200 protein-coding genes, 1 pseudogene and 2 riboswitches (2 of these 203 only partly in view) are annotated in these 230,686 nt (G+C 48.1%); of the genes and pseudogenes, 142 read left to right on the top strand and 59 right to left on the bottom strand.

What is annotated here, in order from left to right; translation table 11 throughout:
• Window positions 1–559 carry the 5' portion of a GNAT family N-acetyltransferase gene (locus ACFRAM_RS04075; protein WP_379464638.1) on the bottom strand. Its footprint begins 284 nt before the window's first position, so 559 of the gene's 843 nt are visible here — the first part of the coding sequence; the start codon lies at window positions 557–559; its stop codon lies off the left edge, out of view.
• Window positions 560–628: 69 nt separating this feature from the next.
• On the bottom strand, window positions 629–922 hold the full coding sequence (locus tag ACFRAM_RS04070; RefSeq protein ID WP_175373595.1) for a GNAT family N-acetyltransferase: 294 nt from the start codon (window positions 920–922) through the stop codon (window positions 629–631).
• 168 nt (window positions 923–1,090) lie between these two features.
• Between ACFRAM_RS04070 and ACFRAM_RS04065 the strand changes: the two genes are divergently transcribed.
• The 8 genes from ACFRAM_RS04065 (at window position 1,091) to ACFRAM_RS04030 (ending at window position 9,443) form a co-directional block, all read left to right on the top strand.
• Entirely contained in the window at window positions 1,091–1,996 is a 906-nt protein-coding gene (locus tag ACFRAM_RS04065) for an ArsR/SmtB family transcription factor (protein WP_379464637.1), read from the top strand.
• Between the two features lie 220 nt (window positions 1,997–2,216).
• Entirely contained in the window at window positions 2,217–3,983 is a 1,767-nt protein-coding gene (locus tag ACFRAM_RS04060; protein WP_379464636.1) for an ABC transporter substrate-binding protein, read from the top strand.
• A 61-nt stretch (window positions 3,984–4,044) separates the two neighbouring features.
• The gene (locus ACFRAM_RS04055; RefSeq protein WP_066362923.1) at window positions 4,045–5,001 is read left to right on the top strand and encodes an ABC transporter permease; all 957 of its coding nucleotides are present in this window, start codon (window positions 4,045–4,047) and stop codon (window positions 4,999–5,001) included.
• A 12-nt stretch (window positions 5,002–5,013) separates the two neighbouring features.
• The gene (opp4C, locus tag ACFRAM_RS04050; RefSeq protein ID WP_066362920.1) at window positions 5,014–5,937 is read left to right on the top strand and encodes an oligopeptide ABC transporter permease; all 924 of its coding nucleotides are present in this window, start codon (window positions 5,014–5,016) and stop codon (window positions 5,935–5,937) included.
• A gap of 12 nt (window positions 5,938–5,949) precedes the next feature.
• Window positions 5,950–6,933 (top strand): ABC transporter ATP-binding protein, encoded by a 984-nt coding sequence (locus tag ACFRAM_RS04045; protein ID WP_379464635.1) that lies wholly within the window; start codon window positions 5,950–5,952, stop codon window positions 6,931–6,933.
• Window positions 6,926–7,891 carry an ABC transporter ATP-binding protein gene (locus tag ACFRAM_RS04040; protein ID WP_379464634.1) on the top strand — a complete coding sequence of 322 codons (966 nt, stop codon included), beginning with the start codon at window positions 6,926–6,928 and terminating at the stop codon, window positions 7,889–7,891. The genes ACFRAM_RS04045 and ACFRAM_RS04040 overlap by 8 nt, the downstream gene beginning before the upstream one ends.
• 243 nt (window positions 7,892–8,134) lie before the next feature.
• Window positions 8,135–8,608, top strand: coding sequence for a GNAT family N-acetyltransferase (locus ACFRAM_RS04035; RefSeq protein ID WP_379464633.1), 474 nt, complete (start codon window positions 8,135–8,137; stop codon window positions 8,606–8,608).
• Window positions 8,609–8,831: 223 nt separating this feature from the next.
• On the top strand, window positions 8,832–9,443 hold the full coding sequence (locus ACFRAM_RS04030) for a 50S ribosomal protein L25 (protein WP_379464632.1): 612 nt from the start codon (window positions 8,832–8,834) through the stop codon (window positions 9,441–9,443).
• A 278-nt stretch (window positions 9,444–9,721) separates the two neighbouring features.
• On the opposite strand, the gene ACFRAM_RS04025 is transcribed toward ACFRAM_RS04030, so the two are convergent.
• A complete protein-coding gene (locus ACFRAM_RS04025) occupies window positions 9,722–10,711 on the bottom strand; it encodes a GNAT family N-acetyltransferase (protein WP_379464631.1) in 990 nt (329 codons plus the stop codon).
• A 355-nt stretch (window positions 10,712–11,066) separates the two neighbouring features.
• On the opposite strand from ACFRAM_RS04025, the gene ACFRAM_RS04020 reads away from it, so the two are divergent.
• The 4 genes from ACFRAM_RS04020 to ACFRAM_RS04005 are packed head-to-tail and all read left to right on the top strand — an operon-like array spanning window position 11,067 to window position 14,650.
• Window positions 11,067–11,696 carry a YhbD family protein gene (locus tag ACFRAM_RS04020; RefSeq protein ID WP_379464630.1) on the top strand — a complete coding sequence of 210 codons (630 nt, stop codon included), beginning with the start codon at window positions 11,067–11,069 and terminating at the stop codon, window positions 11,694–11,696.
• 14 nt (window positions 11,697–11,710) lie between these two features.
• Complete coding sequence (locus ACFRAM_RS04015) at window positions 11,711–12,394, top strand: hypothetical protein (protein ID WP_379464629.1); 684 nt, start codon at window positions 11,711–11,713, stop codon at window positions 12,392–12,394.
• Window positions 12,387–13,058 carry a polymer-forming cytoskeletal protein gene (locus tag ACFRAM_RS04010; RefSeq protein WP_379464628.1) on the top strand — a complete coding sequence of 224 codons (672 nt, stop codon included), beginning with the start codon at window positions 12,387–12,389 and terminating at the stop codon, window positions 13,056–13,058. Before ACFRAM_RS04015 ends, ACFRAM_RS04010 begins: the two co-directional genes overlap by 8 nt.
• Window positions 13,059–13,111: 53 nt before the next feature.
• Window positions 13,112–14,650 (top strand): MDR family MFS transporter, encoded by a 1,539-nt coding sequence (locus ACFRAM_RS04005; RefSeq protein ID WP_379464627.1) that lies wholly within the window; start codon window positions 13,112–13,114, stop codon window positions 14,648–14,650.
• Between the two features lie 454 nt (window positions 14,651–15,104).
• Here the strand turns inward: ACFRAM_RS04005 and ACFRAM_RS04000 are convergent, their stop codons facing one another.
• The 3 genes from ACFRAM_RS04000 to ACFRAM_RS03990 all read right to left on the bottom strand — a co-directional run bounded on the left by ACFRAM_RS04000 (window position 15,105) and on the right by ACFRAM_RS03990 (window position 19,553).
• Entirely contained in the window at window positions 15,105–15,731 is a 627-nt protein-coding gene (locus ACFRAM_RS04000) for a GyrI-like domain-containing protein (RefSeq protein WP_379464626.1), read from the bottom strand.
• Window positions 15,732–16,618: 887 nt separating this feature from the next.
• Window positions 16,619–17,731: an ABC transporter substrate-binding protein gene (locus tag ACFRAM_RS03995; protein ID WP_379464625.1), complete on the bottom strand. Its 1,113-nt coding sequence runs from the start codon at window positions 17,729–17,731 to the stop codon at window positions 16,619–16,621.
• 178 nt (window positions 17,732–17,909) lie between these two features.
• Window positions 17,910–19,553 (bottom strand): helix-turn-helix domain-containing protein, encoded by a 1,644-nt coding sequence (locus tag ACFRAM_RS03990; protein WP_379464624.1) that lies wholly within the window; start codon window positions 19,551–19,553, stop codon window positions 17,910–17,912.
• Window positions 19,554–19,830: 277 nt separating this feature from the next.
• On the opposite strand from ACFRAM_RS03990, the gene ACFRAM_RS03985 reads away from it, so the two are divergent.
• The 7 genes from ACFRAM_RS03985 (at window position 19,831) to ACFRAM_RS03955 (ending at window position 26,962) form a co-directional block, all read left to right on the top strand.
• Window positions 19,831–20,175 (top strand): DUF2294 domain-containing protein, encoded by a 345-nt coding sequence (locus ACFRAM_RS03985; protein WP_379464623.1) that lies wholly within the window; start codon window positions 19,831–19,833, stop codon window positions 20,173–20,175.
• Between the two features lie 290 nt (window positions 20,176–20,465).
• A complete protein-coding gene (locus ACFRAM_RS03980; protein WP_379464622.1) occupies window positions 20,466–21,560 on the top strand; it encodes an ABC transporter substrate-binding protein in 1,095 nt (364 codons plus the stop codon).
• Window positions 21,561–21,562: 2 nt separating this feature from the next.
• A complete protein-coding gene (locus tag ACFRAM_RS03975; protein WP_379464621.1) occupies window positions 21,563–22,522 on the top strand; it encodes a nucleoside hydrolase in 960 nt (319 codons plus the stop codon).
• Between the two features lie 4 nt (window positions 22,523–22,526).
• On the top strand, window positions 22,527–23,348 hold the full coding sequence (locus ACFRAM_RS03970) for an ABC transporter permease (protein WP_175373577.1): 822 nt from the start codon (window positions 22,527–22,529) through the stop codon (window positions 23,346–23,348).
• Between the two features lie 4 nt (window positions 23,349–23,352).
• Complete coding sequence (locus ACFRAM_RS03965) at window positions 23,353–24,141, top strand: ABC transporter permease (RefSeq protein WP_175373576.1); 789 nt, start codon at window positions 23,353–23,355, stop codon at window positions 24,139–24,141.
• 15 nt (window positions 24,142–24,156) lie between these two features.
• Window positions 24,157–25,221: an ABC transporter ATP-binding protein gene (locus ACFRAM_RS03960; protein ID WP_379464620.1), complete on the top strand. Its 1,065-nt coding sequence runs from the start codon at window positions 24,157–24,159 to the stop codon at window positions 25,219–25,221.
• Window positions 25,222–25,243: 22 nt separating this feature from the next.
• Window positions 25,244–26,962: an adenine deaminase C-terminal domain-containing protein gene (locus tag ACFRAM_RS03955; RefSeq protein WP_379464619.1), complete on the top strand. Its 1,719-nt coding sequence runs from the start codon at window positions 25,244–25,246 to the stop codon at window positions 26,960–26,962.
• A gap of 126 nt (window positions 26,963–27,088) precedes the next feature.
• Here ACFRAM_RS03955 and ACFRAM_RS03950 read toward each other — a convergent pair whose 3' ends face one another.
• The gene (locus ACFRAM_RS03950; protein ID WP_379464618.1) at window positions 27,089–28,312 is read right to left on the bottom strand and encodes an MFS transporter; all 1,224 of its coding nucleotides are present in this window, start codon (window positions 28,310–28,312) and stop codon (window positions 27,089–27,091) included.
• A gap of 186 nt (window positions 28,313–28,498) precedes the next feature.
• Here ACFRAM_RS03950 and ACFRAM_RS03945 point away from each other — a divergent pair, with 186 nt between their 5' ends.
• Complete coding sequence (locus ACFRAM_RS03945; RefSeq protein WP_379464617.1) at window positions 28,499–29,230, top strand: type 1 glutamine amidotransferase domain-containing protein; 732 nt, start codon at window positions 28,499–28,501, stop codon at window positions 29,228–29,230.
• Window positions 29,231–29,349: 119 nt separating this feature from the next.
• Here ACFRAM_RS03945 and ACFRAM_RS03940 read toward each other — a convergent pair whose 3' ends face one another.
• Window positions 29,350–29,769, bottom strand: coding sequence for a MarR family winged helix-turn-helix transcriptional regulator (locus ACFRAM_RS03940; protein ID WP_379464753.1), 420 nt, complete (start codon window positions 29,767–29,769; stop codon window positions 29,350–29,352).
• A 202-nt stretch (window positions 29,770–29,971) separates the two neighbouring features.
• Between ACFRAM_RS03940 and ACFRAM_RS03935 the strand changes: the two genes are divergently transcribed.
• Window positions 29,972–31,432, top strand: coding sequence for an MFS transporter (locus tag ACFRAM_RS03935; RefSeq protein WP_379464616.1), 1,461 nt, complete (start codon window positions 29,972–29,974; stop codon window positions 31,430–31,432).
• Between the two features lie 4 nt (window positions 31,433–31,436).
• Here the strand turns inward: ACFRAM_RS03935 and ACFRAM_RS03930 are convergent, their stop codons facing one another.
• Window positions 31,437–33,044: a helix-turn-helix domain-containing protein gene (locus ACFRAM_RS03930; RefSeq protein ID WP_379464615.1), complete on the bottom strand. Its 1,608-nt coding sequence runs from the start codon at window positions 33,042–33,044 to the stop codon at window positions 31,437–31,439.
• Window positions 33,045–33,124: 80 nt separating this feature from the next.
• Window positions 33,125–34,129: an ABC transporter substrate-binding protein gene (locus ACFRAM_RS03925; RefSeq protein ID WP_379464614.1), complete on the bottom strand. Its 1,005-nt coding sequence runs from the start codon at window positions 34,127–34,129 to the stop codon at window positions 33,125–33,127.
• A gap of 207 nt (window positions 34,130–34,336) precedes the next feature.
• Between ACFRAM_RS03925 and ACFRAM_RS03920 the strand changes: the two genes are divergently transcribed.
• The 3 genes from ACFRAM_RS03920 to ACFRAM_RS03910 all read left to right on the top strand — a co-directional run bounded on the left by ACFRAM_RS03920 (window position 34,337) and on the right by ACFRAM_RS03910 (window position 39,447).
• On the top strand, window positions 34,337–34,786 hold the full coding sequence (locus ACFRAM_RS03920; RefSeq protein ID WP_379464613.1) for a carboxymuconolactone decarboxylase family protein: 450 nt from the start codon (window positions 34,337–34,339) through the stop codon (window positions 34,784–34,786).
• 91 nt (window positions 34,787–34,877) lie between these two features.
• The gene (locus tag ACFRAM_RS03915; protein ID WP_379464752.1) at window positions 34,878–35,750 is read left to right on the top strand and encodes a sigma-70 family RNA polymerase sigma factor; all 873 of its coding nucleotides are present in this window, start codon (window positions 34,878–34,880) and stop codon (window positions 35,748–35,750) included.
• A gap of 475 nt (window positions 35,751–36,225) precedes the next feature.
• On the top strand, window positions 36,226–39,447 hold the full coding sequence (locus tag ACFRAM_RS03910; protein ID WP_379464612.1) for an ATP-binding protein: 3,222 nt from the start codon (window positions 36,226–36,228) through the stop codon (window positions 39,445–39,447).
• 745 nt (window positions 39,448–40,192) lie between these two features.
• On the opposite strand, the gene ACFRAM_RS03905 is transcribed toward ACFRAM_RS03910, so the two are convergent.
• Entirely contained in the window at window positions 40,193–41,548 is a 1,356-nt protein-coding gene (locus ACFRAM_RS03905) for a DUF711 family protein (RefSeq protein ID WP_483875005.1), read from the bottom strand.
• Window positions 41,549–41,565: 17 nt separating this feature from the next.
• Complete coding sequence (locus tag ACFRAM_RS03900) at window positions 41,566–41,835, bottom strand: ACT domain-containing protein (RefSeq protein ID WP_175373564.1); 270 nt, start codon at window positions 41,833–41,835, stop codon at window positions 41,566–41,568.
• Window positions 41,836–42,093: 258 nt separating this feature from the next.
• On the opposite strand from ACFRAM_RS03900, the gene ACFRAM_RS03895 reads away from it, so the two are divergent.
• The 7 genes from ACFRAM_RS03895 to cysI all read left to right on the top strand — a co-directional run bounded on the left by ACFRAM_RS03895 (window position 42,094) and on the right by cysI (window position 53,134).
• Complete coding sequence (locus ACFRAM_RS03895) at window positions 42,094–43,728, top strand: diguanylate cyclase (RefSeq protein WP_379464610.1); 1,635 nt, start codon at window positions 42,094–42,096, stop codon at window positions 43,726–43,728.
• A gap of 50 nt (window positions 43,729–43,778) precedes the next feature.
• Window positions 43,779–44,141: a response regulator gene (locus ACFRAM_RS03890; protein WP_379464609.1), complete on the top strand. Its 363-nt coding sequence runs from the start codon at window positions 43,779–43,781 to the stop codon at window positions 44,139–44,141.
• On the top strand, window positions 44,138–47,416 hold the full coding sequence (locus ACFRAM_RS03885) for an ATP-binding protein (protein ID WP_379464608.1): 3,279 nt from the start codon (window positions 44,138–44,140) through the stop codon (window positions 47,414–47,416). Before ACFRAM_RS03890 ends, ACFRAM_RS03885 begins: the two co-directional genes overlap by 4 nt.
• A 223-nt stretch (window positions 47,417–47,639) precedes the next feature.
• Window positions 47,640–48,089 carry a signal peptidase II gene (gene lspA, locus ACFRAM_RS03880; RefSeq protein WP_379464607.1) on the top strand — a complete coding sequence of 150 codons (450 nt, stop codon included), beginning with the start codon at window positions 47,640–47,642 and terminating at the stop codon, window positions 48,087–48,089.
• A 163-nt stretch (window positions 48,090–48,252) separates the two neighbouring features.
• The gene (locus tag ACFRAM_RS03875) at window positions 48,253–49,149 is read left to right on the top strand and encodes an SDR family oxidoreductase (protein WP_379464606.1); all 897 of its coding nucleotides are present in this window, start codon (window positions 48,253–48,255) and stop codon (window positions 49,147–49,149) included.
• Between the two features lie 357 nt (window positions 49,150–49,506).
• Window positions 49,507–51,354 carry an assimilatory sulfite reductase (NADPH) flavoprotein subunit gene (locus tag ACFRAM_RS03870; protein ID WP_379464751.1) on the top strand — a complete coding sequence of 616 codons (1,848 nt, stop codon included), beginning with the start codon at window positions 49,507–49,509 and terminating at the stop codon, window positions 51,352–51,354.
• A 52-nt stretch (window positions 51,355–51,406) separates the two neighbouring features.
• Window positions 51,407–53,134 (top strand): assimilatory sulfite reductase (NADPH) hemoprotein subunit, encoded by a 1,728-nt coding sequence (gene cysI, locus ACFRAM_RS03865; protein ID WP_379464605.1) that lies wholly within the window; start codon window positions 51,407–51,409, stop codon window positions 53,132–53,134.
• A gap of 178 nt (window positions 53,135–53,312) precedes the next feature.
• Here the strand turns inward: cysI and ACFRAM_RS03860 are convergent, their stop codons facing one another.
• On the bottom strand, window positions 53,313–55,406 hold the full coding sequence (locus tag ACFRAM_RS03860) for an exosporium glycoprotein BclB-related protein (protein WP_483875004.1): 2,094 nt from the start codon (window positions 55,404–55,406) through the stop codon (window positions 53,313–53,315).
• Between the two features lie 238 nt (window positions 55,407–55,644).
• On the opposite strand from ACFRAM_RS03860, the gene map reads away from it, so the two are divergent.
• Window positions 55,645–56,391, top strand: a complete 747-nt coding sequence (gene map / locus ACFRAM_RS03855; protein WP_379464603.1) for a type I methionyl aminopeptidase — start codon at window positions 55,645–55,647, stop codon at window positions 56,389–56,391.
• Window positions 56,392–56,460: 69 nt separating this feature from the next.
• Here the strand turns inward: map and ACFRAM_RS03850 are convergent, their stop codons facing one another.
• The 4 genes from ACFRAM_RS03850 to ACFRAM_RS03835 form a co-directional block, all read right to left on the bottom strand.
• Window positions 56,461–56,865: a CBS domain-containing protein gene (locus ACFRAM_RS03850; protein WP_175372431.1), complete on the bottom strand. Its 405-nt coding sequence runs from the start codon at window positions 56,863–56,865 to the stop codon at window positions 56,461–56,463.
• 160 nt (window positions 56,866–57,025) lie between these two features.
• Entirely contained in the window at window positions 57,026–58,210 is a 1,185-nt protein-coding gene (locus ACFRAM_RS03845) for an oxalate decarboxylase family bicupin (RefSeq protein WP_379464602.1), read from the bottom strand.
• A 134-nt stretch (window positions 58,211–58,344) separates the two neighbouring features.
• Window positions 58,345–58,539: a hypothetical protein gene (locus ACFRAM_RS03840; RefSeq protein ID WP_379464601.1), complete on the bottom strand. Its 195-nt coding sequence runs from the start codon at window positions 58,537–58,539 to the stop codon at window positions 58,345–58,347.
• A gap of 217 nt (window positions 58,540–58,756) precedes the next feature.
• On the bottom strand, window positions 58,757–59,500 hold the full coding sequence (locus ACFRAM_RS03835) for a hypothetical protein (protein WP_379464600.1): 744 nt from the start codon (window positions 59,498–59,500) through the stop codon (window positions 58,757–58,759).
• 162 nt (window positions 59,501–59,662) lie between these two features.
• Between ACFRAM_RS03835 and ACFRAM_RS03830 the strand changes: the two genes are divergently transcribed.
• Both ACFRAM_RS03830 and ACFRAM_RS03825 read left to right on the top strand, forming a co-directional pair.
• On the top strand, window positions 59,663–60,385 hold the full coding sequence (locus ACFRAM_RS03830; protein ID WP_175372435.1) for a response regulator transcription factor: 723 nt from the start codon (window positions 59,663–59,665) through the stop codon (window positions 60,383–60,385).
• A 1-nt stretch (window position 60,386) separates the two neighbouring features.
• A complete protein-coding gene (locus ACFRAM_RS03825) occupies window positions 60,387–61,847 on the top strand; it encodes a sensor histidine kinase (RefSeq protein WP_379464599.1) in 1,461 nt (486 codons plus the stop codon).
• Between the two features lie 253 nt (window positions 61,848–62,100).
• Here the strand turns inward: ACFRAM_RS03825 and ACFRAM_RS03820 are convergent, their stop codons facing one another.
• The gene (locus ACFRAM_RS03820) at window positions 62,101–62,439 is read right to left on the bottom strand and encodes an ArsR/SmtB family transcription factor (protein WP_379464598.1); all 339 of its coding nucleotides are present in this window, start codon (window positions 62,437–62,439) and stop codon (window positions 62,101–62,103) included.
• Window positions 62,440–62,546: 107 nt separating this feature from the next.
• Between ACFRAM_RS03820 and ACFRAM_RS03815 the strand changes: the two genes are divergently transcribed.
• The 9 genes from ACFRAM_RS03815 to ACFRAM_RS03775 all read left to right on the top strand — a co-directional run bounded on the left by ACFRAM_RS03815 (window position 62,547) and on the right by ACFRAM_RS03775 (window position 72,892).
• The gene (locus tag ACFRAM_RS03815; RefSeq protein ID WP_379464597.1) at window positions 62,547–63,923 is read left to right on the top strand and encodes an MFS transporter; all 1,377 of its coding nucleotides are present in this window, start codon (window positions 62,547–62,549) and stop codon (window positions 63,921–63,923) included.
• A gap of 685 nt (window positions 63,924–64,608) precedes the next feature.
• Window positions 64,609–65,385: an ABC transporter ATP-binding protein gene (locus ACFRAM_RS03810; RefSeq protein ID WP_379464596.1), complete on the top strand. Its 777-nt coding sequence runs from the start codon at window positions 64,609–64,611 to the stop codon at window positions 65,383–65,385.
• 282 nt (window positions 65,386–65,667) lie between these two features.
• Window positions 65,668–66,471, top strand: coding sequence for an ABC transporter permease (locus ACFRAM_RS03805; RefSeq protein ID WP_379464595.1), 804 nt, complete (start codon window positions 65,668–65,670; stop codon window positions 66,469–66,471).
• Between the two features lie 12 nt (window positions 66,472–66,483).
• On the top strand, window positions 66,484–67,368 hold the full coding sequence (locus ACFRAM_RS03800) for an ABC transporter permease (RefSeq protein ID WP_379464594.1): 885 nt from the start codon (window positions 66,484–66,486) through the stop codon (window positions 67,366–67,368).
• A 23-nt stretch (window positions 67,369–67,391) separates the two neighbouring features.
• The gene (locus ACFRAM_RS03795; RefSeq protein ID WP_379464593.1) at window positions 67,392–68,999 is read left to right on the top strand and encodes an FAD-dependent oxidoreductase; all 1,608 of its coding nucleotides are present in this window, start codon (window positions 67,392–67,394) and stop codon (window positions 68,997–68,999) included.
• A complete protein-coding gene (locus tag ACFRAM_RS03790) occupies window positions 68,996–69,328 on the top strand; it encodes a 4Fe-4S binding protein (protein ID WP_379464592.1) in 333 nt (110 codons plus the stop codon). Before ACFRAM_RS03795 ends, ACFRAM_RS03790 begins: the two co-directional genes overlap by 4 nt.
• 457 nt (window positions 69,329–69,785) lie before the next feature.
• Window positions 69,786–70,856 (top strand): ABC transporter substrate-binding protein, encoded by a 1,071-nt coding sequence (locus ACFRAM_RS03785; RefSeq protein ID WP_379464591.1) that lies wholly within the window; start codon window positions 69,786–69,788, stop codon window positions 70,854–70,856.
• A gap of 84 nt (window positions 70,857–70,940) precedes the next feature.
• Entirely contained in the window at window positions 70,941–72,551 is a 1,611-nt protein-coding gene (locus ACFRAM_RS03780) for an FAD-binding protein (RefSeq protein ID WP_379464590.1), read from the top strand.
• On the top strand, window positions 72,548–72,892 hold the full coding sequence (locus ACFRAM_RS03775; RefSeq protein WP_175372445.1) for a 4Fe-4S binding protein: 345 nt from the start codon (window positions 72,548–72,550) through the stop codon (window positions 72,890–72,892). The genes ACFRAM_RS03780 and ACFRAM_RS03775 overlap by 4 nt, the downstream gene beginning before the upstream one ends.
• 180 nt (window positions 72,893–73,072) lie before the next feature.
• Here the strand turns inward: ACFRAM_RS03775 and ACFRAM_RS03770 are convergent, their stop codons facing one another.
• Window positions 73,073–73,636: a TetR/AcrR family transcriptional regulator gene (locus tag ACFRAM_RS03770; RefSeq protein WP_379464589.1), complete on the bottom strand. Its 564-nt coding sequence runs from the start codon at window positions 73,634–73,636 to the stop codon at window positions 73,073–73,075.
• 187 nt (window positions 73,637–73,823) lie between these two features.
• On the opposite strand from ACFRAM_RS03770, the gene ACFRAM_RS03765 reads away from it, so the two are divergent.
• From ACFRAM_RS03765 to ACFRAM_RS03745, 5 genes are all read left to right on the top strand, one after another.
• Complete coding sequence (locus tag ACFRAM_RS03765; protein ID WP_379464588.1) at window positions 73,824–74,753, top strand: NADP-dependent oxidoreductase; 930 nt, start codon at window positions 73,824–73,826, stop codon at window positions 74,751–74,753.
• Between the two features lie 149 nt (window positions 74,754–74,902).
• Window positions 74,903–76,060 (top strand): YhgE/Pip domain-containing protein, encoded by a 1,158-nt coding sequence (locus ACFRAM_RS03760; protein WP_379464587.1) that lies wholly within the window; start codon window positions 74,903–74,905, stop codon window positions 76,058–76,060.
• 69 nt (window positions 76,061–76,129) lie between these two features.
• Window positions 76,130–76,669 (top strand): PadR family transcriptional regulator, encoded by a 540-nt coding sequence (locus ACFRAM_RS03755; protein WP_379464586.1) that lies wholly within the window; start codon window positions 76,130–76,132, stop codon window positions 76,667–76,669.
• Between the two features lie 42 nt (window positions 76,670–76,711).
• Window positions 76,712–77,116, top strand: a complete 405-nt coding sequence (locus ACFRAM_RS03750; protein WP_379464585.1) for a VOC family protein — start codon at window positions 76,712–76,714, stop codon at window positions 77,114–77,116.
• A 322-nt stretch (window positions 77,117–77,438) separates the two neighbouring features.
• Window positions 77,439–77,918 (top strand): GNAT family N-acetyltransferase, encoded by a 480-nt coding sequence (locus tag ACFRAM_RS03745; protein ID WP_379464584.1) that lies wholly within the window; start codon window positions 77,439–77,441, stop codon window positions 77,916–77,918.
• 307 nt (window positions 77,919–78,225) lie between these two features.
• On the opposite strand, the gene ACFRAM_RS03740 is transcribed toward ACFRAM_RS03745, so the two are convergent.
• Complete coding sequence (locus ACFRAM_RS03740) at window positions 78,226–78,900, bottom strand: hypothetical protein (RefSeq protein ID WP_379464583.1); 675 nt, start codon at window positions 78,898–78,900, stop codon at window positions 78,226–78,228.
• A gap of 152 nt (window positions 78,901–79,052) precedes the next feature.
• Between ACFRAM_RS03740 and iolD the strand changes: the two genes are divergently transcribed.
• The 18 genes from iolD (at window position 79,053) to ACFRAM_RS03650 (ending at window position 102,501) form a co-directional block, all read left to right on the top strand.
• The gene (iolD, locus tag ACFRAM_RS03735) at window positions 79,053–80,915 is read left to right on the top strand and encodes a 3D-(3,5/4)-trihydroxycyclohexane-1,2-dione acylhydrolase (decyclizing) (protein WP_379464582.1); all 1,863 of its coding nucleotides are present in this window, start codon (window positions 79,053–79,055) and stop codon (window positions 80,913–80,915) included.
• Between the two features lie 12 nt (window positions 80,916–80,927).
• On the top strand, window positions 80,928–81,821 hold the full coding sequence (gene iolE, locus ACFRAM_RS03730; RefSeq protein WP_379464581.1) for a myo-inosose-2 dehydratase: 894 nt from the start codon (window positions 80,928–80,930) through the stop codon (window positions 81,819–81,821).
• 19 nt (window positions 81,822–81,840) lie between these two features.
• Window positions 81,841–82,848, top strand: a complete 1,008-nt coding sequence (gene iolC / locus ACFRAM_RS03725) for a 5-dehydro-2-deoxygluconokinase (RefSeq protein WP_066362782.1) — start codon at window positions 81,841–81,843, stop codon at window positions 82,846–82,848.
• 37 nt (window positions 82,849–82,885) lie between these two features.
• Window positions 82,886–84,331, top strand: coding sequence for a CoA-acylating methylmalonate-semialdehyde dehydrogenase (locus ACFRAM_RS03720; protein ID WP_379464580.1), 1,446 nt, complete (start codon window positions 82,886–82,888; stop codon window positions 84,329–84,331).
• 134 nt (window positions 84,332–84,465) lie between these two features.
• Entirely contained in the window at window positions 84,466–85,479 is a 1,014-nt protein-coding gene (gene iolG, locus ACFRAM_RS03715) for an inositol 2-dehydrogenase (protein WP_175372457.1), read from the top strand.
• 18 nt (window positions 85,480–85,497) lie between these two features.
• Window positions 85,498–86,331 carry a 5-deoxy-glucuronate isomerase gene (gene iolB / locus ACFRAM_RS03710; RefSeq protein WP_175372458.1) on the top strand — a complete coding sequence of 278 codons (834 nt, stop codon included), beginning with the start codon at window positions 85,498–85,500 and terminating at the stop codon, window positions 86,329–86,331.
• A gap of 98 nt (window positions 86,332–86,429) precedes the next feature.
• Window positions 86,430–87,443, top strand: coding sequence for a LacI family DNA-binding transcriptional regulator (locus ACFRAM_RS03705; protein ID WP_379464579.1), 1,014 nt, complete (start codon window positions 86,430–86,432; stop codon window positions 87,441–87,443).
• Window positions 87,444–87,448: 5 nt separating this feature from the next.
• Window positions 87,449–87,994 carry an HAD family hydrolase gene (locus ACFRAM_RS03700; RefSeq protein ID WP_175372460.1) on the top strand — a complete coding sequence of 182 codons (546 nt, stop codon included), beginning with the start codon at window positions 87,449–87,451 and terminating at the stop codon, window positions 87,992–87,994.
• Window positions 87,995–88,860: 866 nt separating this feature from the next.
• Window positions 88,861–90,012: a GntR family transcriptional regulator gene (locus tag ACFRAM_RS03695; RefSeq protein WP_379464578.1), complete on the top strand. Its 1,152-nt coding sequence runs from the start codon at window positions 88,861–88,863 to the stop codon at window positions 90,010–90,012.
• 389 nt (window positions 90,013–90,401) lie between these two features.
• Complete coding sequence (locus tag ACFRAM_RS03690; protein WP_379464577.1) at window positions 90,402–91,937, top strand: Vps62-related protein; 1,536 nt, start codon at window positions 90,402–90,404, stop codon at window positions 91,935–91,937.
• A gap of 28 nt (window positions 91,938–91,965) precedes the next feature.
• Window positions 91,966–94,080, top strand: a complete 2,115-nt coding sequence (locus ACFRAM_RS03685) for a DUF5054 domain-containing protein (RefSeq protein ID WP_379464576.1) — start codon at window positions 91,966–91,968, stop codon at window positions 94,078–94,080.
• 420 nt (window positions 94,081–94,500) lie between these two features.
• Complete coding sequence (locus tag ACFRAM_RS03680) at window positions 94,501–96,462, top strand: ABC transporter substrate-binding protein (RefSeq protein ID WP_246317184.1); 1,962 nt, start codon at window positions 94,501–94,503, stop codon at window positions 96,460–96,462.
• A gap of 193 nt (window positions 96,463–96,655) precedes the next feature.
• The gene (locus tag ACFRAM_RS03675; RefSeq protein ID WP_175372464.1) at window positions 96,656–97,654 is read left to right on the top strand and encodes an ABC transporter permease; all 999 of its coding nucleotides are present in this window, start codon (window positions 96,656–96,658) and stop codon (window positions 97,652–97,654) included.
• Window positions 97,655–97,656: 2 nt separating this feature from the next.
• Window positions 97,657–98,802: an ABC transporter permease gene (locus tag ACFRAM_RS03670; RefSeq protein WP_175372465.1), complete on the top strand. Its 1,146-nt coding sequence runs from the start codon at window positions 97,657–97,659 to the stop codon at window positions 98,800–98,802.
• 32 nt (window positions 98,803–98,834) lie between these two features.
• Complete coding sequence (locus tag ACFRAM_RS03665; RefSeq protein ID WP_379464575.1) at window positions 98,835–99,878, top strand: ABC transporter ATP-binding protein; 1,044 nt, start codon at window positions 98,835–98,837, stop codon at window positions 99,876–99,878.
• On the top strand, window positions 99,875–100,912 hold the full coding sequence (locus tag ACFRAM_RS03660) for an ABC transporter ATP-binding protein (RefSeq protein WP_175372467.1): 1,038 nt from the start codon (window positions 99,875–99,877) through the stop codon (window positions 100,910–100,912). The genes ACFRAM_RS03665 and ACFRAM_RS03660 overlap by 4 nt, the downstream gene beginning before the upstream one ends.
• Window positions 100,913–100,936: 24 nt before the next feature.
• On the top strand, window positions 100,937–101,971 hold the full coding sequence (locus ACFRAM_RS03655) for a LacI family DNA-binding transcriptional regulator (RefSeq protein WP_379464574.1): 1,035 nt from the start codon (window positions 100,937–100,939) through the stop codon (window positions 101,969–101,971).
• Between the two features lie 29 nt (window positions 101,972–102,000).
• Window positions 102,001–102,501 carry an MgtC/SapB family protein gene (locus ACFRAM_RS03650; protein ID WP_175372469.1) on the top strand — a complete coding sequence of 167 codons (501 nt, stop codon included), beginning with the start codon at window positions 102,001–102,003 and terminating at the stop codon, window positions 102,499–102,501.
• Window positions 102,502–102,727: 226 nt separating this feature from the next.
• Here the strand turns inward: ACFRAM_RS03650 and ACFRAM_RS03645 are convergent, their stop codons facing one another.
• The gene (locus tag ACFRAM_RS03645) at window positions 102,728–103,801 is read right to left on the bottom strand and encodes an LLM class flavin-dependent oxidoreductase (RefSeq protein WP_379464573.1); all 1,074 of its coding nucleotides are present in this window, start codon (window positions 103,799–103,801) and stop codon (window positions 102,728–102,730) included.
• 189 nt (window positions 103,802–103,990) lie between these two features.
• On the opposite strand from ACFRAM_RS03645, the gene ACFRAM_RS03640 reads away from it, so the two are divergent.
• On the top strand, window positions 103,991–104,467 hold the full coding sequence (locus tag ACFRAM_RS03640; protein WP_379464572.1) for a DinB family protein: 477 nt from the start codon (window positions 103,991–103,993) through the stop codon (window positions 104,465–104,467).
• 224 nt (window positions 104,468–104,691) lie between these two features.
• Window positions 104,692–105,051 carry a hypothetical protein gene (locus tag ACFRAM_RS03635; RefSeq protein WP_379464571.1) on the top strand — a complete coding sequence of 120 codons (360 nt, stop codon included), beginning with the start codon at window positions 104,692–104,694 and terminating at the stop codon, window positions 105,049–105,051.
• 108 nt (window positions 105,052–105,159) lie between these two features.
• Here the strand turns inward: ACFRAM_RS03635 and ACFRAM_RS03630 are convergent, their stop codons facing one another.
• On the bottom strand, window positions 105,160–105,588 hold the full coding sequence (locus tag ACFRAM_RS03630; protein WP_379464570.1) for a VOC family protein: 429 nt from the start codon (window positions 105,586–105,588) through the stop codon (window positions 105,160–105,162).
• Window positions 105,589–105,803: 215 nt separating this feature from the next.
• Between ACFRAM_RS03630 and ACFRAM_RS03625 the strand changes: the two genes are divergently transcribed.
• From ACFRAM_RS03625 to ACFRAM_RS03615, 3 genes are read left to right on the top strand one after another with little or no spacing between them, the layout of a single operon-like run.
• On the top strand, window positions 105,804–107,774 hold the full coding sequence (locus ACFRAM_RS03625; protein ID WP_379464569.1) for a serine hydrolase domain-containing protein: 1,971 nt from the start codon (window positions 105,804–105,806) through the stop codon (window positions 107,772–107,774).
• Between the two features lie 60 nt (window positions 107,775–107,834).
• Window positions 107,835–108,512 (top strand): response regulator transcription factor, encoded by a 678-nt coding sequence (locus tag ACFRAM_RS03620; RefSeq protein ID WP_379464568.1) that lies wholly within the window; start codon window positions 107,835–107,837, stop codon window positions 108,510–108,512.
• The gene (locus ACFRAM_RS03615; RefSeq protein ID WP_379464567.1) at window positions 108,509–109,897 is read left to right on the top strand and encodes a HAMP domain-containing sensor histidine kinase; all 1,389 of its coding nucleotides are present in this window, start codon (window positions 108,509–108,511) and stop codon (window positions 109,895–109,897) included. The genes ACFRAM_RS03620 and ACFRAM_RS03615 overlap by 4 nt, the downstream gene beginning before the upstream one ends.
• On the opposite strand, the gene ACFRAM_RS03610 is transcribed toward ACFRAM_RS03615, so the two are convergent.
• The 4 genes from ACFRAM_RS03610 to ACFRAM_RS03595 all read right to left on the bottom strand — a co-directional run bounded on the left by ACFRAM_RS03610 (window position 109,869) and on the right by ACFRAM_RS03595 (window position 114,563).
• Window positions 109,869–110,489, bottom strand: a complete 621-nt coding sequence (locus ACFRAM_RS03610; RefSeq protein WP_379464566.1) for a TetR/AcrR family transcriptional regulator — start codon at window positions 110,487–110,489, stop codon at window positions 109,869–109,871. The genes ACFRAM_RS03615 and ACFRAM_RS03610 overlap by 29 nt on opposite strands.
• Before the next feature lie 60 nt (window positions 110,490–110,549).
• A complete protein-coding gene (locus ACFRAM_RS03605) occupies window positions 110,550–111,719 on the bottom strand; it encodes a pectin acetylesterase-family hydrolase (protein ID WP_379464565.1) in 1,170 nt (389 codons plus the stop codon).
• A gap of 178 nt (window positions 111,720–111,897) precedes the next feature.
• Window positions 111,898–112,917 carry an ABC transporter substrate-binding protein gene (locus ACFRAM_RS03600; RefSeq protein WP_379464564.1) on the bottom strand — a complete coding sequence of 340 codons (1,020 nt, stop codon included), beginning with the start codon at window positions 112,915–112,917 and terminating at the stop codon, window positions 111,898–111,900.
• A gap of 86 nt (window positions 112,918–113,003) precedes the next feature.
• Entirely contained in the window at window positions 113,004–114,563 is a 1,560-nt protein-coding gene (locus tag ACFRAM_RS03595; protein WP_379464563.1) for a helix-turn-helix domain-containing protein, read from the bottom strand.
• A gap of 443 nt (window positions 114,564–115,006) precedes the next feature.
• Here ACFRAM_RS03595 and ACFRAM_RS03590 point away from each other — a divergent pair, with 443 nt between their 5' ends.
• The 4 genes from ACFRAM_RS03590 to ACFRAM_RS03575 all read left to right on the top strand — a co-directional run bounded on the left by ACFRAM_RS03590 (window position 115,007) and on the right by ACFRAM_RS03575 (window position 120,360).
• The gene (locus tag ACFRAM_RS03590; protein WP_379464562.1) at window positions 115,007–116,098 is read left to right on the top strand and encodes a mandelate racemase/muconate lactonizing enzyme family protein; all 1,092 of its coding nucleotides are present in this window, start codon (window positions 115,007–115,009) and stop codon (window positions 116,096–116,098) included.
• A gap of 138 nt (window positions 116,099–116,236) precedes the next feature.
• On the top strand, window positions 116,237–117,424 hold the full coding sequence (locus ACFRAM_RS03585; RefSeq protein WP_379464561.1) for a mandelate racemase/muconate lactonizing enzyme family protein: 1,188 nt from the start codon (window positions 116,237–116,239) through the stop codon (window positions 117,422–117,424).
• 588 nt (window positions 117,425–118,012) lie between these two features.
• The gene (locus tag ACFRAM_RS03580) at window positions 118,013–118,921 is read left to right on the top strand and encodes a LysR family transcriptional regulator (protein ID WP_379464560.1); all 909 of its coding nucleotides are present in this window, start codon (window positions 118,013–118,015) and stop codon (window positions 118,919–118,921) included.
• A 182-nt stretch (window positions 118,922–119,103) separates the two neighbouring features.
• The gene (locus tag ACFRAM_RS03575) at window positions 119,104–120,360 is read left to right on the top strand and encodes an APC family permease (RefSeq protein WP_379464559.1); all 1,257 of its coding nucleotides are present in this window, start codon (window positions 119,104–119,106) and stop codon (window positions 120,358–120,360) included.
• A gap of 250 nt (window positions 120,361–120,610) precedes the next feature.
• On the opposite strand, the gene ACFRAM_RS03570 is transcribed toward ACFRAM_RS03575, so the two are convergent.
• A complete protein-coding gene (locus ACFRAM_RS03570) occupies window positions 120,611–121,063 on the bottom strand; it encodes a MarR family winged helix-turn-helix transcriptional regulator (RefSeq protein WP_379464558.1) in 453 nt (150 codons plus the stop codon).
• 395 nt (window positions 121,064–121,458) lie between these two features.
• On the opposite strand from ACFRAM_RS03570, the gene ACFRAM_RS03565 reads away from it, so the two are divergent.
• The 4 genes from ACFRAM_RS03565 (at window position 121,459) to ACFRAM_RS03550 (ending at window position 125,431) form a co-directional block, all read left to right on the top strand.
• Complete coding sequence (locus ACFRAM_RS03565) at window positions 121,459–122,211, top strand: SDR family NAD(P)-dependent oxidoreductase (protein ID WP_379464557.1); 753 nt, start codon at window positions 121,459–121,461, stop codon at window positions 122,209–122,211.
• Between the two features lie 211 nt (window positions 122,212–122,422).
• The gene (gene hcp, locus ACFRAM_RS03560) at window positions 122,423–123,715 is read left to right on the top strand and encodes a hydroxylamine reductase (protein WP_379464556.1); all 1,293 of its coding nucleotides are present in this window, start codon (window positions 122,423–122,425) and stop codon (window positions 123,713–123,715) included.
• 172 nt (window positions 123,716–123,887) lie between these two features.
• The gene (locus tag ACFRAM_RS03555) at window positions 123,888–124,418 is read left to right on the top strand and encodes a pyrophosphohydrolase domain-containing protein (protein WP_379464555.1); all 531 of its coding nucleotides are present in this window, start codon (window positions 123,888–123,890) and stop codon (window positions 124,416–124,418) included.
• Between the two features lie 95 nt (window positions 124,419–124,513).
• A complete protein-coding gene (locus tag ACFRAM_RS03550) occupies window positions 124,514–125,431 on the top strand; it encodes a poly(ethylene terephthalate) hydrolase family protein (RefSeq protein ID WP_379464554.1) in 918 nt (305 codons plus the stop codon).
• 95 nt (window positions 125,432–125,526) lie between these two features.
• On the opposite strand, the gene ACFRAM_RS03545 is transcribed toward ACFRAM_RS03550, so the two are convergent.
• Window positions 125,527–126,084 carry a TetR/AcrR family transcriptional regulator gene (locus tag ACFRAM_RS03545; RefSeq protein ID WP_379464553.1) on the bottom strand — a complete coding sequence of 186 codons (558 nt, stop codon included), beginning with the start codon at window positions 126,082–126,084 and terminating at the stop codon, window positions 125,527–125,529.
• A 197-nt stretch (window positions 126,085–126,281) separates the two neighbouring features.
• Between ACFRAM_RS03545 and ACFRAM_RS03540 the strand changes: the two genes are divergently transcribed.
• From ACFRAM_RS03540 to ACFRAM_RS03520, 5 genes are all read left to right on the top strand, one after another.
• Complete coding sequence (locus ACFRAM_RS03540; protein ID WP_379464552.1) at window positions 126,282–127,004, top strand: RibD family protein; 723 nt, start codon at window positions 126,282–126,284, stop codon at window positions 127,002–127,004.
• Between the two features lie 825 nt (window positions 127,005–127,829).
• Window positions 127,830–128,537, top strand: a complete 708-nt coding sequence (locus ACFRAM_RS03535) for a DNA alkylation repair protein (RefSeq protein ID WP_379464551.1) — start codon at window positions 127,830–127,832, stop codon at window positions 128,535–128,537.
• 155 nt (window positions 128,538–128,692) lie between these two features.
• Window positions 128,693–129,706 carry an aldo/keto reductase gene (locus ACFRAM_RS03530; RefSeq protein WP_379464550.1) on the top strand — a complete coding sequence of 338 codons (1,014 nt, stop codon included), beginning with the start codon at window positions 128,693–128,695 and terminating at the stop codon, window positions 129,704–129,706.
• A 161-nt stretch (window positions 129,707–129,867) separates the two neighbouring features.
• The gene (locus ACFRAM_RS03525) at window positions 129,868–130,272 is read left to right on the top strand and encodes a MerR family transcriptional regulator (RefSeq protein WP_379464549.1); all 405 of its coding nucleotides are present in this window, start codon (window positions 129,868–129,870) and stop codon (window positions 130,270–130,272) included.
• A gap of 207 nt (window positions 130,273–130,479) precedes the next feature.
• The gene (locus ACFRAM_RS03520) at window positions 130,480–131,103 is read left to right on the top strand and encodes a hypothetical protein (protein WP_379464548.1); all 624 of its coding nucleotides are present in this window, start codon (window positions 130,480–130,482) and stop codon (window positions 131,101–131,103) included.
• 458 nt (window positions 131,104–131,561) lie between these two features.
• On the opposite strand, the gene ACFRAM_RS03515 is transcribed toward ACFRAM_RS03520, so the two are convergent.
• From ACFRAM_RS03515 to ACFRAM_RS03500, 4 genes are all read right to left on the bottom strand, one after another.
• A complete protein-coding gene (locus ACFRAM_RS03515; protein ID WP_379464547.1) occupies window positions 131,562–131,684 on the bottom strand; it encodes a hypothetical protein in 123 nt (40 codons plus the stop codon).
• On the bottom strand, window positions 131,681–132,775 hold the full coding sequence (locus ACFRAM_RS03510) for a GerAB/ArcD/ProY family transporter (protein WP_379464546.1): 1,095 nt from the start codon (window positions 132,773–132,775) through the stop codon (window positions 131,681–131,683). The genes ACFRAM_RS03515 and ACFRAM_RS03510 overlap by 4 nt, the downstream gene beginning before the upstream one ends.
• Window positions 132,776–132,798: 23 nt before the next feature.
• Window positions 132,799–134,001 carry a Ger(x)C family spore germination protein gene (locus tag ACFRAM_RS03505; protein WP_379464545.1) on the bottom strand — a complete coding sequence of 401 codons (1,203 nt, stop codon included), beginning with the start codon at window positions 133,999–134,001 and terminating at the stop codon, window positions 132,799–132,801.
• 72 nt (window positions 134,002–134,073) lie between these two features.
• Window positions 134,074–135,537 carry a spore germination protein gene (locus ACFRAM_RS03500; protein ID WP_379464544.1) on the bottom strand — a complete coding sequence of 488 codons (1,464 nt, stop codon included), beginning with the start codon at window positions 135,535–135,537 and terminating at the stop codon, window positions 134,074–134,076.
• A gap of 305 nt (window positions 135,538–135,842) precedes the next feature.
• Between ACFRAM_RS03500 and ACFRAM_RS03495 the strand changes: the two genes are divergently transcribed.
• From ACFRAM_RS03495 to ACFRAM_RS03485, 3 genes are all read left to right on the top strand, one after another.
• The gene (locus tag ACFRAM_RS03495) at window positions 135,843–137,228 is read left to right on the top strand and encodes a GNAT family N-acetyltransferase (protein WP_379464543.1); all 1,386 of its coding nucleotides are present in this window, start codon (window positions 135,843–135,845) and stop codon (window positions 137,226–137,228) included.
• Window positions 137,229–137,360: 132 nt separating this feature from the next.
• On the top strand, window positions 137,361–137,933 hold the full coding sequence (locus ACFRAM_RS03490; RefSeq protein ID WP_246317197.1) for a PadR family transcriptional regulator: 573 nt from the start codon (window positions 137,361–137,363) through the stop codon (window positions 137,931–137,933).
• Window positions 137,930–138,292, top strand: coding sequence for a DUF4180 domain-containing protein (locus tag ACFRAM_RS03485; RefSeq protein ID WP_379464542.1), 363 nt, complete (start codon window positions 137,930–137,932; stop codon window positions 138,290–138,292). Before ACFRAM_RS03490 ends, ACFRAM_RS03485 begins: the two co-directional genes overlap by 4 nt.
• Window positions 138,293–138,353: 61 nt before the next feature.
• On the opposite strand, the gene ACFRAM_RS03480 is transcribed toward ACFRAM_RS03485, so the two are convergent.
• Both ACFRAM_RS03480 and ACFRAM_RS03475 read right to left on the bottom strand, forming a co-directional pair.
• On the bottom strand, window positions 138,354–140,105 hold the full coding sequence (locus tag ACFRAM_RS03480; protein WP_379464541.1) for a HAMP domain-containing sensor histidine kinase: 1,752 nt from the start codon (window positions 140,103–140,105) through the stop codon (window positions 138,354–138,356).
• The gene (locus ACFRAM_RS03475) at window positions 140,102–140,830 is read right to left on the bottom strand and encodes a response regulator (protein WP_379464750.1); all 729 of its coding nucleotides are present in this window, start codon (window positions 140,828–140,830) and stop codon (window positions 140,102–140,104) included. The genes ACFRAM_RS03480 and ACFRAM_RS03475 overlap by 4 nt, the downstream gene beginning before the upstream one ends.
• A gap of 360 nt (window positions 140,831–141,190) precedes the next feature.
• Between ACFRAM_RS03475 and ACFRAM_RS03470 the strand changes: the two genes are divergently transcribed.
• The 5 genes from ACFRAM_RS03470 to ACFRAM_RS03450 all read left to right on the top strand — a co-directional run bounded on the left by ACFRAM_RS03470 (window position 141,191) and on the right by ACFRAM_RS03450 (window position 145,905).
• A complete protein-coding gene (locus ACFRAM_RS03470; protein ID WP_379464540.1) occupies window positions 141,191–141,892 on the top strand; it encodes a GntR family transcriptional regulator in 702 nt (233 codons plus the stop codon).
• Between the two features lie 85 nt (window positions 141,893–141,977).
• Complete coding sequence (locus ACFRAM_RS03465) at window positions 141,978–142,970, top strand: ADP-ribosylglycohydrolase family protein (protein WP_379464539.1); 993 nt, start codon at window positions 141,978–141,980, stop codon at window positions 142,968–142,970.
• A 33-nt stretch (window positions 142,971–143,003) separates the two neighbouring features.
• On the top strand, window positions 143,004–144,386 hold the full coding sequence (locus tag ACFRAM_RS03460; RefSeq protein WP_379464538.1) for a purine-cytosine permease family protein: 1,383 nt from the start codon (window positions 143,004–143,006) through the stop codon (window positions 144,384–144,386).
• Complete coding sequence (locus ACFRAM_RS03455; protein ID WP_175372509.1) at window positions 144,379–145,293, top strand: PfkB family carbohydrate kinase; 915 nt, start codon at window positions 144,379–144,381, stop codon at window positions 145,291–145,293. Before ACFRAM_RS03460 ends, ACFRAM_RS03455 begins: the two co-directional genes overlap by 8 nt.
• 189 nt (window positions 145,294–145,482) lie before the next feature.
• The gene (locus ACFRAM_RS03450) at window positions 145,483–145,905 is read left to right on the top strand and encodes an immunity 22 family protein (RefSeq protein ID WP_379464537.1); all 423 of its coding nucleotides are present in this window, start codon (window positions 145,483–145,485) and stop codon (window positions 145,903–145,905) included.
• Between the two features lie 82 nt (window positions 145,906–145,987).
• Here the strand turns inward: ACFRAM_RS03450 and ACFRAM_RS03445 are convergent, their stop codons facing one another.
• A complete protein-coding gene (locus tag ACFRAM_RS03445; protein ID WP_066362649.1) occupies window positions 145,988–147,256 on the bottom strand; it encodes an alkaline phosphatase in 1,269 nt (422 codons plus the stop codon).
• Between the two features lie 518 nt (window positions 147,257–147,774).
• Between ACFRAM_RS03445 and ACFRAM_RS03440 the strand changes: the two genes are divergently transcribed.
• The 5 genes from ACFRAM_RS03440 (at window position 147,775) to ACFRAM_RS03420 (ending at window position 153,506) form a co-directional block, all read left to right on the top strand.
• Window positions 147,775–148,158, top strand: a complete 384-nt coding sequence (locus ACFRAM_RS03440) for a RidA family protein (RefSeq protein ID WP_379464536.1) — start codon at window positions 147,775–147,777, stop codon at window positions 148,156–148,158.
• A 206-nt stretch (window positions 148,159–148,364) separates the two neighbouring features.
• Complete coding sequence (locus tag ACFRAM_RS03435; protein WP_379464535.1) at window positions 148,365–149,003, top strand: TetR/AcrR family transcriptional regulator; 639 nt, start codon at window positions 148,365–148,367, stop codon at window positions 149,001–149,003.
• A gap of 14 nt (window positions 149,004–149,017) precedes the next feature.
• Window positions 149,018–150,301, top strand: a complete 1,284-nt coding sequence (locus ACFRAM_RS03430; protein ID WP_379464534.1) for an MFS transporter — start codon at window positions 149,018–149,020, stop codon at window positions 150,299–150,301.
• A gap of 36 nt (window positions 150,302–150,337) precedes the next feature.
• Entirely contained in the window at window positions 150,338–152,677 is a 2,340-nt protein-coding gene (locus ACFRAM_RS03425) for an ABC transporter permease (protein WP_379464533.1), read from the top strand.
• Window positions 152,678–152,741: 64 nt separating this feature from the next.
• A complete protein-coding gene (locus ACFRAM_RS03420) occupies window positions 152,742–153,506 on the top strand; it encodes an ABC transporter ATP-binding protein (RefSeq protein ID WP_379464532.1) in 765 nt (254 codons plus the stop codon).
• An 81-nt stretch (window positions 153,507–153,587) separates the two neighbouring features.
• Here the strand turns inward: ACFRAM_RS03420 and ACFRAM_RS03415 are convergent, their stop codons facing one another.
• The 3 genes from ACFRAM_RS03415 to ACFRAM_RS03405 all read right to left on the bottom strand — a co-directional run bounded on the left by ACFRAM_RS03415 (window position 153,588) and on the right by ACFRAM_RS03405 (window position 156,236).
• Entirely contained in the window at window positions 153,588–154,124 is a 537-nt protein-coding gene (locus ACFRAM_RS03415) for a CDP-alcohol phosphatidyltransferase family protein (protein ID WP_379464531.1), read from the bottom strand.
• 62 nt (window positions 154,125–154,186) lie between these two features.
• On the bottom strand, window positions 154,187–155,506 hold the full coding sequence (locus ACFRAM_RS03410; protein WP_379464530.1) for a GHKL domain-containing protein: 1,320 nt from the start codon (window positions 155,504–155,506) through the stop codon (window positions 154,187–154,189).
• Entirely contained in the window at window positions 155,499–156,236 is a 738-nt protein-coding gene (locus ACFRAM_RS03405) for a LytR/AlgR family response regulator transcription factor (protein WP_379464529.1), read from the bottom strand. The genes ACFRAM_RS03410 and ACFRAM_RS03405 overlap by 8 nt, the downstream gene beginning before the upstream one ends.
• A 170-nt stretch (window positions 156,237–156,406) precedes the next feature.
• On the opposite strand from ACFRAM_RS03405, the gene ACFRAM_RS03400 reads away from it, so the two are divergent.
• Together ACFRAM_RS03400 and ACFRAM_RS03395 are read left to right on the top strand one after the other, a co-directional pair.
• Window positions 156,407–157,318 carry an ABC transporter ATP-binding protein gene (locus ACFRAM_RS03400; RefSeq protein WP_379464528.1) on the top strand — a complete coding sequence of 304 codons (912 nt, stop codon included), beginning with the start codon at window positions 156,407–156,409 and terminating at the stop codon, window positions 157,316–157,318.
• 4 nt (window positions 157,319–157,322) lie between these two features.
• On the top strand, window positions 157,323–158,120 hold the full coding sequence (locus ACFRAM_RS03395) for an ABC transporter permease (protein WP_379464527.1): 798 nt from the start codon (window positions 157,323–157,325) through the stop codon (window positions 158,118–158,120).
• Between the two features lie 244 nt (window positions 158,121–158,364).
• Here the strand turns inward: ACFRAM_RS03395 and ACFRAM_RS03390 are convergent, their stop codons facing one another.
• The 5 genes from ACFRAM_RS03390 to ACFRAM_RS03370 all read right to left on the bottom strand — a co-directional run bounded on the left by ACFRAM_RS03390 (window position 158,365) and on the right by ACFRAM_RS03370 (window position 163,751).
• The gene (locus ACFRAM_RS03390; protein WP_379464526.1) at window positions 158,365–159,381 is read right to left on the bottom strand and encodes an ABC transporter substrate-binding protein; all 1,017 of its coding nucleotides are present in this window, start codon (window positions 159,379–159,381) and stop codon (window positions 158,365–158,367) included.
• Window positions 159,382–159,496: 115 nt separating this feature from the next.
• Entirely contained in the window at window positions 159,497–161,128 is a 1,632-nt protein-coding gene (locus tag ACFRAM_RS03385; RefSeq protein ID WP_379464525.1) for an AraC family transcriptional regulator, read from the bottom strand.
• A 260-nt stretch (window positions 161,129–161,388) separates the two neighbouring features.
• A complete protein-coding gene (locus ACFRAM_RS03380; protein WP_379464524.1) occupies window positions 161,389–161,997 on the bottom strand; it encodes a TetR/AcrR family transcriptional regulator in 609 nt (202 codons plus the stop codon).
• Window positions 161,990–162,835, bottom strand: coding sequence for an oxidoreductase (locus tag ACFRAM_RS03375; RefSeq protein WP_379464523.1), 846 nt, complete (start codon window positions 162,833–162,835; stop codon window positions 161,990–161,992). Before ACFRAM_RS03375 ends, ACFRAM_RS03380 begins: the two co-directional genes overlap by 8 nt.
• Window positions 162,836–162,884: 49 nt before the next feature.
• Window positions 162,885–163,751 (bottom strand): aldo/keto reductase, encoded by an 867-nt coding sequence (locus ACFRAM_RS03370; protein ID WP_379464522.1) that lies wholly within the window; start codon window positions 163,749–163,751, stop codon window positions 162,885–162,887.
• Window positions 163,752–164,080: 329 nt separating this feature from the next.
• On the opposite strand from ACFRAM_RS03370, the gene ACFRAM_RS03365 reads away from it, so the two are divergent.
• Complete coding sequence (locus ACFRAM_RS03365) at window positions 164,081–164,227, top strand: hypothetical protein (RefSeq protein WP_379464521.1); 147 nt, start codon at window positions 164,081–164,083, stop codon at window positions 164,225–164,227.
• Between the two features lie 71 nt (window positions 164,228–164,298).
• On the opposite strand, the gene ACFRAM_RS03360 is transcribed toward ACFRAM_RS03365, so the two are convergent.
• Both ACFRAM_RS03360 and hisC read right to left on the bottom strand, forming a co-directional pair.
• Window positions 164,299–165,177 carry a dihydrodipicolinate synthase family protein gene (locus tag ACFRAM_RS03360; RefSeq protein WP_379464520.1) on the bottom strand — a complete coding sequence of 293 codons (879 nt, stop codon included), beginning with the start codon at window positions 165,175–165,177 and terminating at the stop codon, window positions 164,299–164,301.
• Window positions 165,178–165,228: 51 nt separating this feature from the next.
• Window positions 165,229–166,338, bottom strand: a complete 1,110-nt coding sequence (gene hisC / locus ACFRAM_RS03355; protein ID WP_379464519.1) for a histidinol-phosphate transaminase — start codon at window positions 166,336–166,338, stop codon at window positions 165,229–165,231.
• Window positions 166,339–166,665: 327 nt separating this feature from the next.
• Between hisC and ACFRAM_RS03350 the strand changes: the two genes are divergently transcribed.
• Genes ACFRAM_RS03350 through cyoE form a run of 6 tightly spaced genes read left to right on the top strand, consistent with a single transcriptional unit; the run spans window position 166,666 to window position 172,476 of the window.
• On the top strand, window positions 166,666–167,580 hold the full coding sequence (locus tag ACFRAM_RS03350; protein WP_379464518.1) for a COX15/CtaA family protein: 915 nt from the start codon (window positions 166,666–166,668) through the stop codon (window positions 167,578–167,580).
• Window positions 167,581–167,638: 58 nt separating this feature from the next.
• Window positions 167,639–168,649, top strand: coding sequence for a cytochrome aa3 quinol oxidase subunit II (gene qoxA, locus ACFRAM_RS03345; RefSeq protein ID WP_379464517.1), 1,011 nt, complete (start codon window positions 167,639–167,641; stop codon window positions 168,647–168,649).
• A 27-nt stretch (window positions 168,650–168,676) separates the two neighbouring features.
• Window positions 168,677–170,662 (top strand): cbb3-type cytochrome c oxidase subunit I, encoded by a 1,986-nt coding sequence (locus ACFRAM_RS03340; RefSeq protein ID WP_379464516.1) that lies wholly within the window; start codon window positions 168,677–168,679, stop codon window positions 170,660–170,662.
• On the top strand, window positions 170,659–171,270 hold the full coding sequence (cyoC, locus tag ACFRAM_RS03335; protein WP_379464515.1) for a cytochrome o ubiquinol oxidase subunit III: 612 nt from the start codon (window positions 170,659–170,661) through the stop codon (window positions 171,268–171,270). The genes ACFRAM_RS03340 and cyoC overlap by 4 nt, the downstream gene beginning before the upstream one ends.
• A 1-nt stretch (window position 171,271) precedes the next feature.
• Entirely contained in the window at window positions 171,272–171,598 is a 327-nt protein-coding gene (cyoD, locus tag ACFRAM_RS03330; protein WP_066362593.1) for a cytochrome o ubiquinol oxidase subunit IV, read from the top strand.
• Window positions 171,595–172,476, top strand: coding sequence for a heme o synthase (gene cyoE, locus ACFRAM_RS03325; RefSeq protein WP_379464514.1), 882 nt, complete (start codon window positions 171,595–171,597; stop codon window positions 172,474–172,476). Before cyoD ends, cyoE begins: the two co-directional genes overlap by 4 nt.
• A gap of 197 nt (window positions 172,477–172,673) precedes the next feature.
• Here the strand turns inward: cyoE and pdxR are convergent, their stop codons facing one another.
• Window positions 172,674–174,110, bottom strand: a complete 1,437-nt coding sequence (pdxR, locus tag ACFRAM_RS03320) for a MocR-like pyridoxine biosynthesis transcription factor PdxR (protein ID WP_379464513.1) — start codon at window positions 174,108–174,110, stop codon at window positions 172,674–172,676.
• Window positions 174,111–174,376: 266 nt separating this feature from the next.
• On the opposite strand from pdxR, the gene ACFRAM_RS03315 reads away from it, so the two are divergent.
• The 5 genes from ACFRAM_RS03315 to ACFRAM_RS03295 all read left to right on the top strand — a co-directional run bounded on the left by ACFRAM_RS03315 (window position 174,377) and on the right by ACFRAM_RS03295 (window position 182,542).
• Window positions 174,377–174,745, top strand: coding sequence for a cupin domain-containing protein (locus ACFRAM_RS03315; RefSeq protein WP_379464512.1), 369 nt, complete (start codon window positions 174,377–174,379; stop codon window positions 174,743–174,745).
• Between the two features lie 29 nt (window positions 174,746–174,774).
• Complete coding sequence (locus ACFRAM_RS03310) at window positions 174,775–175,734, top strand: carbon-nitrogen hydrolase family protein (protein WP_379464511.1); 960 nt, start codon at window positions 174,775–174,777, stop codon at window positions 175,732–175,734.
• 250 nt (window positions 175,735–175,984) lie between these two features.
• A complete protein-coding gene (locus ACFRAM_RS03305) occupies window positions 175,985–176,521 on the top strand; it encodes a hypothetical protein (RefSeq protein WP_379464510.1) in 537 nt (178 codons plus the stop codon).
• A 270-nt stretch (window positions 176,522–176,791) separates the two neighbouring features.
• Window positions 176,792–177,565, top strand: a complete 774-nt coding sequence (locus tag ACFRAM_RS03300; RefSeq protein ID WP_379464509.1) for an SDR family NAD(P)-dependent oxidoreductase — start codon at window positions 176,792–176,794, stop codon at window positions 177,563–177,565.
• A 426-nt stretch (window positions 177,566–177,991) separates the two neighbouring features.
• Window positions 177,992–182,542, top strand: coding sequence for a discoidin domain-containing protein (locus tag ACFRAM_RS03295; RefSeq protein ID WP_379464508.1), 4,551 nt, complete (start codon window positions 177,992–177,994; stop codon window positions 182,540–182,542).
• A gap of 232 nt (window positions 182,543–182,774) precedes the next feature.
• On the opposite strand, the gene mgtA is transcribed toward ACFRAM_RS03295, so the two are convergent.
• On the bottom strand, window positions 182,775–185,417 hold the full coding sequence (mgtA, locus tag ACFRAM_RS03290) for a magnesium-translocating P-type ATPase (protein WP_379464507.1): 2,643 nt from the start codon (window positions 185,415–185,417) through the stop codon (window positions 182,775–182,777).
• A 351-nt stretch (window positions 185,418–185,768) separates the two neighbouring features.
• Window positions 185,769–185,941: riboswitch (M-box (ykoK) riboswitch) on the bottom strand.
• Window positions 185,942–186,110: 169 nt separating this feature from the next.
• Window positions 186,111–186,285: riboswitch (M-box (ykoK) riboswitch) on the top strand.
• A 347-nt stretch (window positions 186,286–186,632) separates the two neighbouring features.
• Here mgtA and ACFRAM_RS03285 point away from each other — a divergent pair.
• The 4 genes from ACFRAM_RS03285 to ACFRAM_RS03270 are packed head-to-tail and all read left to right on the top strand — an operon-like array spanning window position 186,633 to window position 189,401.
• Window positions 186,633–187,343, top strand: a complete 711-nt coding sequence (locus ACFRAM_RS03285; protein WP_379464506.1) for an MgtC/SapB family protein — start codon at window positions 186,633–186,635, stop codon at window positions 187,341–187,343.
• A 19-nt stretch (window positions 187,344–187,362) separates the two neighbouring features.
• Window positions 187,363–188,127, top strand: a complete 765-nt coding sequence (locus ACFRAM_RS03280) for a magnesium transporter (protein WP_379464505.1) — start codon at window positions 187,363–187,365, stop codon at window positions 188,125–188,127.
• A gap of 39 nt (window positions 188,128–188,166) precedes the next feature.
• Window positions 188,167–188,706 carry a DNA topology modulation protein gene (locus ACFRAM_RS03275; RefSeq protein WP_379464504.1) on the top strand — a complete coding sequence of 180 codons (540 nt, stop codon included), beginning with the start codon at window positions 188,167–188,169 and terminating at the stop codon, window positions 188,704–188,706.
• Window positions 188,691–189,401, top strand: coding sequence for a nuclease-related domain-containing protein (locus tag ACFRAM_RS03270; RefSeq protein WP_379464503.1), 711 nt, complete (start codon window positions 188,691–188,693; stop codon window positions 189,399–189,401). Before ACFRAM_RS03275 ends, ACFRAM_RS03270 begins: the two co-directional genes overlap by 16 nt.
• Window positions 189,402–189,515: 114 nt before the next feature.
• On the opposite strand, the gene ACFRAM_RS03265 is transcribed toward ACFRAM_RS03270, so the two are convergent.
• On the bottom strand, window positions 189,516–190,328 hold the full coding sequence (locus tag ACFRAM_RS03265; protein ID WP_066362560.1) for an undecaprenyl-diphosphate phosphatase: 813 nt from the start codon (window positions 190,326–190,328) through the stop codon (window positions 189,516–189,518).
• Window positions 190,329–190,438: 110 nt separating this feature from the next.
• Between ACFRAM_RS03265 and ACFRAM_RS03260 the strand changes: the two genes are divergently transcribed.
• The 3 genes from ACFRAM_RS03260 to ACFRAM_RS03250 all read left to right on the top strand — a co-directional run bounded on the left by ACFRAM_RS03260 (window position 190,439) and on the right by ACFRAM_RS03250 (window position 193,743).
• Window positions 190,439–191,269, top strand: coding sequence for an AraC family transcriptional regulator (locus ACFRAM_RS03260; protein WP_379464502.1), 831 nt, complete (start codon window positions 190,439–190,441; stop codon window positions 191,267–191,269).
• 104 nt (window positions 191,270–191,373) lie between these two features.
• On the top strand, window positions 191,374–192,585 hold the full coding sequence (locus tag ACFRAM_RS03255) for a multidrug efflux MFS transporter (RefSeq protein WP_379464501.1): 1,212 nt from the start codon (window positions 191,374–191,376) through the stop codon (window positions 192,583–192,585).
• Between the two features lie 156 nt (window positions 192,586–192,741).
• Complete coding sequence (locus ACFRAM_RS03250; protein ID WP_379464500.1) at window positions 192,742–193,743, top strand: phosphotransferase; 1,002 nt, start codon at window positions 192,742–192,744, stop codon at window positions 193,741–193,743.
• A gap of 63 nt (window positions 193,744–193,806) precedes the next feature.
• Here ACFRAM_RS03250 and ACFRAM_RS03245 read toward each other — a convergent pair whose 3' ends face one another.
• Together ACFRAM_RS03245 and ACFRAM_RS03240 are read right to left on the bottom strand one after the other, a co-directional pair.
• The gene (locus ACFRAM_RS03245; protein WP_379464499.1) at window positions 193,807–194,439 is read right to left on the bottom strand and encodes a hypothetical protein; all 633 of its coding nucleotides are present in this window, start codon (window positions 194,437–194,439) and stop codon (window positions 193,807–193,809) included.
• A gap of 32 nt (window positions 194,440–194,471) precedes the next feature.
• Entirely contained in the window at window positions 194,472–194,810 is a 339-nt protein-coding gene (locus ACFRAM_RS03240; RefSeq protein WP_379464498.1) for a hypothetical protein, read from the bottom strand.
• 143 nt (window positions 194,811–194,953) lie between these two features.
• Between ACFRAM_RS03240 and ACFRAM_RS03235 the strand changes: the two genes are divergently transcribed.
• From ACFRAM_RS03235 to ACFRAM_RS03190, 10 genes are all read left to right on the top strand, one after another.
• On the top strand, window positions 194,954–195,610 hold the full coding sequence (locus tag ACFRAM_RS03235; protein WP_379464497.1) for a response regulator transcription factor: 657 nt from the start codon (window positions 194,954–194,956) through the stop codon (window positions 195,608–195,610).
• Between the two features lie 3 nt (window positions 195,611–195,613).
• The gene (locus ACFRAM_RS03230; RefSeq protein WP_379464496.1) at window positions 195,614–197,056 is read left to right on the top strand and encodes a sensor histidine kinase; all 1,443 of its coding nucleotides are present in this window, start codon (window positions 195,614–195,616) and stop codon (window positions 197,054–197,056) included.
• An 8-nt stretch (window positions 197,057–197,064) separates the two neighbouring features.
• On the top strand, window positions 197,065–197,802 hold the full coding sequence (locus ACFRAM_RS03225; protein ID WP_379464495.1) for a hypothetical protein: 738 nt from the start codon (window positions 197,065–197,067) through the stop codon (window positions 197,800–197,802).
• Between the two features lie 425 nt (window positions 197,803–198,227).
• Window positions 198,228–199,700, top strand: a complete 1,473-nt coding sequence (locus ACFRAM_RS03220; protein ID WP_379464494.1) for an ABC transporter substrate-binding protein — start codon at window positions 198,228–198,230, stop codon at window positions 199,698–199,700.
• A 39-nt stretch (window positions 199,701–199,739) separates the two neighbouring features.
• On the top strand, window positions 199,740–200,633 hold the full coding sequence (locus tag ACFRAM_RS03215) for a carbohydrate ABC transporter permease (protein ID WP_379464493.1): 894 nt from the start codon (window positions 199,740–199,742) through the stop codon (window positions 200,631–200,633).
• Window positions 200,634–200,651: 18 nt separating this feature from the next.
• A complete protein-coding gene (locus ACFRAM_RS03210) occupies window positions 200,652–201,521 on the top strand; it encodes a carbohydrate ABC transporter permease (protein WP_379464749.1) in 870 nt (289 codons plus the stop codon).
• Between the two features lie 28 nt (window positions 201,522–201,549).
• Entirely contained in the window at window positions 201,550–202,662 is a 1,113-nt protein-coding gene (locus tag ACFRAM_RS03205) for an efflux RND transporter periplasmic adaptor subunit (protein ID WP_379464748.1), read from the top strand.
• 43 nt (window positions 202,663–202,705) lie between these two features.
• Window positions 202,706–203,656: a polysaccharide deacetylase family protein gene (locus tag ACFRAM_RS03200; protein ID WP_379464492.1), complete on the top strand. Its 951-nt coding sequence runs from the start codon at window positions 202,706–202,708 to the stop codon at window positions 203,654–203,656.
• The gene (locus ACFRAM_RS03195; protein ID WP_379464491.1) at window positions 203,653–204,393 is read left to right on the top strand and encodes an N-acetylmuramoyl-L-alanine amidase family protein; all 741 of its coding nucleotides are present in this window, start codon (window positions 203,653–203,655) and stop codon (window positions 204,391–204,393) included. Before ACFRAM_RS03200 ends, ACFRAM_RS03195 begins: the two co-directional genes overlap by 4 nt.
• 272 nt (window positions 204,394–204,665) lie before the next feature.
• Complete coding sequence (locus ACFRAM_RS03190; protein WP_379464490.1) at window positions 204,666–205,124, top strand: hypothetical protein; 459 nt, start codon at window positions 204,666–204,668, stop codon at window positions 205,122–205,124.
• A gap of 71 nt (window positions 205,125–205,195) precedes the next feature.
• Here ACFRAM_RS03190 and ACFRAM_RS03185 read toward each other — a convergent pair whose 3' ends face one another.
• The gene (locus ACFRAM_RS03185) at window positions 205,196–206,008 is read right to left on the bottom strand and encodes a lipase family protein (protein ID WP_379464489.1); all 813 of its coding nucleotides are present in this window, start codon (window positions 206,006–206,008) and stop codon (window positions 205,196–205,198) included.
• A 334-nt stretch (window positions 206,009–206,342) separates the two neighbouring features.
• Here ACFRAM_RS03185 and ACFRAM_RS03180 point away from each other — a divergent pair, with 334 nt between their 5' ends.
• Window positions 206,343–207,356 (top strand): alpha/beta fold hydrolase, encoded by a 1,014-nt coding sequence (locus ACFRAM_RS03180; RefSeq protein ID WP_379464488.1) that lies wholly within the window; start codon window positions 206,343–206,345, stop codon window positions 207,354–207,356.
• Between the two features lie 72 nt (window positions 207,357–207,428).
• Here ACFRAM_RS03180 and ACFRAM_RS03175 read toward each other — a convergent pair whose 3' ends face one another.
• From ACFRAM_RS03175 to ACFRAM_RS03160, 4 genes are all read right to left on the bottom strand, one after another.
• Entirely contained in the window at window positions 207,429–208,544 is a 1,116-nt protein-coding gene (locus ACFRAM_RS03175; RefSeq protein WP_379464487.1) for a GerAB/ArcD/ProY family transporter, read from the bottom strand.
• Between the two features lie 268 nt (window positions 208,545–208,812).
• On the bottom strand, window positions 208,813–209,982 hold the full coding sequence (locus ACFRAM_RS03170) for a Ger(x)C family spore germination protein (protein ID WP_379464486.1): 1,170 nt from the start codon (window positions 209,980–209,982) through the stop codon (window positions 208,813–208,815).
• Window positions 209,979–211,562, bottom strand: a complete 1,584-nt coding sequence (locus ACFRAM_RS03165; RefSeq protein ID WP_379464485.1) for a spore germination protein — start codon at window positions 211,560–211,562, stop codon at window positions 209,979–209,981. Before ACFRAM_RS03165 ends, ACFRAM_RS03170 begins: the two co-directional genes overlap by 4 nt.
• Before the next feature lie 92 nt (window positions 211,563–211,654).
• On the bottom strand, window positions 211,655–212,230 hold the full coding sequence (locus ACFRAM_RS03160; protein WP_379464484.1) for a TetR/AcrR family transcriptional regulator: 576 nt from the start codon (window positions 212,228–212,230) through the stop codon (window positions 211,655–211,657).
• Between the two features lie 180 nt (window positions 212,231–212,410).
• Between ACFRAM_RS03160 and ACFRAM_RS03155 the strand changes: the two genes are divergently transcribed.
• Entirely contained in the window at window positions 212,411–213,151 is a 741-nt protein-coding gene (locus ACFRAM_RS03155; protein ID WP_379464483.1) for an SDR family oxidoreductase, read from the top strand.
• A 94-nt stretch (window positions 213,152–213,245) separates the two neighbouring features.
• On the opposite strand, the gene ACFRAM_RS03150 is transcribed toward ACFRAM_RS03155, so the two are convergent.
• Entirely contained in the window at window positions 213,246–213,833 is a 588-nt protein-coding gene (locus tag ACFRAM_RS03150) for a sugar O-acetyltransferase (RefSeq protein WP_175372543.1), read from the bottom strand.
• A gap of 194 nt (window positions 213,834–214,027) precedes the next feature.
• Here ACFRAM_RS03150 and ACFRAM_RS03145 point away from each other — a divergent pair, with 194 nt between their 5' ends.
• Both ACFRAM_RS03145 and ACFRAM_RS03140 read left to right on the top strand, forming a co-directional pair.
• Window positions 214,028–214,642 (top strand): DUF1349 domain-containing protein, encoded by a 615-nt coding sequence (locus tag ACFRAM_RS03145; protein ID WP_379464747.1) that lies wholly within the window; start codon window positions 214,028–214,030, stop codon window positions 214,640–214,642.
• A complete protein-coding gene (locus ACFRAM_RS03140; RefSeq protein ID WP_379464482.1) occupies window positions 214,643–215,209 on the top strand; it encodes a flavin reductase family protein in 567 nt (188 codons plus the stop codon).
• Between the two features lie 172 nt (window positions 215,210–215,381).
• On the opposite strand, the gene ACFRAM_RS03135 is transcribed toward ACFRAM_RS03140, so the two are convergent.
• Window positions 215,382–216,335: an SDR family oxidoreductase gene (locus ACFRAM_RS03135; RefSeq protein ID WP_379464746.1), complete on the bottom strand. Its 954-nt coding sequence runs from the start codon at window positions 216,333–216,335 to the stop codon at window positions 215,382–215,384.
• 166 nt (window positions 216,336–216,501) lie between these two features.
• On the opposite strand from ACFRAM_RS03135, the gene ACFRAM_RS03130 reads away from it, so the two are divergent.
• From ACFRAM_RS03130 to ACFRAM_RS03110, 5 genes are all read left to right on the top strand, one after another.
• Entirely contained in the window at window positions 216,502–216,672 is a 171-nt protein-coding gene (locus ACFRAM_RS03130; protein ID WP_175406339.1) for a hypothetical protein, read from the top strand.
• Between the two features lie 413 nt (window positions 216,673–217,085).
• Window positions 217,086–218,726: a helix-turn-helix domain-containing protein gene (locus ACFRAM_RS03125; protein WP_379464481.1), complete on the top strand. Its 1,641-nt coding sequence runs from the start codon at window positions 217,086–217,088 to the stop codon at window positions 218,724–218,726.
• Window positions 218,727–218,854: 128 nt separating this feature from the next.
• Entirely contained in the window at window positions 218,855–219,868 is a 1,014-nt protein-coding gene (locus ACFRAM_RS03120; RefSeq protein ID WP_379464480.1) for an ABC transporter substrate-binding protein, read from the top strand.
• Between the two features lie 24 nt (window positions 219,869–219,892).
• Entirely contained in the window at window positions 219,893–220,675 is a 783-nt protein-coding gene (locus ACFRAM_RS03115; RefSeq protein WP_379464479.1) for a hypothetical protein, read from the top strand.
• 49 nt (window positions 220,676–220,724) lie between these two features.
• The gene (locus ACFRAM_RS03110; protein WP_379464478.1) at window positions 220,725–221,276 is read left to right on the top strand and encodes a GNAT family N-acetyltransferase; all 552 of its coding nucleotides are present in this window, start codon (window positions 220,725–220,727) and stop codon (window positions 221,274–221,276) included.
• 126 nt (window positions 221,277–221,402) lie between these two features.
• Here ACFRAM_RS03110 and ACFRAM_RS03105 read toward each other — a convergent pair.
• A pseudogene (locus ACFRAM_RS03105) lies at window positions 221,403–221,720 on the bottom strand (chromate transporter); the annotation flags it as partial.
• Between the two features lie 182 nt (window positions 221,721–221,902).
• Here ACFRAM_RS03105 and ACFRAM_RS03100 point away from each other — a divergent pair.
• Both ACFRAM_RS03100 and ACFRAM_RS03095 read left to right on the top strand, forming a co-directional pair.
• The gene (locus ACFRAM_RS03100; RefSeq protein ID WP_379464477.1) at window positions 221,903–225,064 is read left to right on the top strand and encodes a GNAT family N-acetyltransferase; all 3,162 of its coding nucleotides are present in this window, start codon (window positions 221,903–221,905) and stop codon (window positions 225,062–225,064) included.
• A gap of 1 nt (window position 225,065) precedes the next feature.
• Window positions 225,066–225,941, top strand: coding sequence for an amidohydrolase family protein (locus tag ACFRAM_RS03095; protein WP_175372552.1), 876 nt, complete (start codon window positions 225,066–225,068; stop codon window positions 225,939–225,941).
• A gap of 139 nt (window positions 225,942–226,080) precedes the next feature.
• On the opposite strand, the gene yidD is transcribed toward ACFRAM_RS03095, so the two are convergent.
• Window positions 226,081–226,527, bottom strand: a complete 447-nt coding sequence (gene yidD / locus ACFRAM_RS03090; protein WP_379464476.1) for a membrane protein insertion efficiency factor YidD — start codon at window positions 226,525–226,527, stop codon at window positions 226,081–226,083.
• A 1,389-nt stretch (window positions 226,528–227,916) separates the two neighbouring features.
• Here yidD and ACFRAM_RS03085 point away from each other — a divergent pair.
• The 3 genes from ACFRAM_RS03085 to ACFRAM_RS03075 form a co-directional block, all read left to right on the top strand.
• The gene (locus ACFRAM_RS03085; protein WP_379464475.1) at window positions 227,917–228,741 is read left to right on the top strand and encodes a MerR family transcriptional regulator; all 825 of its coding nucleotides are present in this window, start codon (window positions 227,917–227,919) and stop codon (window positions 228,739–228,741) included.
• Window positions 228,742–228,813: 72 nt separating this feature from the next.
• On the top strand, window positions 228,814–229,836 hold the full coding sequence (locus ACFRAM_RS03080; protein WP_379464474.1) for a serine hydrolase domain-containing protein: 1,023 nt from the start codon (window positions 228,814–228,816) through the stop codon (window positions 229,834–229,836).
• Between the two features lie 174 nt (window positions 229,837–230,010).
• A protein-coding gene (locus ACFRAM_RS03075) for a copper amine oxidase N-terminal domain-containing protein (protein WP_379464473.1) crosses the window boundary here: on the top strand, window positions 230,011–230,686 show its 5' portion. The gene runs 449 nt beyond the window's last position; only the first 676 of its 1,125 coding nucleotides appear in the window; its start codon is at window positions 230,011–230,013; its stop codon lies beyond the right edge, outside the window.

Raw genomic sequence — 230,686 nt, 5'->3', positions numbered from 1 at the left:
CTGCATCATGCTTGTTCAATTCGGTGGCTTCCTCCAGCGACAGGCCAAAAGCATCGGCATCCAGTTGGTTTAAGAAGGCAGTCTCTTCCGTACGTGCCGGGCGCATATTCACAGAGGCTCTCGCTGAACTGTCACCACCGCTATAGCGCTTGGCAGCTGCGCTGTCCCATTTCATCTGATACTCGGCATGACTAAAGGTCAGCGGCAGTGTAGCAAGAAATCCTGCCCCTGAGGTAGAGGCCCCAGGCGCATTCAGTAGAATCTTCTTGAACTCTTTAGCCTTGATGATATCCAGTGCCTGGTTCCATAACTTTGTGAAAATCCCCCGTCGCCGGTAGCCCGGACGAACCATTCCGCAGATTTCCACCTCGCTGCCAAAAGCATAAAGCCCAATAAATCCGACGAGCAATCCGTCCTCGTAGCTTACAAGCCATTCCGCTCCACCGGGAGCTGAGCCTAAGCGCAATGATTCCCAGTTCAGCTTGAGCGAGATGCCATCATACTGCTCGCATTTTTGTTGCAATTCTTCTATATCTTTCAATGTGTTCTTTGTAGTCAAACCCGTTCCCTCCAAATGTGACGGTATCCCGCCCGATTATAGTAGTTCTGGGGAAACGGGGGCCGACCTTCAGGAAGACCGGCTTCCGTCTCCGCTCAGTACATCCTGATACTCAGGATGCTTCTTGAATTGATGCGCAGCGTAGGAGCATTCCGGTACTATTTTCAAATGCTCTGCACGCGCTTTGTCCACGACAGCCTTAACGAGATCTTCCCCGGCACCTTGGCCGCGCAGCTCTTCAGAGACGAATGTATGGTCAATGACCAGGTCTCCAGTCTTTTCATCAGCTGCATATGTAATCTCGGCAAGGTCTTTGTCGTCACCGGCAACAAAAAAACGACCTTCTCCATGTTGAATTTTCATCTTATAAATCATCCCCCGAAAAGTTAATGCCTATATCTTACTACTTCTGTTTTCAAAAAGCGATAGAAGAGTACTTACAAACCGAATGCTTGCGCGTTCGCCGGGATATACAATAAGATAAAAGCACTAATCTGGCACTGAACAGAAGCTGCAAAAGGAGGAATGCCCATGAATTACGAGGTTGAGGTTCAATTTGAACCTGTCTATGAATTACTGAACAGCGTACATACGTTTATATGCAGGAAGTCCTATAAGAAGATTGATCTGGGCCAGGCTTGGGCGGTGGAAACGCGAAATATGCTGAGCAAGGAACTGCTGAACCTTCTGGACGAGACGGAGCTGAATAATGATTGGAAGACGCTGAACCTGCTCATTTACCAGTGTCCCTGTAAGGAGAGTGTGGAAAGTGTTCTGGACTGGATCGAAGGGTTGACGGTCGGGGAAATTTACGAGACCCTTTCGGAATTTGTCACAGTGTTTCCTGCTCAGATGGAGGCGTTTCGCGGTAAAATGCTCTTTTTACTGAGAGAGTGGAACGCACAGTATTTCAGCCAGCAGAAGCCAGAGGTTACCCGGCGGCTGCAAGGTCATGCGGATCAGAAAAAGGAAGAACTGAAGACGTTGTCCCCGGAAGATTTTATTAATCAGACTACGAACGGCTTTTATTTTAACCCCATAGACGGACTTCAGAAGCTGATACTAATTCCGCAGTTTCATTTCCAGCCAGCTAACATCATCTACCACTATGGCAAAATAACAATCTGTCATTACTCCGCACGGATTTCACTGGCCGAGGAGGAGGAGATGTCCCCGTTCATGTACCGGACGATCCGCAGTTTGGGAGAGAAGAGTCGTCTACGAATTCTGCAATCCCTCAGTGGAGAGCGTAAAACTTTTACCGAAATCGTCAAGGATGCCGGCATCTCCAAGGGAATTGTCCATGATCATATTTTCAACCTGCGCTGCGCGGGTTTGCTGTACGCCTATATTGACGGAGAGAATGTAACGACTTATAGCCTGCGTTTGGACGGGCTGCACAAGATGAACGAGCAATTGCTGGAGTATTTAAAATAACTTCATATTCCATGAACAATAGGGCGCCCTAGGCGCTCTTTTTGTTTATCAGGAAGATATTGAAATATTTAAATTCTTTATAAACAGAAAAATAATAAAGTTCTCTATTTACAGAACACTAATTTCTTTCTATAATGTGAACTATCGGTTTTTAAACATACTTAGTGGGTAGGAATAATAGTTTTTGCTGAAAACTACAGAAAAACAGGGAGATGAGTCCATGAAACAACGATTAATGCTGATCACTACATTGCTGCTTACCGGTTCACTGCTGCTGTCCGCTTGCGGAGGCAACAATGCCAATACGGCCGGAAACGATGCGACTAAAGGGAATACGGGAACAACGAACACAAGTACGGCTCAAAGTCCCGCCACGAATGCTCCGGGAGCGGAAGTTGTACCGGCTGGTGCGCTAAGCGAACCGTTCACAGCCACCGATTTGTCCAAGCTTCCGGCTACCGCGCAGAAGCGTAATGATACGATTATTGTAGGTTTGACCGATCCCAGCGGGGCGTTCACCCCTTATTTTCAACAAAGCGGATATGACGGCAACGTTTCTTCCTTGCTCTATGCCTCACTCGTAACGGTGGATGAAAAAGGTGTGCCAACACCGGAGCTGGCGGAGAGCTGGGATATATCAGAGGATGGACTTACATACACTTTTCACCTTCGCAAAGATCTGAAGTTCAGCGACGGCTCACCATTGACTGCAGATGATGTGGCTTTTACCTGGACCATTCAATATGACAAGGCTTATGACGGCGGCTCCCAGCTTCCGACGCTGAATGTGAAGGGTGGCAAAGCATACAAGGAAGGCACTGCTCAAAGCATCGAAGGTATCAAGGTCATTGATCCACAGACGATCTCAGCCACACTTGAAGTACCTAACGCGACAGCGCTGGTGACCTTGGGCTCGAACGTATTGTCGAAAGCCTACTATGGCAAGGACTATAAGTTCGGTCATCTGGAATATATCAAGAAGCTTCATGAACATCCGCTCGGCGATGGTCCTTACAAGCTGGAGAAGTTTATTCCGGGGCAGGAAGTCCGCTTCGTCGCCAACGAGAATTATTTTAAAGGCAAGCCTAAGACGGAACACTTCATCTACAAAACAACTGAAGGCGATGTATGGCAGTTCCTGGAGACCGGAGAAGTGGATTATGCTGCGTTCAGTGCAACAGAAGAGAATATCGAGAAGCTGAAGGGCCTGGGTTTTGTGAACATCATTCCTTATACGCCAAGCACCTATGGTTATATGCAAGTCAATCTGAAGCATGAGCAGGTAAAAGATAAGCTGGTGCGTCAGGCGATTGTATACGGTCTGGACCGGCAAAGTATCTATGTAGATGCCGCCCAAGGTGCAGGGTCAGTAGCCAATATTCCGGCATCGCCGATCTCATGGGCTTATACGGAGGAAGGCATCAATCCATACAAATATGATCCAGAAAAAGCTAAACAACTACTGGATGAAGCAGGCTGGAAGGTAGGGTCTAATGGAATCCGTGAAAAGGACGGCAAGCCGCTGTCGATTCATTACCTGGGCTCGAAGAGCAAGAACACGGATATTTTTATCGCTGTAGCCAAGGAGAACTTTGCAGCGATCGGCATTGATTTCCAGCCGGAAGTGTTCGCTGACTTCAACTCGCTCGTTTCCAAGGTGGAAGGCGGGGATTATGATCTCGTTTCCTTCTCTACCAGCATGCTGACCGATCCATCTGAGGGCTTCATGCAATTCTTTAATGGTGAAATCAAGGATTACGATAATCCAAAATTCATAGAGCTGTATAACAAGGCGCTGGCGACCACGGATATTGAACAGCGCAAGGTGGTTTACAAAGAGCTGTATCAGCTGTTTAACGACGAACTGCCGATTATTTTTACCAACTATAAGAAGACAGTGTATGCCTATAACGGCCGCATCGGCAATCTCACCGTCAGTCCGTACATCGGACTTGCTGGTAGCCTGCCGGAATGGACGCTGAAATAAAACAGCAAACGTCCCCTGCTTGCACGACTCTGGGCAGGGGATGTTTGATAAGGAGCCTGTCATGAGCACTTATTTAACTAAACGATTACTGTACATGATTATTATCCTGTTCGGGGCCTCGCTGCTGATCTTCTGTCTGTATGCCTCGACACCCGGGGATTTCATCACTGGCAACATCAAATTGACGGCAGAACGTAAAGCCGAGCTGCGGGAGATCTACGGTCTTAATAAGCCAGTGCTGGAACGTTATGGGCTCTGGATGAAGAACGCGCTGCACGGTGACTTCGGTTACTCGCTGGCTCAGCAGAAGCCGGTGCTACAACTGTTCAATGATTACATTTGGAATTCATTTCTGCTGGCCGCTGTATCCACGTTTCTAACCTGGGTGATTGCGGTCATTATCGGTGTAGTCTCGGCCTATAAGCAGTATTCCTGGTTCGATACATTGGTGATGGTGGCGATTTTTGCGGCGATGTCGCTCCCGTCCTTCTTTATTGGCCTCTTCCTGATCAAGATTCTGGCCGTGGACCTGAAATGGCTGCCGCCGGGCGGAATCATAACGACAGGCAGCAACGCCACCGGGTGGGAATACATCAAAGAAGTCGTGAGGCATATGGCACTGCCGGTTATCGTCATGACGCTGCTGGGACTCGGCTCACTGACCCGCTATTTCCGCAGCAATATGATTGATGTGCTGAGACAGGATTATATCCGCACAGCCCGGGCCAAAGGCTTAAGGGAACGCAAGGTGCTGTTCACGCATGCACTTCGCAATGCCCTGCTTCCAGCGATTACGCTGGTTGGATTCGAGCTTCCGGCGTTGTTCGGCGGGTCGCTGATTATTGAGAAGATTTTTAATTGGCCAGGCATTGGCCAGCTATACATGCAGTCCTTCGGACTGAGGGATTATCCTCTGCTGATGGGCTTTACGATGTTTATTGCAATACTGACCGTAATCGGAACGCTGCTATCGGACTTGCTCTATCGCATTGCCGATCCGCGGGTCCGGTTGCAATGAGGAGGGACTACATTGGCTGTTAACAGCAGTTTAGCTCCGGTACGCCGGGCAGGGGCAGCAAGCGGGAGGTCCTCGTTATTCAGGCAGTCTGTGCGGAGGCTTCTTCATAACAAGCTGGCGATGTCCGGATTTGTGGTTGTCCTGTTTATGTTTGCGCTGTGTTTTGTGGGCCCGCTATTCTCCCCCTATACAGACAACAAGATCAATATGGCGATGATGAACAAGGCGCCAGGACTGAAGCATTGGCTCGGGACGGATGCCTTGGGAAGAGATATTCTGACCCGTGTAATGCAGGCCGGGCGTATATCCCTTACAGTCGGGCTGGCTTCTATGGTCTTGTCCGTCTTTATTGGTGCTCTACTGGGAGCAGTGGCTGGGTATTATCGTGGCGTCGCTGACCAGATTATCATGCGGGTCGCCGATCTATTGCTTACTGTTCCCGGTCTGCCGTTACTGTTCATCTTCGGTGCGTTGTTGTCGGAGTGGAAAATTCCGACAGATTATCGTATGTATATCGTTATGCTGATGCTCAGTATTGTGAACTGGCCGGGGATGGCCCGGATGGTCAGAGGTCAGATGCTCAGCTTACGCGAGCGTGAATTTATGCAGGCAGCCGTTGTGCTGGGCCTTCGTGACCGGCGTAAGCTGTTCAATCATCTGCTGCCAAATATCATCCCGCTGCTGATTGTAATGGCCACGCTTAATATCGGCGGGGCGATACTCAGTGAATCGGTACTCAGCTTCTTCGGCCTGGGGGTTATGCCGCCTACGCCAACCTGGGGCAACATGATTGATGCGGCAAATAACATGATTGATTTTCAGCAGCGGCCATGGTTGTGGATTCCGCCGGGACTTTCGATTTTTGCTACAGTAATTGCCATTAACATATTCGGGGATGGTCTCAGAGATGTGCTGGACCCGAAACAGAAGAGGTAGGTGACCAGCATCATGAACAACTTAATGCGCATAGACGGTCTCAGCACGCACTTCTTCACGGAAGACGGTGAAGTCAAAGCCGTGGACGATGTCAGCTTCCGGGTGCGGGAAGGGGAGACCGTCTGTATTGTCGGCGAGTCCGGCTGCGGGAAAAGCGTGACTGCAATGTCCATTATGGGGCTTGTCGAGTCACCGGGCGGCAAAGTCACGAGCGGGAGCATTGAGTTTCAGGGAGAAGACCTGCTGCAACTGGATAAGCATACACTGCGCAGTATGCGTGGTCATGAGCTCGCAATGATTTTCCAGGAGCCGATGTCCTCATTGAATCCGGTGATCAAGATCGGGGAACAAATCATGGAACCGCTGCGGGTTCATCTGAAGCTGAACAAGAAGGAGGCACGCGCCAAAGCTATTGAACTGATTAGCCAAGTCGGTATTTCCCGGCCTGAGCAGATTGCAGATAGCTATCCGCATGAACTGAGCGGCGGGATGCTGCAGCGGATTATGATCGCCATCGCGATTTCCTGCGGTCCGAAGCTGCTCATCGCCGACGAACCGACTACAGCGCTGGATGTGACGATTCAAGCGCAGATTCTGGACATGCTGCGACAGTTCAAAGCCGACTCGGGTATGTCCATTCTGCTGATCACACATGATCTTGGCGTGGTAGCGGAGATGGCTGATTATGTGATCGTGATGTACTCCGGCAAGATCGTGGAGGAGGGCGAGGTTGTAGAATTATTCAGCAATCCCAAGCATCCGTACACCCGGGGATTGCTCAAATCGAAGCCAGTGATCAATCAGCGGCAGGAAGAGCTGTACTCGATTCCGGGACAGGTGCCGAATCCCCTGGAGCTTGCACCCTCCTGTTACTTTCATGATCGCTGCGAACATTGCATGCCAGTGTGCCGCAGCAAGGAGCCTGTTCTGCAAGACGTTGGCAATGGACAAAAGGTGTCTTGCTGGCTTTATGAGGAGGCGTTAGTCCATGCCTGAGGCGCTGCTGGAAGTGAATCATTTGAAGAAGTATTTTCCGATTACGAAAGGACTGCTTAACCGCACAGTGGGTCAGGTGAAGGCTGTGGATGACATTAGTATCCGGCTGCAGCCAGGGGAGACCTTCGGGCTGGTCGGAGAATCCGGCAGCGGCAAAAGCACGGTCGGCCGCACCATTCTCCGCCTGACCGAGAAGACGGCTGGCGAAGTGAAGTTCAAGGGTGTGGATATCCACACCCTGCCGCCCGAAGAGCTGCGTGGGCTGCGGCCCAAGATGCAGCTGATCTTCCAGGACCCGTACAGCTCGCTGAATCCGCGGGTACGGGTAGGGGATGCCATCGGCGAAGCGCTACTGGATCACGGGTTATGTCCCCGTAGCGATGTACGAGATCTGGTGCTGGAAACGCTGGAATCCTGCGGATTATCTTCTTACCATATCGACCGTTTCCCGCATGAATTTTCGGGCGGGCAGCGTCAGCGGATTGGCATTGCGCGGGCGTTGATTCTGAATCCTGAGCTGATCATTGCTGACGAGCCGGTCTCTGCGCTGGATGTATCCATTCAGGCCCAGATCATCAACCTGTTCAGCAAGCTGCAGCAAAGCCGTGGACTAACGTATTTGTTCATCTCCCATGATCTCAGTGTGGTTGAGCATTTATGCTCAACCATCGGAGTCATGTACCTTGGCTCTATGGTCGAGACGGCATCCCGGAACGAACTGTTCCGGCATCCGCTGCATCCCTATACCAAGGCGTTGCTGTCAGCGGTGCCGATTCCGATCCCGAAGCTGAAGCGGGAGAGGATTGTGCTGAAGGGTGATATTCCGAGCCCGGCGAATCCGCCATCGGGCTGTAAATTCCATACGCGCTGCCCCTTCGCCGAAGAGGTCTGCCGCTCACAGGTTCCCGTCTTCCGGGATGCCGGAGGCGGACATTTTGTAGCGTGTCATCTGGTTTAGGTGCGCCGAAAAGCTTAACTTTACTCGATAGGGTACTGGAATAACGAGAATGGCTCCTGTTATTTTGCTTCAATTCTCTTCTTTTCTAAAGATAACTGGAAAAACTCCTGTTAATTACCTCATGACTAGAGCATTACGGAGAAAAGAGGTTAGATTATTAAGTTCATACTACGTTAGTTGCCTCAGCCCTGTGAAAAAATGATAAAATGGGTTTTATTACCTAAGAACAGGGGATGGAGAGACATGAGGGTGACACTTGCAAAGGCTGTGGAGTCAGACGCGGAAGCTCTTCACAACATTCAAGTCCAAGCTTTTCTGCCTTCGTTGGAAAAATACAAGGATGAGGATACCAGTCCGGCCAATGAAAACATTGAAAAGGTGATGGGCAGAATTACGAATCCTCAGGGCGGATTTTATAAAATTGTGCTGGATGACGTGCTCGTCGGGGGCATACGCGCGACTTGGAAAGAGGATGAGAGCCGGATGTGGGTGGGGCCACTCTTTATCCTTCCTGAATACCAGGGAAAGGGGATAGCCCAAAGAGCGCTTAATCTGATCATGGAGATGTTCCCGCAGGCGGCTACTTGGGAGCTAGCGACGATTGCACAGGAAGAACGAAACTGCTGGCTGTATGAAAAAATGGGTTTTGCAAAGACGGGGGAGCATAAGGTGTTAAATGATAAAGCAATGCTTGTCTTTTATCGGCGGATAGGATAAATACTTATTGATCAATGGGTCATTTGGGGTTTTGCTCGCGGTAGGATCAAAGTCCCGAACAATTTGATTTATGGATATTTTTATCATTTATGACTTTTTTGACTTGTCCCATCCGCAGTGCTATACTGATTCCAATGCAGCTAAATATGGTTAATAAGAGACTGATTAGACATACATATCTAATCGGTCTTGTTTTTTAAATCCCTACTTAGGAGGAATTGTTATGAATACAACAGTACGTTTGACCGAAAGATCCGGCAAGGCCGCTTCCCAGCGGCGTAAAGGCTTTGTACCGGTCGTTGTCTACGGTGCAGGTTCAGATACTCACTCCTTTTCTGCGGATGCAAAAACGATCAACGAAATTTTGAGCAAGAATCCGCGGGCGATTCTGAAGCTTGAACTACCGGGTGCAGGCGCCAAAAATGCTGTGATTCAAGAAGCGCAGCGCCAGCCGTTATCGCGCAATTTGCTGCATGTGGATTTTCAACAAATTGATATGAAGGCAGAACTGGATACTAAGGTTGCCTTTCATTTTACAGGAGACCCGGCGGGTGTGAAGAATGGGGGCGTACAGCAGGTAGAGTTGTATGAACTGGATATTCGCACACTGCCGGATAAATTGACGGCAACGTTCGATGTGGACATCAGCAGCCTGGAGATTGGTGATCAGCTGCTCGTCTCCGACCTGCCGAAGCATGAGGGCTGGGAGATATTGACACCGGAAGATACGCTAATCATCCGGATCGCACCGCCGGTAGCTGCAGAGGCGCCAGACGCTGAAGAAGCTGGTGAAACGGCTGCAGACGCTGCTGCCGAGGCCAAGACTGAGGAATAAGACAGGCTGCGTTGTGGCGCTGGAACAGGTTTAAATCACAGGAGCAGGCAAATCCCTTTGGGGAATTGTCTGCTCTTTTTTGTCACTATGAATAGGACGATTTATGGATCACTTGGTGCTAAAAGCTTGAATATACTTGTTCAGATCACTCCTGAACTTCCGGAGAATCATAAAATCATAAATAACATGGGTGGGATCAGGATCTGTATCCTGATACAGGTAGTAACTGAAGCATGCTCATTTCTCCTAATTAGAAGTCTGTGACCAATCTGGCTTGCCTAGAAAGGACGTCCCAACATCCGGTAAGATCCTCGCAGTGGTGCATAGCCTAGGCGCCGGTTGATCTTTAGGATCGGAGCATTAGTGGAATCGTTGTCTGTTCGGATATAATCTGCACGAACACGTCTGGCGAGCTGGATGGCTTTGAGTTTAAGTCCCAGCCCGACTTTACGGCCGCGATAGGCACGGCTTACCCCGGTATATTCATGATACATGCCGTTGGTTTGCTGATTGTGCAGCACATTGGATACTCCGACATACTTGTCGCCATCCGCAGCAATAATTACCTGTTCTGGCGCATAACCGTCTACCATCAAGTGCCATTTACGCCATTCTTCAATCACGGGAAAATCGCCTGTATATCCTGGAATATCAAACGCAGTTTCCTTATAAAGCTCATAAAGTTTCTGCTCAGAGACTTCGCCGGGCTCCTCCGCGAGTGTCGTGAAACGCAGGCCAGATTGCTCCAGCGACAAAATGACGCTTTTCTCGTCAAGATTCTCCCAGTCTACCTTCGCTATGTCCAGCACGGATTGAAAAATATGCCGCTCCTGCTCAAAGCCCCGATGTGCAGCAAAGTTAAGAGAATCCGGCTTATCGTCCCAAACCTGGGCCACAAGGGTGGAAGCTCCAAGCTGGCGGCCCCACTCAAGGGCAAGATCCAACAGCTTTTGTCCGATTCCCTGCCGACGGTGCTGCTCGGCTACGACCATCAAATTCACTAGTTGGCCCGGCTCCGTCCAGGGCGCACGCCAGCAATTGACGTACCCGAGAATTTCGTTCCTTTCATTCACCGCAACATAGCGGGTTCGGTCATAGCCTGCAAGCAATCCAAGTTCATCTTTATAGGTATAACCAACTTCGTAAAGTTTGGCATCATCTTCTGCAAGCTGCTCGGCAGTGGTCGGCTCCGCCCACTCCGTATTAAGCAATTCGGCCAGTCCGGTATAATCTTCCGGCAATTGCAAAGGCCGCAGTGTAATCGACATTGTGTTACCCCCTTCATTTCTTCTTTCATTATGGCTGGCCTGAAAACAGGATTATAGGGAAAAAACCGATATAGCAATTTTTGCCCATCTCCCAACCTAGACACCTTAGGGGATGTACTCCTTAGGGAACCATAAAATCATTCTTAGGGCGGAGGCTCCTTCACAGTGTTCTGGTATAGAATCAGAATGGAAAAACGGGAGGAGCCGTGAGCCGTTTAAACATTCAACGTAATGACGACCGAATTTTACGTGAGGGCATTATGCTCGTCCTAAATAGACTTAAATAGATTTAGGTTTAGTTTTAGATTTACAACGTAACAGTGTTATGTTACGATGGTCGCGAGGAGTGATCAATATGGAAGATAATCTGATATCCAAAAAGGATTTGCTGGATTTAACCGGCATATCATACGGCCAGCTCTACCGCTGGAAGCGGAAGCAGCTGATTCCTGAGGAATGGTTTATCCGCAAATCAACCTTTACTGGGCAAGAAACCTTTTTTCCGAGAAAGATGATTCTGGCCCGTATCGATAACATTGTAAGTATGAAAGACGATCTCTCGCTGGATGAACTGGCGGACAAATTATCTTCAGCTCCGCCGATCAGCAAGACAGTAATATCAGGTAAAGAGCTGTTGGAACGTAACATTGTTTCGACATTGGTATTAGAGCGCTTTGGCAAGCCACTGGAAGCAGAGGGGAAATACACGATTGATGAAGTGATGTATCTGTTCGTTATTGACAGCCTACTGAGCAGTGGAGAGATGAACCTTGAAGAAGGTGATCTGCTCTTCCGTACCTTACAGGAGAATTCGGCGAGATTGGAAGGGAAGGCATGGGAACTGTTTTTTATCCGCAAAATGGGTGTGACGTCGTTCCTTATTGCATATGCACCAACTGAGCTGATCTTTGATGCAGGGGTGCGGCTTGTCAACAGGATCACCGTAGGTAGTCTAATGGAGCAGTTAAGAGGAAAGCTTAATTAATGGAGGGAATGAGCATGGTGAAGCAACACGGTGATTTGGTCATTGCTGGCGTAGGGGGAGCTTCAGGAGGCACTTATGATACGGTTAGGCTGGATGGCGTAGCTACCGTTAACGGTTCGGTGGAGGCGCGGATTTTTAAAGGAAATGGTCATGTTCATATGAAGGGTGATCTTCGGGCAGAAGAACTGGAATGCAACGGTAATATGAATGTTAAGGGAAGTCTGAAAATTGGAACGCTCAAGGCGGAAGGTATGGTCCGAATCGGAGGTTCCTTACGGGGAGAATCCTGTGTGCTCAATGGTGTGATCAGTACAAAAGCGGATTGCGAGCTAGAGGAATTAACCGGAGAAGGGGCTTTTACGGTCAATGGCCTGCTGAGCGCGGGGCATGTGGATTTTGTCCTGCATGGACCAGGCAAGGCCAATGAGATTGGTGTCGAGAGTCTCGTGATTCGTCAGAACAATCAAGGGACGTGGAACAGGCTGCTAGGAGGAATGTTCCCTAAACTCAAGCCGGAGCTGAACGCCGGGACTATTGAGGGTGATTTCATTGATTTGGAATACACGAATGCCGATGTTATCAGAGGCAATATTGTGATCATTGGAGAGGGCTGCACGGTTGGAGCCGTGGAATATCGTTCACAGCTAACCGTACATCCGGGAGCCAGAGTAGGAAGGGAGGAGAAGATCGGTGTCTGACAATACTACGCTTAACAACCTCAGTATGGTGGGGACTAGCACTTCAGGGGGAGGTTCCTTTCTGAATGTTAAAGTGACAGGTGAGTGCCAATTCAATGATACTGTAGACTGTCGGAGGTTGAGTCTGACCGGTAATGTAAGGGTGGATGGTGACCTGCGGTTGGAGAAGCTGAAAGTGACAGGTGAACTTGCTGTAGCTGGAGTGCTTACAGGGCAGTCCTTGCGTGGAACCGGAGAGGTTAAAGCCGCCTCAGCTCGAATGGAGCAAATAGACTTTAGTGGAAGTCTTGTGGTACATGGTGATTGTGAAGCTGAGCAGCTGGAGATTTCCGGCGCAGCCGTGGTGGAAGGTCTGCTCAGTGCAGAGCGATTGCAGATCAACTTGTATGGGGCTGGTAAGGCCCGGGAGGTTGGCGGCGGTACCATTGTCATTAAGCAAAACAAGACAGGCAAACTGCTTAACTTAATAAAAGCGAAGCAGGATGTTATTTTCAGAGCAGATCTGATTGAAGGGGATACTATAGAACTGCAATGTACAGTAGCCGATACTGTTCGTGGCGGATCAGTGATCATCGGTCCGGATTGTGTAATTCAAACGGTGGAATACCGGGAGAAGCTGGAGATTCACAAGAATGCCATGGTGAAGCAACAGGTGAAGATCTGACAGGCTGCTCAGAGCAATATAGTGTGATATACAGAAATTAAGGAGTGGAAAAGATGAGTGCAGCCAAATCGCCCAATTTGGGCATAGTCATTGCAGGATTGCTGCTGGGGATATTGATGGCTTCTATGGACAGTACGATTGTTGCAACGGCTATGGGCAATATTGTAGGGGAACTAGGGGGCATGGACAAATTTGTCTGGGTAACCTCCGCCTATCTCGTTGCAGAAATGGCAGGTATGCCGATCTTTGGCAAGCTGTCGGATATGTATGGACGGAAGAAGTTCTTTATCTTTGGAATTATTGTTTTTATGGCAGGTTCAGCCTTGTGCGGAACTGCCAGCACGATTACTGAGCTTGCGGCCTATCGGGCGGTTCAGGGTATTGGCGGTGGCGCGCTCGTTCCTATTGCTTTTGCGATTATGTTCGATGCCGTTCCATTGGAGTCACGCGGCAAGCTGGGCGGTGCTTTTGGCGCGGTATTCGGTTTGTCGAGTGTGTTTGGCCCGCTGCTGGGGGCGTACATTACGGACCATATTGCCTGGCAATGGGTGTTCTACATTAATCTGCCGCTCGGACTGATCGCTTTTGTGATGGTAGTGTTCTTTTACAGAGAATCGCATGAGCACTCCAAGCTGCCGATCGACTGGCTGGGTGCAGGCACATTGCTTGGGGCGGTCATCTCCTTAATGTTCGCGCTGGAGCTTGGCGGCAAGGAGTATGCTTGGGATTCGGCGATGATTCTGGGATTATTCGCAGCGTTCGCCGTGTTGGCAGCAGTATTCCTGTATGTGGAGACGAAGGCTGCTGAGCCAATCATTTCGTTTGCACTGTTCAAAAAGCGGCTGTACGCCTTCAGCATCCTGTGCGCATTGTTTAGCGGAGCGGCATTTATTGTGGCTTCTGTATATATCCCGATCTTTATTCAGGGAGTTATGGGCGGTTCGGCGACGAATTCGGGGATGGTGCTGTTGCCTATGATGGTTGGTTCAGTAGTTACAGCATCAACAGGCGGCTTTTTGATGTCTAAAACAAGCTACCGCAGCCTGCTGATTCCTACACTAGCGCTGCTGGTGGTGGGGACAGGGCTTGTGGCAACACTTACGCCAGATGCTTCACGTCTACTTGTAACTGTGTATATGATCCTGATCGGTCTTGGTATTGGCGCTTCGTTCTCGGTGCTAAGCACAGCTGCTATTCACGGGCTGACCGCTCAGCAGCGTGGCTCAGCCAGCGCAACGCTTAATTTCCTGCGTTCGCTGGGGATGACTGTCGGGATTACCAGTTTTGGTATTATCCAAAGCCATTACTTCACCGGCAGCCTGTCCAGTATGTTCGCCGGAGGCGGGGGCGGAGGAGCTCCAGCCGGAGCGTTGGATTTCAAAGACCCGCATTCCTTGCTGTCACCGGAAGCTAGAGCGATGATTCCACCTGAAATCTTGTCCAAGATTACAGAAGGATTATCCTCTTCCATCACGCATACCTTTGCGTGGGCGCTCGTTCCGGCGGCCTTGGCGCTGCTGGCATCCTTCTTCATGGGCCGGCAGAAGATGGACGCCTCGGCAGCCGGGGACTCGGCGGCGTCCGGGCACTAGGTAGTTCTGGGTATGGAGGGTGAAGGGCGGGTTGCCTTGTTTGGCCTATCCAGTTTGACATAACAGGTGTGGCGTATCGGAATGGTTATCCGGTATGGTTTAGCTGATGTGGCGTATCTGGAATGGTTATCCGGTATGGTTTAGCTGGTGTGGCGTATATGGAATGGTTATCCGGTATGGTTTAGCTGATGCGGCGTATCTGGAATGGTTATCCGGTTGGTTTAGCTGGTGCAGCGTATCTGTAATGGTTATCCGGTTGGTTTATCTGGTGCAGCCTATCTGTAATGGTTATCCGGTATGGTTTTCTGGTTGGCGTATCTGGAATGGTTATCCGGTATGGTTTAGCTGGTGTGGCGTATCTGGTTCGCCTCGTCTGGTTAGTCTTATCCCGTATGTTCATCCAGCATGGTTTATCGTTTTCCCTTACCGTTCTGCCCCAATCGGTTTGGTCCTATTAGTTCCGGTTAACTTTGAATCTGAGGACAGTCTTCAGCTTGTCGGGGCGGGTTCTTCGGGCGTCCGTCAGGTATATTTCCTTATGGGTCTTGGAGGCTCGTATCAACCCATTACGCATGCAGTAGTCCTCCATAGCTGCAAAGCTTTCCGGCTCATCGTCATATGATCCGTAATGGAGCATTTGTACACTTAGGCCATCTTCGACCTTGCCGAAGATGGCCTTTTCCATCAGCACATGCGGCTTGGTGAGCTTCACCATCTTTATAATTTCAGCTGCTAAGTCGGCGGTGACGAACTCAGGCTGTCTAATCATCAGCGTATATAGCAACTCGTCTTTATCCAGAACATCTTTCTGTCTTCCTTCTTCGGTGAGATCCCAGACGCCTTCCAGCGGAAAGACGGAGTAATCGTAATAGCCCTCGGTGAGCAGTCTTCCTTTTTTGGGAAGCATTTTGGCGGCATAGGAGAGGGAATATAGTACGGCTACAGCCTCAGTGAATAAGTCACTGTTGGGATTGCCGCTCCCCTCCAGCATAAAATAATTAAAGCCGGGAACCGTGATCAGCTCTGGTTTCGCTTGTGGCAGGTAGAAGGATTTGTCCTGTTTCTTCCATTCGTATTTCATCTGATTAGCGCCTCCTTTTAAGGTAGAATAGCACAGGCAACTGGACAGCACAGTGTCATGTTTGGAACGTTGTATTCAAATGAAAAAAAGCTCCCGCCTTAGATTCCGGCGGGAGCTTTTTTTCTACGTTAAAATTATATAAAGTGAACTCAAGATTCAAACGTAAAGCTTAGTCGATCCTATGGTGCAATGCTTGGACTTCCAATCGCGATCAATATAGACCGCATAAAAATAACAACTCAAAGCCTAGAAGTTACTCTCAAAGTATATTTAACGGCATTTTTGTACCTTAAGTACTCTGCAACTTAGGTTTAGTGGGAATTAAGTGCAATATTGTACCTTAAATCTTCCTGAATATCCTCTTCAGCGTACTTTTTGCGGAAATTAAGATACAATAATGCCCTTATTTGCTTTTTTTAGCTATAATCAAGGAAAATAAGGTACAAAAATGCACTTAGTTAGGAGGTGGACCATTTTTCGGGGTTAAGAAGACAGCTTAGTTAGGAGGTGGACCATTTTCGCGGTTAAGAAGACAGGGAAGGGGGATCGGAGACTAGCGCCCTGAAGTCGTATCCTAAAGCCCTATCCTAAAGCCCCAGCTTCACCAGAATAACGCCTGAAATCGTAATTCCCTTCGGCACGCAGTCTTCCATTCTTCCATTCTGCCATTCTGACACTCTTCCGTGAGAATCTTAATTTCGCTTAATGCGTTTAAAACCTGGAGAAAGCTTAGAATTCAGATACAAGCTTCCCTAAGGAGAGCTTGCATCTGAGCATCTCGCTCACACAGTCTAAACTTTCCCCGTGCTTCTTCTTACTTCTCGTTACTTTTTTTGTTCAGCTTATGTTGTTTCTTTGTTCCAAGGTGGCACTCTGAAAGTGTTACCTTATTTACTCCCAGTCAGGGCATTAACAACATCGTCGACTTTCAGGCTGTCTGCAATAGGGCCGTTAAGTGCCCAGTGTCGTGCGGATACTTGATGGACGTTACCTTTTTGGACAGCAGGGATGCTTTTCCAGATGCTGAGCTTTTCCACTTCTGCGGCTTGGCGGACCGATTGTTGAAATTCATCTTCACTAGACATAGAAGCACCGTAGTCCATAAAGAGGTAGTCGGCTGACAGTTTCGGAAGCATTTCGAGTGATAACATGGTGCCGCCCCATGTATCCGTAGTGGTGGAGGCAATTTTCAACACTTCTGGATCTGGCTTCAGTCCAAGCTCATTATACAGCACCGAGGTCCATACGTATTCCGGGAAATCCAATTCAACATCTTTGGTGGTCGGACGGATAAAGGCTACAGTTTTGTTCTCTCCGACAGCCTGCTTGATTGTGGCCTGGGCCTGTTGAACCTTGTCCTGATAGGCTTTCAGTACGTTCTTTGCTTCATCTTCTTTATCGAGTGCTTTGCCAATTTCGAGAATACCGGTCTGCCAGTCATCACGGATAAAAGCAATGGTTGGAGCGATTTTGCTCAATTGCTCGTAGCCCTGCTCGTCGGTCATGTATTTATTCATAATGATAAGGTCAGGATCGGCAGCCGTGACGGCTTCCAGATTAATATCGAAGGAACTGTTGATGGCGATTCCTTTGTCCTTGAGCTGCTTGTCCAGATAATAACCATCTGTACTAAAAGCTTGAACCATAGGGACATCAAGGGACAGCAGCATGTCTTCCATTCCTATGGAGACGATCCGTTTAGGGTGAGCAGGGATGACAGATTCACCAAAATCATGTTTGATGGTCTTCGTTTGATCTTTGTCAGTATTCGATCCGGCCGTTTGTTCATTAGTGCTATCTGGTTCCGCAGTGGCTTGAGCCGTAGCTGCAGGTTCGTTATTTCCCTTACTGTCAGCGCTGTTATTCGTATTGGCCCCACAGGCGGTCAGGGTCAGTGTAAATACTAATACCAAAGCAACCCATAATAGGGATACCGGGGGCTTCCGCCGTTTAGGGGTAACTTTACCGGATGTAGATTTTGTAAATAAGCTGTGTTGCATTTGTATTCCTCCACATTCTCATTTGATAATCATTATCATTAATGAGGAGTATATCGTAATCTTTTGCCTCTGTATATTCACTATCGTGCTGTATTCTCAGGAATGGGCGCACAAAAACAAATGGGTGTGATATCCAACAGAATCATAGGTGTTGTTACCCAGCAGAATCATGAGAGCGTTATCTAACAGAATCAAAGTTGTTATTATCCAATAGAATCCTAGGTACGTTATCCAGAAGAAGCTTATGATCCCAGGCCGTATACTCAATCCAGGGAAATACCCAGGAAGAATGACCTGGTAAACTGTGTACTGCTTGATGCTGTACGGCAGCCAGTGTGGTCCAGTGCTCCGACTGTTGGAGATTGTCCCACAGCAGGCGGGACGAAGTGTCATTGTCCACGCTAATCACCAATCTGTCAGCACTATATGTAGCCAATTGCCAGGCCTCGACCGGTTTGAACCATTCAATCTCGTTAACGAGGGGAGCAGGGGTGATTTGCAGATCATCATAGAACACGGTCATGGCTTTTCGTCCCCATACAAATAGCCCGTCCGTGGACACTTTCAGTACCAGAACTTTATCGTCTTTAACGATGGGTTGCACCAGTTCGCGTACAGAGCGTGCTTGACGGTCATATCGTTCAAGCCATTGTTCGCCTTCATGGGTTCGGCCCAAAGCGTTAGCCACCAGCAGCAGGTGACTCCGCCAATCGGCGCTCATCCAAGGAAGTAACAGAACAGGCGCGATCTCCTGCAATCGTTGTTCTTCCTCTGGTGAAATGGTGCTGTCCAGGCCAATGATAAGATCAGGCTGAGCCTGTCTAAGCACGCTGCGATTGAATTCATATTCATGTCCTAGCTGGATGATAACATCGCTGCCGTACCGCCGCCGATAATCATCTGTCCAGTAATGGTCCATCGGAGCGGCATAGGGAATGGTCTGTAACGGAAGCAGATGACCCAGGATTGGCCAGCTGTACGCTGCCACTTTAAATGCCCGGTTGCGTAGATAGGCGGCTGGAGCCATGCCAACTTGCTTCTTGAAGACGGTACGGAAATAAGACTCGCTCTGAAAGCCAACCATTCCGGCAATCTCATGGATGGAATGTTCACGTTTTTGCATGAGCTGTTTGGCATGATGCAGTCGGATTCCGGTGATGTATTCGCCAATACTTTTTCCATAACGTTCCCTGAAAATTCGCATTAAATGGTAGCGGCTGATCCCTGAAGCTACAGCCAAACGCTCAATAGTAATTTCTTCGGAATAATAGCGGTCGATCTCTGCCTTGACTTTGGCGAGCAGCTTCACCGTTTCTTGTCCTTGGTACTCTATGATCAACGCCAGCAATTCATGAAATGTAGCCTGGGCGCGCATCTTATCCGCCAGACCTTCACTGAGCCAACTACGGTGTATTAGGCCACATAAAGCTGGAGCTGCCGGTATCCGGGATTCCTCTTCCAAGTCCCCATTTTGTTGGTTTTCAGTTATAGGGTAATCCATTATTGCAGGACCAACGCTTCCCATTTCAAAATACAACATGTATAGGGGGTGCCCCTCTTCCGAGGTGACGCCAATCTCCACACTTTGCCCGGGCCGGCAGGCCACAACCATGCCTGAATACGTAGCGAGGGCCTGTCCGTCTATCACGATCCTATTCCGTTCACTGCCAGCTACGATCAGCAGATGCCGATCAGTCAGCTCTCTCCGATACGACCAATAGTCTCTGCTATAGCCGACCAAATCTATATTGACCAGCTTGAACCATGTACGGCTTAATAACTCGTCAGGGTCCCCGGCTGTATGATCTTGTTTGGTAAACATATCAGGGCACCTTCCTAATCGAACTTACTTTTATATATGAAGTATTTTAATTGATAATTATTATCATCGTCAAACCTTAAGAAGGGAAGTATAGGTCTGACAGGGGACAGAAAGGGCAGAAAGGCTCAAATTTATGTATTAAAAAGATCTATCGTTCGTGTTTGGAGTGACTTACATGTTATGTTTGCCTTTTTTCTTGCCTGAAACGCAATAATTATGTATAATGGCATTAAATATTGATGTGATTGTACGATATTCTGTTGTTGAAGGTGGTTTCATGGCAGAACTGGACAGTAATGATAACAAGAAGAAGATGTGCCAGATCTACAATGAGCTTTCCAAGGAATTGTTTGGTTTCGGGACGACCCTGCTCCGCGTAACTGTCGATCAGCGGGTCATTACCTTTCACGCCAAACACCGCCGTTCTCCCCGTTCTTCCGCATTGGAAGGCGAGGCGCCGGAGCTTAAACAGGAAGTGGACTTTCGGATGTCGCTCCTGTTCAAGAAGAAGTTCCAGGAAAGGTTAGAGGAAGAGATGGACCTAAAGATTGAGGTTCTGCTGAGAGATTATGATGCGCGAACCCAATGGGCTTTTACGAACATGATTTTGGCTGAAGATTAAAATACCTACATGGATTTTTGCTTTTGATCTATCTTAAGCGAAGACCGTCTTTCTATAACGGGTAGCTCTTTCCTTTGTTTACACGGAGAAAAGTGTTCTTGTTCCTACAAGAATACTTTTCTTTTTTTATGAGGAAAAATGGGAACCATAGAATTTAATTAAGGTTAGGAGGTGCTGTCAACATCGCCGGGTGCCCAAAATGCGGGCTAAAATGACCAATTGTCAACGAGAATGATGAGATTTAAGCCATATTAGCTTTATACACACACATCAGGGAGGTCTATTGGATTATGAAAAAGATTTGGGGAACAGCACTTGCACTTACACTTACTGCGGCACTGACTGCTTGCGGATCATCGGGAAGTAATTCCGCTACTACAGCTAACGGAACGAACAGCGGAACCGCTGGGGACAATGGGAAATCAGGAGCACCCAAGGAACTGGTAATCTCCACCTGGGGCTTCTCAGAAGACTTCTTCAAGGAAGCAGTGTACGCACCTTTTGAGAAAGAACACAACGTCAAGATTGTCGTGGAGATTGGTAACAACGCTGAGCGCCTGAACAAGATTCGTCAGGGTAGCTCGAACGTAGATGTCATTTACCTATCCGATTACTACGCTCAGCAAGGTATTAATGAAGGACTGATCGATACCATCGATACCGCAAAGGTGCCGAATCTCGAACATGTTTATGATATTGCCAAAGCTCCACTGGGTGAGGGCTACGGCCCGGCTTATACGATTGGACGTCTCGGTATCGCCTACAATCCGGCTTTGGTCAAGGGTGAGATCACATCATGGAAAGATCTTTGGACTGCGTTTGATCGCAATCTGACACTACCGGCGATTACAGCGACTGCAGGACCGATGATGGTAGATGCTGCGTCTGTAGTTGCTGGCAGCACTGACTTCAATGAAGATCAAGCCTTTGCGAAGCTGAAAGAAATTAACCCGAACGTGATTAAATACTACAGCCAGACTTCCGAATATGTGAACATGTTCAGCCAGGAGGAAATTGCTGGAGGACCGATCATGGAGATGTACTTCAAGGATCTGCAAGCCGCAGTTCCGGATGCGAAGTTCGTGGCTCCGTCTGAAGGCGCATTTGCTGTCATGAACACAATCAACGTAGTCAAAGGTACGGATAACAAGGAATTGGCCGAAGAGTTCATCAACTGGCAGCTGAGCAAGGAAGTTCAAGAGAAATCCGCTAAGGCCAAGGTTGATTCCCCGGTAAACACTGAAGTTGTTCTGAACGAAGAGGAAGCTAAGGGTGTAACTTACGGTGCAGATGTTGTGGGCAAGCTGCGTAAGCTGGATATGAAATTCGTCAACGATAACATCAAAGCATGGACGGATCGCTGGAACAAAGAGATCGGTGGCTAAGGATGACTATTCGTAAAAAAGTAATTCTCGATGTGGATACCGGCGTGGACGACGCCTTGGCCATCATGCTGGCGGTGAAGAGCGGAGTGCTCGACATCCTTGGGATTACTACGGTCAATGGCAATGTATCGCTGGATCAGGCGACGGAGAACACTTGCAAAATTCTGCAGTTTCTCGGCGTTCAGAACGAGATTCCGGTGTACCGGGGGGCGGACAAGCCGCTGGCCCGCGAGGTACATTTTGAGCATCGGGTGCATGGACGCGACGGCATCGGTGGCGCATTATCGGATATGGTAGTCAATAAGCGTGCGGAGGAAGAATCCGCAGCAGACTTCATCATCCGTCAGGTGATGAGTCAGCCGGGAGAGGTCACGCTGATTATGACCGCTCCCCTGACCAATCTGGCCGAAGTGCTGCAGAAATGTCCGGAGCTGGTGCAGCATACCGCTGAGGTCATCATCATGGGCGGCGTGGTGCGCGGTTCAGGGAATATCACACCTACGGCAGAGTACAACATTTATGTTGATCCCGAAGCTGCCAAGTTGGTGATGGGTGCGGGCTTCCCGCACCTTACTCTGGTGGGGCTGGATGTCACTCGCAAGGCGCTGCTGTCGCAAGAGGATATTGCCAGGCTGACGAATCCCGAGATCGCAGCGTATGTGGAGCAGAGTACGGCTGATTACCGCCAGCGGTATTACGAGCGCAACGGCGTTGCAGCCTGTGCCCTGCATGATCCACTGGCAGTAGGTGTGGCGATTAATCCGGACCTGGTGACAAAACTGGATTATTACGTGGATGTAGAGACCCGGAGCGAGCTGTGCGACGGGCAGACGGTCTGTGATTTTCAGAACCGGCTGAACAAGCCGCATAATGTCAGTGTCTGCCTGGAGGTGGATGGCCCCGCTTTTCTTACGCTATTCACCGGGAGTCTGAACCAAGAGCTGAAGACAGACGGGAGTTAACTCAATGAATAAAAGATATTTATATCTGCTGCTGTTGCCGGGATTTCTGTTCCTGGCAGCATTCATGCTGATCCCTATCATTCTTACAATTGTTTCGACCTTTATGCCGGATGGCAGTCTGACGCTGGAAGGGTATATGACCTTTTTCCGCGACGGGTATTTCAATAAAATCCTGCTCACCACCCTGCGGGTGAGTGTAGTGACAACCTTGGTATGCGTGGTGCTGGGCTATCCAGCCGCCTATTATATTTCTCGTGCGGGCATCCGAAAGAAAAGCATTCTGCTCGCACTGTCCATTTTCCCGCTGCTGACCAGCCCAGTTGTCCGTTCTTTCAGCTGGATGATCATTTTGGGGAAGAAGGGGCTGCTCAATACGTTCCTGATGAACATCGGTTTGATTCAAAAGCCGCTCGAGATTCTCTATACACCGGTGGCTATGATGGTCGGTCTCGTGCATCTCTTCCTGCCGCTGATCATTATCACCTTGCTTGGCGTAATGGAGAATCTGGATTATGAGCTGGTGCGGGCTGCCCGCAGTCTGGGCGCTTCATCGTTCACAGCTTTCCGCAAAATCATCTTCCCGCTCACCGTACCGGGACTGATTATCGGCAGTATTCTCGTGTTTGTCGGCAGCTTGACAGCCTATACGACTCCTGCGCTGCTGGGCGGTAAAGAACGCGTCGTTGCAACGTTCCTGTACCAAAATGCTATGACCTTAAATGATTGGCAGGCGGCGTCCGTCATTGCCGTGATAATGATTGTGATTACATTTGTGGTGGTTGGTCTAATGAATGCCTGGGCGAACCGACTAAATCCGAAGGGGTGAGAAGATGAAGGAAGGAAACCGTGGGCTCTCGCTGTACACGTTGCTGGTGTTTGTGTTTCTGCTAGGCCCGCTCGTGATTATTTCTATTACTTCATTTGAGCCGGGCACTGTCCTGAAATTCCCCCCGGAGGGCTTTTCGCTACGATGGTACCGTAATATTTTTGAAGTAAGTATGTTCATGGAGACATTCAAGACCTCCATTATAGTGTCGATGCTAGGCAATCTGCTGGCGCTGCTGCTGGGTGTGCCGGCGGCTTATGCCCTGAGCCGGTTCGAGTTCCGGGGCCGTGATACGCTTAACGCGTTATTCCTGTCGCCAGTGCTCATTCCCGGTATTGTGCTCGGGTTCACGCTGCTGCGCTATTTGATTGTGGTATACGGACTGCCGATTTATGCCGGTCTTCTGATCGGCCACACGGTGATTATGCTCCCGTTCATTATCAGAGTCATTGCCTCAAGCTTGGCCAATTTCGATTTTGCCGTAGAAGAAGCTGCACAGAGTCTGGGCGCAGGCCGTCTAGAGACCTTTTTCAAAGTGGTGCTGCCCAACATTCGCTCCGGCATTCTGGCTGCGGTACTGATCGCATTCCTGGAATCCTTCAATAACGTGGACATCTCCGTGTTTATGACCGGTCCAGGGGTAAGCACCCTGCCGATTCAAATGCTGACCTATGTGCAGAATTATTTTGACCCTACAATTGCAGCGATTTCGGTCATCCTGATGGTGCTGACGGCAGCGCTGATGTTTATCATCGAGCGGCTGATGGGATTCGCCTATTTTACCAAACGATAACGGAGGCATACGGTAATGGCACTAATAAGTCTAGAACAAGTATCGGTTGCTTACGACAACCGTTTTATATTGGAAGATTTCAATTTGCAGATTGAAAAAGGGAAGCTCCTGTCCCTGCTCGGCCCCAGCGGCTGTGGCAAAACAACTACCCTGCGCTTAATCGCCGGCTTCCTGAATGCCGAGCAGGGCAAGTTCATGTTCGGAGGCAAGGATTACACCAATGTGCCGGTGAACAAGCGGAACTTTGGCTTTGTATTCCAGAGCTATGCCTTGTTCCCGCATATGTCGGTGTACGATAACGTGGCCTTCGGCCTGCGTCTGCGCAAGATGAAGGAAGCGGAAGTGAAGCAGCGGGTAACCCGTATGCTGGAGATCGTTAGCCTGGGCGGATTTGAGAAAAGATTGCCGAAGGCGCTCTCCGGTGGACAACGGCAGCGTGTTGCGATTGCGCGGGCGCTGGTCATCGAGCCGGATCTGCTGCTCTTCGACGAGCCGCTGAGTAACCTTGATGCGAACCTGCGGGTGAATATGCGCGTCGAGATCCGCCGGATTCAACAGGAACTTGGAATTACGACGGTCTACGTCTCCCATGATCAGGAGGAATGCTTCTCCATCTCCGATCAGGTAGCCGTGATGAACAGCGGAAAGATTGAACAGTTGGCTCATCCTACGACTATTTTTAAATATCCGGCTAGTGAATATGTGGCCCGGTTTATCGGATTTGGCAACTTTATTGCCTTCGAGAGCCGCAGCGATGCAGGTGAAGATATCGAGCTGAGCCGGGGATCTTTGAAGTTCCTGGCAGCCAAACGCCCGAATGGGGCAGGTAACCTTGGGATGCTGGGCGCGATCAGGCCGGATGACCTTCAACTGTGGCCTAGCACACAGGAAGCGCCTCTCTCAGGCAATACCCTTTCAGGCAGAGTGCAGGTAAGCACTTATCTGGGACGGAGTTACCAGTATGAAGTAGAGACGGAGCTAGGCGTATTTACGGTCAATCAGGAGATGGATGTACCCTTTGCACAAGGGGAACAGGTTACGATTTATTTTCCAAAAGACAAGCTAGTGCTGGTGCAGTAAGCCGCAGTAAGGAGCATATACGATGGTTACGGATCAACTAATTCTGAATGTGAATGTGTATAACAGTTACTATAAAAGATTTGAGCTGGCCAATGTGGCTGTCAAGGATGGGCGGTTCCTGTATATCGGTGGTCTTGGCGCGGATACATTCACTGCGAATGAGGTCATTGAGGGTCAAGGGAGATATATGGTTCCCGGTCTGATTGACATCCATCTGCATATTGAGAGCACCATGATTACACCGGAGACGTTCTCGTATGGCATTCTGCGTCATGGGGTGACGACGATCGTTCCTGAACCGCATGAGATGGCCAACGTGTTCGGCGTCGAGGGTGTACATGAGATGATTCGGGCTAGTGAAGACTGCACGGTGGACATGTTCTACGCGATTCCAAGCTCTGTACCAGCGACACTGCTGGAAACTACCGGTGGTTCTATAGAGATTGAGGATATCGATCAGCTGATGGCGACCGAGCAGATGATCTGTCTTGGGGAAGTTATGAACTATGTCGATGTCATTCGTGACCCGGATGGCAAAAGCAACCGTATACTCCAGCATATCCGCAGCCGCTATCCGGAGCTGGTGATTGAGGGGCACACCCCGAAGCTGCTGGATCTCGATCTGCATCAGCTGATTTACGCGGGCATTGACTCGGATCATACCCACCAGAGCATTGAAGGGCTGACTGCCCGCATTGCTGCCGGGATGTTCATTGAAATTCAGGAGAAGTCCATGACCCCTGATGTAGTGGACTACCTGATTCAGCATCCTGTCGGTGAGCATTTTTGCTTCGTGACCGATGATGTGATGACGGACTCGCTAGTGGCAACCGGACATCTGGACCATCTGGTGCGCAAAGCGATCAAGATGGGGATGACGCCTGAGGATGCAGTCTATGCAGCAACCTTCACCCCGGCCCGGCGGATGAGAATGCAGGACCGTGGTGTGATTGCACCGAACAAGATCGCTGACTATCTGCTCTTGTCCGATCTGCATTCGTTTGAACTGGATGCGGTCTACAAAGGCGGTAAGCAGGCTTATGATCGCCATCAGCCGCAGTCCCAGCCAGAGTCACAGCCCCGGTTCCCGGCGCATTTTTACCAGAGTGTGAAGCTTAGCCCCGTAACCGCAGCCGACTTTACGGTTGTCTCGGAGAAGACGGATGGACGTTATGGCTGCCGCGTAATGATGGTCAACAACGTATCCACATTCACGGAGGAGAAACATAGCGAAGCGGAAGTACGTAACGGTCTGCTGCAATGGCAGGAGAGCGGCTATGGCCTTATCGCTACCTTTGAGCGATACGGTAAGAACGGCAACCGGGCCTACGGCCTGATTGGCGGCGATACGATCAAGCGTGGCGCGATCGCGACTACTTATTCGCACGATAACCACAATCTGTTGGTGGTCGGCCATAACCCCGGGGATATGGCACTGGCAGCGAACGAAGTTATCGCTGGTCAAGGCGGCTTCTGTGTCGTTTGTGACGGACAGGTGCTCGCCCATCTGGCCCTGCCAGTCGGAGGCATTCTCACTGAGGAGCCACTGGAGATCACTGCCCAGAAGGTGAAGGAGCTACGGTCAGCCATGGAGTCGCTGGGCTATAATCACTACAATCCGATTATGTCCATCAGCACACATTCCCTGCCAGTCAGTCCGGCACTTAAGATCACCGACCTTGGTCTGATCGATGTAGGCAAAGGCGAGGTTGTTCCGCTGCTGTTCGATTTGGATAAATAATAACTATAGATATGAATAGAAAAATAACCTTCAGTCCACTTTCCAGTGGCGCTGAAGGTTATTTTGTTTGGTAAAGCAGTGCTTTGTAAGTGATGCACTGCTTTGCTTGACGAGACTGTACTTTGATTATGGCGTGGTTGTAATTTGACCCACTCCGCCAGCATTGCGCCGCGAAATGGCGTAGCTGAGCCATGCACCGAGGAAGCCCAGAATCGCAAGGGATGCGGACAGCCAAGGAATGGACTCCAGTCCAAAGTGGGTAATCGCAAGCCCGCCGAAGTAGGCGCCACCAGCATTACCAAGATTAAGCGCAGAGTGGCTGGATGTTGTAGCCAGCAAGGGAGCCTTATGCGCCAGATTCATGATGCGCAGCTGAATGCCAGGCATAATGCCGAATGCGGCGATGCCCCAGAAAAAGATATTGATGACGGACAGCACCGGGCTGTCGAGCGTGAGATTAAGGATGGAAATCACAACGGCCAGAACAGCGAAATTAACAATCAGGGAAGGCATTAGCTTCCAGTCTGCGAGTTTACCTCCTACAATGTTGCCGATGGTCACGCCAAGTCCGAACAGTACCAGAATCCAGGTGACACTGTGTTCGGCGAAGCCAGTGATATTCTCCAGCATCGGCGTAATATAGGTGAACAGGGAGAAGAGACTGCCACAGCCGAGTGCTCCTGTCAACAGGATCAGCAGGACCTGCGGATTTATCAGTCCGCGGAACTGCTCGCCCAGGCTGTTGATTTTATCCTGGGTGATTACAGGTATGAAGCGGATAATGCCGAGCAGGGATACAATACCCAGCAGGGTAATGGCGCCGAACGAGGCTCTCCAGCCCAGCTGTTGGCCGATAAAAGTTCCAAACGGTACGCCGATGATATTGGCAACCGTCAATCCCGCCAACACAATTGAGACGGCGCCGGCCCGTTTCTCCGGCCTTACAAGTCTGGCTGCGATAATTGTGCCTACCCCTAAAAAGGTGCCATGCGCGAAAGCGGTGATCACGCGCGCTCCGATCAGCAGGGAGTAGGTTGGGGCGATGACGGATACGGCATTGCCCGCGATGAAGATGAGCATCAGGATGACGAGCAGCTTTTTCTGAGGCAGCTTATGGGTGAATACGGTCAAGATTGGAGCGCCAATAGCAACCCCGAGGGCGTAGCTGGTAATGAGCTGCCCCGCTTGCGGAATCGTTACGCCAAGGTCATGAGCCACATTGGGCAGCAGACCCATAATAATAAACTCTGTCATTCCAATCGCGAAGGCGCCAAGGGTTAGACACAGCAGCGATAAAGGAAAACGCTTCTTTTTCGGCGAGGGTGACGCTTTACTTGATGATGAATTCATGTGGTGTCTTCGCTCCTAATCTATAATGTATGTGTATCCTTTCTGAAATGGTCTGTATTTTCATGCAAGTTTCATTTTAAACGCTCCAGAGTCATTGGGCAAAATGTTTTTTTAAAATTTGTGATAAAATGATCGCATAGATAAATGACGGCCGCTTTTAGTGACCCATGAAGGGAAGAGAATACCATGCCACAGCAGAAAAGAGTGCTGATTCCACTGCCGTCCCAAGACTTTGATACCACAGAAGTGGTGGTACCGTGGTATCTCTGCCGGGAAGCAGGCTTCCAGGTGGACTTTGCCACACCTGACGGGAAGCGCGCCTATACCGATCCCTATTTGTTGACAGGAGTTGTGTTCGGGCAGCTTGGGGCGGACCAAGTGGTTGTGCAGCGGTACCACCAGCAGCTGGAGCTGGACCCTGACTTTCTGCACCCGCTTGTTTACGGGGATATTGATCCTGAGATCTATGACGGCCTCATTCTGCCCGGAGGGCATGCCAAGGGAATGACAGTATACCTGGAGAGTGCTACTTTGCAGAAGAAGGTGCTGCATTTTTGGAAGCTGGGCAGACCGGTTGGCGCGATCTGTCACGGCCCCATCGTTCTGGCCCGGACCATTGATCCTCAGACCGGTCAAGCGGTGGTATACGGAAAAAAGATGACGAGTCTGACCAAGTCCCTGGAACGGACCGCCTATTGGTTAACTGCCTGGGCTCGCGGCCGATACTACCGTACATATCCAGAATATGTTCAGGATGAGGTGACGCGGCATCTGCAGAAGCGGGAGGACTATGTGAAGGGCCCTTCATTTAATAGGCCATTCATCGTGGAGGATGGTCAATTGCTGACCGCCAGATGGCCGAAGGATGCAGCCCTGTTCGCAGAGACGTTTATACGTAAAGTAGGGGTACAAAAGTAAGGTGAAAATTGAACTGATTGTAGATTGAATGGACTTAAAAAAATAACCGCAAGCCATCCGTCATCGCGGACAAGCTTGCGGTTATTTTTAGTGATATGGAGTGAAAATATGGGGAAAGGTTATTCATCTTCCTGGCTAATTCGCTTGAGCAGGGAAATGAGCTGTGTTTCCTCTTCATCCGTCAGATGACGGGAAAGCTTGCGGTTAAGTCCATTCAGAATCTCCTGCAGGGTCGGCGCAAAGTCCATGGCTTTGGGGGTTGGATAGAGCAGGTAGGAGCGGCGGTCATCAGGATCGACTTTCCGCTCGATGTAGCCGGATTGCTCCAATAACTTCACAGCCCTTGCAGTGGTAGCCTTATCGAACTTTAATTCATTCGTTAACTGATCCTGGGTGATGCCCGGCCGCCCCATGATCAGCTTGAGAAAGCTGTGCTGTCCGCCGCTGCCGATTCCATAGGTAACCAGCTGCCTGGACAACGTTTTTTGGTTCTGTCGATGAATCAGGGAGATCAGCTTCCCGATAGGTTCCTTTTTCAACATGCACACCTCTTTGGTTAGATTGCTTGAATGCGAGGTCAGCGCTCAATATGTATAAAAGTGTACAACAATATTGTTGCGCACGCAACTAATATGCTGTACACTGGGAAAGACCCAACTAGTTGCGTGCGCAACTAAAATTCGGCTTGATTCGACAATCCTCTTTTCAGCTCCAACATTCTAAGTTTAATGAGGTGTAATTATGAGTTCAATTCCTGCAACCTATCAGGAGAACAGCGATATTCAGAAAAGGCGCTGGATGATTCTGATTGTGTTGAATCTTTTCACGTTCATGGCCACGCTGGACGGGAGCATTGTCAACATTGCACTCCCGGTATTGTCCAAGAGCCTGGGCCTGCCAATTGCGCAGATTGAGTGGGTGACGACAGGTTACCTGATGGCGATCTGTGCTGCGATTCTGTTCTTCGGAAAGCTAGGGGATATCGCGGGGAAGATCAGAATTTTCAAGATCGGAACTGTGGTATTTATTATTGGTTCTCTACTGTGTGGACTCAGTACTACACTGCCTTTGCTTATAGCGTCACGCGTCATTCAGGCTATCGGCGCTTCGATGACGATGGCCAACAGTCAAGGGATCGTAACCGATATCTTCCCGGCCAGTGAGCGCGGGAAGGCGCTCGGCTTCATCGGTACGTTCGTTTCGCTCGGCAGCATCGCTGGGCCAAGTCTAGGCGGGATTATCGTGTCCTCGCTGGGCTGGGAGTACATCTTCTGGGTCAATGTCCCAATTGGTCTGATTGCTATCATTCTAGGCTGGAAGGTGCTGCCGAAGGATCTGGTCCGGGTTCAGGATAAAATAGACATTCCGGGCAGTACATTGTTCGCTTTCTTTATCGTTCTTTTGTTCGCCGGATTACTGCTTGGACAGCAGATCGGCTATGGTGATACACGAATTGTTATATCATTGGTTGTCGCGGTATGCGCTTTTGCAGCTTTTATTTGGGTTGAAGTACGGAAGCCGCAACCGCTGCTGAATCTGTCCCTGTTCAAAAATCCGCTGTTTTCGGTCAGTATCCTTTGTGGCTTCCTCGTCTTCGCGGCGAATTTTTGCTTCAACATCATCGCTCCGTTCTATGCGCAGAACATGCTGAACTTGTCCCCGTTCGACGCCGGCTTCCTGCTGATGCTGCTGCCGATCTCCATGGTCATTGTGGCGCCGATTAGTGGCGCATTGTCGGATAAGATTGGCTCAGAACTGCTGACCTTTGCTGGTCTTATAGTCATGGTTGTGGCCCAGATTGGTCTGGCGAAGCTACACGCCGGCAGTTCAGTCCTGCTTGTCGGACTGTGGATTGCCATGCTTGGTATCGGCAGCGGCCTGTTCCAGTCGCCGAACAATTCACTGATCATGTCCAAAGTACCGCGCACACAGCTTGGCTCTGCAGGCAGTGTCAATTCACTGATCCGCAATGTCGGGATGGTTGTCGGCATTACGCTGGCGACAACGATTCTGTTCCATGTCATGAGCAACGAGGCAGGATACCGTGTGACCGGATTGATCCCGGGCCGTCCGGATATTTTCCTGGAAGGCATGCATGTAGTTTTCATGACCTCCGCATCCATCTGCTTCGTGGCGGCAGTGCTTACCGGATGGCGGTTAATGGATGCCCGGCGCGTGAAGATGCAGGCGGAAAAAGGCTGAAGTCTCAATTTAATTCCACGAGCAGAGGAACAGCCTCTCGGATCTGTCCGGACATGGACACCGGATCTTCGCGGAGCCAGTCCTCCGAGCCGAGATATACCCGGCGGTTCTGAACAGCAGGCAGGCTATTCCAGATCTCGGATTGCCGGAGCTCACGAAAGTGTTGTTGTGAGACAGGGTCTGGTGAGACTACAACAAACAGATGATCGCCTACATAATGAGGCAGTTCCTGGACCGGAATATTGGATTTGAACGGATGGCCCTTGGTCTTCTGAACGGCAGCTACCGGAGCCGGGGCCTGAAACCCCAGGTCCTGATAAAGAACCTTCATGTCGTAATAGACTTGCACTGTCTCCGGGAGTCCTCTTGTCCAGATAAAAGAGAGAGTATGTCCGGCTTGCAGATGCCATTTCAAAGCATTCCTGGCCTCAAAGGTCTGCTCTTCGTATTGGCTGAGCCATTGCTCAGCCTCTTGTTGTTTGCCGATCAAATCGGCGATAAAACGGAACCGGTCAAAAACCGGCTGGGACCAGGACATATCCAGTGTAGGAGCGATTTTGGCATAAGTATCGTAATGATGGCCGTCAAAGGTAAGAATCACGTCCGGCTTTAAGGTAGCGAGCCTGTCCAAGTATGGTGTCACTACGGATTTGCCGATTTCGGTTATGCCCTCCACATGGCCTTGCAAATAACGACCCTTTAGAAGCTGGGAAGGTGCGCCGACAGGTTTGATGCCCAAGGCGAGTAGTTCCCCAAGATACTGAAGAGAGGCGATCCGGCTGCTATGCTTGCGCAGATTAATGTACAGACGGGGAGAGACCCCCGTGTGCTGCTTAAAGCTGCGGCTGAAGTGAAAGGGATCATGAAATCCCACGCTCCCGGCCACCTCGCCAACCGATACCTCCCGGCTCTGGAGCAGGCGCTTTGCCTTGTTCATTCGGAGTTCGATGAGGTAGTCGATAGGGCTTTTGCCGGTTAGTCCCTTGAAAATCCGCGAATAATGCCGGGTGGAGACCCCGGCCATTTCGGCAAGCTGTCCGTGCGTGAGATCGAAGGCGTAAGCATTCTCCATGAAGGCAATGGTTTTCTGAACCGCACTTGTGGCATCCTGTTCCCTGTTGCATTCGGCGCTCTTCAAGATCATCAAAAGGATCTCTTGGAAAATAAAGTGGCTTTCGTACTCTTCAAGCGGCCCGGACAGATCCCGCCGTTCGTATAGATTGTGCACTAGCCCGGAAAAATGGCTGAATGAGGCCAATTCGATTACACCTGCTGTAATTGGAAGCTGCTCAGCAGAAACCTCCTCGGAAGAGCCCGGCAATCGCAATTCATCAAATTCGATAAGATACAGGCGCAGCGGGCCTGTGCCGGCATTTTGGATGGAAAAATTTTCCTTTGGGTTCAGAATGCCACAGTGGTTCCCGTAGAGAACGTGGCGTTGCTCGTCACTGTATACCTCAGCAGACCCATAAATGGGGACGACAAGCATTTTTTCGGCATGGCTGCAGATCTTCAGTCCCTCAGCACCCTCTTCCAGTGTGTATAAATAAATCTGCGACCAGGTATACATAATAGAGAGACGCGCCGAGCGTCTACTTGGTTGAACCGACATTGCATTCACCTCCCTGTATGAAAGAAAGGAGCTCTTCAGCTAATGCTGAAGAACCCCATATGGTATGAACATACAACCATTTATTTTTTTAACAACTCAACTGCGTTTTCCAACTGCCCCTTAAGGGACATGACGTCATAAGAGAACCATAGTGCTTCATCTACTACGTAGACTTTGTTATTCTTGACGGCTGGAAGGTTATTCCAGAGTCTGCTATTTTCCACTTCTTGCAGGAATTCAGGATCATTTTTAAATTTAACAAGGAATATCCGATCGGCAGAAGCATATTCAGGGAGCTTTTCCAGGGAAATCTTGAGTCCCAGTTCGTGGTCTTTAGTCTCCCATTCGTGCTTAACGAAATCTGTCATTTTAAAGTGAAGGGTATCGTATAAAGTATAACCGACGTTCCCCGGCCCGTACACTCTCAGTTGTCCTTTTTCATAACCACCAATAACGACAGCGCCGAAGGTTTCTCCTTCATGTACAGAAGAGGCCAGCTCTTGACGCGCTTGCTCACTCTTCTTATTAAAATCTGCAATCCATTGGTCAGCTTCCGCACTCTTGCCCAAAACCGCCGCAACATCTGTGAAGTGCTTGAAAGCGTCATTGCCTACCCACTGCACCGCTACTGTTGGAGCAATTTTGTTTAGGTCGTCAATTTTATCTTTATCCATCTCTGTGGCAATGATCAGATCTGGCTGCAAGGATAGTACTTTCTCCATATTAATAGCATTGGCAGGACCAATGTCCTCAATACCACCGATCTGATCCTTGATGGATACAAAGTTATTCAGCAAATGGGTGACTGCGCCAATAGGCTTGGTTCCTGCGGCGATCATTTCCGGCAGATATTGAGTCGTGATGATTCTTTGCGGATGTGCTGGAATAACGACTTCACGTCCCAAACTGTCGGTGTAGTTTATTGTAGCAGCTGAATCCGAAGTTTCAGCAGAGGACTCACTTGGTGCAGTGGTTGCCGCGGGTTCATTGGCTGGAGCAGCCGAGTTAGAATTCCCGCAAGCGGATAGAACCGATAAAACCAACATTAAAGCAGCTAAAAGCAGAAAATTACGGTGACGATGCATTATGAATAACCCCTTCTCTCCATCTAATTGATAATAATAATCATTATTATAGCAGGAATCAAAAAAAGGAGAACATGTTATATTTGGACACGAGCATGCATGATTTGGCCTTTTGAATAATGTGGATTTTTCTATAGGAAAGTTGTCACAAAAAGAATGACTTCTTTGTCTACAGTAATGTTAGACACTTTAAGGAGGATGATTGAGATGAGTTTGAGATTCAATTACAGTAAGGCTAACCCTAAGGCTGCGACAGCGATGATGGGTTTGGAGACATATGCGGGGAACGCTATTAAAGACAAGGTTCTGTATGAACTGATCAAATTACGGGTGTCGCTAATCAACGGCTGCGCCTTTTGTCTCGATATGCACGCGAAGGACCTGCTAAAGCTTGGCGATCACGGCGACCGTATTCTGCTGCTGAGTGTGTGGCATGAAGTACCGCATCTTTTTACAGAGCAGGAGCGGGTTGTATTGGAACTCTCCGAAGCGGTGACAACCATTTCCGAGGGCGGTGTACCGGAAGCTCTGTATGATAAAGTAAGAGAGCATTTCAATGAAGCGGAATATGTAGACCTGATTATGGCCATTAATACGATCAACTGCTGGAACAGGATTGCGATCTCGACAGGGATGTATCCGGGCTGTTTTAATTAATCTCAGGGCAGGAAGTATTGAAGGAGGACGTATTGTGAAAAGCTTGGACAAGGTACAGGATGACAGCCTGCCGACTGAGAATGAGCGGAGCATGGAGGAGTTGTATCTGACGTATAAAGGGTACGCTTTTTCCATCGCCTATCGGATGTTAGGTGTGGTTGCTGATGCCGAAGATGTCGTGCAGGATTGTTTTGCAGAGCTGCAGCGCAAGGACCGGAGTGAGATTCGGAATATGAAGGCATATGTAGCTAAAGGGATTACTAACCGCTGCCTGAATTTTCTGAATTCTCCGCGCAATAAGCGTGAGGCCTACGAGGGAGAATGGCTTCCTGAGCCGATGGCGGAGATTTACGACGGGCCGGAAGCGACGGCTGAACGCAAGGATACCTTGTCCTATGCTTTTCTGGTTCTGCTAGAGCGGCTGACGCCGACTGAGCGTGCAGTATTTGTCCTGCGTGAAGTGTTCCAGTACGAATATGATGATATTGCCGAGATGGTAGATAAGTCGGAAGCCAATTGCCGTAAAATCTTCAGTCGTGCCAAACGGAATCTTCAATCTGTCCCAGCAGGTGAGCGTATGGAGCCGGTGATCAAGCACTCCAGAGAGGCACTTATGAAAAGATTTATTGATGCCTTCGATTCTTATGATATCAACGGAATGCTGGAATTGCTGGGAGATCAACCGGTGCTGATCTCTGACGGCGGTGGCCAGGTGCATACTGTACTCCGGCCAATGATCGGGCGCAAAGGAGTCGCAGCCTTGTTGTCCTCACGCCGGGTGCTTAACAGGCTGCGGGAGTTGGAAGCTTCGTTTGCTAGCGTCAATGGAGAATCCCACATTATTTATCGCCAGCATGGAGAGATTGTAGGTGTGCTCTGCCTGGAGTTGAACCGGTCAGGTGACCGGATTCAAGGACTGTATCTGATGCTTGATCCTGACAAATTAGGTCATGTGAACCCTTAGGATGTCGTAATCGTTGTGGAGGAGAAAGCACAAGCTGTACCCGGATTTCAACCGCTAAGTGGCTTTTTAATCGAAGAAATCTGGAGAATGTATCTGTAGTGACGACCGAGCCTTAAGTGAAGATCTTAAGTTCGTCATATATAGAAGGAGAATTTTCTGTTATTCCATTACGTATAGGTCATATCAAAAAATTAACTGGAATCTCTTCAGTTAATTTTTTTATTTTCAGCGATATTTGGCGAAGACACGAATAATAACAGGAATGGTTGAGGATGGTAACTGCTTATGGATTTCCTTGGAATTGTTGGGGATACTGTTTTTTTCTATGCTTTAGCTCATAGATTCAGTATAATACTGTTCAGCACAGGGACTAAGGTCACCTTTATCATCTGCTGCTGGTCGTGACATGATTTTTATACGATGAGACTAAAGAAAAGGAAAGACAGTACAGTATTTCTGTCAACTAATCAATCCTATGATATCTAAAGCCAATCTTCATACGTTGAAAAAGCATGGACTCATTCTTCTTCTCACGCTTGCTCTGCTGTCTGGGCTGCGGCTGGTATGGTATGCTGTTCAGGCTCCATCGAAAGCTCCGCAAGCAGTGAACGGTGTACTGGACATGAGGGGCTGGAATTTTGAGGGTTCCAAGTCCATTACCTTAAATGGGGAATGGGAGTTCTACCCTGATAAACTGCTGACAGACGGGAAAGGAGAACTGCCGGAGCCAGCAAGATATGTCAAGGTCCCTGGGGATTGGAGGAGCGGGTTCAGCGACACTAAGGCCAACTCCTATGGTATAGGTACATATCGCCTGCGCATTTTGGTCGATCAGCCGCTGAACCAGCCTTACTCGCTATGGATCCGTAAAATCGAGAACAGTTCAGCGATCTTCATCAACGGTGAGCAGCAATCTGCATTCGGAGTGTTTTCGGAACGGAAAGACCAATCCCAATCGCGTGTAAGTTCCTATACGATAACCTACACAGCGAATGGACAACAGGAGCTTGATGTGCTGGTCCAGGCTGCCAACCATGACAATCCGTCTTTGGGTGGAATTCTTAAATCTATAAAATTCGGTTCACAGGCCGCCATTGACAAGGAGCGGCTTTATTCAATCGGATTTCAGCTGGTTATTTTTATTGTGCTGCTACTACACAGCTTGTACGCTGTTATTCTATTCTTCTTTAATCCGAAGGAGAGAAGCTTTATCTATTTTTGTATGCTGCTTATAGTGACAGCACTCTCGATCGCGTCCGATCATGATAATCTGCTCCAGCTATGGCTGCCCATCAATTATACCTGGGGGCTAAAGACCCGGCTGCTGTCCTATAGCTCTATCTCCTTTTTCATGCTCTTACTGACCCGCACCTTCCACAAAGATGTCGAGAACAGCAGAAGGTACCTGTTCCGTACTTACGTAGCTTGTTTTGTCCTTTTTGTCTTATTTATTCTGGTATCACCCGCGAACTGGGTCTTGTACTCCTACCATTTCAAAGTTTTTGGCCTAATCTATTTACTGCCGATGATCGGAGTGGTCTATCTAATTGCCAAGATGGTCATCCAATCCCAGCGTGATGCACTTTTTCTGCTGCTGGCAGCTGGAGGCGTTTCTTCCAGCGTGTTCTGGGGCGTGCTGCAAAACGGGGGAGTTGTGGATAGTATTTTTTATCCGGTCGACATGATTGCTGCCATCATCAGCTTCTGTACATACTGGTTCAAGCGGTATTTCCGCAACGCGGAGGAGAATGTAGAATTGACTGGACAGCTCCGTCAGGCAGATAAGGTGAAGGATGAATTTCTGGCCAATACTTCGCATGAGCTAAGAACGCCACTACATGGCATTATGAACATTGCTCAAACGGTGATCGTTAACGAACAGCAGGGGATGAATCCCAAAAGTATCAAAGATATGGAGCTTCTCATTACTATCACTAAGAGAATGTCTAGCCTCCTTGGCGATCTTCTGGATATCACCAGGCTTCAGGATAACAAAATCGTGCTACGGAAGGAACGACTCCAGATGCAGGCTGTCGTGCCGAGTGTGCTAGCCATGCTGGGTTACTTGCTAGATGGTAAGCCGTTACGTATGGTGATGAAGATCCCTGATGATTTCCCGCCGGTGTATGGTGATGAGAAGAGGCTGATGCAGATCTTAGTCAATCTCCTGCATAATGCCATCAAATACACGGATGCCGGAACGATAACCGTCAGCGCGGAAATTGTGAACGGCAAGGCTATCATTCGTGTGGCAGATACCGGTGCGGGGATGGATGAGGAAACAGTTGCAAGAGTCTTCAAGCCATATGAGCAGGGCGCGCTTGGCATCAATGACGGTGGAGGTTTCGGACTTGGGCTTAGTATCTGCAAGCAGTTTGTAGAGCTGCACGGCGGAATACTTGTTCTGGATTCTGCACCTGGACAGGGCTCCGTGTTCTCGTTCACGCTGCCATTGTATGTGGGTTTAAGCAGCGCTCTCAGTGATGAAGTGGCTGCTGCAGGTGATTCCGAACTACCCGGTACGTCGAATACTTACAGTGTGGCTGCTCTGTCCGCTGAGGGAGATCCGGAGCCGTCTGACCTGAAGTATACCCGGAGCCTGACCGCGCTACCGGTTGTACCGGTATTGCAGGATACAAGCTTGTTCTCTGCCAATGGCAGCCTGAACATTCTAGTGGTAGACGATGATCCTGTCAATCTGCGGGTGCTTGGCGGGATGCTCTCCGATGCCCACTATTATCTGGTACCGGCATTGTCCGGCAAGGAAGCACTGGAACTGCTGGATAGGGGACGCTGGGATATGGTGATCGCCGATGTCATGATGCCCCATATGTCAGGTTATGAACTGACACGGATCATCCGTGAGCGTTACAGCGTATCGGAGCTTCCCGTGCTGCTGCTGACAGCCCGTGCTCAGCCGGAGGATATCTACACCGGATTCCTGGCCGGAGCCAGCGATTATGTGATTAAGCCAGTGGATGGGCTGGAATTGCAATATCGTGTACGCTCGTTGACGATGCTGAAGCAGTCCCTTGATGAACGGCTGCGTATGGAGGCGGCCTACCTTCAGGCACAGATAAGGCCACATTTCCTGTTCAATGCTCTGAACTCTATTCTGGCCCTTAGCAACATTGACTCTGAAAAAATGGCCCGGCTCGGGGAAGCCTTCACGTCATACCTAAGAATTAACTTTGATTTACTGAATGCCGAAGAGCTTGTGCCGCTCTCTCATGAGTTGGAGCTTGTCCGGGCGTATCTCTATATTGAGCAGGAACGGTTCGAGGACAGATTGTCCGTGGAATGGCAGATGGAGGAAGATATGGAGAGCGACAAGGTGAATGGGCCTCAGCTGCCTCCACTAACGATTCAGCCTCTAGTGGAAAATGCGGTCAGACACGGGTTACTTAGTCAGGCCCGTGGGGGTGTGCTAAAGATTTCTATCACCCGCTATGCTAGGGAAATACGAATTGAAGTTACAGATGATGGAAAAGGCATGGAGCCTGATCAGGTTGTATCTTTGCTCGAACCATCCCAGCAGGGCAAAGGCGGGATCGGCCTGCAGAATACGAACCGCCGGCTGAAGCGACTCTATGGCAAGGGGTTGATTATTCAGAGCCAGCCGGGTGCTGGCACGACCGTGTCCTTTGCAATTCCTGATCAACGAGGCGCAGATTTTGGTACCATAACGATAGATTAAGACTGGGTATGGTCGAACATGGCTCGTAGCTCATGACTGTGACTCTGTCGCTCCCGTCGTCACTTGACTGGATGAATGAGCCTCATTGCTCATCGCAGGGGACTTTGTAGCTCATGGCTCCGCCGAACATGGCTCGTAACTCATGGCTCGTAATCGGCGGTACATAGTTCTGCCTCACGGTCTCACGGGTCTTGTACCTCCGTCGCTCGAATTAACTGCAATTCTGTATCTTAATTGCACGCATAATCAATATAATTGGTAAATAAGTGCATTATTGTACTCTAAATCTACCAGTAAAGCTTATTTTCAGGCCAAGTAGGGGAATTAACATACAATTATGTCCTTAAATTACTATATTTCAGTTATTCGCATGAAATAAGGTACATATTTGCATCTATTTCTAATACTCCCGACCTTCCAGACAGGAAATTGATCATGGAAAGAGGATGTAATTCGAATGTCCCAAAAACCATGAACGGGTTGTTTGGGATAGAGGATAGGCTTTGCTTTTGAAGTAGAAACAGTTAGGTTTGAGGTCAGCTGGTTTTCTCATGCTTATAATAGTGTTGAGCAGATCGTAATGGAACAAAAAAGCCAAGCAGCTTCTCAATTACGGGAGAAACGCTGCTTGGCTTATTTTTACGTTATCTAATCGACGGGGTTTTAGTATTATCTAAATTGAAGGCATGCTGTTAATTTCATGAAAATAGAACACTGGTACTGCCCCTGCCAGCATTGCACAGCTTTAGTTCTTGAAGCTGTGAATCGGTGCCGGAATGCGGCCGCCGCGGTTCACAAAGCCCGCACAATTAAAAGAATTGACTGCCATCACGGGCGCATAGCCCAGCAGGCCGCCGAATTCGACCATTTCGCCAACGTCCTTGCCGATGACAGGGATGACGCGAACGGCAGTGGTTTTGTTGTTGACCATACCGATGGCTGCCTCGTCGGCAATGATACCCGAGAGAGTCTCTTTGGAGGTGCTGCCGGGGATTGCAATCATATCCAGGCCCACCGAGCAGACGCAGGTCATGGCTTCCAGCTTCTCAAGCGTCAGTGCGCCGCGCTGAACGGCCTGAATCATGCCATGGTCTTCGCTGACCGGGATGAACGCACCGCTAAGTCCGCCGACGTAGGAGGAGGCCATCACGCCACCTTTTTTAACATTATCATTCAAGATGGCCAGGGCTGCGGTTGTTCCCGGAGCACCAGCTTCTTCTAGCCCCATTACCTGGAAGATTTCCGCAATGGAATCCCCGATCAGTGGCGTAGGTGCCAGGGACAGATCGATGATACCGAATGGAACGCCCATCCGCTTGGAGGCTTCCTGGGCAACGAGCTGCCCAACACGCGTAACTTTGAAGGCCGTCCGCTTGATAGTCTCGCACAGCGTTTCAAAATCCTGCCCTTTGACTTCTTCCAGCGCTCTCTTGATTACACCGGGTCCGCTAACCCCTACATTAATGACGCATTCACGCTCGCCTACCCCGTGAAAGGCTCCCGCCATGAAGGGGTTGTCCTCTACAGCGTTGCAGAAGACAACCAGCTTCGCACAACCGATAGAGTCTCTTTCCTTGGTACGTTCGGCAGTCTGCAGGATAATATCACCCATCAGCTTCACGGCATCCATGTTAATGCCGCTGCGGGATGAGCCCACATTAACCGAGGAGCATACACGCTCCGTCACGGCCAGCGCTTCGGGGATGCTATCGATCAGAATGCGGTCGCCTTTCGTACAGCCTTTCTGCACCAGTGCGGAGAAGCCGCCGATGAAGTTTACGCCAACTTCCTTGGCAGCCCGGTCAAGTGCTTCTGCCACAGGCACGTAACTATCGGTGTGAACCGACCCAGCGGCAATGGCAATTGGAGTGACCGAAATCCGCTTGTTGACAATTGGCACGCCGAATTGTTTTTCCAAATCTTCGCCAGTTTTGACGAGCTTTTCGGCAGAGCGGGTGATTTTGTCATATACGTTCTGGTTAAAGGTCTTCAGATCACTATGTGCGCAGTCCATTAGGCTAATCCCCATGGTGATGGTACGCACATCGAGATTCATTTCCCGGATCATTTTATTCGTTTCCTGTACTTCAACAAGTGAGATCATTGGGCTTACTCCTCCTAAATACGATGCATAATATTGAAGATATCTTCATGCTGAAGCTTGATTTCAACGCCGATTTCGGTACCGATCAGCTGCAGTTCCTCTACAATCACCTCAAAGCTCTTGGTAGCCCCGGTAAGTTCGACGATCATCATCATGTTGAAATAGTCCTGAACAATGGTTTGCGAAATGTCCAGAATATTCAAGTTGTGTTCAGCGAGATAGGTACATACTTTGGCAATAATCCCAACCTTGTCTTTCCCCAATACCGTTATGATCCCCTTCAATCGAAACAGCCTCCCTTTATATGTAAGTGTTCTTCCGCCAACTGGGGGCGAAAATGACCATTTCAATCATTATTGCAAATGATGTTGCAAGCTTCAACCAAAGGTTTTTTGTCAGGTTGATCAACTTTTTAATCCTTACACGTTCTTTACAAAGGATATTAATTGACAACACATTAAAAATATGATGAACTGGAGTTTTGACAGGCTCAAAATTTGGGAATAGCATGATGTGAAATGTCCGTATTTAAAGGAGTTGCTATGACAACACGTAAATATAAAGACCTGGTTGAGCAGAGAACCAGACAGACCTTGGAGGAATGGTCGAAACAGCCTTCCGTGGAGGAAAAGGATATCCATCGCTTCCTGCATAACCTTAAAGGAACTGCCGGAACGGTAGGACTCAAGGAGATTGAGGAGCTGGCAGAGCAAACGCTACCTTTGTTCGGGGATGATAGCCGAAGAGAGTGGCCACCCGCCGAATGGGGACGTTATTTGTATCCGCTACTGACCTTGCTAAATGACAACGCCGTTTCCATTATGAATCCCTCAGGTCTGCCTGATGGGAATAAGACAGAGGATGCCCGCCCGCAGTATGAGATCCTGATCATTGATGATGATGTGCAGCTTGTAGCCTACCTGAAGGAGTCGCTAGAGAAGAATCCCTATTATGTCAGCATCGCATTGTCTGCGGAACGGGGCCTGAAGATCTTTTACGAGAGCAAACCGGATATGATCCTTCTTGATATTATGCTGCCGGACCAAAGCGGGATTGAAGTGCTGAATCAAATTATCGGCAAGGCCAAAAAAGAACGGATTCCGATTATTATGATTAGCGCGGAGCACTCCAAGGAAGTACAGATGCATGCCTATTCCCTTGGCGTTATGGATTTTATCAAGAAGCCGGTGGATATTGATATTTTCCTAACCCTGATCCAAAATCGCTTTGAACTGAAGAGAGAATGGCAGGAGTCGATCATTGTTGATGAGCTGACAGGCGCCTTTAACCGCAAGCATTTCAACCAGACGATGAAGCAGCTACTGTCGGATTACAGACGCACGAACCGGGTATTTTCGCTCGTGCTTATAGATTTAGATCATTTCAAGGCAATTAATGATACATACGGGCATTTGGCCGGGGATGAAGTCCTGCATACATTTTCAGAATTTGTACAGGCTTCGATCCGGGTAGAGGATGTTTTCTGCCGCTACGGCGGTGAGGAATTTGCTCTTTTCCTGCCGAATACGGATGCCTCTTCCGCCAAGCTGGTGGTGGAGAGGATTCAGAGGCGTTTTTCGGCAAAAGAGTTCCGTACCAAGAAGCATACCTTTAATGTGACCTTCTCCAGTGGGATTACGGAAGTTAAAGCTGGGGAAGAGCAGCATTCCGTAAAGCTGGTGGAAGAAGCCGACAAAGCGCTGTATGCCAGCAAGCATGGGGGCCGGAATCAAACAACAATATATACTCAGCAGTTGCTCGCCACTAAATTTGACTCTGTGCTTAATGTGATCATCGTAGATGATGATGCGTTGGTGCGTCGAATTGTGACCAGCGAGTTCGCGGACTGGAAGCCCTCCAACATGGCTAAGGTCAATATTAGCAGCTATTCCAGCGGCCCTGAGTTTTTGCAATCAGACTGGTACAGCAGTGAAGAGAAGTATATTGTTCTGCTGGATGGTATCATGCCAGTGCTGGACGGGATTGAGGTGCTGGAACGGATTCGCGGGAATTACCCGGAGGAGAATATTGTCGTAATTATGTTGACCGGGCGAAATAATCAGGCGGATATTGTTCACGCATTGCAGATGGGTGCCGATGATTATGTAATAAAGCCGTTTGACATGAACGAATTGATGCTGCGGATTGAACGTCTGGCTTTCCGATTCCTGTTCTAGGCAGGTAGCAGGCGATAACAACCAAGAAGCGTAAACAAGTGGAGGTTAGAATGCAAAAAGTACTGGTGGTAGATGACGAAGAAGTATTGCGCATGCTGATTACGGACACGTTGGAGGATCTGGAGGATGTGGAGATCTTCACAGCGGATAACGGTGAGGATGCGCTGGAGAAGCTGGAAGCGGAGACTTATGATCTGGTCATTCTGGATTATATGATGCCGAAGATGACGGGGATCGAAGTGCTTGGACAGGTGGATGATGAGAAGAAAAAGAATACCCCGTTTCTTATGCTGACCGCGAAGGCACAGGAAGTGGACCGCAACCGGGCAATTGAGGCAGGTGTACGCTACTTCATGCCCAAGCCGTTCAGCCCGCTGGAGCTGTTGCAAGTCGTGGAGGGGATACTGAAGTGACCAAAGCCAACCGCTTCGGCAGCACCAGCTTGAAGAACCGATATTTTCGCATTATTGCGAGCGTATTCACACTGATCATTCTGTGTGGCATGGCCTTTTTCCTGTATATCAACAAAGAGCAGGAGAAGCTGAGCCACGACAGGGATACGCTGCACAAGAAGACGCAGACGATCAATCAACTCTCGGATAATCTTAATGAGATCTTTCTTCGGGCCAGAGGATTTATTGCGCTGAAAAATGAAAATGAACTGATGCTGCTGAATCAAGCTCTTCATGATTTTGACGGTGTGTTGAAAGACTATTCCCAGCTTACATTGTCAAAAGAAGAATCGAAGTATCGGGATGACCTGAAGGCTTTTTACACCGAGTACAAATACACACTCCTTCCACGAGCACTTAAACTGGCGGAAGAAGGAAATTATGAGGCGCTGCGGTCAACCTCGGGAGGGGGCACTACGGCTAAAGTCAATGAGTTTCTTGATTACACGAAGGGGTATCAAAAGCGTGCAGACACTGCATTGAATGAGATGGCCAAGGACTCCATACGTAAAGCCAATGAGTTTACAGTAGTCGCTTTCTTGTTCAGTACGGCGATTCTCTTTCTCTTCACCCTGCTGGTGTGGCGTATTCTCAGAAATCTGATTGTTCCCATCCTGAAGCTGGAAGAGGCTACCCACTCCCTGGCGGCCGGAGAACAAATCCTGCTCGGCACCTTGCATCAGAAGGATGAGATTGGGCGTCTGTACAATGCATTCCTGGATATGGCTCATAGCATTCAGGATAAAGAAGAAGAACTGATGATGCAGAATGAAGAACTGCATGCCCAGCAGGATGAGCTTCATGATCAGCAGCATAGATTGCAGCGCTCGCTGAGTGAAATTGAAAGCATGATGAAGGCATTGGATCAATCGGCTGCCGTGGGTATTCTCTCCGCTAAAGGTGTCTTTACTTATGCCAATGACAATCTGAGCAGTTATACGGGCTACCGGAACTCCGAGATTATCGGCTATACGTACAAGCTGTTCGAGATGCCGGATATGTTGGAGCATGATATGCAGCAGATGTACCGTAAGCTGAAGAGTGGCGGTGTCTGGACTCATGAAATCGGGCTGCAAACGAAGTCCGGTGCCACAACCTGGCTGAATTTGACCATTGTTCCTTACCTCAATAGTGAGGGCACAATCTACCAGTATATCTTGATTGCCAGCGATATCACTTCACTGAAGAGTGTTCAGCAGGAGCTGGCGCTGACGCTTAAGGCGACGGAACAGACGAAGACTATGCTGGAGCTCAACAATCAGCTCAATCACGATATTTCCTATACGCTTAACAAAAATGAATTTACTGAAAAGTTCTTGCATTTCATGAACCGGCTATATTCCTTTGATTCAAGCTTCTTCTTGCTTACCAAGGATACAATCTATGCGGCCAAAGGTATTCCCCAGGATCGGATCGAGCGTTATGTGGAAAGAAGTTGCAGCGAAATGCTGCATCGCTTGCAGACAGAAAGCTCCTATGTCATCAAACGGCCGGCAACTGAGGCGGAACAGGGAATCGCGCCGGATCAGATGTACTGCTATGATTTCTATACGAAAGTGGTTAATGCCGAGGATGAGATTTTAGCCGTCTTCTGCGGCAGCCGGATTGGGCTATCTTTCAGTGACGAAGAGCTAAATGAGGTCCAGGGTCTGATGAATCGGGTGTCACTGGCTATTGAGCGGCTGTTCATGTACGAGGAAATCGAGCATGCCCGGAAGCTGAACCAGGATATCGTCAACAATGTGAATGAAGGTATTCAGTTTGTGGATACCGAAGGCACGATGCTCCATGCTAATAAGGCACTGTGTCAAATGACCGATTACAGCAGTTGGACAGAAGGCGGTCATGAATCCAAAGAAGAGTGGATGGCTCATTTCATGCAGGCTGCCAACGAATCAAACGACATCCGCGGTTTCTTCCAGAAGGCACTGGGTGAAGAGGCGGCGGAATCGGCCAGCATGCGGTATTCGATCGGAACCGAGTCTGTGAAGCATATCGATGTATATGCTATACCGGTGTTCCGGCGGGATGCACGGATTGGTACCTTGTTCGTTCACCGTGATATTACAAGGGAATATGAGCTGGATCTGATGAAATCCGAACTGGTTAGCACGGTCAGTCATGAGCTGAGAACACCGCTATCAAGCGTACTGGGATTCACGGAGCTGCTGCTGGCCAGAACGATGAAGCCGGAGAAGCAGCTTAAATATCTGGAGACGATTCACAAGGAAGCGAAGCGATTAACGGAACTGATCAATGATTTCCTGGATCTTCAGCGTATGGAGTCTGGCAAGCAGCAATATACGACGGAATCTGCGAACCTGAGTGAAATCGTGCTGGGTGTACTGGACCAATACAAGCTGGGTTCACATAATGTGCTGCTGGTAGACGAAGCGTTTAATTCTGAAGTGGAAGTGGACAGAGACAAAATCATTCAGGTGCTAACCAATCTGCTGAGTAACGCCATCAAGTTCTCGCCAGACAGCAATGAGGTGAATGTTCATCTGCATAATGAGGAAGACCGTATCGTGGTCAGAATCCAGGATCATGGTCTGGGGATTCCGAAGGATCAGATCGGACACTTATTCCAGAAATTCAGAAGAGTGGACAATAGCGCTTCGAAACGCATTGGCGGAACAGGGCTTGGCCTCGCCATCTGCAAGGAGATTATCGATAAGCAGAAGGGCGAAATCGGCATCGAATCTGTCGAAGGCAAAGGAACTACGGTCTGGTTCAGCCTTCCGAACCTCTACTCCGAGCATAAGCAGTATGAAGAAGACGGGGGCAGATGGAACCCGGACAAAGAATCCAAGCCTAATGTCATGATCGTGGAAGATGATTACAGCCTCTCGCTACTGTTGTCGGAGGAACTGAAGGGTAAGGGCTTCCGGGTCACCCATCACTATCATCCGCAAAAAGCGTTTGACCAGGCGCTGAAGACACCGTTCGTAGCCATCGTAATTGATCTGATGCTTGGAGACGAACTGGACGGCTGGGATCTCATCCGCATGCTCAAGGAAGATCGTCGAACCGAGACGATTCCGCTGGTGATTTCCTCGGCCCTGGACAAATCGGATAAAAACGCACTTAATAACGTTATTCAAAAATATCTTACCAAGCCATACCCGCCTGGCGAACTGTCCCAGACTCTAGAAGAGATTGTGAAGATTAGACAGGCCAGCGGCGAAGTATTATTCCCGGACAATAGTCCGGAGAAGGAAGAAGACAAGCCCTGAGGGGGCTTGTCTTTTTTTTGAAGAAACGGGTGTACCACTCGATGATTGCAATAGATAGTCTAATGGTTGCAAAAATCTAACTCTAATGTGAGTAAAGGCATTGCAATTTGACTAGAAAGTAATGGACAGGCTTGTTTTTTAGGCGAGATGCGATTAGTTTATAGATAGCACATCAGAGTAAAGCCTGGCTATCAATAGAGGTTAAAGAGGAGGCTAACAGCCGGTGATTTTTTATTTGATATCTGCACTCGTCATTCTTGTTGATCAAGTGTCAAAATGGCTGGTGCGCACCCATATGGAGGTAGGGGAGACGATCCCTTTCTCGGCCCATCTCCTGAAATTCACATTCTATGAAAACAGTGGCGCAGCGTTCAGCTCTTTTCAGGGCTTTGGCCGATATTTTGTCATTGTAGCAATAGGATTTGTTGTAGCCATCTTTTATTACCGCCGCAAAGGCGAGATTAGAGGCCATCTGCTGAACGCAGCTGCTGGATTCCTGGTCGGCGGGGCGATTGGCAATGCTATAGACCGCGTGCTGTTCAACAAGGTAACGGATTTTCTGGTCTTCGGCGGTAGCAACGGCATTCTTAATATTGCGGATGTGGCCATCAATGCCGGGGTTGTACTAGTTCTTTGTTATATGATTGTAGGTCAGTTAAAGCGGATTATTTGAACCGAAACGCATTTTAATATCATCAATCAGAGAAGTCACCTGAGCCGATCACAGAATAGATCAGCGGGGGCTTCTCTTTTTTTAATAAAGTTGACAATACATCAACCTGTAACTATAATGATTACAGGTTGATTATTTAGACATTATTCGGGAGGAATAGAGCATGAGTCAAACAAATGAAGCGGTATTAGTTACAGGTGCAAGCGGACAACTCGGGCAATTGGCCATTGAATGGCTGCTTGAGTATCATCAGGGCCCAATCATTGTCACAAGTCGTGATCCGCAGAAGTTATCTAGTCTCACGGAACGTGGAGTGATTGTCCGTCAGGCGGACTTTGACCAGCCGGAGACGCTGCCGGAAGCTTTTGCCGGAGCCAAACGCCTGCTGCTGATTAGCACTGATGGACTTAGTGTTCCCGGCCAGCGTGTGCAGCAGCATCTCAATGCTGTAGATGCAGCGGTCCAAGCGGGTGTGGAGCATTTGGTATATACGTCGTTACCTAGCCCAGAACCGGGTACAGCTTGTCTGCTGGCAGGAGATCATTACGCTACAGAAGAGAAGATCAAGAGCAGTGGCTTGTCTTACACCATTCTCCGCAATAACCTTTATACTCATAGTCTAATTCCTGCGGTGCAGCAAGCGGTAGCCTCCGGACAGTACGCCGCTGCTACCGGTGACGGCGCGACGGCCTATGTTACACGTGAAGACTGTGCCCATGCAGCGGCAGCGGCACTCATAGCTACTGTCTCGGGGAACCAGACGCTGGATGTATCAGGGCCGGAAGCATTGACTGGCAAGGATATCGCAGCAATCGCCAGCGAGTTCACCGGCAGAGCTATAGAATTCGTTCCACTGACAACGGAGCAACTGGTAGGCATTTATGAAGCTGCCGGACTGCCGAATGGCGCAGCGCAGGTTTTTGCTTCGTTCCAGACCGCTTCTTCTAAAGGCGAGTATGGACAAGTCACAACGACTGTAAAAGATTTTACAGGGCAAGCACCGGTTGGGTTGAAAGCAGTACTAGCAGCGAACAAGAGTGCCTTTGCCAGCGCTGAATAATTAACTTGTCCTAACAGATAGGTAACATCAATATAGTTTTCACGAAAAAGGGTAGGCCTCGGCCTATCCTTTTTTATATTTTCGGAGTGTTAACGGATAGATCACTTTATCAATTTATCTAATACAACTTATTACTTATTGTAATGAAGTGAGGGAAAACGGGGTGATTTACTATGATTTCGATCGTTTTTTAGCGATTTATAGACAATATTGCATGATTATACAAAAAATAGCGGAATTACGATTCATTGCCCGTTTCCATTTATTATGTTAGCCTGAATCCATGATGTGAGGATATGAGGCTGCATCAGCCCTATATACGGAGCAAGATTTCTTGTTTAGGAGAGGTGGATATTGTTGCAATTACAAGTCACTAACAGTCCGTTTACCCCGGAGCAGGCAGAGCTTCTTAACCGTCTGTTACCAACCTTGACGCCATCGCAGCAAATATGGCTCAGCGGCTACCTGTCCGCTCTTCAGGCAGCGGTGCCGACAACTGCGGTTTTATCATCCGCACCTGTTCTGGCCGAAGAGAGTGCTACCCCGGTCAGTCAACCGGCCATTTCCCGAGAGGTGACGGTATTGTTCGGCTCCCAGACCGGCAATTGCCAGCGACTAGCCGGTAGCCTGTCCCGCAAGCTGGAGGAGCAAGGGTTTCAGGTCACACAGTCTTCCATGAACAGCTTCAAGCCAAATGGATTGAAGAAAGTGGAGAATTTGCTGATACTGGTCAGTACGCATGGTGAAGGAGATCCGCCGGACAATGCGCGTGCGTTTCATGAATTTCTCTATAGTAAGAGAGCACCGGGACTTGAGCATCTGCGTTTCTCTGTCCTGGCTTTGGGCGATACTTCCTACGAATTCTTCTGCCAGACTGGTAAAGACTTCGACCAGCGCCTGGAGGAACTTGGCGGACAGCGCCTGTACCCGCGTGTAGATTGCGATTTGGATTATGATGAACCAGTGGCGGAATGGATTGAAGGTGTACTGCAATCCTTACAAGAACGTCTTAACCCCTCAGCCATCGCTACGGAAGCCGTAAAGGCAGCTGATAAAGCGCCGGGGCAAGAGACATCAGAATATTCACGAAGCAATCCTTTTCAAGCTGAAATTCTTGAGAATATTAATCTGAACGGACGCGGCTCAGATCGTGAAACACGGCATCTGGAGCTGTCGCTTGCCGGATCTAATCTGCAATTCGAACCAGGAGATTCCCTTGGTGTCTACCCTGAGAATCATCCGCAGCTGGTTGACGAGATTATCGCAGCTTTCGGCTGGAAGCCGGAAGAGAAGGTTCCTTTCAATAAGAAGGGCGAAGAAGGTTCTTTGCTGGATGCGCTCAAGTATCATTATGAGATTACGGTGCTGACCAAGCCGCTACTGGAGCAGGCGGTGCAGTTCTCCACAGGCAGTCAGCTTCAGGAACTGCTGTCGCCGGATCGCCAGCAGGAGCTGAAAGAATATATCCATGGCCGAGACCTGCTGGATCTGGTGCAAGACTTCGGACCTTGGCAGGCACCAGCCCGCAGCTTTGTACCGGTTCTGCGCAAGCTGCCAGCCCGTCTATACTCCATTGCAAGCAGCTATAATGCGAATCCGGACGAGGTTCATTTCACCGTCCGTGCAGTACGATATCAGGCCCACGGCCGTGACCGGTACGGCGTATGCTCTGTTCATTGCGCAGAGCGGGTGCAGCCGGGCGATACTTTGCCGATTTATATTCAAAACAATCCCAATTTCAAGCTTCCGGCTAGTGGCGATTCCCCGATCATCATGATTGGACCGGGTACGGGCGTAGCGCCGTTCCGTTCGTTCCTGGAGGAGCGGGAAGAGCTTGGCGCCGAAGGGAAATCGTGGCTGTTCTATGGAGACCGTCACTTTGTGACAGACTTCCTGTATCAGACCGACTGGCAGCGGATGCTGAAGGATGGTGTGCTGACGAAGCTGGACGTGGCCTTTTCACGTGATACAGAGGAGAAGGTCTATGTTCAGCACCGTTTGCTGGAGAAGAGCCGTGAGCTATATCAATGGCTGCAAGAAGGTGCACATGTCTATGTATGCGGTGACGAGAAGCATATGGCGCACGACGTTCATACGGCACTGATTACGGTCATTCAGCAGGAGGGCGGACTTAGCCCTGAGGATGCTGTCGCTTATCTGGAGCAAATGCAGCAGGAACAACGCTACCAACGCGATGTATATTGAGATATAGGGTCCGCGAGGGCACCGGGATGATCTGCGAGAGGAGATGACAGCATTGGCGAATAAATTATCGGTAACGCCTATTGGCGGTCCGCCAAGCGATGTTGAGCATATAAAGAGTGAGAGTAATTATTTACGGGGCGCCTTGGTGGAGACCCTGCAGAATCCGATAACCGGAGGCTTGCCGGAGGATGATAACCGTTTGTTGAAATTCCACGGCAGCTATATGCAGGATGACCGGGATTTGCGGAATGAGCGGGAGCGCCAGAAGTTGGAGCCGGCCTACCAATTTATGCTGCGGGTCGTAGCTCCTGGCGGGGTGGCGACATCGGCCCAATGGCTGGAGATGGACAGACTGGCCCAGCTATACGGCAATGGCACCCTGCGTATTACGACGAGACAGGCTTTTCAAATGCATGGGGTGCTGAAATGGAACCTGAAAAAGACGATCAAAAGCATCAATGATTCTCTGATGACAACACTTGCGGCATGCGGCGACGTGAACCGTAATGTCATGAGCAACCCCAATCCATATCAGTCGGATGTACACGGTGAGGTTTATGAATGGGCAAGACAGATCAGCGATCATCTGTCGCCGCGCACACCAGCTTATCATGAGATCTGGCTGGATGGGGAAAAGGTAGTGGACAGTCTTGCAGACCAACCAGAGGTAGAACCGATTTACGGTCCGGATTACCTGCCGCGTAAATTCAAGATTGGCCTGGCGGTGCCGCCTTCCAATGATGTGGATGTGTTCTCCCAGGACCTGGGCTTCATCGCTATTATTGAAGATAACAAGCTGGTCGGTTTCAATGTCACTGTGGGCGGCGGGATGGGAATGACCCATGGCGATACCAATACTTATCCGCAGCTTGGCCGGGTCATCGGTTTCTGCAAGCCGGAGCAGTTGATTGATGTCGCCGAGAAGACGGTAACGATCCAGCGTGATTATGGCAACCGTTCTGTACGGAAGAACGCCCGCTTCAAGTACACCATCGACCGTCACGGTATCGAGTGGTTCACTGAAGAGCTGTATGACCGGCTGGGCTGGCAGCTGGAGGCGGCACGCGATTTTTATTTTGAGCACAACGGCGACCGTTATGGTTGGATTAAAGGCAGCAATGGACGCTGGAACCTGACGCTCTACGTTCAGAGCGGACGGATTCATGATCAGGAAGGTTATGAGCTGATGACTGGCCTCCGGGAGATTGCCAAGATCCATACCGGTGATTTCCGCCTGACCCCAAACCAGAATCTGATAATCGCCAACATCACTACAGCGAAGAAACGCAAGATTATGGAGTTGGCTCAGCATTACGGTCTGACTGATGGGGCCCATCATTCGGCACTGCGGAGAAGCTCACTGTCTTGTGTGGCCCTGCCGACATGTGGTCTGGCGATGGCGGAAGCCGAGCGTTATTTGCCGCTGCTGCTGGATAAGCTGGAACTGGTGATCGACGAGGCGGGTCTGCGTGACAAAGAAATCGTTATCCGGATGACTGGCTGCCCGAATGGCTGTGCGCGCCCGGCGCTGGGTGAGATTTCGTTCATCGGCAAGTCACCGGGCAAATACAATATGTACCTGGGCGCAGGCTTCACTGGGGATCGGCTGAATAAGATTTATCGGGAAAATATCGGCGAGGATGAGATTCTTTCGCTACTCACACCGATGCTTCACCGTTATGCCAAAGAGCGTCAATCGGGTGAGCACTTTGGCGACTTTGTCATCCGTGCCGGGTATGTGAAGGCGGTAACTTCAGGACTTAATTTTCACACGGTATAAAAAAGAAAGTTAGAACAGACAGTGGGATTATTAAAGCTCCGGCATTGCGCCGGAGCTTTGTTTTTTTTGTAAATTACAAAGTTGAAAACAAAACAGAGCTGATCCTCGGATCTAGTTAGATCTTTGGACCAGCTTTATTGTTAAAGATTATTGGGATATCAGAGTAATTATTAAAGTATTAGCTGATTGTGACACCTGCTCTAGCATATCCACCAATGGTGTTCAGCAGGCTTAGACCTGAAGCTGTTGCGGAGAAGACCAAGAGCAGGCTCTCTTGGCTTGTAACGGCTATCGATAAACCAGATGACAATCCGTTACTAATCTGACCAATAGGGATAATTCCTGTGAGTGCGGGGGCTAAAGTAACACTCGCTCCAGGGATCGGCGTAAAGGTATTGTTAGGAGTAACTGATCTATATAATTGTGCTGTAATCGTAATCGATGAGCCGACTAATGAAAGACCGGAAGTTGTGCTGAAGAAAGCAGCCATACTCGTAATTGTGCCAGGCCGAGGGCATTGAAATGCAAAGTTGAGTAGGGTGCCTGAAGAACCGGTTAAATCGATGGTTCCACCTGAAGCGCTGACACCTGTTACAGAGTTACCAAAGCCTACAAGGCTTGTTGTTCCGATTAATCCACCAACAATAGTGGTCATAGTGATTGGCACACCTGATGCGTACGGAATGATCGCCCCGGGCCCAGTAGCACCAGTGGTGCCAGTGGGCCCTGTTAAGCCCGTGGCGCCTACGGTACCAGTGGTGCCAGTGGGGCCGGTGAAGCCCGTGGCGCCGACAGTACCCGTGGTGCCAGTGGGGCCGGTGAAGCCCGTGGCGCCGACAGTACCCGTGGTGCCAGTGGGGCCGGTAACGCCCGTGGCGCCGACAGTGCCAGTCGAGCCCGTGGCGCCAGTAGAACCCGTGGCGCCAGTCGAGCCCGTGGCGCCGGTAGAGCCCGTGGCGCCAGTCGAGCCCGTGGGGCCGGTAGAGCCCGTGGTGCCGACAGTGCCAGTCGAGCCCGTGGCGCCAGTCGAGCCCGTGGCGCCAGTCGAGCCTGTCGCGCCAGTAGTACCCGTGGCACCAGTAGTGCCTGTAGCGCCAGTTGAGCCAGTGGCGCCAGTGGTGCCTGTGATGCCAGTCGAGCCCGTGGCGCCAGTCGAGCCCGTGGCACCGGTAGAGCCCGTGGCGCCGGTAGAGCCCGTGGCGCCAGTCGAGCCCGTGGCGCCAGTCGAGCCTGTCGCGCCAGTAGTACCCGTGGCACCAGTAGTGCCTGTAGTGCCAGTTGAGCCCGTGGCGCCAGTGGTGCCTGTGATGCCAGTCGAGCCCGTGGCGCCAGTCGAGCCCGTGGCGCCAGTCGAGCCAGTCGAGCCAGTAGTACCTGTCGCCCCGGTAGCCCCAGTATTACCCGTAGCACCTGTCGCCCCAGTAGCCCCAGTAGCGCCAGTAGCGCCAGTGGCCCCAGTAGCACCTGTCGCCCCTGCAGCCCCCGTGTCTCCAGTAGCACCCGTCGCCCCAGTAGCGCCCGTAGTGCCCGTAGCCCCAGTAGCGCCAGTAGTACCCGTCGCCCCAGTAGCACCTGTCGCCCCTGCAGCCCCCGTGTCTCCAGTAACACCCGTCGCCCCAGTAGCGCCCGTAGTGCCCGTAGCCCCAGTAGCGCCAGTAGTACCCGTCGCCCCAGTATCTCCTGTCGCCCCAGTAGCACCTGTCGCCCCAGTAGCACCCGTCGCGCCTGTCGCGCCCGTAGCGCCCGTAGCGCCCGTCGCCCCAGTATCCCCTGTCGCGCCTGTCGCGCCTGTCGCGCCAGTAGCCCCTATAGCCCCCGTATCACCTGTGGCCCCAGTAGCCCCAGTAGCCCCAGTAGCCCCAGTAGCCCCAGTAGCCCCAGTAGCCCCGGTATCTCCTGTAGCGCCCGTAACCCCAGTAGGCCCAATCGGTCCGCCGGCTGGTCCTGTAGGACCGGTTGGACCAGTTGGGCCAACTAATGAAGGGGCCGCCAAGATGCATTTCATTTTAAACACCAGGAGTATCTCTTTCTTAATGATTTCCTGCATCGTATTTTGAACACTTTCATTAATAGCAATCAGATCGCTTATAGAAGGTGGATTGGTTAATCCAGGTAGGGTTCCAACGGCGTATTGAATTTTTTCTGCTTCGGCATTAATGAGATGACCTAATCCTAATTCTTCAATGGCTATTGAGGATAACAAGAGGTTAAGCGCTTCATCTCTAGTGATGAGGACGGTAGGTGTAATATTAGGAATATCTTCTAGAGGCAAGAGAAACATCCCTTTACTTTTGGATTTTAATATCTTATGTGCTAATCCAAAGAAAGTTCCTCGACCCCTCGTACGATCTAGTTATTCCTTCTACTTAAATAGGAGTTGTTCTAAATGAAATCATAAAAAATTTGGATTTCTTCCGTTTTTCTTTCATAATATAAGGGGAGTACTACTAAACCATATAAAGAGCCATTATGATCAGTAATGGATTCTGTACAAAAAAAGAGGCGAATATATGATAATCATCAAAACGATGGAAGAGATCGAGAAGATGCGGGCTGCCGGCAAGATTCTTGCCGAATGCCATCGGCAGATTGCGCAAATTATTAAACCCGGTATTACTACCTGGGAGATTGATGAGTTTGCAGAGAAGTTCATCCTGTCCCAAGGGGCAACGCCTGAACAAAAAGGCTACCATGGTTACCCTTATGCGACCTGTGCATCAGTCAACGATGTGATTTGCCACGGTTTTCCGAAGAAAGAGCTTTTGAAGGAAGGCGATATTGTGACCATCGATATGGTCGTCAATCTGAACGGTTGGCTGGCTGATTCAGCCTGGTCTTACGGAGTGGGCACTATTAGCGATGAAGCGCAGAAGCTACTGGATACCACGAAAGAATCGTTGTTCCGCGGCATAGAGCAGGCGGTGGCAGGTAATCGGATCGGGGATGTAGCACATGCAATCCAGACTTTTGCTGAATCCAGCGGCTATTCGGTGGTACGTGACTTTATCGGGCATGGCATTGGCTCGGAAATGCACGAAGCGCCAGAGGTGCCGCATTACGGACCAGCAGGGAAGGGACCCAGACTCAAAGAGGGTATGGTATTTACCATTGAACCTATGCTGAATACCGGAAGCTACCGTACGAAGGTGGATGCAGACGGATGGACAGCTCGCACCATTGACGGCGGCTTGTCTGCTCAATACGAGCATACACTGGCGATTACGCCGCAAGGGACAATTATCCTGACAGAGCTTTAATTCCATAACCATACAATACCCCCGGCCCGCCTCACTTTAGTGTGAAGAAGGGCCAGGGGTATTTGTGTTTTAATCTGTGATATTGCTTGTATAGTATTCGATGATATCTTTACGACGGATGATCCCGATGAAAACTTCTTCCTCGTCGATTACAGGAACAAAGTTCTGATCAGCAGCCAGAGTCAGCATATCTTCCATTTGTGCTCTGACAAATACACTTTCGTTGTGCACATGCCTTTGAATATCGCTAATTTGCACCTCGCGCATCGTTTCAAACGTTAGTCCTGGCGTCCGCTTCAGCTTCCACAACAGGTCGCCCTCCGATAGAGTCCCTACATATTTCCCCGCGGCATCAATTATAGGGATCGCTGTGTAATGATGCTGTTCCAATTGCTCCATCGCTTCCAGCATGGACATTGAGGAGGTAATATAGGCAACCTGATCTTTAGGCAACAAAAAAGAGGATATTTCCATCGGTATGAACTCTCCTTTACTGTGGATTAATGGGCAGTGTCTCTTTTATTAAAACATATTCTAGGATGTAAGCGCATTGATTAATTGATTCTCATCTTAAAAACCCATGAAAACTCCCCTCAATCGGGATTCCATGGGTCGTTCGCGGTGATGCTGAAATTTAACGCTTCTGCTCCCAATGCTGAGGATATTTAACAACCGGGTGTTTAACCTTTTGTAGCTTGGAGATGAAGTCTGGGCTTACATTCAGATTGCTCTCCACAAGCTGGTGAGGCGTCAGGGCCATCCATTGATTGAGTGAAACATCCTGGAATCTGTCGCTTTTGAACATTTCCAGAAACCATAGACTCTCTGTACCGGTATTCTGAACATAATGTCCGAAGGCAAAAGGCACGTAACCTACGTCCCCGGCTCTGTAATCGAACGTACGGGCGGCTCCATCGCCTGCAAATACGGTCATCCGGCCTTGCCCCGAGAGGTAATACTGCCACTCATCATTATTAGGATGCCAGTGCAGCTCCCGCATACCGCCCGGTTCAATCTCCACCAGTGCTGCGGCGACGGTTGTGGAGATGGGGAAATTGGAGGAATCCACGATCCGTACACTTCCCCCGGAGGTTTTGAGTGGAGGTTGTGCGAGTAGCTGATGCTTAAAAGACAAAGGGATGGGGCCATACGGAGATTCAACAGCCTGGCTGTTAATAGGGCCTGGAACGGTATCCTGATAAATATATACCTGTTTGTCAGGGATGGATTGAAAGTCGCTTTCCGGAACTCCGAAATTGGCCGATAATACTTCTTTTGGCGTATGCGCGAACCAGTCTGAGATTGAGAGTGTGTTGAGGTCGGAGAAGCTGCCATCATCGAACACAAGCAGGAACTCACAGCCCTCTTCTAGGCCTTGAATGGAGTGAGGAATGCCGGGTGGAAAATACCACAGATCTCCTGGTCCGACATCAGCTATGAAATTTCTGCCGTTCTGGTCCACAGCTGTAATCCGAGCTCGGCCAAGCAGCATATAAGCCCACTCTGCTTGCTGATGCCAGTGCAGTTCGCGGACGCCGCCCGGGGTCAGACTCATATTCACTCCGGCCAGCGTGGTGGCGATCGGAAGCTCCCGCACGGTGATTTCCCGTGACCAACCGCCATGGTTCAACTGCATGTGTGTATCGGAGAACGAAAATCGTAGGTTCGGAACTAGCCCGTTATCCGTAACCGGCGGGACGAACATATCGGGGTTCTGTAAATCCCGTAAAATATCGCGCGGACCATTGTCTACATTCCCCGCACCGTCACTGCGGATCGGTTGGGGAATGTGAGTGGATTCGGAGGGATGCTTATTCATGAACTCATCTTCCTCTCTTTACGAAATGCCGGATGATTGACATACATGAGATTGTTATGAGGTTTTTCGGGCATTTATACGATTTTTGCCAAACAAATACAACTCCCGAGTGTGAATTGTGGGTTGTAAGCTGTTCAATAAGCAGATTGCGCCCTGAATCCGCCTTTTACAATCTCGGTCTTTAAGCCTGATTTCGCGGCCGTCACAACTGCGCTAGCAGGTAGCTGGCTAGTTACTTCGCTATCGGTGCAGAGCAGGAAGCAAAGCGCGGCTGCAGCCAGCAGCAAGAGGGACAGCAAAATCTTTTTAATATCGACGTGAAAATCCATAGCGTGGTATCTCCTTCTGTGTATCGTGTTGAGGCTGAAAATAATCCTGCTCTCCCTATGGAATGTAGGGCCATCTTCTTGATTTGAAGAGAGTTAACGAGCATAAAGCAGACCCCTTGGGGGAAGGGGTCTGTTTGTTCTGCACATTCGATCATTCTATATAAGAGGGGATGTCCGGGAATATCAATGTTTTTATGTGTGAAATGCATAGAGACAATTATTGTTGCGGTTGGGCTTTCTCTGAATCAGTGACTTTAATCTCTGCCTTATATTGCTTCAGAAGCTCAGCAAGGGCGTCCTTGATTTTGGCAGCATCCTTAGTAGCCACAGCTTCGTTCAGATTATTCTGAGCTTTAAAGAATGCATTGTTTTCTATAGAGACTACTGGGAATGCAGCGTCGAGTTTTACAGCTTTTCCTGCCGGAACGCCTTCCAAATCACCGGAAACTTTCACTTCACCGAGGGCTGTTGCCTGAGCTGGAATTGTAACCTCAGTCCATGTCAGCTTTTCCGCTTCTGAATTTTTGGGGCTTACCGCAGCCGTCTGGTTGCTCTTCGTAGTCTCAGACTTGGCCGGCAGCTCGATTTTTACCCCTTCTACGTTTTTAAGCGTGCCTTTTACGGCTTCGCCTTCCTTCAGCGTGGGAAGCGCAGGGATTTCAGAAATATTCTGAGCGGAAGAGGCATCTACTAGAATAGCCATAGGCAGTACTTCTTTGTATTTTTCCAGTACAGCTTCCCATTCGCTTACAGTTTCAGGTGCGTATTTTTTGGCCAGCTCCAAAGGGTTAGCCATTGTAAAGGCTGCAGTAGTGGCTTTCAATGGTTGGACGGCACTTGTTTCATTTTTGGTGTCTTTGAGATTTGCAGCACTGTCGGCGTTGGCAATAACCGGTACCGAGATGGCGGAGATCAGCAGGGCGGACAGGGCGGCATTTTTGAATTTCAAGCTGTAGTTCATTTTTCAACACTCCTTGTGGTTTGGTTTGTCTTACAATGTCCAATTTACAGGAGGAGTGTGGCACAATATTGGTTGATTTGTGGAAAAACAATGGCAACGCTCTTATGCTATATCTACCTTTGGTATACTTACTAAAGAGAAAAGACACAGGAGGACCACTTCATGAATAACAACTATCTCATCGCAGTAGTCGATGATGACGAGAATATCCGGACTTTAATAGAAGCATATCTGCACAAGGAAAATTACCGAACAATTGGCCTCGCGAACGCTGAGGATGCCTGGACATTATATAGAACAAGTCCACCGAGTATGTGGGTAATGGACATCATGCTTCCCGGTATGGATGGCTATGAATTATGCAGGCGCATCCGTAATGAGGGCGAGGTTCCAATTATCATGATTTCGGCCAAGGATAATGAAGTAGATAAAATCCTCGGTCTTGAACTAGGCAGCGACGATTATCTTGTCAAGCCCTTTAGTCCACGCGAACTGGTTGCCCGAATCAAGCGGCAGCTGGAGCGCTGGGTCCGGATCACGAATGCAGAAGAACGGGCAGCCCTTAATGAGACAGCGTCAGCGTCTTCCCGAATCGACATTGGCGAGCTCAGGCTGCTGCTGGAAGAGAGACGGGCAATATGGCATGGCGAAGAAGTGGATCTTACCAGTAAGGAGTTTGCTATGCTTAAAGTATTGGCAGAACATCCGAACCGGGCATTTACGAGGGACGAGCTATTGACGTTCGTCTGGGGAGACGATTACTTCGGCAGTGATCGTGCAGTCGATCATCTAATTAAGCGGATGCGCAAAAAAATAGAGGAATTACCGGTAGAGTCCGTATGGGGACACGGATACCGTATGCGTACAGACAGGAGTGAGACTTGAGATGAAGCTCGTTCACCAGATTAATCTTGCCTTCGGGTTATCATTGGCGCTGATTCTTTCGATCACGGCGGTGTTGATTCATTATGTGCTGCTGGATCATTTCATCGGGGCACAGAAAAGTGATCTCAAGACATTAAGCGCGGCGATGTCGGCGACTTTATCCCAAGCAGAAGAGAATATTACCTCAGCGAACATCCAGGATATGGGTACCCTGCAAAATGTGGCTGGAGTAGTTGTAGAACCGAGCCAGGCGACTAGTGGTACACTCCTTGATGTCACAAGTGCGATTCCAGCTGGTTATGCTGGTGTGGAAGCTATCGTCACCGATCCTAACGGGAAAGTGCTGACAGGTCCACTGCCGTTGAATGCAACGTCTTTGAAAGCAACCGATAGCTCTTTCTCAGCAGTCACGCCCGCACTGCTGCAGGAGGCCAAGCCTGTTACCTCCAGTCTTCAGGAATTATGGAATGGGAAAGATGGACGTTATGTGATGAATGTAAGTGCGATTCCACAGGGCACCCTAACGCTCCTGACTCCAATGAGCAAGATCAAGGCAATCGAGCAGGCGCTCTTGGGACGACTTGTTCTGGTAATCTTCATTGTAGGTGCAATCTTGTTCCTTCTCAGTTTGTTCATTACGAAAAAACTAATCCAGCCGCTAATGAATTTGAAGCAGGAATTGAAGAAGGTGAAGGAGCGGCATTTTACCGATGTACAGCTGGTCAGAGCCGGAGGTGAGATAGGTGCTGTGGCGCAGACCGTATATGAAATGGCCGGAGAGCTGAATCGGTTCAATCAGGTGCAAAAGCAGTTTTTCCAAAATGCATCCCATGAGCTGAAAACGCCTCTGATGTCCATCGCAGGGTATGCGGAGGGCATCCGGGATGGTGTGTTCGAAGGTGAGAGTGTTCGCACGGGCCTGGATGTGATTCTGGAGGAGAGCGGCAGGTTGGGGAAAATCGTAACGGAAATGACGTTGCTGGCGAAATTGGACAGCGAAGAGGATATTTTTAAGCCTTCTGAGGTGAGCCTAAATGAGCTATTGTCAGAAATGGCCGAGCGTGTCAACCCGCTGCTGGTGAAGAAAAATTTGAAGCTCCACATTGACTGTCCGGATAACAAAGCGCTGATCATTATGGCCGACCGTGATAAGCTGCTGCAGGCGTTGCTCAATATCGTAACGAATGCGGCAAGATATGCGAAGGAATACATTCATATCACGGGAAGTATTGAAAAAGGAAAGGTGGAGCTGACCGTCACAGATGATGGCCCCGGCTTCCCGCAGGAACTTCTACCGACCTTGTTTCACCGTTTCGTTAAAGGCAAGGACGGCGATTCCGGGCTCGGTCTAGCCATTGCCCGCGCGATTGTAGAGCGCTGTGGCGGCCTTATACAGGCCGCCAACCTCCAAGAGGGAGGAGCGATAATCACATTCGGCTTCCCTGTATCCAAGGGCATCTGAAGACCTCGGTTCAGATCCTACTCATATGAGAGACCTAAATAACAAACAGCGTGCCGTAATATTCTTGGCACGCTGTTTGCTATTGATTTCGTGTATAGAACTATGTTTGGTTCGTGTTTGGCACTATGTTTGATTCATGTATGATGTTATGTTTGATTTCATGTCTGACTATGACTGCGTTCGATTCTACTTGTATCTTACGTATCTCTCTACGTGTTTCAAAGCATGTTTCTTACCTTACGCAGCGCAGCAATTACTCCGGATTCATTAGCTTTCTTTTTTCTTCAGAATTTTTAAAAGCCTCGAGAATGGAGGATAGCAGCCCAGGGAATCGTATATTCAAATCCTCAGTACGCATGGATACGAGTCTTTGTGTGCCCTGAACGCGTACATTGACAATACCGGATTCACGAAGGGTACGGATATGATGAGATGCTGTAGATTTCACCACAGGTACATTAATGTCTCCGCAGGCGCGTTCACCTACGTTATGGAGTTCAGAAACAATTAATAAACGGATAGGATCGCTTAGGGCATCCAGAACCGTGGACAAATGAATATCTGCCTGATCGGGATGATATAGAAGTTTCACGGGAGTGCCTCCTTTTTTTGCTTATGATTGCATTATAGCACAAGTCGTGATATATTATTTTCAAATTTCGATTATAATCGAACAATAAAAATTGGATGGTGGAGAAAATGAATAAACAACCAGTCCCTGCCGCATCTGGCGGACAGGAATCGGCTGTGATAAATGAACGGGCAGTAGGCATTCTGCTAGGTGTAGCGATCGTGCTAGTCATCATGAATACCATGATGTTCAATTTGGCTCTGCCTGATGTTGCAGAAGCTTTTCATCTGACACCTGCGTTAACTTCGTGGATTGTCACAGGCTATTCGATCGTTTTTGCCGTCTCGTCTATCACGTACAGTCGTCTTGCCGATTTTGTACCGATCCGCAGGCTGTTCATAATAGGTATCTTGTCGCTGAGTCTTGCAGCGATAGTAGGGCTGTTCAGTAATAGCTTTATAATGCTTTTAATTGTGCGGCTCGTTCAAGCCACTGGTGCAAGTTCAATCCTTGCATTGACAATGGTTCTGAACTCCCGCTACATTCCGGTTGAGCGCCGCGGCAAGGCGATGAGTATAACCATGTCCTCCGTCTCGATGGGTCTTGGACTAGGTCCGGTTGCTGGCGGAGCTATTGTTGAGTATTTAGGCTGGCATATGTTGTTTGTAGTTACTGCAGTTACGGTGCTACTGGTACCGCTGTTCGTTATTTTTATTCCAAAAGAGCGTGTGCAGAAGGGGTCTTTCGATTTCCTGGGCGCATTGTTCATTAGTGCGGGCACGACAGGCCTGCTAATCGCCTTAACGAATCATTCCTGGATTGGTCTGGTTGTAGGTCTTGTAGCGCTTGTGTTGTTCGCTGCCCGGATTCGTTCAGCTAAGGAACCGTTTGTCTTACCGTCCTTGTTCCAGAACCGCCGCTATCTGATCCTGTCTGCGGTTGGTATCGCTGCTTATCTTTGCAGCTTTGCGACCTTGTTCCTGATGCCGCAGATTCTGGTGAAACAGTACAGTCTAAGCGCCATCCAGGCGGGAATGGTGATTTTCCCGGGATCGTTCCTGGCCATGGTTGTCTCCCAGCGGGTCGGCCGGTTTATTGATTCTCGCGGTAATAACCCGATTTTGCGTATCATACCGCTGTTCTTCCTGGCAGCCGTTGTCTTGTTTGCATTATTTGAGGGAAGCTCGTATGTAGCCATTATCTTTATTTACATGCTGATGAGCACCTGCTTCACAATTCTGTCGAGTAGCGTATCCAACGAAATCTCCCGTATTCTGCTGCCCGCCGAGATGGGCTCTGGAATGGGTCTGTACCAGCTACTGCAGTTCTGCAGCGGAGCCATGGGGGTTGCTGCTTCTGCCAGTGCACTAGCGATGCAAAAGAGTCTGCCAATGGGCATAGCCTATAGCAATATTTACTGGGGTCTGTCCATCATCGTCATCGTATCCATCGGCTGTGCAGTGCTCTACCTGAGATCGGCCATGCAGCGCCAGCCGCAGGTATAATCCGAATTTTACCTGGAGCTCCATAGCACAAAGGTAAAGGTAAAAAGTCCGAGAATCCTGTGTTTACAGGATATCTTGGACTTTTTATTTATTCAGAGCAGATTTCAAAGGTACCCTATAGCAGTGGGGTTCAGCAATGTCTTCGAGAGGTAGGATTAGACCAATGCGCATAAAAGACCGTTGACAACCCATAAAATAGATGATATTTTAAAAACACAAATTCCAATATAATTACTTTGAATTAATTAAATAACCGACTGTTCAGACAGAGGTGTTGCGCTTAAGTGAAGCGTGATACCTCTGTTTTTTTATTTCAACACCATAATAAGTGCTTACCAGAACAGCCTGCAAAACAAGCTGGGCAGAACAGGGTCATCGAAACAAACTGGATAGAACAGCATCATCGTATCAAGCTGGACCTAACACGTAGGAGCTAACGGACCTCAAAGGCGCTATTTTTCACATGAGGCTGCTCCGGCACATGTAGTGGACTCAGGTGACGCTATTTCGTCCCAAACAACCGATTTTGAGCCAAATTTTTGTCAATAAGATCTCTGGAGTCCTTTATCTTCCGGAATGGTTAAATCCAAAGGAAATAAAGTCTCTGGAGTCCGTTGTTTGAGCAAGTAAGTGCTAATTTTGAGAGGGATTCGTTTTATATACTCGCTTTTAAGGAGGAGCTGGGATGGGAGAGGCGTTATTATCCATAACAAATCTGAATAAACGGTTTGAGACGGCGGGCGGGTCTGTTCAGGCCCTTCACAATGTAGATTTGCAAGTGCAGCAAGGGGAGTTTATTACAGTCATTGGTCCCAGCGGCTGCGGCAAAAGCACCTTACTCCGAATCGTTGCCGGACTAGACAGCGGCTATACGGGCAATGTGACTCTTGAGGGTAGCGAGATTGGCGGCCCCGGAATCGATAAAGGCTTTATATTTCAGGAGCATCGGCTGTTTCCATGGCTGACTGTGGAGAAGAATATCGCTTCCGATTTGTCGCTGAAGAATAAAGAAGTCCGGCAGAGGGTAGATGAGCTGATTGAACTGGTGAAGCTGAAGGGCTTCGAGAAGTCTTATCCGCGTGAGCTGTCCGGCGGGATGGCCCAGCGTGTGGCGATTGCTAGAGCGCTGCTGCGGAGTCCGAAAATTCTGCTGCTGGATGAGCCATTTGGGGCGCTGGATGCCTTCACCCGGGCGCATATGCAATCGGTATTGCTGGACATTTGGCGCACCAACAAGACGACGATGATCTTTGTAACCCACGATATTGATGAGGCTGTTTTCCTGGGTAACCGGGTAGTTATTCTGGAACCGCGGCCAGGCAAAATCCGTCAGATTGTCCCTATAGATCTGCCGTATCCGCGCAAGAAGACGACCTCATCCTTTCAGGAGCTGCGGCTCCGGGTGCTGAATCAGTTCGAGAAGGTGGATGAGCTGGAACTCACGGACGGGGCAGGGATCTGACGCAGGCATTTGAAGCAGAGATTTGTTGCCTCGGTAAAACTAATGAAAAATAGCCAAGGCAATGAAACAGCAGTGATGGAGCAATGTAGAGCGGTAATTAGCGAATTAGAGCAGTATAGAAGTAGAATTAATACAGCATTGAAGCAGCATTAAATCAAAAAATCAGCACTAAAGCAGCACTATAAGTCGACCATACCACTTGGAGACTTCCTGAAGAAATCTTTCGGGAGTCTCTTTTTTTATAGTACAAGAGGTTTGGAAAAGAACAGGAGGAGAGCATTCATGAGCAACCGTACTGCAGCGGTGCACGCAGCAAGAGGACCAGGAAAGGCCGCAACATTAGGGCTGGCCTTGCTACTCCCGGGAAGTGTACTGATTCTGTGGCAGACATTAGGTCATTATGGAATCATCTCCGAGATGCTGTTTCCGACACCGTATACCATTGGCGAGTCTTTCTGGAATCTGGCAGTTTCAGGTGATCTTTGGGTCAATCTGAGAATCAGTGCGGCCCGGGCACTTAGCGGGTTTGTACTTGGCGGGGGGCTTGGACTGCTGTTAGGGCTACTGGTCGGCTTGTTCCGAAGGTCGGAGAAGCTGCTCGACCCGTCGCTGCAGATGATTCGGATGATCCCGAGCCTTGCGGTGGTGCCGCTATTCATCCTTTGGTTCGGTATCGGCGAGGAATCTAAGGTATTACTGATTGCCAAGGGTGCTTTTTTCCCGCTCTATATCAATACATTTGTAGGCATCCGCGGTGTGGACAACAAGCTGTTCGAGGTCACTCGGGTGCTAGGTTACAGTCGGCTGAAACAGATTTCCAGATTGGTGCTGCCCGCAGCACTGCCAAATGTCGTTCTTGGCGTACGCCTGTCGCTTGGATTGTCCTGGCTTGGGCTGGTGGTGGCGGAGCTTATCGCTTCAAGCTCAGGTATCGGCTATATGATGTCGGATGCCCGCCAATTTGCCGACACGCCGGTGGTATTCGTGGGGATTCTGGTCTTCGCAGTAGCCGGGCTGCTGAGTGATACCGTCGTCCGCTTGATCGAGCGCAGGCTATTGAGATGGAAAGACAACTTTCAAGGATAGGAGGAGTGCAGCATGAGCGATGGTGTAGAAATCATTATCAATCAGGCCAAAGCAGTCAGAGAGGCCCATGATTATAGTGGAACGGCACCCATATGGTCCAAAAAGAAGACCAAGACGGCCCCGGTTGTTTGGAGACCATTGCTGTCTGATCTAGGGATTGGTGCCTTGATCCCAGTCGTGACTGTGGCTGTCTGGCAGTTGGCTGGCAGCGCCGGGTGGATCTCGGGTGAGTTCTTACCCACACCGTTATCCATTGCGAGGTCTTTTGTCGAACTGTTCTCCAGCGGCCAACTGCTTCACCATCTAGGGGTGAGTATCGGCAGGGCGGGAATTGGTTTTCTGATCGGCGGTATCCTGGGGCTGTTATTCGGCGTATTAACCGGATTGTTCCGTAGCGCGGAATATGTGTTGGACCCGAGTGTACAGGTGCTGCGCCTTGTTCCACACCTTGCGATAGCGCCGCTAATTATCCTTTGGTTTGGTTTTGGAGAAGTCTCCAAGGTAGCTATTATTATGAGCGGCTCTTTCTTTCCGCTCTACATTAATACATTTGCCGGTATTCGCGGTGTGGATAACAAGCTGTTCGAGGTGGCACGTGTGCTTGGGTTCAGTCCATCTCAAAAGCTGCTACGACTGATTTTACCGGCGGCACTTCCCAGTATTTTGCTTGGCTTACGTCTGTCACTGGCTGTTGCCTGGATTGGTCTCGTCGTTGCCGAATTGATCGGTTCACAATCAGGGGTTGGCTTCCTTATCAATGAAGCGAAGCAGAACTCCCATACGGAAATCATTTTTGTAGGCATTATTATTTTCGCGGTTGTTGGTAAGCTGATTGACTCTCTTTTTAAGGTGATTGAACGGAAATTTCTGTTCTGGCGCGAAAGCTACCAAGGTTAAACAATTTGAGGAGGTCTATGCATATGAGCGTAGTAGCACAAAAAGGATCGTTGTATTTGACGGCAGACGTTCTGGTGATTGGTGGAGGTCCGGCAGGAACCTGGGCGGCGCTTACAGCAGCCGCTAAAGGTGCTAAAGTTGTGCTGGCCGACAAGGGGTACTGCGGATCAAGCGGTGCAACGGCGCCTTCTGGCACCGGCGTTTGGTACGTGAACCCAGACAAAAAGCTGCGTGAAGATGCCAAGACCAGCCGCTTTGAATTGGGTGGACGACTGGCAGAGGACCGCTGGATGAACCGGGTGCTGGATCGTACGTATGAGAATATGAATCGGCTCGGTGTGGCAGGGTATCCTTTCCCGCTAGATGAGCACGGTAACCAGCACCGCCGGAGTCTGCAAGGACCGGAATACATGCGCTTAATGCGGAAGCTGGTCAAGAAGGCCGGGGTCAAGATTCTGGATCATAGTCCGGTTCTGGAACTGCTGGCTGACGGTCATGGCGTTGCCGGTGCGGCTGGTGTGCAGACGCAGACCGGTGAGACCTGGTCTGTGCAAGCAGGGGCAGTGGTGATTGCCACTGGCGGATGCGCGTTTCTGAGTAAGGCGCTGGGCTGCAACGTCCTGACCGGAGACGGGTACCTCTTCGCAGCTGAGGCGGGGGCAGCCCTGTCAGGAATGGAATTTTCGAATGCTTACGCGATCAGCCCTACCTTTTCCTCGGTTACCAAGACGGCTTATTACAACTATGCCAGCTTCTATTATGAGGATGGTAGTGTGATTGAAGGGGCGGGCTCGAAGAAAGGCCGGTCGGTCATTGCCCGCAACCTGCTGGCCGGGCGTCAGGTGTTCGCCAAGCTGGATGGAGCGCCGGAAGATCTGCAGCCGCTTCTACGGGTGGCGCAGACGAACTTTTTCTTGCCCTTTGACCGTCTCGGGATCAATCCCTTCAAGGATGCGTTCCCGGTTACACTGCGGCTGGAAGGCACCGTGCGAGGCACGGGCGGCATCCGCATCACGGATGAGAGCTGTGGCACAGGCGTCCCCGGCCTCTACGCAGCCGGCGATGCGGCTACGCGTGAGTTGATTTGCGGAGGCTTCACTGGCGGCGGCAGCCATAATGCTGCCTGGGCAATGTCCTCCGGTTCTTTTGCCGGGGAAGGTGCTGCTAACCATGCGCTGGGTCTGGGTAGACATGCGGAGGACCGCACGCCATCGGGTCTGTCTTCCTCATCACTGGTGGAGCAGCAGGTGAAGCCGGGAACAGCGGCCCGGACAGCGGAGCTTGTCTCAGCAGTGCAGGCGGAAGTGAAGCCTTATGACATCAATCTTTTCCGGACCGAGAAGGGGCTGACTTCTTCGCTGGAACGTCTGGGAGGATTGTGGAAAGAACAGCGTAATACGGAAATTCAGCGTACACCTGAAGGGGCCAAAGCGCGGGAGGTTCAGGCGATGACGGCGACAGCCCGCTGGATGTATAGCTCTGCACTTGCTCGAACAGAGACGCGCGGAATGCATAAGCGGGAGGATTATCTAAAGATTGATCAACAGCAGCATCATCGCCTCATCAGCGGTGGCCTGGATGACGTATGGGTCAAGCGGGAAGAGGTAGCGAAGGAGAGTGTTCTTCTGTGATTGAAGTCCTCAGTGCAGATAGTTGTATATCATGCAACCAATGTGTAGCGGTCTGTCCGACCAACGTATTCGAACGGGTGGAGGATGGAATCCCCGTCATTGCCCGGCAGAGTGATTGCCAGACCTGCTTCATGTGCGAGTTATACTGCCCGGTGGATGCGCTGTATGTAGATCCTGACGCCGAAGCCGTTTCAGGCGTGACCGAGGCAGAACTGCAGGAGCGGGGACTGCTTGGCGGGTACCGTGAAAAGGTAGGTTGGGGCCGAGGCCGGCAGCCGGTCGCGGGCCATGACTTTATGTATCAACTGTCGCGAAGAGCGGGGTTTTAAAGTTCAAATACAGGGTGAAGTTAAGATTCAAGCAGAAGACGAGAAACCAGAAACCAGGCGTTATTCTGGTGAAGTACCTGTCTTTTTAAGAGTGAAAAAGGGTCCAATCTCCCAACTAACAGCATTATTGCACCTTATTTTTCTTCATTATAGGAAAATCAGGGGAATAAGGGCATTTTTGTACCTTATTTTTCGAAAAATCACGCTGGACGGGTATTCTGGAAGATTTAAGGTACAATATTGCACTTAATCTCCGTTAATCCTTAGATGCAGAATAATTAGGGTGCAAAAATGCCGTTAATTACACTCTGGAAATAGTTTTTAGGCTCTGTTTGTTATTTTTATGCGTTCTATCTAGCTGTAAAGATACACAAAGCTGAAAGCATGTCTGGAAATCGTATCGGCAATATTGTCTTCATATTCATTCCAACATTCAACATCGAGGGGAGAAGCAACAATGGCAAAGGCATTCAGAGAGAATCAAGGGGGACAGGGCAAACGGCTGCGTTTGCTGCTCATCGCAAGTGCAGTCATGGTTATGATGGTGCTTCAGGCGTGCGGCAACAACGCGGGATCAGGTGGTGGCAAGGAAGCATCCGCTCCGGCAGGTGGAGAGAAGGCTGAGGCTGCGAGCGGCGAGGCATCGGGAAATGTGCCTGCGACGCTTAACTTTGGCTATATCGGCTCCAACAAGCTGAATCTTCCAGGCGGAGCAGAAGGCTGGGGCTTTCACAAGGGAATTATCCAGGAAGAGCTGAAGAAACACGGTATTACTGAAGTGAAGCTTACCGGCTTCCCGAACGGACCCGACCAAACGGAATCCCTGATCAGCGGGCGGCTGGATGCCGGAAGCCTTGGTGATACACCTGCCATTATAGCGTATGCCTCTGGAGCAAAGACACGTCTCATCTCCCAATCCTCGGCGCATAGCGTTGGATATCTGATTGGCAAGAAGAATGGTGCCAAGACTGTCAAGGAGCTTCAAGGCAAGACCATCGCCATCCAAAAAGGCTCCTTCATGCACCGCTATATAGCTGGATTGCTGAAGGAAGAGGGAGTGACAGGTGTTAAGCTTGTGCATATGCTGACTCCTGATGGAACAGCTGCCTTGGCCCGCGGAGATGTGGATGCCATCACCAATACAGGTGTGCCTGCACTTAAGCTGATTGATGAAGGCTATACCCTTTTGGACGATGCCACCCAGCACCCAACCCTTCTAGGTACAAGTGCAACCGTAGCGTCTGATGACTACTTGGCGAAGTTCCCTGATTTCCCGAAGGTATGGAATGAAGCGCGCGAGAAAGCCTTGGCTGACTTGAAGCAGCATGAGGACGAATATTATCAATTCCTTGCGGATATCGGTAATACAACGCCAGAGCTGGTGAAGAAAGTGAGTCCGATCAGCGATATCAAGGATACCGCGTTTACGGAGGAAGGCACGAAGCTGCTGGAAGGCACGAAGAACTTCCTGGTGGAAGAGAAGCTTGCTAAAAAAGATTTTAAGATCAGTGATTGGCAGCTGAAATAGCACTCAATAGCACTCAAATAGCACTCAATATCACCAAGAACAGAAGGTCTATGGGACATGGCCTGTAAATAAGGGGGAAACCGAATGTCTCAGCAGGATCAACAGTGGACGGCGGATGTGCTGGTGTTGGGCGGTGGACCGGCGGGAGCCTGGGCAGCTTGGAAAGCCGCCTCGCAAGGAGCAAAGGTCATACTGGCGGACAAAGGCTATCTGGGTACCAGCGGTGCAACCGCGCCTGGTGGAACTACGCTGCTCGTCATTCCGCCGGTGGCAGATTTGCGGGAGCAGGCTGTTCAGGCCCGGCTCCGGGCAGGCGGATATTTATCCGAAAATGCCTGGATTCACCGGGTTCTGGACCAGGTAGAGCATAATCTGGAACTGGTGGCCCAGTGGGGATATCCATTCCCTAAGGATGGGGAGGGCAAGCCGCTCCGGACGCATCTGCACGGGCCGGAATATATGCAAATCATGCGGCGGACGGTGCGCAAGGCTGGGGTTAAAATTATGGACCAGTCTCCAGCGCTGGAACTGCTGCATGACGAGCATGGTGTCGGTGGTGCACGCGGTATCAACCGCTTGACCGGCGAGACTTGGGAGATCCGGGCCAATGCCGTCGTCATGGCTACCGGCGGCTGCGCCTTTCTCAGCAAAGGTCTGGGCTGCAATGTGCTGACCGGGGAAGGGCTGCTGATGTCTGCCGAGACGGGTGCGGAGCTGTCCGGCATGGAATTCAGCCGCCAATATGCACCAAGCTTCGCCGACGGGACCGTCACCCGAGGGCGCATGCTGGCTTGGGCCACGCTGTATGATGCGGGCGGACGGCCGCTGCACAAGGGAGACCGCACCTTTGGCAGCCTGCCGGAGCTGATGCAGCAAGGTCCTGTCTATGCCTGCCTTGATCTGGCCGATACGGCGGAGAAAAGGGAGTTCCTCCGCCGGGCCCACCCGATCTTCTTCATGCCGCTGGAACGGGCCGGGATTGACCCGTTCCGGCACAAGTTCCCGCTAACCCTTCGCTACGAAGGGACCATGCGCGGTACCGGCGGCTTGCGCCTTACGGGCAGCGACTGCGCCACCACTGTCCCCGGCTTATATGCCGCCGGGGATGCCGCCTCGCGCGAGAAGGTCACCGGCGCGATCTCCGGCGGCGGAGCCTACAACGCTTCCTGGGCCATGTGCAGCGGAAGCTGGGCCGGGCAGGGCGCCGCGCAGTATGCGCTGGCCCAGCCAAGAGGCGCAGACAGCCGGCGGCTGATCGCGGCAGGCCGCTATGGTTTGCCGGCTGGCGCCACCCACAGCAGGGCGCTGGACGCAAAGCCGCTGATCGCGGCTGTCCAGCGGGAAATCCTGCCGCTGCGGATTAACTACTTCCGCAGCGTGCCAGTCGTCCAGTCCGCCTTGCAGCGGCTGACGGACCTCATGCCCAGCCTGCACGGGAGAATCGCACCATCGGTGCAAGGAACCGTGCAGTCAAGAGAAGCGGCCGCCATGCTGATCGTCGGCCGCTGGATCTACACCGCTGCACTGGCCCGCAAGGAGAGCCGGGGCTTGCAAAGTCTGGCGGAATATCCCGCCTTGGACCCGCGCCAGACCCACCGGCTGATCCTCTCCGGTATCGAGCAGATACGCACCAGCACAGAGAGCGTGCCTCACGCTCATGAGCTGGGAAGACTTCAGGAGGAGCGGGCGATATGATCGAGCTAGTCAGCAAGGACCGCTGCATCGGGTGCAGCTTATGCGTGAAGGTCTGTCCTACCAATGTATTCGAGATGCAGGGCAAGCTGCCCGTCATCGCCCGGCAGGACGACTGCCAGACCTGCTTCATGTGCGAAGCTTATTGTCCTGTGGATGCGCTATATGTGGCGCCACAGGGTGAGTGTTCCGTCGAGGTGAACGAGGAGGAACTGGTGTCATCCGGGCTTCTGGGAAGCTGGCGGGCCGAAATCGGCTGGAGCCGGGATTCCGTGTCCACGATGGCGGAGCGGGATACGACGCCTTTTTTCGAGACCTTCACGGAGCAATATAGGGGCAGGTAAGAGGCGGACGTCCGCATGCGTTTTTTTCTCCCTTCTTTTCTTCCCCTTCAGGAGCAATATAGGAGCAGGGAAGAGAGGGCAACTGAACGCTTGAGTAATTACTTAAAGGGATTGGAACAGATTCGGCCTGGCCGGAGCTTCCAATCCCTTTTTGTGCTGAATAGATGACGGCAGATATCCTTACACGATCTCTTTTTGCACCTGATTTCGCTCCAGCAGCAGCCATATTTCATCCGCGATCTCTTCAGCGGAATAGGGTATTTCGTTCATAATCCACCATTCCACGACCCCTACAGCGGCTGATGTCAGGAAGCGGACCAGAATTTCTTTGTTGGCGTGCTGATTGATACGATCCATGGAGATCTGGCTGCTGATGCCCTGCATCATCATCTGCTGCATGTTTTGCCAGAAGTAGAACAAGCCTTTGTTATTGAGCATGGAATAATAAAACAAATAATGCTTCTCTATATATTCAAAGGCCCGCAGCAGCGAATCTCTGATCGGTAGATGGTGATCTTCATGATTTTCCGGAACACACAGCCCCCGCAACACCTCGGAGTGCTCCTCAATGCATTTCTCCAGGAGATTATATTTATCCATGTAATGTAAGTATATGGTACCTCGGTTAAGGTTGGCCCGTTCAGAGATTTGGTTAATGGTGATTTCTTCGAACTTCTTTTCGGCCATCAGCTCAATAAATGCCTTTTTAATGGCTGACCGGGTTTTTAGTATGCGCCTGTCCATCTTTAACCTCCAATTTCTATTTCTGATTGATAGATTTTGAACAACAAGCTGTAGTTCTGTTGATTAATAAACAATTCCGCAGACATTAGCGATTGAATCCGGGCAACCCAGCCTTTAGATTTGATTTTATAGAACGGTTGTTTATAAATCAACAATTGTCAATCTAATATCGACTGGAGGAACAACAATGAAAGCTATAATTTTTAATGAATATGGAACCCCGGATGTGCTAAGAGAAGAGGAGGTTGCGATTCCGGTCATCCATGATGATGAAGTGTTGGTAGAGATGTATACCACGTCAGTTAATCCTGTGGACTGTTACATTCGTTCCGGACAGGTGCAGGAGATGTTTCCAGTAGATTTTCCACACATTTTGGGTGTTGATATTGCCGGAATCGTCCAGGCGACAGGGAAGAATGTAGATCACCTACAACCAGGGGATCGGGTCTTCGGGCTTGTGGATTCCGGAAGCTATGCAGCGTATGCAAGAGTAGATAAATCTGCTGTGGTCCGTATCTCTCCCAATATTTCTTTTGCTGAAGCCGGCGCTTTGCCCGCAGTTTCGATTACAGCCTGGCAATCGCTTTTTCACTACGGTCAGCTCCGTAAAGGAGAACGTATATTAATTCACGCCGCAGCTGGTGGTGTAGGGCACATCGCGATACAGTTGGCTAAATGGGCAGGAGCCTATGTCATAGGAACGGCAAGCTCGCGGAATCATGATTTTGTTAGACAGCTCGGTGCAGATGAGGTTATTGATTATACTGCTGTTGATTTTACTGAAGTTGTGCATGCTGTGGATGTCGTCATTGATGGTGTTGGCGGTGAGGTTGAGAATATGAGCTTTAAAGTTCTCAAGGAGGGAGGCAAGCTAATCTCGCTGATTAACCGGGCCATTACGAGAAATGCTTCCCGGAGTGATGTCGAGGCAAGATTTGCGCTCATTCAGCCCCATGCAAGTGATTTTGCGCAGATTGAAGAATGGGTTAGAGAGCATAAACTGAAGGTTCATATTAACGGTGTTGTTCCACTGTCACAGAAGGGAGTGGCCGAGGCGCACCGGAAAAGCGAAAGCCGTCATATCAACGGCAAGTTGGTTATCCAAATCAAGGAATAGGTTATGTGAAAATACTTAACAGGTTTATAAAAGTGCTGCGGCAGTTTTGTAAACCTGTTTTTTTCCTTTCTATTCTCCATTGACACCTAACTCTGATTATATTACTTTAATTAGAGTATTTAAAATAAAGTATAAGGTGGAGCTGGAGTATGAAATCATTTCTGAAGCACAAAGGGATTTTGGGTGGCGTCTTTATGATGATCTTTTATCAGATCATCATGATCGGGATTTTTATGGGCGGGTATAGCTCGATGCCTAAGGATATCGACAAGCTTACTGTGGCCATTGTTAACGAGGATCAGCAGGCTGGGGCAACGTTTGTGAAGGAGATTCAGGCGCAAATGCCTTTTCATGTCGTAACGAATCTGTCACTGGAACAGGCTAAGCAAGAGCTGGAGGATCGCAGCACCCATCTGGTGATGCATATTCCGCAGGATTTTACGCAGAAGCTGTCTGCGCAGGGAGAACAGGTGAAACTGGATTTTTTCATTAACCAGTCTAATCCCGCTACTGTAAGCAGTACCATGCAGAATGTTGTCACCCAGATCACGAACAAGATTAGCACGCAATTACAGACCCAGAGCTTCGATGGTATTCTGCAAGGTATGAAAGTGCCTGAAGCCCAGGCGCAGCAGATGGTTGCTGGTGTAATGAATAAGGTGGATGCCAATGTCGTGACGACCAATCCACAGCCAGCTGGAATGCACAATCAGATGGCTCCAATGTTCCTGACGATGTCTTCCTATGTGGGCGCGATGATTTATTCCATGATGAGTATTGGCGCTTTGAATCAGTTGAGATCCCGCCTTGGCAAATGGAAAGCCTTCTTGTCCCTGCAAGGTGTCAATGTGCTGATATCCTTGATAGCCCCGCTTGTCGGCGTTTCATTGTACTTCGCGGTTCATGGTTATGGTGCAGAGACATTTATGAAAGTGTGGATGGTGCATTCACTGGAAATGTTCGTGGCTATTGAGTTTACGAGTATTTGCTGCCTGCTGCTGGGCCAGGCGGGGATGCTTCTGAATTTACCAATTCTGCTGACCCAGACGATTGCCAACGGTTCCGTGGTTCCACAGGAAATGATGAGCGGAGTGTTCAAGGCTGTCAGCTACATTTCCCCGATGTTCTATACACTGCATCTGGATTACAACTTGCTGTTCGGCGGCGGCAAAACGGGGGTATATCTCACAGGCCTAGTGCTAGTCGGTCTTGGAGCGCTGTTAATTAATACGCTGATCCATCTGTTCAAGACAGTAAAACAGCCTAAAGAAGCAATAGAACCTGCACCGCAGCCGCTTTTCATGTAAAATAACAATAGCGGGCTCAGAAATCTCCTCGTGGGCCCCTTTTAAATATGCATGAAGGAGAGGACACTATTGTCGCTTCAAATATTTATCCTGGGTATGCTGAGTGAGGGTGAGCATCATCCTTATGACATTAAGAAGAACCTCAAACCACTGGACAACACGGTGTCCATCAACGACGGGACGCTGTATTATAACTTCGAGGTGTTGTTGAAGAAGGGGCTTATAAAGAAGCTCAAAGTGGTGCAATCTGACAATCGTCCTGAGAAGACCACCTACGGTATCACGGACAAGGGAAGGATAATTCTGGAAGAGGAAATATATGATGTTTTCAAAAATTTCAGCGATATCCGATCACTGTATTCCTCGTTGCTATTTCTGGATAAGGTCGATCCCCATAAACTTGCTTATGTCATTGAGGAGGCCATCGAGAAGCTGAACAAAAAGGTCAGCCTCATAGAAGAAACCGATCCTGAGCTCACTATTATTCCGGTGGAGAGACGGGAAGCCGTTAGTCTGATTATGGATCATGCGAACCAAACGTATCAAAAGGATATCAACTGGCTCCATAAGGTGCTGACCACTGTCCGTGAGCGCGCCGGGGCTGAATAACAGCACAACAAAGGCTACTTCTAGTTACCGGGAGTGAGAACTGTGAAAATCGCCAGATTCGATCATTTGGTGCTGACTGTCCGCGATGTAGAGGCTTCCTGCCGCTTTTATGGCGAAGTCCTTGGGATGGAGATCATCTCATTCGGACAGGACAGGAAAGCAGCAAAGTTTGGACAACAAAAGATCAATTTCCAGCAGGTTGGCCAGGAGATTGACCCGAAAGCTAAGCGGCCGACGATGGGGTCCGGCGATTTCTGTCTGATTACCAGTGATTCACTGAATGATGTAAAAAAGCATTTGGCAGAGCAGGGTGTCAAGATTGAATTGGGTCCGGTAGAGCGTACAGGCGCACTTGGGCCGATGTACTCCATTTATATCAGGGATCCTGATGAGAATCTGGTTGAAATCTCTTCATATGAACCCTATGTGCGCATGCAAGGGAAATAAAAAGGATTATATTTTTATGCAGACAGCTCCTATTTAAGGGCTGTCTTTTTCCATTTCTAAAGGGAAGACAGGTTTCTTATTTGAATAATGTTTCATAAAAACATATCTTCTTTGGATATTTGTGGAGAGTTGGATTTCGTAGCCTGAGATTGGCAAGTAGACCTTGATCTAACTGGGCAAAAGGGATATCCAGTGTGTTGGAGTTGACTTTTAATCATCGCTATCACCTCTAGGGTGTTAGTTGTATAATCATGGAAGGAGAATGTGGTTATTAAAGTTCAAGGCAGAGATACATAAAGACTATAAAAAGGCGGACTCTTGAATGAATTATGAATTGTTACGAGCTACTAAAAAAGAAAAAGAAATCATAAAAAACTTAATGCAATTTTATATTTATGACTTTTCTGAATTTGTAAAATGTGATGTTGAAGAAGATGGACTTTTTGGGGCTTATCCTTATTTAGACGAATATTGGGAAGAAGTTAATCAACGGTTTCCTTATGTCATTAAACAAGATAAAAAATATGCAGGATTTGTGTTAGTAAGGTTCATTGAATCAGAAGAACGTAATTATTTTTCAATCGCAGAGTTCTTTATTATGAAGAAGTATAGAAAAGAAGGAATTGGTAAAGCAGTAGCCAAACAACTATTCGATTTACACAAGGGCGACTGGGAGGTTTATCAATTAGAAAGTAACCGACCAGCTCAAGCTTTTTGGAACAAAACCATTAACGAATACACTAAAGGGGAATTTAAAGAACGATTCGAAAACGGTCGAAGAATACAAGATTTTAGTAGTTAATTAAAGACCCACAAAGTAGAAAGAGTTGATTGTTCTGAATCATCAATGTCCAATGCGGTTTGACGGAGTGGTATGTAGAAAAACCTGAGAATTTCAAATGAAATCTACGGTAGACGCTTTTAATTTATTCTAAATCCAAGACATGGTAAAAAGCTAAGCTCATCGCCCTCGGTTTAGTCATTGTTGAATAAGGTTAAGGGGCAAAGAGGTTGGCAAATCGGACATTTAACACACAAAGAGGTATCCTCCAGCCATTCACGGCTTGGAGGATACCTCTTTGTTTTATTTTCCAAATAATTAATATTTTTTACCTAATCGTGTCAATAAGAGCCTTCATGCGTACCGGAATCTCTTCGCGCAGTTCTGGCCAGGAGACAAATGTCTCCTCAGGCAAGGGATAGGGAACATATTCGAACGAAGGCTGAAAACTGAAGGTTCGTAAATGCGCTTCGGCTGGGGGATCGATATGTACTCCTGGCTTGAATTCACCACTGAACATGTCCGGTTCCAGCACACCTTCGATTCCCGCTTCTTCCTGGCAGCATCTCTCGACGTTCGGGAGCAGCCGGAACAATTCTTCATGTGCGGCCATGGCGTGTTTACCAGGCTGAACATAGATTTTGATCACACCCTCATCTGTCAAATTGCTGCGGTCGCGCATTAATCCTACCAGAAAATGGCCATGGAAGCTGACTTCAGCGTACTCGATGCCACCGTCATGATTCAGGTATACCCAAACATGCTCCAAGTCATAAATATGTTGAATGTCATAATCGTAATAAATAGCGTACTCAATGACCAGGCTATACTTGCTGGTATCGACATGGACGATCCGGTCAAAAGAAACTGAGGGTGCGGTCGTCTCAAACACAGTGACTCCTACACGATGCGGTTTGAAGGGCTCCCGGCGGTCCAAATATAGTAACGGTGCAACGCGAAGTACAGTGTCCCAGAAGGGACGAAGATGGTCGACAACAGGCATTAGCAAAACCTCCAAGAAATAATGATTGATTTTTTTGTCCTATTCATTGTAACATTGGATTAAGCGCTTTACCTATACAATGAATATAAAATGATTGCATTTACATTTATTTAATTTTGATAAGCGCTTAACTCACAAATAGGGAGGATACAATGACTACTATCCGCTTAACAATGGCACAGGCCCTATTAAGATTTCTGGATCAACAGTACATTTCCTGCGACGGAGTAGAAACAAAATTTGTTGCCGGGGTAATGGGAATCTTTGGTCATGGCAATGTAACCGGTCTTGGTGAGGCCCTGGAGCGAAGCTCAGGCAGCCTGAATTTCATCCAAGGCAAGAACGAACAGGGGATGGCACATGCGGCCACCGCGTTCGCTAAACAACACAATCGCAAACAAATTTATGCCTGCACCACTTCCATTGGTCCCGGTGCTTTGAATATGGTTACTGCAGCCGGAACGGCAACGGTCAACCGCATTCCGCTGCTGCTTCTTCCGGGTGACAACTTTGCTTCCAGACAGCCTGACCCGGTACTACAGCAACTTGAAGCCGGTCATGACTATACTATTTCGGCAGCCGACGCTTTTAAGCCGGTGAGCAGATTTTGGGACCGCATTGTCCGCCCTGAACAACTGATGACTTCGGCACTGAACGCGATCCGCGTGCTTACAGATCCGGCCGAGACTGGCGCGGTTACTCTGGCACTGCCACAGGATGTGCAGGCTGAAGCTTATGATTATCCGGCATCCTTCTTCGAGAAGCGTGTGCATTATGTAGAACGCCAACAACCGGCTCCCCAGACTCTGGAGAGAGCGATTGCCCTTGTGAAGTCCAAACGCAAGCCAATGATCGTCGCCGGTGGAGGCGTTAAATATTCAGAGGCGACGAAAGCGCTTGCTGAATTTGCAGAGAAATTTGGTATTCCGGTATCGGAAACACAGGCAGGCAAGGGCTCCTTGCCTTGGAACCACCCGCTCAACGTTGGTGGAGTTGGCGTGACCGGTGCTTTGGCCGCCAACAAGGTAGCCAAAGAAGCAGATTTGATTATTGGCATCGGCACAAGATATTCCGACTTTACGACCTCATCCAAATCTGCGTTTCATCCGGAAGCGCAGTTCCTGAATATCAACATCAACCGTATGGATGGCGCCAAGCTTGACGGCGTAGCCTTGACGGGAGATGCGAAGACGGTCATCCTTCAGCTCCTGGAAGGCTTGAGTGCTGCAGGTTATAGCAGTTCTTATGCTGACGGGCAGATCACTGCGCTTGGTACCGAGTGGAAGAATGAGGTAGACCGACTGTACGAACTGGAACATCCAGAAGGCTTCGCTCAGACGCGCGCACTTGGCGTCATCAACGAGACGATTGGCGACGAAGCCGTTATTGTCTGTGCGGCAGGCAGCTTGCCGGGCGACCTTCACCGCCTGTGGCGGGTCGGACAGCCAAAGGGCTACCACATGGAATATGGCTTCTCCTGTATGGGATATGAGGTCAGCGGAGCTTTCGGCGTTGCACTTGCAGAGCCGGAACGTGATGTGTACGCCTTTGTCGGAGACGGCAGTTATCTGATGCTCCATTCCGAACTGGTCACAAGCCTCCAGGAAGGGCGCAAGATCACTGTGCTGCTATTCGACAATCATGGTTATCAATGTATTCATAACCTGCAGCGCGGACATGGCAGTGACGGCTTCGGCAACGAGTTCCGTTATCGTGAACAGAGTACAGGCCGCTACACAGGGGCGCCGCTCCCGATTGATTTTGCAGCTCATGCCCGCAGCCTTGGCGCAGCCGCATACAAAGCGACTACACCAGAAGAACTTGAGCAAGCCCTCAAGGCAGCGAAGGAAGAAACACGCACTACATTAATTGAAATTCCGGTTCTTGCCGGTACAAATACCGACGGTTATGAATCCTGGTGGAATGTAGGGGTTCCCGCCGTTTCCTCGAGCACTAAAGTTACGGATGCGCATCAGGCAATGAACGAGAAGTTATCTCAGGCGAGAGTCTACTAGGAGGACTAAGTGATGACACGGTTTCCATTTCAATTAGGCGTTCACCCTATCAACTGGGTCGGCGAAGATGTTAAAGAGCATGGCAATGATACCACTTACGAGCAGATTTTGGACGATATACATTCCTTGGGTCTTAAGGGTACAGAGATGGGCAGAAAGTTCCCGACGGATCTCGTATTGCTGAAAGAAGAGCTGGCGAAGCGTGATATTCAGCTAGTCTCCCAGTGGAAATCCGTATTGTTCTCCGATCCTGCTTATCGTGAGCAGGAGCTGGAAGCTTTCCGGGAGCATGCCAAATTCCTGCAGAGCATGGGCAGCAAAGTTATAAGCACCTGCGAGGTAGGCGGCTCTTTGCACTTCGATCCGAGACGGACGCCAAATGAGAGTGAAGTCATTCGTCTTGATGAAGCGGGCTGGGCCAGCCTGGTAGAAGGCCTGAACGCTGCGGGCAGAATTGCCCAAGAGTATGGCTTGAAGCTGACTTACCATCATCACGGCGGCACTGCTGTAGAAAGCCCGGAAGAAATCGACAAGCTGATGGAGCTGACAGATCCACAGGCTGTATATCTGCTTTTCGATTCCGGTCATGCATTGTACGGCGGGGCGAATCCGCTGGATGTCCTGCGCAAGCATTATGATCGGGTGGCTTATGTGCATCTGAAGGATGTACGTCCAACGCTGCTGGAGCAGGCTAGAGCAGACGGCGTGGACTTCGTCACCTGCATTCGCAGAGGCGTGTTCACGGTTCCCGGAGATGGTTGCATTGATTTCAAACCGATTATCGGCGAGCTTGTGAGCCGAAACTATACAGGCTGGGCGCTCCTTGAAGGGGAGCAGGACCCAGGCGAGCATCCGGCTCGTGAATATGCAGAGAAGGCACTCCGCTACTTGGAATCTTTACTATAAACGAAGGAGGGTGAACCTATTGTCTTACATTTTTCCTTCCGGAAGGAAGTTTGACTTTACTGCGATTGGCCGCTTGTGCATCGATTTGAATGCGAATGAGATTAACCGGCCTATGGAAGAGACAATGACGTTTACCAAATACGTTGGCGGATCGCCTGCTAACATTGCGATTGGCATGAGCCGATTGGGCCACAAAACAGCATTTATCGGCAAGATTGCCGATGACCAGATGGGACGGTTTATCCAAGGGTACCTGGAGAAAGAAGATATTGATACCAGTAATGTCGTTACAGACAAGACGGGTGCGGTTACAGGACTTGCTTTTACCGAAATCAAGAGCCCGAGCGAATGCAGCATTCTGATGTATCGCGACAATGTAGCTGATCTGAAGCTGGGACCGCTTGAAGTGAATGAGGAACTGATTGCGAACAGTAAGGCTCTGCTTGTATCGGGTACAGCGCTCGCCGCCAGTCCTTCCCGGGAAGCTGTGCTTCTGTCCCTGGACTATGCCCGTAAGCATGGCACCACAGTCATTCTGGATATCGATTATCGTCCTTATACCTGGAATTCTGCCGAAGAAACAGCGGTATATTACAACCTAGCGGCTGAGAAAAGCGACATTATTATTGGCACAAGAGAAGAATTCGACAGCATGGAGCGGTTTGAAAATAATCACGAGCATAGCGACAGCTTCACAGCTTCCAAGTGGTTCAACTACTCTGCCAAACTCGTTATTATCAAACACGGCAAGGAAGGTTCCATCGCTTACACCGCAGAGGGGCTGGAGCAACGGGCTAAATCCTATCCGGCGAAGGTTATCAAGACTTTTGGAGCTGGCGACTCTTATGCCGCAGGCTTCATTCACGGGCTCATGTCCGGTCTGACTATTGAGAAAAGCATGGAATTCGGCAGTGCGGCAGCATGTATCGTCATTTCCAGCCATAGCTGTTCAGATGCCATGCCGACTGTAGCACAAGTTGAAGATTATATTGAACGCTGCAACCGCGGCGAAATCATAGCTGGCTAAGCAAAGCCGCGAAATCTACTATAAGCGAGGGACTACGATGACAACGAAGTTAAAGAACTGGATCGGCGGAGAATGGGTGGAGTCTTCCGCTGCACAATACGATGATGTGTACAACCCTGCTACAGAAGAAGTATTGGCGCAGGTGCCATTGTCTTCCAAGGGTGACGTAGATTCAGCGGTCCAAGCCGCCCGCAAGTCTTTTGAAAGCTGGAGCCGGACACCGGTTCCGCGCCGGGCACGCGTGCTTTTCAAATATCAGCAGTTGCTGGTGGATCACTGGGAAGAGCTGGCTACCCTGATTACGAAGGAAAATGGTAAAAGCTTGGGCGAAGCGCGTGGCGAGGTGCTGCGTGGGATCGAATGCGTCGAGTTTGCTGCAGGTGCACCAAACCTGATGATGGGTAAACAATTGCCGGATATTGCATCCAACATAGAATCGGGTATGTACCGTTATCCTATCGGCGTAATCGGCGGTATCACGCCGTTCAACTTCCCGATGATGGTACCTTGCTGGATGTTCCCGCTGGCGATTGCCGTTGGTAACACCTTTGTATTGAAACCATCCGAACGTACGCCGCTTCTGGCGAATCGTCTGGCTGAGCTGTTCCATGAAGCAGGCTTGCCAGCCGGCGTGCTGAACATCGTACACGGCGCACATGATGTCGTGAACGGTATTCTGGAGCATCCGGAGATTAAGGCAGTATCTTTCGTTGGCTCACAACCAGTTGCAGAGTACGTGTATACAACAGGTACGGCGCATGGCAAACGGGTGCAAGCATTGGCTGGCGCGAAGAACCACTCCATCGTGCTTCCTGACGCGGATCTCGATTTGACGGTTAAAGAAATCGTCAATGCTGCATTTGGCTCTGCTGGCGAACGCTGTATGGCTTGCGCGGTTGTAGTCGCTGTCGGTGATGTTGCCGATGAGCTTGTTGAGCGTCTGTCTGCCGCTGCCGATCAGATTACTATCGGTAACGGGCTGGAAGAAGGAACGTTCCTCGGTCCAGTGATCCGTGGCGGACACAAGGAAAGAACCCTTGGCTACATCGAATCCGGGGAAGCTGAAGGCGGTGTACTGGTTAGAGACGGACGGAAGGATGAAGCTGTTCAAAACTCCGGATACTTCGTAGGGCCGACCATCTTTGACCGGGTGAGCAGTGAAATGAAGATTTGGAAAGATGAAATTTTCGCACCGGTTCTGTCCGTGATGCGTGCAGATACGCTGGAGGATGCAATCGCTATTGCCAATCGTTCAGAGTTTGCGAACGGGGCTTGCTTGTTCACTAGCAACGGAAGCAGTGTGCGTCAATTCCGTGAAACTATCGATGCAGGTATGCTCGGTGTCAATCTCGGCGTACCCGCTCCAATGGCCTTCTTCCCGTTCTCGGGCTGGAAGAAATCGTTCTACGGTGATCTGCATGCCAACGGAACGGATGGCGTGGAATTCTTTACCCGCAAAAAGATGGTTACCGCTCGCTGGTAATCGATAATAGCAGCCTTACAACAACGAAATAGCAAATCCCCGGCTGTGAGCCGGGGAATGATGGAGTGGACTGAATCCATATAGAAGAGAAATCGGAATCGAATTTACACCCCACTACAGAAAGGCTGACGACTATGAAGAAGCTGAAATTCGGTATTATCGGCGCCGGCAGAATCGGAAAAATCCATGCCGACAACTTGATTAGACATCCGCAAGCAGAAATTCTTGCTGTGAGCGACCTGTTCGCAGGTCCGGAACTTGAAGAATGGGCAGCATCCAGAGGCATTGCTATCGTCACTAAGGACAGCGAAGAGATTCTGAACCATCCTGAGATTGACGCTGTATTTATCTGTTCTTCCACAGATACGCATGTCCCTCTGATCAAAAAGGCGGCAGAGCAAGGCAAGCATATTTTCTGTGAAAAGCCGCTCAGTATGGATATCCGTCAGACTGAAGAAGCCATCGAAGCCGTATCTAAGGCAGGCGTACAACTGCAAGTCGGCTTCAACCGCCGGTTCGATCACAACTTTAAACGGGTGCGTGAGCATGTACAGAACGGTGCCATTGGTGACACTCATCTGATCAAGATTACCTCCCGGGATCCGGGGCCACCACCAGAAGCATACATTAAGGTCTCTGGGGGCATCTTCATGGATATGATGATCCATGACTTTGATATGGCGCGTTTCCTCTCGGGCAGTGAAGTTGAAGAAGTATACACACAAGGTAGCGTACTGATTGATCCTGTGTTCGGCCAATATGGCGATGTGGATACAGCGATTGTGACCCTCCGTTTCGCGAACGGTGCGCTTGGCGTCATCGATTGCAGCCGCAAGGCGGCTTACGGTTATGACCAGCGTGTAGAGGTGTTCGGATCGAAAGGCTCTGTAACGGCCGCTAATGATTTCCCGAATACGGCTGTTTTGAGTACAGAAGACGGCATCCAAAGCGACAAGCCGCTGCACTTCTTCCTGGAACGTTATAATGCAGCATATGTAGATGAAACACAGCAATTTATCGATACCCTCCTACTAGGCAAGGCAGTTTCGGTCAATGGAAATGACGGCTGGCAGGCGGAAAGAATTGCCCGGGCAGCGAAGCTTTCTATGCAAGAGAACCGTCCGGTAAAACTCTCGGAATTACAATAAGGAAAGGTTGTGAAAAGCGTGAGCAAGCTGATTGTTAGTCCGGATTCCAAGCGTTCAGGAAATCATCCCGCTCTATCGGTAACACCGGAGTCCGCTGGCTGGACCTATGTAGGCTTTGAGGTCTATCGACTGAGTCCAGGCGAGACGTTAAGCCAGTCTACAGACGGAAACGAGGTATGTCTCGTGCTTCTGAGTGGTAGAGCAGACATCGCGACTGCCAATGCTTCCTGGCTCAATATCGGGCAAAGAATGAGCGTGTTCGAGCAGATTCCACCTTATTCTGTCTACGTCCCGAATGACAACCGTTTCAAGGTAACTGCTGTTACTGAACTGGAGCTTGCGGTATGCAAGGCCCCAGGCCACGGAAACCATGACGCTCGTCTGATCGCGCCTAGCGATGTAGGCGTTGAGGTTAGAGGAGAAGGGTCTACGCAGCGGTTCATCCATAATATTTTACCGGAGCAGGAACCGGCCGACAGTCTGCTGGTGGTCGAGGTATTCACACCGCAGGGGCACTGGTCGAGTTATCCTCCGCATAAGCATGACCGGGATGCGCTCCCTGACGAATCACTACTGGAAGAGACGTACTACTTCCATGTGAAGCCTGAGCAGGGCTTTGCCGTTCAGCGTGTATATACGGATGACCGTTCCCTCGACGAGACGCTGGCTGTCAAAGATAGCGAAGCCGTGCTCGTACCGAAAGGTTATCACCCTGTTTCAGCGCCTCCAGGCTATGATGTATACTACTTGAACGTGATGGCTGGACCAACCCGGATCTGGAAATTCCACAATGATCCAGATCACGAATGGCTCGCACAGCCCCGCACTACTGCTCCAACTGAGAGTGAATGAGTGTTGCAAAAAGAGTATATTCATCGGATAATAACGTGATAGGGGTTTGACCGAAGAGAAACTATCCCTTAACAATCCGATAATAATGAGGCTATGCCATGAAAGCAACCACGATATATGATGTTGCGAAGGAAGCGGGCGTATCGATTGCCACCGTCTCCAACGCAATTAACGGCAAAGGGAAAGTAAGCAAGAAAAGGCGTGAAGAAATTCTGCAGGTGATGGAGCGGCTGAATTATCAGCCCAGTGTCATTGCGTCTGCTTTAATGGGGAAGAAGACCTACACGATAGGTCTTCTGATTCCTGACGTCTCCAACCCCTTTTTCTCTGAGATCGCGAGAACGGTAGAGGACCTGGCACATTCAAGCGGCTACAGTGTCATCGTTTGTAGTACCGACAACAGGGATGAACGTGTGGAGAAATACATCCGGCTGTTGGAGCAAAAGAACGTTGACGGAATTCTGATCGGAACCGGCTTGGAGAATGCGGAAATTCTGGCGCTACTCGCAGAAAAATCCTTTCCGATCGTTATGATTGCGCGGGAGGCCGCGGGCATTTCGGTGCACAGCGTCCTGACGGACGACTTCAGAGGCGGTGAGCTTGCCGCCCGGTATTTGCTAGGTAAGGGCCACAAGCAAGTGGCGGTTCTTTCGGAGAATTTCAAGGTGAGCAGCAGCTTTGAGCGGGTCAGAGGCTTCCGGTTTGGATTATTCGAAGCGGGGATTTCACTGAACCCGGAGGAGATTCTCTCTTGCGAGTCGAATATTAAAGACGGCAAACGGGCAGCCGCTGCGATCATACGGAGATCGGAACGTCCCACGGCTTTGTTCTGCTGCAACGATTTGCTTGCTATCGGCGCTCTGCAAGCTGCTAAGGAAGCGGGTATATCCGTACCGGAGCAGCTCTCGATCATCGGCTTTGACGATACCATACTGTCCACGGTGACGAACCCGACGCTGACAACCATTGCCCAGCCTATGGATCAGATGGTGAAGCTGGCGTTCGATCTGCTGATCGGCAGTCTGGATAACGCAGATGATATAAAGCAGAGAATTGTCATGCAGCCGGAACTGGTCATCCGGGAATCCACAGGCAGTCCGCCAATCGAATGAAGAGGATGGTCATAAAGAATATGGACGACAAGAGGTTAATTATCTTTTTTGACAGCGGCGATACCATTGTAGATGAATCGACCGAGATTCGGGACGAAGAAGGCATCGTTATCAGTGCGGATCTGATCCCTGGTGCAGATATCACGATTCAAACTCTGCATGAGAGAGGCTACACACTGGCCTTGGTGGCCGATGGTGATGCACAATCTTTCAAGAACGTATTCAAGCAGCATGGACTTCACGATTATTTCAGCGCAATGATTATTTCTGAGAATATTAAAGCGATCAAACCTAGCCCTCGGATGTTCAAGGCCGCAATCGGCGCGCTTGACTTGTCTGAGCAAGATTTCTCCCGGACCGTTATGATTGGAAACAACCTGAGCCGCGATATGAAGGGAGCCAACGCACTTGGCATCACCAGCATCTTTCAGAGCTGGACGCCGCGTTATCCTCACGAGCCGGCGGATGAATCCGAACGGCCGACACATACCGTCAGTGAACCGCTGCAATTGCTTGAGCTCATTGAACGGCTGAATGCCGAACTGCAATAATAAGGCTGATTGCCTGTTGTATAGATTGTGCTAGAAAATATCATTCGGGGATAAGGACATCTGTCCTACTTTGAAAATTTGAAATTCAATCTATGCATGCCCTTTGTCCGAAGAATTGGTTATTAACCATCCTTCGGACAAAGGGCTGTTTTTTTTATACTAGAGGTTTGACCACCACCTTGGGCCACGCACCGCGCGCCGGGAGGCGCACGCGGCGCGGAATGTATAGATAACAGGCTTATAAACACAACGCAATTTCGAAAATGACTCGGACGTGTAATTAACAGTCTTTATGTAGCCTAAGGTACAAAATAGAAATGAACCCTTCTGTATGCTTAGTTCACAAGGATTGCACGGCTTCAACTGACAAATGCGCCGAAAAGTTCAATTCACTTGATAGGGCATTGTAATAACGGGAATAACTCCTGTTATTTTGATTAAATTCTCTGCTTTTCTAAAAATAACTGGAAAATGTCCTGTTAATTACCTCATGCCAAGATCATTGAGGAATAAAACAGGTATTTAACTGGAGAAAATCCCTTTATTCACAGAAAATAAGGTGAGAGGGGAAAATTAACGGTATATTTTCCTGTTATCAAATCCTTCCTAAGCTCGAACGTAGACTCAGGCGAATATTCCGGTGAAGTGTGGACTGCGGTTGTTGCTCTCTTATTTTTTCTAGGTGGGGAAGTCCAACATTCACCGTAGTGACAACCGAGCCTTAAGTTCGTATCTAAATTTGTCTAATTTAGCGATAAATGTGGCGGTTCTTGAACAGGATTGTACAATAGCTATATCGAACTATCTTTTTCATGAGAAAATGACTAAAGAAAGATAGCAATACGGAATTGAGGTAGATGCCATACATGGAAGAACAACAACATCAGAAGCCGGATCGGAAGCCGCTTTTATATTTGCAAACTGCTGATTTGGTGCTGGAGGAAATTCGCAAGCGTAAGTTGCAGCCCCATGATCCGGTGCCGTCTGAGGCAGAGCTGGCCAAGCTGTATTCTGTCAGCCGAATGACAGCTAAGCTTGCGCTGCAAATTCTGGAGAAGCAGGGGATTGTATACCGGCTGGCGCGGCGAGGTACCTTTATGTCAGGTGACTATTTGGGACCGGATAGGGAGATTGCAGCGGATCAAATCGAGGAGGGCAAAACGCTGCTTAAGCGGAGAATCGCCCTTTTGATTCCGAACGTGGATGATTATGTGGCTAGAATTATAGCATCCGTTGAGCGGGAAGCCCGCAAGTCCGGTTGCCACCTGCTTATTCGCATGACTACCGATAAAGAGGATGAGAGCACCAGCCTTCAGGAGTTATATGATGACGGAGTTGACGGAATTATTCTATACCCTCGAGGCAGAACACATTGCAGCGAGAAGGTACTGGAGCTTAATTTGCTAAACTATCCGCTGGTGATCATCGATCGAATTTTTCGCGAGGTTAACATTGATTGTGTGTATCATGACCATCATCAAGGCGCCTATAATCTGACGGAATATCTGATTCAGAGAGGGCATCGGGAAATCGGTTATCTCTCAATGCCATTCGACGGAGTGACAAGCCGGGAAGACCGTTATAAAGGATACATGCAGGCCATGCTGGATTATGAGCTACCTGTGAATGGGCGTAATATTAACCTGAACTGCTCAGAGGATTACATGCTGGACCTGAATGGCTCCAATCAGGAGCTGGTTGATTTTATGCAAAATAATCCTGACATGACGGCGGTCCTCTGTGCGGATGATTATCTGGCGACTTCTTGCTTGAATACGGCTCTGTCAATCGGCAAACCGGTACCTGATGAGCTGTCCATCATCGGGTTTTCAGATATCCAGCTCGCCAGTTTGTTGCCGGTCCCGTTGACCACAGCCAGACAAACCACCCAGCAGTTGGGCCACGCGGCAGTCAATCTTCTCTGCAAACGTATGGAGAATTCCAGGGAAGGAGCGGTATCGATTAAGGTAAACACGACCATTATCGAACGGAGCTCTGTACGGGATCTCAATCTCTGAATGTAACAGGGGTTTTCAGTCCTTAAGCCTATATGATCACATGTTCGTGATCGTATAGGCTTTTTATATGTCAGTGACATATGGAATTATTTTTCTTGGATATGGAAAACAAATCTCAGTAGTGTTATCTTCATCCCTAAAAAGTGCGAAAATATTGTAAAATATGGTCAAATACTAAAAAGTATGCTCGAAATAATTTACAAAACAAAGTTGATTTTATTATTGTATATGTCACTGACATGGATTACCCTGAGGGTATAGTTATCTTTAATCATGAAAGGAGGACCTTTTGGAAAGCGTTATCATACATCCTGAACATAGACCTACAGAAGCCTGAAGACATGCATGTTAGCAGAAAATGAAATCATTATTCGAAGAGGAGCCCGAATATGACAATCAAATCTTTGCTTGCAACATCGTTCTTGGCAGTATCTCTTATTTTACCGGTAGCAAAGCCTGCAATGGCAGAAGAAGCTCAGCCAGCGACGGCGGAAGACAACCAGTCAGCGCTGGCGGCAGATAATAATCCGGTAACCGTGTATCGGGATGGTGATTTTGGCGGCAGTTCCCAGCAGTTTGGGATTGGCCTTTACAATGTAAACGAGCTAAATGTCGTCGGCAACGACAAAATTTCTTCAGTTAAGGTAGCATCGGGCTACCGCTTGACCCTGTATCGTGACAAGGACTTCTCTGGTGACACTAAGCAACTAACCAGCGATGCAAGCTGGCTGGATGACTTCAATGACGCTACTTCCAGTCTTAAAGTGGAGAAGATTGGTGGTCCGAACAAGCCGGTGATTGCTTACTCCAATTCTCCTTATGGCGGATTCGAGCAGCAGTTTGATATCGGCAATTACAATGTGGATGATCTGAAGGCTGGAGTGGGGAATGACGCTATTTCTGCAATTCGTATAGCCCCGGGTTATAAGGTTACACTATTCAAAGATTATAACTACTCCGGTGCCTCCAAGGTTCTGACCGCTGATGCGATCTATGTAGGCAGTGACATTAATGATTCGGTATCCAGCTTGAAGGTGGAGGCCATTTCACCACAGGATTCTACAACCAGAGCGGTGCCAGGCAATGCTTACAGCGATACGGCCAAACGTGAGATTTTACAAACCTTTGCGCCAAGGATCTGGTTCGCCCAAGGAGAGACTTACTTCCCGGCTTCTGTAGAGTTCACGCTGCCTCATCTGGACCGCTATATCAATCCTGGCTCTGGACTGTATGAATTCAAAACTAAAACGGAGCTCAACCCTTATACACTAAAGCTCCCTTATTTCTCAGGCGATTTGGCCACTGCTCCAATCTATGCGTTCTGGGTAGAGAAGGAGTATAACAATGTCGATCTGGTATACTTCCAGTACAGCGCCTATGATCTTGGTAAGACCGTATTCGGTACAGAAGTAGGCGATCATGTAGGGGATTGGGAACGTGTAACCGTCAGATTGGCCAAATTCACGGATCAAGGCACGAATTTTATTAAACCGGTTCAAGTTTATTATGGTGCCCATTCCTTCGGCACAACATACAACTGGAATGAAGTAGATAAAGTGAATAATACTCATCCCGTAGCCTATTCTGCTTTCGGCTCCCACGGAATGTGGAAAGATCCAGGCAACCATGTGTATAAAGAGCTGGTCGTTACACAACTGATTGATGTGGCGAACCAAGGAACCGCATGGGATACATGGAACAATATTCAGGCATTCCAGTACTACCCGAACTCATTAACTGGCAATGGCCTCGGCAATGCGTGGCCGTCCTGGCTGGACAGAGATTACAGCAACCCGAACAGTCTCTCGGTGTACAAATTTGGTAATCCTGCCCAAGGCTCCTTCTTTGGACAGCCGCTCCTCGCTGGCGGACCTACCGGCCCGCAAGAAAAAGGCGCGCTTACGAACGATGTAGTTCTTGACTAATTTATTTGAAAAACGGAGGCATACAACCATGACTAGCAGAAAAAAAGTACACGTTGTTTTTAAGACTCACCTCGATATCGGTTTCACCCATCTAGCAGCAAATGTAGTAAAGCAGTACATGGAGGAGTATATTCCAAAAGCAATCGCGCTAGCTGCGGAGCTTGAAGCCAAAGGTGGCAAAGAGCGTTTCGTGTGGACCACAGGCTCCTGGTTGATTCGCTATTACTTGGATCATGCGTCTGAAGAAGGCAAAAAAGCTATGGATGAAGCAATCCGCAAAGGGCACATCGTCTGGCATGGTTTGCCGTTCACAACGCATACCGAACTAATGGACCCGACCTTGTTCCGCTACGGTCTGTCGATCAGTCAAGAACTGGATGCTCAGTTCGGCAAAACGACGATTGCTTCGAAGATGACAGATGTACCCGGTCACACCCTGTCGATGGTGCCATACATGAGCGAAGCAGGCATTCGCTATATGCACCTTGGCGTGAACCCGGCTTCTATGCGCCCAGACGTGCCGAAGCTGTTCAGATGGCAGGCGGCAGACGGCAGCGAGATCATTGTTAACTATGCTGGAACTTACGGTGAAGCTGTAGAGCTCGACGATCTTGACGATATCCTGCTGTTCGCGCATACCGGCGACAACTGTGGACCGCCAAGTGCAGAGGAGATTCGTGAGCAGTTCGAGCATATTCAAGAGCGTTATCCGGATGCTGAGATTATCGCTTCTTCGCTGGATGCTTTTGCTGAAAAATTGCTCACTGTTAGTGATCGACTGCCTGTTGTGCGTGAAGAGCTTGGAGATACCTGGATTCACGGCGGAGCTACTGATCCACTGAAGGTTGCTAAGCTTCGTGAGCTGCAGCGCTTGAGAGATAAGTGGCTGGCTGAGGGCCGGATCGATATCGCAAGCGCCGAGTACAAAGGTTTCAGCGACGCCTTGCTGCTTGTTGTAGAGCATACGTGGGGACTTGATGTGAAGAAATGGCTACCGGATTTCCGCAACTACGCGAAGCCAGACTTCAACAAGGCGAGAGAAGTTGACGATATTGACGTGAATGATATTCCGGCCAAATTCCAATACATCGGTGCATTTGCTATGGACGAGTTCGACAAGCATTCCAGCGGATTGTTTGCTTCCGAGACCAGCCGCCGCACATACTCGATGATCGAGAGCTCTTGGGCGGAGCAGCGTGGATATCTGGACACAGCTGTCGCAGCATTGAGCGAAGATAAGCAAGCGGAAGCACGGGCAGCTTTTGAACAATTGAAGCCAGTGAAGAATGAGCTGTCCGGGTCGTCTGCGTTTGTCAGTCATTCGGCTTACAACAGCGGCGGCTATGAGGTAGCCTTCAATGAGAACGGCGCTCTGATCCAGTTGATCGACGGCAACGGCAAGAACTGGGTGGATGCCCAGCATCCGTTTGGTGAATACGTCTACGAGACTTTCGGCACAGATGATTACAACAGATATTTCCGTACGTACATGCAGAACTTGCCTTTAACGCATCCGTGGGCAGATGCCGACTTCAGCAAGCCTGGTTTTGAGTTCGTGCGTCCGCTGCCAAGTCATGGCATTTACAAGCCAATTGTACGGGAGTTGCAAAAGACTCGTGGTGCGAACGGGGATCAATACTTGCTTCGTCTGTCCATGCCTAAGGAAGCTCATGAAGTATACGGAGCACCAAAGGAATTGGAGCTGATCTACACCTTTGCCGGAGACGGTGGAGTGGACGTTAGTCTGCAGTGGTTCGGAAAAGATGCTAATCGCTTGCCGGAAGCCAGCTGGTTCAGCTGTGGCCTGAAGGTGGATAACCCGAATCTGTGGATGATGGATAAGCTCGGCGGTCCAATCTCGCCACTGAGTGTGGTGAAGGACGGCAACCGTAATCTGCATGCTATAGATCGTGGTGTTTTCTATGAAGGCGCAGACGGCCTGGCTTCGATTGCAGCGCTGGATTCTGCACTTGTTGCGCCTGGTGAGAGAAGACTGCTGCAGTTCGACAATACTTTTGTTTCGCTGGCAGGGGGATGGCACTTCAATCTTCACAACAACAAATGGGGAACAAACTTCCCGATGTGGTACGGGGATGATGCGAAGTTCCGCTTCCGTCTGAACACACATTCCAATCTTAAATAAAAGGAAATAAGCAGGGGTTTTACCGAAATTTGATGATCAGCTAATAATCCTAGTACATTTGAGTCCTATAATAGGACAAGTAAGAGGGATTAGCGGGTTGCAAATAAGGTGAAGCCCTTTTTTATTCATCTTAAAATAATATTGAACATTCTGTTAATTGCGTATTGATTAAGCGCTTAATTCCATGTATTATACAAATAAAGCGTTTTCATTTTGGTATTAACGATATTTAAACCGGTTTAATGTGGGGTAAGTCACAGGCCCATTATTTTTTTAAAGCTCCTATTAAACCGGTTTAATGTCGATTTTACATAGCACTCTATATTTATGTTAAATCGGTTTAATTCCACTTGGGAGGTGGGAGACAACTAGAGCAAGTTCCGCTGGACAAATCGTAAATCTAAACACGGAGGGGTTAACTTGAAAAGGGGAAGCAAATTGTTAATTGGCCTTATCCTTATGACTACGGCCTTGGGAGGATGTTCATTCTCTTCGTCTAACAACGTAGCTGAGAAGGTTAAGGAATCGCCGGATGTGAAAGAAACGATCGTCAAAGAGAATAATAACACTAAAGAGTCGCCTAATCTGGCTAAGCTGGTATCTGAAGGAAAGCTGCCCAAACTGGAAGAGCGTCTTCCGGCTGCCAAGGACATTATGGTTGAGAATGTCGTTGATGAAATCGGAGAGTATGGCGGCGACTGGAAGATGCCCTGGAATGGCGTAGCTGACAAGTGGGGGATTGGTCAACCGACTGAAGAAGCACTGTTCCGCTTCAATCAGGAAGGCAATAAGGTTGAACCAAACGTAGCCAAAGGCTATGAAGTTAACGCGGATTCCACAGTGTTCACCATTCATTTGCGGGAAGGCATGAAATGGTCTGACGGTGTTCCTTTCACAGCCGATGATGTCCTCTTCTATTGGGAGCACATGCTGACCAAAGAGACTTTCGGTAAAAAGATTTACGATGCCTATTATTCCGTCGATCCGGCAACAGGCGATAGAGCGCTGGCAGAAGTCAAGAAGGTGGATGATTACACCTTTACAGTGACTCACAAGTATCCAAGCGTGCTCTTCCTGGAGCGTGTGGCCATTGACAACAAGTGGTTCTTTGCTCCGGCACACTTCCATAAGACGATCCTGCCTGAATTTGTAGGCGATGCGAAGACACTGGAGATCACCAAAGAGTGGGGCTATGAAGATCCGAAAACCTTCCTCATGGAGACCGGGTATACGGACTGGCTGCACTACCAAATCCCGACACTCCGTGCTTGGGTACCAACGAATGATCCTAACGGTGACCAATTCGTGATGGAGCGCAACCCTTACTATTGGAAAACAGATAAAGAAGGTAAGCAGCTACCATACATTGACCGGATTGTAGCAACTAAAATTCAAGATCCAAGCCAAAAGGTGTTAGGTACACTTTCCGGCGATTATAACTTGACCATTTTTGATTCCAAGGACTTCACAGTCCTAAAGGAAAATGAGAAAAAAGGCGACTTCCGCATCATTCCATGGACACAGCCATCCTGGTCCAGTGCCGGTATTCAATTGAACCAGACGACAGAAGATCCGAACCTGCGCAAGCTGTTCCAGGATATTAAATTCCGGGAAGCACTTTCGATTGGGGTTGACCGGAACGAAGTCTCTGAGATCGTAACCAACGGACTCGGCGAGCCGATACAGGCTTCTGTTCCGAAAGGGGTTATGGGGTATCAGGAAGGCTGGGATAAACAGTGGGCTGAATATGATCCGGAACGCGCGAACAAGATCCTCGATGAACTGGGTCTCACCAAGCGTGATAAGAATAATTTCCGTACCAATGCTGACGGTTCGGAACTGACGCTGACCATTGTAGAAAGCAGCACTGACAATGCGCCATTCCTGGAGCTGCTCAAGAAGTACTATGAAGAAATGGGTCTCAGAACGAATGTGAAGATCGTGGATGGTACTACCCAATTCGACATGAAGTACGCCAACCAGATTCCAATGCATACTGAGAACATCTCTGTCGCTAACGTAGCCTTCCGTCCGGATACCCTCGTTCCGCTTCGTGTTATGACGCCATGGCTTGGTCATTATGGACTCTACACGCAATCCGGCGGTAAAGAAGGCGTTAAACCGGAAGGTGATGTAGCGAAGATCTTGGAGTATTGGGATAAAGTGAAATCAAGCAAAACGCTTGAGGATATCAACAATTACAGCAATGAAATCGTGAAGCTGCATCAGAAGAACCAATGGGTGATTGGTTATGCAGGACCAACGCCAGTGCTGATTGTTGCCAACAATAAGATTCACAACATTCCTACCGACGCCATCTGGTGTGACGAATATCGTTCCCTGGGCCAAGGACATCCAGCGCAATTCTTTATCAAGCAATAAGCTTTGAAGCTTTCTTGTGGCAATAGCGGGGGATCACATCCCCGCTATTGTTTCCTTTTGAAATATAAGGATTTATATGTTTTACGTATAAATTATCCTTATATTTTCTCGCTGAAACGGATACCGTCCCTTAGCGGACGGCAAAGCCGTTTCTACTTGTATCATTAAGTGTTGTAGAGGAGAGGATTGCAAAGTGTTTCAATACATTATTAGACGAATTCTTCTGGCGATACCTGTGGTGGTCTTAATCTCCTTCATCGTCTTCTATATCATTCAATTGCCGCCCGGAGATTATGTCTCCTCCTATGCGGCCAAAATGTCCGCTTCCGGCGATATTATGAGCCAGGCGGAAATGGATCAGATGCGGGCAAATCTGGGCCTGGATCGGCCGATCTATGAGCAGTATTTTATGTGGATGAAAAAAATCATTCTGCATGGCGATTTCGGATTTTCGTTCAACTATAACAAGCCGGTTATGGCCGTCATTCAGCAATATATGGGTCTGACGCTGGTTGTCTCCCTAGTTACTATGGCCTTTCATTATATCGTTGCGATTCCCATCGGGATTTACACAGCAGTCAAGCAGTATTCCGTAGGAGATTATTTCTTCTCTGGCTTGAGCTTTATCGGGATGGCTACCCCAAACTTCCTGCTGGCGATTATTCTGATGTTCCTGTCCTATAAATGGTTTGGCAACCCGTTACTCGGCTTATTCTCCCCTGAATACGTAAATGCGCCGTGGTCGATGGACAAAGTTAAAGACTTAATGCAGCATATGGTCATTCCTGTTATCGTCATCGGGCTTTCAGGTACGGCAGATCTGGTCCGCATTATGCGGGGTCAGATGCTTGACGAATTGAATAAACCGAATGTGGTTACTGCCCGCGCCAAAGGCTTGTCAGAGATGCAAATCTTGTTCAAGTATCCGACGCGTGCAGCCCTGAATCCGATTGTGAGTACCTTTGGCTGGTCCTTGTCCTCGATCTTTACGGGCGCGACCATTACAGCAATTGTATTGAACCTGCCGATTCAAGGTCCGGTTATGCATAACGCCCTGTTGGGGCAGGACATGTACCTTGCCGGAACCTTCCTATTGATTATGGCTTTGCTGACAGTACTCGGAACCCTGATTTCCGATATTTTGCTAGCTTGGCTTGATCCAAAAATCCGTACAGAGTTCAGGGGATCTTAATCATGAGAACACTACCGTTATTCAAAGGTCAAAAACCAGCAGCCCCAGTCACCGCGGCACCTAAAGACACGGTTTACAGCTCGCAATGGCGGCTGATTTACCAGAAGTTCAAGAAGCACACACTGGCTCGGATCAGTATGTACATTCTGGGTTTACTATACCTCGTAGCTTTGTTTGCGCAATTCATCGCGCCATACGATCTGCAAAGCTATGACAGTAAATACGTCAATGCTCCGCCTATGGGTCTCCGGTTTGTGGATGCGGAAGGCAAGTTTCACATCAAACCGTTTGTTTATGGGCTGAAGACGGAACGCGACCCGGAAACCTTACGCAAAATGTTTGTTGCGGATACAGAGACTAGACACTCTTTCAAATTCTTCGTGAAAGGACAGGAATATAAATTTCTGGGCCTGATCCCGATGAAGACCCATTTGTTCGCGGTAGAAGAGCCAGGGCGAATCTTCTTGCTCGGTACGGATGGTATGGGCCGAGATTTGTTTTCCCGGATTGTGCTGGGCAGTCAAATCTCGCTCAGCATTCCTTTAGTCGGCGTGGGCATCAGCTTTATTCTGGGATTAATTATCGGCGGCATCTCCGGTTACTTTGGTGGTTGGCTTGATTCCCTAATTCAACGTGTAATCGAAATTATTCGTTCCTTCCCTACCTTGCCGTTATGGATGGCTTTATCTGCTGCAATTCCGCCACGTATTCCGGTGGTGACCATGTATTTGTACATCGTTATCATTTTTGCGTTCATTGGATGGACGGATCTGGCGCGTGTCGTCAGAGGCAAGTTCATCTCGCTCAAGAATGAAGATTATGTGGTAGCGGCAAGAATTGCTGGCGTAGGCAATACGAAGATTATTGTAAAGCATTTACTGCCCGGCTTTATGAGCTATCTGGTCGTAGCGACGACCTTGGCCATCCCCAGCATGATCCTGGGGGAGACAGCCATGAGCTTCCTCGGGCTAGGTGTCCGTTCGCCGGCGACCAGTTGGGGTGTGCTGCTGCAGGAGGCCCAAAAGATCGAGAACGTGGCCTTGTATCCATGGAAGCTGCTTCCACTGGGTGCAGTCATTCTGACCGTATTGACCTATAACTTCATTGGTGACGGCTTGCGCGACGCAGCTGACCCGTACAAAAAATAATGTCACAAATACTAGGCAAGCGAGGGGATAGCATGGCAACTCAAGCGGCTCATAAGGAGCAACCTTTACTGTCCGTTCAGGATTTAAAGATCAAGATCCAGATGGAAAGTGGCATCATGAATGCCGTGGATGGGGTAGACTTCAATATTTACAAAGGTAAAACTCTGGGCCTCGTCGGTGAATCCGGCTGCGGTAAAAGCTTAACCAGCCGTTCTATTATCAGCATTAATCCGAAGGAATGTGAAACGAGCGGAACCATCACTTACAATTCGGAATCAGAGTCGGCGCTGAATGGTCTAAATCTTTTATCCCTTAAGCCCACTGGCAAGCAGATTCGTTCTATCCGAGGCCGGAAAATCTCGATGATCTTCCAGGAGCCGATGACGGCCTTCTCGCCAATGTATACGATCGGGAATCAGATTATGGAAGCGATCCGGACTCACCAGACGAAGGACAAGAAAGAAGCGAAGCGAATCGCGCTGGAGATGCTCAGCAAAGTCGGCATTTCCGACCAGGCGAAACGGTTTGATCAATACCCGCATGAATTCTCGGGAGGGATGCGCCAGCGGGCGATGATCTCAATGGCACTGTCCTGCAACCCGGAGATTCTGATTGCTGACGAGCCGACGACAGCGCTCGATGTGACGATTCAGGCGCAGGTGCTGGAACTCATGAAAAGTCTGCAGGCGGAGTTCGGCATGGCGATTCTGCTGGTGACTCATGACTTAGGAATTATCGCCGAGATGTGCGATGAGGTCGCGGTGATGTACCTTGGGAAAATCGTGGAACAGGCACCGGTGAAAGAAATTTTCAATAATCCGAAGCATCCTTACACCAAAGGCTTGCTCCGATCCATGCCTAGACTAGGCGGGAACAAGAGTAAACGGCTGGATTCCATTGAAGGTTCTGTCCCAATGCCAATAAACATGCCGCCGATGTGCGGATTTTATGACCGTTGCAAAGACCGGATCGAAGGCGTATGTAATGCACAGTCTGCACCGAAAATCACAATTTCTGACGAGCACATGGTTAGATGCTTCCTGTACGCGGACCAGAGAGAAGGAGAAGTACAATGACCAAACCTATCCTTGAAGTCCTCAAGCTGAACAAGAGCTTTCAAGTCAAATCCGACAAAGCGTTGTTCAAAAAGCCAAAGCCTGTTCATATCCTGAATGATATTTCATTCGAATTGCTTGAAGGGGAGACGCTTAGTATTGTCGGAGAATCCGGCTGTGGAAAAACGACGCTTGGGCGGTGTATCGTCAGGGGCGTTAATGCCTCTTCGGGCAGTGTCGTCTATCATGCAGAGGATGAGAAGGCCGTTGATTATCTTAAGCTTGACCGTAAAGGAATCAAGGCTTACCGAAAAGATATTCAGATGATTTTTCAGGACCCGTATTCCTCACTTAGTCCGCGGATGAACGTGTTTGATATTATTGCCGAGCCGCTGATTGCCAATTTTAAGCTGAGCAAGGATGAGGTGGAGGCTAAGGTCACCGAGATTGCCGAGAAAACCGGACTGAATGTAGGTTATTTAAAAAGATATCCCCATGCCTTCTCCGGGGGACAACGGCAGCGGATTGCTATCGCACGCGCGCTGATTACACAGCCTAGGCTGATTGTCTGTGATGAGGCGGTATCCGCGCTCGATGTCTCGATTCAAGCACAGATTATTAACCTGCTCAAAGATTTGCAGGAGCAATACAAGATCACTTATATTTTCATTTCGCATGATCTTTCTATCGTACAGAACATTTCTGACCGGGTAGCCGTAATGCATCTGGGCAGAATCGTGGAGCTGGCGTCAACGGAATCGCTATTCGGACATCCTCAGCATCCCTATACGGAGGCTCTGATGTCGGCTGTACCTCAGCCGAATCCTGAATTCAAGAAGGAGCGGATCATTCTGGAGGGAGAAGTGCCGAATCCAGCTAATCCGCCAAGCGGCTGCCATTTCCACCCCCGCTGTGCTTATAAGACAGAGAAATGTATCCAGGAAGTGCCTGAGCTTCGTGAAGTAGGTTATAATCATTTTGCTGCATGTCATTATGCAGAGAAGCTTCAGCTTCGCGGCGTTCCCATTGAGTCTGCCGAGTTGCAAGTGAACTAGTGTTGAAGAGAGGGTATTCCTAAAATGGCGAAGATTGACGATGTGGCCCGCCTGGCGGGTGTATCCAAAGGAACGGTATCCAACGTATTCAGTCAGAAGAGACCCACGAGCAAGAAGGTAACGGAGAAAGTGCTTCAAGTCTCGAAAGAACTGAATTACGTGCCGAATCATATAGCAAGAAGCCTGGTCACCAAGAAAACAATGGCGATCGGGCTGATGATTCCGCACCGTAAATTCTTTTTTAGCATGTTCCATAATCAATTTATTAACGGGGTGTTGTTGGAAGCCTCCAATTACGGATACCGTGTGCTGCTGGATATGATTCCGACGGGTGAGGTCAAGACGCCTTCGCTAGCCAGCTACCCTATCGATGGGGCGATTGTGCTCGGTCCAACGGAAGAGGATGACCGGATAAATCTCCTGCACCAGAATGAGATTCCGTTCGTCACCGTGGGCAGAATCATCAACGAGGGAATCCAGGATGTGTCTACCGTCAACAATGATAACAAGGGCATCATTCGATATATCTGTGAGTATCTGATCGGTTTGGGTCACCATAATATTATGTTCCTGAATGCTGGGGATCGAATGACCGTGGGGATTGAGCGGATGGAGGAATTTGTACGGGTATTGGAGGAACACGGAATAACTGTACAGCCGGAGATGATCTATAGCAAGCCAGACATTCACTCTGATGAGTATATAAAATATGGGTATGATGAGACGATGCGTACTTTGAAGAATCATCCTGAGCGGGTAACAGCAATCATTGCCGATGATGATCGTTCGGCGCTCAGCGCGCTCAACGCCATCAACGAAGCCGGTCTCTCTGTACCGGAGGATATTTCTTTATTCGTGATCTGCGGCGATTTGACCATGATGCATCAGGTAAGACCTGCTTTGACGGGAATGGATCTGCAACCCTCTGAACTCGGGGTACAGTCGGTAAGACTGCTTATGCATAAACTGGGTGTGCTGGAAGGGGAATATGACAATAACTGGACCGTCCCTAGCAAATTTATTGAAAGAGACTCTTGCGCTCCAGTCAATAAAACGTAACCGGGAGTTCCAGGTTAGCGAGGTAACAAATGACAGCGATTACATCGATTGGCCATGCCGTACCTTTTGAATATTACGTTCGGATTCTGATCAGTGCCGTTCTTGGGCTGCTGATCGGGTTCGACCGGACTCACAAGAACAAGCCGGCAGGTGTGAAGACGTACACATTCGTCACGGTCGCCTCTGCCTTAATTACAATCGTATCTATTGAAAGTGTTGAAGTATACGGCCAGCTGCATAACCGGACGATGATGGACCCCATGCGTCTGGCGGCGCAGATTGTCTCCGGTCTCGGTTTTCTTGGTGCAGGACTGATCATGAAGGCTGGCTTTGAAGTAAAAGGCTTAACGTCTGCGGCGATGATCTTGTTCGCAGGCGGAGTTGGCATTGGAACCGGGGCCGGTTTCTATGGGATTGTAACGTTCTCGATTGTAGTGGCTTTCTTCTTCATCCGTGTAGGCGGGTGGATTGAGAAATGGGAGCACAAGAAGCTGGAATCCAAGGAGGAAAAGAAGGATTTAAGCGCATAGCTGTACCGCTATTCGCGGATAAAATCCGGAGAGCCCATGCTTCCGAAGCGAGCTTTCCTTCGGAAAGCTTTTAGGCGGCCGCTATCGCTCCTTCAGTTCCAACTTTCCCTCCATTCCGTTCCCCTTATTTTTTTGTTCAATCTATATAGCATATTGCTGTAAAAAAACGAGCTGCCCTCATTAATGAGGCAGCTCGTTTCCAATTTCAATTCGAAGTCCAATTCGATTATTCCCAACCCTCGATGCGTGCCAATTCCTTGCGTACAATAGGTGCGACTTTGGTGCCCAGCAATTCAATCGCGTGCATAAGCTCCTCATGTGGCAGTGTACCTGCGCTCAAATGGAGGAAGAAACGGGTAATGCCCAGGTTTTTGCGCAGCAGAATGATTTTCTCTGCGACATATTCCGGGTCGCCGACATACAGGGCGCCGCGCAGGCTGCGGGCGGCGTCGAAGGTCGCCCGGCTATAAGGCTGGCTCCAGCCGCGTTCGCGCCCGATGACATTCATTTGGGCCTGAATCGGCGGGTAGAGCAGCTCAGCAGCCTGCTCAGTCGTATCGCTGACAAAGCCGTGTGAATGGGTGGCGATTTGCAGCTTCGCAGGATCATGCCCGGCCTTTGCGGCAGCCTCTTTGTACAGCCGGACGAGCGGCGCGAACTGCTCTGGCATGCCGCCGATGATCGCGAAGGCGACAGGCAGACCCAGCACGCCCGCACGAATGGCGGACTCCGGGTTACCTCCGGTGCCGATCCAGACCGGCAGCGGGCTCTGAACGGAGCGCGGATAGACACCGAGGTTATGGATGGCCGGGCGATGCCCGCCGCGCCATGTAACCTTCTCGGATTTGCGAATCGCCAACAGCAGCTCCAGGTTCTCTTCGAACAGCTCGTTATAGTCATCCAGGCTGTAGCCGAAGAGCGGGAAGGACTCTGTGAACGAGCCGCGTCCTGCCATAATCTCTGCCCGGCCGTTTGAGAGGCCGTCCAGCGATGAGAAGCCCTGATAGACACGGACCGGGTCGGCCGAGGATAACACGGTCACGGCGCTGGTCAGCCGGATACGTTTCGTTACAGAGGCTGCGGCCGCAAGCACAATCTCTGGAGCGGTGCCCGCATAATCCGCCCGGTGATGCTCCCCGATGCCGTATACATCCAGGCCAACCTGATCGGCCAGCACAATCTCCTCTACAGCGTTGCGCATCCGCTGCGCATGACTCATAATTTCACCCGTTTTCAAATCGGGGGTTGTTTCCAGAAATGTACTAATTCCTATTTCAATGCGGTTTGCTGGTTCAGCCACTGCAATCGCCTCCTTATTTATAATTTTATATTACTATACTTTTTAATGTTTCTCAACTTTAGTAAGTAAGTTTTGTTTTGGTGCATTGGAATATTTGTAGTTATTTACCTGTGAATTCTGGTACAATTGAACCTGCAGCCAAGCAATAGAACACCGGAATTGCTGACAATATAACTGGAGGTTATGTGTATGGCAGTCAAAACCAATGAGCAGATGGTACTCGAATTTCAGTCATTTCTCCCTTTCGTGGAGTCTTTGAAAGAAGCGCCTGAAGCACACTGGACTACACCGATCGGTGAAGGGAAATGGACAGTGAAGGATATTATTTGTCATATTATGCTGTGGGACAAGTACTTTTACGAGGAAGCCATTGAGAAGATCAAGCTGGGCCAGCCCTTAACATCAAGACATCTGGACTTCAATGAATTTAATGCCAATGCTGTTGAGCATGCGAAGTCGCTATCTGCCCTGCAGGTAGCAGAAGATTGTATTTTGCAACGAACCCGCATTCTAGATACTATTACCGGATTAACCGAAGAGGAATACATACAGGAATACAAAGACGGAGACCGCAAGAAGTTCAGCATCCGCAAGCATTTGCGGGGCTTTCTCCCGCATGACAAGCATCACCGGAAGCAGATCGAGACCTTCTTAAAGCAGATATAGATAACGGCTTTATCGACAGCAAGCTGGATTAATTGCGGGGACTGAACTTAGCGTAATCACATAGGTGATTCACAGGCCGGGGCATGATTTTTATGCTTCGGTCTGTTTGTGTTCAGGGGCGTTAAGGTGAGCAGACATATGTCACTGTAAAAGGATGGAATTACAATTACAATGTAAGCGTTATCTTTTGTTTTATAAATAAATTATATCAAAGGAGAACGGTTATGTATTTGAAGAAAATCTCCTTTAACTTGCTCGTATTTTTAGGGCTTGGCCTCCAATACAGTCTGCTACATGTGCTTCCGTCTGGCCCTACACCTACCATTACCACCCTGGAGCTTGTCATCTATATTGCCTACACTATCATCGGTCTTGCAGGATTCTTTTACAAGAGCCGCAAAGTGCGAACGGAAGACATCTCCGGTATGGCAGCGTTCTTCTTCGGCGTACTATGGACCGTGGCGATCACCTCACATTTTCGCAAAGAGAGCTATACCGAAGTACTGACTCTGGTACATTCTGTCGGTATCTTCACAGCGGGGCTGATCCTGCTTACCGAGCTGATCATCCTGTTCAGAGCTTGAGTGGTGACAAGGGTGCCAGCCAGCGGCATAAACAACAAAAAACGACTCTGCCGCAAGTCTGCGGACAGGCCGTTTTCATTTAATTTGTTTTTTTCAAAAAGAAAAGAGCTAGCCTTGAAATTCTCCGTTGTCATAGTTAAACTGCCATTGAATGCCGAATTTATCGGTGAGGTTGCCATAACACTTACTCCAGAACGTTTCCTGCAGTTCCATGCCCACCGTGCCGCCATCCTCCAGTTTACCGAAGAGGGACTTGATCTCCTCGATATTCTTGCTGCTGTAAGACAGGCTGATATTGTTGCCTTGGATGAACGACATTCCTGGGAAGGTGTCGGAGAACATGACGTTGCTGCCATTGATGCTCAATCTTGCGTGCATAACCAGATTTTTTGCTTCCTCCGGAAGAGGGAAGTTCGGATCTGGTGGTGTATCGCCAAAGGTCATAATTTGCGGTTGTCCCGTTTCAAAAGTCTTCGCATAAAACTCTACAGCATCACGGCAATTTCCTTCAAAATTAAGATACACGTCAATGGCCAAAGTTCTTCACTCCTCAGTTTTAAATGGATCGCTCATATTGTATCATTTCAATTCTTGATAATCAAAACTTGTCCTATATAGTAAAATGGCGGGAAGTTTGGTATAGCTTAAATATTATAGTGTTGTTAACTTTCTATTCACAAACCTCTGATAATCTCTAAACATGTTGGAGCGGTTGACCGTCCAATGTATAACGGATCATATGGAGGATAATCATGTTCACAACCCTGAAAAAGAGAATTGTTGCTTGTCTGATCATTTTGGCTGTCCTGGGCAGCGGAATTCTGTCTAGTTTGGCATTTCCACGGATGTCAGTATCGGCAGCAGCCGGGCAGGCCAAGTCATTGGTGCATCAGATCGAAGCCCCAGCCAATCTGGATGATACCACAAGCTTAACTACGTTCGTGGACGGAATCATGGAAGAGGATATGAACCGGCTGCATATCCCGGGCGCAGTTATTTCGATCGTCAAAGACGGTCAGATTATTTTGGCAAAAGGTTATGGAAGCTCTAATCTGGAGAAAGCTGCACCGGTTGATCCCAAGACCAGCATGTTCCGGATCGCCTCAACCACTAAACTGTTCACTTGGACGGCGGTTATGCAACTGGTGGAGGAAGGCAAGATTGATCTGGACACCGATGTGAATACCTATCTGAAAGACTTTAAGGTACCGGATACCTATCCCGAGCCCATCACGATGCGCCATTTGATGACACACACAGCGGGGTTTGAAGAGGGGGGCGTAGGGTATCAGATCACGACGGACCCTGCTAAATTGCCAGGTTCGATCTCGGAAACGCTGGAAAAGCATAGGCTGGCCCGGGTGAGAGCTCCAGGTGAGATGAGCTCCTATTCCAATTACGGCACCGCATTGGCGGGCCTGATCGTGCAAGATGTCAGCGGAATGCCTTATGAAGATTATGTTAAAAAGAATATATTCGATCCGCTGGATATGAAATATGCGACGGTTCAGGAGCCGTTGCCGGAAGCGTTCAAGCCTTACGCAGTTGTGGGTTACAACAGTGAGAACGGCAGCTTTACCCCCGGTACGCCTACATATGAAGCAGGCTTCCGTCCGGCTGGGTCGGGTACTGTTTCGGCAGTGGATATGGCACATTTCATGATTGCTCATTTGCAGAATGGACGGTATGGGGACAAGCAAATCCTTAGCGCCAATACTGCTGGGTTAATGCATGCAACGGCGTACCAATTCGATAAACGTATGCCGGGAGTCACACTTGGGTTTGCTGAGAAGAGCATCAACGGTTTGACCCTTATTACCCATGGCGGTTCTGATCCGATGTTTAATACTGAATTATACCTGGTTCCGGCCAAAAATATAGGTATATTCCTCTCCTATAGCGGAGGTTCGGGAAGTGAGTCGGCAGAAGGTCTGATTCAAGCCTTTTTCAACAAATACTACCCTGCACCCCTTCAAGAGACGCCAGTAGAATCTTCAATTACTGCCGAATCGGTTCAAAAGTATGCGGGTTCCTATGAATTTACACGCCGTAATTTCAGTGATATCGATAAATTTTTCAATTTTCTTGTACAGTTCAATGTCACCATATCCGATAATAAATTGTCCCTGGGAAGCGGCAGTGAACAAGCATTTTACGCCCCTATTGGTGAGAATTTGTTCCAGCATGTCGGGGGCACTGAACAAATCGCCTTCCGCACTGATGATTCCGGCAAGGTCACACATATGATCTTGGGGGCTATCCCGGATATGCCGCTGGAGCGGACGCCGCTAATGGATCAGACCAGTTTCTGGTTCACATTACTTGGAATTTCAGCATTTATGTTCATCACAGCAATACTAGGATTTATCTTTGGCAGACGCAAGATCAAGGCAATGTCTGTTCCAGAGAAGTGGGCGTTCCGACTGTCGGCAGCGGCTTCTGGCTGGGGATTACTCTCCTTCGTTACGCTATTTCTGGTAGTGATGTCAATGGACCTCATGACGAAGCTTAGCGGCATCAGTACCGCGCTTTATCTCAGTTTGGTCATGCCGATCCTATTTGTGGGTCTGACGCTGGCATTATTGGTAGGGGTTATACTAGTCTGGAAGAACAGGTATTGGACAACATTCCGGCGTGTTCACTATACGCTCGTGACACTTTCAGCAGTGACGTTGGTTGTGTTTTTCTATCATTGGAACCTGCTGGGCTGGCAGTTCGGTTAAGGACATTTCTTACCTAGCATAAAACACTTATAATGGAAGCTTGAGAGAGGAGGGATGGTTGTGGCGATTATCCTTATCGCAGATGATGATGACAACATCCGCAAGCTGATGTCTTTGTTTTTACGTAAAGAGGGCTTTGAGATCAAAGAGGCAAATGATGGTGCCAAAGCGCTGTCTATTGTGGAGAACTCACGGGTGGATCTCGTTATTCTCGATATTATGATGCCAGGATTGGACGGCTGGGATCTGTGCAGGGAGATTCGGCGCTGGGATGCCAACCTTCCCCTTCTGATGGTGACAGCTAAATCCGAATCTGCGCATAAAGTAAAAGGCTTCCAACTGGGGACAGATGACTATCTGAGCAAGCCATTTGATCCGCTTGAGCTGGTAATGCGGGTAAAAGCGTTGCTTAAACGTTCGCTGGTGGTTACTTCCCAGTTAGTGCAGGTCGGGAGTGTTGTCCTCAACCGCCGCACGTTTGAGGTTACTCGCGGAGACGAATTGGTCAATATGCCGCTTAAGGAGTTCGAACTTCTGTTTCTGCTGGCGAGCCATCCTGGCCAAATCTTCACGAGGGAACAACTGATACAGCAGATCTGGGGACTTAACTATGATGGAGACGGCCGCACAGTGGATGTACATATCAGCCGACTGAGAGAGAAGTTTACCATTAAGGATGGACCCTTTCAAATTGAAACCGCCCGGGGGCTTGGATACCGGCTGATTCTGCAGTCATGATTAAGACCCTGTATGTGCGTGTGATTATCACGTTCCTGGCCATTATTGTATTCAGCCTGTTATGCTCCTTTTTTATAGGTCTGTATGTTTTTCAACAACAGATCAGTTACGAAGGTCAGAATGAAATGATCAGTGTGGGCAAAGAGATCATTCACCGCTATGATGACGCCAAGCCTGCCGATACGGACGAGTTCCTGAGGAGTATGGTAAAAGTATCTGCCTATCCGATTCATCTGTTTAATCATTCCGGCGGGCATACCTTTTACGGACTTAAGGATAATCCGGCTGTAATCATTAAACCCGAAGCCGTTAAACAAGTGCTGCAAGGACGGTATTACCGCTCCACAACGGAAGATCATGATACGTTCATCGGGATGCCTTTTCTGTTAAAAGGGGAGTGGCAGGCGATGTTCCTGCAGTATTCCGCCGAGAATGAGAATATCATCAACCGGATGATGTTTTTTGTACTACTGCTTGTGCTACTGCTCGGAAGCCTTTGTATTCTCATCGCTGCCAGATATCTGGTGGAGCCAATCAAAGTGTTGACCCGGGCGACAAGAAGGCTGGCCAAGGGTGATTTTGAGGTAGAGCTAAAGGTCAATCGGGTAGACGAAATAGGGGAATTGACCCGAAGCTATGTGGAAATGGCCGGGGAGCTTAAGCAGTTGGAGCAGATGCGGCAAGATTTTGTATCCAATGTCTCGCATGAGATCCAGACTCCGCTTACTTCGATCTCCGGGTTCGCTAAGGCTCTGCAAAGTCATGATCTGATCGTGGAAGAAGAGCGTAATGAATATCTTGAGATTATCATAGCGGAGAGTGGACGGCTGTCACGCCTGAGTGATAATTTACTGAAGCTAGCTTCACTCGACTCCGAGCATCATCCCTTTAATCCGGTGTTCTTTCATCTTGATGAGCAGATCCGCACCATTGTTGTGACTTGTGAGCCGCAATGGTCGTCCAAGGGCATTCTTATTGATCTTGAGTTGCCAGAGGCTGTTACGATCGAGGCGGATGAAGATCAACTGAAGCAGGTCTGGATGAATCTGCTAAGCAATAGCATCAAGTTCACCCCTGAGGGTGGGAATATCCGTATTAGGATTGAAGTTGGTACAGCAGAAATAGCCGTTACCATAAGCGATAGCGGCATCGGGATTTCCCCGGAGGAATTCAGTGCTGTATTCCAAAGATTCTATAAAGTCGACAAGTCGCGGAACGGAAATAACAATGGCAACGGACTGGGGCTTGCGATCGTTAAAAAAATTGTAGCGCTGCATCAGGGGAATATTGAGGTGAATAGTGCAGTGGGAGAGGGCACGACGATCATCGTCAGACTGCCCCTCGCTGTGCCCGGTGTCAGCGGGAATGACGAACACCGAGCATGATGAAATCCTTGAATTGCCGGTCGGTGGTCCGATCCTCTTCCGTAATCTGGCCCCCGCGCTGGCGGGTAATAATCACAGCTTTTTGCAAATACATGAAATACAGGTGGGTGGACTTCAGTAGGATGTCTATCCACTTTGTTTTGTCTTCCGGCGTCACCGGCTCCGTCTCCGGTTGTAGAAGCCTTGCAGACCAGCCCTGCATAGCTTTCTGGAAATCTGGCAACTCAGCGGGATTCTTGGAGAGGGTACTGTAGTAAACTCCGAAAATAGCATCGTAGTAGATCAGTGATTCGTTCTCCTCCCTAAGCGCCAAATATTTGTCCAGGATGGTCTCCAGAGACTGCTCGGGGTGTTCAAAATTAAAGTCAAACAGCAGCTGCCCGAACATCCGCTCCAGATTCTTGACATAGATTTGGACAGCCAATTCTTCCTTATCCTTATAATGATGATACAAGGTTCGCCGGGAGATGCCGGCTTCTTCAGCAATCTGAGCCATATCGGTACGCTCAATGCCTTGGGCATTGAACAGTGTCAGCGCTGCACCCTTGATCATCTCCCGCGTCATTTGCATCTGTTTTTCTCGCAGCTTCATTAGCGTTTCTCTCCTGCCTCTTTCGAGAATACCTTCCTTCCAATCGTACTGGACTTCTTCCTATTTCTCAAGGAACTTGCTGCCGACGGAATAGCGTTTGTGGTGGTTGACGGCATCACCCAGCCAATTTAGTAGTTTGATCCCATCCTGCTCGGCCTGATAGAAGGTGTCTCGGGTGGCAAACGTATGCGAGGTGGTACCTTTTTCCTTATCCAACCCGTAGTCGGTCAGGTAGTAGTAGTAATTCGGCAGGGATGCCGCCAGCGTACGGACAGAGGTCCGCATTTGCTGTGACCATGCATCTATGTTCTGCTGATTTTGCGGTCCTGAGTAATCATTGATTTTGTTCTGAAAGTGAATCAGGACCTCGTCAAACAACGAATAGGACTGCAATAATACTGCATTGGCAGGTAAAAGATGGCCGTTTGCCGTAAAAGCCGCTCCGATGATATCCGGCTCAGCCTTATACCCAAAGGTTTTGGTGAAGTCTGCATGCCACTCCTGATCAACCACATTGGGCCATTTATCCGATTGCAGGAAAGAGCTGTCGGAATACTGATAAATCTCCGAATCCTTATAATGGGAGGCGATTTCCTTAGCCCAGAAGGCGGAGCCGAACCCGCCCGCACTTTCGCCTGCGATCAGCAGTTTACCCGGGTTGTTAACATTGGCATAGATCCAGTCCAGACTGCTCCGTACATTGTTGCTCCCATTATAATGCATCGTGAAGGGAGTGCCGTCCTCTTTACTGTATTCAGCGTTGTGGTTGCCGATATGAAAATCACCGGTTGTATAAGGGAGGTAGACGACATTCCATCCATGAAAGGGATTGGCGGGATTATCGGTATCCATCATTCCTTGCAGCAGACTTAGCATATAGAAGGGGATGCCTGGAAAATAATTACCTGTATCTCCACCTGTTATAAAATTCATCAGTTTGATAGGGTGCGCGGCACTCTTGGCATCCCAACTTGCTCCACCTCCGGAGAAGAAGATAATCCAGTTATTATTCTCACCTTTTTTATTCCATAGAAAATATTCGGAACCGTCACTGGAAATCACGTTTCCGCCCAAATTCATTTTATTCCACTTGTATGGCTTCACATCCGCAAGCTCGGGTATGGTTGTTGGCCGTTTGATCACGAAAGCGCTGATCATCACTACAGCGATCAAAATCAAACCCAGCAACCCAACCCCAGTAAAGATTGTAATTTTGGCCAATTTTCTCATCTGCATCACTCCTCAAAATGAGTATACATTAAGATAATTGGTTGCACAATATGTGTAATTAAAACCGTTAAATCTCCTTTATGCATTATTTTTGAGTGCAACTGCGCCCTGATCACAAAGAAACAGCCGGACAAGGTGGGGATTTCCTCGCTCCGGCTGTTGTATCTTAGATTTTTTATTATGGACGGTTTAGCAGGTTCTGCACATCCTCTGCCACCTTCAGGTTTGCGTTCAGACCCGTGTTAATCCAGTAATCCCGATCCACGCTGAACACATGACCGGCTTTGACGGCCTCAAGATTCTTCCACACGGATGTATCATAGATGGAGGCCAGCTGCTGGTTCTTCAGCGGATCGGCACCGTCTACTTGCATGAGGAAAATATAGTCGGCTTTCAATTCCGGCAGACTCTCGAGGGAGATATCCTTCCAGTCGTTGCCCTGTGCTCCCGGAGGCACCTCTAAGCCAAGACCATCATAGATGACCTTACCGCTATAGGTATTCTCCTGCATCAGCGAGAAGGACTTGTCCGAGATGAGCATGATGGCTGCACTCTTACCGGCTGTTTGGTTCTGGAGTGCGGACTTAATGTCTGCAATTTTGCTGTCGTATGCCTGAAGAGCTTCTTTGGCTTGTGTGGCCCGATTCAATAGATCGCCAAGGGTGAGAAGCGTCTTTCTCCAGTCTTTGGTCGCGTCCTGAAAGACATAGGTCGGAGCGACTTTCGCGTATTTATCATACGCTCCATCTTGTACCCGTACCGCGAACGGCACGATGAACAAGTCCGGTGTGAAGCTCAATACCGCTTCGGGGTCCAGGCTGACAAAGTCCAGCTTAGGTACATCCTGCAGTTGTGGCTGCAGATACTTCAGGAGCAAATCACCCGCTGACCACTGAGCGACTGGCTTGACGCCAAGGGCCAGTAGCGCGTCCTCCAGATAGGGGGCAACAATACGCTGAGGGTTGGCAGGTATGACCACGTTATTGCCCAAGTCGTCCTTGACCGTGCGGGGAGCGTTCTCCGTAGACGAATTGGTTGTTTCCGGGCTAGCTGCTGGTACCGCTGAGGTCGTAGCCTCTGTCTGCGCCGCGGTTTCCTTGGCTGCAGTAGAAGCAGGGTCTGTGTTGCTGCAGCCGTATAACGCCACAGACAAGAGCAGAACCACAGTGGCTAGCTGAAATTTTTTAATATAAAACATGCTTTCCCTCCTGAGACTGAGAATCAATATCACTCAAAACAGCATACCCGCTAACCCTGCCAACTGACCATAGTCAATGTTAGGAATTAGGATGGACGATCCAAGGAAAATAACTTGATTACTGCTCTGAGTATCCGCTCATGTCCCATCGCCGAGTAGTCGAACCATGGGTCCGGCTGGATCTGCTGTACATGTCTATTGCGGACGGCGGTCATGTATTGCCATTCGGGCATTTGGGTAAGGTCTTGCCAAAGCGTTCTGGCTTGTGGATCGGTACCAATAGCTACAAGCAGGCGATCGGGATTAAGAGCAATCAGCTGCTCAATGGACAATATCTCGTAGGCAGGTTCGGCGCTTTGCGAGTCGGGAAGTCTTAAGCCCAGGTCCCCGTAAAGCACAGCACCTAGATTGCGACCGCCGAAGCGGTGGATTGACCCATTCAGTATATGAATCGCCAGAATGCTGCTGTCCCGAAGTCGCTCCTTCAGTTTGCTGCGGATCGTCGCTGCCTTGATCTCGTATTGAGTCAGCCAGCGCTCCGCTTGAACGGTCTCCCCGAGGAACTGGGCAACAATGAGTAAGTGTTGCCGCCAATCCTTCTCCCACCAAGGCACATAAAGTGTAGGAGCAATTCGTTCCAGTTCCCCCCGTCCAGCTTTGGGCAGCCAGTCACCCGCGATGATAAGATCTGGTCTGCCCGCCTGCAGTGCCTCCAGGTTGAAGAGCATATTATTCTCCATGGAAGGGTCCTTGAGGTGAACCGGAATTTGTTGCTCGTATTTGTGTTTATAGAAGAGGCAGAATTCCCGGTCAAGTGGCGCCGCGTAGGGGATGTTCTGCAGTGCCAGCATTTGCCCGGTCATGGGATAGTGGAAGGCTGCGATCCGGTTGCGATCCCGCTCAGCATAGCGGGAGGGAGACATCCCCGTCGCTTGCTTGAATTGGCGGCTGAAATAGAACGGATCTTTGTAACCGACCGTCTCTGCGATCTGATGGGCGGGCGCTTCTGTCTGCTCCATCAGCCGCTTGGCGGCATTGATCCGTACGGAGGTCAAATATTCTATCGGGCTTCTGCCCACAATTTTTTTGAACAACTCCAAATAGTAGGAAGGGCTGATGCCAGCCATTTCGGCAAGGCTTTTGACAGACATGACTTCTGCATAGTGACTCTCCATATACTCTCTCGTATGCTCCACTGCGGTCCTGGCATCGTGAACAGCTTGTCGGTCGATCCGGTACAGCTCATACAAAAGCTCTTGAAAGTATATCTGTCCACGGAATTGCAGCAGTGGATCATTCGCTTCGGATAGCTCTACGACATGTTCACAAAGTCTTATATATGAGGCTGCCGCTGGAAGAGAAATGGACCACTTCACCGGTTTGTCTTCCTGCTCTATTAGAAAAAGGTAACCCTCCAGAGACGCCCCAGCAGATTGAAGCGAGTCGATACTTTGGGTATCTAGTACGGTAAAATTGGCTGTATTCCCTTGCCACCGGGAGGACTGGGATTTGGTAACGACAAGAAGCATGTCGACAGAAGGGTCTTGGGCTGGCAGGTTGCCTGTGATTGCAGCCGGGTCGCCTTCTATTCTGGCAGCACGAAGCAATTTACGTAAGACGGGTGAATAATCAGGCTGTTTTTTCAAGTGAGGGCCCCCTTTCGAGATAAGCTACTAATGAATGATAATATTTCTCAATTAGCCTGTCAAAGTCGAAATTTTGTTGCCCTTGTGCGAAGTGGAATCTTCTTTCGATGAAGGGACTATGAATATATTAATTCCAATGGGAATACTGAAAATAATAATTGACATCCTTATGTCGCGATTATAATATTTTGTTATAATATTCGATTATCACATGATAATAATGTAGAGACTGACCTGACAGATGGAGGTCTCATTTTCCCTACGGTGGGGAGAGTGAGATCTTTTTGTTGTGTATAATTCCGATTATACAAATTAATTTAATGTATTTTGAATAGAAAGGCATGGTGATTGGATATGGGTGTGAAAGTGAATGCGGTGGAATTATTCAAAGAGGTCAGACTACATACGCAGAAAGGCTTACGTCAGCAGAGCAAAGGTGGAATATGAAAATAACTCGAGTAACGGCCAACTATTATTCCTGGCCCCGTACACGGGCAATCTCGAATGGTTCGCATACCTGGAGCGATGTGGTGCGCTGCGTACTCAAGATAGAGACGGATGAAGGCATCACCGGCTATGGCATTGGCAGCGCGTCAGATGGAGAGCGGCAGCTACGTGAAGCGTTCGCCGTACGTCTGATCGGGATGGACCCGCTGATGACGGAGCGAATCTGGTCGACGCTGTGGGACAGTAAACTGTACGGACGGCGGGGTCATGAGACCGCTGCATTGTCCTCTATTGATATGGCATTGTGGGACATTAAGAGCAAGTACGCCGGTCTGCCTTTGCACCGATTGCTTGGCGGCTACACGGACAAGATGCCTGTCTACATCGCCGGTGGCTACTATATGGACGGTGAGGGCATTACAGAATTGCAGCGAGAAATGTTGTCTTATGTTGAGCTGGGTGCACGTGCTGTAAAAATGAAAATCGGGCGCCTGACCATCCGCGAGGATGTCCAGCGTGTACGCGCTGTCCGCGAAGCCATAGGTCCGGATGTTACCCTTATGGTGGATGCTAACGCCTCGTACCGTTATTTCGAAGCCATCCAGATGGCCAAACGTCTTGAAGAATTTGATCTCTTCTGGCTTGAAGAGCCCGTAGCTCCCGACGATTATGCAGGGTATGAAAAGATTGCTGCGCATACGAGCATCACACTGGCTGCCGGGGAACAGGAATATACTAAATACGGCTTTCGGGATTTGATCGAGACCGGCGCAGTTGGCATTCTCCAGCCGGACGCCCGCTGGATGGGTGGAGTTACGGAGTTCAGAAAAGTGGCAGCTATGGCTGAAGCCAGTGGCCTGGCCATTTCGGCGCATGGCGATCACCAGATCAATCTGCCGCTGATGGCCTCGATCCCCTGCGGGATCTGGATGGAATATTATCCGGCCGTGTTCGATCCCATGCTGGCAAGCTTTTATACTGAAGGCGCGGTTCTGAATGCGGATGGTTGTCTTCAAGTGCCGGAGGTTGTCGGCAACGGTTGTACACCGGACGAGACCCGGCTTGCTCCTTATCGGTTGAAGCTGTGAGGTTCTGACGTCTTTGGATATCTATAGGCACGATCGATCAAGATTGCAACAAGGAGGTAGATGACGCGTTACATAGAATGAGTGAATGTATGGGACTGGCATAGAATGGTTAAAATTACGCTTTTGGAGGGTGAGGAAATGAGCAAGACAGCGGCGCACAGGGATCACGAGATTGTCCGTGTGGAACCGATTCTGGCTGATATGCATGCTTTTGTGGAGATTGAGACGGCAAGCGGCTTGGTCGGCGTCGGCGAGATTGGGGTATGGGCACATCTGGAAGCTGCGGCTACACTGGCAGAGAAGGCCGGACGTTACTTGATTGGGCAGAGTGCTGACCGGATTGAATATCACTGGCAAGCGTTAACAAGGTTTGGCAGCTATCATGGCTCCATTCTGATGGGGGTCGTCTCCGCGATTGATATCGCGCTATGGGATCTAAAGGGACAACGACTTGGGGTGCCTGTGCATGAGTTGCTGGGTGGAGCATTGCGCGACCGCGTCAGAGTGTACGGTCAGATCAGAGGAGCAAACCAGGAAGAAGTGATACATAATGTAACAGCGCTTAAGGCGGCAGGCTTCACCGGAGCAGGCCATCTGAATCCGTTCCTGGATGTCTCCTCGGACATTCCGCTGAACGCCACTTATGCCAAGCGGATGTCCTCGGCGCTGGAGGTGCTGAGCGCTGTACGTGAAGCTGTAGGTGATGATCTTGACCTCGGTATCGAGTTACACCGCCGTTTATCGCCTGGAGAAGCGATCAGCTTCGCGCGGTCATTGGAATCCGTGCGACCGCTGTTCCTCGAAGATCCGATCCGGCCCGATTCCATAGAGGCCATGGCCGAGGTCCAGCGCGCGATCGGCGTGCCGATTGCCACTGGAGAGCGGATCTACTCGCTCTATGAGTTTCAGCGGCTGCTTCAGGCAGGCGGTGCCCGCTATATCCGGCCCTGCATCGGATTATGCGGTGGCTTCACCGGACTGCGTAAGATTGCTGCGCTGGCGGAAGCTTACGATGTGCAGATTATTCCGCACAATCCGTTCTCACCGGTTATGCTAAACGCCAATCTGCATGCGGCAGCGGCGCTCCCGAATTTTCTAATCCTTGAATATCCGACGGCAAGCTATATTGACCATACCTTCAGCACGTCTCTGCGCGGCACCTCGATGGTTACTTCTGTTCCAATATTCGATGCTGGGTATGTGACCGTCCCCGTCTCACCAGGACTTGGCACGTCTCTTGCCCCAGATCTTAGGGCAAAGCATCCCCCGAGAGAAATCCCGATCAAGTTGCGTCATCATATCGACGGTTCGCTGGTGGAGCATTAGGGTAGAGGGTAGGCAACCCCTTAGTGGAGAAAGTAGAAAGGAGAAAGGAGAAAGGAGAAAGGAGAAAGGAGAAAGGAGAAAGGAGAAAGGAGAAGGGAGAAAGGGCGTCCAAGCGTGGTATCAGGTCGATATCCTTATCAAGTGAGTGCAGCATAGATTATAGTACGCATTACAATAACAAACAAAGCCTAGTAGCTATTTCCGAAGTGCAATTAAGTGCATTTTTGTACCCTAAATACTCTGCAGCTAAGGATTAATGGGGATTAAGTGCAATATTGTATGTTAAATCCTCTATGATGCCCCTTTTAGCTCTCTTTTTGGAAAATAAGGTACAATATTGTTCTTATTTCCTTTATCCACCTCTTTTTCAGGAATATAAGGTACAAAAATGCTGTTAATTGAGGGGCAGACCATTCTTCATTGTTAAGAAGACTGCATGAATCTTAAATTCACTAATTAAAGACAGGCAAAGACCCATGAGGGGTACGCCTGTCTTTGTCTTTTTACACAGGGACTTGACGAATGTATACCTGCTGTTTATGTTTAAGTCATTTGAGGACGAACAGCCCCGGAACGGAGGACGCCTGCGTGAAATTACAGCAATTCAAATATGCAGTGGAGATTGCGGATAAAAGCTCTTTTAGTGAAGCCGCCAGAAGTCTGTTCATCTCCCAGCCCAGCCTCTCCAACGCCATTAAGGAACTGGAGGAGGAGATTAATCTCCCGATCTTCATCCGTACCCATAAAGGGGTAAGCGTGACGAAGGAGGGAGCAGAGTTCCTGAGCTACGCACGGCAGATGCTGGAGCATTATCAGCTCATGGAAGAGAAATATCTGCATTCCAAGCCAGCCAAGCAGCATTTTTCTGTCTCCACGCAACACTATACTTTCGCTATTAATGCATTTGTGAATCTGATCAAGGACTATGGCGCTGATGAATATGAATTCACGATCAGAGAGACGAAAACCTATGACATTATCGATGATGTCAGAGCCCTTCGCAGCGAGATCGGGGTGTTATATATCAACACTTTTAACGCCCGTATCATCCTAAAACATCTCAAAGAAAATGATCTGGTCTTCTCTGTGTTGTTCACTGCCCGCCCGCATATATTTATCAGCACTCAGAACCCATTGGCCCAACGGACAAGCGTGACAATTGAAGATCTGGAGGAATATCCCTACCTGTCTTTTGAGCAAGGCGACAATAATTCCTTTTACTTCTCGGAAGAGATTCTTAGCAACCTGGAACGCAAAAAGAGCATAAAAGTGACCGACCGGGCCGCGGTTGTCAATCTGCTTATTGGCCTAAACGCGTACACGATTTCGACGGGGATTATTGGTGAGGAGATTCATGGCGATGATTTTATCGCGATCCCACTTGAAGTGGATGAAGAGATACAGATTGGGACCATCAGGCATAAAAATATGAATCTGAGTCGTCTTGGTGAACGATATTTGGAAGAGTTACAGCGTATGGTCAAAGACCTGGTGTAGCGCATGCAGAAAAGTTTAATGGCTATTGTTGCTTCAAGATATAGCTTTTAACTATGGAATCCCATAGTTATTGAGATTTACCCTATAGAGGAAAAGGCCGTCTATAATTTCTTGTACATGAGCAGCAGACTGAAAGAAATCTTTCGGATACTGAGGCTCGGGACGAGAAGGGATGGAACGGCATGAATAGGCAACATAGTGTGAAGGAGAAAAAGCTTGGCGTATGGACCCTTAGCGGTCTGATTATTGGCCCCATTCTGGGCTCGGGTATCCTGATGTTACCCTCTACAATCTACGAACTGGTCGGGGAGTGGGCGATTGTTGCTTGGCTGATCATTATCGGAGTCAGTTTGCTGACGGCATATATTTTCGGGGCGATCAGTATCCGTTATCCCGGCGATGCCGGTATTGCCAATGCGGTGAACCGTGCGTTCGGGGGACAGATCAAGGTGTTGTCTTCTTTGTATTTGATCCTGGGTGTGTCGGTCGGAGCGGCAGCCGTCTTACTGACAGCGAGTGAGTATTTGTCACAGCTTGGGTGGGGAGACCCCTTTTATATCGGATACGCTTTGACTGCGGTATGCGTGCTGCTGCTATTTTGCAGAATTACTGTTGTCGGAAAAATATCGCTGCTGATGTCCACAGTCTCTGCCGTGGTACTGTTCACAGGTTCAGCCGTTAGCCTGTCCAATCATCCTAAGGTTTTCGCTATTATGGATAATTTCCAGCCCCAATCCTTTGGGTATGCGGTGCTGATTCTTTTCTGGGCGGTCTTTGGGTGGGATATTATCGGGAATTACACGGACGAGGTGAAGGATATCCGCAAGACGACCAGCAGAGGGATGATTCTGAGCTTTATCGTTATTGCTGGTGTGTATCTGGTAGTGGCGGCGGCTATGCAGTGGAGTGACCCGGCAGGTGATGGAGGAGGACATTCCCTTGGAGGAATTATGTATCCGTTGTTCGGAGAGCGGGGGCAGCAGATTATTGCAGGGCTTGGCGTCTTCCTCTGTGCCTCTACCTATCTGCTATACGTAGGAGGCATATCGCGGCTGACTGCTTCTTTATCCGGGGAGAGGATTTTGCCGGCTTTTCTTGAACAACGTACGAAGCATAACACCCCTTTTGTCGCCATTAGCGTCATTGGGTTGGTGAATGCAGCGGTTATACTGTTCATGCAGATTGGAGCTTATGATCTTAGCATGCTGGTTCTAGTCGCGAACAGCTTTCTGGGGATGAACGCGCTAATCGGAATTTTGGCAGGGATCAAGCTGCTGAAGAGCAGAGTGGTTGTTATATTGGGAACGATTCTTTCACTGTTCCTGGTGGTTGTCATCGGCATGTATTCCTCCCGTAACCTGTTGTTGATCATTAGTATTCTATGCGTGTTCTTTATCTACAGGGAGTGGCGGAGCAGGAGGGTGCATTCTCAACATTAACCAGGGCATATTCAGGACAAAAACCAGGACATACTCATGACAAAAAAGCGTCCCCGGCAAGCAGATGCTGCCGAAGACGCTTTTTTTCGTTACCTTTTAACCTAACACGTTGAAAACTCCCCCGGAAAGTCCCGTTTGCTCTGCAATTTCCTGGGCAATAGCATTCATCGCAGTCATGTCATGACGAAGGTAAGCTCGTAATCTGCTTTGATAATGTGTCACAGTGAGATGGAGCGTATTCTATTGCTGATCAATCTGAAGTCATTTTATCTGTCCGTTCTGCCAACTTAGTAATTAATTCAACATCTTGATCTGATAATTGATCAAGAAAATATTTGCGTACTGCCTTTGCGTATATGGGACGAGAAGCATCCACTGCTGATTTTCCAGAGGGAGTGATGATGACTTGAACACCATTACCTGTATCTAATGGTTTTCTTAGGACAAGCCCACGTTGTTCCATCCGCGTTAGATGATGGGACAATCGACTCTTCGTCCACTCCATCGAGTCGACTAATTCCTGTTGGCGAAGCACACCATTCCCTAAATCAACTAACCTAACTAATATTCCAAAATCACCCTCTTCTGAGAGTCCTGTTTTCTCGGACATGTCTTTTACTACACGATCCATGATTTTCTTATAGTTGGATTTCCACATATACCATAATTGCATTTCCTCTTCATTTAGCCAGTCCTTATCCATATTCACATATCCTTTTCATTTAGTTTCGTTATTATTCATAGGGAAATTATCACTAGCGTTGCATAAAAGTTGAACGCATGAATTGTCTAAATCTTCTGAAACGAAGGTTTTCTTGATGGACCAAAAGATTAAGCGGACGTTAACAGGTACGAGCAAACGCACCGCAAAGGATTCAGCACATGGACAAGGATACCCTATTTTTTTCATTTGGTAAATGGCTTGTACCTATAGATTGTTGATGTATCAACTTCAAAGTATTATAGTAAACTCACTAGTAAGTTGACGCGTCAACCTTAGGTATGCTATAGTGATCCCATCAACAGGTTGACGTGTCAACTTGATGATGGAGCAGATATATTACTAATATTGCTGATGCAAGAAAGGAAGGTATTACAATGCATAACAAACGTGTCGCCTTGGTTACCGGGGCAAATCAAGGAATCGGTCTTCAGGTCGCAAAGGATCTTGTGGCAAACGGCCTCACTGTACTGGTCGGATCGCGTAATTTCCAGCGAGGAGAGGCTGCAGCCAAGGAGATCGGGCCGGGCGCCATTGCGCTCCAACTGGATGTGACAGATCAGGCCTCAATCACCGCAGCAGCAGAGCGCATTCGCAAGGAGATTGGCCGTCTCGATGTGCTCGTCCAAAACGCAGCGATCTCAAACACAAGACAGGGCTCCATGTCTGTTCAGGAGTACGCTAAATTGACGCTTGCGAGTAACGTGTCACTAGATGAAGTGCGGGCAGTGTGGGAAACCAACGTGTTCGGCGTCCTTGCCGTTTACCAGGCGATGCTGCCGCTCCTGCGCGAGGCACCGCATGCAAGCATAGTCAACGTATCAAGTGGTGTTGGCTCGCTGACGAGTAACTCGGATCCATCCTATGCTTACCGTACGTACTTCCGCCCTGGCTACCCTGCTTCGAAGACGGCTCTCAACGCTATGACGCTCGCTATGGCGATCGAGCTGGAGTCGACCGGAATCAAGGTCAACGCAGTCTCCCCGGGCTTTACCAAGACGGCTCTTAATGGAGCGGGTACGCAGACTGTCGAGGATGGCGCGTCTGAGATCGTGCGCGTTGCGCTACTCGGCCCGGACGGACCGACAGGTATGTTCACGAGCGCAACATTTGGAACGATTCCGTGGTAATTGGTAAAGCCTAAACCTCACAAAGCTAGAATTCACTAGAACGAATCGTAGTGTGAGCATGAAGTTAGGAGAAGGTCAGGGGAGTAGCGAGATAAGGCTCCAAAATGTACAAAAAATCTTGGATTATCCTGTGTGTGTAATCACACCTTCACTCTTGGCGCTCTGGTACGCTGAAACGGACGATTGATTATCTATCAAGGAGGATAACGATATGTTTTGTTATCAGTGTGAACAGACGCCGGACGGCGGATGTACCGTAGTTGGAGTGTGCGGCAAGAACGAGACGATTGCGAGCCTGCAGGACACGATGATTTTTGCATTAAAAGGCATTGCTGCCTATGCGACACATGCAAGACAGCTGGGATATACCGATCCTGAGGTGGATCGCATCACTCATGAAGCGTTGTATATGACCTTGACCAATTCCAACTTTAATGTGCAGGAGCATCTGGAAATGGCGATGAAGGTTGGCAATGCCGCGGTTCGAATTATGGATGTGCTGGACCGCGCGCATACGGATCGGTTTGGCATCCCTCAGCCGATTACAGTTAGCCAGAACAAGATTGAGGGCCATTGCATCGTAGTGACAGGCCATAACCTGTATGCTCTCGAAGAGCTGCTGCGGCAAACAGAGGGCAAGGGGATCAACATCTATACCCACTCTGAAATGCTGCCTGCCCACGGCTATCCGGCACTGAAGAAATATAGCCATCTGAAAGGAAATATCGGTAAAGCCTGGTATGATCAGCGCCGATTGTTCGAGAAGTTTCCCGGCGCCATCCTTGCGACTACGAACTGTGTGATGCCGATTAAAGGGACGTATGCAGACCGCTTTTTCTCATATGAAGTAGCAGGGCTGGAAGGTGTGGAGAAGATCATAGGGGAGGATTTCACCCCGCTGATTGAGCGTGCGCTGTCGCTACCTGTGGCAGACATAGAGTCGGATCTTGTGCTTACCACAGGGTATCATCATGAGACAGTGCTGGGGCTTGCACCTGAAATTATTCAGGCGGTCAAGGACGGTCATATCCGCCGCTTCTTCGTGATTGCAGGTTGTGATGCACCAGGCAAAGGGGGAGAGTATTACCGTGAGCTGGCTACCTCTCTGCCGAATGATACAGTTATTCTAACCACTTCCTGTGGCAAGTTCCGCTTCAACGACGTAGATTACGGGACTGTAGGGAACACGGGAATTCCGCGTTATATCGATCTTGGGCAATGCAATAATTCGGGCTCCACTGTAAAAATTGCACTGGCCCTCGCCGATGCCTTCGGCTGTACCGTGAACGAGCTTCCGGTCAGTATCGTACTGTCCTGGTTTGAGCAAAAGGCCGTAGCCATTCTGCTTGGACTGTTCAGTTTAGGCATACAGGATATTCGCATCGGGCCGAAGCCGCCTGAATTCATCTCAGAGGGTGTGCTGGAGGTGCTTGTTGAAATGTTTGGGCTGAAGCTGATTACAACGGCCGAGGCAGATATGAATGCTATGCTGGCGCTATCGTAATCGTACTCCGTCAGTTCGGCTAGGCAAATTAAGCACAGAATAAGGAGTTGCTTCGCACTTTAGGGTGCGCGGCAGCTCTTTTTTGCGAAAGAATTTATGATTTCCATGACCAGCATGCGGGATGCCGTTATAATAGTAGAAGATTCAAGAGACAGAGGAGCGAGATTAACACATGACAGAGAAAACAGAGAATAAAACACAATTCCAGCAGGTACGAGAGTTTCACCTTGGCTTTAACTGCCCGGCCCCTGAGGCACCGGAAAAGCTATCGGACAAGCTTGCGGTTAACCGTGCTTCTTTTATTATGGAAGAGGTAATCGAGCTGCTGCATGCTACTGCCGGTAATGACGAGCGCTTTGCCGCCTTTTACGAGGATCTTATGACCCGGGCCGCTGAGTCTTATCGCAAGCAACTGCAGAAATCCTATCCTGACGACCAGTTGATCGGGCAGATGGATGCGTTCACGGATATTTTATACTTCGCCAATGGCGGATTCGTAGAAGCGGGCGTGGAGCCCGAACCGATCTTTAACATCGTCCACGCTGCTAATATGGGCAAAATTTTCCCGGACGGCAAACCGCATTACAATGAAGTCGGAAAGGTCATTAAACCAGATAACTGGGAGCGCGACCACGCACCAGAACCTAAAATCCAGGCCGAAATCAACCGTCAAATTGAGCTGGGTGGAAAACGGTTCGAGTAGAGAGCGGATTGCATGTAACATTGTGTTAACAACCGCATAGTATGCTTAGTTCCCAATAATACAACCATGTATATTTTAGTGGGAGAGGGTGTTGTATGCCACAAATCAAACGTGTGCTCAGAAATCGTTGGTTTCAATGGATAGCTGGTTTTTTTCTAATGCTGATTATCGCTTTTTCCACAGTATCTTTTCTACTAGTGAACTCCGTTTCTGCTGCTTATACAAAGGGAAGTATTGAGGAGAAATATGCTTTACCCGGAACGTATTCAGTCCAAACGGCGGAGATCAAGGGGAGTAAGGGAGAAAAGCTGTACAAAGTCTACTACCCGGAGTCCAAGAATACCAGACATCCTTTGATTGCGTGGGGTAACGGAACGGGAGCATTGCCCAAACAATACGATGCACTTTTCCGCCACCTCGCTGGCTGGGGATTTATTGTCATTGACAGTTACAGCACAACGACCGGAACAGGGAAAGAAATCCTGGCCTCGATTGAGTATATGCTGACTGCGAACAATGATCCCAAAAGTCAGTTCTATCACAGGGTTCAGCCTGATCGAATAGGTGCGGCGGGTCATTCCCAAGGCTCCACGGGTGTCATTAATGCCCATACGAATTATGAGCGTGGAAATGTGATCAAAACCGTTGTATCCATCGCGCTTCCGAAGCTGGAATTTTGCGAACCAAAGGATGCTTATGATACATCTGCGCTGAAGGTGCCATTTTTAGTGCTGAGCGGCACCCGTGATTTTATCATCTCACCGGCCTCCTCCAACAAGCTGGAGATCAGCAAAGCTAAGCCGACCCTTCCGGTAATGATGGCGATGGCTAAAGGGGCTGCGCATACAGCGATTGAACAGGATGGCGGACAGCACAGAGGATACCTGACAGCCTGGATGAGATACCAGCTGATGAATGATGTTGAGGCCAAGCGCGCATTTATCGGAAAGGATGCGGAGATTGTCACGAATAGCAATTGGAAGGATGTCACTTCGGCCAATATGCAGAAATGATTCAACTGGGCACGAAAAACAGAATTACGGAATATAAGAACGGAGAGACCTAGTCTGACATGACATAGGTATCTCCGTTTTTTGTTAGTGCAACGCTAGTGATTCGAAAGAAAAGGCAGATTCTCTTCTAGTAATTTCCCGACTTGTCTGGCTATATGTTCACAGTCAGAATTGATTTCATCCATAACAAAGGATTCCACAATACCTATAACGGCTGTGCTCAGAAAACGAATCTTAAGGTCCCGATCTTGCGTGATATCTCCAATAGGAATTTCTCCACCGATTTGTTCCATGAGACAATTGAGAAGTTGTTTTCTAAAAGATACAGTGCTTTCACTTTTAAATAAGGCATAGAAAAAATCTTTCTTTTGTTCAAAGTAATGAAACCAAACGATTGTACTTTCTATAAAATCAGTTGCTTTGCTTTCGGCGCAAGTAGATTTGAGTTCTCTGATTTGTTCTTGAACGATCGCATCTAATAAGTCATTTTTATCAGTAAAGTGCAAGTAGAAGGTTTTTCTGCTGATATCAGCTTTTTCAGTAAGAGTCTTCACAGTAATACTATCAAATCCATCATGAAGTAGAAGTGTCAAAAAAGTGGATTGAATTGCTTTTCTGGACTTTTTGGTTCTCCGATCTAATTTTTCTTCCATATCAAGCTCCGTTTCATACACAGTTTAGAATAAATGAGTATTACTACATGAATTAGTGAATGTGGTAATTGTTTTGTCCATCATTCTATTTTAAATTAAATATACAGGAGAGTATTAATACACACAAGGATCGAAATTGATTTTTGTAAAAGATACTTATTCTATTATAAAAACAGTAATGATAAGGAGAGGAAAATATGAATAGACCTCATGTTATTTGCCACATGATGACATCCTTGGACGGGAAAATAGACGGGGATTATATGAACACAGAAGAAGCACAATCTTTGTATTTGAAATATGTAGAAATCCAGGAAAGCTATAATCCTAAGGCCTGGATGTGCGGCAGGGTGACTATGGAGGGGAATTTTGCCTTTGGAGAAAAGGTGGAATTTAAGGGAGGTATCACCTTATCAGTACCTAGAACAGATTTTATTGCTGATTCTCATGCTGGAAGATATGTAATTGCAGTAGATCCTAAAGGAAAATTAAGATGGACTCAAAACACAATACCGACATCGTTTCAGTTAAAAGTGGAATCACATATTGTAGTGGTACTCACTGAGGATGTAGCAGATGAATACTTAACATATTTACGCGATTTAGGGATTTCTTATATTTTTGGCGGTAAAGATCAACTGGATTTGCATGAAGTATTAAGAAAGATTAATACCTTATTAGGTGTCCAGGAAATGATGTTGGACGGGGGAGCTTATTTGAACGGTACTTTTCTAAATGAGGGACTCGTTGATGAATTAAGCTTATTAATTACTCCAACAGCCGATGGGGATACAAGTACACAAGCATTATTTGCCAAACCAGATTCTCTGGTGAAACAACCAGCGGCACGATTTACATTAAGAGAAGTTCGCAAATTAGAGTCTAACGGCATATATTTGAATTACACAATTAATAGATAAAATTCATAGCAAAAATCCACTTGAGGAGAGACTTAAGTGGATTTTTTTGCGTTAGAGTATAAAAAAATTGAAATTATCGGAAGCTTGAAAAAATTGTTAGTGTAGATGATACTTATTTTGATCCTTATCGACATGAAAGGACGGAAAATCAAATGCTTAAATTAGTTTCCTTTATATTTGAATTACTCCGGTTATGTATTTTACTTGCTTTGACGCTGCTGGTTTTAGGGGGATTGGAAAAGGTCATATATCAATGGATATTTGGCCAGCCGCTTTATCATTGGAGTATGACATTGGGGAATATGATTTTATTTCTAGTGTTATACCGAAATTATTTTCAATTTAAAGGCTGGTATAAATCAGAGAATAATAAAAAATTAAATAAGATCTCGACAAGGAGTTTAACTTTAATCTCAATAGGGCTATTATTAATACCAATTTGGATAACCCAGTAGGGAACGGGGAGATTGGCACAGTAACTTAGAAGGCATATTTTTAATAAAAGTTTCTGCGATCCTTCCATGTTAATATAGTAAAAGAAAGGGGCAGTATAGACTTATGAAACTGAGGAATATAATGATTTTCGTCAACGATATGATATAGGCAAGATGGTTTTATTCTGAATTGTTGGGTTTGCAAATACTGTCGGAGGAAGAAAATAAGTTTGTTTTTGCCCTTGATGGAGGGATTCAATTTTTACATGATGAACCTACTCAAGGGCAATATGCTGCATTCGTTGATCCGTTTGGTAATGTGCATGAAATCGCTGAATTGTCCCATTGAGCGCAGTTATCTTTGATACAGACCCAAAGGAAGTGTTAAACGATGGATTTTGAAATGGTAATGCAGGAGCTTGAAGACCTTGGCAAGGAACGAACTAAGAAGATTTACCAATCGAATGGCGCACATGAACCGCTTTTTGGTGTGGCTACAGGCCAAATGAAGCCCATTTTCCGAAAAACAAAAATAAATCAAGCATTGGCTGAGCAACTTTATGCAACCGGGAACTACGACGCCATGTATTTTGCCGGGATTATTGCCGACCCCAAGGCGATGACCGTAGCAGACTTTGAACGTTGGATCGACGGCGCTTATTTTTATATGCTGTCTGATTTTGTGGTGGCGGTAACGTTGGCAGAGGCAGATATTGCCCAGGAAGTGGCTGACAATTGGATCGCAAGCGGCGATGAACTAAGGATGTCTGGGGGCTGGAGCTGCTACTGCTGGCTTTTGGGGAATCGCCCGGACGCTGAATTCTCCGAAAGTAAAATTGCCGACATGCTTGATCTTGTGAAAAATACGATCCATGATGCTCCCGAGCGTGCAAAATATTCTATGAATAACTTTATCTACACAGTTGGGGTGTCCTATGTGCCTCTCCATGATAAAGCGATTGAAACTGCTAAAGCAGTAGGTCCGGTTGAAGTTGACGTTGATAAGAAAAAAAGTAAATTTCTGATCGCTTCTGAACGCATTCAAACCGCAGTAGACAAAGGGCAGACTGGTTTTAAACGCAAGCATGTACGGTGTTAAGTGCTTTATGAATCTCTAGCTACACCAATTAGAAGATGCCAGGAATCTCCTGTGCGTCTTCTTTGTAGTTTCTTTGGAATCATTCCCTTGACATGGAGTTAACTCCACGAATTACGATACAACAGCAAGGACAAGATATAAGGGAGGATACAACAATGAAATATCGGATTCTGGGAGCAACAGGCATATCCGTTAGCGAAATGACACTCGGTACAATGATGTTCGGTGCGATGGGAAATACCGATCATGATGATTCTATACGTATCATTCATAAGGCTTTGGATGCAGGAATTAACTTTATTGATACGGCAGATGTCTACTCCAGGGGCGAGTCGGAAGAAATTGTTGCCAAGGCACTCAAGGGCCGCCGGGAGAACGTCATCCTCGCGACGAAATTTGGTTTTCCAATGGGCGCGGATGTTAATCAGCAAGGCGGATCAGCGAGATGGATTAAGCGGGCTGCTGAAGATAGTCTTCGGCGATTGGGTACAGACTATATCGATTTGTACCAGATTCATCGCCCGGATTACAATACGGATATTAGCGAGACGCTGTCAGCCCTCTCTGACCTGATTCATGAGGGGAAAGTGCGGGCGATTGGATCTTCAACATTCCCTGCGGAAGCTATCGTCGAGTCACAATGGGCGGCACAGCGTGGAGGACATCACCGTTTTCTCACGGAGCAGCCGATGTACTCCATCTTTACTAGAAAGCTGGAAGGTGCCGTGCTGCCAACCGCGCAGCGTTACGGAATAGGCATTCTCTCGTATAGTCCGCTGAACGGGGGATGGCTGTCAGGGCGTTCCAATCCTAATGCCAGCCATCGGGCAGCGGGCAGACCATCGATGTATGACACGACAATTCCGGCTCTCCAGCCTAAGGTAGAGGCTCTAAGAAAACTTACTGCGCTTGCGGAGGAGACGGGCATTTCACTGCCGCATCTCGCTCTTGCGTTCGTCCGGTCGCATTCGGCTGTGAGCTCGGTAATCATTGGGCCGCGAAAGATGGAGCAGTTGGACAGTCTTTTGGATGGCGCAGGCATTGAACTCAGTGAAGAAATTCTTGACCGTATTGATGAGATCGTCCCGCCAGATACAGATGTCAATTCGGCAGATAACTATGCTGCTGATCATCCGGCCCTTGCCAATAAGAGCTTGCGTCGCCGATAATTTGTGGACAACCTGCGGTTGGATGTTAAAAGAGCTGTATCTCTATTGTCAGACAAGACAAACCGCGGAGATGCAGCTCTTTTTATATACATTTAATTTACAGGGTATACTGTCATATTCGCGCACTAGAAATGTCATTCATAAAGAGGATGGTGAAAAAGATGCCGACGTTTACAATTTCTGAAATTTCCAAGAAGACAGGATTCAGCTATGACACCATACGTTATTACGAAAAAATAGGGCTGATCTCACGGACAAAACGTAAGGACAACGGCCAACTTGAATTCGATGGGCACGCTCTGGAGCGGTTAATTTTTATTAACTGTCTGAAACGCACCGAAATGCCTCTCAAGGAAATTCAACGGTATATGAATCTGGTAGACGAACAAAACTTAGAGAGCTGTTATGTCATGCTGGAGGGCCATAAACAAAATATTGAGTCGCAGATTGAAGAAAGGCACGAGACGCTGAGAAAAATTCAATTCAAACTGGATAACTTTAATAGGTTAAAAAACAATCGGGATTTGGACGAACTGGTACGTCTCAACAAAAGTATAGATGCCTAGCGAAATTCATGTTCATTAGTCAAACATAGATAAGCTCAGCCATAATGCACATTTAATCGGGCTTTATAAATACCCCGGCAGCAGCTCTGCATTTACGTAATTTTTAATGAAAAGCTTGACATAAATGACCATCTTGTCTATGAAACTTATTAGAGTATTGTTCAGCTCAATAAAGTGAGATCCCTAAACTCTAAAGGAGAAAAACAGATGACTATAATCGACAAATTAGCAACCTCACTCAACCGCAAAGACGAAGGTCCTAATCAGGAGCTGGCGAAATATATTGCCGACCGAGAGGATAAGGAAGCTGTGAAAGAACTCGTTGATAATTTGCATAACAGAGATAAGAATATTCAAAGCGATTGTATTAAAGTTCTCTATGAAATCGGAGTTATAAAACCGTCTTTAGTTGTTGAATACAGCAAAGAGTTCGTAACATTACTTGATCATAGGAACAATCGACTTGTCTGGGGGGCTATGACAGCACTAGATATGATAACTCTTGAAAACCCGGAAACCATTTATTTATCACTTGTAAAAATTGTTGAAATTGCTGACAGAGGATCGGTGATCACCAAAGATCATGCAGTAAACATTCTGATTAAGCTTTGTTCTGTCGAACAATATGCTGAGCATGCATTCAGCTTACTTATTGAACAGCTTAAGAAATGCCCGACAAATCAACTCCCAATGTATGCGGAGAATGCAATGTCCATCATTAACGATAACAACAAAGCCGTATTCATAAAGACGTTGATCTCACGACTTGACGACATTGAAAAAGACACAAAGCGGAAACGAGTCGAGAATTTGATTAAGAAATTGAGCTGATTTTACCATGTATTTAAAAAACATAGCTAAGAAAAAAGAGCTTTTATAAGAAGTATTGAATTGTAATTAACGGCATTTTTGTACCTTAAATCGTCTGAAGCTAAGGGTTAGCGAAGATTAAGTGCAATATTGTACCTTAATTCTTCCATAATACCCCATCCAGTGTGCTTTTTCGAAAAATAAGATACAATAATGTCCTTATTTCCCTCATTTGGCTATATTGAAGAAAAATAAGGTACAAAAATGCTGTTAGTTGGGAGGTTGCCCTCTTGTTCACTGTTAAGACGACTGGTGAAGGGGATTTAATGCTTCTAGTGGTTTAAATCTGCCGACAGTTTATGTTTTCGGTGCTAGCCTTCTTACGTAAAGCTTTAAGGTGAGCGCTTTGCGTCTACAGTTCCAAACCTCCCTTTCGCTCATTTTCGCTTTATGACTAGCAGCAGGATCAGCGGACCCCTCTACTTCTTCTTGAACCAACTAATCATCGACAACAGCAGCGATAACACGATGAACATGATAGAGATTGCCCAAGGATGCAGGATGAACACATGAGACTGCCAAGGCCACAGGTATCCACTCATAATGCTGTCCCTGCTTTCTTGCGAATCCAGGCCACCATCAAGAGAATAGCTGGAATCACGATAAAGAGGGGAATCCATAAGTTGTAAGGAAGGATTCGGGTCCCCACGAAGATGTGGTCAGTCACATTCCGTGCCATATTGCTGCCAATCCATAGTGTGGTCACGGTGACGATAAGAATCGGCAGACGTAGTGATTTGGCGGAGGTAAGCTTCTGGATAGCCAGAACAGCAGTTATCAGATGAAGGGATATTTTTAAAAAGATAGTCGTCATAAAGTACATCACGCCCAGAGCATCGAGGTTATCCAGGAAATCACTGATACTTAGTTGCCTCAACAACACCAGTAGAGGATAGATATTGCGTTGGAAGACGCCTTCGCCCAGCACCATAATCGCTAACATATCAAACACGGCGATAGTAACGCCGGTGACCAGCACGGCAATGATATTTATTCCAGCCAATTGTCCCGGTTTTCTCAGAAAGGACCACAACATAGCGAATTCAATGGTTTCGCCAAAGGTCTGCAGAATGCCAAAGGGCCAGACGGCCTTCCAGACTCGCCCCCAGCCTTCGCCCAAGAGGGGCTGAAGATTGTCGAAATGCACATTTCTGGAACCCAGTAGTAGAAGGATCTCCGCAACGAAGAGAAAGAATATAATCGGGAAAAGCAGCCCCGCGAACCTAAAGATAACTTCGACTCCACTGGATAGAAAATACATAATCACGAGCATCATGGAGCCTAGGATGACCCATGTAGGCGTACCTGGCAGCAGGGTGAGCGGGACAAGCTCCTTTAGATCGCTGATTCCCCGTCCTGCGTCATAAATAAACAGCAATGGATAGAACCAGGCAATGGGGATACCCAGCCAAGGGCCAAATTGCTTGGGGAACCATTCAACCAAGGATAAGCCCGGCATCATGTTCATAAGAGCGGTGTAGCCCAGGATCATAAACATTCCAATGAAGGCTGAGAGCAGCATCGCAATCCAGGCATCACGCCCGGCGGGAGAGGCGAACCCGAAGATCACTGTCGTTCCAAGCTGAAACAACACCGTAGTCGCAAAGAGCTGATAACCCGATACCCTGACCATCCTGATTCCTCCCTTTCAGCCGCTTACTCAAGCTCTATGGATTTATTGGTTAACCCTACCTGCGTTATTGTAATGTGTGGAGTAATGTTTATCGGTACTTCGGGAAATAGCTTCTCCCATTCCTTGGCATAGCTCTTGTTCCATTGCTTGGGGTGCTGGCGGTAGATGATATGTCCGAACCCTAGAATATCTTTTTTATAACCTTGTTGTGCCTCACGGCAGACCAATTCAATTCTGGCCTTAACATCTTCCGTAACCAAAGTTCTGACATACTCCAGATCTTTGGGACTACTCATGTCCAGCTTAGAAGTGTTCTCAAAGATAGAAATCTCCGCGTAGGGATCTACCGTTATCCTAATTCCTTTAGTGCCTGCAAGTGTATGGTATTTCGTGCTCGCTGTATGCACTTGTGCGCTGATTCGGCCGCCGCCCTTTTCCACCGGAACTTCGGCAGTTGTTACCGCATCCTTCATCCGGTTCTTCAGCCACATGGCTCCTCTGGTCTCTGTCTCATTCAGCCAGCCGATCAGCTGATCCTTGTGGAACACAGCCGCACCTCTGACGGATAGACTGCTAATCTTGGATATGCCTGGATCAGACTCGCCGCTATTTTTATCTGTCTGAGCGGGGATTAGCTGTACACGGGCTGCCATGGGCGTATTTCCCGGCGACACCAACATGTCCATAAATTGCAGGAGACGGACGCTTACATTCTTTTTGGATTTCGCTTCTTCGCGCATGATTTCAGAGGACAGCTTTTCGAATACTGGATTATACTCTAAGATATCTACCGCTTTGCCCTTGGCAAACAGAATATGGCTCTTGATTTGCGATTGCTTGTACCGTTCAAAGAAATCCAGGACTGGCAGTACGCCGCTGCGCGCCAGCTTCTCACCGATAACAATGACCTTACTGTGGTAAAAAACAATCTTCCGCTGTACCTTCTGCTGAATGTACCTGTAGGCCTCCAGAATGGTCTCCCCCTCTGCGGACAGGATCCAGCCTGCTTTGGCCTCCAGCTTTTCGCCTCCGGATTGGTTGGTCACACCTAACAATCGGGGGACGGCGAGTTCCAGCGAGAGCTGGATTTTTCCTTTATCCGTCTTGTCGAGACCGACGGCAGTAACGATAGCGACATCATTTACTTCCACTTTGCTCCAGCAGCCCGTCAATAGAGGGAGAATCAGGAAGAACATCATTGACAGGATCACTGGTTTCACCTGCATTTTTCTCACCCCTCATCTTATTGTTGAACGAAGCTTATGAATGGCATCAGAACAGAGTGCATGGTCTTGTTCTTATTCGCCAATTCCTCTGCGGCGATGAATGAGATTCCTCCAAGGTACCCGGAAGAGTGTATCCTTAAGATTATTCAAGGATAGGGGAGCTACGGGCGAAAGATAAGGTACGCCAAAGGAGCGGAGCCTAAGCAGATGGATGCATATGACCAGCAGCCCCAGGAGAATTCCGTACAGCCCCAGAGTTCCGGCCAGGAACATTAACGGAAAGCGCAGCAACCGTGCAGCGATCCCCAGGCTATAAGAAGGGAAAATAAAGGAGGCAATTCCCGTGAACGATACAATAATCACGAGGATCGCCGAGACAATGCCCGCCTGCACAGCGGCTTGTCCAATGACTAATGCACCTACGATGCTTACGGCCTGTCCAACAGGGCGGGGCATTCGGATACCTGCTTCCCGTAATCCTTCAAAGGTAATCTCCATGAGAAGCGCTTCGATAATGGCCGGAAAGGGGACTGCTTCTCGTGAGGATGCAATACTAAGCAGCAGGTTGGTCGGCACCATTTCCTGATGAAAGGTTGTTACAGCAATATAAAGAGAGGGAAAGGTCAGGGCGATGAACGCTAGCCAGTATCGTAGCCACCGGGTGGCTGTCGAGATCATGTACCGCTGATAATAATCCTCCGGCGATTGCATCAGTCCCAAAAAAGTGATAGGCAACACCAAAGCGAACGGCGTATTGTCAATCAGTAAAGAGACTTTACCTTCTAGCAGAGCTGCAGCGACCCGGTCCGGGCGTTCTGTACTAAGGACTTGCGGAAACGGCGAATAGGTATTATCCTCGATCAATTCTTCAATATATCCGCTCTCCAGAATCGCATCGATTTTTATGCGGCCAAGCCGTGTACGCACTTCATCCAATAGCTCTGTCTTGGCGACTCCGTCCAGGTACACTAGGACAATGTCTGTATTGGACACATCGCCAATGGTTAGTGGCTCCATTTTGAGTTTATTCGTCTTAAGCCTGGTGCGCAGAAGACTCGTATTGGTACGTAGCTTTTCGGTAAAACCTTCCCGGGGTCCACGAATGGTAGGCTCAGAGGCCGCTTCTTCGACCGCTCGTGCTTCACGCTCTTTCATATCGAAGATCAGAGCTTCGGAAGAACCCTCCAGAATGAGTATGGTGTCACCGTTCGTTATGGCAGATGCGATGATACGCATCTCACTCTCTAGCTTGCTCTGGCAGGCAGATACAATGCTTTTTTGCAAGATCGCTTGGACATTGTGATGCTTGACTTGTTCATTCAGCTTGAGTTCCAATTGGCTGCGACCGTGCAGCAAGGGAGTAATGATGTGCATGTCCACAAGAGATACATCCACTAATCCGTCTATGAAAATAATAATGCCGCGGTAACCATCGCAGACCAGCAGTTCCTTGAATACGATGTCGCTTGAACGGTCAAAGTTCTCTCTGAAGAACGCCAAGTCGGCTTCGAAATTACCGCTTAGTGTAGAGCCCACCGGGGAATTCCCCCTGGATAACTGTGGGGTTGGCAGCTTTTTTTGTGATTTACGATCTCTTAAGAGCCATTTGAGCATATTTACATCCTTAGATGGGTCTGACTTGATAGTTCTATGCTATTATGCGCAATTTTCATGGAATTATATTCTTGGATAAAAAGGCGCCATAATACTCAATGAATAGCAGTAACGGGTCGATGTATTTTAGCTAAAATATGGCGAATTTTTTTTAACTCATTCTTTACAATCCATAAATTGCCACCTGTCGTTATACTAAATAAAGATAACTGTTGGAGGAATTTATAATGATTACAGAGTTAAGAACTCAAGAATTCTATAAAATAAAACATCTGACGGACCCCTGCAACAACATAGAGGTAAGGGCTGTTGCCGAAGGTATCAACCCTGGACGGGTATACATCGATCATCCTGATGAACCCGAAGCGGCTTTAATCTGGATTCAGGGCCAGTCAGATTTTCAGATTGTCGGAAATCCGCGAAGCCAAGGCTTTTTACAGGGTCTTGATTCTTATATGAGAACCTATCTTGAGCCTGAACTGGTAAAACAAAATATTCATGGGGTAGAGATTGTGCCGGAGAACAGAGAGTGGGGGGAGACGATCCGGGCGATCTTTCATCCGCGCCATCTCTCCCATGATATTCAGTATGTGTTCGGGCTCATAGAGGATAATGTACCTCCGGCACTGGAAGCTGTATTATCATCACCGTTAATCATCACCAGAATGGACAAGGAGACATTAAGACCCGGAAGGTATAAGAATTATGCTTTTCTGGAGCACAAGATTCTTCACTACTGGAACTCCATAGAGGAGTTTTTGCAGCATGGCATTGGATATATTGCGGAGTGTAACGAGAAGGTGGCCAGTGTGTGTTTTTCTGGTTTCGTAGCCGGGAGTACCCATGCGGCGGATGTAGAGACTGTGGAAGAGTTCCGGGGACAGTATTATGCTGCTGGGGCAGTCAGGGCTTTTGTTAAGGAATGCTGTCGGTGTAATTTCCAACCCTATTGGGATTGCTCTCGTGATAACATGGGCTCGATTCGGCTCGCTGAAGGTGCGGGTTTGTCTTTAGATTTTAGCTACCCTATATTCTGGTACAATCTTGCCCCAAGTAAGGAGGAATCTGAGTTCATGGAAATTCACGGAGAACAGGTGCTACTGTCGAGTCTAGCCGTTGATGATTTGGACTTTATGAGCAGTACATTATGCAACAAAAATTTGTGGTATTACGAAGAGAGTGTAGAAGAGAACAAGGCGGAAGTACGCGAGAAGTATCGGAGCAGGATTCAAGATGCCGGGAATAAGGATCATTATGATTTTGTGATTCGCAGAGCGACTGATCCTGAGAGAACACCAATTGGGATTATAAAGCTTTGGAGTTATGTTGGTTTCCGCAGCAGTTGGGAGCTTGGTTATGCTCTGCTTCCGGAATACAGTGGGAATGGATACGGGATTGAGGCCGTGCGATTACTGCTGCAATTCGCTTTTGAACAGTTGAAAGCCCATAAGGTAGTAGGAATGTGCAATAGTCATAATGAGCGATCAGCCGCGCTGATGGAGCGAAGCGGGATGGTTAGGGAAGGGGTTTTTAAGGAAGAGTTGAATTGGCAGGGGCGCTGGGTCGACCAGTATTTTTATGCGATCTTGGAGAAGGAATTCATACATAGCTAGTGAGGACTCCTCTTTTGTAGTGGATGATTGGACAATCTCATCCTCAGCAAAGGAGGTTTTTTTCTGCCCTTGTGTATAACTAATAACATATGATACTATTAACATAAGTTATTTGGTAAAGGGTGAATTGTAATGTCAATCAAACTGGCGATTTTGGGCATCCTGAGCTGGAAGCCATCCACTGGATATGACCTGAAAAAAATTATCGAGGATTCCTCGGCAATGTATTGGTCAGGCAACAACAATCAAATTTACAAGACATTGGTGCAACTTCTTGGAGAAGAACTCGTTACGAATGAAGTGCAGCATCAAGAAAGCTCACCTTCAAAGAAGATTTATACGATTACTGAAAAGGGCAGGGCTGAATTGAAAAGCTGGGTGCTCTCACCACCGGAGCTGCCGGAAATCAAGAAAGGGTTCCTGACCCAATTGGCGTGGGCCGATCAGTTAAGTCCTGCAGAGCTGGAAGAGCTACTGTCAGGATATGAGCAAGAGCTCATTCTGCAGATCAGTCTGGAGCAGGAGAAGATGCGTAGAGGACTCTTTTCCCCTAATCGCACATCCCGTGAAACGTATATCTGGAAAATGATTGATAAGAATATCATCGCCTCCTATGAGCAGGAGCTGCAGTGGGTGCAGCAATTACGCCAAGGTTTGACAGAACAGGCTTCAGAATACGAACAAGCAAAGGAGAGAACAGAATGAATTATCAAGTGATCAGCAACAACAATGTAGCCTATGTATCAGTCCTGTCCGCCGAGACGCCGCTGAGCAGAGAACAGGATGCATTGGACCTCATTGCCTTATGCTCAGAGCATGACACCAAACTGCTGATGCTACACAATGCAGTGCTGTCTGCAGATTTCTTCAACCTCAGAACAGGGCTGGCCGGCGGAATGATGCAGAAGCTCATTAATTATCATGTGAAAACTGCGTTGATTTTGGATGAAATGATTACAGAAGGCAGATTCAAGGAACTCGCTTCCGAATTGAATAAAGGAGACCAATTCAGAATGTTTGATAACACGGATGAGGCCGAGCAATGGCTTCTCCAGCAAGCTTAGTATGGACATAAAAAAGAATCTTCAAGCCCGCGTAAAGTCGCAGGGCTGAAGATTCTTTTTTTCATAAGTTATGCTTCTGAGGCAGCAGGATAAGGATTTCTGTCCCTTGGCCTAATGTTGAGCGTACCTTGATTTCACCACCATGCGCATCGACAATTGCCTTGGCAATGCTCATCCCGATCCCCGAGCCTGCAGTGGATTCTTCTGTATTGGTACCCCGGTAATAGCGTTTGAACAGATTTTGCTGAGTGATTTCATCCATTCCGGTTCCATTGTCCGCTACCTTGATGTAAGGGTCTTTATTCATTATACCTACGGTGACGTTAACCGTAATACCAGGCGGATTATGCTTCACCGCATTGGATAACAGGTTGTCCATCAGCCGCTGCAGCCAATTGTCATCTGCCTGAACATATAAGGCCTGATCTGTGCCCTCATATGTAAAATCACAGTCTGACATCGTTGCATCATTCACATATTTCAGGACAGCACGGCGTACCAGCTCTTCCAGGTCCAGCTTGTGGACTTTCATGAGCGAAGCCCCATGCTTGAGCTGATTAATGAGTGAGAAGTCGGTGATCAGCTCAAGCATATAGTCGCCTTTTTCGCGGATCATCGTGCCCATGACTTGAAGCTCCTCCTGATCCCATTGTCCAGGCTGGTTCGCCAGCATGTAGCCATACCCCTGAATAGTAGCCAGTGGTGTGCGCAGGTCGTGTGATATGCCGGACATCCATTCTTCCTGCGCGTTCTCCAGTCGTTTGCGTTCTTTCTCCGTGTGTGCCATTTGTTCAGCCATATGGTAGAACGTCTGAATAACCTCGCTGTATAGCTTGTAGCTGATTTTCAATTTACCGTTTCGCTTGAAGACTTTGCGCCTGTCCTTCTCCGTCAGCACTTGATCATAATGCCCTTGGCTCAATCGTTGGAACCAACTGACGAAGAGGATCAGTGGCTGACCATAGCGGTAGCCGTGCCAGACAGAGACGGCCAATGAGAAGACAAAGATGAATACAGCCAGCCAGTAGATCGCGCGGACAAGACTCTGGACGACAGGCTGCTTAGGGATGTTCTCCACCGCATTTGGTGAGTATAACATCCAGGTTTTTGCTGTGTGCGGATCCCGGTAGAGTGCAATATTCCTATCCGTATTGGCTGGAGCCTGCTGCATTTCCAGAATTTCCAGCGTAGCCTTGTTTGGATAAAAAGCGCTGCTCTTCCCGGCACTCTGAACGGTTGTCCCGGCTTCGTCAGTGATTTGCAAATACCTTCCGCTTTCCATCAACTGAGTGGATAGTTCGGAGAGCTTGGAGCTACTAACCAGCCCATTGTTCTGATAGCTGTTGAACAGATTGATGAGCAGATCCAGATCAGGATTCTTATAACCAAGGAGAAAAAGCTGGGTCTGTGAAAGATTAAAATCCATTTGAGAATGCACCGAGTAATCTTCGTACTTGCCTGATTCCTGTATGTTTAACAATTGGGCCACAGAGTAGGAGGAGGGAAGCGATGGGACAATGGCCGAGTTAATGTCATAGATCACATTCCCTTCCTTATTGATAATCTGCAGCCACATCCCCCGCTCTTTGAGCAGATTAATCCAGTGTGAGGGGACCTTGATCTCACCGTTACGCATTGAGACTTCTGTTGTGATGCTGGTCAAGGCCCCGTTTGGAAAATTGCGGCGTAAGTCATCGTCAATCGTTTTTTGCAGAAACATAAAGAGCAAGAACAGACCAATGGCCTGTATAAGCAGGGCATATAAAATAAACTGATAGGTAAGATGGAAGGCAATACGCCGTCTGATTTTCATGACTCCTGCGGCCCCTTTGCCAGCTTATAACCGAGACCGCGGATGGTCAGTAGATATTTGGGGTTTCCAGGGTCTTGCTCAATCCGCTCCCGGATCCGCCGGATATGCACGGGTACTGTGGAGTCATCCCCCAATCCGTCAATCCCCCATACCGCTTCATAGAGCTGGGTGCGCGTAAAGACGATCCCCGGATGCTTGCAGAAATGGAGAAGCAACTGGAAGACCTGCGCCGGGCAGGAGACGGGTTGTCCGTCTACCAGCAGCTCGCCTTCTGCTTCGTTGACGACGAAATGTCCGAACTCGTACTTCACAGCTTCAGAGCGGGGGGGAATAAGCATCACCGATGAATTCTCGGCATCCTGACGGCGCAAACGAGCTTTAATCCGGGCCACGATTTCGAGAGGATTGAAAGGCTTGGTGATATAATCATCCCCGCCCATGGCAAAGCCGGTCAGCACATCCAGGTCTGAAGCTCTTGCCGTTAGAAAAAGGATATGAGGATTGCCGTATTCTCGAATACGTGAGCAAATATCCAGCCCGCTGCCGTCAGGGAGCATGATGTCGAGCAGTACGATCTCAGGACGGACACGCCGGGCGACCTCAAGCGCCTCCCGGCAGGAAGCGGCAGTATAGATGTGCTGGAACCCTTCCTTGCGCAGCACCATTTGAAGCATAGTGATAATTGAAGATTCATCGTCTACGATGACTATTTTTATATCGTTCATTATTGTCATATATTCTTCACCCACTCTCATCGTACCATATTAACTTTAACAGAACTTGAACAGTATAGGAAAAGTAAGTACGATCGTTAATCGGACAGCTAAGCAGGGATGAGGCAATAATTATCAAGCTGCTCAGGAGCGTGTTCCAGAGTCACACTAATGGAAGTTTGTCCCAAACTCCAGAAAGCTATTGCTAAAGGATCATGAACCTGATATATTGAACTCAACTCATACGTATGAGTGAACGGCAAGCAGGACAACACGAGATGAAAGCGCTAAATCACCTGCAGTATCAGTCTTGAGCAGAATGGACGGTGCAGCCTGGCTGGCCATCCCGTGATTGCGTGTAAGGAGGCAGATATGCTTAACAAGCATGACAGTGTCCCACTGTACATCCAACTGCAGAACATTATCCGCAGCGATATCATCAATGGGAAGTTCAAAGAAGGGGGGATGATTCCTTCTGAGACGGAAATGATGAAGCTGTATCAGGTCACAAGGACCACGATCCGTAAGGCAATTGACGGTCTCGTCGATGAAGCCCTTCTGGTGAAGATGCACGGCAAGGGCACGATGGTGTGCCTGCGGGAGATGAAGCATAATATCTGGAACTTCAGCGGGTTTACCGAATCAGCGCGGAAGAAGAATGAAATTCCCGTCTCGCGTGTGCTGAAGAAGGAGATTATCAGCCTGGAAGGCAGCTCTTACATGCATTTGGTTCGGCTCCGCGGGACGCGCAGGGAGAGCAGTATTAAGTGGCTGACCTTAGACACTTCCTATGTTCCGTTGGCTCTATTTCCGGATATCGATCAATATGATTTCTCCGAGCAGTCCCTGTACCAGATTATGAATCAACGCTACAGTATTTACCCGCAGAATGCAGCCCTGGCCATTCATCCCATTAACAGCAGCAAGCGAACAAGACAGCTGTTTGAATATGAGGGGGATTTCCCGTTGATCATGACCAAGGGAAGCGTATTGGATGAGAAGGGAATCGAAGTGGAAAAGGTAGAGGTTATCTACGGGCCGAGTGTCGAGTTCAAAGTGGTTACCCATATTTAATCGCCGAGTGATCTCGGCTTTATTTTAAGATCGACTCATACGTACAACCGTATGTGTATAAATTTAAAGATAGGAGACAGATTTTATGAAGAACAAAATTCTAGGTGCATTATACGGGATGGCTATTGGTGATGCGATGGGGATGCCGTCGGAGCTGTGGGGCAGAAACAAGGTGAAGGCGTATTTTGGAACCATAACGGATTTTCTGGATGGCCCTAAGGAAAATGATGTGGCGTGCAACTTTACCCGTGGTCAATTTACGGATGACACCTCACAGGCCTTGCTAATCCTGGATGCTCTTATTGAAAGCGATTTCGTCCCGGAGAGGGCTGTGATTGGCCGGCACTTGCTGGAATGGGCCGACAGGCTGAATGCTTTTGAGAACAACATTCTTGGGCCAAGCTCCAAGGCTGCGCTGCTCGCCCTAAAGGCAGGTAAGGATGCGACGGAGTTCACTTCCAAAGCCGAAACGAATGGGGCCGCGATGCGGATTGCTCCGATCGGAGGACTATTCTTGCCAGCAGAGGTTCAGAAGTTATCCAAATTCGTGTACGACATCAGCAAGGTGACGCATTCTACGGATGTAGCTGTAGGTGGAGCGGCAATGGTTGCCGCAGCAGTAGGAGCCGCCATAGTCGACAAGTCCTGGGAGGATATTATGGCCCATGCGGTATTGGCCTACCTGGAAACGAAGGATTATGGTGCAGAGACGTACAGCGCATCGCTCCCTGCGCGGCTGAAGCTCGCACTGGAATACGCGGAGAAGTACGAAGGTCAGGACGAAAGATTCCTGCAGGTCATTTACGATGTCATCGGCAGCGGCGTAATCACCAGCGAATCAGTTCCAGCAGCGCTTGCTATTGCGTATTACGCCAAGGAACCGCAACGATGCAGCCTATTGTGTGCAAATTTGGGTGGTGATACAGATACCATCGGTGCGATGGCAACTGCCATCTGTGGTGCCAAATCGGGAGCAGATGCCATTGATCCCTCATGGAGAGCATTGATCGACGAGGCCAATGGTGTGAATCTCAGTCAGTATGCCGATCATATTCTTGCGTTCAGAACACAGCATTAATTCATTCTGATTCATTATAGGGGGAAGAAGAACATGTCCAATTCGAAGTCTGAACTGTTTATCCCGTCTGATGAAAGAACCGGAAGTCCCAAGGAACTTTTTTTCATCTGGTTTGCTGGCAATATTGGAATTCTGGGTGTAGTTTATGGCGCACTTATTGTTAGTTATCATCTTAGCTTTATCCAGTCCGTACTGGCGGCAGCCGCAGGTGCATTGTCGTTTGCACTTGTGGGTTATCTAAGTCTGTCAGGTCTCAAGTCAGGCGGAACCACCTTCGTGCTGTCTAGAGCAGTCTTTGGCGTCAAGGGAAACTATATTCCGAATCTGCTCGGTTGGCTTAGTCTAATAGGCTGGCTAGCAGTGAACGTGATTACGGGAACACTTACCCTAATGTCACTGTTCGGGCTGTTTGGTATCGGTCAATCAGCAGTATTGACAGTGATAAGTCTGGCGTTGTTTGTGGTGCTGATTCTAACTTCGAATCTCTTTGGGCAAAATGTCCTGGTCAAAGTACAGACCTTCTTCACCTATGTGTTCGGGGCATTAACCTTCCTGATCCTGGTTATTCTCATTCCGCAGACAGACTGGACAGCGTTGTTCAAGATGAGCAACGGTAACTGGCTGAATGGTTTTCTGCCGGCGCTCTCCATCATCATTGCAGGAACGGGAATCAGTTGGTCCATTGCTTCCGCTGACTACAGCGCTTATCAGAACCCGGCCAATTCCGGCAAAAAGGTATTCGCAGGTGTGACTATCGGCGCCTTTATACCACTGTTCTTCATCATGGGCGTGGGGATTCTGCTCAGTACTTCTGTGCCGGATCTGGTATCCGCTTCCAACCCAATCCAGGCCATTGGAAATGCGCTTCCGAAATGGATGACAGTCGTCTACTTCATTACAGCGCTTGGCGGCCTGATTCCGCAATGTATCATCAGCTTGAAATCGGCTCGTGTCAACATGGAGACGCTGAACATCAAGGTTAGCGATAAAACCGCTATCGCGATTCACGCGCTAATTATGATCCTCATTCCGGTCTACGTCCTGTTTATTTCAGAGGATTTCCTGATGAACTTCCAGCTGTTCCTCGGTATTCTCGGCATTGGCCTGGCAGCCTGGGCGGCGACCTTTATGTTCGACTATGTGCTGCTGAGAAGCAAGACTGGCTATGATGCAGGATTGCTGGACAATGCTACAGGCAGGGCATTTAATTATAATGGCGTAATCAGCTGGATTATCGGTGTAGTTACAGGTTTTCTGTTCACTAACTCTCCGTTCTTAAGCGGCCCGTTTGCCACAGGAATTTTTAAGGATAGCAGCCTAGGTGTGCTGCTGGCCTTTGCGGCAAGTGCCGTGACAACCATCATCTTGAGTCAGGCGAATAGAAAGTCCATGCAAGGAGGAGTATCCCATGAGTGAAAATATTCTGGATCGTGTAAAATCCGATAAAAGCCGCAGAATCCTCGTGATCGGCGCAGCTGTAGTGGATGTGATCATCCAGCTTGACAGACTGCCAAGAACGGCTGAGGATGTCATGGCCGAGCATAAAGAAACTATTGTAGGCGGCTGCGCCTACAATGTGTCCAATATCCTGAACCAGCTACATGTGAATTACAGTCTGTTCGCCCCGGTGGGACAAGGAAGCTATGGCGATATCGTCAAGGCCCAGCTGCAAAAGGACGGCGTACCCGTGCTCCTGGAGGACTTGTCCGGAGATAACGGTTGGAACCTTTCCATCGTAGAGCATGATGGTGAGCGGACTTTCATCACTATTCCTGGAATTGAAACACGATGGGCTGCACACTGGTTCGAGACAATTGATCTCGCTAGCTATGACTATATCTACGTTAGCGGTTACGAATTGGAAGGACCATCAGGCCCTATTATTTTGGACGCTCTGAGCCAGCGCAAGTCAACCGGGAAGATTGTCTTCGATCCAGGTCCGCGCGGTGAATTCCTGGAGCCATCGATTCTGGAAAGAATCTTTAGCATGGGTACGATTGTGCATGCTAATAAGAACGAGATCCAGGCCATCATGCAGGAGAATGATGTTAAGGAAGCAGCAGCCAAGCTGACCCAGCGGACTGGTGAGGCGGTTGTCGTCACCTTGGGTGGAGAAGGCACCCTGTACTGTTCACGTGACGAAGAGGGGATCGCCGAGACGGAGCCGGTGAAGGTTGTGGATACGATCGGTGCAGGCGATTCGCATACCGGCGCTTTTATCGCGGGACTTGCCAGAGGCTATTCTCTACAGCAGGCCTGTGAGCTGGGGAATGTCATAGCCGGTAAAGTAGTCCAGCAGCAGGGCGGGCGGCTGCAATTGTAAAGGCTGAACACCGCGCGCCGGGAGCCGCATGCGATGCGGAAAAACATCTTTGAAAAATCCGGCTGGAGCCTATCGCTGATCCAGTCGGATTTTTACGTATATAGCGTTACTTTTCCATGTACAATTGGGTAAACTTTAAGTACAAGGCTTGTTTATCATTCGCATATAACTGGGCAAAGGAGGGCGAAGATGAGAAATGTAGTAGCGATCTGGGCGGGGAATTTCAATTCTGAAGATGAACTTATGGCCTATTCAGAGGGTTCCTCTGGTGATGGGGTGACCGGGGGTAATTTTATAGACGAAGCAGGAATAGAGGGTCTGGATCAGGATTTTATGGAACGGCATTTTGTGAGAAACGGGGAAGAGCGGCGGAGTTTGGTGACCTACTTGCGGCATGAGTACATAGAGGATAGTGAGTTCGCGGAACAATTGCCAGCTGACCTGGAAGCCCGCCTCGCCCCTTACAATTCGGTGGTGATGGTTTACGGCAATGATTCTCCCTATGGTCCAGTGAATGAGATGCTGCTGGACAACGTCTCTTCGAATACTATTGCAGCATCGTTTCCGATGATTCTCATAGCCCGTGTGGAGTATGAGTCACTTGGGAGGTAGCAATGAAAAACAGGCTTGCCGCGGGTCTCGTTACCCGACGGGAAGCCTGTTACGTTATTCCTGTGAACAATCGTTCAGATGATTATTTCTTTGCTTTAAGGCCCATGGAATCCATCAGCTTGTGGAATACTTCAGTATTCTCGTAGATGCCTGTGAAGAGATTCGCATTTCTGCCCATAGCTGTGATAGGGATATCTACCGCTGTGTGTCCAGAGGTTGTCCAGTCTACGACAAAGTTTGCTTTGGAATTGGCAATAGCGAATGGTCCATCTTCCTTGGAGATGCCATCGCCGGACTCGTCGCCGTCGTTCACTTCTTCAATCGAGAAACCGCCGGTTTCATGATCAGCCAGGACCAAGACTAATGTGTCAGGGTTCTTCTTGGCGAAATCCTTGGCAACCTGAACGGCTTTATCCAGCTCTTGACCAGATTTAATCGTCATTTTCGCATTGTTTTGGTGTGCAAATTCATCCGTGCCTTCTTCCTCGACCATCAGGAAGAAGCCATTTTTATTCTTAGAAAGGGTGTCAATGGCTTTCGTAGTCATTTCTTTAAGGGAGACTACAGGGTTATAGATATCGCCTTCACCCTCAGGCTTTTGCTGGAACATTTCTTCATTAGCGAACAGTCCAAGCAGCTTGCCACCCTTTGCTTGTTGCAGTTCTGTTTTGGAAGAGACGTGGTTATAGCCCAATTGCTTAGCTTTTTCTACAAGATTACCTTGAGTTCCTTTGCTTTTCTCGGAAGGGTCTTCTGCAGGCTCATCCTGGAATTTACCCGGGTTGCCCGCTGGATACCAGAAATCCTCGCCTCCACCAAGCAATACATCGACTTTACTCTTCGTCAGTAGTTGCAGTGCGATGTCGCTTTGCTTCGAACGGTCTTCCACGTGCGCGCCAAAAGCAGCTCCGGTGGCATCCGTAATCTGACTGGTCGTAACCACGCCAGTGGATTTACCAGCTTCTTTAGCATATTCCATAATAGTAGGTACCGATTTCTTGTTGGCATCCATGCCGATGGCACCGTTGTAAGTCTTCACACCACTGGCATAAGCTGTGGCAGACGCCGCCGAATCCGTAACCGGAACGGTGGAGCTTGTATGGATCAGACCCGCGTAGGGCATGGAATCCATAGCAAGGTTGCCTTTTTCACCAACAGTGGCTAACCGGATGGCATTTCGTTGTGCTGTCCCCATTCCGTCACCGACAAACAGAATAACATTTTTAGTCTTGGAAGGAGCGGCGTCCGCACGATTGGTGACTTGTGCAGTTATTACGCTTGAAGCGAACAGGGCAGTTGCCGCGGTAGCAACAACGGCAGTCTTGATTCCATACTTTTTCGGTGATTTCATATGTTCCCTCCTAAAATGTTTGTACTACCAAACAAATCATAAAGAACTTTGATTATGGGAGTGTTTTCGGAATATACAAAAAGTATTAACTTCCATAGGAAGGCTAGCACCGGAACATAGACGGTCGATAGATTTCAATAATAGCGGTATATGTATTCACCAGTCCTCTTAATATTTAAAGAAGAGGGGACACCTCCTCAACTAACGGCATTTTTGTACCTTATTTTTCTTTTAAATAAGAAAATGAGGTAAATAAGGACATTGTTGTATCTTATTTTTCGAAAAAACACACTTAGTGGGGTATTTTGGAAGATTAAGGTACAATATTGCACTTAATCTCCACTAACCCTCAGTTGCAAAAGATTTAAGATACAAAAATGCCGTTAATTAGGCTTCGATGCTACTTATATAGGCACATGTTCAGAAATCGAATGATGTGAAAAATTCTTCAACTACAAGTGTACGTTCAGTATAATAAAAGAAACTATTATCTTTTTTTGCAGGAAGGGAAGAACAACGTGAGCAGACAACAGGTGTTTACAGGTTCCCCTTGGGAACCGGTCGTAGGATATTGCCGCGCCATTCGTGTGGGTAACATGATTGAGGTCGCAGGCACAACAGCGATGCAAGATGGGGAAGTTATCGGCCTAGGAGATCCTTATGCACAAACGAAGTTTATTTTGGAAACCATTGAAAAGGCTTTGAACGAGTTGGGAGCTGACCTAACGCATGTAGTACGAACCCGAATGTTTGTTACGGACATCTCCAGATGGGAAGAAATCGGGAAAGCGCACGGTGAATTCTTTAAAGAGATTCAGCCGGTAGCAAGCATGCTGGAGGTAAAGGCGTTAATAGACCCGCGTCTCCTGATCGAAATAGAAGCGGAAGCCATCATTGATTAGAATCGGGCCAAGGGATTTGAAAAAAACGATGATATTAAACATAGGGGCTATTCCGGAAGTAGATTTTTCTACGGAGGGATAAGCCCCTGTTTTTTTAAATAGTATGATAGTAGTCCCTCTTTGCTAACGGTTGACATTATTTGGATCAAGGTGTAATCTATTATAGACCGACGGTCGGTCTACATAGTGAATGGAGGAATCATCCAATGAGAATTACGAAAGAACCTGAAGAGCGTAGAAATGAAATTCTGGATACGGCGGAGAAGCTTTTTTATACCAAAGGATACGCCGGAACGACAGTGAACGATATATTGCAGGAAATCGGGATCGCCAAAGGCACCTTTTATTATTATTTTAAATCCAAGGAAGAGGTTATGGATGCTGTGGTTATGCGTTTCATCGAGGCAGGGGTGACATCAGCCAAGCAGATTGCGAGCAATCCTGATCTGACTGTCCATGAGAAGCTATTGTCCATTATTATGGCCCAGAAGCCAGATGATGACCGAAAGGAACATATGATTGAGCAGTTCCACCAACCGGACAATGCCCAGATACACCAGAAAAGCCTGGCCCAGACCATTCTTCACCTGACACCTGTGTTGACAGAGGTCATAGAGCAAGGAATACGAGAGGAGCTGTTCCGTACACCGTATCCCAAGGAATCGGTAGAGTTCCTATTGACCACCTCGGAGTTTCTGTTCGATGAAGGGATCTTCCGCTGGCAGCCGGAGGAGATCGCGCAGAAGATTGGAGCGTTCATCTATATCATGGAGACGATGCTGGGGGCGGATAAAGGCAGCTTCTCTTATGTAGCGCAGATGTTTGCACAACGGCCCAAAGGATGAGGAGATGAGAAAGTATGGGGAGAGCAAGCCATAAGTCGTTTAGACCCTTTCTGATCCTGTGGACGGGGGAGTGGATTTCCAGTATTGGCAGCGGTCTGACTGCCTTTGCACTCGGTGTTTATGTCTATCAAATGACTGGTACAGCCACCAGTGTAGCGTTGGTGACGCTTTGTGCTTTTCTCCCGTCTATCTTGCTTGGACCGATCGGCGGGGTGCTCGCAGACCGATTTGACCGCAGACTGCTCATGTTGCTGGGCGATCTGTTCTCTGCTGTTGGCCTTGTCTTTATTCTAGTGGCGATGCTGGTGGGTGATCCGCCGCTATGGCAGATCTGTGTGGGTGTAGCCTTTAGTTCAATCTTTGTTTCTCTGCTTGATCCCGCTTACAAAGCGACGATCACGGACCTTTTGACCGAAGAGCAATTTGCCAAGGCCAGTGGTCTGGTCCAGCTTGCGGCATCCTCCAAGTATCTTCTTTCCCCGGTGATCGCCGGAATTCTACTGTCTCTGTTTGACATCAAGGTCGTGCTGTTGATCGACATCTTCACGTTTCTAGTGACGTTTCTGACGATACTGGCTGTGAAAAGAACCCTCGGGACAACTCTCCATGTCAAGGAACCATCGTCTTTTGTCAAGGAACTGAAGGAGGGATGGAGTGTCTTGACTTCCACCAAGGGCGTGCTCTCTCTGACCTTTATTCTGTCGATGGTAACCTTCTACATTGGTTTTCTCCAGACTTTATTTACTCCCATGCTTTTACCTCTCACAGATTCAGGAACACTTGGTACGGTAATGTCTGTAAGTGCCATCGGAATGCTGGTCGGAAGTCTGATCATCGGTATCTTCAGTATGAAGAGCAACTATATCCAGCTGCTGGGGATCGGGCTGGGGATAGCCGGGTGGTTCTATGCTGCGGTGGGTTTGACGACGAATATTTATTTTATTGCTGGAGCGGCCTTTCTCTTCTTCACAGTTATTCCCTTCATTAATACAAGTGCTGATGTAATGATCCGCTCCAATATTCCGAATGAAGCTCAGGGCAGGGCCTGGGGAATTATTGGCATCTTGTCCCAGCTAGGTTATGTGGCAGCATACGCACTGGCCGGGGTGCTTGCGGATCGTATCTTCAACCCGATGTTACGGGAAGGGGGATTCCTGGTTACTACGGTCGGGAGAGTGATAGGTATTGGGGAAGGACGGGGGATCGGTCTGTTATTTATCGTGTGCGGCTTGCTGATTGTCGTCCTTGCCTTCTTGATTCCCAGTATTAAATCTATCACTTCACTGGAGAAGCCATAGCTGATTTTATTCAAAGAGAGGAGGGGATATGGAGACATGCTGTTGAAGATTGCGATAAAAGATTTTCAGCGTAATAAAATTGTGACGATCGGACTCTTCCTGTTCATTATGCTATCGGCCTTACTTGTGGCCAGTGCTTCCCATATCATCATGGAGTTATCGGGGTCTTTGAACCATTTGCTGCTTAAATCGAACGCTCCCCACTTTGTTCAGATGCACCAAGGTCCAATCAATCACAGAGTGATCCAAAGATTCGTATCGGCCAATCCTATAGTGAAGAAACAGCAGACGGTAGAGATGCTGCGTATAGACGGCTCGAATATCATGCTAGGCAATCAATCCAAGACAGAACTCAATAGTGTGATGGATATTGGCTTTGTGAGACAGAATCTATCGTTTGATTTCTTGCTCAATTTGGAGAATGAGGTGATTCAGCTGTCAGAGGGCGAAATCGCTGTTCCCATCTACTACAGACAGCAGAACCATTTGAGCATTGGAGATCCCGTCACCATAACTGCTGGGACCAGGGAGTATACGTTCACCATCGTTGATTTTGTTCGTGATGTTCAGATGAATCCGGCCCTTGTCAGCTCCAAGCGTTTTGTGGTGAGTGACAGAGACTATACAGTTCTTAAGCAATCGTTCAAGGATTCTGAATATTTGATCGAGTTCCAACTCACGGATCGAAGCAGACTCAGCGAATTTCGCAGTGCTTATGAGGCTTCAGGCCTACCTGCTAAAGGTCCGACGGTGGACTATGCATTATTCAAGACGCTGAATGCCTTGACCGATGGCGTCATTGCACTCGTTATTATTTTAGCCAGTATTTTGCTAATGATTATTGCCCTGCTATGCCTCAGGTTCACGATGATTGCCGCACTAGAAGAGGATTACAGGGAGCTTGGTGTCATGAAAGCGATCGGGATTCCACAGTCTGAGATCAGAGCTATCTATATGGCAAAATACATCGTCATGGCAGCATCGTCTTCGCTGCTGGGATATTTGGCCTCTTTAGCTGTGATACGGATTTTTACGGCCAACATCAGCCTGTATCTGGGAACAGCTTCACCAAGCTTGCTGCAGTATCTTGTGCCTGTTCTGGCAGTCGGTCTTGTATTTGCCACAGTCGTGTTCTTCTGTAAGCTAATGCTAGGAAGACTGAACCATATCACGGCGGTCGAGGCACTACGGTCCGGCACTGCCGGGGCGACGAAGCTTAACACCAGTGTGATTTCGCTCCATCGGTGCAAATGGATGAACGTGAATACTTTTCTCGGGATCAAGGATGTTGTGGGACGCTTCAAAATGTACGGATTATTGCTGTCTATTCTTATGATCTGTACGTTCATCATTATTGTACCGGTGAATATGCTGCACACGCTGCAATCCCCGCAGTTCATTACTTATATGGGAATAGGGAAGAGTGATATTCGAATTGACCTGCAGCAATCGGGGTCTACCGAGCGCAAGTTTGAATCTATGCTAAGAACGCTTGAAAAGGATCAAGACATCGAGAAGTTTTCTCCACTGGTGACCTCACGTTTTAAGGTGCTGGGTAGTGATGGAGTATGGGAGAGCTTAAATGTTGAGAGTGGGGATTTCTCTATTTTCCCGTTGTCATACATTGAAGGTACGGCTCCCGAAAAGAGTAATGAAATTGCACTTTCGGATCTGAATGCCAGAGACCTGAACAAAAGGTTAGGGGAAGAGCTGCTATTGGCCGCGGGTGGAACCCAGCTAAAAATGAAAGTCAGCGGAGTCTATCAGGATATCACGAACGGTGGCCGAACGGCAAAAGCGCGACTGCCCTACGATCCTAAGACTGCTATGTGGTATGTAGTGGCTATAGATGTCAAGCCGGGTGTTGGGGTGAGCGCGAAGGTGGATCAATATGCCAAACTCTTTTACCCTGCTAAAATCACGCATCTGGACAGTTATCTGTCCCAGACTCTAGGGAGTATGATCACACAACTGCGGCTCGCAACTATCCTGATTATTGCCGTTTCCTTAGCCATTGCGATGCTGATTACCTCACTGTTTCTAAAAATGCTGTTGGCAAAAGATGCCTCACAAATTTCCATTCTGCGGAGTATTGGGTTCTCTCTCGGGGATATTCGTCGTCAGTATCTGGTGCGCATGCTTCTAATAGCTGGGCTGGGTATTACTCTGGGAACTATTGCGGCAGGGAGCCTTGGACAAGGTGTGGTTCGGGTGATTGGATCGATGATGGGGGCTTCAAAGATTCAGTTTGTGATTCAACCTATGACAGTGTATGGGTGGCTTCCGCTAGTCTTTGTTCTGGTTGTCGAAGTGACAACATTCGTGAGCACAATGTTCATCAGAAAATCCAGTATTGCGGTACAGATGAGTGAATGAGAGGAATAGCGGGATGTACAGGATGAGAGGATAGCGGGCGTACAGTATGAGAGGGGATGGCGAGATGTACATATTAGAAGCCAGCGGATTATCTAAAGCGTATTCCTCAGGACAAGGTGCCAAGCAATTGGTGTTGCGAGAGATCCAGCTTCAGATAGCGCAGGGGGAATTCGTGGCGGTTATGGGGCCTTCCGGGTCAGGCAAATCCACGTTACTGTATACGATCAGCGGCATGGATGGAATCAGTGCGGGACGGGTGGTTTTTAAGGGGCGGGAGATCAGTCGACTTGCCGAGGAGGAGCTAGCGGAACTCCGGCTGCACGAGATGGGATTTATTTTTCAGCAGATGCATCTGTTAAAAAACCTGAATATCCGTGATAATATCATCCTGCCTGCTTACCGGGCGAACAAAAATAGACGTGCAAGTATCAATAAAAAAGCCGCTGATTTAATGAAAAGATCCGGCATTGCCGCACTGGCAGAACGCGATATCACGCAGGTGTCAGGAGGTCAGATGCAGCGGGCAGCCATCTGCCGGGCCCTGATCAACGAACCGGATATCCTCTTCGGCGATGAGCCAACAGGTGCGCTGAACTCCAAGGCAGCCGCAGAGATTATGGAGATTATCGCCGAGATCCATCGGAGAGGAACAACGATTCTACTGGTCACGCATGATACCAAGGTTGCTGCCGAGGCAGAACGAGTACTGTATATGCTCGATGGCAGCATTGCCGCAGAACACCGGCTTGGCAGGTACGAAAAGAGGAATAATGACCTTAAGGGGAGGGAAGAGAAGCTGACTGCTTGGCTGATGAACATGGGCTTTTGAACATTTGATTATTGCAGAAAATCATGGAGGGGCGCTAAGGTAGGTGGAATGGAGGGGACTTTGAACTGTAGCGACCGGGCTTTATTCCGCTTTGAAAATACTCTGCCTATCAATATTGAGCTGTGCAGAGGTGAGATGAATCGCGCCTTCCTCCACTGATGATAGCACCCCGGCTATACATACTGGCCAGAATACCATTGGATTCTGCAGGATGAGGTAGAGTGGCGGTGCTAGAAAAAGAAGCCCCCCAGTCAGCTTGTTTCCCCACGTATGCAACATAACCCATGAATGATATTTGTAAGCTGCGATGATGGCGTTTGCTATACGAATCAGGGCGATGATAATAATCCATGGCAAAAAGACCAGCGTGCCCTGACCAAGCCGGATTGCGGTAAATACGATGATCAATGTATAAAACAGCAAATCCGCTACCGTATCCAAACGGGCTCCAAATTCACTTTGGGTGCCTGTTTGGCGTGCGATATATCCATCAAGCACATCACTCAGCCCGCAAAGCAGATACAACAACGTGAAGAGCCATACGTGGCTGAAGGAGAACAACATGCACAGCGTGAGAACTATCCGACTTAGTGAAATGAGATTAGCAGTATGCTTCATGCCGCTTAACCTCCTTTTTGGAGAATATGGTTAAGTAACCAACCGGGACCGTTCGAATTATTCTATTTCATGGTCACACGGTTGTCTTCGTAATGATCCTGTGAAGCAGATGAAATTCCAACGTTAAATAGACAAATCTCCACCTGGAAAATCTCATTCTCATAGGAGATATTCCATATCCCGCCGCTTTCATCCACCATCTTTTTAACACTTTTCAAGCCCAGCCCATGGAGTTGCTTGTCCTTTTTAGTGGTTGTCAGTTCTCCGAATTGATTTTGTCGTATTTGATGTTGATATGGATTTTGAATTCTAATGAACAATGTCTCATTCAAATAGTGCAGCTGGAATTTGATATAGGGCTTCGTCACACCTTGCTGCTTGGCGGCTTCAATGGCATTGTCGAGCGTATTTCCCAAAATAATGCTGAGCGTGTTGGTCTCCAAATCCAGATGGGGCGGAATGCGGATGTCGGGTTCAAAAGCAATGCCCAGCTTCTCGGCTACTTGCTGTTTGTAATTGACAATGGAGTCGATCAGGATGGTCCCGGTGTTGCAGCATCCGGGTGTATCTTCTATGCGCTCCAGAAGCTTTTCTACCTCGCTGAGTCCTGCTCTTTTCTCCCCGGATTGCAGCTGCGACCGTAGGCCCAGTAAAATATTTTTGAAGTCATGTTGAAAGGCAAAGACTTCTTCCTGTCGTTCTTTTGTAAGCAGATACTGATTGATATAATAAATATTTAGTTGTTCCAGTAGCGAGTTTTTGTGTTGCGCCGATTGAATGGTGAGCACCCTATCGCATAAAAGGATCATCAAGAACTGAATGGCCAGCATGCCACTGGAAAAAATCGAGTACAAGACAGGGGAGCCGTGGTAGGTCAGGTTACTCGTCAATCCCGTAATTCCAAGGATACCAATGAATGGGAAACAGAATAGTCCGACCCAATACCAGGGACTTAGATCGCCCTTGCCAAAAGCTCTAGTAAAGTGAAGCGTCATCCGGACCAATAAAAACATCATCATTTTCGACAGAAACAGCGAGAGGATATAACCACCCGAATTCTGAATGACACCTATGGCAACATCCGTAAGTAGAATGAGGGAGACGATGAATAAACCGGCGCCGATGCGCCATTTTGCCTGACCATGGTAGAGAAAGGACAGAAGTATAATAGAGCCTGCATTGAGTGCAAGCATCCAGATGCCGGGTAATGAACTGAAGTGCAGCAGAGTTACGAAAATATAATAGATTGTGTAAATCGCAGCGAGGTACAGCTTGGATTCCACGCGGCAGGTGAAGTAGTGGCTGTAAAAATAATGAATAATAAACGGGAGAGCGATCAGCGTAATTTCATAAAAAAACTCATCCAGAACGATACTATTCAATCAGACTCCCCCTGAACTTCAAATAGCTCTTTTTCACTGCGGCAGCTTGTTTTTCGCTAATGGGTAATTCTTCTCCGCTGGTTAAGATCATTCTTCTAGCCAGGATTTGCTTTACATAAAAGAAATTCACAAGATACGACTGGTGTATGCGAACGAACTGCTCGGAGGGAAGCTTACTTTCTTCTAGGGATAATGTACTGTAGTATTCCAATTGTTCGTCGGTGGTACGCAGAATAACTTTGCGGCGATCACTTGCCAGATACATGATATTACGGATCGGAACGAGCGTTTCAATCCCTTTTTGGTTAATAGGCAGCAATCTTGGCTTACTTCGCTGGCGTTTGCGCTTGATGTTCTGAATAAGGGAGATCAGCTTCTGTTCGAAGGACGCTTGGTGCAAGGGCTTCTTGAGAAAGCCTGAGGGCTGTACATCAAACAGCTGCACATGATACTCTTCGTGGCTGGAGACATAAACAAGCTGCACCCTGTCGTTATCACAATCTGCCCGCAAAATATGCCCCGCAGTAACTCCGCTAATCCCTTCCATTTCGATATCCATAAATACAAGATCAAAGTGACAGCTGTGTTGAATGGCTTTCGTGAAGCTTTCACCTGAATAGAAGATGGTGACATCGAGCTTTTCGGTTCGATATATGGAGCTATTAAGGATCATGTCCTCCAGCTGTTCCGTTGTTGGTTTGTCATCATCACAGATGGCGATATGTATCATGTAACTCTTCCCCTTTGGCTATATACGTTAATCATACATTATTTAGGAGATCAGGCAACGGCAGAAGTTACAATAACTCTCCTGTTTGTTACGTCTGCCGTTGGATAGCACACTAAACATGGTAGATTCATATCCATGCGCAGCAGACGAAACCACAGAGGAGCGAAGGAATGAATACTACTATCTTTCAAGCGGAAGGATTAACCAAGCATTATGGGAATGCAGCGGCACTCGAGAATATCAACATGGTAATTGCAGAGGGTGACATCTACGGATTTGTTGGTGAGAATGGGGCCGGTAAAACTACTCTAATGAAAGTGATCAGCGGATTAATCCATCCGACTCAGGGGTCTATTACGCTGATGGGGCGAAGCAAAAGGAGGGAGCTGGCGCAGGCCCGAAAACAAATAGGCGTTCTGATTGAGCACCCGGCTCTTTATCCACATATGAATGGTGAAGAGAACTTGAGCTTCTATAGCAGGATTCATGGAATATCGGATGCTCATAGAGTTGAAGAGGTGTTGGGTCTGGTCGGATTGACTGACAATCGTAAGAAGAACACCTCAGAATACTCTCTTGGAATGAAGCAGCGGCTGGGGCTGGCTGTCGCGTTGCTTCACGCACCGAAATTTCTGATGCTGGACGAGCCAATGAATGGGCTTGATCCTGGCGGAATCGTTGAGATGAGACACGTATTAACGAGACTAGTTAAGGAGCAAGGCGTAACGATCCTGATCTCCAGTCATATTCTGAGCGAACTGCAGCTGATCGCTACCAAATTCGGGTTTATACATAAAGGCAGACTAATTAAGGAGGTCTTAGCTGAAGAGCTTTTGCAATCGGCGAAGACAGAGATATGTATTCAAACTCCAGAGGCAGACGCTGCAATACATGTGCTGGAAAATGAGCTAAATATCCATTCATTCATACGGTCGGGTGCTAACGAAATCCGGGTTCCCAAGTCTGCTGCGGATCTGGAGCAGCTCATGACGGTATTCATAGAGCAAGGGATACCCATTGAGGGAATCCACTTGTCTGCTGCGAGTCTTGAGCATTATTACATGGATCTGATAGGAGGATGAATCGATGCTGAATTTTCTGAAGGCACAAGCTTATTTTATAAAAAAGGATACGATGTTCCGCGGAATTTCTCTACTGTTCTTTATTGCAAGCGCTGTGCTGGCGTTCTGGGTGGGCGGCAAAAATAACTTCGAGATCATCAACCTTGCACAGCCATTGATCCTGTTAACGCAATTATCGCTCTTTCTTTATTTTGTCATTCCTACTTATGTCTGCTTCTTAGCGACTGAAGGATATGAATATGGTTCCATAAAGCTTGTCCTTGCTTCAGGCCAGAGTCGATTTGCTTACATTACGGGAAAATATATCTCTGCGCTAAACTTCATCTTTGTGTGGGTCATTCAGTTTTTTGGTGTTTATTATGTGTGTTATATGTCGGCTGCCTTGATCTCGGGAAGCGTCATCGGCAATGGCGGATTGAAAACGGACGCGATTCAGGTTATCCGTGTGCTGGGGCTGAATGTGCTATACTTGTCCGCTTATGCGGTTCTAATCATCATGGTTGGGATATTTATTAGAAGAACAGCCTCGGCGGTAGTGGCTACTTTTCTTGTTATCTTCGGTGACTTTCTTATCACCGGCTACTGCCGAGAGGCTTCTTCTGCATTGGTACGTGAGTTATCGGGATATACGCTGACGACCCAAATTATGAAATTCTCGGGTGTCTACGTTGTCAATTCAGAGCGTGTTATCCTGTCAGGGACGAAGAGTGTTGTTGAAGTGCTTGTCATTCCATTGGTGATCATCGCCATCTGTATGTCTATTACCTATTTTTCGTTCGGGAGAAGAGATATTCATGCGTAAATCAAACAAGACCCTTATGATCGTGGGCGCAGTCGTCATAGCTGTCTTTTGTGTGCTGTTTGTTGGTATCGATATAGGGTGAGCGGGGTCGAAGCAAGCCAGGTCTAAAAAAGCTACGGCAACATTGTTGTCGGGGGATTTTAAAGATAGAAATATTACGATAAGTATAACGCCGCTCCTTTCCCCAGTGCAAACGGGAAATAGAGCGGCGTTAGTCAACTGTTCATTTTTTACGTTAAGAAACTTATTTCACCAGGGCCTTGAGCGTATCTTCTAAATTCAACTGGTTGGCAATCAGTCCATTATTCATCCAGTGGTTCCAACTGATCTCATGTACCCGTCCTTCCTTGACAGCAGGAAGACCCTTCCATACCTTACTGGTCATCAATTGTCCTGATTCTGTATCGTTATATTGTGTGATCAGGAAAATATGACCTTTGCCGATCTCCGGCAGCTTCTCAAGCGAAATATCCTGGAAGCTTTGTCCGTGGGCAAGAGCAGGCTCCTTGATACCCAGTTCATCATAGAGCAGCTTACCACTGTAGTCCTGAGCGCTGAGCAGGAAGAGATTCTTGCCGCTCGGCCACAGCAGAGCAACCTCCTGGTCCCCGATCGCTCCTTTGATTTTCTCCTTGGCATCAGCAACCTTGCTGTCAAAAGCCTTAATCTCCTGTTCTGCTTTATCCGTTTGACCGAGCAAATCTCCGAGTGTGCGCAGTGTTTTTCGCCAATCGGTCATGCCGTTCTCGAACACATAGGTCGGTGCGATTTTGGAATAGGACTCGTACATCCCTTTATCGGCCCACTCCTTAAAGATCAGAATAATCAGATCCGGCTGCTGGGCAGCTGCTTGTTCGGGAACCAGGCCGCCTGCTGAGAAGTCTACCTTTGGCAACCCGGCCAGCTCGTTCTGCAGATACTCCTGAACGATATCGCCGTTGGCCCATTGTGCGACTGGCTTAATGCCAAGCACGGTTAGCGGATCTTCCAAGTATGGAGCAAGCACATGCTTTGGATGTGCGGGAATTTGCAGCTCATGTCCAAGGTCATCCTTGATCGTTCTCGTGCCTGCTACAGTAGTATCTTCTGAATTGTTGGACGATGGAGTAGCTTCAGAAGTGGCTGACGCCTGAGCGTTATCTGGGGCCGGAGAAGAAGACTGCTGTGTTGCTGTGTTAGTGTTGTTTCCCTGTCCGCATGCCGTCAACGCCATAATCAATATGAATACACACAAGCTGACGAGTATTTTATTTCGGTTCATTGGGTATACCGCTCCTTTGATGATTGATATTCATTCTCAATAGAGATTATCATATACGGCTCATTTCCGGTTGAGAATGGACTAGATGTCGATTTGGGCGGTATTCTGCTCAAATTCAGGAAGATCGGCGGGAGCGGAATCGCTGAACAGCATCCTGGAGCTGTGCCGAGATCGCACGTGGCTCATAGAATTTCCAGATGGTATCGGAGACCTGATAGACAGTGTTATTTTGCACAGCACGTAGTTCTTGCCATTCGGACTGACTTGTTATGTTGCCGTAAAAAGCCTGAGAGCTAGGGTCATCACCGACCGACACAAAAAGATGATCTCCCGCATAAGATTTGATCTTATCTAGAGTAAGCGATAGTGGAGTGAAGTATTTGTTCCCATCCATTAAGAGGGATACAGCAGGCGGCGGCTTCAGTCCGAGCGTCTGATACAAGACATGACCGAATTCTTTTCCGGCCCAAAGACCGATGTGTCCGTCCACAATCCTTAGGAGCGACACAGTCTCACTAAAATCGATATAAGGTTGAAGCTCCGCTTTGGCCAGCGCTGAATGCTCACCGTGCCGGTTGATCCAGGCTTCCGCCTCCTGATCTTTGTCGAGTATTCCGGCGATTTGCCGGAGGTGACCGAACACATCCTGATTATCCCAGGGAATGATGGCAAGCGGCGCCATTCGTTTCAGACGAAGACGATAATCTTCCAGATGCGGCAGCTCCTGTGCGGTCACAATGAGGTCGGGGGAGAACGCAGCTACGGCGTCAAGATCAATCCGGTAAAAGTCACCGATATCCGCAATGCCCGCCTTTAAGGAGTCAACCGCCCGATTCGCCAGGTGCTGGCGCGGAGCTCCTAGCGGCTTCACGCCAAGGGCAAGCAATTGCCCTGTATAACTAAGAGCAATAATATTCATCGAACTTCTTTTGATATGTACATAGGCGGCGGGTGAAATGCCTACACGCTGTTTGAACCGGCGGCTAAAGTAATACTCATCTGTGAATCCGACCTGTTGAGCGGTTTCTTTTACATTTAAACCATTACAGTGCAGATGTTGCTTCGCATGACGAATCCGGATGTCAGATAAATAATCCATAGGCCGCAGTCCGGTTTGCTTGCGAAAAGCATAAGAGAAATGTGAGGCTGTCATGTTTGCGATTCTGGATAGGTCTTGCTGGCGGATGTTGGCCGTATAGGCATGCTCCATATATTGAATGGTACGGGTGATGGCATTTGGGGAGCCTTCACGAGCTTGCCGTTCCTTTTTCAGGAGAAGCTCCAGAAATTCTTTAAGCAGATGGTTCAGCGTGGACAAATCAACTTCTGCTAGTCGATTCCATTGTTTTAACAAATCGTTTGTGAACTCAATAGCCTGCATATTTATAGTGGGCGACTTTAGCACAGATTCCTTGCCCCGTAAGGCTTTATATAACGCTTCAGTTTCTGTCCCCTCGTCTTCGGGCAGAGGAAACTGAAAGTCAACTTGGATGATGCGCAGGTTCTGTTGTGAATCTATAACCCATTTTTCGTTCCCAACAGGCACTCTAAGCCATACAGATCCAGGACTGAGCGGCAGTAGTCTGTGATCTGGTGCTGATTGTGTCATCGAACCGAATCCCTCAAGCACAGCAAAAAGCGAATATTCGGTTGTCTGGTCAACTCCGTCCATTTGATCAGGCGAGTAGGGCAGTGAGGGCTGCACAACTCTTTTTATCATCAAAAAACGTTCTTCGGGTAAATTCATTTCCTACACCTCAATCATGAAATCATAAATGAGAACCATTATCATTCAATATTGTACTCTATCTATGACGGGCGGACAATCGTTGTTCATGTCAGCTGGCTTAGAGCGCAGTTTCTGGAGAGCTTGAGTATTTGATCGAAAGAACTAGATATTCTGCTTGTCACCCGTGACCTGAAGGTCGCCGTGCGTGCCCATTCATCCACAACACAAACAATCTCCGGCAACAGGGTTGTCCGGAGATTGTTCATCTTTCTGGTCTGTTATCTCATCAATCCATTAAGCGCGGCAAAAGCAATGTTCGCTGCTTCTTCATCATTAAGTGGAGCATGTCCGCTCATCAGGCGGAAAATAAGCGGGCCGAACAGGATATCGGTTGCCGTCTCCACATCAATATTGGCTTTGACTTCTCCGCGGGCCAACGCGCGCTCCCACAGCTCCCGGATAGCTGCCCGTCTTCCGCTAAGAAAGAATTCGCGGAAGAACGCGCCGGATTCAGGGTTAAATACGCCATCGGCAAGCAGTTGGGCAAAGATCGTACCGGCGTGGCTGGCATAAAAGAGGCTGACCAGCCGGACTTGCTCTGTGAAGTCGCCTACGGCGGTGCCGGTGTCGGGCAGGGGAATCGCTTCAGCCATCTGCTGTCCGAAGGCCTCCGCCGCAATAGCTGTGCGGTTAGGCCAATGCTTATACAGCGTGGCCTTGCTTACACCCGATCGTTCGCTGATAGCATCGACTGTCGCCACCGTAAGGCCGCCTTCTTCGAGAAGCTCGGACGCGGCTAGCAAGGCAGCATCATGGGCACGCTGGCTACGGGGATTACGGCGCTTGCTCAAGGCGGCGCTGTCTGCGGTATCTGTACTCTTAACCAACCTGTGCATCTCCATAATCTGTGGAGAGTGCGAGCTCACGCCACTGATTCAGTTCATTCTGTACATAGTGAAGCTTGGCCTCTACACGGGAAATACAGTCTGAACCGAGCTGAAGGCGGAGCGGAGGTTCCTGTTCCCTCGCAACCTTCAATATTGCCTGTGCTGCTTTGACCGGATCACCAGGCTGATTATGATTCATCTTGCCTGCATAGCTGCGCATTTTGCCGGAAGTTTCACTATAGTCCTCGATGATGTTGCTTTCTGTATGGAGGCTGGATGAATCCAGAAAGTCTGTCCGGAAATAGCCTGGCTCGACGATAGTCACCTTGATGCCTACGGGAGCTAATTCGGCATGCATCGCTTCCGAGAACCCTTCAAGTGCGAACTTGGTAGCACCATAGATCCCCCAACCTGCGCTTTGGGCGAATCCGCCTACGGAACTAATGTTGAACACATGCCCCGAACGCTGTGCCCGCATGACCGGAAGGACAGCACGGTTCACATTCAGGACACCAAATACGTTGGTGTCAAAGACCAGCCTGGCGGCAGCATCGGAGGCTTCCTCAACAGCGCTGAGCAGCCCGCGTCCCGCATTGTTAACCAGTACGTCAATACGGCCGAATCGTTCAACCGTGGTCTCCACAGCCGCCTGAATTTGTTCCTCGTTCGTAACATCCACTTGTACGGCCAATAAACGGTTGCCCGCATCGGCATACAGCGCTGCGATAGCATCGGGATTTCGTACTGCAGCCACAACCTGATGGCCATGGTCTATCGCTTCACGCAGAATTTCTGCGCCGAGGCCGCGCGATGCTCCTGTAATAAACCAAACGCTCATATAATCCTCTCCCATGAATTTCTGTGCTCTCTAGGTGTCGATTAAGTCATTAAACGATGTTGGATAGTGTGGTGAAATCTTCCTCGCTCAATTGGATGGCAGCCGCAGCAATGTTTTCTTCGAGATGCTTGACGGAAGAGGTGCCCGGAATAGGGAGCATCACCGGGGAACGCTTCAGCAACCAGGCAAGTGCGAGCTGCGAAGGCTGTGCATCATGCTTGGCAGCCAGGGCGGCCAGCGGTCCGCCTGCTTTGGCCAGTTCTCCTGTTGCCAGCGGGAACCAAGGAATGAAGGCAATATTGTTAGCTTCAGCATAGGTCAGTACGGCTTCTGATTTGCGTTCAATGAGATTGTACAGATTCTGAACAGAATCGATTTTGGCAATCTGGCCAGCCTCTTGCAACTGCTCCACGGTCACTTCACTTAGTCCGATCTTGCGGATTTTCCCTTCCTGTTGCAGTAAAGCCAGCTCACCGATCTGCTCAGCGAGGGGAACCTTAGGATCGATCCGGTGCAGTTGGAAAAGATCGATCTGATCCAGCCCGAAATGCCGCAAACTAAGCTCTAATTGCTGCCGTAAATATTCAGGACGCCCAACCGGGCGCCAGTCGTTCGGGCCTGAGCGGGTCAACCCGGCTTTGGTGGCGATGACGAGATCCTTAGGATATGGATAAAGGGCCTTGCGGATCAGATGATCGGCTACAAAAGGGCCGTAGGAATCGGCAGTATCAATGAAATTAACGCCAAGCTCTACTGATCTTTGGAGTACGCGCAGCGCTTCTTCCGGATCGCGCGGATCTCCCCAGACACCCGGTCCGGTTAACTGCATGGCTCCATATCCGAGCCGGTTAACGTGTAGCTCGCCGCCAATGGCGTATGAGCCAGATAATGCTGCATTGGTATGTGAAATAGACATATGAGTAAGCCTCCTGTTAAATTATTAAGTGAACTATACGTTTAGTTTACATCTAGGTTTTGTAAATGCAATACTCAAATTCTATTGTTTTCAGAGAGGTGTAGTTTTATGAACCTTTAAAGATTCAATCCTGTAACTGCCGGGTAATACATCGGGTTAAGGTACATTTCATTATGGTCTGCGGGAGTTTTTTACCGAGCGGGACCCTCTAAGTGTAGATGACGAAAACCAGTGGTGGAGCGCCTGTGTTGGAACAATTGGAGGACGGACTGCTCGGATGACGGACTGATCGGATGACGAACGAAGTGAAAATGAAGGAGATGGCTGTCATGCACTATTCGAAGGGGACGGCCAAGTTAGTGCTGGAGCAGTTGAATCTGCCATTCGCTGTGATGCGAATATTTGAAGCTGGGGGTCGCTCGGTACATTCCAACTTGTCCGATTATAAAGATCCAGCTTACCTAACCTATACATAAGTAGCAGTTCAGTCGAGATTTGGTACAAACACAAAGGAGCCCGAAGGGGCTCCTTTGTCATACTTGGACGGTCAGCCCATCGCGCTTTGCAGCAGATAGGCTCTTTTTTGTGAGGTTTCGTTGCTGACCGCCGCAGCTGGCAGGCGAAGATGGTCGGAACGGATGTGCCCGCGTTCGGCGAGCAGCCATTTCAAGGGAGCGGGATTCGGCTCCGTAATCAGGAATTGGATCAGCGGCAGCAGATGCTCGAACCGCTGGTGAGCCTGCTCGATTTTGCCGGCCCGAAACGACTCATACACCTCTACAAACTGCTCACTATCCAAGTTGGCGCTGGCCAGAATGCCCCCTTTAGCGCCGCAGGACAGGGAAGCGAACAGAAGCTCATCCTCCCCGCAGAGAATCGGCTTGGACGAGAAGCGTGAAAGCTTGAACACCCGCCGGATGTTGCCGGTGCTTTCTTTTAAGCCAATCACATGGTCCAGCTCCAGAATGGCCTGTACGGCTGCAAGTTCCAGCGGGACTCCGGCGCGATGCGGCCGGTCCAACACAATGATGGGCAGCTCCGCCCCAGCCAAAGTCTCAAAATAGCGGACAATGCTTTGTTGAGAAGAGCGGCTGGAGGCTGGGGCGGCCACAAGAGCGGCGTCGGCTCCGAGTAATTTGGCCCAGGATATCCTTCTGGCTGCGGCAGTAGGGCTGGTGGCGTGAATGCCAACAATGAGCGGGATGTTTCCTATCGCTGTACGCGCAGTCAGGAGCATTGTTTTCAACTCGTCCGTTCTGATGGCAGGAGCTTCCCCGGTTATTCCATTAATAACAAGCCCGTGGATGCCTTTGCTGGCCAGGCGCTCAATCAACTCTGCAAAGGACTGCCGGTCCAGATTGCCCTGTTCATCGAACGGTGTAATAACGGGGACGATAATGCCATGCAGGCTCTGTTCTGTAAGCACAGCGTTCAACTCCTGTCTTCCGGGTCTGTATATCTTTAGACGGCAAGCGTCCTAACATTCATGATTCAAAATAGCGGACAATTCCTTAATCAAAGCAGCATTTTCCCTCCGTGTCCCTACGGAGATGCGAAGATAATCCGGCAGCTGCCAAATCACTCCGAATCGTACAATAATCCCTCGTTTCAGCAGATTCTCGTACACACTCCGCGCTTCAGGTCCGATGTGCACCCATACGAAGTTACTCATACTCTGGATATAATCCAAACCCATGTTGTTAAAAGCCTGATATAACTGCTGTTTGCCCTTTGAATTGACCTCCAGTGACAAGCGGACATGATCACTGTCGCCAAGTGCGGCTACGGCAGCGGCCTGGGCGAGGGCGTTCACATTAAAAGGTTCCTTCACTTTGGATAGAAGCTGGATCATGCTTCCAGATGCAATCCCATAGCCGACTCGGAGTCCGGCCAGTCCATAAATTTTGGAGAACGTCTGAAGAACAATGACCGGATATCCGGCCCGGACAAATTCCACACCATCGGTGTAGTCGTCAGCCGAAGCATATTGACAGTAAGCCGCATCCAGCAGTACAACGACATGCTGAGGCAAGAGATCCAGCAGCTGATGCAGCTCTTCCCGCGGAATATAGGTGCCGGTAGGGTTATTGGGCGAACATAGGCACAACAGCTTCGTTCGGTCCGTTACCGCTTCAGCTATAGCATGGACATTTATGAGAAAATCCCCGTCAAGCTGAACCTTTACTACGCTTGCCCCCATTAAATGCGCTCCAAATTCATATTCGCTAAAAGAAGGCGAGCAGACGATCACTTCATCCTCCGGTTCAAGAAAAGTCTCGGCGATAAGAGTAATCAACTCATCACCCCCATTACTAATGATGAATTGCTCCGGGCTCATCTTCAGTGTGGCAGCGAGAGCTTGTTTTAGACGGGTGGTGCCAGCGTCCGGATAACGATGAATCGTGGGTAACGCATAGCCGGCTGCTTCAAGGGCTTTGGGCGATGGTCCCAGCGGATTCTCGTTCGAGGCCAATTTGATGATGCCAGTCAATCCCATTTCCTGTTCAAGCTCCCAGATCGGCTTCCCTGGGGAATAGGGCGATATCTTGTTCAATGTCCTCCGTGCCTTGATCTTCGATTCTTCCATGTTTTCATCCCCTCTTACTCTTTAAAAATGACAACGTTGATGTTGAATATAGGATGATTTCCCGGAAAAGTAACCAGCCATTTGCCTCTTTTTTTGAGCAAACCGCTTTTTTATATTGAGTGATTCTTAAGTTCAGCTTATCTAGGGCAAAATCGGCTGGTATTTAAAATTTAAGAAATGGATGGTTACGTGCTCCGGCAGAACCGTTATATTCGGATTTGATTTACAGCGAGGAAGGGGAGAGTCAGAGATTAACAGGAAGTTAGAGAAGGGCTGGAAGGCTGATAGAGGCCCATGGTTCCGAGTTTGGTGGAGGGCGGGGGAGAAATGATATCAAGGCAATACCGCATTCTGGCCTGGAGTACGTTCGTGGGCATGCTGTTTGTTTTGCTGGCGGGAGCCATTGTGACCCAGACCGGCTCTGGCCGGGGCTGTGGAAGCGATTGGCCCTTATGCCACGGGAAATTCATTCCGGCTTATACACTGGAATCTATGATTGAGTATTCCCATCGTATGATTACGGGGATTGTCGGGTTGCTGGTGCTGTTGACCTTCATTCTGACATGGTTCCATCGCAGGGAGCACCGCGAAGCATACGCTTATGCGGGTGGCACGCTGCTATTTACAGTTATTCAGGCGCTGATGGGCGCAGCGGCAGTAAAATGGCCGCAACAGCCGGCCGTGATGGCTCTGCATTTTGGCATTTCGCTGCTTGCGGTGGCAAGCAGTATGATGCTGGTCTTATGGATCTACCGCATGAAACAGACGGACCGTCAAAGCGTGCAGACACCGCCGGGCTTTGCAGTTTGGGCCTGGGGAATTTGGGTGTTCACTTATGGTGTCATTTATCTGGGTGCCTTCATCCGGCACAGAGAAGCGGCAGGTGGCTGCATAGGCTGGCCGCTTTGTAATGGCAGGCTGGTCCCTGACTTTAACGAAGTCGCGGGTGTTGTATTTGCACATCGTTTGGCCGCCGTTCTTTTGTTCATTCTGACAGCTATCTGGGCATTACTCGTACGGCGGGCAGAACGCAGAAATCAGGCTTCCGGGATGGGAACGGCCGTCTCTTATCTGCTGCTGTGCATTCTCTTTCAAATTATGAGTGGTGCCTGGCTCACAGCTGCGCTTGATCGGGGGGACGAGCTTCTGTTCGTCAGTCTCCTTCATAACATCATTGCGACGATACTATTCAGTCTGCTGACGGATATTGCCATTCGATCATGGATCTATCGGCGAAAATAGACCTCACATCACTGAATTGTGTCTAAATCATGTCAAACTGAACACAGGAGTTGAAACAATGAATGTACCCAAAACGCTGCGCTGGTTGTCATCATTATCCGTGTTAATAGCTTTGCTGCTGACCGCAACCGGCTGCTCTGACGTCAGCGTTCTTCACCCGAAAGGACCCATTGCGGCGCAGCAGCGGGATCTGATGTTTATTTCAACCGCGCTTTGCGCCATTATCATTATTCCCGTTCTGATACTTGCGGCTATTATTATCTGGCGCTATCGGGATAGAGAAGGCAGAAAAGCCCCGTATACACCGAATTGGGCGCACAGCACACGACTGGAAGTCATTTGGTGGGGGATTCCGATCCTCATTATTGTGGCGATTGCAGCCATCACCGTCCGATACACTTATGCGCTGGAGCCGTCCAAGCCGCTGAAATCAGAGGTTAAGCCATTAACCGTACAGGTCACCTCACTGAACTGGAAGTGGCTGTTCCAATATCCCGAGCAGGGAATTGCCACGGTGAATGTACTGAAAATCCCGCAAGGGGTACCTGTCCGGTTCGAGATTACGGCTGATTCTCCGATGAATTCCTTCTGGATTCCCCAGCTTGGCGGGCAAATCTATGCTATGTCCGGCATGGCGATGACGTTGTATTTGCAGGCTGATGAGGTAGGTAAATACTGGGGCTCTGGAGCTAATTTTACCGGTACTGACTTTGCAAAGATGTATTTTGACGTGGATGCTGTAACCCCGGAGCAATTTAAGGAATGGGTAGCTGGTGTTAAAGGAGACTCCCCTGCACTAACGCAAGCTGGCTATAATGCATTGGCCGAGCCTTCGGCATCTGAAGTGCTGACGTATTCTTCTTTCCCGGAAGGGTTGTTCCAACGAACGGTTACCAAATATGCAGCATCCCATCAGCATGGGAAGCAGGCGCAGGGTACGGAGGAATCGGATACAACCATTGGAGGTGCACGAGAAACGAACGTGCAACACACAGACATGCAAGGCATGGATATGCAAAATACGGATATGCAAAACATGGATATGGAGGATATGCATAGTCACAAGTAGATTCCCAGGAAAGGAGCAAATAGCATCATGATGGACAAGATCAAAGACTTCGCCTCCGACTTTTTCGTCACCGGTGATCCAATGATTTATGGGGCGGATGTCAGCATCGGTCTGGCGCTTGTCGGCATTCTATTTACACTGACTTATTTCAAAAAATGGAGGTGGCTGTGGAGGGAATGGCTGACGACCGTCGATCATAAGAAAATCGGCATTCTGTATATTCTGTCGGCCTTTCTGATGCTGTTCCGCGGCGGAGTAGACGCGCTGCTGATGCGTGCGCAGCTCGCTGTGCCGGAATTCCAGTTCCTGCAGCCGGATCACTACAATGAGATTTTCACCACCCATGGCGTAATTATGATTCTGTTCATGGCGATGCCGTTCATGTTCGGGTTGTTCAATGTCGTGGTGCCGCTACAGATCGGGGCGCGGGATGTGGCCTATCCGTTCCTGAATGCACTCAGCTTCTGGCTGTTCTTCTCCGGGGCCATGCTGTTCAACCTGAGCTTTGTCATCGGCGGCTCGCCGGATGCGGGCTGGCTTGCTTATCCGCCGTATTCGGAGCTGATGTATAATCCGGGCGTCGGACAGGACTTCTATATCTGGGGCATCCAGATTTCCGGGATCGGCAGTCTGATGACTGGGATCAACTTCATCGTCACCATTCTGAAAATGCGTGCGCCAGGGATGAAGCTGATGAAAATGCCAATGTTCCCCTGGTCTGTGCTGTCGAGCTGTATCGCTATTATCTTCTCGTTCCCGATCCTGACAGCGACACTGGCTCTGCTATTCCTGGATCGTTACGCGGGCGCTCACTTCTTCACGCTGGACGGGGGCGGGAACCCGATGATGTACATCAACCTGATCTGGATGTGGGGTCACCCTGAGGTGTACATTATTGTACTGCCTGCCTTCGGTATTTTCTCCGAAGTGGTGGCGACCTTTTCCAAGAAAAAGTTGTTTGGCTATAAATCAATGGTGTACGCGATGATGATTATCAGTATTTTGTCCTTTCTGGTGTGGGCGCATCACTTCTTCACCATGGGCTCTGGAGCGGACGTCAACGCCTTCTTCGCGCTGACTACGATGCTGATTGCCATCCCGACAGGGGTGAAGATCTTCAACTGGCTGTTCACTATGTTCCGGGGCAAAATTACGTTCGAGACACCGATGCTGTGGACGGTGGGCTTTATTCCGTGTTTTGTGCTCGGGGGGATGACCGGGGTGCTGCTGTCCGTGGCCCCAGCGGACTTCCAATACCATAACAGCTACTTCCTGATTGCGCATTTCCATCAGGTGATTATCGGCGGTGTCGTCTTTGGCTACTTCGCCGGTCTGTATTACTGGTGGCCGAAGCTGTTCGGCTTCAAGCTGAATGAGCGGCTTGGCAAGTGGGCATTCTGGTTCTGGAATATCGGCTTCTATGTCTGCTTTATGCCGCAATATGCGCTTGGTCTCATGGGCATGACGCGGCGTGTAGTTACGTACAGCTGGGACAAAGGCTGGTGGGAGCTTAACCTGGTATCCACGGTTGGAGCAGTGCTGATGGGTATCGCATTTGTGTTCCAGGTGTGGCAGATCGTGCATGGTATCAAGCATCACCGGAAGAATCTTGACACCACGGGCGATCCATGGAATGGACGCACGCTGGAATGGTCGATTCCTTCACCAGCACCATTGTATAACTTTGCTGTGCTTCCGCAGGTGTCGGAGATGGACGATTGGTGGGCAAGCAAGGAACGCAAGGGCAAAGGTACCTCTGTACCAGACACCACAGCAATACTGGAGCCGATTCATATGCCCAAAAACTCCGGCATCCCGATCATTATGGCGGGCTTCTGGTTCCTGGCGGGCTTTGGCTTCGTATTCCATTGGCTCTGGCTGATCATACCGGGACTAGCGGGTGTCGCCGCATGTATGATCGTCCATTCCTTCAACTATGACACGGATTATTATATTCCCGTAGACGAAATCAGCCGTGTGGAAGCGGCCGCAAGGAGGGTAACCTTATCATGAGTTCAACTCATTTGACTGATGATACAAAGGCAAGTCATCATGGTCATCCCGATCTTGAGGAGATGCGAACCTTCGGATTCTGGATTTATCTCATGACGGATATCATGATCTTCGGCACATTTTTTGCCACATATATTGTACTGCGCGGCAGCACCAATGGCGGCCCGGGGCCCGCTGATTTATTCGAGCTTGGCGGTGTGATCGCCAGCACATTTATTCTCTTGGCCAGCAGCTATACCTGCGGCTTGGCGGTACTGGCGATGAACAAGGGCAGACATCGCGCCCTGATCGGCTGGCTTGGCGTGACAGCCCTGCTGGGAGCTGTCTTTATCGGGCTGGAGGTCAACGAGTTCGCCCATATGGTGAATGAAGGTGCAACAATGAGCACTAGCGCATTTTTGTCTGCTTTTTACACACTAGTGGGTACGCATGGTCTGCACGTGACGGTTGGATTGGTCTGGATGATTGCGTTAATGATTCAATTGAAACGCAGGGGGATTACGCCTGTAACGAAACGCAAAGTTCAGATCGTCAGCCTGTTCTGGCACTTTCTGGACGTGGTCTGGATCTTTGTTTTTACTGTAGTTTATTTAATGGGGGTGAGCTAAGATGTCACATGTGGAATCCGCTCATACCGGAGAAGAAACCCATGGCTCGCTGCGGTCCTATACCCTTGGGTTTCTCTGCTCCATCATTCTGACGATCATTCCGGTTGCCATCGTCATGGGAGGCTGGCTGGAGGGACGGACCAAAGCTGTGGTGTTAATGGCAGCGGGCGTCTTGCAGTTGATCGTTCAGTTGTTTTTCTTCATGCACCTGAAGGAAGAGAAGAAGCCGCGCTACAATCTGATCTCTCTGATTCTCGGTCTGATCATTCTGCTTATCATCGTTGCTGGATCGATGTGGATTATGCTCTACAATATGGTGGCTACATGAGCCAGCAGTCGTTCTACAGGGACTGGATTGGATTGACCAAGCCCCGGATTTTGCAATTGAATCTTTTTGCTGCATTTGGGGGCTACTGGCTGGCCTCACAGTGGACCGTTGAGTGGAGTGTGCTGCTCTGGGCGCTGCTGGGAACCACCTTTACGATGGCTTCCTCCTGTGTCCTGAACAACATTTGGGACTATCAGCTGGATCTGAAAATGAGCCGCACGCAGTATCGGCCGCTGGGCACAGGAAGAATCAAGCGCTCTAGCGCATGGATCTTCGCATGTCTGCTGGGGATTACGGGAGAGACGATCCTCTTCTGGAAAGTAAACAGCCTGTGCGGCTGGCTCGGTCTCATCGGGATGTTCGTGTATATGGTCATTTATACGATGTGGTTAAAACGGACCTCTACGTGGAGCACCTCTATTGGCGGGATTTCCGGCGCGATGCCGCCGGTGATCGGTTATTGTGCCTATACTAATGAGATGGATGCGGGGGCGTTGCTGTTATTCGCACTATTGTTTCTATGGCAGCCTGCACATTTCTGGTCACTGGCGATCCGGCGGGTGGAAGAATACAGGGCGGCAGGCTATCCGCTGCTCCCTGTCCGTAAAGGCATCCGGCGCACCAAACTGCAGATGATTCCATATGTGCTGCTGTTGTTCCCTACAGTCATTCTGCTCTATTCACTGAATTACGCTGGGATTGTCTTTCTGACCGTATCCTTGCTGGCTACTGCGGCTTGGGGCTGGCACACGCTGCGTGGGACGACAACCAGCAACCATGAGTCCTGGGCCAAAGCCAATTTTCTGTTCTCGGTCAATTACTTGATGCTTGTGTTTCTAATGATGATTCTGGACACGTCAGGACGTCCGTTTTGGTAAAGCTGTAAGAGCAGATAGGATTGGTCTTTTTGTTTGCGGATAAAATCAAAATCCAGACACTAAGGTAAGACGCTCCTGCTCTTACAGTTCCAACTGTTTTTTCGTTATTAATGAATCCTATCTATAAAAAATAACCGCTGAAGCTTACGCTCAGCGGTTGTTTGCATGTTATAGAGGAGTCGACTGGCAGCCGGCACTCAATGGATTAACCCCCGCAGCGCTTCGGCGAACTTGGCAATGCCGGGACCGATATCTTCGGTTTTGGCCCTGGCATACGTGAAGCGCACGAAGCCGGCGTCTGAACCGTAAACGCTCCCGGGTACAAAGACGATACCCCGCTTGATTGATTCTTCCAGCAGTCTGCCATCAGAGACCTCGTGATGCAGCTTGCACCACAAATGCAGTCCGCCCCGGGGAGCTGTGAACGTAACAAGTCCCGGCAACTCCTTTTGCAAGGCTTCAATCACGAGGTCCCGTTTGAAATGCAGCTCCGCCTGCAGGCGTTCCAGATGGGGCTGGAAGTAGGACGATTTGATAAACTGCGCAGCTACCTGCTGGGGAATGATACTCAGTCCGAAATCCATCTGCTGCCGGGCATCGGCCAGCCGCTCGACAATGGAGTTAGGGGCAACCATCCAGCCGACGCGTAGTCCTGAAGCAGCGATCTTGGAGAAAGAGCCGATGTAGAGGATGGAGCCGTTCGTATCCTCGGATTTGAGCGGGAACGGAGGGGCTCCTTCGTACGCTGTCAGACTGAACGGATCATCCTCTACGACGGGCAGTCCCAATTCGCTAGTGACGGCAAACAGCTGTTTGCGCCGCTCGTTACTTAGAACAGCACCCGTAGGGTTTTGAAAATTAGGATTCATGAACACCATCTTAATGCGGTGCTTTTTGTATAATGCACGAATATCTTCGGGGCGGATGCCCTCCTGATCTACCGGAAGCCGGAACAACCGGAGTCCTGCGGATTGGAACATAGGCAGTGAATAACAATAAGAAGGATCTTCTATAGCTACTGCATCTCCCGGCGACAGCAAGCACTGCGTGATCAAATACAATGATTGCTGTGAACCGGAGGTAATTAATATAGAAGATTCGGTCGTCTGAATCCCCCGGTAGGTCTCCAGGTAAGAGACCAATGCCTCTCTCAGCGGAGTATAGCCTTGCGGGCTGTCATAGCCCAGATAAGAGGTGTAATGATGTTTTTGCATAAGTGCTGTAATTTCTTCAATGGGCGCCAAATTCGGGGCCAGCTCTCCGCTTGCAAAATCAATCAAAGAAGGATGCTGGGCCAGGGCTTCGCGGATTTTGCGCATAAAAGGTAAGTTCGGCAGGAAGCTGCCGCCTTCTGCATATCGGCTCCAGTTCGGCGTATGCTTCGGCAGTGCCCCCCACTTCGTTCGGCTGACCCGAGTCCCACTGCCTGTACGACTTTCAATGATGCCCATGGACCGCAGCTCTGCAAAAGCCAGAATGACGGTGCTTCGATTCACACCGAGCTGCTCTGCCAGTTTTCGTTCCGAGGGAAGCAGGCTCCCTGGGGGATATTCTCCATATGAAATGCTCCGCTCCAGATGATCGGCAATTTGTTCATATAAGGGTTGTTTCGTTTGTCGGTCGGGTTTCCACATGATTATCACCACTCTCAATTTGTGCGTCGGAAAAATATTGTGATTTTTATCATACCACCGAATTTTAAAATTAAATCTGCCCATGATTCCTTAACCATGACAATTGTTTATCGATTCCTTGAACATGGATGGTGTGTATGCTGCACTAATTGGATGGCTCCCCAAAGTGGCTGGCTGAGAAACCACAGGATTGGTTGGTTACCGGTGGTGATCCCAATGTTATCATGACCCTAAGCTTCTATCATTAATGAAATGAGGGACGAGCTATGAATGAAATTAAGACGATTGTCAAAGACATTAACGACATGCCCTGGGATGAACTGGTGAGTGAACGTACGGGCAAAAAGATGATAGAAAAGAAGCTGCTGAATGATCCGGACACAGGCATGCTGATTAATTACTGCCATTACCCGGAAGGCTTCGTTACGCCATGGCATATTCATCATGATCTTGCTCACGGTATCTATGTGCTGGAAGGAACGTTATATACGCATGAGGGTTCTTACGGTCCAGGCAGCTTTGTCTGGTTCCCTGAGGGCATTGTGGCTGAACACGGTGCAGTTGCTGAAGGCGGAGCTACGGTTTTGTTTATTACCAACAAACCATTTAACATAGAGTATATCGATAAAGAATAAGGACAGCGACCAGGACGGGAGAGGATGGAATGAATCAGAGTCAACCGCAAGTGAAGGTAGCTGTCGTTCAAGCAGCCCCGGTCTTATTCGATAAAGCATCGGCGATGGACAAGATTGCTGTAACAGCCAAGGAAGCTGCCGCCCAAGGTGCTAAGCTGATCATTTATCCCGAGGTATTCATTCCGGGTTACCCGCGCGGCTTGAGCTTTGGCGCAAGAGTGGGCAGTCGGACAGTAGACGGCAGGAAGGACTGGGAACGATACTGGGCCAGCGCCATTGACATTCCCGGTCCTGACACGCAAGTTCTCTGCGATCTGGCCCGGGAACTGGGCGTGTATCTGGTGATTGGTGCGGTAGAGCGGGATCAGGAGTTCAGCCGGAGCACCTTGTATAACTCCATGATCTACATCGGACCAGATGGAGAACTGCTGGGCAAGCACCGCAAGCTTGTGCCTACGGGTTCCGAACGGCTCTTATGGGGAGTAGGGGACGGCAGCACCCTGCCCGTCATTGATACCCCTTTTGGCAGAATCGGCGGATTGATCTGTTGGGAGAACTATATGCCGCTAGCCCGCATGTCCATGTATGCACAGGGCGTTGATATATACATTGCACCTACAGCGGATGCGCGGGAGACGTGGCAGTCCACGATTCGGCATATTGCCTGCGAAGGCCGCTGCTATGTCATCTCCTGCAATCAATTCGCTACTAAAGCTTCTTATCCTGCCGATCTCGCCGATCACGAAGACCTCAAGGAAGATGCCGAGATTCTTAGCCGGGGTGGAAGTGCCATCGTCGGTCCGCTTGGCGAGTATGTAACAGAGCCGCTATATGATGAAGAAGGCATACTATATGCAACGCTCGACCTGGCGCAAGTGGTACAGAGCAGGTTTGACCTGGATGTGGTAGGGCATTACAACCGTCCGGATGTTTTTCAACTGACCGTCAACACGCAAAAACAAGAGGCCGTCCGGTCCATTAAGTTATAAATTAACGACCGTGCAGCATTTGTTGCTTCGTTCTTAGATTATCTTACCCTAATACGATAACAGCCTGACATTGCAATCTGTATAAACCATAAAGAGCGGCCTGAAGCTGGCCATCTTTATGGTTTTCGTGATTCTATTTTATAGTAGAATAATTTAATTTTTGTATTCACACATTTGTGAATTTTATCACGTAGTTATGATTAATTTTTAATATATAATTAATTCATAATAAGAAACAGGGGGAATTGAAATGAAAATTGTGAAAAGTTTGTTGGTAGCAGGGGTAGCGGCTGTATTGTTGGCGGGTTGTGGAGCGAAAGAAGAGACGGCGGTCAATAAACCGGCTGCTGAACAAACTGATGCGGTGACTACCGCTTCGATCGTTGATGAAGGTGCAGCATTCACGAAGGCTGTGAGCAAGGACGGCAATTGGATTATTGCTATTTTAAAAGATGTAGCTATTGATCAAGATGTTGTAGTAGCTGGTGAATTCCGTGATAAAGGCGCCGCTGACGGCAAAATCTACCGCAAGATCGCTCTGTATGCACAAGATGCAGATCATAATATTACAGCCAACTACACACTTACAGTGCCTAAGTTCACTGTGCAAAGTGAGAATTTGAGAGTGCAAGGCGGTACAATCAAAGGCGATGTATATGTAGAAGCCAACGGATTTAACTTGCATGAGTCGGCAACCATTGATGGTAATCTGTACTTTGCCAGCGAAGATGTAAAAGCATCGGCTGCTATTGACGGTAAAGTGACTGGAGCTACCGAAGTTAAATAAATTCCGTAATTGCATGAATAATGTTATCTCTCCTGAGCCTGTAGACTAAAGCCCGTTAAGGTCTTTGTTTACAGGCTTTTTTAATTGGGAACGAACAGTAAAAATAATTCTTTACCGATTGTTCCCGATGTGATAATATCATTTTTGAGAGGAGGCAGGCGAGAGATAACTAAAGAAAATATAAAAAATTTTACTATATATGAGAATGATCATTCCCGATAAAAACAGTATTCATCTTGAAACTACACATACACAAAGGAGCGAATAATAATGGGTAAATTAGATGGAAAAGTAGCATTGATCACAGGTGGAAATAGCGGTATTGGATTGGCTACGGCAAAACTGTTTATCGCAGAAGGAGCCAAAGTTGTAATCACCGGCCGCAATCAGGCCACATTGGACGCAGCGGCAGCAGAGCTAGGTGCAAATAGCTTGGCCGTTCAGGCGGATGCAGCGGATCCAATAAGTGGCGAGCAAGCAGTAGCAGCAGCAGTGAAGAAATTTGGCCAATTGGATATTGTATTCGCTAACGCCGGTATCACCGCGCAAACACCAACAGGTGGGACCGAACTCTCCGTCTTTGAAGAGGTACTAAAGGTTAACGTTACGGGGGTCTTTTTTACCGTTCAAGCGGCTGTACCTCACCTAAAAGATGGGTCTTCCATCATCTTGAATAGTTCCGTGCTTGCTACAGCCGGAAGTCCTGGATATGCTGCATACGCAGCCAGCAAAGGGGCAGTAAGCAGCCTGGCAAGAGTGTTGGCCTCCGAATTGTCACCACGCGGAATTCGCGTGAATACCATTGCTCCAGGTGCGACACGTACACCAATCTGGGGACAATCTACTGCAGAGGGGATGGCACAACTGGAATCGGTACTTTCCCGCACAATTCCACTGAACCGCTTGGGTGAGCCACAGGAAATCGCCAACGTTGCTTTGTTTCTGGCTTCTGACGACTCCTCTTTCATCCAGGGTACGGAAATCAGCGTAGATGGCGGCGCAGCTGGTTCACCGTTCGGCGCCCCAATCTATCTGAAAAAGTAAGGACCGCTTCATCTGGACTCACAATTTGACTAAGGCTGTTTCCTTGTTTACAGGGAAGCAGCCTTTTTGCTTTAGATGCTGAGATAAGCGAAATGAGGGCGAAAGTAGCATCTATAATTTAGGGGGGGAAATCTCGTGATTGACCTGTCGGTAGGCTGGGGCCTTTTGGCATGTTTTTGTAGTTCTGATGTTGGATTTTCCCGGGGTGTCTTTCAATTATTGTTAGCGTTATCAATGCTTGATTTACCTGGGTTTTTCTCGAAATAATCGGCAGGAAAAGATCGCAAAACCCGCTAAAAAGCAGGTTAAAAATTAAAAATTGAGTCCGATATTAGTATAGCCAAATAATTTTTTTGGTGGGATATATTACTAGAATAGAGGAGAGAAGTTATGTTGTATTCTTATCACAGGAAGAGGAAAAGCACTTTGAAAAAGGCGGTCTGTGCAGGGTTGATCAGTGTGCTCGCAGTTACAGGCTCCTTCGATCTTCAGCCACACCTAGTGCAGGCACAAGCAGTACATAAGCAAGTAGAGCAGGCGGATTATCTCATGTCATTAAACCGTCCTGTATATGCCTCTTCATCATCAGGTGCTCACACGCCTGATCTGGCTGTTGACGGCGACAAGGACTCCAGATGGGAAAGTATCTGGGGTGTGGACCCGCAGTGGATCTACATAGACCTTGGGGCAAGCGCTTCGATCTCCCGTGTCACCATAGACTGGGAGGGCGCTTATTCCAAAGCATTTGAAATTCAGGTATCTGATGATGAGAAGACCTGGACACCTGTCTATTCCACTAAGAACAATCAGAGTACAAAGACGGATGAGTCCTTCTCTGCCAAGGGACGTTATGTGCGCTTATTCAGCACAGAGCGGTCACAACCGGCCTATGGTATTTCGATTTTCGAATTCCAGGTATACGGAACGGGTGGAGTCAATTTACCTCCCAAGCCTGCTGCACCCAATATTGCTCTTAACAAACCGGTAACGGTATCCTCGGAAGAGAATGTTGAGAAGGGCAAGGAGGGTTTGCCAGAGAAAGATTACCTGAAGAATAATGCAACCGACGGGAGCCGTGATACACGCTGGTCTTCCAAGCATACGGACACGGAATGGATCTACGTGGATCTGGGTCAGAAAAGTGAAATCGGCAGCGTCGTTCTGGATTGGGAAGGAGCTTCCGGACGCGCATATGACATTCAGGTGAGCGATGATGCGAATAACTGGACCACCATCTACCGTCAGATGAATGGTTTCGGCGGCAAGGAAACGATTGACCTCTATGCCGATGCACGTTATGTGAGAATGCTTGGGCATGCCCGCTCTACAGAGTTTGGCTACTCACTGTTTGAATTCGAGGTGCATGCATACCGCGAAGGGGACTCCAAACCGGTGCATGAGATTCCCGAGATTCTGGCTCCATCGGCCGTCAAGGTAGGTGCGGGAAGCTACGAGATTAACGATATTACACAATTGTCGCCAAAATCTCCGAAATACCGCACAGCTGATATCCAGTCACCAATCCCGTCTAACGGCTGGTGGCAGAGTATTCTGATCTCTAATCTAGGCGATGGCAACAGCCTCATTACGCTTCCTTTTAAGAACAATTACACGAAGCAGGGCTTGGCGATTTTGAATCCTGGTGCCGGATTTACTTCTAGCGATGGTGGCTCGATGAATGCGGACGGGGATCCGGATCTCTATCTCAGCACCAACAACATCAGCCCGGCGAATATGAAGACCAAAATCTCCGGCTACGGTGATTATTCGGCGAGCGTGATTCTGAGTGATGACGAAACGGCCAAAATCAAAACAACCTTCGTCAAAGGTTCGCCTTATATTTACAACACTTTCGAGAACCCGGATGCAGTTATTCTTCAGTCCCCGGCAATTACAGGTCTGTTCGATGACCAGGGTCAGCCGCTGCAAGTGGAAGACGGCGAGAGCTGGACTGCTGATCATATCGGGATTACTGTGACTAACAAAGATAAGGCGCCTAAGCCGCAGACTTTTGTCCGTAATTATGGTGTCTTCGTTCCTCCGGGCACGACATTTACGAAAATCGGCAGCATGCTGAAAATCAAGCTTGGCGAAGGAGATTACTTGTCTCTCGCTACACTGCCTTCCGCAAGTGACCTCAATTTGTACTATCAGCATGGTTATGCATTTGTCACCGATACACAGGTAGATTATAACTATGATCAAAATCAAGCGCTTGTGAACACCAGCTTCACTGCGGTGACTGAGTTGAAACGTCCTGGTTTCTCTAACGAGACACTTGAAGCACTGCTGCCTCATCAATGGAAAATCACGAACTCGCCGCTTACCGACTTGTCCTATCCTTCCATTCGAGGCGAACTGAAGGTGCATAAGGGCAATGTCTTTACAACGACAGATCGATTTAACGGGATTGTGCCGCAATTTGCGGAGCCGGATGGTTCTGGCTATTCCCGTTCGGAGCTTATTGCTTATCTGGATATGCTGGATGCAGATATGGCCGGAGGCCTGATGCTGCTCGATCCTTACTGGCAGGGCAAGAAACTTCACCCGCTGGCAGTCGGAGCGTTGATCAGTGACCAGATTGGCGATACCGAGAGAAGAGATCGTTATTTGGGCTGGATCAAAACGATTCTGACGGATTGGTATACGTACTCCGAGGATGAACCGAAGCATTCCTACTACTTCCACTATTCACCAGAGTGGGGCGCGCTCATGCCTTACCACAGCGGATTCGGAATGAATGTAGGCTTAACGGATCATCACTTTACTTATGGATATTACGTCTTTGCATCTGCGGTCCTGGGACAATTTGATAAGGAATTCGTAAGTGATTATGGTCCGATGGTAGAGACACTGATCCGTGACTACGCGAACCCTTCGCGTACAGACAGTGATTTCCCATGGTTCCGTAACTTTGATCCGTATGAAGGTCACTCCTGGGCAGGCGGCTATGCCGATAACAAGAGTGGTAACAACCTCGAAGCCGGCGGAGAGTCGCTGTTCGGCTGGGTTGGTGAATATATGTGGGGCGAGGTTACCGGCAACGATACTTATCGTAATGCGGGAATTTGGGGCTTTACCACTGAAGAGAAAGCAGTAGAGCAATACTGGTTCAACTATGATAAAGACATTTGGTTGTCGGATTATCCGCATCATATTGTAGGGCAAGTCTATGGTAGCTCTTACTTGTATGGAACCTTCTTCTCTGGAAATCCGCAGCATATTTACGGTATTCACTGGCTGCCGACCGCAGAGTGGATGACTTATTATGGCCGCGAGCCGGAAAAAGCAAAAGCGCTGTATGATGGTCTGGTAATTGACAACAACGGACCTGAGGACGTCTGGCAGCATCTCATTTGGCCATTCCAAAGTCTGAGCGAGCCGCAAGCCGTTCTGGCAAAATGGAATCCGAAAGATATGCAGAAGAATGAAGTATTCAATACCTATTGGTTCGTTAATAGCATGGCAACGCTCGGAAACCGTTCCACAGATATCTGGGCTGATGATCCGGCAGCAACCGTATACTACGACGGAACCAAGTATACTGCGCAAGTGTGGAATCCATCTGGAGTGGACAAGACAGTCAACTTCTATAATGCAACTGGAAAAGTGGGCACGGCAACCGTGTATCCTTCTGCCATCGTTTCTGTAGACCCAACCAAAGTAACCAAGCTTACTGGTCCTGAAGCCGGTGCTGGTGTTCGTTACCTCGACCGTTCAGCCTGGACAGCTAAGGCATCCAACAGTGCAGGCGGTGAAGGGCCTGAGAATATGCTGGATGGCAAGCTGGATACCCGTTGGACCAGTGGTACGGCTCAAAGCGACAAGATGTGGATTCAAGTCGATATGGGACAAACGGAACAGTTCGATACTCTGTTCGTTAACTCAGGTACTAACTATGGCGATTATGCTAACAGCTATGTAGTTTATGCTTCCGAGGACGGAGAGGATTGGGGCGAGCCAATCGCCAGCGGTGTGGGTACAGCACCAAGTATGGCTTTGTCTTTCCCACTGCAGACTGCAAGATATGTTAAAGTAGCCTTGAATGACTCTTCCAGCAATTGGTGGTCCGTTTCCGAAATTTCGGCTGCTCAACTTAATAAAGGGCAAGAACCCTTGAAGAAGGCTCTAACCAAGCCTCTAGAAGATCGTTCACAATGGAAGATTACGGCTTCTTCCAGCAACGGTGCAGATGTGACAGCCAATCTGGTTGACGGTAGTAATGCTACCCGCTGGAGCACCGGAAAAAAGCAGACTAATGGACAGTGGTTGAGCGTTGATCTGGGGCAGACACAGACTTTTAATACGCTCTTGCTGGATTCCGGCAATTCCACCTCAGATTACGCCCAAGGGTATCAAATCTATGTATCGAACGATGGTGTTAATTGGGGCCAGCCTGTAGCTAACAGAAAAGGAACCGAAGCTTATCAACGTATAACACTGCCAGAGCAAAAGGCACGTTACATCAAGATCGTTCAAACTGGACAAGCCAGCAACTGGTGGTCTGTCGCAGAACTTGAAATTCATCATTATGGAATTGACAAGCAACAAGGTCTGCCACTAGAGGCTCCAGAGAATGACGCGCCTATCGTCCTGGACCGTGCGAACTGGACGGTTACAGGCTCTACTTATGGAGATTCAGACCTGCTGAATATTATTGACGCGGATAAGCATACTAGCTGGACCACTGGTGCTCCGCAAGCAGACGGCCAATGGCTCCAAGTAGATCTGGGCAGCAGCACAAGCTTCAAGCAAATTGAGCTGGACTCTTCTTCCAGACCAGACGATTATGCTGCTGCTTATCGGGTATATGCTTCCCAAGATACCAAGGAGTGGACAGAAATCACTTCCGGAACAGGCAGCACTGCTGTTCAACGCTTGAGCTTCCCGGAGCAGCAGGCGAGATACTTCAGAATCGAGCTCACTGGTCCTTCGAATTACTGGTGGTCGATCTCTGAGCTGAATGTTTATAATTAAGACTGACTAAATCTATTGGCAAGTAAGTATTGAAAGTAAAAAAGAAACCTCTCTTTTGAAATGGTTAGCTCTTGCTTCCATTTTCTAAAAGAAAGGTTTCTTTTTTTATTATTGAAGAATCTAAACCGCTATAAGCGGTTTAATCGAAGAAATCTGGGGACAACAGCGACCGAAAGTCCAAACATTCCACCGTAGTGACGACCGAGCCTTACGTCCGTATCCTAAGTTTGTCTTACAACCACTCTTGGAACTTGCGGATGTACCATTTCTTAACGAGTTGAGTCACCACGCAGTATGCCAGCAGAGTAGCAATCAGCCAAGGGAAGTAGGCGAATGGCAGCGGCTGAAGACCGATGCTGGCGCCGAATCCGCTGAAGGGCAGATAGATACCGAGCGCCATAATGATGCTGGTCAAGATGATGACAGGCGCGCTGGCCCGGCTTTGGATAAACGGTATTTTTTCGGTGCGGATCATGTGTACGATCAGTGTCTGCGAGAGCAGGCCTTCGATAAACCAGCCGGATTGGAACAGGGTCTGATGATCCACGGAATTCGCCGAGAAGACATACCACATTAAAGCATAAGTCGAAATATCGAAAATGGAGCTGATCGGGCCAATAAACACCATGAATCTGCTGACGGATTTAGCATCCCATTTTTGCGGTTTGCGCAGATATTCTTTATCCATCTTGTCCCATGGAATGGAGAGCTGCGAAACATCATAGAACAGATTTTGGATCAGCAGGTGAATGGGCAGCATTGGCAAAAACGGCAGGAAAGCGCTGGCTACCAGTACACTGAACATGTTGCCAAAGTTGGAGCTGGCCGTCATCTTAATATATTTAATCATATTGCCGAAGGTAATCCGGCCTTGAATGACACCTTGCTCCAGTACCATCAGACTCTTTTCAAGCAAAATAATATCTGCGGATTCTTTGGCAATATCGACTGCTGTATCGACAGAAATACCGACATCTGCTTCTTTCAGGGAAATGGCATCGTTGATGCCGTCACCCATGAAGCCTACGGTGTGACCATTACTTTTCAGCACACGTACAATGCGAGCCTTTTGCATAGGATTCACCTTAGCGAACACACTTGTTTTCTCGGCGATTGCACCTAATTGCTCATCCGTCATGTCATCAATAAAGCTGCCGAGCAGAATATCATTAACCTTGATGCCGACATCCTTACAGACTTTCCCGGTTACGGCAGCATTGTCGCCGGTAATTACCTTGACGTCTACGCCGCTTTCCTTTAGCGCACGGATGGCAGTTTTAGCTGTTTCTTTTGGTGGATCAAGGAAAGCCAGATATCCGACGAGCGTAAGCTCCTGCTCATCAGCGATTCCGTAAAGTTCCTCTTTAGCTTCATTTTCCTTAATCGCCACGGCAAGCACTCGCAGGCCATCTTCGTTCATCTGCTGCACTAGTGATTGTACTTCTTCAATAAGCTCTGCTGTGAGAGGGATTTTACCTTTAGTGCTATCCGAGACATGAGTACAAATGCTGAGCATCTCTTCCATTGCACCCTTGCTGATCAGAAGGTGATTATTCTTCGTTGTTTCGAGAACTACAGACATGCGCCGGCGATTGAAATCGAAGGGGATCTCGTCGACCTTACGATAGTTTTGCTCTGCGCCTAGTGTAGGTGTTAGCTCGGCATGTTCGAGAACGGCAACATCCAGCAGGTTTTTAAGTCCGGTCTGATGATAGCTGTTCAAGTAGGCGTATTCCAGCACCTTGCTGTTTTCTTGACCATGCACATCGAGGTGTTTCTCAAGAATAATTTTGTCCTGAGTTAGCGTTCCCGTCTTGTCGGTACACAGAATATCCATGGCTCCGAAGTTTTGAATCGCATTCAGACGTTTGACCACAACCTTGTTGCGAGCCATAGTTGCAGCACCCTTGGCCAGGTTACCGGCTACAACGACTGGAAGCATCTCAGGAGTCAGGCCGACGGCAACAGACAGACCGAACAGTAAAGCTTCCCACCAGTCTCCCTTGGTAAAGCCATTAACCACAAAGATTATCGGTACCATAATCAGCATGAAGCGGATCAGCACAAAAGTAATACTTTTCACACCTTTATCAAAGCTGGTAAGAGGTGATTTGCCAAGCAGCGTGCCAGCCATGGAGCCAAAATAAGTGTCGGAGCCTGTCGCTACAACCACAGCTGAAGCAGTACCACTGATGACATTGGTGCCCATGTAACACATGTTTCTTAGTTCCAGCGCATTCAGAGGTTTATTCTGCTTACGTGACTGTGAAATAGATCCACGGGGAAGGATGTCAAGCTTCTCCACTGGCATGGCTTCGCCGGTTAGGGCAGATTCACCAACATGCAGATCTTTTGAAGCAATCAGTCTTACATCTGCCGGAACCATATCACCTGCTGAAAGATGAATAATGTCGCCAGGCACTAGCAGCTCCATATTAATATCTTTCTGCTCAGATTTACGGGTTACCGTGGCGGTCGTTTTGACCATCGCTTTGAGTTTCTCGGCGGTTCGTGAGGAGCGGAATTCCTGTGTAAAGGTGATTATTGTACTAACAGTAACCATAGTAACGATGATAATAACGGCTTGAACATCATTGTCGACAAAATAGGAAAAGGCAGCGAGTGAGAGCAAAATCAATATAAACGGATTCTTGAAGCAGGCCAGCAGTTGGATGTACCAGGCAGGTGTTTTGTCATGAGCAATCTGATTTTGCCCGTATTTCTCCAGTCTGCGCTTCGCTTCATCTTCCGTAAGTCCTTGCTGATGTGTGCTGTAATCCTCCATAAGATCCTCTTGTGAGGAGATGGAAGCTTGAATGAGACGTTCTGCAATGGTTTGATTCATTTGGTCTTTGTTTTTGATGTTTTTGAACATGTGAAATTCCTCCTTGCGCAAACAGTTACGGCTTGCGTCTTGTAGCGGTATGAAATGCAAAAAAAGCTCTCCCTGATGTCAGAGAGAGCTGTGGATACACCGCTTCTTTTTACACTCACATGTCAAAAACGCATACTTAAACAAACCCGGCGGGGATACTTTTTTCGCAGGGAATGAAGCAGAGTAATGATTGGAGCGTAAAGAGAACGCGGTTCTCTCTCTGTACAAACTTTGAATTTACAACGATTATCCTACAACTCGGACTGCCATCCATGCGGTATCCCCCCTTATTTAGTCAAATGAAAAACCCTCTAGACGAACTAGAGGGTTAAAAAAACGCGCAAAAAAACAGCGTATTCCCCCTAGTCGAGTTTTGGCACTATACAACGTAAAGAGTGATAACACTCTTAGCCACATTATGAAAAGCCTTAATCCGGCAATCCCTGTTCTACCCATGGGCATCTTTCGATATTTCTGGGCAGTGGCCTATGTTCATATAGGAGCCTCACCTAACGAGGACATATTCAATTCCTCTGCAATAGTAAGCCTTGTAATGTATTAAAGTCAAGAGGTTTTTTTGAAACATTGCGCTATATATGTATGAGTTAGCAGCACCGTGTGTGATTACTATTTTGATAGTGAAATACCTATTGACAACCTGACCCTGCCAGCGTAAAATCCACCTAGTAATCTAATAGTCCTCGTTAGGCGAGGCTCCTATACAAACACAGGCTGCTGCCCGGGAACATCGAAAGATGCCTACGGGTAGAACAGGGATTGTCGGCATAAGGCTTTCCATAAGGCAGCTAAGAAATGATGGTATTTCTTTACGTTGTATAGTGCCAAAACTCAACCAGGGGGAGCCGGAATCTTTTTTGCGTGCTTACGCTTATGCAGCCCTCTAGTTGATCTAGAGGGTTTTTTATTTATGAAAGGGGGGAATATCACATGGACAGTAGCAGGTTTTCAGGAGCAGTTTATATGAATCATTACTTGGTTTTAAGAAGAAAAAAGACTGGCTGTTTACTAGCGCTGCGTTCATGTGCCCTTGGTTGGTTCGAGCTTTTCGTTTCATGGAACGAAAGGAAAGTACCGTGCTGACAGGTTTATTTGGTATGCAAATCTAGTGAATATCGTATGGCCGTTCGAAGCTCTTCTTAACTGAAGGGCTTTTTTTGTTTTCCCATAAAATAAGTACAAGAGGAAGTGAAAATCATGATGATGGAACTGGAAATGATGATGAAGCTTGGCCTGGCGCTGCTATTTGGAATGCTTATTGGTATAGACAGACAGATCAAGCACAAACAACTGGGTTTGCGGCCTAGCATGGTAATCTGTATTGCGAGCTGCCTAATCACCATTGTATCTAATCAGGCATTTAGCAAATTTGGCGGCCCGAACCATCCCAATATGGACCCGATGAGACTGGCCGCGCAGGTGGTAAGCGGTGTTGGTTTTATCGGAGCCGGCGTTATTCTTCGCAGAAGCAATGAGGTCATTTCCGGTCTGACTTCGGCAGCGTTGATCTGGTCGGCCTCAGGTTTGGGGATTGCTATTGGGGCGGGATTTTATGCAGAAGCTTTTGCAGGCGTGCTGTTGCTTATTCTTGCGGTCAATGTCATTCCCATGCTGATCAAATCCGTCGGTCCGGAAGCGCTGAGCCGGCATGATGTGGGGGTCAAAATTGTAGTCGAGCCCAACTACCGCATGACCGAATTGATCCAGATGATAGAAGGCAAGGACCAAGAGTCCTTGTCAGCAAAACGCGAATTCAAAATCCGTTATATGAAGCTGAAGGATCTCGATAATCAATGCCAACTGATTGATCTGACGCTGTCTGTGCCCGATAAGCAGTACACTACGGAAATCTATTACTTCATTAAGAAGATCGATCATGTACAAAGCGTCGAAGTAGAACAATTGTAAGCGAAAAGGAGGAATGAACATGCTCAAGCTGCATCAATACAAATTCCGTGAGGAATATACTTATTACATGCTTCAAGCGCTGAAAGAGGGCGAACGGGAAGGATTTCGCAAGGATTTTTTGAATTTGCATCCCTCAGATCAGACCGATTTCTTTCTCACCCTGGATCTTCAGAGACGTCAGCGGATCTACACGCTACTATCACCTGCTGAGTTTGGAGAAATCTTCAGTGAACTGGCGCCAGTGCGGCAAAAGAACATCATTCAGGAGCTGGATCAAACGTACGCTGTCGAGATGCTGAACGATTTGCCTTCGGATGACGCTACCGATTTCTTCGGTCTGCTGTCGCATAAACAAGCGGACTTTTTCCTTGAGCGCATGGAGAAAGAAGAAGCAGAGGACATTAAGCACCTGCTTGCCTATCCGAAAGGTTCTGCGGGTTCCTTGATGACAACCGATATCTATACAATTGACGGCGCGGATACAGTAACGAAGGTATTGAATGATTTGCGACTAATGACAAGTGATGCAGAAACGATTTATTACCTGTATGTCACGGATCATAACAAACGATTGCTGGGTGTAGTTTCCTTGCGGCAACTAATCGTTGCTTCTGCGGAGCAGTTGATTCTGGATCTTATGAGCTCCAAGCTGATCACGGCTTCCCCGGATGCACCTCGCACAGAGATAGTGGAGATAATTAAAAGATACGGTCTGCTCGCCGTTCCTGTGGTAACGCCTGACAACGTGCTTATGGGCATTGTCACATTTGATGATGTGGTATAATTTTCATATTAAACCATAATTACAGAGAAGGGGTTTTAAATGAAAATAATGATTATTGGTTCCAATGGTTCAGGTAAATCAACGTTTTCAAGAGAACTGGGAGAAATATTGCAGCTGCCTGTGTACCATTTAGATTTGTACTTTTGGAAGCCGGGATGGGTTCAGATACCAAATGAAGAGTGGGTTGACCTGATCAAAGGTCTGGTGGAACGAGAGGAATGGATCATCGATGGTTATTATGGAAGAACGCTAGATATTAGAATGCAGGCAGCGGATGTCATCGTATTATTTGATTTGTCTCCATGGATCACTACCTACAGAGTGATTAAGCGGAGGATCCAATATCATGGCAAGAGCAGGCCGGATTTGAATGAAGAATGTCCGGAGTCGATCGATTGGCAATTTATAAAATATGGCTGGAATTTCAGGAAAGAACGGCTGCCCGGAATCATGGATAAGCTTCAAAACTACTCCGATCAAACTCGAATTATTATCATAAAAACGCCTAAAGAAGCGGTAAAGGTGTTAGATGAATTTAGAAGCAAAGGTAGGGGAGCTTCAAGATGTTCACGAAATTAAAGCAATGGTTAAAATCGTCCAGTAAAACTACCAGTCCAAAGCCACAGAAATCATCCAACCCAAAAGCATCCACAAGATCAAATGCGCCAAAAACCCGGAGCATCGAAGCCTCCAGAATAGGTGAACTAGGGGAATATAAGATCAACATTCAACTGGATCAGCTGCCCAAAGACACGAAATACATTAGCGATATTATGATCCCAAATCCTAAATCTCAGACTGGATACTCGCAAATTGACCATGTGGTTATTTCACCGTACGGCCTTTTCGTCATCGAGACTAAAAATTATAATGGCGAGATTAAAGGAACCCGGTCTGACAAGTATTGGCGCGTAAGCAACAGATTCAACATGTATAACCCCTTGAGGCAGAATTATGGACACATAAAGGCTTTAGAGTTGGTCTTGCACGGATTTCCCGGGTTAACTTACATATCTATGATTTCCTTTACCATGCGCTGCCGATTTAGCATTGATCCGGAATTGCGTAAGATTGAGTCCAATGAGCTGATTGTATATGATACAGAGCTGTCCGAGTTTATTCAGCGAAAGATCAATCGGCTGCGGCTGACATCGGCTACACCCGTACTCACAACGGATCAGATTCAGAAGATTTACGATAGTATTGCTAATGCCAATATTCAAGATCCTGCATTAAGAGCAGCCCATATTGGAAAGATAAAACAGTCTCAATAATAGACTGACCAACTCATCTCAAATAAAAAAATGCCTAAAAACAACCGACCCTCATGCAGGCCTTTGTAATCACAAGGGTCTGCATGAGGGTCGAAGTTGTAGTTGGATAGGTACTCACATGAAAATAAGGAGTAATATGCCGGCTACGAAGCAGTAATATGAGAAGTATTTCAAATTCCCTTTGGCCATAATTCCCATAAACCAACGCATGGAGAAATAAGTCACAATTAGCGTAGTAATAAACGCGATTATGTAGGGAATAGCCAACGCTGAGCGGTTCGGATCATGGGCAATATCGGATACACCCAGCACCAGTCCGCCTAAACTAACAGGAATATAGAGCATGAACGAAAATCTTAATGCGGTTTCCTGCTTCATCCCTACAGCGATGGAGGAGATGACGGTTGCCCCAGAGCGGCTAATGCCCGGAATAAGAGCGACTGCTTGAGCAAGACCAACCAGAACCGCATCCCGTGCTTTTAAATCACCATCTTGTTTGCGGCCACGAAGATTACGAATTAGCCACAGTGCTACACCCGTAACGAGCAATGCGATGGAAACCGTGTGCACGGAGGAGAATATTTCCTCAATTTGATCTTTGAACAATGCGGCCACGATTACCGCTGGCAGGGTACCGATAACGACATACAAAGAAAAGAGGAAATCCGACTTGTATTCTGGTTTGCGGGTGCGAATGAATCCAAAGAATCCACCGATGAGTCTTGCAATATCTTTTCGGAAAATAAAGCAAATCGCGATCAGTGAAGCAGTGTTCGTCAAGATTTCAAATGACAATCCGTTCTGTTTTAATCCTAGTAGTTTTTGTGCGATAATCAGATGTCCACTTGAAGAAACGGGGATGGGCTCTGTTGCCCCTTGAACAATTCCTAGAAACAAGTATTTTAGCCACAGTATAATATCTTCCATTTTACCTCCCAATATATTTGTAATCTTTGTCATCATATCGTACTTGTTGGGGGGATGACAATAGAACCTTAGTGCCACATGACAGTCCATCAGCGTCAATGGAGGGAATTATGAAGATCAATAATCTCTTTTTTCACATTCATTATTGCAATTCCAGGAAAGGAAATGAACCCAATAGAACGTTTCGCAAGAAAACGAGAACCCTTAACCATCATGAGCTAATTCTAGTGACTGGAGGGAATGGGCAGATTAAAATTGGAAAAAAAGAGTTTCAGATCAAAGAAGGCATGCTCTTCTATATTGGTTCTGGAGTCTTGCAAACTATAGTGTTAGATGCTGATGATCCCTTCTGCTTTATGTCTGTACATTTCAGCTATGCTCACGTGGGCTTTGATGAAGATATCTGGACGATTGGTGATGCGAAGAGCATGCTCCCCCTGCAAGAAGGACAACATTTACAGGATTATTATCAAATTGAAGATGCTTTTAAAAAATTGGTGGAAAGCTGGAATGCGAAACTGCCGCGATATGAGTTTATGACCAAGACGCTGTTCCAGCAATTGTTAATTAATATTTATCAGAGCACCGGTAAGCATCATCAGAATTATGCGACTTCCTTGAAAGTAGAAAAAATCATTACCTTTATGCATCAAAATATAAATTCCAGGGTAACATTGGGTCAACTGTCAGATTTGGTCCAGCTATCCCCAACCTATTTATCCAGAACGTTCAAGGAAATTACCGGATATTCGATTATAGAGTTCTTTAATAAGCTGAAAATCGACAAGGCTAAAGAAATGATTCTAGAGGGTGACAGAAAGATCAGAGAGGTTGCGCAGTGTCTTGGGTTCACGGATGAATTCTATTTCAGCAGAATATTCAAAAAACTCGAAGGGATCAGTCCCTCAGAATATTACAGCAAAAAAGTCCATGTGATCTAAAATAATGCATGGTGGAAAGCCAATCCGACTGTTAATATGAGGTCATTATTGTAAAGCGGACTTTCACAATAGTTGCAGTTCAGACAGAAGGAAGGCCTATCATCATGCCAATTTGGAAAAGAAATCTGTGGGTATGCTGGTTCGGAATGTTCGTCACCGGCGTGGGGATGAGTCAGATTGCCCCGGTATTGCCGCTCTACATCAAGCATCTTGGGGTTCACAATCCCGATGCCATTGCACAATATTCCGGGCTTGCGTTCGGGATTACTTTCATTGTTTCCGCCATTTTCTCCCCGATCTGGGGGAAGGCCGCCGACAAGTTCGGGCGCAAACCGATGCTTCTGCGGGCGAGTCTCGGAATGGCGATTGTTGTGGGCTGCATGGGTTTTGCTCACCATGTCTATGTATTGATTGGACTGCGCTTATTGCAGGGAACAATAACTGGCTACAGCACCGCTTGTACGACATTAATTGCTACCCAAACTGACAAGGAGCATGCAGGCTGGGCGCTGGGTACACTTTCAACAGCCAGTATTGCAGGCTCATTGATTGGGCCGACGATCGGCGGTTTTATCGCGGAGAATTTTGGTTTGCAGGACTCTTTTTTCATAACCGGTGCTCTCATGGTTGTAGCCTTTATAACGACGGCTTTATTCGTGAAAGAATCCTTCCAGCGCGAGGACAAAGCGACGCTTGGGATGAAGGAAGTCTGGCGCGCCGTGCCTGAGAAAAGCCTAACCCTTACGTTGTTCGTGACGTTCTTTGTGTTGACGGTGGCCCTGTATTCTGTCGAGCCAATCATAACCGTGTACATCACGCATCTTTCCGGTAATGGTGCACATATCGCACTCCTGGCTGGGCTGACGTTCTCAGCCTCGGGATTGGCGAACATCGTTGCCGCCCCAAGACTTGGGAAGCTATCGGATAAGATCGGTGCCCACAAGGTGATATTGGTAGCCTTAGTTGCGGCAGGCCTGATTTTTATCCCACAGGCGTTTGTCACGACCCCCTGGCAGTTGATGGTGCTTCGTTTCTTATTGGGATTAGCCGCTGGGGGACTGGTTCCCTCCGTCAATATCCTGGTTAAGAAGATCACACCATCTGCACTGACAGGCAGAGTGTTCGGTTTTAATATGTCGGCAGGGTATTTGGGAACGTTCGGTGGTGCTGTTCTGGGGGGTCAGGTGGCAGCTTGGTTTGGTATTCATTATGTCTTTTTCGTGACCAGTTCCTTGCTCTTGATCAATGCCGTATGGGTGTATTTCAAGCTGTATCGTGTGTTAAACAAGCGAGGGAACAGAGCACAGACGGTGTAGATATGACAGGATCGTTGTCCAATTGAAGAAACGGTCCAGTAAAATGGATGAGGCTCCTGCCATGTGCAGGAGTTTTTTTATTAAAGGCTTAATTGAACCAGTTGGCAGGGGATTGTAATATTCATCCAGAATTAGTGAGGTGGGGTGAATATAACAATGAAAGATCAACAAATTGAGACGTTATGTAGTAGTTTACAGCTTGGGGAGATCGTGAATGGCCCTGTGGCGTTGTCAGGCGGGTTGATGCACCGTATGTTTGAGATTGTAACGACAACCGGGAAATATGTTATTAAAGCTTTGAACCCGGAAATCATGCGCAGACCAACGGCTATGCAGAATTATGTGAGATCAGAACACATTGCTAACGCTGCCGCCGCAGCTCAAATCCCGGGACTTCCAGCTAAACAATACCATGGAACTTCTATTCAGCAAGTGGATCAACAGTTCTACCTTGTATTTGATTGGATACCGGGCAGGAGCCTGAGGCCTGATGAAATACAAATAGGCCATTGTGAGAAAATAGGTTCCATACTGGCAGATATACATAGAACTGATTTTTCAGCGCTGAATCTCGGGGACAACAACTCAGAGGTACGGCAGTTAGTAGATTGGAAATTCTACTTGGATAAAGGACAGGAGAGTCATTCAGAATGGGTTGGCCTCCTGCTGGAAACCCTCGATAAGCTTAAAGCTTGGGATAATTTAGCCATCGAATCTGCCAAACTTCTTACGCAAAGTATGGTTGTTAGTCATGGGGATTTAGACTCCAAAAACGTGTTGTGGAACCAAGATCAACCCGTCCTGATTGATTGGGAATCAGCAGGCTATAGAAACCCTATGCAAGATTTAATTGAAACGGCTTTGTATTGGTCTGAAGATGAGCATGGGGAGGTAGATAAGCAAAGATTCTTTGCTTTTTTAAGCGGCTATAGAAGGAAGGGCGGAACACTGCAAGCCAATTGGAGCACGGTTTTAGCGAACGGTTTTTTAGGAAAATTAGACTGGCTGGAATATAGCTTGAAGCGGTCGTTATGGATAGAATGTACGGATGAAAGAGAACAGCAGTTAGGAACTGAACAGGTCTCGGGAACGATCAACGCGATTAAACGATACTCGGAAAAGATAGATGAAATTGAGCAATGGCTACAGCATCCTTAATTAGGCTTGGTCTAAGAAGAAAAAAGACACTCCTGCAAGAAGCGTCTTTTTAGTGGATCACAATTAGCTATGGGGAACAGTTTTCACCGTTAAAGTAACGTTGCCAGAACCTCCCTGTCCATTAGCTTTTACGTTAAATGTATCACCAGATCTTGAAGAATTATAAGCTCCTGAATATGTTCTGGATTTACCAGCCTGAACATTTGAGAACCATGTAACCACTTGTCCGGTTGTAATATTGTTTAAGCTGAAGTTAACACGATCCATTGTGCCTGATGAATATTCTATGTACAAATCAGGTTCACTACCTGTAAATGAAAAATCCGCACCAAGTTTAACACCCTGAGTTTCGTTAGTGTTCTTAGGTACGCCCTTTGTTCCGTTAAAAATATCAGTGCCAGTGGATGATACTAATGAAGAAGCTGTTTCTTCATTAGTATTATCACCATAAACTACACTGAAATTTGGTGATAAGGTGTAGCCATCCGGCGTAAATCTATTTTTCATAGTTATCAATAGATTTCCATATTTGTCATAAACATTTCCATTCACTACCTTATACCCTTTGTCTAAAGTGTTAGCTTGTTTTGGTTTTACGGAATTTTTGTAAATCATACCATTAGCAGAGGCGACAGCACTGATTCCTAAGGTTAATACACCAGCAAGTAAAATGACACTGATTTTTTTTAGTTTCATAAGAGTAACCTCCTAATTAAGAATTAACTTTATCAACCATTAATCTCCTCATACCGGATAGCGATCCGCTCCCCGTTTGTCTTGACCAGATTAATGCTCATTGGAGCAAGATCTGTGCTTCCACCGCTAAGCAATAAATGACTTCCGCCTTCCACTTCATATTTACGGATGTATAACCCGGAACCGATATCTTCAAAAGGGTAACCCTCGAAATCCGACCACGTTAAATGCTCTCCTTTTTGGGCCAACGTATGCAGCTTATGCAGGGAGATTACATTATCGTTGCTTGGTTCACGTTTGTGGCTATAGGTCGAAAAGATAAACATAACAGCCAAAAGTGCCGCAATCCCCAAGAGATATTTCTTGTTCATGTGAAAGAACCCCCCTTCTTTGACAAGATCTATTTCCATTATTTTACCATACTCCTTCTCAAGGGTGTTGTTTCGGTTGCGGGCTTAATCATATATAATCAGGTAGAATTATGACTATGGAACCTTTCAGGAGAATGATAGAGATGAATAAGAAGATACTGATCGTTGAAGACGATGTTCATATATCCAAAATAATCAAGATGAACCTCAATCTAGTGAACTATGCCACAACGGAGGTGTATGACGGGCTCGCAGCGCTGAACGTGCTCAAGCAGGAGAAGTTCGATCTTGTATTACTGGATGTGATGATTCCCCATCTGGACGGGTTTGAGCTGATGGAGAGAATCAAGCCTTACGGGATTCCTGTAATCTTTTTGACGGCGAAAAACTCGGTCTACGATAAAGTGAACGGTCTGAAGCTAGGTGCTGATGATTATATGGTCAAGCCCTTTGAAGCCATTGAACTACTGGCCCGTATTGAGACGGTGCTGCGCAGATATGGTCATGAAGACAGGATGATGGAGTTTCAGCACGTTCAAGTGGATCTTGATAAAAGAGAAGTAGTGATTCAAGGAGCGCCTGTGGAACTGACACCGAAGGAGTATGATCTGCTGGTGGTTCTGCTCAAGAACAAGAATATCGCGCTGACACGGGAACAATTCCTGGATAAGGTATGGGGCGGGGATTATTACGGGGAAACCCGAACGGTCGATATGCATATTAAATCGTTGCGCAAAAAGCTGAATTTACAGGAGCAGATCAAGACCATCTACAAAATCGGGTACCGGTTGGAGGACTGATGGATGAAGTTTTGGCAGAAAATATATCTGTTCTCGATTCTAGTGTTTGTCATTATTTTTAACGTCGCTTCCATTATGGTAATTGAACGTAGTCACAATAAGATGCTGGGACAAGCGATCAACGTGGCCCTAAGTCAGAATATGAGCATTCATTCCAGCGTGGATGCCATCGTGCCGATTCTGCGAATCTATGATTCGATTGATTATGAGAAGACGGTCTTAACGCGTATTGCTAATGAATTTGTGGACAAGAACAGTGATCAGGGCATTTATATGGATATTACAGATGATTCGCAGCGTACGGTGTTTAACAACTCCGATTTTCCAATGCCTGTGGAACGAAGCGAACTGAATAATCTGGATGATGACAGCATTCATTATATTTTGCGGGAGATCGATGCCCGGACGATACTATTTACCTCGAACATTACAGATATTAATCATAAAAAATATGTATTCACCTATATGAAGGATGTTACTCCGGTATATCAGGACCGCATAGATCAGTACAGCTTTTTTGCCAAGGTCGATTTGGCCGCCTGTCTTCTATTTATGGCCATTATGTTCTTCGTGAGCAGAGGACTGACAAGATCCATTGACCGCCTGAACCGCACCGCGAAAGTCATTGCCCAGGGGGATTTCTCGGAGCGTGTCACTTTGAAATCGAGGGATGAGATCGGCATTCTCGGGTCTAATTTCAATGAGATGGCCGAGGTCGTCGAAGATAAAATCAACGAGCTGGAGCGTAATAACGAGGAGAAACAACGGTTCATCAATAATTTTACACATGAGCTAAAAACACCGTTGACCTCAATTATCGGGTATGCCAATTTTTTGCGGACTACCAAATACAATGAGGAGCTGTTCGTGGACGGCCTGAATGTGATTTATTCGGAAGGGAAGCGGCTGGAGTCGCTGTCGCTGAAGCTGATGGATTTGATTTTGCTACAGAAGGAACAGTTTCAGATGGTACTTCAGGATCTCGGTGAGATTCTTACGGAGATCAAGCCGGCGCTAGAGATCATGGCTAAGGAGAAGGATGTAGAGATAGTACTGGATTGTGAAAAAGGGGAGCTGCCGCTGGAGCGCGATCTAATTAAGGTGTTGATTTTTAATCTTGTGGATAATGCTCTTAAAGCCTCTTCACCGGAACAGACAATTTCACTGCGTGCGTATTGGCAGGACAAGAGTTACATTCTTGCTGTTATTGATCAGGGTATCGGAATTGCCGATGAGGATCAGGACAAAATTTTCGAACCCTTTTACATGGCGGATAAATCCAGAACCAGAAGCAACAACGGCGCAGGTCTGGGGCTGGCGATCTGTCAAAATGTTGCAGGTATCCATGGAGCCGTCATTCGGGTGAAAAGTAATGTACAGCAAGGGACAACGGTGGAGGTTGTATTTGCGTCAAACCCTGTTGCGGAAAGCGAGTTACGACCATGAGAAAATCTATGATAATTATGCTGTATTCGACCTTACTGGTGCTGATGACAGGTTGTCAAAGCTGGTTCAACAGTATTCCCAAGGATACCGTGATGGTCAAAAAAATAGTGCAGGAGCATAAGAACACTGAGATCGAGTACGAAGGGGTTCTATCCCAGGATGCGGTGAAGACACTGAGCGTACAAGCGGTGAATAAGTTTTTAGGCAAAAAGCTGACCTTGGATCATGCGCAGTTTGAGATTATGGCAGTCGATCAGAACAAGCTGAAAGAACTGTTGAAAGAGACTAGCCATGTGCCAGGGCCGGCGGTCATGGATGGAGGCAGGGCACAGCAAACAATGCAATTCACCAGCGATATCCAGGCGATTACCGGGGGCTTGTATTATGTGACATTGACGTCATCGGAGGTTCCTGAGGATTCTTATGATATTGTATTGAATGCCAAGGATGGCGACGTGTTGAAGATTCTGCGATCTTACCGGGAAAGCAGAGCCATGCCGCGTAATTCGGAAGAAAAGGTATTCGATATTGCCGACCGTTACGTGGAAGAACACGGCAGTTATCCGTTGTCGGAGTTAACTCAGCAGCTTGATCTGACCCGTTGGGGCTCCAATGTGGAGTTGTATTATACGAGTAAAGATAACAAGACCCTGAAGTATTCTGTTGTGATTAATTTCAGCAGCAATGAAGTCGTAGGCTTCAGCAAGGATGTCATGACGCTGCTAAGTTATAATTCCAAACGGTAGAGGGATTAAACTGGAGACAATAGAGGCAGAGTAACGAAGGAAAAGTTTGAAACTGTAGGAGCGGTGGCGACCGCCTAAAAGCTTTCCAGAGGAAAGCTCTCATCGGAAGCATAGGCTGTTTCCGGATTTCTAACGCGGATCGCGGTACAATTGAAAGAAATCTGGGGACAACAGCGGCCGGAAGTTCAAACATTTTCCGTAGTTATGGCTGTACTCATTGATAATCCAGAGTTTAATCTACATAGAAGGCTGGTTCATTTGAATCAGCCTTTTTTTGCGTGCGTCCGCCCGTATTTCAAACTTTACAACTTCTATATAACTCTATCTCACTTATGATATATCGTCTCTTTATACTGTTAGAGTACCCGGCACAGGGTAGCCAAGAAGTGAGAATACAATCAAAGAATCGGAAGGAAGTCTACGTTATGAAAAAAGTCATGTTGATGATATTTACAGCGATGTTCGTATTAACCCTCTCTGCTTGCAGTACAGGCACTGAAAATCCTAAGGGGAGTGCTAATGGAAGTAACGGGGGAGCCAGTAGCACAGGAAACAGTAACGCCCCCGGTAGCGAGGTGAAGTCGGGTCAGCAGCCAACGGATCAATCGACATCCGCATCAGGTCAGACGGGAGGATTGGGCGCGCCATCCATTACGGAGAAGAAAACAGTGGTGTTCTCTACCTTTTTTCCGAGTGATTACTTTAAAGAAGCGAAGAAGAAATATGAAGCCAAGCATCCCAACATTACGATTGAGCTGAAATCGATTGAGACGGATGATACGCATTTGGAAGAGAATCTGGAGAAATTTGTGAAGACAACAGGGACTGCGATGCTCTCGGGACAAGGCCCAGACTTGATCGAGATGGATCAGCTGCCATCAGGGGACTATGTGAAGCGAAAGATGCTGGCCAATCTGGGCGACATCATGGACCACGATCCTGATTTTAAAAAAGAACAGTATTTCACCAATATCCTGGACGGGATGAAGGTTAACGGTGGGATGTATGGCTTGCCGATCGGGTTCTTTATCTATGGCCTGGTAGGCAATGAAGATGCCATTAAGAAGAGTGGCGTGACTTTTGATGACAGCAAATGGAACTGGGAGCAATTTATCACGACAGCCAAGGCGATGACTAAAGGAGCCGACAAGGACCATCAATATGCTTTGGGCAGAAGCATGCCTGAGTACATGACGACACAATTTGTGAACGAACGATATGCGGCCTTCATCAATCAGGAGCAGGGAACCGCCAATTTTGTATCCAGCGACTTTACGGGCCTGCTTCAACAGGTAAAAACATTGTTCGATGAAAATGTAGTCGGTACAGATGCACGTTTCCCGTTGTTCAACACAGCTCAAATCAACTCGCCAACTGATTACATTCGAGAGTTACGAATGAGTGAATTCATTCCTGGTGGCAATGCCTATACCTCGAAGCTTTATTTGAGTCCAAATGTGGATCCGCAGCATCCAGGTGGTTCCTTCCGGACCTACCAGACGATTGGGCTGAATGAACGCTCAGCTGTAAAAGCCGAGGCGTGGGATTTCCTAAAGTTTCTGCTCTCGGAAGAAATGCAGAGTAAACCCGACGGTACCGGATTTCCGCTGAATAAAGCTGCGTATGCGAAAAAAGCGCAAGCGCTGGTTCAAAAAGGGTCCATCCTGTCTGATCAACCGATCGGGCCAATGAAAGGCAAAAGCTTTAAAATTACGCAGCAGGATATTAATGATCTGGACAAATTCCTGAACGGGGCGACGTACCCGCTACAATTCAAGACCTCTAAGATTGATGAGATCATCACCGCAGAGGCGCAGGCTTTTTTCACCGGTCAGAAGTCGGCTGACGAAGTAGCCAAGCTCATTCAGAACAGAGTTACTACTTATCTGAATGAGTAGCTATCTGAATGAGTAGCAAGAGGAAAGGGGGAGTGACAGATGACAGGAAAGCGTGAGGGGAACAGTGGCATCATGCTGCTACGCAAAGAATGGGTCGCTGCGCTGCTTTTCCTGGCACCTAGCTTGATCGGATTTTCCGTATTTTATCTCATTCCGTTTGCCATGGGGCTGCTTTACTCCTTCCAGGATAGTACCATCGACGGTACGTTTGTAGGCTTCGACAACTATCACGCAGTGTTATCCAGTGGCTCATTCCGCAAGGCGGCCGCCAATACGCTGCTTTTTACGGGAGTAAGTGTTCCGCTCATTATTGCGCTGTCCCTATGCTTTGCGCATTTGCTCAATCGGCGCTTGTTTATCCGGAACTGGCTCCAGACTGCTTTTGTACTGCCGCTGGTGGTTCCGGTAGCCTCGATCGTGATGATGTGGCAGATCCTGTTCGATTGGAACGGAACCTTGAATGTGTGGCTGCAGCATCTGCATATGGGGCGGATCGATTGGATGAAGTCGGAGTGGTCGATGGTGGTACTGGTGGCGGTGTATATATGGAAGAACATCGGTTACAACATTATTTTGTTTCTCGCAGGCCTGCAAAGTATTCCCAAGGATTATTATGAGACTGCGGATATAGAAGGCGCGGGTAGTCTGCACAAGTGGCTGCATATTACATGGGTATATCTGACGCCAACGATGTTCTTTGTGGCCCTGATGTCGATCATTAACTCCTTCAAAGTGTTCCGGGAGACGTACCTGATTGCTGGCGATTATCCGCATGACCGTATTTATATGCTTCAGCATTATATGAATAACATGTTCATGTCACTGGATGTGCAAAAGCTGACAGCGGCAGCGACGCTTATGGTCGGCGGTATCCTCCTCTTCGTGAGTATCATGCTGATGATGGAGCGCCGCTTTCGGAGCTTTATGGAATAAGGAAGGACCGTGGGCATAATGATTTTGTTTCGCAAAGTGGTGTTGACGTTGATGATGAGCATCTTCGCACTGGCTATGCTGTTTCCAATCTTAATCACGTTTTCGAACTCTTTAATGACAGAGAGCGAAATTGACTATAACTATCATCTTATTGGGAAAATGGTCAACGTTGCAGCAGGCGAGAAGAATGGTTTCATTAACTTAAAGCTAATTCCCGACTGGGTTTCTTTGAGCCAATATGGGGAAGTGCTGGTGCATAAACCGTTATTCCTGCATATGTTCTGGAATTCTGTCTTCATAGTGCTGCCGATTATCATCGGGCAGGTAGTTGTAGCATCATTGGCAGCCTATGCCTTTGCCAAGCTCCGCTTCTGGGGAAGGGAGAAACTGTTCGTCGTGTACTTAATGACGATGCTGATGCCATTTCAGGTGACACTGGTTCCCAATTACATTATTGCGGACAAGCTGGGGCTGATGAATAGCACGGCTGCGATTATTTTACCGGGAATATTCAGTGCGTTCGGTGTATTCATGCTGAGGCAGTTCATGCTGCATATTCCGTATTCGTACCTTGAGGCAGCTAAGATGGACGGGGCCGGGCAGCTGAGGATTTTCTATTCCATCATGCTTCCGCTTATCAAGCCGGGTATGGCGGCCTTGACGGTACTACTGTTCGTGGACAACTGGAACATGGTGGAGCAGCCGTTGATCTTTTTAGAGGATGTCTTCAAGCAGCCATTGTCCTTATACTTGTCACGCATTAATGAGGGCGCCCGCGGCGTGGCATTTGCTGCATCGGTATTGTATATGACTCCTATGGTGCTGTTGTTTTTATATGCGGAGTCGTATTTTATTGAAGGTATTCAATTATCGGGCATTAAAGGGTAGTTCATTTATGGGGTGATCACATTTGGAAGTGCAATATGCAAGGCGCAAGAAAACAATTGCTGTGATCTCTGGTGTGTTCCTTGGGCTGTTGATCTTACTCACCTTGTTCAGCAATACGTTAATGTCTTTGACCTTGCCAAAGGTAGCGCTGGTCACGTTGAGCCGTGGTGATCTGAGCCATGAATTTCAGAGCACCGGCGTATTGAAATGGAAGGCGGAGACTGAAATAAGCAGTACCTCGGGCTGGAAAGTGAAGAAGGTAGCGGTCAAGAAAGGCGATGTGGTGCAAAAAGGGCAAACGCTTATCACATATGACAGCAAGGACATCAAGCAGCAGATTCAGGACGAGCAAGGCAGTCTTGCCAAAATAAAGCTGTCCACGGCCAGTTTGCAATATGCCTTAATGGAGGCTATGCAAGGCGGGGATGAAAAAACAATCAATGACGCAACGAACGCTTACAAAAGTCATGAGATCGATACCGAAACCCAGCAGCGGCGTATTCAGAAACTACAGGATAGCCTAAAGGATAATTCGATGCTGGTCGCTCCCTTTGCAGGTATAGTAACTAAAGTTAACGCACTGGAAGGTTTCCCTTCCAGCGGACCGGATGTGACGATATCTAATCAAAGTCTGGGTCTCTCATTAGAGGTATCGCTGCCTGCTCCGGCAGTTGCCCAACTCAAGTCCGGGGATGAGCTGGATGTGCAGGTGAATGACAAGGAAGCCAGGCAAGTGAAGGGGAAGATCGAGATCATTCAGGATAGTGATCCTGTGAATTCAGATTCTGGTGAAAATGCAACCGGGAATTCCATGGTACCTATGAAGAAGCTTTTGCTCTCTATTCAAGACCCTGCCGCTAAGGAAGGGGAAGCAGCTCAGGTAGATCTGACCCAAACGCTAGAGGATGTGGTGCTCATACCTAATGCGGCGATTCATGATGAAGGTGACAAGAAATATGTATTTGGCATTGAGCAGAAGGATGGGCCGCTTGGCAATGCCTTCTATGTTCGTAAAGTGTATATCACGGTTGAGGATGCTAATGGGTCGCAATCTGCCGTCACAGGCGGGCTATTTGATCAGGAATCTATCATTATAGAGAGCAGTGAACCCTTGCAGGAGGGCGACAAGATTCGCATGTAGACATCCTAGAATATCATGACAATGAAAATGAGGAATCGCAACAATGAGAAAATACACTCTTAGTATAGTTATATTGTGCCTGATTCTTCTATCTGGTTGCAGCAGGGGTCTTTCTATTAATACTCCCGCTGTTGAACCAGAGGCTGCGCTAGGCAATGCCCCCTCGATGGAGGCTTCAAGTTCGAATCATTCAGATCCTGAAGCTGATGCTTCCGTGAAAGATGGTAATCATGAGGGGGAACAGACGACAGACAGCACCGCGAAGAACATGCCGCTACTTGCGCCAGCGCCGCCCAAGCAAAAGCCAGGTCAGAAGATCATTTATCTGACTTTTGATGATGGTCCTACTATGGCAACAAAGGATATTCTGGATACGTTGCAGAATTATGATGCACAGGCGACATTTTTTATGCTGGAGCCTAAAATGAAAGAGTCACCAAGTATGGTCAAAAGAATCGTCACAGAGGGTCATAGCGCAGGGTTGCATGGTGTCACCCATGATAAATATAAGTTCTACCAGTCACCACAAACGTCAATAAATGAGATGACCCAGGCTCAACAGACACTCGAGAAGCTTACCGGCGTCCACTCCACGATCATCCGCACCCCATATGGTAGTGTCCCTTTCCTGACGGATTCGTTCCGGACAGCGCTGGACAAGCAGGGCTTCACATTATGGGATTGGAACGTAGACAGCAGCGACTGGTCGAACGGTCAATATCTCTCGACAACGATTCATCAGATTCAAAAACAGATCTCGGCCGGAATCATCCCAATTGTGCTCATGCATGACAAGCCGGAGACAGCCAAGCATTTGCCCGCGCTGCTTAAGTTCTTATCTCAGAACGGATTTATGACGAAGACGATTGGATCAGACACCCAGCCGTACAGCTTCAACTGCTATAATCGCTGCCATCCTGTCAATCCCGTGAAGAAACCGCAGATGGCCGAGAATGAGCAGACTCCAATCTGGAAAGAGAGTTTGACAAGATGAGCAAACAAATGGGTCTTATAATTTGCAGTATGTTATTACTAGTGATTTTGTCTGCTTGTAGTAGCAGTAATCACACAGAATCCAGTGGAACAAATATAGGTAGAGGTAGTAACACCGGGGCACCGGTCAGTTCAGAAATGATGGATACCAAGAGAATCACCGACATCGGGCAGACCGTTAACAAACCAGGGAAAGTATATAAAGTGGTAATTGACCCGGGCCATGGCGGCGAAGATCCGGGCGCTACTGCTGTTAATGGTCACTTTGAGAAGGAGTTCACGTTAAGCATGTCTAAGGCCATTGCTAATGTACTGGAGCAAGACCCGGAAATACAGGTCGAGTTGACCCGAACGGATGATACATTTATATCCACTCAGGAGCTGTACAGGCCTAAGTTGGCTAATGAGCTGAACGCCGATCTGTTCATCTCGATTCACGGCAATACCTTCGATGATTCTACGGTGTCTGGCACGGAATCCTTCTATTATCATGACGAATCTCTAGCATTTGCTGAAGTCATTCACAAGCATGTTGCACAGGCCACGGGCTTCAAGGATCGCGGGGTCAAGAAAGCAAGCTATTTTGTGCTAAGAGAAACGCATATGCCTGCAGCACTATTAGAGCTGGGATATTTGACAAACCCGGAGAATGAGGGAATGATGTGGACCGCTGCCTTCCAGCAATCGGTTGCTGCTGCTATTCATGCAGGGATCAGGGAATATTTGCAGCTGGATTGATACGGGATAAGGAATATGGTGATGAAGAGCGGTTGGTACAAATCATGATTAACCTGCTGCATATTCACCCCACAAGAATTCGAAGCAAAAAAGAAGCAAATTCTTGGTTTATAGAAATCTTTTTAGCGAGAAGGTATCTTTGTAGATCACAAAGGTGCCTTTTTTTGATTTAAGTGGAAAGACCTCTAAAGAGTATTTGTGTATTTCTTCATATTATAATAACGTTACCTGGCATTAAAATGGAAATAAATTGAATAAAGGGAGGGAGAGCTGTGTTTCATCCATGGAGTCTTGTGATACCGCTGCTGATATTATTGCCCAATCTTCTGTTCTTTAAATTTGAGCCACGAAACATGCCCAGTGAAAAGAATTCAAACCTGTTTTTTACGATAGCAGAAGGGATTGGTAGGTTTGGGGTGATCTTAGTCCCTCTATTTTTCACAATACATCTTCAAGAAACTTATGAAATCATTGCATTGATGGGGATGATATTGTCCCTTTTACTGTACTATTTTGGGTGGGGGAGGTACTTTAGAAATGACAGAGAGTATAAGCTGCTCTATTCGCCAATACTGGGTATTCTTGTACCGTTAGCGATTAGTCCAATCGTTTATTTTCTATGCGCTTCCGTGGTTCTGCACTCTGTATATATGCTGATCTTCAGTGTTATTATGGCGGTAGGGCATATTCCGAGTAGTATCCGGGAGTGGGAGCGGAGTGGAATTATGTAAGCGAGCCCTTAGAATGACTATTAGGGCTCAAGGAATAGTCAAGCTTCAAATCCGGTGTTCTCTACGACGCATCACTTTACCGGCTGCGCTGTTTTCACCTCAGGAACTGGACAGAAGCCTTGGTTGGTCACACATAACTCTTCAGTGAATTGAGGTTGGAGCTTGGAGATTTCTGCGAAATAGCTGCTGATAATATGGTTTTCCCCCACGGAACCGTTCTGGAAAGACAACGAGTCTAGAGTCTGAACATGCTGGTAGTAATACTTTCTTTCCTGCTTGGGCAGCTTGAAGACGGTAGGTGGGGCGTAAGTAACGACATCGAAGAGATTGGCATAGCGGGAGCTTTTTCGCACATATTGCGTAAAAGCCTTCACGAACTCAGGATCACCTACACGGGGAGACCCGTATGTAAACAGGTTGGGGCTGGTGTGATTCGTGTTAGCTGCAACATCTATAACACACAACGTCGCTAGTGCTCCACCGAGGCTGTGGCCGGTAATGTATAATATCTTTTCTGGTGACAGCCTACCCAGGGTAGAGAGAATCCCCTCGCGGGCCGAAGAATAGATGTTAGTGAAGCCGCGATGTGTCAGACAGTCTTCCTTAATGAAATCGGGCTTTATTTGCATGGCCATGGCATTTGAAATCCAATTGGTCGTCGAAATGGTGCCACGAAAGGCAACAATAATCTCTTGCGCCGACTCCAGAATAAACCCGAAACGTTCCCAGGCATTGCTGATAGACTTCGCCTGAATCGTATCCACGACCGTGTAATTCAATGGAACGACGAAGGAACCGTCCGGATTAGTGTACTGGGCATAGGCCTGTTCGCAGATTGCAGCCAGAAAGATCGCCCATTGCTCCTGAATATTCATGTAACCCATCAGCTTCCCACCTTTCTTTCCTACACTATATTAGCGGGATGAAAGATAGGTGCCTATGTTGATTCCATTAAATGTTTTTGCTTCCACAGGGCAGCCTCAAGGCTGTCTTTTTTAGTATGGAAAAATGGGGGGCTAAGCGGATGTAATGCTACATCGAGGTCGGTCTGATCCTTCCTTGGTCCATCTCCAGATGGAGTAGTGAAATCAATCTGTGGATGGACTTTAAGCTAGTAGCATTCCGTTACAATCAGTGCATAGCTTGTCGTTGTTCAGTTTAGAATTTCTTAAATTCAACATAATGATGAAGAGAAGGGTAGAAAGGAAGATGAAGTGAATGAAACGAGTAAAAAAGCTACTATTGATTCTACTTTCCATAGTTTGTGTACTGCTGCTCGGCGGAGTTATTTATGCGGCAACGCCGCTTTCATCCTGCCAATTTAATGATCATGTGGTCTCCGACGTATCCTCTGAGGGTGTGGGGGGAACCGGATCGACAACCGGGAATCGGTTAATGAACGAACATGTCCAGTATGTAGAGGCCAGTGATCATGTGCGGTTAGCCTATCGCAAATATGCCCCGGTTAAACCGGAGGCGGTAGTGATTTTTTACCATGGATCAGGAGCTAACAGTGCGGCAGGTTATGAACCGATCGGAGAAGGACTTAGTACGAAGTATGGAGTAGCGGCTTATTTGCCAGATATCCGGGGACATGGACTGTCCGGGGGGCCAAGAGGGGATACGCCTAGTCTACAGCAGGTATACGATGATGTGAGTCTGCTGATTAATAACGCACATAAAGAATTTCCCGGAGTGCCTGTCTACTTAGGTGGTCACTCTGCTGGTGCAGGATTAATCATCAACTACATTAATTCTCCTGAACACCAGTCGGTGAACGGCTATGTGTTTGTTGCGCCAGACTTTGGACTGCGATCGAAGACAACATATGAGGGGAATGGTAACTTCGCAACGGTATGTACTAAAGCTTATATTGTTAATGGGCTTACAGGTGGATTGTTTAAGGGACATGCTGTAGGGGTGCGCTACAACTACTCTGAAGAGCAATTGAAATCAGACATTGGACTGGTGCAAAATAACACCGTGAATATGTCACTGGCATTGAATCCTCGCCATCCTTCGGAAGAGGTCGCGGCAATTGACAAGCCTTTCGGTTTGTGGGTTGGGGCAGACGATGAGATTATGAATCCGCAGAAGATTGTTGATTTTGCAGGCAATGCCAAGCAGGTGAAGGACCAGTCGTCAACGCAGATTGTGCCCGGCGAAAAACATTTGACCATCCTGAATGATACGGCAGATCTGATAGGCCCTTGGGTGCTTAAAGAACACTAAAGATTATGGAAAAGCGAACCGTAAGCGTGTTGTCCGGATTTTGGAGTTCCCGCATAAATAGACAAGTAGCCGTTATAGCGGCTGCTTGTTCCCTCTTTTCAAATGAAATCGAATGAACGTGACCCCCAGAATCAGGAGAAACGGCAGAGCATAAGCCAGGTTGTTAAGCAGTGGCCATGTGAGATTAACGAGTTCCTCGAGTTCAGACTCCTTAGTGTATGTTGTTACAGATAGCAGCAGGCAAATGAAAGCAACAGGGAGAGCGATAAGGCGTTCATTTTTCAATCCAAGAAGGTCTTTAAGGGTTTTTATTAGGATCAGCATGAGAATCGAGGCTTTGAAATAAAAACCGATGATTAGCGCAAAGCCAATAACAGACTCAATCCGTTCAATAATCTCCTGAAAATAAATCAGTCTGGCCAGTTGATATAATGAATATTTCAAATCCCCGGAAAGAGGGCCTAGTACCATAATGCTGCTAAGGACTGACACAATCAACGTTATGGCATTGACAATGAGCGCAAGGTACATATGCTTGCTCAGCTTGGGTTTGTCTTCACTTTTCACAAACGGTAAGATGATGGAGAAGACAACAAGCTCGGAATAGGGAAATCCATAGACGACATAGGCAGCGTTGAGGATCGGTCTGATTCCATCGGGCATCACAGGGAGCAGGTATTCCGGATGATACAAGCCAGCAACCAGAACCCAGACCAGGACGATGCAGCCAAACATCAGTGTGAAGAAAAGGGTAGCCATGCGTGCGATCACTTCGATTCCGGCCAAAGCCGTTAAAGCAATCGTCACAAAGAACATCGAATTGACGGCATACGTAGGGGTTTCCTTCAGCATCGTACTCTTAAAGAAGGTTCCGATCTCCAGCACAATCCCCGCTATATTCCAGAATAATACACACGTGAACGGAATCAATAACAGGAGGGTCGGAATGTTCCCGAGTACGGAACGGCTTTGTTCCACAAGTGACAGATCTGGCGCCCGTCGATTTAAGTAAAGAATACCGGAGAGCAGAATCATCCCCATAGTGGAAGCAATCAGAAGAGAGATCCATGCTCCATTGCCGGCAATGTTAGTGAGTGGTGCAGGGACGATAACGATGGAGGAGCCTGTCATGAAGAAGAGGAACAGCATGGACATTTGCAAAGAGCTGACACGTTCTTGTTTTCTCATACGTTCCTCCTGATCCTATAAGCTCATGAATTAACAGGGTTTAGCCAGTGTATGAACTGCTGGGCCGGTCCCCTAAGTACATTGAAGATCGAGTCCAAATTGGGCCATGATCTCGCCGTTACAAATATAAATGCCAGATACAGCAAAGGCACAAGAAAGGCTCCATAGACAAGCCGATCGCGAGAGCGGGCCTTTCTGAATTTTGGAAGGTCATGCGCAATCATAGCGGAAGCTAATAACAAGACAGTGATGAATTTCCCTGTCACCTCTATTTCTCCTTTGTCCCGAAGATGGTACCTGTATTCATACCGGTACTTAATACTTTGACATTGACTTTGGTCTTAAATTGCATTTGCGCGAGCTTTTGGTCCCAGGTTGGTTCTAGCCGGTTCCAGAGCTTAGGATTCCTCCTGTAAATCTGATTGCCAATCCCGAGTGCATCCACTTTGTTCGTCTTGAAGGAAGTGAGGGTATGTTCCAGTTGCTTCTCAACCTGCTCTTTAATGGCCTGCTCGAAGCGGCTCATATCTTTAATCGTCTTCAAGTGTGAGCAGCGCAGCTCCCCGATCGTCCCTTCGAATGCAACATCTACGTCGACAAAGACGTGATCGTCCTTCACTGTTGGGGTAAGCTTGCTGCTGAAAGTAAGAACTTCAAGGGTTTCTTTTTTGCTTAGCTTTTTGCTCGCATGATCCATACAAGGGAATTCCAGTACCCCATACCTGTATTTGCCCGTCAGCATCATGAACGTTTCTGTTTCCTGCTCCCTCAGAAGGCCCACCATTTTACCGTCCTGAATTAAAGCGACCCCGGAGATTTTGGCTTCATCATCTAAACTGCTCTTATGCAGGTAGGGAATGGCCGAAGTTTTGGAGGGGCTGCTCAATTGCATAGCCAGATCATACAGTGGAATATCGGAGGTTTTGGCGGAATAATGGGCGCTGGTCGTCTCCATCTTTTTATACTGTTGACCAATGGTGTTTTCAATAAACGGCTTAATGTTTAAAAATGGGGCGGCTGACTGCTCGGCAATAAGGGGAAGGATCGTACCACGCGGTTCATGGTCCCTGGAGAAAAAATCAAGGACTTCCCGGATACTTAAGCTTTTGGCCAATTGCTCTCCGATAAGAATCACGCGCATATGATCCCATTTGGCCTTTCTCCCGAACTTCGCAGGAATCTCCCGTATGGCCTCAAAAAAAGTCTCTCCGCTGGTACGAATATTAGTTCCCTTGGATGCAGCACTAGCCGTATCGCCAGCCGCCATTTTGCTGGAAGGATTATAGAAATGGGTCGTTATCTCAATGCGATTGTCTTCGCTCTGGTCAATAGCTATCGCTTGGACGTATCCATACTCATCCAACTCGTTATTATCCCAGCATCCGCTAGTCAGGCTGAGTACAATAAGGGACAGTAGTATGGAAGAGAGCCGTCTCACGTGATCTTGTTCTTTCCCGAAGTCTTTTTATAGAAGTGCCGACTTCGTGGCGAATGCACCAACAGGCGTCTAGGCACCACGAAAATGGCATCGCGCAGTCTCTTGAGGTCTAGCGGAGCCACTGTGTCCAGGTACGGCTCCCCCAAAGAGCGTAGTGTCGTCAGGTGGAGATAGATCAGGATAAATCCGACCATGATGCCAAGTCCACCGAACGTTGCGGCGAGAAACATCAACGGAAAGCGCAGAATCCGCAGGGCGATTGCCATATTGTATTGAGGAAGCGCGAAAGAAGCAATGCCTGTCAAGGCAACCACAATGACCATAACCGGTGAAGCGATCTGCGATTGAATGGCTGCTTGTCCGATAACCAGTGCGCCGACGATGCTGACGGCCGAGCCGATCGGCCTTGGCAAGCGAATCCCCGCCTCCCTCAGAAGCTCGAAGAAGAACTCCATGATGAGTGCTTCAATCAGCGCAGGAAAAGGAATACCTTCACGCGTGTTAAGAATGGCCAATAGAAGAACAGTAGGGATAAGTTCGGAGTGGAAGGTTGACAGTGCGATATAGGTGCTGGGCAACATGAGCGCTATGATGAAGGCAGCGACCCTGATCAACCGGATTAACGACGAAAAAATCGTTCGATAGTAGTAATCCTCGCTGACGGTAAAGAATTCAATAAAATTTCCCGGGCAGATCAGAATAGAGGGGCTACCGTTCACCATTGCGATGATCTTACCATCAAGCAGTGCGTTAACAGCAGTATCTGGACGTTCCGTATATCGAACCTGCGGAAAAGGGGAGTAGAGGGAATCGTTGATCCACTCCTCAAGATAAGAGACCTCGATAATTTCTTCCTTGACGATGCCGTCAATGCGTTGTTTGAATTCAGTTAACGTTTCAGGTTTAACCACGCCCTCCAAATAGCCGTAGGACACCGTTCTTTGAACCTGCTCGCCAGATGTGAACATCTCGAATTTGAGATTTGGGGATTTAATCAGACTTCGGATGACACCGATATTGCGTTCCAGACTTTCTATAAAACTCACATGAGGACCTTGTACAGTTGATTCTGTGATGGGCTCAGAGGCCTGACGCTGTTCTACATCAAGAGCATAGTACGCGATTGCTCTGGGCCAGCCGTTGAAAAAAATGACGACTTTTCCATCCAGTATGCCGCTAACGACTTGCTGGAAATCATCCATAAGTTCAACGTATGGCGAAGCTACACCCTTGTTCTCGAAAAAATCGATGACATCGTCAATGGTCACCGCCCTGGCAGGCCCGAGCTCGTGAGGAACGAGATTTTGCAGAGTGTCCTTCACAAAATGGTTCAGTGTAGACTTGGTTAACGTGTCGAAATATACGGAGATGGCCGCTTGCTCCAGCCCCGGTCCATAGTTCCAAGTGAGGATTTTTAAATCAGTGCAGTTTGTAAAAGAGTCTTCTATTGTCTTCAAATTCTCTTCCAAGATTGAAGAAATGGCAGGGGACGATGAATCACTGGATGAATGCACACCTTCAGCAGAAGTGGGTGATGAACGATTGGTTGAAGGGATTGTCTGGGTAGTCAGTTTCCGCATGCTGTTCTCCTATCAGAAATAAGATGTTGAAGCATTTACATCTTTTCCCTAAGGGGAGGAAACTATGCGGAAAGGCTCTGACAGGAGACGGCTTATACAGGAAATACTTCGTTTTTCTCATATAGTTTGCGGACTTGCTCAGCCATAAACTGTGGGGAATGAGGCATGTCGTTGGTAATCCACCATTCCAGTATGCCAATGAACGCAGAAGCCATAAATTCCGCGTTCAGCTCCGTGTCGATCCCCGATTGCAGATTCTGCTTGGCGAGCTTCTCCTTAAGGTTGGCAGACATAAAGTGCTGCAGGCGCCCCGGAAATACGGAAGTTCGATGATTGGTTAGCATAGCAGAGAAGAACAGATAGTTTTCTGCAAAATAATGAAATACAGGTGTCAGGTCGGTCACCAGGAATGTTATGCCTTGACCCGATTCATTCGTACTGCAAAAGTTGATCAGTCGGAGCAAATGCTCCTCAATGCATTTATCCAGCAGATCATATTTGTCACTATAGTGCAGATAGATCGTTCCACGGTTGACGTTGGCTCGCTCTGCGATATCGTTTATGGTGATTTGCTCCAGCTCTTTCTCGGAAAAAAGCTCCAGAAATGCCTTGTTAATGGCTTCTTTTGTCCTAACAATCCGGCGGTCTGTTTTGGTTGTTGTCTCCATTCTTCTTGTATCTCCTCCAGTTAATCAACAATTTCAAGGTACCTGTTGTATATCGTACAAAAACGCATGTATTAGCGATTGAATGAATGATTCTTCTCTATATAATATTATTCAACGGCCGTTAATTAATCAACAAGTATTCAATAAAATACATTCGTTCAATATGAGGAGAGATCACCAATGGAAAATACAAAAGGCAAAGTAGTTATCATTACAGGAGCTTCTAGCGGTATCGGAGAAGCCACTGCCCGGTTGTTGGCTGAAAAAGGAGCAAAGCTGGTTCTGGCTGCCAGAAGAGAAGAGCGTCTGCAGGACATTGTGCAAGAAATTAAAGGTGCAGGTGGGGAAGCTGTTTATCTCAAAGCAGATGTTGTCTCCACTGAGGATATGCAGAAGCTGGCACAGTTTGCCTTGGAACAATATGGCCGGATTGATGTACTGGTGAATAATGCCGGGGTGATGCCGGTTTCCCGGCTTAATGAACTGAGAACCTCTGAATGGGATCAGATGATCGATGTGAATATTAAAGGTGTGCTGTACGGCATCGCAGCAGTCCTGCCGGTCATGAGAGAGCAGCAAGCCGGGCATATTATCAACATTTCATCCGTTGCGGGCTATGAGATCAGTCCCACTTCATCAGTTTATAGTGCCACCAAGTTTGCGGTCCGAGCCATTACAGAGGGATTGCGTCAAGAGGAATCTCCATCTTCCCATATCCGTACCACAATCATTGCTCCGGGAATGACGGAAACGGAACTGCTCCATACAGTGAATAGTCCAGAGGTTCAAGCCATGGCATCGCATATCTCGAATTTGGCTATTTCGCCCTACAGTATCGCCAGAGCGATTGCTTATGCCATCGATGAACCCGAGGATACTGGAGTCAACGAGATCGTAATCAGACCCACTGCACAGCCATAATTTATTTGTATCTGTGCATACAAAACGATCACCCTCTTCATGTTCGGCATGAGAGGGTGATCGTTTTTTGTTCTTATAAAACTATTCGCCTTAATTACTCTTTCCAATACTTCTTCTTGTCTTCTTCAGTGATGGACCGGATGACCCGACAAGGATTTCCTGCAGCAATCACCCCTGATGGGATATCCCGGTTGACTACACTGCCAGCTCCAATGACAGTGTTATCACCGATGGTTACACCCGGCAAGACCACGACATTGCCACCAAACCACACGTTGTTACCCACGGTAATCGGGTAGGCATACTCTAATCCTTGGTTACGCTGCTCAACATCCAGTGGATGCCCGGCGGTATAGAAGCCGCAGTTCGGAGCAATAAACACGTTATCTCCAAACGTTACTTTGGCTGCATCCAAAATAACGCAGTTATGGTTAACATAGAAATTCTCACCAATCTCAATGTTGTACCCGTAATCACACACAAATGGCTGTTCAATATGAAAGCTCTTGCTGGTTTTACCCATCAGCTTCTCAATGAGCGCTTTACGTTCAGTCATGTTCGAGGGACGTAAATGATTGTAATCATGACAGAGATCCTTAGCCCATGTGCGTTCCTCCATCAATGCAGCATCATAGTTCGCATCGTACAATAACCCGTTTTTTGCTTTTTCCTTTTCGTTCATAAGGTCCTCCTGATTCAAAGAATGCTCTGATTTTTAGATAATGCCCCAATTTAATCTTGACTTTAAAGGGCACTCTTATTATATTTCTATTATTACAACACTTTTTAAAAATAGTTTAAAAAGGTTCGTTACTATGATAACTGCATTTGATAATACTCGCAAGTAAAATAATAAGAGACAAGGAGATCTCAATGATGACAACGAAAAGAATGGATTGGGATGCAGGGACGTGGCTCAATGCACCACAGTCTGCCCGGAGAGAAGGAGAATTCCTGAAGGTTGTACCTGAGAAGGGAAAGGACTTCTGGAAGAAGACTTTATATGGCTTTGAATTTGAAGATGGGGCTGCTTTGTTGGAGGAGTGGGATAACAACACCGCGGTAGAAGTGTCGTTTCAACTCGGCTCCTTTACGGAACTATACGATCAGGCAGGCATCCTGTTGTACCATGGCCCGGAGCAATGGATAAAAGCGGGAATCGAATTCAATGATGGCATTCCTCAGCTATCCGCAGTGGTAACCGATGGCTATTCCGACTGGTCGCTCGCTGCTGTACCGGAGTGGGCTGGGGAAGAGGTCACATTGCGCGCTTCGATTATGAAGGATGCTGTAATTATCCGGGCACGGACGGAGAACCACGGATGGCGTACGATTCGTGTAGCCCGTTTTCCATACGAATCCGGGAATCAGGCCGGTCCTTACACCTGTTCGCCAACCCGTGCGGGCTTTGAGGTCACGTTCACTCGTTGGGACTTCACAACACCGGATCAAGACCTTCATGTCGATCCTCCCCTGGAGAGTGGACACTAAATGAGATTACCGATAAGTGAAGCACGTTGGTATTCTTATCCTGGGATGGTGGCGATCGTCACCTCACGTTACAACGGGCAGCAGAATATTATGGCCTCCGGCTGGCATACGTACATAGGATCATCACCAGGAATCTACGGAATCTCCATTCGCAAGGAGACCTATACGTATCAGCTGATCGAACAGAGTGGCGTCTTTGGTGTACATTTTATGCCGGCGAGATGTTCAGAGATGATCCAGGCTGTTGGCACATTCAGTGGACGGGATATGGACAAGTTCGATAAGTTCAACATTGCTTATGAGGAAGGTCTCAAAGCAGATATACCAGTGCTGACTGAGGCATACTTTGCCTATGAATGCAAAACTATGAATATTACAACCTACGGAGATCATGAATGGATCGCAGGGGAAATCATGCAGACCTATCAGGACAAGGATTGTTTCTTGGAAAATGGGCTGCCTGACCTTACGAAGCTGGAAATCCCACTCTATGTAGGACGCTCTAGCTATCGAACTTTAAACCAAACAGTGGATGAGAAAAACCATCCGTTCTATTTACAAAACTAAACAAAAGAATGGACCGGAAGTCATCCCGCTCCATTCTTTTTTAACATTCCGAGGATTAACTCGCTCTATAATGAGCATGACTCAGTTGATCCAGCAAGAGGTTCAAGATTCCGCCTGTCTACAATATCCCCGTCATAAAGTATCGGATGACAAGACGGCAGTTTCATTAAGGTTACGAACTTGTCGCTTGGCCGCCATTCACATGTAGCACCTGTCCGGTCACAAACCGGGAGTCATCCGATGCCAGATAGACAAAAGTCGGAGCGACCTCGAACGGCTGCGCTGGACGTTGCATTGGATTGGACGCGGCAAAAGAGGCTACTCTGTCTGCGGTAAAGCTCGCCGCGATAATTGGCGTCCACACTGGCCCAGGGGCAATAGCATTAACGCGAATGCCCTGCTTCGCGACATTGTGTGCAAGGGCGCGTGTAAATCCGACATTTGCTCCTTTGGTTGCGGAATAATCAATCATCAGCGTTTCCCCATTGTAAGCAACGACAGAAGAGGTATTAATGATCGAACTGCCAGGCTTCAAGTGCGGCAGCGCAGCTCGTGTAGTATAGAAATGCGAATAAATATTGACTTTAAAGGTGTCATCGAACTGTTCATCGGTAATGTCGAGCAGGCTGTTCTGTTGAAACTGAATGCCGACATGATTGCACAGAATATCCAGCTTGCCAAAAAAATTCACCGTCTGCTCGACAATAGCCGCGCAATGCCGCTTATCTCTTAAATCCCCCGGTAACACCAAGCAGCGTCGACCGAGCTGCTCAACCCTTGTCTGTGTTCGCTTTGCATCCTCATGTTCATCCAGATAGGAAATCGCGACATCAGCACCTTCTTTGGCAAAAGCAATGGCCGCTGCCGCCCCCATACCACTATCTCCCCCAGTGATGAGGGCAACCTTATCTAACAGCTTGTCGCTGCCTTTATAATTAGGGTTCTCCACCAGCGGCATGGGTACCATCAGTCGCTCCACACCTGGCTGACGAAACTGTCGCTGCTCCGGCATATTGAGCGGTACCTCTTCATATTTCGTGATCCTTCCGTAATTTGGGAACAGAGGGTAGGGCTCTGTTTTTAAGTGATCCACAAAATACTGCTGTGACTGCTCCAATTGCTCCATCTTCTGTTTATTGTCCATCTTTGCCTCCCGAATGAATTCATACGTTATCTTATGTGCAATAGGCATTTGTGGTGATTTCAGCCCATTGTTTAAAATGTTCACAGTACTGGCTCAGATCGGGCAGCGCCTACGTACATTGGTAACAAAAAGCATACCAGGAGGCCCTATGATCCCTTATTATTTTAGCCCGCAGGTGTATTATTTGCTTATACCGCATGACAATGGATACGTGGATATGCACTATGCTTCGAACCATTCATGGCCAGCACCAGTCATCGAGCTTAGACCGCCGTATTACACAAATCCGCAAATCGTACTTAATTACCCGTTGATCTGAGCGCCTGGCGCAGTAATTCAAGCAAAAGGAGTTCTCTGCATCGCACAAAAAATAGCCTGATTCAGCTACGATACTTCTCGTGCCGAATCAGGTTATTTTTTTGGTGATTTTAAAGCACGCTATTGAAATCTAAATATAAAAATCTTTACAAGAAGTAAGGTTAACCGATCTATTGGACTAAGATAGCGGTGACCTTCTCTTTTTTTGAAATAACTAGATATAATTTATATCTAATATATTTTGTTTAACGTATTATTTTCGTAAATGAGAGTCACCCAACGGGTTATATTATTAATCCTCTCTATAATAGATTGATGAAGATTTTTGTGAAATAAATGTTGGCACATGCAAATTGCGACACTAAACATAGTGAGCTAAAATGTGGTTAGCTAGAATAAGGGCGGTGGAATGGCTTGGTTGATGTAGATAATAACTTTAGACAGAAGGAATATGCATCATTGGAAGGGCTGTGCTTCAAGCTTCGGGAGATGGAGCATATTAAGCATCAAGCGAACCCTTGGGAGCTACGGCTGCAATTTATTGAATCCCATATGATTCTTGTGGCGGCATCTGGTCAAGGCTGGCTAACGATTGATGGAAAGTTCACCGAGCTTCGAGAAGGCAGGGTGTATGTATGTATGCCAGGTCAACTGGTAGAAGCGGAAGTGAACACTCTTGATGAGCGGGGATTCTATCATATCCGATTTGATGTTATGGAAGACGATAGACCTTCAGGCCACTCGTTGCAGATTATTACGAGAAATAGCCCGTTTCCGGCGAAAGGAGAAGTTATCGTTACGTCACCGGTTTCTATCCATGCGTTGTGCGATAAGATTTGCCAAAATATACAGGATGAAGATCACCTGAGACGGTTTCGCGGTCAAATTCTTTTTCAAGAACTACTTTATACTATCCTGCAGGATACACAATTGATAGAGGGAACCGATTCAGAGAGGGAGCTGTCATTCGTTAAAGATTATATTGAACAGCATTATCAGCAGGAACTCACAATCGATCATTTGGCTAAAGTGGCGGGAATAAGTACCCGTCATTTTATGCGTTTATTCAAAAAAAGGTATGGCTACAGCGCAATCGACTATTTGGCAGTATATCGAATAGAACGGGCGCAGCAGCTGATGAGATCAGGTGGGCACCATCGCCTGCGGGATATTGCACGGCATGTAGGCTACCACGATGATATTTATTTCCGGCGAAAATTCAAACAGATCTCAGGTGTGCCACCAGCCACATTTATGAAGAACAGCAGGGAAAAAGTAGTGGCCTACGATTTTCCGAACATTGGGCAGTTGATTGCGTTGCAAATGAATCCTTATGCCGCACCAGCCGATCACCCATGGACGGATTATTACAGACGAAAGTACCAGATGGATACTTTACTACCCCTAAGCTCAAATCAGTCGATCAAGCGGGAGGAAATCCGTCAGGCTAAACCTGATTTCATTATTGGTGTCGACATTCTGGTTCCTCCGAAGGAGCAGGACTTGTTGAGAGAAATCGCACCAGCCTATTTCCTACCATGGGTGGACAATGATTGGCGCACGCACTTGCGCTTGATTGGGGAATTTCTGGACAAGACCGTGGCAGCGGAGATGTGGCTGGAGAAATATGACCGGAGAGCTCTTTTTGTAAGGGAGCAAGTGAAGAACGTATTTAAGGAGGATCGTCTCCTCATTCTGAATATTACCGGTGATCGCTACAATGTTTTGGGCAAAAGAAGCCTAGGTACGGTATTCTATGATGATTTGCAGGTTGTGCCTGTGCAGAGAGTCGATTTGTTGAGAACGGGCCAACATATAACACCGAATGAGCTGGCAGATATAGATCCAGACCGTTTATTGCTGATCGTAGATGAGGACACTCAATCGCAATTAAGCTGGCGGACACTCATGAACACTACGCTCTGGAATGATCTCAAGGCCGTGAGAGGCAACAAGGTAGACTTGCTGCCATCCTATCCTTGGGTTGAGTATACGGCATTCACCCATGAGCTATTGCTGGATGAAGTTTTAAAGATTTGGCGGGATCGTGCATAAAATAAAGTCGCTATCGTCAATATTCTGACAATAAATATTCCTCTATACTCCTTATATATGATAATGATAATCAATTTTAATTAGAGATTGTCGTCCAACCATCAAAATATCAGGAGGGTCATCAAAGAATGAAGCAGCAACGTAGTTTGATTACAGGATTAATCTTCGTTTTGCTAGTCATGTTAATTACGGCTTGCGGAACGAGTAAAGCAGATAATGCCGGAAACGCTGGAAATACAGCACAGAACACAGGCGGGAATACAACAGGAAATACTGAAAAAAAGAGCGAAGCAACTACCGATGAACAGCGTGTAATTTCAACTTTAAAGGGAGACCTGAGCATTCCAACCGATCCGAAAAGGGTCATTGGACTTTCGGTAGTCTACCCGGAGTTTTTATATGCTCTTGGCGTTACACCGATTGCAGTTCAGAATTATCATCCGGAGTTCCCTTCTTATTTAAAAGAGCCGTTCAAAGATACGCTGAAGATGGGCATTGGCCAAGCACCTAACTTTGAAGCTATTCTGGCTTCTGCACCGGATTTGATTATTGCCCCTACATGGTGGTCCGATAAAGATTATGATCAGCTCTCCAAGATCGCACCAACGGTGCTGTTGCCGCAGCGCGATGATTGGCGTGATGAGTTACGGGATATTGGCGGGGTGCTCGGCAAAACCGACGTAGCGAACAAGGTTATTCAAGATTTGCAGATGAAAGAAGCTCAGGCCAAAGAGAAACTCCAGACGCTAGCTGGAGACGAGACGGTGCTATACATGATGATTATGGCGAAGGAAATCGTTATTTATGGCGAAAAAAGTGACCGGGGCAGCTTCATCCATAAGACACTAGGTCTAAAACCGATTAAAGAATATCCTCAGGACGAGATCAGCCTATCCATTTCATTGGAAAAAATACCGCAATATAATCCTGACCATCTCATTTTACAGTTAGATGATGACTCTAGTGAAGAAGTACGCAATAGATATAATGACATGCTCAGCAGCTCTTTGTGGAAGAACATGACTGCTGTGAAGAAGAATCAAGTGCATATGATGGGAGGCAAGGAGTGGTTCAGTCTGGGCATGTCTCCACTGGCTGACGATCATGCGATTGACGATGTCATTCATGCTTTTGAACAATAGACATTCATCATGGGAGGGTATACAATGGGCACGGTTGATTTTCAACAATTAGAAGAGAAGTTCGCCCTGACTCTGCATGAGCTTGAGAATACCGTGCTTACTATCCCTGCGAGCGATTTATTAATAGCCGAACCTATGCAACACCTAATCGACACTTACGGCTCGCTTATCAAAGCTAGAGAACCAGCTGCTACGGCAGCTTTTTTTGTTAGCTGGTTCGCAGGAGTATGCGGGGCAATGCAGCACATGCTATATGTAGGAAATGAGGTCATTCTGGATTTGTCATTGTCCAATTTGACGGTGCAATTATACATAGATGGACAGTATCCTCTTTTTGGCTTTAAAATCAATGAGACACGGTTTAGTGACGTTTCAGCAGTGGACCTTGAGGAAGAGTACAAGAGAATGCTACATGTTTTTTACAAGGAACAGGTCACGCCAATCATTCAGTTGCTGTCAGGGCTAGTCCCGATCCATGCTACTGCCTTATGGGGACAGATCGGTAATGCGTTATATGCTCAATTGGAAGAAGAGTTGGCCGAAGCTTCTGATGAAGATAGTAGAAATCGAATAGTTTATTTTTATGAATGGCTAACACAAGATCTCGATCCTAGCGCGTTTGGACTAAGTAGCAACCCGTTTAACAGGAAACCGAGATTTATTGAGCACCCTAGTATTCCTGATCGCAAAATAAGGATGAAAACCGCCTGTTGTCTGGCTTATTGCTTGGAGGGCGACTTTGGCTACTGTTACGAATGTCCGCGGTTAAAGGAAAAGGATCGGACAATCATGAGAGCGAATAAGTAATAACGACACGATTGAATGCAATTAAACAGATGAAGAGGAGTCTTAGAACGTGACACAGAATAATCAACTGACCTTAACTCGGCTTACGCAAGCTGATTTACAATCTGCATTTGAACTTTTTACATCCTCAATTACAGACACCTTTGAAAAAGAAGGAATACTGCATTTAACGGATAATCTTCATAGTGAGATTGAAATGAAACAACAGAAGGCTCTGGCATCCCTGGCGGAGCATTCAAATATCTATTTTCTTGCTGCTAAAATCAATGAAACGGTCGTCGGCACGATTTCCTTTGCCCCCTGTGGGGAGGTCATTCGCGCATTATCTGATAATCAGCTAGATGACGTGGGCGAACTGGGTAGTCTATATGTATTGCCAAGCTATCAAGACCAAGGTGTGGGTTCGGCGTTAATTAAGGAATTAATAACTTATCTGGCGTCACAAGGGACGGAGCAATTTTGTCTGGATAGTGGCTACAGAAGCGCGCAGTCGAGATGGAAACGGAAATTTGGAGAGCCCTACAAGGTAGCGATCGACTACTGGGGACCTGGTTCTGCGCACATGGTGTGGTTGTGTCAGGTGAGTGATTTTGTAGAATGAGTTAGCGGGCTAACACGTACATACAGCTATACATATGAAAAAGGTGGTTTCAATCCGGAATCACCTTTTCGTATTTCATTAGGAGGGGAGCCACGTTCCCATTGTTCGCGCTCCCGCTTGTAGCATTCAAACCATACCCAAAAAGTAGCCACCAGCTGCCCCGCAAACGACAACAATCCGCGGTGGCAATTTCCAGAAAACGAGCAAGATAAACAGGATTGATGCTAATACAAAATCAGTGGGTTCCATAATCGCTGTTGTCCACAACGGATCGTACAGGGCGGCTAACAAGAAGATTCCGACCACCGCTGAGTTAATACCTATCGGTGCCCCCTGGACATGAGCGCTTTTACGAAAGGAATTCCAGAATGGCAGGGCCCCGACAATCAGTAAAAATGCCGGTAAAAAGATAGCCAGTGTGGCGATTATGGCTCCAGGGATGCCTTTTGCCTACTTCGATCCAATAAACGGATATCTGGCTGGTCCTTGCTCCTGCGGCCGAGTGCTGGTAGTGTTTTTTTATAAGAGTTTTGCCCTCGTCATGCTATTCCAGTTAATGGTATGATTAAGTTGAAAATGTTTTTTCTACGCTTACATACTTAAGGTAAGAATAAGGAGATGAAAGCATGGCAATCAATACTACCGCGAAGCAAATCCAAATTATCGAATATGATCCTTCTTATGCAGGGGCACTTGCTGAGATGTGGAATCTCAGTAACGAAAGCTGGGGAGGCGGTACTAACCAACGAACGGAGGACACGGTGCGCCGGGAGATGGAGACCTCGTCCAATCTTCATGCATTTCTTGCCGTTGACGGCAAGGAGGTTGTCGGCTTCTGCAGCTTTGCCCACTACCGCCACGACGAAGGGGCGCTGTATGTACCACTGCTCAATGTACGGCCCGATTACCACGGTTACAAGGTCGGCCGCAATCTGATTTTGAATGCGGTTCGCAAGACGGTGGAAGCGGGTTGGCCGCGGCTGGATCTTTTCACTTGGGCGGGCAACACAAAGGCAGTGCCAATGTACAAGAAATGCGGTTTCTTTTGGGAAAAAAATGATGATTACGTTCATTTGATGAACTTTATCCCGACCATTTTGCAGACGGAAGCTCTTGCTTCTTATTTTGAAGAGCTGGACTGGTATGGGGACAGTACCCGCGAGCTCGTCGTTGAGCCGGATGGCCGACGGGAACGAGGCTTTGATTTTATGGAGTACACTTGGGGTAAGGGAGAGCTCTCCCTGCGGGCTGAATTTGAAAAGACCGGTCGAGGCTTAACCGCTCTCGATACACCGGATTATACAATCTCCACCGAAATCGATGATCATGATCTTGTATTCGGTTCCACCTACAACGTTCGCTATCGTATCAGGAACTGTTCGGCTTCTGAGCTGAACATTGAGATCAAGGGCCAGAATGATAAGAATATCCGATTTGCGCTGGACGTTGCACATACCATTGCTCCTGGAGAATCGATCATCGTAGACGGAGAATTCGGACTTGATCCGGTTCGGGAGGAACAGAATGACAAGAAAACCCATCCGGTTGTCAGAAGTGAGTGGTTAATTGGGGGCAAGCGAGCCGAATTCCGTATCGGTATTGCTCCGAAATTTCCGCTCAAGATGAAGATTGCGCTGCCAGCTAAGGCGTTGTTCCCGGGCATTCCGAGTGAGCTGTATCTGAATGTAGAGAACAATTTTGCCTCAGAAGCGGAGTTTGCTTTGGAGTTGCCGGAAGCTGAGTGCATCGAATGGGCCGAGCGTAACGTGCGCTTCACGGTTCCAGCCAAGGGTAAAGCAGCGATTCCGGTAGCCTTCACCTTACGGTCATACGGACTGTACTCACAAGAGGTTGAAGTGACGGCTAGTCCGGTGGGTAGCCAGTCGGTAACCTTCACAAGCAAGCTGTCCCTCTTGATAAAGGGCACACACGGTCGTTTCGGTGGAGAGAATGGGGATCAGTGGGTCGCCGTTAATGGTGCATTCTCCCTGCATCAGAGCAAAACCGATAATAACACTTGGATCGAATATCCGGGCTCTCATCATAGCTTCTGGTGGCCCTATCCGAAGCTGGGTAAGCCGTTTGCCGACGAATTCTCCAAGAAGCAGGCCAAAGAAGTGAAGATCTACCCCGAAGGTGAGGGTCAAATTCTTGAAACGCTATACGAATCGGAAGCTTTCCCTGGCCTTGAAATAAAGTCGGTAGCCAAGCTGTTTGCCAGCGGTATCGCTGAGTTTCATCACGAGATCTGCAACACCACCAGTCAAGAGCTGGAAGAGAACCTATATCTGCAGACCAACTTCGGTTTCTTTGGCAAAAGACTGATCCTGCCTTACCAGGGGCAGTATGTAGATATGGGCGATGCTTACTCCAGTGATCCAAGTCATTGGGACAGTGCACAGATTACGGAGAACTGGCTGTTCAGCGAGGAAGAGAACGGAGCTAGCGGAATCTACTGGGACCCTTCCTTGAAGCTGCTGCGCCCGGAATACCCGCTTGGGCTGGAACATGATCTGGGCCGAATTCCTGCAGGTGATGCCGTTCGGACAAAGACAACTGTGTTTGCTCTGAACACCTTCAAGAAGTGGTCCGATTTCCGTTCTTTTGCCCGGAAGCAGTATGAGCCAGTTGTACCCGTTTTGGCTGATCATCTCGAACTCGCGCTGGGAGGCGGGAATCCGTTCGTGCCTGGAGAGCTTCATGCAGAACTAATCGAAAGAAAGATGATTCCGCTTGCTGGGAATCTTGAACTGTATGCGCAAAACGATGGCGAAGCAGAGTCGAAAGTCGCTGATATTGAGTTGAACAGAGAACATGATTTGCGCTCTGCTGGCTTTGAATTCTCTCCTGAGGAAGCGGAAGGGACAGAAAGCAGTGATCGTGAATCTCTTTGGAAAATCCGTGCCGTTTATCGTGGAGAGGACCGGGTTCAGGAGCGTTCAACTCTCTGGTTCCCTCGGAAGGAAACAGCTGTCGTTTGCGAAGTGGAAGAAGGACCAGCGGGTCCCATCTACTCGGTGAGCAATGGAGTTCTCTCCATAGCGGCTGCCCCTGGCTTTGGGAGTGTCGTGCATTCCTTGAAGTACCAGAGCGCAGAGTGGCTTGACAGTTCTTATCCGGAAGCGGCCCCGCGTTCCTGGTGGAATCCCTGGTACGGCGGCCTTGGCGTAGATATCCCCGGCATGGGTGGCTTCAGCCTACAGCAGGAGCCTAGAAGTGCGACATGGGTGGAGAGAACAGACAGTCACGGGAACCTCTGGAAGGGCCTCCGATTAACAACTGTGATTGAGAAACAGGAGGCGAATCGGGGGATTACGATCCACCAGCATTACCTAATGCTGCCTGGTGTCCCTGTTCTCTGTGTACTACATTCGGTGACCAATGAAAGCGGCATGGTTCTGCCGAATTATTCACTCTCGGACGCTAATTACCTCCAGCCTTCCCCAGTCTTCTCTGAAGGGTGGCTGGAACTTCCCGGGGAAGGGAAGTTCCTTGTTGGAAAGCTGGGCGCAGGTCTTGATTCCAAGGGGCTCTTGCGAGTGGGTGCGATTTCTCGTAAGGACTTACTGCATATAGTCAATAATTCTGACAATCAGGGCGCTTTTGTATATGTGAACAATAAAGTGTTCAGTCAAGGCGTGAATCACCAACTTTCCCTGCGAAATGGGGAAACCGCCTGGACACAGCCGACCTTCCTGGTCCTAGGGGGAATGGCTCTAAATCCGGAGGATGTCCGCGATCTTCAGAAGATTACTTTTACTAGCCCTACTGACACAAAGGAGAACTAACATGCCGATTATTGACATTCATATTCACCTGTCGGATATCGACAGCTTTCATCAAACCGCTAAAGATCTGTCCAAAGTCGATTACAGCGCTGCTGGCCTTAAGGCTGAGTTTGACAAGAACGATGTCATTCTCGGCATCGGAATGGGCGTAACAGAGCAGAGTAAGGGGGCTTTTCCAGATTCCAGTTCCCCCAATCCGATGCCCCTCGATCTGGAGGAGACCGTACCACCATTCCTAATGGAATGCGTGGGTATTAATCCGAACATGCTTGGCGGTAAGCAGGCTTCAGAGGAACTGGATCGGATCGAGGCACGGCTGCAAGCTCCCGAGGTAGCAGGTATCAAGTTGTATGCCGGATACTATCACCATTACGTATATGACAAAATCTACACCCCAATCTATGAACTGGCTGCAAAATACGATGTGCCTGTAGTGATTCATACTGGCGATACCTATTCGATGAACGGCTTGCTTAAGTATTCACATCCACTCACCGTAGATGAATTGGCTCTCCAGCAGCGTGGCGTGAACTTCATGATCTGCCATCTGGGCGATCCGTGGGTGATGGACGCTGCCGAGGTAGTGGCTAAGAACCCTAACGTCTACGCTGATCTATCCGGCTTAGTCGTCGGGGACCGTCCTCATTTTGAACGGTTCATGAATGAACCGCTGTTTATGGACCATTTCCGCCGGGCGCTGGTGTATTCCGATCATTACGAGAAAATGTTGTTCGGAACCGACTGGCCACTCGCGCCAATTGATCTGTACGCGGAATTCGTGCGCCGGCTTGTGCCGGAGCAGCATCATGAGAAGGTGTTCTACGAGAACGCTTTTGGACTGTTCCCGCGTATTAAGGATCGGATCGCGGCGCTGTGAGAGCGGCGGCAGTATAGTTACAATGTGGTGAAGCGAACGAGAAACTAACGCAAGCGATTGAGGTATAAAGCAAGGCAAGCCATCCCCACATTTTGAAGGGGATGGCTTGTTTTTTGATCCAAGTATTAGGGGCAAGAACTTAAAGATAATCATATCCCCCACCGGAGATATTACACTTCCGCAAACGTTTGATGCCCAGAATGACACCTTTGATAGCTCCGTATTTTTCAATAGCTTGAATCATGTAGACAGAACAACTTGGCTCAAAGCGGCACTTATCCCGAACTCTAATCGGTGCGTAATGTTGATATACCTTTATTCCCCAAATCAGAATGGATTTTGCCCGTAACAGTACATACAAGAAGATGCCTGTAATGAATACTACTAAAGCACTCTCCAATGCATAAGCTGGCATGAGCTGTTGGAAGAAGTACAAAACAATTCCGGAGCTCAGGATACCAAGCAGTATCGGAACCAATACCCGGCGTAGGGACATCCACCAATCGATTTCAGGAATGACATGTGTTCTTATATAGAAGTTGCTTCGAGGATCATTCTCTTCATAATCTGTATGTAGGATTCTCATCAATTCTTCTTCAGTAGGGATACTATTGAAAATAGTACTTTCTGTCTCTGTGGTTCTCATAATATGTACTTTCGTTTTAAACTTCTCTGTAGAATATTAGCATGTAATGGTGCGTCGTAACAGGTTGCTGAAGGCAACCAGGCTTTTCCGTAACGGCCAATGATTCCATGGATTGATAAACCCAACCAGACTGTGCTTGGTAATTAATGATATCTGAGAATAAATTGATTGCTGCCTGCGTATCTCCACGATTTACTTGGACATTCTTAGGGCCTGGAACGACTTTGTACTCTCTCACTTAAATCATCCTCTCGAGTTTTAGTATAATGGAAAAAAAGTCATTCCATTATTTTACTATGACAAGAGAAATAAGTCGATTAGAAATGCCCGTTTTATGGAACATCGACAACCCACATGACAACAATTTTCCCCGTTGACTTTGCCCTTAGGGTAAAGTGATTAGTTTTGCTGAGATTCGTTGGCATGAACTCGTGAATCCCCCTATGAAATATATGTAACGGACCTCAAACAGGCCACGGTGCCTAAGGATACTGTTACCGAGGTGTGTTTTCCAGTATACAAAATAACCCGCCGGACTTGTACCTGACGGGTTATTCCCATTTTTCTAATCTTGAATATAAATTAGATGTTATTTCATGAGTTGTACGCATTACCCACAAGGAAACTTTGAGCGATGCTTCTGCATCTCATAGTTTTTTAGCCTAATAATCTTGAGAGTAGAATAATCTCTGCCAATCGTATAATGCGTCTTCTTCTACGTCTTCTAATAATGGAAGTTAGAATAAGAAAATCTGTGCCAACCGATGAGAGGGTCCCAGTATAAGTGCCCCCGGTAGTTGTTACCTGCACGGTTTTCCCTTGTAATATTTTAGCTTGTTTGCGAAAGTTCATGGTTTTATCCCCCTTTCCTTCACTGATAAGGAACGCCTTATAAGATATTCCTGATAAGTAAAGTGTGAAAGGTATAAATGTGGATAAAAGGCAAGCCTATAGGCGATTATCCGATTGATTGATGCACAGCAGGGTACCATCATCAGTGAGAGAGATCACCCAGGAGGTTGGGGGCGGCGGAACGACACGAAGAAGTGTTCTTATTTTGGGGCGATCACTTGAACATAAGCATCGGGCAAACTATCGAAATTATATACCTGGACAAAGCTACGCATGATTACTCGAGGGACTACAGCTCCATCTTAGAGCAAGGTTGTTTCTTTTGGTACTAAGTTCACTGAAGAAGAAGAGACTCACATGAGTATTGTTTACCTGTTGACTTTGCCCTTAGGGCAAGGTGCATAGTGAATGTAGAACAAGGCTTAGATGAATAGCATTTCGTTCATATTTTAAACAGAAACAATGGAGGTGAATTTGATGCTCTCGATAGGAGAATTCTCGAAGATTTGCGAAGTCTCTACAAAAACGCTTCGATATTATGCCGAGATTGGCTTAATAGTCCCGGATGAAATTAATCCAGAGAACGGGTATCGGTATTATTCGATACAGCAGCTTAAAAAGATGCTCTTGATCAACCGTTTGAAATCGTACCATTTCTCTCTGGAAGAAATTAAAGGCCTTCTGGAAGTGGAAGAAGATCAATACGAAGACAAGCTTTATGCTGCCCTTCATCACAAGCGAAGAGAGATCGAGAACAAGATACAGGCTTTTGAGTATACGCTGCAGCAAATGAGTAATGACATTTTAAATGTCGAGCATGGAATACCGATGATGGCCTATCTTGACCGAATTGAAGTGCAGCTTGTTGAAGTCCAGCCGATGAATATTCTCTATACGCGTCAAATGATGAGTAAGGAGGAGTATGCCTTAGGATATGGATCGTATTTTAGCAGTCTCTATGAAAAGATAGCTATCGACCAACTCACCTTATTGGGTACCCCCATGACAATTTATCATAGCCAGGAATACAATCCTACCGGCAATGATACAGAGTTCGCCATCCCGGTAAAGGAGGCTGTAAAAGGAACCAGAGATTTTTCGGGAGGCCTGTGTGCGAAGGCTATGGCTAAGGGTGCCTACTCAGAATTAACTTCGGTCTATGCGAAGCTTCGGGAATGGGTGGACACGGAAGGATATGAGCTCGTGAAATCACCCTATGAGATATATGTAACTGATCCCAAACAAGCGGCCACGCCTGAGGATACCGTTACCGAGGTGTATTTTCCAGTACAGAAAAAATAGCCGTAAGTCCTAACCTGCACTTTGACGCTCGTTAAAGAAATTCAAATCATCCAATGGAGAGAGGTATATATTATGCAAAAAAACTTCTGGCCCTCTACAGAATGGCAAGCTGCAGATCCGGCAACTTTGGGTATGAACGCTGAACGACTTGTGGCGCTTGAACCTGCCATTATATCGGAGTACAGCAATATTAACGGTATCGTGATTGTGAGACATGGGCAGATCGCCTATGAAAAATATTTTAATGGCTACGGCCGTGAACATAAGCATCATGTGGCCTCTGTAACGAAAAGCATCCTATCTGCTCTTGTCGGCATTGCTATAGATGCAGGATATATTAACAATGTAGACCAGAGGGTACTTGATTTTTTCCCGGAATATGTTCCTCTGGCTGCGGATACACAGAAAAGCGAGATCACCATCCGCCATTTGCTCACGATGACAGTGCCATATCCCTTTCAGGATTGGCATGAACCGCTAGACAAGATGTGTATGGCACCTGACTGGGTAAAATATACGCTGGATATGCTGGGGCAGCAGGGGCGGATTGGTGATTTTAAATATTCCACCGCAGGGGGTCATCTACTCTCCGCCATCCTCACACGCAGCACCGGACAAAGTGCCCGTGAGTTTGCTAACGAGCGTGTATTCAAACCTATCGGTATGCAAGAAATTCCGGATCATGGTATGACATCATTTAGCTTCGACACTTTATTCGGGAAAGATGTGAAAGGGTGGGTCCATGATCCAAGCGGGAACTCGACAGGAGGGTGGGGCCTAACGTTAACCCCCCGGGATATGGCGCGTTTTGGATATCTATATCTGAATCGAGGCCTTTGGGAACAGACTCAGATCATTCCGGGGACATGGATTGACGATTCAACAGCACCGAACGCTCATAATTATGGTTATATGTGGTGGCTGCGTACAGAGGATGGAGTCTCGGCCTACTCCGCACTGGGTGATGGCGGCAATGCCATTTGCTGTATTCCAGATAAAGACCTGGTCGTGGCTATTGCGTCGGAATTTATGATGAACCCTCGTGATCGGTGGACACTGATTAAGGAATGTATCATCCCGGCGGTAATGGACTAGGCCTACAAAGGGCGTATAATTTTGCGTATGATCAACATCATTTAGGTTACTCATAAGACTGTTACAATTGTCGTTTTATCAAAAAATGGAATAAAAAAGCAACCTTCCGGAGTAGTTTGCGTCTATAGATTACGTAGAGGTCAACGTTCTTTAACACGGGAGGTTCGTCAATTTATGAACAAAAGATGGTTATTAGCGCCCGTACTTGCTGCGTCATTACTTGTGGCTCCAGTAATCAACGCAGCTACACCAGCTTACTTCGTCTACACTACAGATGGAGGCGGCCAGTCTACCAGCGCAGCGCTGATTAAGGATGGTATTACTTATGTTTCATCCGGCCACTGGGAAGCAGCGGGACTTCGGGGCGTATGGGACCAGGGTCATAAGCGAGTGGAGTTTACAGGATGGGAGAAAAAGATAGCTGTTCGCATAGGAAGTAAAACGGGAGTCCTGGATGGAAAATTGGTCAGTTTGGGAGGAGTCCCTTTTGAAACCAATGGACAATTATATGTACCCGCTGACTTCCTAGTGAAGTCATTAGAAGGCGAAACCGTCAGCTGGGATGCAGCCAAGAAAATCTATACGGCTAAAGAAATAAAGAGCTTTTCCAGTACTAGCGCAAAATTCGGCGGAAATACGTACACGGTGGATAAAAAGGCTGGGCGCTTATATGTCACAGATTCCTCTGGTCGTACCCGTCTGTTGGCCAACCTCGGATCAGAACTGTACGATATGGTTGCATTTGATTTTCAGAAGACACCGAAGGGCCTGATTTATCTGACCTTGACCGATGTGTATGGGGAACCTCATATTCATAATAAATGGTATACGTTGATTATCAAGGACGGAG

It is taken from the genome of Paenibacillus sp. NPDC056722 (genome assembly GCF_042790635.1).
Taxonomy (GTDB): Bacteria; Bacillota; Bacilli; order Paenibacillales; family Paenibacillaceae; genus Paenibacillus_AQ; species Paenibacillus_AQ agri.
This window is presented reverse-complemented; position numbering and strand designations above follow the sequence as displayed.

What these genes read in the sequence shown, in the direction of transcription:
- ACFRAM_RS03970 (WP_175373577.1), top strand. Translation starts at nt 22,527, where the DNA reads ATGAATAAAAGATATTTATATCTGCTGCTGTTGCCGGGATTTCTGTTC.
- ACFRAM_RS03215 (WP_379464493.1), top strand. Translation starts at nt 199,740, where the DNA reads ATGACAGGAAAGCGTGAGGGGAACAGTGGCATCATGCTGCTACGCAAA.
- ACFRAM_RS03145 (WP_379464747.1), top strand. Translation starts at nt 214,028, where the DNA reads ATGACAACGAAAAGAATGGATTGGGATGCAGGGACGTGGCTCAATGCA.
- ACFRAM_RS03655 (WP_379464574.1), top strand. Translation starts at nt 100,937, where the DNA reads ATGGCGAAGATTGACGATGTGGCCCGCCTGGCGGGTGTATCCAAAGGA.
- ACFRAM_RS03400 (WP_379464528.1), top strand. Translation starts at nt 156,407, where the DNA reads ATGAATACTACTATCTTTCAAGCGGAAGGATTAACCAAGCATTATGGG.
- ACFRAM_RS03660 (WP_175372467.1), top strand. Translation starts at nt 99,875, where the DNA reads ATGACCAAACCTATCCTTGAAGTCCTCAAGCTGAACAAGAGCTTTCAA.
- pdxR (WP_379464513.1), bottom strand. Translation starts at nt 174,110, where the DNA reads ATGTGGAAACCCGACCGACAAACGAAACAACCCTTATATGAACAAATT.
- ACFRAM_RS03310 (WP_379464511.1), top strand. Translation starts at nt 174,775, where the DNA reads ATGAATCAGAGTCAACCGCAAGTGAAGGTAGCTGTCGTTCAAGCAGCC.
- ACFRAM_RS03830 (WP_175372435.1), top strand. Translation starts at nt 59,663, where the DNA reads ATGAATAACAACTATCTCATCGCAGTAGTCGATGATGACGAGAATATC.
- ACFRAM_RS03535 (WP_379464551.1), top strand. Translation starts at nt 127,830, where the DNA reads ATGGATTTTGAAATGGTAATGCAGGAGCTTGAAGACCTTGGCAAGGAA.
- ACFRAM_RS03925 (WP_379464614.1), bottom strand. Translation starts at nt 34,129, where the DNA reads ATGCATCGTCACCGTAATTTTCTGCTTTTAGCTGCTTTAATGTTGGTT.
- ACFRAM_RS03280 (WP_379464505.1), top strand. Translation starts at nt 187,363, where the DNA reads ATGCTCAAGCTGCATCAATACAAATTCCGTGAGGAATATACTTATTAC.
- ACFRAM_RS04070 (WP_175373595.1), bottom strand. Translation starts at nt 922, where the DNA reads ATGAAAATTCAACATGGAGAAGGTCGTTTTTTTGTTGCCGGTGACGAC.
- ACFRAM_RS03805 (WP_379464595.1), top strand. Translation starts at nt 65,668, where the DNA reads ATGAGCAACCGTACTGCAGCGGTGCACGCAGCAAGAGGACCAGGAAAG.
- ACFRAM_RS03720 (WP_379464580.1), top strand. Translation starts at nt 82,886, where the DNA reads ATGACAACGAAGTTAAAGAACTGGATCGGCGGAGAATGGGTGGAGTCT.
- ACFRAM_RS03700 (WP_175372460.1), top strand. Translation starts at nt 87,449, where the DNA reads ATGGTCATAAAGAATATGGACGACAAGAGGTTAATTATCTTTTTTGAC.
- ACFRAM_RS03080 (WP_379464474.1), top strand. Translation starts at nt 228,814, where the DNA reads ATGCAAAAAAACTTCTGGCCCTCTACAGAATGGCAAGCTGCAGATCCG.
- ACFRAM_RS03245 (WP_379464499.1), bottom strand. Translation starts at nt 194,439, where the DNA reads ATGAAACTAAAAAAAATCAGTGTCATTTTACTTGCTGGTGTATTAACC.
- ACFRAM_RS03545 (WP_379464553.1), bottom strand. Translation starts at nt 126,084, where the DNA reads ATGGAAGAAAAATTAGATCGGAGAACCAAAAAGTCCAGAAAAGCAATT.
- ACFRAM_RS03150 (WP_175372543.1), bottom strand. Translation starts at nt 213,833, where the DNA reads ATGAACGAAAAGGAAAAAGCAAAAAACGGGTTATTGTACGATGCGAAC.
- ACFRAM_RS03895 (WP_379464610.1), top strand. Translation starts at nt 42,094, where the DNA reads ATGACAACACGTAAATATAAAGACCTGGTTGAGCAGAGAACCAGACAG.
- ACFRAM_RS03495 (WP_379464543.1), top strand. Translation starts at nt 135,843, where the DNA reads ATGATTACAGAGTTAAGAACTCAAGAATTCTATAAAATAAAACATCTG.
- ACFRAM_RS03285 (WP_379464506.1), top strand. Translation starts at nt 186,633, where the DNA reads ATGATGATGGAACTGGAAATGATGATGAAGCTTGGCCTGGCGCTGCTA.
- ACFRAM_RS03235 (WP_379464497.1), top strand. Translation starts at nt 194,954, where the DNA reads ATGAATAAGAAGATACTGATCGTTGAAGACGATGTTCATATATCCAAA.
- ACFRAM_RS03990 (WP_379464624.1), bottom strand. Translation starts at nt 19,553, where the DNA reads ATGTTTACCAAACAAGATCATACAGCCGGGGACCCTGACGAGTTATTA.
- ACFRAM_RS03430 (WP_379464534.1), top strand. Translation starts at nt 149,018, where the DNA reads ATGGGGAGAGCAAGCCATAAGTCGTTTAGACCCTTTCTGATCCTGTGG.
- ACFRAM_RS03450 (WP_379464537.1), top strand. Translation starts at nt 145,483, where the DNA reads ATGAGAAATGTAGTAGCGATCTGGGCGGGGAATTTCAATTCTGAAGAT.
- map (WP_379464603.1), top strand. Translation starts at nt 55,645, where the DNA reads ATGATAATCATCAAAACGATGGAAGAGATCGAGAAGATGCGGGCTGCC.
- ACFRAM_RS03775 (WP_175372445.1), top strand. Translation starts at nt 72,548, where the DNA reads ATGATCGAGCTAGTCAGCAAGGACCGCTGCATCGGGTGCAGCTTATGC.
- ACFRAM_RS03220 (WP_379464494.1), top strand. Translation starts at nt 198,228, where the DNA reads ATGAAAAAAGTCATGTTGATGATATTTACAGCGATGTTCGTATTAACC.
- ACFRAM_RS03845 (WP_379464602.1), bottom strand. Translation starts at nt 58,210, where the DNA reads ATGAATAAGCATCCCTCCGAATCCACTCACATTCCCCAACCGATCCGC.
- ACFRAM_RS03520 (WP_379464548.1), top strand. Translation starts at nt 130,480, where the DNA reads ATGACTATAATCGACAAATTAGCAACCTCACTCAACCGCAAAGACGAA.
- ACFRAM_RS03480 (WP_379464541.1), bottom strand. Translation starts at nt 140,105, where the DNA reads ATGAAAATCAGACGGCGTATTGCCTTCCATCTTACCTATCAGTTTATT.
- ACFRAM_RS03275 (WP_379464504.1), top strand. Translation starts at nt 188,167, where the DNA reads ATGAAAATAATGATTATTGGTTCCAATGGTTCAGGTAAATCAACGTTT.
- ACFRAM_RS03540 (WP_379464552.1), top strand. Translation starts at nt 126,282, where the DNA reads ATGAATAGACCTCATGTTATTTGCCACATGATGACATCCTTGGACGGG.
- ACFRAM_RS04015 (WP_379464629.1), top strand. Translation starts at nt 11,711, where the DNA reads ATGGTGAAGCAACACGGTGATTTGGTCATTGCTGGCGTAGGGGGAGCT.
- ACFRAM_RS03765 (WP_379464588.1), top strand. Translation starts at nt 73,824, where the DNA reads ATGAAAGCTATAATTTTTAATGAATATGGAACCCCGGATGTGCTAAGA.
- ACFRAM_RS03740 (WP_379464583.1), bottom strand. Translation starts at nt 78,900, where the DNA reads ATGCCTGTTGTCGACCATCTTCGTCCCTTCTGGGACACTGTACTTCGC.
- ACFRAM_RS03685 (WP_379464576.1), top strand. Translation starts at nt 91,966, where the DNA reads ATGACTAGCAGAAAAAAAGTACACGTTGTTTTTAAGACTCACCTCGAT.
- ACFRAM_RS03640 (WP_379464572.1), top strand. Translation starts at nt 103,991, where the DNA reads ATGGCAGTCAAAACCAATGAGCAGATGGTACTCGAATTTCAGTCATTT.
- ACFRAM_RS04045 (WP_379464635.1), top strand. Translation starts at nt 5,950, where the DNA reads ATGAACAACTTAATGCGCATAGACGGTCTCAGCACGCACTTCTTCACG.
- ACFRAM_RS03605 (WP_379464565.1), bottom strand. Translation starts at nt 111,719, where the DNA reads ATGAGAAAATTGGCCAAAATTACAATCTTTACTGGGGTTGGGTTGCTG.
- ACFRAM_RS03225 (WP_379464495.1), top strand. Translation starts at nt 197,065, where the DNA reads ATGATAATTATGCTGTATTCGACCTTACTGGTGCTGATGACAGGTTGT.
- ACFRAM_RS03415 (WP_379464531.1), bottom strand. Translation starts at nt 154,124, where the DNA reads ATGAAGCATACTGCTAATCTCATTTCACTAAGTCGGATAGTTCTCACG.
- ACFRAM_RS04030 (WP_379464632.1), top strand. Translation starts at nt 8,832, where the DNA reads ATGAATACAACAGTACGTTTGACCGAAAGATCCGGCAAGGCCGCTTCC.
- ACFRAM_RS03625 (WP_379464569.1), top strand. Translation starts at nt 105,804, where the DNA reads ATGTTCACAACCCTGAAAAAGAGAATTGTTGCTTGTCTGATCATTTTG.
- ACFRAM_RS03385 (WP_379464525.1), bottom strand. Translation starts at nt 161,128, where the DNA reads ATGAATTTACCCGAAGAACGTTTTTTGATGATAAAAAGAGTTGTGCAG.
- ACFRAM_RS03945 (WP_379464617.1), top strand. Translation starts at nt 28,499, where the DNA reads ATGCCACAGCAGAAAAGAGTGCTGATTCCACTGCCGTCCCAAGACTTT.
- ACFRAM_RS03240 (WP_379464498.1), bottom strand. Translation starts at nt 194,810, where the DNA reads ATGAACAAGAAATATCTCTTGGGGATTGCGGCACTTTTGGCTGTTATG.
- ACFRAM_RS03085 (WP_379464475.1), top strand. Translation starts at nt 227,917, where the DNA reads ATGCTCTCGATAGGAGAATTCTCGAAGATTTGCGAAGTCTCTACAAAA.
- ACFRAM_RS03555 (WP_379464555.1), top strand. Translation starts at nt 123,888, where the DNA reads ATGACAGAGAAAACAGAGAATAAAACACAATTCCAGCAGGTACGAGAG.
- ACFRAM_RS03575 (WP_379464559.1), top strand. Translation starts at nt 119,104, where the DNA reads ATGAATAGGCAACATAGTGTGAAGGAGAAAAAGCTTGGCGTATGGACC.
- ACFRAM_RS03485 (WP_379464542.1), top strand. Translation starts at nt 137,930, where the DNA reads ATGAATTATCAAGTGATCAGCAACAACAATGTAGCCTATGTATCAGTC.
- cyoC (WP_379464515.1), top strand. Translation starts at nt 170,659, where the DNA reads ATGAGTTCAACTCATTTGACTGATGATACAAAGGCAAGTCATCATGGT.
- ACFRAM_RS03255 (WP_379464501.1), top strand. Translation starts at nt 191,374, where the DNA reads ATGCCAATTTGGAAAAGAAATCTGTGGGTATGCTGGTTCGGAATGTTC.
- ACFRAM_RS03425 (WP_379464533.1), top strand. Translation starts at nt 150,338, where the DNA reads ATGCTGTTGAAGATTGCGATAAAAGATTTTCAGCGTAATAAAATTGTG.
- ACFRAM_RS03180 (WP_379464488.1), top strand. Translation starts at nt 206,343, where the DNA reads ATGAAACGAGTAAAAAAGCTACTATTGATTCTACTTTCCATAGTTTGT.
- ACFRAM_RS03815 (WP_379464597.1), top strand. Translation starts at nt 62,547, where the DNA reads ATGAATAAACAACCAGTCCCTGCCGCATCTGGCGGACAGGAATCGGCT.
- ACFRAM_RS03610 (WP_379464566.1), bottom strand. Translation starts at nt 110,489, where the DNA reads ATGAAGCTGCGAGAAAAACAGATGCAAATGACGCGGGAGATGATCAAG.
- ACFRAM_RS03840 (WP_379464601.1), bottom strand. Translation starts at nt 58,539, where the DNA reads ATGGATTTTCACGTCGATATTAAAAAGATTTTGCTGTCCCTCTTGCTG.
- ACFRAM_RS03935 (WP_379464616.1), top strand. Translation starts at nt 29,972, where the DNA reads ATGAGTTCAATTCCTGCAACCTATCAGGAGAACAGCGATATTCAGAAA.
- ACFRAM_RS03185 (WP_379464489.1), bottom strand. Translation starts at nt 206,008, where the DNA reads ATGGGTTACATGAATATTCAGGAGCAATGGGCGATCTTTCTGGCTGCA.
- ACFRAM_RS04040 (WP_379464634.1), top strand. Translation starts at nt 6,926, where the DNA reads ATGCCTGAGGCGCTGCTGGAAGTGAATCATTTGAAGAAGTATTTTCCG.
- ACFRAM_RS03405 (WP_379464529.1), bottom strand. Translation starts at nt 156,236, where the DNA reads ATGATACATATCGCCATCTGTGATGATGACAAACCAACAACGGAACAG.
- ACFRAM_RS03270 (WP_379464503.1), top strand. Translation starts at nt 188,691, where the DNA reads ATGTTCACGAAATTAAAGCAATGGTTAAAATCGTCCAGTAAAACTACC.
- ACFRAM_RS03600 (WP_379464564.1), bottom strand. Translation starts at nt 112,917, where the DNA reads ATGTTTTATATTAAAAAATTTCAGCTAGCCACTGTGGTTCTGCTCTTG.
- ACFRAM_RS03950 (WP_379464618.1), bottom strand. Translation starts at nt 28,312, where the DNA reads ATGAATTCATCATCAAGTAAAGCGTCACCCTCGCCGAAAAAGAAGCGT.
- ACFRAM_RS03565 (WP_379464557.1), top strand. Translation starts at nt 121,459, where the DNA reads ATGCATAACAAACGTGTCGCCTTGGTTACCGGGGCAAATCAAGGAATC.
- ACFRAM_RS03165 (WP_379464485.1), bottom strand. Translation starts at nt 211,562, where the DNA reads ATGCGGAAACTGACTACCCAGACAATCCCTTCAACCAATCGTTCATCA.
- yidD (WP_379464476.1), bottom strand. Translation starts at nt 226,527, where the DNA reads ATGAGAATCCTACATACAGATTATGAAGAGAATGATCCTCGAAGCAAC.
- ACFRAM_RS03995 (WP_379464625.1), bottom strand. Translation starts at nt 17,731, where the DNA reads ATGCAACACAGCTTATTTACAAAATCTACATCCGGTAAAGTTACCCCT.
- ACFRAM_RS03690 (WP_379464577.1), top strand. Translation starts at nt 90,402, where the DNA reads ATGACAATCAAATCTTTGCTTGCAACATCGTTCTTGGCAGTATCTCTT.
- ACFRAM_RS03510 (WP_379464546.1), bottom strand. Translation starts at nt 132,775, where the DNA reads ATGGTCAGGGTATCGGGTTATCAGCTCTTTGCGACTACGGTGTTGTTT.
- ACFRAM_RS03785 (WP_379464591.1), top strand. Translation starts at nt 69,786, where the DNA reads ATGGCAAAGGCATTCAGAGAGAATCAAGGGGGACAGGGCAAACGGCTG.
- ACFRAM_RS03590 (WP_379464562.1), top strand. Translation starts at nt 115,007, where the DNA reads ATGAAAATAACTCGAGTAACGGCCAACTATTATTCCTGGCCCCGTACA.
- ACFRAM_RS03615 (WP_379464567.1), top strand. Translation starts at nt 108,509, where the DNA reads ATGATTAAGACCCTGTATGTGCGTGTGATTATCACGTTCCTGGCCATT.
- ACFRAM_RS03200 (WP_379464492.1), top strand. Translation starts at nt 202,706, where the DNA reads ATGAGAAAATACACTCTTAGTATAGTTATATTGTGCCTGATTCTTCTA.
- ACFRAM_RS03390 (WP_379464526.1), bottom strand. Translation starts at nt 159,381, where the DNA reads ATGAACCGAAATAAAATACTCGTCAGCTTGTGTGTATTCATATTGATT.
- ACFRAM_RS03315 (WP_379464512.1), top strand. Translation starts at nt 174,377, where the DNA reads ATGAATGAAATTAAGACGATTGTCAAAGACATTAACGACATGCCCTGG.
- ACFRAM_RS03515 (WP_379464547.1), bottom strand. Translation starts at nt 131,684, where the DNA reads ATGAGTGGATACCTGTGGCCTTGGCAGTCTCATGTGTTCATCCTGCAT.
- ACFRAM_RS03670 (WP_175372465.1), top strand. Translation starts at nt 97,657, where the DNA reads ATGAGAACACTACCGTTATTCAAAGGTCAAAAACCAGCAGCCCCAGTC.
- ACFRAM_RS04000 (WP_379464626.1), bottom strand. Translation starts at nt 15,731, where the DNA reads ATGAAATACGAATGGAAGAAACAGGACAAATCCTTCTACCTGCCACAA.
- ACFRAM_RS03585 (WP_379464561.1), top strand. Translation starts at nt 116,237, where the DNA reads ATGAGCAAGACAGCGGCGCACAGGGATCACGAGATTGTCCGTGTGGAA.
- hcp (WP_379464556.1), top strand. Translation starts at nt 122,423, where the DNA reads ATGTTTTGTTATCAGTGTGAACAGACGCCGGACGGCGGATGTACCGTA.
- ACFRAM_RS03770 (WP_379464589.1), bottom strand. Translation starts at nt 73,636, where the DNA reads ATGGACAGGCGCATACTAAAAACCCGGTCAGCCATTAAAAAGGCATTT.
- ACFRAM_RS03375 (WP_379464523.1), bottom strand. Translation starts at nt 162,835, where the DNA reads ATGAGCGTTTGGTTTATTACAGGAGCATCGCGCGGCCTCGGCGCAGAA.
- ACFRAM_RS03445 (WP_066362649.1), bottom strand. Translation starts at nt 147,256, where the DNA reads ATGAAATCACCGAAAAAGTATGGAATCAAGACTGCCGTTGTTGCTACC.
- ACFRAM_RS03695 (WP_379464578.1), top strand. Translation starts at nt 88,861, where the DNA reads ATGGAAGAACAACAACATCAGAAGCCGGATCGGAAGCCGCTTTTATAT.
- ACFRAM_RS03300 (WP_379464509.1), top strand. Translation starts at nt 176,792, where the DNA reads ATGGGTAAATTAGATGGAAAAGTAGCATTGATCACAGGTGGAAATAGC.
- ACFRAM_RS03370 (WP_379464522.1), bottom strand. Translation starts at nt 163,751, where the DNA reads ATGTCTATTTCACATACCAATGCAGCATTATCTGGCTCATACGCCATT.
- ACFRAM_RS03350 (WP_379464518.1), top strand. Translation starts at nt 166,666, where the DNA reads ATGATATCAAGGCAATACCGCATTCTGGCCTGGAGTACGTTCGTGGGC.
- ACFRAM_RS03465 (WP_379464539.1), top strand. Translation starts at nt 141,978, where the DNA reads ATGAAGAACAAAATTCTAGGTGCATTATACGGGATGGCTATTGGTGAT.
- iolD (WP_379464582.1), top strand. Translation starts at nt 79,053, where the DNA reads ATGACTACTATCCGCTTAACAATGGCACAGGCCCTATTAAGATTTCTG.
- ACFRAM_RS04020 (WP_379464630.1), top strand. Translation starts at nt 11,067, where the DNA reads ATGGAAGATAATCTGATATCCAAAAAGGATTTGCTGGATTTAACCGGC.
- cyoE (WP_379464514.1), top strand. Translation starts at nt 171,595, where the DNA reads ATGAGCCAGCAGTCGTTCTACAGGGACTGGATTGGATTGACCAAGCCC.
- ACFRAM_RS03100 (WP_379464477.1), top strand. Translation starts at nt 221,903, where the DNA reads ATGGCAATCAATACTACCGCGAAGCAAATCCAAATTATCGAATATGAT.
- qoxA (WP_379464517.1), top strand. Translation starts at nt 167,639, where the DNA reads ATGAATGTACCCAAAACGCTGCGCTGGTTGTCATCATTATCCGTGTTA.
- ACFRAM_RS03930 (WP_379464615.1), bottom strand. Translation starts at nt 33,044, where the DNA reads ATGTCGGTTCAACCAAGTAGACGCTCGGCGCGTCTCTCTATTATGTAT.
- ACFRAM_RS03980 (WP_379464622.1), top strand. Translation starts at nt 20,466, where the DNA reads ATGAAAAAGATTTGGGGAACAGCACTTGCACTTACACTTACTGCGGCA.
- ACFRAM_RS03260 (WP_379464502.1), top strand. Translation starts at nt 190,439, where the DNA reads ATGAAGATCAATAATCTCTTTTTTCACATTCATTATTGCAATTCCAGG.
- ACFRAM_RS03505 (WP_379464545.1), bottom strand. Translation starts at nt 134,001, where the DNA reads ATGCAGGTGAAACCAGTGATCCTGTCAATGATGTTCTTCCTGATTCTC.
- ACFRAM_RS03780 (WP_379464590.1), top strand. Translation starts at nt 70,941, where the DNA reads ATGTCTCAGCAGGATCAACAGTGGACGGCGGATGTGCTGGTGTTGGGC.
- ACFRAM_RS03525 (WP_379464549.1), top strand. Translation starts at nt 129,868, where the DNA reads ATGCCGACGTTTACAATTTCTGAAATTTCCAAGAAGACAGGATTCAGC.
- ACFRAM_RS03745 (WP_379464584.1), top strand. Translation starts at nt 77,439, where the DNA reads ATGAATTATGAATTGTTACGAGCTACTAAAAAAGAAAAAGAAATCATA.
- ACFRAM_RS03910 (WP_379464612.1), top strand. Translation starts at nt 36,226, where the DNA reads ATGATATCTAAAGCCAATCTTCATACGTTGAAAAAGCATGGACTCATT.
- ACFRAM_RS03920 (WP_379464613.1), top strand. Translation starts at nt 34,337, where the DNA reads ATGAGTTTGAGATTCAATTACAGTAAGGCTAACCCTAAGGCTGCGACA.
- ACFRAM_RS03705 (WP_379464579.1), top strand. Translation starts at nt 86,430, where the DNA reads ATGAAAGCAACCACGATATATGATGTTGCGAAGGAAGCGGGCGTATCG.
- ACFRAM_RS03130 (WP_175406339.1), top strand. Translation starts at nt 216,502, where the DNA reads ATGATCCCTTATTATTTTAGCCCGCAGGTGTATTATTTGCTTATACCG.
- iolE (WP_379464581.1), top strand. Translation starts at nt 80,928, where the DNA reads ATGACACGGTTTCCATTTCAATTAGGCGTTCACCCTATCAACTGGGTC.
- ACFRAM_RS03175 (WP_379464487.1), bottom strand. Translation starts at nt 208,544, where the DNA reads ATGAGAAAACAAGAACGTGTCAGCTCTTTGCAAATGTCCATGCTGTTC.
- ACFRAM_RS04035 (WP_379464633.1), top strand. Translation starts at nt 8,135, where the DNA reads ATGAGGGTGACACTTGCAAAGGCTGTGGAGTCAGACGCGGAAGCTCTT.
- ACFRAM_RS04055 (WP_066362923.1), top strand. Translation starts at nt 4,045, where the DNA reads ATGAGCACTTATTTAACTAAACGATTACTGTACATGATTATTATCCTG.
- ACFRAM_RS03210 (WP_379464749.1), top strand. Translation starts at nt 200,652, where the DNA reads ATGATTTTGTTTCGCAAAGTGGTGTTGACGTTGATGATGAGCATCTTC.
- ACFRAM_RS03115 (WP_379464479.1), top strand. Translation starts at nt 219,893, where the DNA reads ATGGGCACGGTTGATTTTCAACAATTAGAAGAGAAGTTCGCCCTGACT.
- mgtA (WP_379464507.1), bottom strand. Translation starts at nt 185,417, where the DNA reads ATGTTCAAAAACATCAAAAACAAAGACCAAATGAATCAAACCATTGCA.
- ACFRAM_RS03915 (WP_379464752.1), top strand. Translation starts at nt 34,878, where the DNA reads ATGGAGGAGTTGTATCTGACGTATAAAGGGTACGCTTTTTCCATCGCC.
- ACFRAM_RS03800 (WP_379464594.1), top strand. Translation starts at nt 66,484, where the DNA reads ATGAGCGATGGTGTAGAAATCATTATCAATCAGGCCAAAGCAGTCAGA.
- ACFRAM_RS03490 (WP_246317197.1), top strand. Translation starts at nt 137,361, where the DNA reads ATGTCAATCAAACTGGCGATTTTGGGCATCCTGAGCTGGAAGCCATCC.
- ACFRAM_RS03530 (WP_379464550.1), top strand. Translation starts at nt 128,693, where the DNA reads ATGAAATATCGGATTCTGGGAGCAACAGGCATATCCGTTAGCGAAATG.
- ACFRAM_RS03955 (WP_379464619.1), top strand. Translation starts at nt 25,244, where the DNA reads ATGGTTACGGATCAACTAATTCTGAATGTGAATGTGTATAACAGTTAC.
- ACFRAM_RS03985 (WP_379464623.1), top strand. Translation starts at nt 19,831, where the DNA reads ATGGCAGAACTGGACAGTAATGATAACAAGAAGAAGATGTGCCAGATC.
- ACFRAM_RS03160 (WP_379464484.1), bottom strand. Translation starts at nt 212,230, where the DNA reads ATGGAGACAACAACCAAAACAGACCGCCGGATTGTTAGGACAAAAGAA.
- ACFRAM_RS03420 (WP_379464532.1), top strand. Translation starts at nt 152,742, where the DNA reads ATGTACATATTAGAAGCCAGCGGATTATCTAAAGCGTATTCCTCAGGA.
- ACFRAM_RS03155 (WP_379464483.1), top strand. Translation starts at nt 212,411, where the DNA reads ATGGAAAATACAAAAGGCAAAGTAGTTATCATTACAGGAGCTTCTAGC.
- cyoD (WP_066362593.1), top strand. Translation starts at nt 171,272, where the DNA reads ATGTCACATGTGGAATCCGCTCATACCGGAGAAGAAACCCATGGCTCG.
- ACFRAM_RS03120 (WP_379464480.1), top strand. Translation starts at nt 218,855, where the DNA reads ATGAAGCAGCAACGTAGTTTGATTACAGGATTAATCTTCGTTTTGCTA.
- ACFRAM_RS03550 (WP_379464554.1), top strand. Translation starts at nt 124,514, where the DNA reads ATGCCACAAATCAAACGTGTGCTCAGAAATCGTTGGTTTCAATGGATA.
- ACFRAM_RS03975 (WP_379464621.1), top strand. Translation starts at nt 21,563, where the DNA reads ATGACTATTCGTAAAAAAGTAATTCTCGATGTGGATACCGGCGTGGAC.
- ACFRAM_RS03665 (WP_379464575.1), top strand. Translation starts at nt 98,835, where the DNA reads ATGGCAACTCAAGCGGCTCATAAGGAGCAACCTTTACTGTCCGTTCAG.
- ACFRAM_RS03835 (WP_379464600.1), bottom strand. Translation starts at nt 59,500, where the DNA reads ATGAACTACAGCTTGAAATTCAAAAATGCCGCCCTGTCCGCCCTGCTG.
- ACFRAM_RS03340 (WP_379464516.1), top strand. Translation starts at nt 168,677, where the DNA reads ATGATGGACAAGATCAAAGACTTCGCCTCCGACTTTTTCGTCACCGGT.
- ACFRAM_RS03965 (WP_175373576.1), top strand. Translation starts at nt 23,353, where the DNA reads ATGAAGGAAGGAAACCGTGGGCTCTCGCTGTACACGTTGCTGGTGTTT.
- ACFRAM_RS03460 (WP_379464538.1), top strand. Translation starts at nt 143,004, where the DNA reads ATGTCCAATTCGAAGTCTGAACTGTTTATCCCGTCTGATGAAAGAACC.
- iolG (WP_175372457.1), top strand. Translation starts at nt 84,466, where the DNA reads ATGAAGAAGCTGAAATTCGGTATTATCGGCGCCGGCAGAATCGGAAAA.
- ACFRAM_RS04005 (WP_379464627.1), top strand. Translation starts at nt 13,112, where the DNA reads ATGAGTGCAGCCAAATCGCCCAATTTGGGCATAGTCATTGCAGGATTG.
- ACFRAM_RS03250 (WP_379464500.1), top strand. Translation starts at nt 192,742, where the DNA reads ATGAAAGATCAACAAATTGAGACGTTATGTAGTAGTTTACAGCTTGGG.
- ACFRAM_RS03230 (WP_379464496.1), top strand. Translation starts at nt 195,614, where the DNA reads ATGAAGTTTTGGCAGAAAATATATCTGTTCTCGATTCTAGTGTTTGTC.
- ACFRAM_RS03475 (WP_379464750.1), bottom strand. Translation starts at nt 140,830, where the DNA reads ATGAACGATATAAAAATAGTCATCGTAGACGATGAATCTTCAATTATC.
- ACFRAM_RS04025 (WP_379464631.1), bottom strand. Translation starts at nt 10,711, where the DNA reads ATGTCGATTACACTGCGGCCTTTGCAATTGCCGGAAGATTATACCGGA.
- ACFRAM_RS03795 (WP_379464593.1), top strand. Translation starts at nt 67,392, where the DNA reads ATGAGCGTAGTAGCACAAAAAGGATCGTTGTATTTGACGGCAGACGTT.
- ACFRAM_RS03470 (WP_379464540.1), top strand. Translation starts at nt 141,191, where the DNA reads ATGCTTAACAAGCATGACAGTGTCCCACTGTACATCCAACTGCAGAAC.
- ACFRAM_RS03265 (WP_066362560.1), bottom strand. Translation starts at nt 190,328, where the DNA reads ATGGAAGATATTATACTGTGGCTAAAATACTTGTTTCTAGGAATTGTT.
- ACFRAM_RS03455 (WP_175372509.1), top strand. Translation starts at nt 144,379, where the DNA reads ATGAGTGAAAATATTCTGGATCGTGTAAAATCCGATAAAAGCCGCAGA.
- ACFRAM_RS03810 (WP_379464596.1), top strand. Translation starts at nt 64,609, where the DNA reads ATGGGAGAGGCGTTATTATCCATAACAAATCTGAATAAACGGTTTGAG.
- ACFRAM_RS04065 (WP_379464637.1), top strand. Translation starts at nt 1,091, where the DNA reads ATGAATTACGAGGTTGAGGTTCAATTTGAACCTGTCTATGAATTACTG.
- ACFRAM_RS03890 (WP_379464609.1), top strand. Translation starts at nt 43,779, where the DNA reads ATGCAAAAAGTACTGGTGGTAGATGACGAAGAAGTATTGCGCATGCTG.
- ACFRAM_RS03850 (WP_175372431.1), bottom strand. Translation starts at nt 56,865, where the DNA reads ATGGAAATATCCTCTTTTTTGTTGCCTAAAGATCAGGTTGCCTATATT.
- ACFRAM_RS03195 (WP_379464491.1), top strand. Translation starts at nt 203,653, where the DNA reads ATGAGCAAACAAATGGGTCTTATAATTTGCAGTATGTTATTACTAGTG.
- ACFRAM_RS03135 (WP_379464746.1), bottom strand. Translation starts at nt 216,335, where the DNA reads ATGGAGCAATTGGAGCAGTCACAGCAGTATTTTGTGGATCACTTAAAA.
- ACFRAM_RS03825 (WP_379464599.1), top strand. Translation starts at nt 60,387, where the DNA reads ATGAAGCTCGTTCACCAGATTAATCTTGCCTTCGGGTTATCATTGGCG.
- ACFRAM_RS03395 (WP_379464527.1), top strand. Translation starts at nt 157,323, where the DNA reads ATGCTGAATTTTCTGAAGGCACAAGCTTATTTTATAAAAAAGGATACG.
- ACFRAM_RS03435 (WP_379464535.1), top strand. Translation starts at nt 148,365, where the DNA reads ATGAGAATTACGAAAGAACCTGAAGAGCGTAGAAATGAAATTCTGGAT.
- ACFRAM_RS03635 (WP_379464571.1), top strand. Translation starts at nt 104,692, where the DNA reads ATGTATTTGAAGAAAATCTCCTTTAACTTGCTCGTATTTTTAGGGCTT.
- ACFRAM_RS03760 (WP_379464587.1), top strand. Translation starts at nt 74,903, where the DNA reads ATGAAATCATTTCTGAAGCACAAAGGGATTTTGGGTGGCGTCTTTATG.
- hisC (WP_379464519.1), bottom strand. Translation starts at nt 166,338, where the DNA reads ATGGAAGAATCGAAGATCAAGGCACGGAGGACATTGAACAAGATATCG.
- ACFRAM_RS03305 (WP_379464510.1), top strand. Translation starts at nt 175,985, where the DNA reads ATGAAAATTGTGAAAAGTTTGTTGGTAGCAGGGGTAGCGGCTGTATTG.
- ACFRAM_RS04060 (WP_379464636.1), top strand. Translation starts at nt 2,217, where the DNA reads ATGAAACAACGATTAATGCTGATCACTACATTGCTGCTTACCGGTTCA.
- ACFRAM_RS03095 (WP_175372552.1), top strand. Translation starts at nt 225,066, where the DNA reads ATGCCGATTATTGACATTCATATTCACCTGTCGGATATCGACAGCTTT.
- ACFRAM_RS03875 (WP_379464606.1), top strand. Translation starts at nt 48,253, where the DNA reads ATGAGTCAAACAAATGAAGCGGTATTAGTTACAGGTGCAAGCGGACAA.
- ACFRAM_RS03570 (WP_379464558.1), bottom strand. Translation starts at nt 121,063, where the DNA reads ATGGATAAGGACTGGCTAAATGAAGAGGAAATGCAATTATGGTATATG.
- ACFRAM_RS03365 (WP_379464521.1), top strand. Translation starts at nt 164,081, where the DNA reads ATGCACTATTCGAAGGGGACGGCCAAGTTAGTGCTGGAGCAGTTGAAT.
- ACFRAM_RS03140 (WP_379464482.1), top strand. Translation starts at nt 214,643, where the DNA reads ATGAGATTACCGATAAGTGAAGCACGTTGGTATTCTTATCCTGGGATG.
- ACFRAM_RS03960 (WP_379464620.1), top strand. Translation starts at nt 24,157, where the DNA reads ATGGCACTAATAAGTCTAGAACAAGTATCGGTTGCTTACGACAACCGT.
- ACFRAM_RS03650 (WP_175372469.1), top strand. Translation starts at nt 102,001, where the DNA reads ATGACAGCGATTACATCGATTGGCCATGCCGTACCTTTTGAATATTAC.